Annotated in this window: 192 protein-coding genes, 1 other RNA gene and 7 pseudogenes (2 of these 200 cut by a window edge); 85 read left to right on the forward strand and 115 right to left on the reverse strand. The window is 72.0% G+C overall.

All coding sequences use genetic code 11. The features are described from left to right. Nucleotides 1-614, reverse strand: partial view of a sulfurtransferase gene (locus tag OG928_RS09210; RefSeq protein WP_406281460.1) — the 5' portion only. Its footprint begins 229 nt before the window's first position; only the first 614 of its 843 coding nucleotides appear in the window; its start codon is at nt 612-614; the stop codon falls past the left edge of the window. A 109-nt stretch (nt 615-723) separates the two neighbouring features. Here OG928_RS09210 and OG928_RS09215 point away from each other — a divergent pair, with 109 nt between their 5' ends. Then, complete coding sequence (locus OG928_RS09215) at nt 724-1,503, forward strand: VOC family protein (RefSeq protein ID WP_406281462.1); 780 nt, start codon at nt 724-726, stop codon at nt 1,501-1,503. Nucleotides 1,504-1,899: 396 nt separating this feature from the next. Here the strand turns inward: OG928_RS09215 and OG928_RS09220 are convergent, their stop codons facing one another. The 3 genes from OG928_RS09220 to OG928_RS09230 form a co-directional block, all read right to left on the reverse strand. Continuing rightward, complete coding sequence (locus tag OG928_RS09220) at nt 1,900-3,066, reverse strand: alkaline phosphatase family protein (RefSeq protein WP_406281465.1); 1,167 nt, start codon at nt 3,064-3,066, stop codon at nt 1,900-1,902. Then, the gene (locus OG928_RS09225) at nt 3,063-3,650 is read right to left on the reverse strand and encodes a DUF5998 family protein (RefSeq protein ID WP_161365428.1); all 588 of its coding nucleotides are present in this window, start codon (nt 3,648-3,650) and stop codon (nt 3,063-3,065) included. The genes OG928_RS09220 and OG928_RS09225 overlap by 4 nt, the downstream gene beginning before the upstream one ends. 755 nt (nt 3,651-4,405) lie before the next feature. Next, entirely contained in the window at nt 4,406-7,138 is a 2,733-nt protein-coding gene (locus OG928_RS09230; protein ID WP_406281469.1) for a GNAT family N-acetyltransferase, read from the reverse strand. 123 nt (nt 7,139-7,261) lie between these two features. Here OG928_RS09230 and OG928_RS09235 point away from each other — a divergent pair, with 123 nt between their 5' ends. Together OG928_RS09235 and OG928_RS09240 are read left to right on the forward strand one after the other, a co-directional pair. Beyond that, nucleotides 7,262-7,600: a VOC family protein gene (locus OG928_RS09235; protein WP_406281472.1), complete on the forward strand. Its 339-nt coding sequence runs from the start codon at nt 7,262-7,264 to the stop codon at nt 7,598-7,600. Between the two features lie 29 nt (nt 7,601-7,629). After that, complete coding sequence (locus OG928_RS09240) at nt 7,630-8,640, forward strand: pseudouridine-5'-phosphate glycosidase (RefSeq protein WP_406281475.1); 1,011 nt, start codon at nt 7,630-7,632, stop codon at nt 8,638-8,640. 238 nt (nt 8,641-8,878) lie between these two features. Here OG928_RS09240 and pdxA read toward each other — a convergent pair whose 3' ends face one another. Together pdxA and OG928_RS09250 are read right to left on the reverse strand one after the other, a co-directional pair. Further along, entirely contained in the window at nt 8,879-9,934 is a 1,056-nt protein-coding gene (gene pdxA / locus OG928_RS09245) for a 4-hydroxythreonine-4-phosphate dehydrogenase PdxA (RefSeq protein ID WP_406281478.1), read from the reverse strand. Between the two features lie 89 nt (nt 9,935-10,023). Next, nucleotides 10,024-11,355, reverse strand: coding sequence for a four-carbon acid sugar kinase family protein (locus OG928_RS09250; RefSeq protein WP_406281481.1), 1,332 nt, complete (start codon nt 11,353-11,355; stop codon nt 10,024-10,026). A 242-nt stretch (nt 11,356-11,597) separates the two neighbouring features. On the opposite strand from OG928_RS09250, the gene OG928_RS09255 reads away from it, so the two are divergent. Continuing rightward, a complete protein-coding gene (locus OG928_RS09255; protein WP_406281484.1) occupies nt 11,598-13,319 on the forward strand; it encodes an AMP-binding protein in 1,722 nt (573 codons plus the stop codon). A 54-nt stretch (nt 13,320-13,373) separates the two neighbouring features. Here the strand turns inward: OG928_RS09255 and OG928_RS09260 are convergent, their stop codons facing one another. Beyond that, nucleotides 13,374-14,051 carry a hypothetical protein gene (locus tag OG928_RS09260; RefSeq protein WP_406281487.1) on the reverse strand — a complete coding sequence of 226 codons (678 nt, stop codon included), beginning with the start codon at nt 14,049-14,051 and terminating at the stop codon, nt 13,374-13,376. 175 nt (nt 14,052-14,226) lie between these two features. On the opposite strand from OG928_RS09260, the gene OG928_RS09265 reads away from it, so the two are divergent. Beyond that, a complete protein-coding gene (locus OG928_RS09265) occupies nt 14,227-14,694 on the forward strand; it encodes a hypothetical protein (protein ID WP_406281490.1) in 468 nt (155 codons plus the stop codon). 216 nt (nt 14,695-14,910) lie between these two features. Here the strand turns inward: OG928_RS09265 and OG928_RS09270 are convergent, their stop codons facing one another. The 4 genes from OG928_RS09270 to OG928_RS09285 all read right to left on the reverse strand — a co-directional run bounded on the left by OG928_RS09270 (nt 14,911) and on the right by OG928_RS09285 (nt 20,513). Next, complete coding sequence (locus OG928_RS09270) at nt 14,911-17,379, reverse strand: HAD-IC family P-type ATPase (protein WP_406281493.1); 2,469 nt, start codon at nt 17,377-17,379, stop codon at nt 14,911-14,913. Nucleotides 17,380-17,456: 77 nt separating this feature from the next. Further along, nucleotides 17,457-18,821 carry a M16 family metallopeptidase gene (locus tag OG928_RS09275; protein WP_406281496.1) on the reverse strand — a complete coding sequence of 455 codons (1,365 nt, stop codon included), beginning with the start codon at nt 18,819-18,821 and terminating at the stop codon, nt 17,457-17,459. Then, entirely contained in the window at nt 18,818-20,140 is a 1,323-nt protein-coding gene (locus OG928_RS09280; RefSeq protein WP_406281498.1) for a M16 family metallopeptidase, read from the reverse strand. The genes OG928_RS09275 and OG928_RS09280 overlap by 4 nt, the downstream gene beginning before the upstream one ends. A gap of 127 nt (nt 20,141-20,267) precedes the next feature. Further along, nucleotides 20,268-20,513 (reverse strand): DUF2630 family protein, encoded by a 246-nt coding sequence (locus tag OG928_RS09285; RefSeq protein WP_406281500.1) that lies wholly within the window; start codon nt 20,511-20,513, stop codon nt 20,268-20,270. A gap of 250 nt (nt 20,514-20,763) precedes the next feature. On the opposite strand from OG928_RS09285, the gene OG928_RS09290 reads away from it, so the two are divergent. Beyond that, the gene (locus tag OG928_RS09290; protein WP_406281503.1) at nt 20,764-23,232 is read left to right on the forward strand and encodes a DNA topoisomerase (ATP-hydrolyzing) subunit A; all 2,469 of its coding nucleotides are present in this window, start codon (nt 20,764-20,766) and stop codon (nt 23,230-23,232) included. Nucleotides 23,233-23,321: 89 nt separating this feature from the next. On the opposite strand, the gene OG928_RS09295 is transcribed toward OG928_RS09290, so the two are convergent. Continuing rightward, entirely contained in the window at nt 23,322-23,795 is a 474-nt protein-coding gene (locus OG928_RS09295) for a phosphohydrolase (RefSeq protein ID WP_406281506.1), read from the reverse strand. Between the two features lie 113 nt (nt 23,796-23,908). Here OG928_RS09295 and OG928_RS09300 point away from each other — a divergent pair, with 113 nt between their 5' ends. Continuing rightward, entirely contained in the window at nt 23,909-24,814 is a 906-nt protein-coding gene (locus tag OG928_RS09300; protein WP_406281509.1) for a sucrase ferredoxin, read from the forward strand. On the opposite strand, the gene OG928_RS09305 is transcribed toward OG928_RS09300, so the two are convergent. The 3 genes from OG928_RS09305 to OG928_RS09315 form a co-directional block, all read right to left on the reverse strand. Continuing rightward, nucleotides 24,808-26,421, reverse strand: coding sequence for a cation acetate symporter (locus OG928_RS09305; protein WP_406281511.1), 1,614 nt, complete (start codon nt 26,419-26,421; stop codon nt 24,808-24,810). The genes OG928_RS09300 and OG928_RS09305 overlap by 7 nt on opposite strands. Next, complete coding sequence (locus OG928_RS09310) at nt 26,418-26,798, reverse strand: DUF485 domain-containing protein (protein ID WP_406281514.1); 381 nt, start codon at nt 26,796-26,798, stop codon at nt 26,418-26,420. The genes OG928_RS09305 and OG928_RS09310 overlap by 4 nt, the downstream gene beginning before the upstream one ends. Before the next feature lie 405 nt (nt 26,799-27,203). Continuing rightward, nucleotides 27,204-29,324, reverse strand: coding sequence for a type IIA DNA topoisomerase subunit B (locus OG928_RS09315; protein WP_406281517.1), 2,121 nt, complete (start codon nt 29,322-29,324; stop codon nt 27,204-27,206). 386 nt (nt 29,325-29,710) lie between these two features. Between OG928_RS09315 and OG928_RS09320 the strand changes: the two genes are divergently transcribed. Further along, nucleotides 29,711-29,941, forward strand: coding sequence for a hypothetical protein (locus OG928_RS09320; protein WP_020555816.1), 231 nt, complete (start codon nt 29,711-29,713; stop codon nt 29,939-29,941). A 133-nt stretch (nt 29,942-30,074) separates the two neighbouring features. Here the strand turns inward: OG928_RS09320 and OG928_RS09325 are convergent, their stop codons facing one another. From OG928_RS09325 to OG928_RS09350, 6 genes are all read right to left on the reverse strand, one after another. Continuing rightward, the gene (locus OG928_RS09325) at nt 30,075-30,869 is read right to left on the reverse strand and encodes a S1 family peptidase (protein WP_406281521.1); all 795 of its coding nucleotides are present in this window, start codon (nt 30,867-30,869) and stop codon (nt 30,075-30,077) included. Nucleotides 30,870-31,119: 250 nt separating this feature from the next. After that, entirely contained in the window at nt 31,120-32,694 is a 1,575-nt protein-coding gene (locus tag OG928_RS09330) for an RNA polymerase sigma factor (RefSeq protein ID WP_406281524.1), read from the reverse strand. Between the two features lie 264 nt (nt 32,695-32,958). Then, nucleotides 32,959-34,596 carry a SpoIIE family protein phosphatase gene (locus OG928_RS09335; protein ID WP_406281527.1) on the reverse strand — a complete coding sequence of 546 codons (1,638 nt, stop codon included), beginning with the start codon at nt 34,594-34,596 and terminating at the stop codon, nt 32,959-32,961. A 211-nt stretch (nt 34,597-34,807) separates the two neighbouring features. Continuing rightward, nucleotides 34,808-35,662 (reverse strand): FadR/GntR family transcriptional regulator, encoded by an 855-nt coding sequence (locus OG928_RS09340; protein ID WP_406290869.1) that lies wholly within the window; start codon nt 35,660-35,662, stop codon nt 34,808-34,810. Nucleotides 35,663-35,985: 323 nt separating this feature from the next. Continuing rightward, entirely contained in the window at nt 35,986-36,744 is a 759-nt protein-coding gene (locus tag OG928_RS09345) for a hypothetical protein (RefSeq protein WP_406281530.1), read from the reverse strand. Between the two features lie 7 nt (nt 36,745-36,751). Next, entirely contained in the window at nt 36,752-38,566 is a 1,815-nt protein-coding gene (locus OG928_RS09350; RefSeq protein ID WP_406281533.1) for an ATP-binding cassette domain-containing protein, read from the reverse strand. A gap of 187 nt (nt 38,567-38,753) precedes the next feature. Between OG928_RS09350 and OG928_RS09355 the strand changes: the two genes are divergently transcribed. Further along, nucleotides 38,754-39,206: a hemerythrin domain-containing protein gene (locus OG928_RS09355; RefSeq protein WP_406281536.1), complete on the forward strand. Its 453-nt coding sequence runs from the start codon at nt 38,754-38,756 to the stop codon at nt 39,204-39,206. A 41-nt stretch (nt 39,207-39,247) separates the two neighbouring features. On the opposite strand, the gene OG928_RS09360 is transcribed toward OG928_RS09355, so the two are convergent. From OG928_RS09360 to OG928_RS09385, 6 genes are all read right to left on the reverse strand, one after another. Further along, nucleotides 39,248-39,955, reverse strand: coding sequence for an NUDIX domain-containing protein (locus tag OG928_RS09360; protein WP_406281539.1), 708 nt, complete (start codon nt 39,953-39,955; stop codon nt 39,248-39,250). A 162-nt stretch (nt 39,956-40,117) separates the two neighbouring features. Next, entirely contained in the window at nt 40,118-42,061 is a 1,944-nt protein-coding gene (locus OG928_RS09365; RefSeq protein ID WP_406281542.1) for a glycogen debranching N-terminal domain-containing protein, read from the reverse strand. A gap of 144 nt (nt 42,062-42,205) precedes the next feature. Beyond that, nucleotides 42,206-43,222 (reverse strand): DUF4192 domain-containing protein, encoded by a 1,017-nt coding sequence (locus OG928_RS09370; protein WP_406281545.1) that lies wholly within the window; start codon nt 43,220-43,222, stop codon nt 42,206-42,208. 288 nt (nt 43,223-43,510) lie between these two features. Beyond that, a complete protein-coding gene (locus OG928_RS09375; RefSeq protein ID WP_406281548.1) occupies nt 43,511-44,524 on the reverse strand; it encodes an aldo/keto reductase in 1,014 nt (337 codons plus the stop codon). Between the two features lie 411 nt (nt 44,525-44,935). Then, entirely contained in the window at nt 44,936-45,625 is a 690-nt protein-coding gene (locus tag OG928_RS09380; RefSeq protein ID WP_406281552.1) for an LmbU family transcriptional regulator, read from the reverse strand. A gap of 670 nt (nt 45,626-46,295) precedes the next feature. Further along, a complete protein-coding gene (locus OG928_RS09385) occupies nt 46,296-46,940 on the reverse strand; it encodes an FMN-binding negative transcriptional regulator (protein ID WP_406281555.1) in 645 nt (214 codons plus the stop codon). A 375-nt stretch (nt 46,941-47,315) separates the two neighbouring features. On the opposite strand from OG928_RS09385, the gene OG928_RS09390 reads away from it, so the two are divergent. Continuing rightward, nucleotides 47,316-48,662, forward strand: coding sequence for a lysine N(6)-hydroxylase/L-ornithine N(5)-oxygenase family protein (locus tag OG928_RS09390; RefSeq protein ID WP_406281558.1), 1,347 nt, complete (start codon nt 47,316-47,318; stop codon nt 48,660-48,662). Between the two features lie 91 nt (nt 48,663-48,753). Here OG928_RS09390 and OG928_RS09395 read toward each other — a convergent pair. Continuing rightward, nucleotides 48,754-48,819: pseudogene (locus tag OG928_RS09395) on the reverse strand (MbtH family NRPS accessory protein); the annotation flags it as partial. A 321-nt stretch (nt 48,820-49,140) separates the two neighbouring features. Between OG928_RS09395 and OG928_RS09400 the strand changes: the two are divergent. The 3 genes and pseudogenes from OG928_RS09400 to OG928_RS09410 form a co-directional block, all read left to right on the forward strand. Beyond that, nucleotides 49,141-49,467, forward strand: a pseudogene (locus OG928_RS09400) (bifunctional ornithine acetyltransferase/N-acetylglutamate synthase); the annotation flags it as partial. Beyond that, entirely contained in the window at nt 49,464-50,372 is a 909-nt protein-coding gene (gene argB / locus OG928_RS09405; RefSeq protein WP_406281561.1) for an acetylglutamate kinase, read from the forward strand. The pseudogene OG928_RS09400 and the gene argB, both read left to right, overlap by 4 nt. Further along, nucleotides 50,372-51,574, forward strand: coding sequence for an acetylornithine transaminase (locus tag OG928_RS09410; protein ID WP_406281564.1), 1,203 nt, complete (start codon nt 50,372-50,374; stop codon nt 51,572-51,574). The genes argB and OG928_RS09410 overlap by 1 nt, the downstream gene beginning before the upstream one ends. Nucleotides 51,575-51,719: 145 nt before the next feature. Here OG928_RS09410 and OG928_RS09415 read toward each other — a convergent pair whose 3' ends face one another. After that, on the reverse strand, nt 51,720-53,879 hold the full coding sequence (locus OG928_RS09415) for a RecQ family ATP-dependent DNA helicase (protein ID WP_406281567.1): 2,160 nt from the start codon (nt 53,877-53,879) through the stop codon (nt 51,720-51,722). A gap of 356 nt (nt 53,880-54,235) precedes the next feature. Between OG928_RS09415 and OG928_RS09420 the strand changes: the two genes are divergently transcribed. Then, nucleotides 54,236-54,898: a hypothetical protein gene (locus OG928_RS09420; RefSeq protein ID WP_406281570.1), complete on the forward strand. Its 663-nt coding sequence runs from the start codon at nt 54,236-54,238 to the stop codon at nt 54,896-54,898. Between the two features lie 12 nt (nt 54,899-54,910). On the opposite strand, the gene OG928_RS09425 is transcribed toward OG928_RS09420, so the two are convergent. From OG928_RS09425 to OG928_RS09455, 7 genes are all read right to left on the reverse strand, one after another. Continuing rightward, nucleotides 54,911-55,279 (reverse strand): hypothetical protein, encoded by a 369-nt coding sequence (locus OG928_RS09425; protein WP_406281573.1) that lies wholly within the window; start codon nt 55,277-55,279, stop codon nt 54,911-54,913. Between the two features lie 108 nt (nt 55,280-55,387). Further along, nucleotides 55,388-55,981 carry a hypothetical protein gene (locus tag OG928_RS09430; RefSeq protein WP_406281576.1) on the reverse strand — a complete coding sequence of 198 codons (594 nt, stop codon included), beginning with the start codon at nt 55,979-55,981 and terminating at the stop codon, nt 55,388-55,390. Nucleotides 55,982-56,212: 231 nt separating this feature from the next. Continuing rightward, nucleotides 56,213-58,675, reverse strand: coding sequence for a TerD family protein (locus OG928_RS09435; protein ID WP_406281579.1), 2,463 nt, complete (start codon nt 58,673-58,675; stop codon nt 56,213-56,215). Between the two features lie 163 nt (nt 58,676-58,838). Then, nucleotides 58,839-59,765 carry a DUF2510 domain-containing protein gene (locus tag OG928_RS09440; protein ID WP_406281581.1) on the reverse strand — a complete coding sequence of 309 codons (927 nt, stop codon included), beginning with the start codon at nt 59,763-59,765 and terminating at the stop codon, nt 58,839-58,841. Between the two features lie 77 nt (nt 59,766-59,842). After that, nucleotides 59,843-60,493: a ribonuclease HII gene (locus OG928_RS09445; protein WP_406290871.1), complete on the reverse strand. Its 651-nt coding sequence runs from the start codon at nt 60,491-60,493 to the stop codon at nt 59,843-59,845. A 181-nt stretch (nt 60,494-60,674) separates the two neighbouring features. Continuing rightward, nucleotides 60,675-62,165 (reverse strand): hypothetical protein, encoded by a 1,491-nt coding sequence (locus tag OG928_RS09450; protein WP_406281584.1) that lies wholly within the window; start codon nt 62,163-62,165, stop codon nt 60,675-60,677. A gap of 115 nt (nt 62,166-62,280) precedes the next feature. Next, complete coding sequence (locus OG928_RS09455) at nt 62,281-62,805, reverse strand: winged helix-turn-helix transcriptional regulator (protein WP_406281586.1); 525 nt, start codon at nt 62,803-62,805, stop codon at nt 62,281-62,283. Between the two features lie 137 nt (nt 62,806-62,942). On the opposite strand from OG928_RS09455, the gene OG928_RS09460 reads away from it, so the two are divergent. Both OG928_RS09460 and OG928_RS09465 read left to right on the forward strand, forming a co-directional pair. Next, entirely contained in the window at nt 62,943-64,307 is a 1,365-nt protein-coding gene (locus OG928_RS09460; RefSeq protein WP_406281589.1) for an MFS transporter, read from the forward strand. 82 nt (nt 64,308-64,389) lie between these two features. Next, a complete protein-coding gene (locus tag OG928_RS09465; RefSeq protein ID WP_406281592.1) occupies nt 64,390-65,994 on the forward strand; it encodes a hypothetical protein in 1,605 nt (534 codons plus the stop codon). Nucleotides 65,995-66,088: 94 nt separating this feature from the next. Here the strand turns inward: OG928_RS09465 and OG928_RS09470 are convergent, their stop codons facing one another. Then, a complete protein-coding gene (locus tag OG928_RS09470; RefSeq protein WP_406281595.1) occupies nt 66,089-66,682 on the reverse strand; it encodes a TIGR00730 family Rossman fold protein in 594 nt (197 codons plus the stop codon). A gap of 353 nt (nt 66,683-67,035) precedes the next feature. Here OG928_RS09470 and OG928_RS09475 point away from each other — a divergent pair, with 353 nt between their 5' ends. The 3 genes from OG928_RS09475 to def all read left to right on the forward strand — a co-directional run bounded on the left by OG928_RS09475 (nt 67,036) and on the right by def (nt 70,089). Then, nucleotides 67,036-67,581 (forward strand): hypothetical protein, encoded by a 546-nt coding sequence (locus tag OG928_RS09475; protein ID WP_406281598.1) that lies wholly within the window; start codon nt 67,036-67,038, stop codon nt 67,579-67,581. 154 nt (nt 67,582-67,735) lie between these two features. Continuing rightward, nucleotides 67,736-69,355 (forward strand): hypothetical protein, encoded by a 1,620-nt coding sequence (locus OG928_RS09480; protein ID WP_406281600.1) that lies wholly within the window; start codon nt 67,736-67,738, stop codon nt 69,353-69,355. 56 nt (nt 69,356-69,411) lie between these two features. After that, nucleotides 69,412-70,089 (forward strand): peptide deformylase, encoded by a 678-nt coding sequence (gene def, locus OG928_RS09485; protein WP_406281603.1) that lies wholly within the window; start codon nt 69,412-69,414, stop codon nt 70,087-70,089. A gap of 78 nt (nt 70,090-70,167) precedes the next feature. Here def and OG928_RS09490 read toward each other — a convergent pair whose 3' ends face one another. The 4 genes from OG928_RS09490 to nrdR form a co-directional block, all read right to left on the reverse strand. Then, on the reverse strand, nt 70,168-70,938 hold the full coding sequence (locus OG928_RS09490) for an SDR family oxidoreductase (protein WP_406281606.1): 771 nt from the start codon (nt 70,936-70,938) through the stop codon (nt 70,168-70,170). An 81-nt stretch (nt 70,939-71,019) separates the two neighbouring features. Then, nucleotides 71,020-71,946: an RNA polymerase sigma-70 factor gene (locus OG928_RS09495; protein ID WP_406281608.1), complete on the reverse strand. Its 927-nt coding sequence runs from the start codon at nt 71,944-71,946 to the stop codon at nt 71,020-71,022. A 106-nt stretch (nt 71,947-72,052) separates the two neighbouring features. Next, the gene (locus OG928_RS09500) at nt 72,053-74,911 is read right to left on the reverse strand and encodes a vitamin B12-dependent ribonucleotide reductase (RefSeq protein WP_406281611.1); all 2,859 of its coding nucleotides are present in this window, start codon (nt 74,909-74,911) and stop codon (nt 72,053-72,055) included. A gap of 112 nt (nt 74,912-75,023) precedes the next feature. Continuing rightward, on the reverse strand, nt 75,024-75,527 hold the full coding sequence (gene nrdR, locus OG928_RS09505; protein WP_406281613.1) for a transcriptional regulator NrdR: 504 nt from the start codon (nt 75,525-75,527) through the stop codon (nt 75,024-75,026). 612 nt (nt 75,528-76,139) lie between these two features. Between nrdR and lexA the strand changes: the two genes are divergently transcribed. Then, nucleotides 76,140-76,850: a transcriptional repressor LexA gene (lexA, locus tag OG928_RS09510; RefSeq protein WP_406281616.1), complete on the forward strand. Its 711-nt coding sequence runs from the start codon at nt 76,140-76,142 to the stop codon at nt 76,848-76,850. A gap of 107 nt (nt 76,851-76,957) precedes the next feature. On the opposite strand, the gene OG928_RS09515 is transcribed toward lexA, so the two are convergent. The 9 genes from OG928_RS09515 to OG928_RS09555 form a co-directional block, all read right to left on the reverse strand. Further along, nucleotides 76,958-79,000 (reverse strand): ATP-dependent DNA helicase, encoded by a 2,043-nt coding sequence (locus tag OG928_RS09515; protein WP_406281619.1) that lies wholly within the window; start codon nt 78,998-79,000, stop codon nt 76,958-76,960. A 107-nt stretch (nt 79,001-79,107) separates the two neighbouring features. Continuing rightward, entirely contained in the window at nt 79,108-80,073 is a 966-nt protein-coding gene (locus tag OG928_RS09520) for an SGNH/GDSL hydrolase family protein (protein ID WP_406281622.1), read from the reverse strand. Nucleotides 80,074-80,185: 112 nt separating this feature from the next. Then, nucleotides 80,186-81,043 (reverse strand): carbon-nitrogen hydrolase family protein, encoded by an 858-nt coding sequence (locus tag OG928_RS09525; RefSeq protein ID WP_406281625.1) that lies wholly within the window; start codon nt 81,041-81,043, stop codon nt 80,186-80,188. 87 nt (nt 81,044-81,130) lie between these two features. After that, a complete protein-coding gene (locus tag OG928_RS09530; RefSeq protein ID WP_406281628.1) occupies nt 81,131-82,996 on the reverse strand; it encodes an IucA/IucC family protein in 1,866 nt (621 codons plus the stop codon). Further along, nucleotides 82,920-84,392 carry a lysine N(6)-hydroxylase/L-ornithine N(5)-oxygenase family protein gene (locus OG928_RS09535; protein WP_406281631.1) on the reverse strand — a complete coding sequence of 491 codons (1,473 nt, stop codon included), beginning with the start codon at nt 84,390-84,392 and terminating at the stop codon, nt 82,920-82,922. The genes OG928_RS09530 and OG928_RS09535 overlap by 77 nt, the downstream gene beginning before the upstream one ends. Further along, nucleotides 84,389-85,066 carry a GNAT family N-acetyltransferase gene (locus OG928_RS09540; RefSeq protein WP_406281633.1) on the reverse strand — a complete coding sequence of 226 codons (678 nt, stop codon included), beginning with the start codon at nt 85,064-85,066 and terminating at the stop codon, nt 84,389-84,391. The genes OG928_RS09535 and OG928_RS09540 overlap by 4 nt, the downstream gene beginning before the upstream one ends. 28 nt (nt 85,067-85,094) lie before the next feature. Then, nucleotides 85,095-86,864: an IucA/IucC family protein gene (locus OG928_RS09545; protein WP_406281636.1), complete on the reverse strand. Its 1,770-nt coding sequence runs from the start codon at nt 86,862-86,864 to the stop codon at nt 85,095-85,097. Between the two features lie 149 nt (nt 86,865-87,013). Continuing rightward, nucleotides 87,014-88,585 carry a pyridoxal phosphate-dependent decarboxylase family protein gene (locus OG928_RS09550; protein WP_406281638.1) on the reverse strand — a complete coding sequence of 524 codons (1,572 nt, stop codon included), beginning with the start codon at nt 88,583-88,585 and terminating at the stop codon, nt 87,014-87,016. Continuing rightward, nucleotides 88,582-90,069, reverse strand: coding sequence for a diaminobutyrate--2-oxoglutarate transaminase (locus OG928_RS09555; protein ID WP_406281641.1), 1,488 nt, complete (start codon nt 90,067-90,069; stop codon nt 88,582-88,584). Before OG928_RS09555 ends, OG928_RS09550 begins: the two co-directional genes overlap by 4 nt. A gap of 210 nt (nt 90,070-90,279) precedes the next feature. On the opposite strand from OG928_RS09555, the gene OG928_RS09560 reads away from it, so the two are divergent. Continuing rightward, entirely contained in the window at nt 90,280-91,362 is a 1,083-nt protein-coding gene (locus OG928_RS09560) for a trypsin-like serine peptidase (RefSeq protein WP_406281644.1), read from the forward strand. A gap of 122 nt (nt 91,363-91,484) precedes the next feature. Here OG928_RS09560 and hflX read toward each other — a convergent pair whose 3' ends face one another. From hflX to miaA, 6 genes are all read right to left on the reverse strand, one after another. Beyond that, entirely contained in the window at nt 91,485-92,984 is a 1,500-nt protein-coding gene (gene hflX, locus OG928_RS09565) for a GTPase HflX (RefSeq protein WP_406281647.1), read from the reverse strand. Nucleotides 92,985-93,126: 142 nt separating this feature from the next. Further along, a complete protein-coding gene (locus tag OG928_RS09570) occupies nt 93,127-93,837 on the reverse strand; it encodes a DUF4097 family beta strand repeat-containing protein (protein ID WP_406281650.1) in 711 nt (236 codons plus the stop codon). A 217-nt stretch (nt 93,838-94,054) separates the two neighbouring features. Next, nucleotides 94,055-94,798, reverse strand: coding sequence for an SCO6745 family protein (locus tag OG928_RS09575; RefSeq protein WP_406281653.1), 744 nt, complete (start codon nt 94,796-94,798; stop codon nt 94,055-94,057). A gap of 164 nt (nt 94,799-94,962) precedes the next feature. Next, on the reverse strand, nt 94,963-95,817 hold the full coding sequence (dapF, locus tag OG928_RS09580) for a diaminopimelate epimerase (protein ID WP_406281656.1): 855 nt from the start codon (nt 95,815-95,817) through the stop codon (nt 94,963-94,965). Nucleotides 95,818-95,947: 130 nt separating this feature from the next. Further along, on the reverse strand, nt 95,948-97,738 hold the full coding sequence (gene ggt, locus OG928_RS09585; RefSeq protein WP_406290873.1) for a gamma-glutamyltransferase: 1,791 nt from the start codon (nt 97,736-97,738) through the stop codon (nt 95,948-95,950). 91 nt (nt 97,739-97,829) lie between these two features. Beyond that, on the reverse strand, nt 97,830-98,738 hold the full coding sequence (gene miaA, locus OG928_RS09590) for a tRNA (adenosine(37)-N6)-dimethylallyltransferase MiaA (protein WP_406281659.1): 909 nt from the start codon (nt 98,736-98,738) through the stop codon (nt 97,830-97,832). A gap of 183 nt (nt 98,739-98,921) precedes the next feature. Here miaA and OG928_RS09595 point away from each other — a divergent pair, with 183 nt between their 5' ends. Next, the gene (locus OG928_RS09595) at nt 98,922-99,422 is read left to right on the forward strand and encodes an antitoxin (protein ID WP_406281662.1); all 501 of its coding nucleotides are present in this window, start codon (nt 98,922-98,924) and stop codon (nt 99,420-99,422) included. A 75-nt stretch (nt 99,423-99,497) separates the two neighbouring features. On the opposite strand, the pseudogene OG928_RS09600 reads toward OG928_RS09595, so the two are convergent. Next, nucleotides 99,498-100,216 (reverse strand): annotated as a pseudogene (locus OG928_RS09600) (hypothetical protein). A gap of 61 nt (nt 100,217-100,277) precedes the next feature. Here OG928_RS09600 and OG928_RS09605 point away from each other — a divergent pair. After that, nucleotides 100,278-100,865: a histidine phosphatase family protein gene (locus OG928_RS09605; protein ID WP_406281665.1), complete on the forward strand. Its 588-nt coding sequence runs from the start codon at nt 100,278-100,280 to the stop codon at nt 100,863-100,865. A 7-nt stretch (nt 100,866-100,872) separates the two neighbouring features. Here OG928_RS09605 and miaB read toward each other — a convergent pair whose 3' ends face one another. Further along, a complete protein-coding gene (miaB, locus tag OG928_RS09610; protein ID WP_406281667.1) occupies nt 100,873-102,351 on the reverse strand; it encodes a tRNA (N6-isopentenyl adenosine(37)-C2)-methylthiotransferase MiaB in 1,479 nt (492 codons plus the stop codon). 68 nt (nt 102,352-102,419) lie between these two features. On the opposite strand from miaB, the gene OG928_RS09615 reads away from it, so the two are divergent. Together OG928_RS09615 and OG928_RS09620 are read left to right on the forward strand one after the other, a co-directional pair. Then, nucleotides 102,420-103,421, forward strand: coding sequence for a TAXI family TRAP transporter solute-binding subunit (locus tag OG928_RS09615; RefSeq protein WP_406281670.1), 1,002 nt, complete (start codon nt 102,420-102,422; stop codon nt 103,419-103,421). Between the two features lie 212 nt (nt 103,422-103,633). Continuing rightward, nucleotides 103,634-105,538: a bifunctional serine/threonine-protein kinase/glutamate ABC transporter substrate-binding protein gene (locus tag OG928_RS09620; RefSeq protein WP_406281673.1), complete on the forward strand. Its 1,905-nt coding sequence runs from the start codon at nt 103,634-103,636 to the stop codon at nt 105,536-105,538. A gap of 60 nt (nt 105,539-105,598) precedes the next feature. Here OG928_RS09620 and OG928_RS09625 read toward each other — a convergent pair whose 3' ends face one another. Both OG928_RS09625 and OG928_RS09630 read right to left on the reverse strand, forming a co-directional pair. Beyond that, a complete protein-coding gene (locus tag OG928_RS09625) occupies nt 105,599-107,014 on the reverse strand; it encodes a sensor histidine kinase (RefSeq protein WP_406281676.1) in 1,416 nt (471 codons plus the stop codon). 34 nt (nt 107,015-107,048) lie between these two features. Beyond that, entirely contained in the window at nt 107,049-107,726 is a 678-nt protein-coding gene (locus tag OG928_RS09630; RefSeq protein ID WP_406281678.1) for a response regulator transcription factor, read from the reverse strand. 226 nt (nt 107,727-107,952) lie between these two features. Between OG928_RS09630 and OG928_RS09635 the strand changes: the two genes are divergently transcribed. From OG928_RS09635 to OG928_RS09655, 5 genes are all read left to right on the forward strand, one after another. Then, nucleotides 107,953-108,729: an amino acid ABC transporter ATP-binding protein gene (locus OG928_RS09635; protein ID WP_406281681.1), complete on the forward strand. Its 777-nt coding sequence runs from the start codon at nt 107,953-107,955 to the stop codon at nt 108,727-108,729. A gap of 106 nt (nt 108,730-108,835) precedes the next feature. Further along, a complete protein-coding gene (locus OG928_RS09640) occupies nt 108,836-109,777 on the forward strand; it encodes a glutamate ABC transporter substrate-binding protein (RefSeq protein ID WP_406281683.1) in 942 nt (313 codons plus the stop codon). A 155-nt stretch (nt 109,778-109,932) separates the two neighbouring features. Then, entirely contained in the window at nt 109,933-110,580 is a 648-nt protein-coding gene (locus OG928_RS09645) for an amino acid ABC transporter permease (RefSeq protein WP_406281686.1), read from the forward strand. After that, entirely contained in the window at nt 110,577-111,461 is an 885-nt protein-coding gene (locus OG928_RS09650) for an amino acid ABC transporter permease (protein ID WP_406281689.1), read from the forward strand. Before OG928_RS09645 ends, OG928_RS09650 begins: the two co-directional genes overlap by 4 nt. 152 nt (nt 111,462-111,613) lie before the next feature. Then, nucleotides 111,614-113,320: an FAD-dependent monooxygenase gene (locus OG928_RS09655; RefSeq protein ID WP_406281692.1), complete on the forward strand. Its 1,707-nt coding sequence runs from the start codon at nt 111,614-111,616 to the stop codon at nt 113,318-113,320. Between the two features lie 203 nt (nt 113,321-113,523). Here OG928_RS09655 and OG928_RS09660 read toward each other — a convergent pair whose 3' ends face one another. Then, nucleotides 113,524-114,738, reverse strand: coding sequence for a hypothetical protein (locus tag OG928_RS09660; protein ID WP_406281695.1), 1,215 nt, complete (start codon nt 114,736-114,738; stop codon nt 113,524-113,526). 171 nt (nt 114,739-114,909) lie between these two features. Between OG928_RS09660 and OG928_RS09665 the strand changes: the two genes are divergently transcribed. Then, a complete protein-coding gene (locus OG928_RS09665; RefSeq protein WP_406281697.1) occupies nt 114,910-115,872 on the forward strand; it encodes an alpha/beta hydrolase in 963 nt (320 codons plus the stop codon). Nucleotides 115,873-116,098: 226 nt separating this feature from the next. Here OG928_RS09665 and OG928_RS09670 read toward each other — a convergent pair whose 3' ends face one another. From OG928_RS09670 to OG928_RS09680, 3 genes and pseudogenes are all read right to left on the reverse strand, one after another. Continuing rightward, entirely contained in the window at nt 116,099-116,476 is a 378-nt protein-coding gene (locus tag OG928_RS09670) for an STAS domain-containing protein (RefSeq protein WP_406281700.1), read from the reverse strand. 147 nt (nt 116,477-116,623) lie between these two features. Next, an RNA gene (gene rnpB, locus OG928_RS09675) (RNase P RNA component class A) lies at nt 116,624-117,033 on the reverse strand. A gap of 80 nt (nt 117,034-117,113) precedes the next feature. Next, nucleotides 117,114-118,274: pseudogene (locus tag OG928_RS09680) on the reverse strand (RNB domain-containing ribonuclease); the annotation flags it as partial. Between the two features lie 357 nt (nt 118,275-118,631). On the opposite strand from OG928_RS09680, the gene yaaA reads away from it, so the two are divergent. After that, the gene (gene yaaA / locus OG928_RS09685) at nt 118,632-119,429 is read left to right on the forward strand and encodes a peroxide stress protein YaaA (protein ID WP_406281703.1); all 798 of its coding nucleotides are present in this window, start codon (nt 118,632-118,634) and stop codon (nt 119,427-119,429) included. 18 nt (nt 119,430-119,447) lie between these two features. On the opposite strand, the gene OG928_RS09690 is transcribed toward yaaA, so the two are convergent. After that, nucleotides 119,448-119,597, reverse strand: a complete 150-nt coding sequence (locus tag OG928_RS09690; protein WP_406281706.1) for a hypothetical protein — start codon at nt 119,595-119,597, stop codon at nt 119,448-119,450. A gap of 99 nt (nt 119,598-119,696) precedes the next feature. Here OG928_RS09690 and OG928_RS09695 point away from each other — a divergent pair, with 99 nt between their 5' ends. Together OG928_RS09695 and OG928_RS09700 are read left to right on the forward strand one after the other, a co-directional pair. After that, on the forward strand, nt 119,697-120,362 hold the full coding sequence (locus OG928_RS09695) for a DUF732 domain-containing protein (RefSeq protein WP_406281708.1): 666 nt from the start codon (nt 119,697-119,699) through the stop codon (nt 120,360-120,362). 283 nt (nt 120,363-120,645) lie between these two features. Beyond that, a complete protein-coding gene (locus OG928_RS09700; RefSeq protein ID WP_406281711.1) occupies nt 120,646-121,335 on the forward strand; it encodes a bifunctional DNA primase/polymerase in 690 nt (229 codons plus the stop codon). Between the two features lie 34 nt (nt 121,336-121,369). Here OG928_RS09700 and OG928_RS09705 read toward each other — a convergent pair whose 3' ends face one another. Continuing rightward, nucleotides 121,370-122,329, reverse strand: coding sequence for a hypothetical protein (locus OG928_RS09705; RefSeq protein WP_406281714.1), 960 nt, complete (start codon nt 122,327-122,329; stop codon nt 121,370-121,372). A gap of 78 nt (nt 122,330-122,407) precedes the next feature. Further along, nucleotides 122,408-123,256, reverse strand: coding sequence for a type I methionyl aminopeptidase (gene map, locus OG928_RS09710; RefSeq protein WP_406281716.1), 849 nt, complete (start codon nt 123,254-123,256; stop codon nt 122,408-122,410). A 110-nt stretch (nt 123,257-123,366) separates the two neighbouring features. Between map and OG928_RS09715 the strand changes: the two genes are divergently transcribed. After that, a complete protein-coding gene (locus tag OG928_RS09715; RefSeq protein WP_406281719.1) occupies nt 123,367-123,585 on the forward strand; it encodes a hypothetical protein in 219 nt (72 codons plus the stop codon). Nucleotides 123,586-123,606: 21 nt separating this feature from the next. Here OG928_RS09715 and OG928_RS09720 read toward each other — a convergent pair whose 3' ends face one another. Next, on the reverse strand, nt 123,607-124,341 hold the full coding sequence (locus OG928_RS09720; RefSeq protein ID WP_406281720.1) for an MgtC/SapB family protein: 735 nt from the start codon (nt 124,339-124,341) through the stop codon (nt 123,607-123,609). 180 nt (nt 124,342-124,521) lie between these two features. Then, entirely contained in the window at nt 124,522-124,989 is a 468-nt protein-coding gene (locus OG928_RS09725) for a DUF1508 domain-containing protein (protein ID WP_406281723.1), read from the reverse strand. A 143-nt stretch (nt 124,990-125,132) separates the two neighbouring features. Here OG928_RS09725 and npdG point away from each other — a divergent pair, with 143 nt between their 5' ends. Then, the gene (npdG, locus tag OG928_RS09730) at nt 125,133-125,825 is read left to right on the forward strand and encodes an NADPH-dependent F420 reductase (RefSeq protein WP_406281726.1); all 693 of its coding nucleotides are present in this window, start codon (nt 125,133-125,135) and stop codon (nt 125,823-125,825) included. Between the two features lie 153 nt (nt 125,826-125,978). Here npdG and OG928_RS09735 read toward each other — a convergent pair whose 3' ends face one another. After that, complete coding sequence (locus tag OG928_RS09735) at nt 125,979-126,590, reverse strand: NADPH-dependent FMN reductase (RefSeq protein ID WP_406281729.1); 612 nt, start codon at nt 126,588-126,590, stop codon at nt 125,979-125,981. A gap of 194 nt (nt 126,591-126,784) precedes the next feature. Between OG928_RS09735 and OG928_RS09740 the strand changes: the two genes are divergently transcribed. The 4 genes and pseudogenes from OG928_RS09740 (at nt 126,785) to OG928_RS09755 (ending at nt 130,667) form a co-directional block, all read left to right on the forward strand. Continuing rightward, nucleotides 126,785-126,976, forward strand: coding sequence for a hypothetical protein (locus OG928_RS09740; protein ID WP_406281732.1), 192 nt, complete (start codon nt 126,785-126,787; stop codon nt 126,974-126,976). 222 nt (nt 126,977-127,198) lie between these two features. Next, nucleotides 127,199-128,212: pseudogene (gene recA / locus OG928_RS09745) on the forward strand (recombinase RecA); the annotation flags it as partial. A gap of 25 nt (nt 128,213-128,237) precedes the next feature. Next, entirely contained in the window at nt 128,238-129,176 is a 939-nt protein-coding gene (locus OG928_RS09750) for a regulatory protein RecX (RefSeq protein ID WP_406281735.1), read from the forward strand. Between the two features lie 123 nt (nt 129,177-129,299). Beyond that, on the forward strand, nt 129,300-130,667 hold the full coding sequence (locus tag OG928_RS09755) for an L-serine ammonia-lyase (protein WP_406281738.1): 1,368 nt from the start codon (nt 129,300-129,302) through the stop codon (nt 130,665-130,667). A gap of 229 nt (nt 130,668-130,896) precedes the next feature. Here the strand turns inward: OG928_RS09755 and OG928_RS09760 are convergent, their stop codons facing one another. The 3 genes from OG928_RS09760 to OG928_RS09770 form a co-directional block, all read right to left on the reverse strand. Further along, nucleotides 130,897-132,048 carry a bifunctional RNase H/acid phosphatase gene (locus OG928_RS09760; RefSeq protein ID WP_406281741.1) on the reverse strand — a complete coding sequence of 384 codons (1,152 nt, stop codon included), beginning with the start codon at nt 132,046-132,048 and terminating at the stop codon, nt 130,897-130,899. Further along, nucleotides 132,045-132,788 carry a zinc ribbon domain-containing protein gene (locus OG928_RS09765; RefSeq protein WP_406290875.1) on the reverse strand — a complete coding sequence of 248 codons (744 nt, stop codon included), beginning with the start codon at nt 132,786-132,788 and terminating at the stop codon, nt 132,045-132,047. Before OG928_RS09765 ends, OG928_RS09760 begins: the two co-directional genes overlap by 4 nt. 107 nt (nt 132,789-132,895) lie before the next feature. Beyond that, the gene (locus OG928_RS09770; RefSeq protein ID WP_406281744.1) at nt 132,896-133,726 is read right to left on the reverse strand and encodes a Nif3-like dinuclear metal center hexameric protein; all 831 of its coding nucleotides are present in this window, start codon (nt 133,724-133,726) and stop codon (nt 132,896-132,898) included. 166 nt (nt 133,727-133,892) lie between these two features. Between OG928_RS09770 and OG928_RS09775 the strand changes: the two genes are divergently transcribed. The 9 genes from OG928_RS09775 (at nt 133,893) to OG928_RS09815 (ending at nt 147,936) form a co-directional block, all read left to right on the forward strand. Next, entirely contained in the window at nt 133,893-135,353 is a 1,461-nt protein-coding gene (locus OG928_RS09775) for a PASTA domain-containing protein (protein WP_406281747.1), read from the forward strand. Between the two features lie 90 nt (nt 135,354-135,443). Beyond that, nucleotides 135,444-136,208, forward strand: a complete 765-nt coding sequence (locus OG928_RS09780; protein WP_406281750.1) for an SDR family NAD(P)-dependent oxidoreductase — start codon at nt 135,444-135,446, stop codon at nt 136,206-136,208. 86 nt (nt 136,209-136,294) lie between these two features. Beyond that, complete coding sequence (locus tag OG928_RS09785; RefSeq protein WP_406281753.1) at nt 136,295-137,566, forward strand: sensor histidine kinase; 1,272 nt, start codon at nt 136,295-136,297, stop codon at nt 137,564-137,566. Beyond that, nucleotides 137,563-138,234, forward strand: coding sequence for a response regulator (locus OG928_RS09790; protein ID WP_406281756.1), 672 nt, complete (start codon nt 137,563-137,565; stop codon nt 138,232-138,234). Before OG928_RS09785 ends, OG928_RS09790 begins: the two co-directional genes overlap by 4 nt. A gap of 340 nt (nt 138,235-138,574) precedes the next feature. Further along, nucleotides 138,575-141,409, forward strand: coding sequence for a class IV lanthionine synthetase LanL (gene lanL, locus OG928_RS09795; RefSeq protein ID WP_406281759.1), 2,835 nt, complete (start codon nt 138,575-138,577; stop codon nt 141,407-141,409). 5 nt (nt 141,410-141,414) lie between these two features. Further along, nucleotides 141,415-143,232 carry an alpha/beta hydrolase family protein gene (locus OG928_RS09800; protein ID WP_406290876.1) on the forward strand — a complete coding sequence of 606 codons (1,818 nt, stop codon included), beginning with the start codon at nt 141,415-141,417 and terminating at the stop codon, nt 143,230-143,232. A 79-nt stretch (nt 143,233-143,311) separates the two neighbouring features. Further along, nucleotides 143,312-143,449 carry a VenA family class IV lanthipeptide gene (locus OG928_RS09805; RefSeq protein WP_406281762.1) on the forward strand — a complete coding sequence of 46 codons (138 nt, stop codon included), beginning with the start codon at nt 143,312-143,314 and terminating at the stop codon, nt 143,447-143,449. A 246-nt stretch (nt 143,450-143,695) separates the two neighbouring features. Then, a complete protein-coding gene (locus OG928_RS09810) occupies nt 143,696-145,468 on the forward strand; it encodes an ABC transporter ATP-binding protein (RefSeq protein ID WP_406281765.1) in 1,773 nt (590 codons plus the stop codon). A gap of 365 nt (nt 145,469-145,833) precedes the next feature. Continuing rightward, entirely contained in the window at nt 145,834-147,936 is a 2,103-nt protein-coding gene (locus tag OG928_RS09815; protein WP_406281768.1) for an ATP-binding cassette domain-containing protein, read from the forward strand. 170 nt (nt 147,937-148,106) lie between these two features. Here OG928_RS09815 and OG928_RS09820 read toward each other — a convergent pair whose 3' ends face one another. The 4 genes from OG928_RS09820 to OG928_RS09835 form a co-directional block, all read right to left on the reverse strand. After that, nucleotides 148,107-149,255, reverse strand: a complete 1,149-nt coding sequence (locus tag OG928_RS09820; RefSeq protein WP_406281771.1) for a hypothetical protein — start codon at nt 149,253-149,255, stop codon at nt 148,107-148,109. Between the two features lie 124 nt (nt 149,256-149,379). Beyond that, on the reverse strand, nt 149,380-150,309 hold the full coding sequence (locus OG928_RS09825; RefSeq protein ID WP_406281774.1) for a 3-oxoacyl-ACP reductase: 930 nt from the start codon (nt 150,307-150,309) through the stop codon (nt 149,380-149,382). A gap of 162 nt (nt 150,310-150,471) precedes the next feature. After that, nucleotides 150,472-151,548, reverse strand: coding sequence for a Zn-dependent alcohol dehydrogenase (locus OG928_RS09830; RefSeq protein WP_406281777.1), 1,077 nt, complete (start codon nt 151,546-151,548; stop codon nt 150,472-150,474). A gap of 224 nt (nt 151,549-151,772) precedes the next feature. Then, complete coding sequence (locus OG928_RS09835) at nt 151,773-152,633, reverse strand: MaoC/PaaZ C-terminal domain-containing protein (protein ID WP_406281780.1); 861 nt, start codon at nt 152,631-152,633, stop codon at nt 151,773-151,775. Nucleotides 152,634-152,794: 161 nt separating this feature from the next. Between OG928_RS09835 and OG928_RS09840 the strand changes: the two genes are divergently transcribed. Then, nucleotides 152,795-153,478: a PaaI family thioesterase gene (locus OG928_RS09840; RefSeq protein WP_406281782.1), complete on the forward strand. Its 684-nt coding sequence runs from the start codon at nt 152,795-152,797 to the stop codon at nt 153,476-153,478. 148 nt (nt 153,479-153,626) lie between these two features. Here the strand turns inward: OG928_RS09840 and OG928_RS09845 are convergent, their stop codons facing one another. From OG928_RS09845 to OG928_RS09880, 8 genes and pseudogenes are all read right to left on the reverse strand, one after another. After that, entirely contained in the window at nt 153,627-155,192 is a 1,566-nt protein-coding gene (locus OG928_RS09845; protein WP_406281785.1) for an ABC transporter substrate-binding protein, read from the reverse strand. A 357-nt stretch (nt 155,193-155,549) separates the two neighbouring features. Further along, nucleotides 155,550-155,723: a hypothetical protein gene (locus tag OG928_RS09850; RefSeq protein WP_406281788.1), complete on the reverse strand. Its 174-nt coding sequence runs from the start codon at nt 155,721-155,723 to the stop codon at nt 155,550-155,552. Beyond that, a pseudogene (locus OG928_RS09855) lies at nt 155,724-155,840 on the reverse strand (transposase); the annotation flags it as partial. It lies immediately after the preceding gene. Between the two features lie 264 nt (nt 155,841-156,104). Further along, nucleotides 156,105-156,350 carry a DUF397 domain-containing protein gene (locus OG928_RS09860; protein WP_406281791.1) on the reverse strand — a complete coding sequence of 82 codons (246 nt, stop codon included), beginning with the start codon at nt 156,348-156,350 and terminating at the stop codon, nt 156,105-156,107. Beyond that, a complete protein-coding gene (locus tag OG928_RS09865) occupies nt 156,317-156,496 on the reverse strand; it encodes a DUF397 domain-containing protein (protein WP_406281793.1) in 180 nt (59 codons plus the stop codon). Before OG928_RS09865 ends, OG928_RS09860 begins: the two co-directional genes overlap by 34 nt. A gap of 189 nt (nt 156,497-156,685) precedes the next feature. Then, nucleotides 156,686-156,790 carry a DUF397 domain-containing protein gene (locus OG928_RS09870; RefSeq protein ID WP_406290878.1) on the reverse strand — a complete coding sequence of 35 codons (105 nt, stop codon included), beginning with the start codon at nt 156,788-156,790 and terminating at the stop codon, nt 156,686-156,688. Then, nucleotides 156,769-157,803, reverse strand: coding sequence for a Scr1 family TA system antitoxin-like transcriptional regulator (locus OG928_RS09875; protein WP_406281795.1), 1,035 nt, complete (start codon nt 157,801-157,803; stop codon nt 156,769-156,771). The genes OG928_RS09870 and OG928_RS09875 overlap by 22 nt, the downstream gene beginning before the upstream one ends. Nucleotides 157,804-157,940: 137 nt before the next feature. Beyond that, a complete protein-coding gene (locus tag OG928_RS09880) occupies nt 157,941-158,630 on the reverse strand; it encodes a TetR/AcrR family transcriptional regulator (protein WP_406281798.1) in 690 nt (229 codons plus the stop codon). Nucleotides 158,631-158,763: 133 nt separating this feature from the next. Here OG928_RS09880 and OG928_RS09885 point away from each other — a divergent pair, with 133 nt between their 5' ends. The 5 genes from OG928_RS09885 (at nt 158,764) to OG928_RS09905 (ending at nt 162,074) form a co-directional block, all read left to right on the forward strand. Continuing rightward, nucleotides 158,764-159,066 (forward strand): hypothetical protein, encoded by a 303-nt coding sequence (locus OG928_RS09885; protein ID WP_406281801.1) that lies wholly within the window; start codon nt 158,764-158,766, stop codon nt 159,064-159,066. Nucleotides 159,067-159,140: 74 nt separating this feature from the next. Continuing rightward, complete coding sequence (locus OG928_RS09890; RefSeq protein ID WP_406281804.1) at nt 159,141-160,037, forward strand: SDR family NAD(P)-dependent oxidoreductase; 897 nt, start codon at nt 159,141-159,143, stop codon at nt 160,035-160,037. Between the two features lie 90 nt (nt 160,038-160,127). After that, a complete protein-coding gene (gene rarD, locus OG928_RS09895) occupies nt 160,128-161,123 on the forward strand; it encodes an EamA family transporter RarD (RefSeq protein ID WP_406281807.1) in 996 nt (331 codons plus the stop codon). Further along, the gene (gene merB / locus OG928_RS09900) at nt 161,120-161,770 is read left to right on the forward strand and encodes an organomercurial lyase (RefSeq protein ID WP_406281810.1); all 651 of its coding nucleotides are present in this window, start codon (nt 161,120-161,122) and stop codon (nt 161,768-161,770) included. Before rarD ends, merB begins: the two co-directional genes overlap by 4 nt. Before the next feature lie 52 nt (nt 161,771-161,822). Continuing rightward, nucleotides 161,823-162,074 carry a hypothetical protein gene (locus OG928_RS09905; protein ID WP_406281812.1) on the forward strand — a complete coding sequence of 84 codons (252 nt, stop codon included), beginning with the start codon at nt 161,823-161,825 and terminating at the stop codon, nt 162,072-162,074. A gap of 7 nt (nt 162,075-162,081) precedes the next feature. On the opposite strand, the gene OG928_RS09910 is transcribed toward OG928_RS09905, so the two are convergent. Next, on the reverse strand, nt 162,082-162,687 hold the full coding sequence (locus OG928_RS09910; RefSeq protein WP_406281815.1) for a cysteine hydrolase family protein: 606 nt from the start codon (nt 162,685-162,687) through the stop codon (nt 162,082-162,084). A 97-nt stretch (nt 162,688-162,784) separates the two neighbouring features. Between OG928_RS09910 and OG928_RS09915 the strand changes: the two genes are divergently transcribed. Together OG928_RS09915 and OG928_RS09920 are read left to right on the forward strand one after the other, a co-directional pair. Next, nucleotides 162,785-163,747 (forward strand): GlxA family transcriptional regulator, encoded by a 963-nt coding sequence (locus tag OG928_RS09915; protein WP_406281818.1) that lies wholly within the window; start codon nt 162,785-162,787, stop codon nt 163,745-163,747. 4 nt (nt 163,748-163,751) lie between these two features. Beyond that, on the forward strand, nt 163,752-164,396 hold the full coding sequence (locus OG928_RS09920) for a LysE family translocator (RefSeq protein WP_406281821.1): 645 nt from the start codon (nt 163,752-163,754) through the stop codon (nt 164,394-164,396). 110 nt (nt 164,397-164,506) lie between these two features. Here the strand turns inward: OG928_RS09920 and OG928_RS09925 are convergent, their stop codons facing one another. Next, entirely contained in the window at nt 164,507-166,183 is a 1,677-nt protein-coding gene (locus OG928_RS09925; protein WP_406281823.1) for a long-chain-fatty-acid--CoA ligase, read from the reverse strand. 182 nt (nt 166,184-166,365) lie between these two features. Here OG928_RS09925 and OG928_RS09930 point away from each other — a divergent pair, with 182 nt between their 5' ends. After that, nucleotides 166,366-167,667, forward strand: coding sequence for an NYN domain-containing protein (locus tag OG928_RS09930; RefSeq protein WP_406281826.1), 1,302 nt, complete (start codon nt 166,366-166,368; stop codon nt 167,665-167,667). Nucleotides 167,668-167,758: 91 nt separating this feature from the next. On the opposite strand, the gene OG928_RS09935 is transcribed toward OG928_RS09930, so the two are convergent. Next, nucleotides 167,759-168,961, reverse strand: coding sequence for a lipid-transfer protein (locus OG928_RS09935; RefSeq protein WP_406281828.1), 1,203 nt, complete (start codon nt 168,959-168,961; stop codon nt 167,759-167,761). 86 nt (nt 168,962-169,047) lie between these two features. Further along, complete coding sequence (locus OG928_RS09940) at nt 169,048-171,252, reverse strand: acyl-CoA dehydrogenase (RefSeq protein WP_406281831.1); 2,205 nt, start codon at nt 171,250-171,252, stop codon at nt 169,048-169,050. 206 nt (nt 171,253-171,458) lie between these two features. Between OG928_RS09940 and OG928_RS09945 the strand changes: the two genes are divergently transcribed. The 7 genes from OG928_RS09945 to OG928_RS09975 all read left to right on the forward strand — a co-directional run bounded on the left by OG928_RS09945 (nt 171,459) and on the right by OG928_RS09975 (nt 179,228). Further along, nucleotides 171,459-172,097, forward strand: coding sequence for a class I SAM-dependent methyltransferase (locus tag OG928_RS09945; protein ID WP_406281834.1), 639 nt, complete (start codon nt 171,459-171,461; stop codon nt 172,095-172,097). A 142-nt stretch (nt 172,098-172,239) separates the two neighbouring features. Beyond that, nucleotides 172,240-173,556: a hypothetical protein gene (locus OG928_RS09950; protein ID WP_406281836.1), complete on the forward strand. Its 1,317-nt coding sequence runs from the start codon at nt 172,240-172,242 to the stop codon at nt 173,554-173,556. After that, nucleotides 173,546-174,646, forward strand: coding sequence for an N-acetylmuramoyl-L-alanine amidase (locus OG928_RS09955; protein ID WP_406281839.1), 1,101 nt, complete (start codon nt 173,546-173,548; stop codon nt 174,644-174,646). Before OG928_RS09950 ends, OG928_RS09955 begins: the two co-directional genes overlap by 11 nt. A gap of 130 nt (nt 174,647-174,776) precedes the next feature. Beyond that, the gene (locus OG928_RS09960) at nt 174,777-175,754 is read left to right on the forward strand and encodes a hypothetical protein (RefSeq protein WP_406281842.1); all 978 of its coding nucleotides are present in this window, start codon (nt 174,777-174,779) and stop codon (nt 175,752-175,754) included. A 111-nt stretch (nt 175,755-175,865) separates the two neighbouring features. Further along, on the forward strand, nt 175,866-176,891 hold the full coding sequence (locus tag OG928_RS09965; protein ID WP_406281845.1) for a hypothetical protein: 1,026 nt from the start codon (nt 175,866-175,868) through the stop codon (nt 176,889-176,891). Nucleotides 176,892-177,069: 178 nt separating this feature from the next. Then, nucleotides 177,070-177,957 (forward strand): hypothetical protein, encoded by an 888-nt coding sequence (locus tag OG928_RS09970; protein WP_406281848.1) that lies wholly within the window; start codon nt 177,070-177,072, stop codon nt 177,955-177,957. A gap of 257 nt (nt 177,958-178,214) precedes the next feature. After that, nucleotides 178,215-179,228 (forward strand): LLM class F420-dependent oxidoreductase, encoded by a 1,014-nt coding sequence (locus OG928_RS09975; protein ID WP_406281851.1) that lies wholly within the window; start codon nt 178,215-178,217, stop codon nt 179,226-179,228. 75 nt (nt 179,229-179,303) lie between these two features. On the opposite strand, the gene OG928_RS09980 is transcribed toward OG928_RS09975, so the two are convergent. The 4 genes from OG928_RS09980 to OG928_RS09995 all read right to left on the reverse strand — a co-directional run bounded on the left by OG928_RS09980 (nt 179,304) and on the right by OG928_RS09995 (nt 184,548). Then, the gene (locus OG928_RS09980) at nt 179,304-181,019 is read right to left on the reverse strand and encodes a serine/threonine protein kinase (protein ID WP_406281854.1); all 1,716 of its coding nucleotides are present in this window, start codon (nt 181,017-181,019) and stop codon (nt 179,304-179,306) included. A gap of 146 nt (nt 181,020-181,165) precedes the next feature. After that, nucleotides 181,166-182,299: a prenyltransferase gene (locus OG928_RS09985; RefSeq protein ID WP_406281856.1), complete on the reverse strand. Its 1,134-nt coding sequence runs from the start codon at nt 182,297-182,299 to the stop codon at nt 181,166-181,168. Continuing rightward, complete coding sequence (locus OG928_RS09990) at nt 182,296-183,063, reverse strand: class I SAM-dependent methyltransferase (protein ID WP_406281858.1); 768 nt, start codon at nt 183,061-183,063, stop codon at nt 182,296-182,298. The genes OG928_RS09985 and OG928_RS09990 overlap by 4 nt, the downstream gene beginning before the upstream one ends. A gap of 69 nt (nt 183,064-183,132) precedes the next feature. Beyond that, nucleotides 183,133-184,548 carry a glycosyltransferase family 4 protein gene (locus OG928_RS09995; RefSeq protein ID WP_406281861.1) on the reverse strand — a complete coding sequence of 472 codons (1,416 nt, stop codon included), beginning with the start codon at nt 184,546-184,548 and terminating at the stop codon, nt 183,133-183,135. 198 nt (nt 184,549-184,746) lie between these two features. On the opposite strand from OG928_RS09995, the gene OG928_RS10000 reads away from it, so the two are divergent. Beyond that, the gene (locus OG928_RS10000) at nt 184,747-185,352 is read left to right on the forward strand and encodes a TetR family transcriptional regulator (protein WP_406281863.1); all 606 of its coding nucleotides are present in this window, start codon (nt 184,747-184,749) and stop codon (nt 185,350-185,352) included. A gap of 76 nt (nt 185,353-185,428) precedes the next feature. On the opposite strand, the gene OG928_RS10005 is transcribed toward OG928_RS10000, so the two are convergent. Together OG928_RS10005 and OG928_RS10010 are read right to left on the reverse strand one after the other, a co-directional pair. Further along, a complete protein-coding gene (locus tag OG928_RS10005; RefSeq protein ID WP_406281866.1) occupies nt 185,429-185,659 on the reverse strand; it encodes a ferredoxin in 231 nt (76 codons plus the stop codon). Between the two features lie 39 nt (nt 185,660-185,698). Then, nucleotides 185,699-187,156 (reverse strand): aldehyde dehydrogenase, encoded by a 1,458-nt coding sequence (locus OG928_RS10010; protein ID WP_406281868.1) that lies wholly within the window; start codon nt 187,154-187,156, stop codon nt 185,699-185,701. A 312-nt stretch (nt 187,157-187,468) separates the two neighbouring features. On the opposite strand from OG928_RS10010, the gene OG928_RS10015 reads away from it, so the two are divergent. After that, a complete protein-coding gene (locus OG928_RS10015) occupies nt 187,469-188,509 on the forward strand; it encodes an MBL fold metallo-hydrolase (protein ID WP_406281870.1) in 1,041 nt (346 codons plus the stop codon). A 97-nt stretch (nt 188,510-188,606) separates the two neighbouring features. Next, on the forward strand, nt 188,607-189,902 hold the full coding sequence (locus OG928_RS10020; protein ID WP_406281873.1) for a prenyltransferase/squalene oxidase repeat-containing protein: 1,296 nt from the start codon (nt 188,607-188,609) through the stop codon (nt 189,900-189,902). A gap of 525 nt (nt 189,903-190,427) precedes the next feature. Here OG928_RS10020 and OG928_RS10025 read toward each other — a convergent pair. From OG928_RS10025 to adh, 3 genes are all read right to left on the reverse strand, one after another. Then, entirely contained in the window at nt 190,428-191,573 is a 1,146-nt protein-coding gene (locus tag OG928_RS10025) for a steroid 3-ketoacyl-CoA thiolase (RefSeq protein WP_406281875.1), read from the reverse strand. Between the two features lie 408 nt (nt 191,574-191,981). Continuing rightward, nucleotides 191,982-192,377: a DUF779 domain-containing protein gene (locus OG928_RS10030; RefSeq protein ID WP_406281878.1), complete on the reverse strand. Its 396-nt coding sequence runs from the start codon at nt 192,375-192,377 to the stop codon at nt 191,982-191,984. Beyond that, entirely contained in the window at nt 192,377-193,894 is a 1,518-nt protein-coding gene (gene adh, locus OG928_RS10035; RefSeq protein ID WP_406281881.1) for an aldehyde dehydrogenase, read from the reverse strand. The genes OG928_RS10030 and adh overlap by 1 nt, the downstream gene beginning before the upstream one ends. 406 nt (nt 193,895-194,300) lie before the next feature. Between adh and OG928_RS10040 the strand changes: the two genes are divergently transcribed. From OG928_RS10040 to OG928_RS10050, 3 genes are all read left to right on the forward strand, one after another. Next, nucleotides 194,301-196,589: a collagenase gene (locus tag OG928_RS10040; protein ID WP_406281884.1), complete on the forward strand. Its 2,289-nt coding sequence runs from the start codon at nt 194,301-194,303 to the stop codon at nt 196,587-196,589. A gap of 95 nt (nt 196,590-196,684) precedes the next feature. After that, complete coding sequence (locus OG928_RS10045; protein ID WP_406281886.1) at nt 196,685-197,011, forward strand: antibiotic biosynthesis monooxygenase family protein; 327 nt, start codon at nt 196,685-196,687, stop codon at nt 197,009-197,011. 25 nt (nt 197,012-197,036) lie between these two features. Next, nucleotides 197,037-197,252: a zinc ribbon domain-containing protein gene (locus OG928_RS10050; RefSeq protein ID WP_406281889.1), complete on the forward strand. Its 216-nt coding sequence runs from the start codon at nt 197,037-197,039 to the stop codon at nt 197,250-197,252. Between the two features lie 204 nt (nt 197,253-197,456). On the opposite strand, the gene OG928_RS10055 is transcribed toward OG928_RS10050, so the two are convergent. Together OG928_RS10055 and OG928_RS10060 are read right to left on the reverse strand one after the other, a co-directional pair. Further along, nucleotides 197,457-198,095 (reverse strand): restriction endonuclease, encoded by a 639-nt coding sequence (locus OG928_RS10055; protein ID WP_406281892.1) that lies wholly within the window; start codon nt 198,093-198,095, stop codon nt 197,457-197,459. A 181-nt stretch (nt 198,096-198,276) separates the two neighbouring features. Then, nucleotides 198,277-199,098 carry an SDR family NAD(P)-dependent oxidoreductase gene (locus OG928_RS10060; protein WP_406281895.1) on the reverse strand — a complete coding sequence of 274 codons (822 nt, stop codon included), beginning with the start codon at nt 199,096-199,098 and terminating at the stop codon, nt 198,277-198,279. A 225-nt stretch (nt 199,099-199,323) separates the two neighbouring features. Here OG928_RS10060 and OG928_RS10065 point away from each other — a divergent pair, with 225 nt between their 5' ends. From OG928_RS10065 to OG928_RS10080, 4 genes are read left to right on the forward strand one after another with little or no spacing between them, the layout of a single operon-like run. Further along, nucleotides 199,324-199,629 (forward strand): GNAT family N-acetyltransferase, encoded by a 306-nt coding sequence (locus OG928_RS10065; protein ID WP_406281898.1) that lies wholly within the window; start codon nt 199,324-199,326, stop codon nt 199,627-199,629. A gap of 44 nt (nt 199,630-199,673) precedes the next feature. Beyond that, on the forward strand, nt 199,674-200,123 hold the full coding sequence (locus OG928_RS10070; RefSeq protein WP_406281901.1) for a (4Fe-4S)-binding protein: 450 nt from the start codon (nt 199,674-199,676) through the stop codon (nt 200,121-200,123). A gap of 26 nt (nt 200,124-200,149) precedes the next feature. Continuing rightward, nucleotides 200,150-200,674, forward strand: coding sequence for a hypothetical protein (locus tag OG928_RS10075; protein ID WP_406281903.1), 525 nt, complete (start codon nt 200,150-200,152; stop codon nt 200,672-200,674). 11 nt (nt 200,675-200,685) lie between these two features. Beyond that, nucleotides 200,686-201,498 (forward strand): serine hydrolase domain-containing protein, encoded by an 813-nt coding sequence (locus OG928_RS10080; RefSeq protein WP_406281906.1) that lies wholly within the window; start codon nt 200,686-200,688, stop codon nt 201,496-201,498. Nucleotides 201,499-201,713: 215 nt separating this feature from the next. Here the strand turns inward: OG928_RS10080 and OG928_RS10085 are convergent, their stop codons facing one another. Further along, complete coding sequence (locus tag OG928_RS10085) at nt 201,714-201,866, reverse strand: hypothetical protein (protein ID WP_406281909.1); 153 nt, start codon at nt 201,864-201,866, stop codon at nt 201,714-201,716. Nucleotides 201,867-201,873: 7 nt separating this feature from the next. Continuing rightward, entirely contained in the window at nt 201,874-202,134 is a 261-nt protein-coding gene (locus OG928_RS10090) for a hypothetical protein (RefSeq protein WP_406281912.1), read from the reverse strand. A 219-nt stretch (nt 202,135-202,353) separates the two neighbouring features. Here OG928_RS10090 and trxA point away from each other — a divergent pair, with 219 nt between their 5' ends. Further along, a complete protein-coding gene (gene trxA / locus OG928_RS10095; protein ID WP_406281915.1) occupies nt 202,354-202,716 on the forward strand; it encodes a thioredoxin in 363 nt (120 codons plus the stop codon). A gap of 309 nt (nt 202,717-203,025) precedes the next feature. Here trxA and OG928_RS10100 read toward each other — a convergent pair whose 3' ends face one another. The 6 genes from OG928_RS10100 to OG928_RS10125 all read right to left on the reverse strand — a co-directional run bounded on the left by OG928_RS10100 (nt 203,026) and on the right by OG928_RS10125 (nt 209,218). After that, nucleotides 203,026-204,177 (reverse strand): PrsW family intramembrane metalloprotease, encoded by a 1,152-nt coding sequence (locus tag OG928_RS10100; RefSeq protein ID WP_406281918.1) that lies wholly within the window; start codon nt 204,175-204,177, stop codon nt 203,026-203,028. Further along, nucleotides 204,174-204,761, reverse strand: a complete 588-nt coding sequence (locus tag OG928_RS10105; RefSeq protein WP_406281920.1) for a hypothetical protein — start codon at nt 204,759-204,761, stop codon at nt 204,174-204,176. The genes OG928_RS10100 and OG928_RS10105 overlap by 4 nt, the downstream gene beginning before the upstream one ends. 160 nt (nt 204,762-204,921) lie before the next feature. Beyond that, entirely contained in the window at nt 204,922-205,377 is a 456-nt protein-coding gene (locus OG928_RS10110; RefSeq protein WP_406281923.1) for a tellurite resistance TerB family protein, read from the reverse strand. Nucleotides 205,378-205,670: 293 nt separating this feature from the next. Then, nucleotides 205,671-206,726, reverse strand: coding sequence for an Ig-like domain-containing protein (locus tag OG928_RS10115; protein WP_406281926.1), 1,056 nt, complete (start codon nt 206,724-206,726; stop codon nt 205,671-205,673). A 375-nt stretch (nt 206,727-207,101) separates the two neighbouring features. Next, on the reverse strand, nt 207,102-208,673 hold the full coding sequence (locus tag OG928_RS10120) for a DEAD/DEAH box helicase (protein ID WP_406281929.1): 1,572 nt from the start codon (nt 208,671-208,673) through the stop codon (nt 207,102-207,104). Between the two features lie 341 nt (nt 208,674-209,014). Beyond that, nucleotides 209,015-209,218 (reverse strand): cold-shock protein, encoded by a 204-nt coding sequence (locus OG928_RS10125; RefSeq protein ID WP_020554660.1) that lies wholly within the window; start codon nt 209,216-209,218, stop codon nt 209,015-209,017. A gap of 289 nt (nt 209,219-209,507) precedes the next feature. Here OG928_RS10125 and OG928_RS10130 point away from each other — a divergent pair, with 289 nt between their 5' ends. Next, nucleotides 209,508-209,984: a hypothetical protein gene (locus tag OG928_RS10130; RefSeq protein WP_406281931.1), complete on the forward strand. Its 477-nt coding sequence runs from the start codon at nt 209,508-209,510 to the stop codon at nt 209,982-209,984. Here OG928_RS10130 and OG928_RS10135 read toward each other — a convergent pair. Continuing rightward, on the reverse strand, nt 209,975-210,703 hold the full coding sequence (locus OG928_RS10135) for a rhomboid-like protein (protein WP_406281934.1): 729 nt from the start codon (nt 210,701-210,703) through the stop codon (nt 209,975-209,977). The two genes, OG928_RS10130 and OG928_RS10135, sit on opposite strands and share 10 nt — an antisense overlap. 208 nt (nt 210,704-210,911) lie before the next feature. Between OG928_RS10135 and OG928_RS10140 the strand changes: the two genes are divergently transcribed. The 3 genes and pseudogenes from OG928_RS10140 to OG928_RS10150 all read left to right on the forward strand — a co-directional run bounded on the left by OG928_RS10140 (nt 210,912) and on the right by OG928_RS10150 (nt 213,553). After that, nucleotides 210,912-211,859, forward strand: coding sequence for a DMT family transporter (locus OG928_RS10140; protein ID WP_406281936.1), 948 nt, complete (start codon nt 210,912-210,914; stop codon nt 211,857-211,859). 103 nt (nt 211,860-211,962) lie between these two features. Then, a pseudogene (locus OG928_RS10145) lies at nt 211,963-212,595 on the forward strand (serine/threonine-protein kinase); the annotation flags it as partial. Nucleotides 212,596-212,866: 271 nt separating this feature from the next. Next, entirely contained in the window at nt 212,867-213,553 is a 687-nt protein-coding gene (locus tag OG928_RS10150; RefSeq protein ID WP_406281939.1) for a tetratricopeptide repeat protein, read from the forward strand. 177 nt (nt 213,554-213,730) lie between these two features. On the opposite strand, the gene OG928_RS10155 is transcribed toward OG928_RS10150, so the two are convergent. Beyond that, nucleotides 213,731-214,231, reverse strand: coding sequence for a hypothetical protein (locus OG928_RS10155; protein WP_406281941.1), 501 nt, complete (start codon nt 214,229-214,231; stop codon nt 213,731-213,733). Nucleotides 214,232-214,453: 222 nt separating this feature from the next. Between OG928_RS10155 and OG928_RS10160 the strand changes: the two genes are divergently transcribed. Beyond that, nucleotides 214,454-215,671 carry a hypothetical protein gene (locus OG928_RS10160; protein ID WP_406281944.1) on the forward strand — a complete coding sequence of 406 codons (1,218 nt, stop codon included), beginning with the start codon at nt 214,454-214,456 and terminating at the stop codon, nt 215,669-215,671. After that, entirely contained in the window at nt 215,668-216,543 is an 876-nt protein-coding gene (locus tag OG928_RS10165) for a YhjD/YihY/BrkB family envelope integrity protein (RefSeq protein ID WP_406281947.1), read from the forward strand. The genes OG928_RS10160 and OG928_RS10165 overlap by 4 nt, the downstream gene beginning before the upstream one ends. Here the strand turns inward: OG928_RS10165 and OG928_RS10170 are convergent. The 4 genes from OG928_RS10170 to OG928_RS10185 form a co-directional block, all read right to left on the reverse strand. Next, the gene (locus OG928_RS10170; RefSeq protein ID WP_406281950.1) at nt 216,534-217,352 is read right to left on the reverse strand and encodes an AraC family transcriptional regulator; all 819 of its coding nucleotides are present in this window, start codon (nt 217,350-217,352) and stop codon (nt 216,534-216,536) included. The two genes, OG928_RS10165 and OG928_RS10170, sit on opposite strands and share 10 nt — an antisense overlap. Nucleotides 217,353-217,398: 46 nt before the next feature. Continuing rightward, on the reverse strand, nt 217,399-218,313 hold the full coding sequence (locus tag OG928_RS10175) for a carbohydrate ABC transporter permease (RefSeq protein WP_406281953.1): 915 nt from the start codon (nt 218,311-218,313) through the stop codon (nt 217,399-217,401). Further along, nucleotides 218,310-219,176 (reverse strand): carbohydrate ABC transporter permease, encoded by an 867-nt coding sequence (locus OG928_RS10180; protein ID WP_406290880.1) that lies wholly within the window; start codon nt 219,174-219,176, stop codon nt 218,310-218,312. The genes OG928_RS10175 and OG928_RS10180 overlap by 4 nt, the downstream gene beginning before the upstream one ends. Before the next feature lie 173 nt (nt 219,177-219,349). Next, nucleotides 219,350-220,723 carry an ABC transporter substrate-binding protein gene (locus OG928_RS10185; RefSeq protein WP_406281956.1) on the reverse strand — a complete coding sequence of 458 codons (1,374 nt, stop codon included), beginning with the start codon at nt 220,721-220,723 and terminating at the stop codon, nt 219,350-219,352. 353 nt (nt 220,724-221,076) lie between these two features. Between OG928_RS10185 and OG928_RS10190 the strand changes: the two genes are divergently transcribed. Next, the gene (locus tag OG928_RS10190) at nt 221,077-222,864 is read left to right on the forward strand and encodes a beta-galactosidase (RefSeq protein ID WP_406281959.1); all 1,788 of its coding nucleotides are present in this window, start codon (nt 221,077-221,079) and stop codon (nt 222,862-222,864) included. An 84-nt stretch (nt 222,865-222,948) separates the two neighbouring features. On the opposite strand, the gene OG928_RS10195 is transcribed toward OG928_RS10190, so the two are convergent. Beyond that, complete coding sequence (locus tag OG928_RS10195; protein ID WP_406281962.1) at nt 222,949-223,836, reverse strand: LysR family transcriptional regulator; 888 nt, start codon at nt 223,834-223,836, stop codon at nt 222,949-222,951. A gap of 495 nt (nt 223,837-224,331) precedes the next feature. On the opposite strand from OG928_RS10195, the gene OG928_RS10200 reads away from it, so the two are divergent. Next, the gene (locus OG928_RS10200; RefSeq protein ID WP_406281965.1) at nt 224,332-229,341 is read left to right on the forward strand and encodes a beta-ketoacyl synthase N-terminal-like domain-containing protein; all 5,010 of its coding nucleotides are present in this window, start codon (nt 224,332-224,334) and stop codon (nt 229,339-229,341) included. Nucleotides 229,342-229,399: 58 nt separating this feature from the next. Further along, nucleotides 229,400-230,686, forward strand: the 5' portion of a protein-coding gene (locus OG928_RS10205; RefSeq protein ID WP_406290882.1) for an SDR family NAD(P)-dependent oxidoreductase. It continues 609 nt past the right edge of the window; the window shows 1,287 of its 1,896 coding nt (coding positions 1-1,287); it begins with the start codon at nt 229,400-229,402; its stop codon lies beyond the right edge, outside the window.

Genomic DNA, 230,686 nt, shown 5'->3' on the forward strand with positions numbered 1-230,686 from the left:
TCGGTCGCGGGCGCGCTGACCGCGCCGGGGATGTGGCCGGCCTTCGCGTCGATCGGCTCGGTCTCGCCGCGGAAGCGCTCGGCGGCGCGCGCGTCGAGCAGCACCCCGCCGCTCTCGACGAGCGCCACCGCCTCGTCCGCGTCCAGCTTCGGCAGCATCCCCGGACACGGCATGAACGTGCCCGGCTCGGCGGGCGGGGGCTCGACGTCGGTGACCGGCAGGCCCGCCGCGGCCCAGGCCGCGAGGCCGCCGTCGAGCACCCGCACGCGGTCGTGGCCGTGGTGGCGCAGCAGCCACCACGCGCGGGCCGCGGCGATGCTGTTGCGCGAGTCGTAGACGACGACCTCGGTGCCCGGGCCGACCCCCAGGCGCCGCATGGCCGCACCGAACGCGGCGGGCTCGGGCAGCGGATGCCGGCCCTCGGCCCCGCTCGGGGTGCGCGGCCCCGCCAGGTCCTTGGCGAGGTCGACGAAGCGCGCGCCGGGGATGTGGCCGGCGCGGTAGGTCTCGATTCCGGGCGGGCCCCCGAGCAGCCACGAAACGTCCAGGAGGAGCGGCGGCGACGAGCGGTCGAGGGCGGCGGCCAGGTCGGCCGCGGAGATCAGGGAACTCATGCCTGCATCCTGCCTCGTGCGGCGGCGACCGACGAGCACATGTCGGACCCCGATGGCAGCATCGATGGCGTATCGTCCCGAATTGTCGCCGTCTGCCGAGGAGGCAGTGATGAGCGAGTGGACCTCGCGGTATCCCACCGGTGTGCCGTGCTGGGTGGACCTGGGTGTACCCGATGTCGAGGCCGGACTGGCCTTCTACCGCGCGCTGTTCGGCTGGGAAGGGGAGATCGGCCCGGCCGAGTTGGGCCACTACACGACGTGCACGCTCCGCGGCCTCCCGGTCGCCGGGATGATGGGGCGAATGCCCGGCCAGGAGGGCCCGCCGGCGTGGACCACCTACCTCGCGGCGGACGACGCCGACGCGATCGTGCGCAAGGTCACCGAGGCGGGCGGCACGGTGGTCTCGCCGGCGATGGACGTCATGACGTTCGGTCGGATGGCCGTCGCCGCCGACCCCACGGGCGGCGTCTTCGGCGTGTGGCAGGCCGGCGACCACAACGGCGCGGGCGTGGTCGACGAACCCGGCGCGGTGGTGTGGAACGAGCTGTACACGCCCGACAGCGCGCGGGCCAAGCGGTTCTACGCGGCGGTGTTCGGGTTCGGCTACGAGGACATGTCCGACGCCGACTTCGACTACGCGACCTTCCACGTCGAGGGCACCCTGCGCGGCGGCGTCGCGGGCGTCGCCGACGGCCCGCCCCCGCACTGGGCCACCTACTTCGCGGTGGGCGACGCGGACGAGACGGTCGACCGGGTGGACAGTCTCGGCGGCGAGGTCCTGCGCGGCCCGGAGGAGTCCCCGTACGGCCGAGTGGCCGCCGTACAGGACCCGCAGGGCGCGCTGTTCAACGTGATCGCGGTCGCGTCGGATCCCGACGGCTCGCAATAGCCGGTGCGGAGCGGCTCGCCACGCCGACCGAAACCGGCGCACCCCTCAGGCAAACGGGTGACGTAGAGTCGGGCGTGACGGGCTCCCGTCCGGAAACGGGGTCCGGGATCGGCGGGATCCGTGCGCCTACGTACACACGGGATCACGTCGCCCGCGGCCACCATCCCCGGTCGGGAGACGCATCTTCGTCCCGACCATCGAGGGGGTCCATTCCATGGGCAAGCTGTTCAAGATCGTTCTGTCGCTCGCCGCCATCGCCGGCGTCGCCACGCTCGTCGTGTCGAAGAAGCGCAACCAGGCCTGAGACGGGCCGCGGCACGGCGGAGGGGCGGTCTCCCGATCGGGAGACCGCCCCTCCGCCGTTTTCGCTGTTTCCGTTTTCCGTTCCCGCGCCGATCAGGCGCGGACCTCGAGCAGCGGTACGAGTTGCTCGGCCGCGGTCAACGAGCCGTGTACGCCGGTGAGACGGGACTCCCCGGGCTCGCGTCGGGAGGCCACGACCGCGACGTCGCCGAAGGCCGCCGCGACGATGTCGCCGATCCGCTCGCGGACCCGGTCCTCGACGACCGGCCCGAACCAGCCGGCCTCGATCGCCTCGTCGCGGGTGAGCACCCACATCTGGTCGCCGAGCATGTCGTCCCAGATCGCGTACACGTCCTTGGTCGCGCCCGGGCGCGTGTAGACGTGCCGGGCACGGGCCTCGCCGCCGAGCAGCGCGACGCCGGCGGACAGGCCGGGATCGGCGTCCACGTCGATCCGGTGTTCGGGGGCGACGTCCACCATGCCGTGGTCGGCGGTCACGTACAGGACCGAGTCGGCGGGCAGTCCTTCGGCCAGCGCGCGCACGACGCCGTCGATCCGGCGCAACTCGGCGCGCCACTCGGGCGAGTCGACGCCCATGCCGTGGCCGCACCGGTCGAGTTCGCTGGCGTACGTGTACACGAGGACGGGTCCGGGCCGCGCGAGTTGCTTGAGCACACCCTTGACGCGCGGCTCGCCGAACTCGGCGCCGACGTAGCGCCCGCCGGCGAGCACGGCCTTGGTGAGCGGGGTGTGTTCGAAGATCCGGTCGTTGACCTGCGCGACGGTGATGCCGGCCGCGGCGGCGCGTTCGAGGACGCTCGGGTACGGCTGCCAGGCGCGCGGAGGGACGTCGGCGACCCAACGGAGCTGGTTCATCAGGCGGTTCTCGCCGGGAACGGCGACCGAGTAGCCGACCAGGCCGTGTACGCCGGGGGTGAGCCCGGTGCCGAAGGAGGCGAGGCTGGTCGCCGTGGTCGCCGGGAAGCCGGCGGTGAGCGGCAGGCCGCTGCCGGCGAAGGACGTCCCCAGCAGCGAGTGCAGGTAGGGCGCCTCGGTCGGGTGGGCCCGGAGCAGCTCCCACCCCAGGCCGTCGATCAGGAACACGCACGCGGCGCGCGCGGGCGCGAGGCCGAGCGGGTTCTGCTCCCCCGGCATGCCGAGGGAGGCGGCTATGGAGGGCATGAGGTCGGACAGCGCCCCGGTCCCGTAGCGAGGCAACGGGACCGGGGGTTGTTCGTCGAGCCAGACGGAAGCGCTCACTGGTTGATGCCGGCCACGGCCTCGGACAGCGCACGGGCGAACGTGAGGGTGCGCTCCACGGCTTCGGGGCCGTCGGCCGCCTCGCTGACGCGCAGCGAGAGGTCGTCGGCGGTCAGCGAACCGGTGTAGCCGTGGTCGACCTCACAGTTGGGGTCGGCACAGCCGGCCGGCTCCAGGTCGATCCGGCCGACCGCGCCCCACCCGATGGTGAGCACGGCCTCGCGCGGCGGGGCACCCGGAACGTATTCGGCGGGGTTGCCCACGACGCGGCTGACCACGACCGACTCGAGGCGGTCGATGCGCACGGTCTCGGTGGACGTGGTCGCGTAGGGAGTCGGCGACGTGTCGTCCGGTGCGTGTTCATCCGTGTGGCTGACCAGAAAGCGGCCTGGCGTGAGCACCAGAACGGTGATGTGGCGGCGGACCTCGTTGGAATCGAACGTGGTCTCCTGGTGTACCAGGAATGCGTCGACCGGCTCGGTGCCGATCGTGGACTCGACCGCGTCGGCAACGAGGCTCGGGTAGTAACCGCTGCGCTCGATGGCCGTGCGCAGCCCCTGGGTCGAGGTGGTGGTCTTAGCCATACCCCCCATCCTGGCACCTCCGGGGGCACACGTGCGCCATCCGCCCCGTCCGAAGACCGGGTTGCGCACATGCCGTTGTAAAAAGGTGACGGTTTGTCGATGTAATGACAGACCCGAACGGGTGAGCTGGATGCGCACTGTGGATGCGTCGACTACGGATCGCCACCGTGCGCCTTCCGTGCGCCCTCCCCCGCGTGCCGTCGACCGGGTTGACTGGTCTCTCGAGGGACCCGGCCGGCGCAACAGGGACGCGCCGTGAAGACGGTGGCACCGGCGGATCTCTCACGACACTCGGGCCCTCGTGCGGGGGAACGGGTGACGCGGCCTCGCCGCCGGGGACACTCGGGGAAACGACCGGCGCGAGGCGGCTTGGTCCGGACGCGTCGAGCGGTATGAATGCGCAGCCATGTGGAGGGTCGGCGCGGAGGGGCGTGCCGCGCGGGTTCGGACCGGAGCCGCCGTCGTACTTGCGTGCCACAGCTCGGGGTGGCATGGGGGTGCGGCGGCGGTTTTTTTGGGCGGCTTCGCCGCCGGCTCGCGAGGCGCCGCTTTTTCTCTCCTCCGCTGCGCTCCTCCGAGAAAAAACGGCGCCTCGCTCGTGACGTCGGTGCCCCTCCACTTCGTTCCGGGTCACCGACGTCTTGCCTTGCGGCTCCGCCGCTTTCCTCGCTGCGCTCGTCGATCACGAGCGTGGGGTCGTCGGTGGGCGCTGACGCGCCTGGGTGGGGCTTCGGGGCGGGCGCGGGCGGGTCGGGTTATGCGCGGGGAAGGGACCTGGGGCCCATGTCCGTTCGGGCGGGGGGTTTCGACAGGCGGACCTGGGCGCCCAGGACGTAGGCGCCTTCCGTGGCGGTGATGACCGGGTTGAGTTCTATCGAGGTGACCTGGGGGAGGTCGTCGGCCAGGCGGGAGAGGCGCAGGAGGAGGTCCTCCAGGGCCGGCACGTCCACCGGGCGGGCGCCTCGGTGGCCGAACAGCATGGGGGAGGCTCGGACCTCCCGGACCAGGTCGGCGACGTCCTGGTCGGTGGCGGGGACCAGGCGGTGGGCCACGTCGCCCAGGAGTTCGGTGGCGGGGCCGGCCAGGCCGAAGGACAGGACGGCGCCGAAGGACTCGTCGTAGGTCAGGCCCAGGACGGTCGCGATGCCGTGCGGTGCCATCCGCTGGACCACCAGGCGGGCCTGGTCCGGGCCGCCCAGGCGGGTGGTCAGTTCGCGGAAGACCCGGCGCAGGCCCGCCTCGGCGCCGATGTCCAGGCGGACGCCGTCGATGTCCACGCGGTGCCGCAGGTGTTCGGCGATGGTCTTGAGCGCGACCGGGTAGCCCAGGTCCGCCGCGGCGCGCACCGCCGCGTCCTCGCTGTCCACCCGCACGGCCGGCAGCAGCCGGATGCCGTAGCAGTCCAGCAGGTCGGCCGCGTCCGCCGGGGAGAGCCCGGCCGCGTCGGCGGCGCCGAGTCGGGCCCGGACCAGGGCGCGGGCCTGTTCGGTGCGTACCCCCGGGTGCTCGGGCACCCGTCCGGTCGGCCGCCGCCGCCACGCGGCGTACCGCACCACCTCGGCGAGCGCGCGGACCGCGTTCTCGGGGGCGGGGTAGGAGGGCACCGAGCCGAACGCGGGGACGCCGTCGGCGTCGAGCCGGCGCAGCTGGGTGGGCAGACCCTCGTGCGCGAGGTAGGTGGTCAGCAGCGGCTTGCCGATCTCGGCCGCGTGCCCGGCCATCTCCGCGATCGCGCTCGCGACCTCGTCGCCGGAGGTGGTCAGCGGCGGGATGAACACGGTGATCACCGCGTCCGTCTCGGCCGAGGCGAGCGCGTCGGCGAGTGCCTCGCGGAAGTCGTCGGGGGTCGCGGACGTGGTCAGGTCGACCGGGCGCAGCGGGTTCAGGCCCGCGCTGGCGCACGCGTCCTGGGTGAGCAGGCCGAGCGAGTCGGAGTTGCCGATGATCGCGATCCGGTCGCCGGCGGGCAGCGGTTGGTAGGCGAGCAGTTGGCCGACGTCGAAGAGCTCGGCGACCGTGGGGACGCGGATCACGCCGGCTTGCCGAAACAGCGCGTCGACGGCCGAGTCGGGCAGGGTCAGGGCGCGCGTGACGTGGCCGAGCGGTACGCCCTGGCTGTGTCGGCCCGACTTGACCGCGACGACCGGCTTGGCGCGGGAGACCCGGCGGGCGAGGCGGGTGAACTTGCGCGGGTTGCCGATCGACTCGAGGTGGAGCAGGACGACGTCGGTGGCGGGGTCGTCCTCCCAGTATTGGAGGAGGTCGTTGCCGGAGACGTCGGCGCGGTTGCCGGCGGAGACGAACGTGGAGAGCCCGATGCCGCGACCGACCGTGGATTCCAGGATCGCGATGCCGAGGGCGCCGGACTGCGCGAACATCCCGACCCGGCCGCGGCGCGGCATCCTCGGGGACAGGCTCGCGTTCACCAGCAGGGCCGGGTCGGTGTTGAGGATGCCCAGGCAGTTGGGCCCGATCACGCGCATCCCGCGCCGGCGCGCGGCGCGGACCAGGCGGCGTTGCCGTTCGCGGCCCTCGGGTCCCGTCTCGGCGAAGCCGGAGGAGACCACGACCAGGCCGCGCACGCCCTTGCGGCCGCACTGTTCGACCACGTCCTGGACGGCGTCGGCGGGGACCGCGACGAGCGCGAGGTCCACTCCCCCGGGGACGTCGAGCACCGACGCGTAGGTGGGCACACCGTCGATCGGTTCGTTGCCGGCCTTGGGGTTGACCGCGTACACCTCGCCGGTGAAGCCGGCTTCGAGCAGGTTCGCCAGGAGCGTGTTGCCGACCGTGGACGGGTGTCGGCTCGCGCCGATCACGGCGACCGAGCGCGGGGTCAGCAGGCGTTGGATCGAGCGGGACTCGGCGCGGTGCTCGCGCGCGAGCATCACCCCGAGCGAGGTCTCCGTGGGCGCGAGTTCGAGCGTGAGCCGGACCACGCCGTCCTCGAACGCGGACTGCTGGGTGTACCCGGCCTCGGTGAACACGGTGACCATGCGCCGGTTCGAGGGCAGCACGTCGGCCACGAAGCGGCGGATGCCGCGTTCGCGCGCGACGGCGGCGATGTGTTCGAGCAGGACCGACGCGACACCGCGCCCCTGCTGGTCGTCCTGCACCAGGAAGGCGACCTCGGCGGTCGAGGAGCGGCCCTGCGGGCCGGTGCGGACCGCGCGCCCGTCCGGGCCGATCCGGTCGTAGCGCACGATGGCGACCATCCCGTCGCCGACGAACAGGCCGAGGCCGACCCGGTCCACCCAGTCGTGCGTGGTGAAGTGCCGGACGTCGCGCTCGGACAGGCGGGGGTAGGGCGTGAAGAAGCGCAGGTACTTCGATTCGGCCGAGACCCGCGCGTAGAAGTCGACGAGCCGACCTGCGTCGTCGGGGCCGACGGGGCGCACATGGGCGGTCGCTCCGTCGCGCAACACGACATCGGCCTCCCAGTGCTCGGGGGGCTTCGGCGGCGGACCTGCGCTCTGGGTGGGCTCCACGTTTGCGAGGCTAGTCGGTGCGACCGGCCGCCGGCGCGTTCGAGGCGACCCGACTCGGTTGGTGTCCGGTCGACCTGATAGACCATCAGATACCGTGACCGGTCTCGCCGCAGGAGGTATCCCATGTCCGCTCAGGGCCTGTCCGCCGCTTTCCCCGTCGCCGACATGGCCGCGGCGGTGCGGTTCATGACCGCGGTGCTCGGTGCGGAGCCGACCTTCGTCGACGGCGAGCGGTGGGCCCAGTTCGACGTCAACGGCGGGCGGCTCGCGCTGGCGGGCACCGACCGCGAGGGCGAGTCGGCTTCGGTCATGGTCAAGGTCGCCGACCTGGAGGCGGCGCTGGTGCCGCTGCGCGAGGGCGGCTTCACCGTGGGCGAGTCGGTCGAGGGGCCGCACGAGGTACGGGCGCAGGTGACCGGCCCGGACGGCTGGACCGCCGTGCTGTACCAGCCCCGGCGCTGACCGCGGGTCGCGGCGTTACGGCGGTTTCCATGATCATCGGAGTGTCCGAACGGCGGGGCGAGGCCGAACCGGCACGCCCCGGCGCGTATGTCGCACCCCTGCCGCTCGCGCCCGGTAGCGTCCTTCCCGTGAACGGCTTGCGAATCCTGCCGGAGGTCGCGGACGCGCTCGCCGCGGGCCGCCCGGTGGTCGCGCTGGAGAGCACGATCATCGCGCACGGTCTTCCGCGCCCGGACAATCTGCGGGTCGCGCGCGAGATCGAGGGGCGCGTGCGCGCGGCGGGCGCGGTCCCGGCGACGATCGCGGTGGTCCACGGGCGTCCGTCGATCGGGCTCGATCCCGAGACGCTCGAGTTCGTGGCCACGTCCGAGGACGTGATCAAGGCGGGGATGCGCGATCTCGCGCTGGTCACCGCCCGCGGCGGGCACGCCGCGACGACCGTGGGCGCGACCGCGCACCTCGCGTACCAGGCCGGCATCCGGGTGTTCGCGACCGGCGGCCTCGGCGGCGTGCACCGCGAGGCCAGGGAGAGCTGGGACGAGTCGGCCGACCTGGTCGCGCTGACCCGCTGCGGGCTGACCGTGGTGTGTTCGGGGGTCAAGTCGATCCTGGACGTGGGCGCGACGCTGGAGCGGCTGGAGTCGCTCAACGTCGCCGTGATGGGCTTCGGGACGAACGCGTTTCCGGGCTTCTACCTCGCCGATTCGGGCCATCGGCTGGAGTGGCGGGTCGATACCGCCGACGAGGTGGCCGACGTGGTGCGCGCGCACGAGACCCTCGGACTGGGCAGGCACGCGCTGGTGGTCGCCAATCCGGTACCGGCCGCCGACCAGCTGGATCCGGTACTGCACGATCGCGTGCTGGGCCAGGCACTCAAGGCCCTGGAGACGAGCGGAGTGCGAGGCAAGGCGGTGACCCCGTTCCTCCTGGACTTCTTCCACCGAGAAACCGCCGGCGCCAGCCTCACCGCGAACATCGCCCTGATCCTCACCAACGCAGACCTGGCAGCCCGAATCGCCCGATCCCTGACCACCACCTGACCCCCTCCCCCAACATCCCAACCCACCAAGCCCTTCCAGCCCGTCCGGCGCTTGAGGACAACGGCACGGGGCCAACCCCAACCCACCAAGCCCGTCCGGCGTTTGAGGACAACGGCACCAGGCCAACCTCTGCCCGCCAAGCCCCTTCCAGCCCGTCCGGCGTTTGAGGACAACGGCACCAGGCCAACCCCAGCCCGTCCGGCGCTTGAGGACACCCCAACCCAACCCGCCGCCCGGCCTACCGCACCGCCCAACAATCCCGCGCCTTCGGCAAATACCGCACGAGCCGCGCAGCCCCCCGCACCGCCTCCCGCATGGACGCGTACTCGGCCACCCCCATCCCCGCGATGTCGAACGCCGTGCCGTGGTCCACCGACGTCCGCAGGATCGGCAGCCCGACGGTGACCGAGATCGTGCCGTCGAAGTCGAACGTCTTCGCGGCGATGTGCCCTTGATCGTGAAAGTGCGACAGCACCCCCGCGTACCGCCCCCGCAGCCCCTGATGGAACACCGCGTCGGCGGGGATCGGCCCGACCACGTCGAGCCCTCGCGCCCGCGCCCGCTCGACCGCCGGGGCCAGGATCTCGATCTCCTCGTCCCCGAACGCGCCGCCCTCACCACCGTGCGGGTTGACCGCCGCGACCGCGAGCATCGGGGCGTCGTCGTCGCCGAACACGCGCAGCGCGTCGTAGGCGGCCAGGATCGCCGCGTCCACCCGCTCCGGCGTGATCAGGTCCAACGCCTTGCGCAGCGACGCGTGCCGCGTGGTGAAGAAGATCTTCAGGCCGCCGACCACGAACATCGTGTCGGGGTGCGCGGCGCCGGTGAGTTCGCCGAGCAGTTCGGTGTGGCCGAGCTGCTCGGTACCGGCCGCCCAGATCGACTCCTTGTTGATCGGGGCGGTCGCGATCGCGTCGACCATGCCGGTCTCGGCGGCGCGCACCGCGAGCCGGATCGCGGCGAGCGCGGCGGCGCCGGCGGGCGCACCGACCCGCCCCCACGGCATCGCGTCGGCGATGTCCTCGTCGGTGACGGTCGCGGTGTCCAGGATGTCGACGACCGCGGGGTCCGGGTCCGGAGGTGTCTCGCGCGAGTCGATCGCACGCACCGTCAGGTCGAACCCGCAGGCCCGGGCACCCCGCCGCAGGGCCGCCGCGTCGCCGACCGCGACGCACCGGACGATCCCGGGCAGGCCCGGGTCCACCAGCGTGCGCGCGACGATCTCAGGGCCGATCCCGGCCGGGTCCCCCAGGGTGAGGGCCACCACGGGCAGCGGATTCGTAGCGTCGTCCATCGTCATTCTCCCTAGGGCTTGTCTTCGATCCCGCGTCGGGCTCCGCGGCGTCCGGTGCCGCGCATCGGCGCGCCGGGGAAGCAGTGGTTCTATTCGGGCGGTTCACCGGGGCGGCGAGGTGAGCGCAGCGAGGAGCCCGAAGGGCGGATGCCGGGCGTCGCGGTGCTCGGCGTGGGATTGAAGACAGGCCCTGGTGCCGTCGGCAAGCCGCCTGGACGGGTCGAGCTCATCCGCAGGTGCAGCGCGCACGCGACGGCCGCGTCGGCGTCCCCGACCAGGCCGCCCTTCGCGGCGAACGGCAGCCCGTCGTGCGGTCCGCCGACGAGTCGACCGGCCACCACGAGCGGCTGCACCTCGGTCTCCACCGCGAGCCCGTCCGCACCGAGCGCGGTGCACACCGCCCCCGCGATGTCCCCGCCCGTCGCGTACACGCCCGCGAACGGGCGGGCGGTCAGCGCGCGTTTGACCGCTTCGCCGAGCAGCACCGGCAGGCGTGCGGCGATCAGCGGATCGATCCGGTCGGGAGGGCGGGTGCGGATCCCGGCCAGCGGCGGGCCGGTGCGGGCGAGCGCGACCAGGTCGGCCGCGACCCGGACCGGATCGGGCTCGTCGCCGACGTCGAGCCAGCGCGCGCCGAGTCGCCGTTCGGTCTCGGCGAGCTGCTCACGGGTGAGCCGGCTCAGGCTGCCGGCGACGCCGAGCACGGGGCAGCCGGTGGGGACCGTGCCGAGCGCGGTGGCCAGGGCCGCGCCGAACGGCCCGGGGTCCACCGGCAGCCAGCGCGGTTCGCCCCCGAGCGCACAGGACGCGGCGGCCACCGCGAGCGCCTCGACGTCGGCGTCGGTGACCGCGTCGCACACCAGCACGTGCGCGGCGGGGTCGCTCAGCGCGCGGGCGAGCCCCGCGGCACCGCCGCGCACCACGTCGAGGGGAATGTGCGCGATGGTCCGGTCGATCGCGTCGAACGCCGCGATCACGCACGAGGACTTCACCGGGCTGAACGGGTCGCGCGCGACCTCGCTGTCCGCGATCGGGACGCCGTGCACGTGGTGGATGCCGCCCTCGGTGGTCCGGCCGGCCTCGGGGTGCGCCGGGACGACCAACGCCCGTACGGGCGGCCCCGGTCGGGCGTCGAGCACGTGCAGCAGCGCGGCGGTCTCGGCGCCCGGGTTGCCGCGCAGCGTGCTGTCCACCCGCTTGGCCACCAACGGCGCGTCCGGGAAGACCGACGCGCCCGCGACCACGCGGCGCGCGGCCTGTACTCCGGGCAGGTGACGGGTCGCCAGATCCAGCACGAGGACGTCCGGGGCGCTGGGGCACGGCCTGGGCGGCCCGCCCGTGACGAGGGTGCGCATCCCGCGCCGGGCGAAGCGCACCGCGGTGGCGTTGGCGCCCGTGAGGTCGTCCGCGAGGACCAGCACACGGGGGCCCGATCGCCCCGGACTGTCTGTCAATTACCGCCCCGAATGTCAGATCAAGATCATCTTTGTGCGCTTCTTTCCATGTCCCGGGGAGTCTTGCGGGCGGGCGCCGCGACGGTCAACGTGCACGGGCCGGTGCCGGTCGTTGACCGCTCGATCGGGTGATGCGAGGGTGCGTTCCTGCCCCAACGGCGCGGTGCTGCGCTACGGCGGGCACCGAACGACAGACGGAGGATTCGGCGATGACGACGGGTGCGACCGAGGCTTTCCGCGCTGCGCGCGACTTCCTGCTCGAACATCGCGAGGACCAATCCACCGCGTGCCGGGACTTCCCGCGTCCCGATCCGACCGAATTCAACTGGGCGCTCGACTGGTTCGACGTGATCGCGCGCGGCAACGACGCCACCGCGCTGTGGATCGTGGCCGAGGACGGCACCGACACCGAGGTCTCCTTCGACGAGATGGCGAAGCGATCGGATCGGGTCGCGGGCTGGCTGCGCGCCCGAGGCGTGCGGCGCGGCGAGCGGGTCCTGTTGGTGCTCGGCAACCGGGTCGAACTGTGGGAGGCGATGCTCGCCGCGATGAAGCTCGGCGCGGTGATCATCCCGGCCACCACGATGCTCGCGCCCGCCGATCTGACCGACCGCGTCACGCGCGGCGACGTCGCGCACGTGATCGCCGAGTCGGAGGTGACGGCGGGCTTCGCCGACGTCCCGGGGGCGTGGACGCGGATCGCGGTGGGCGAACCGGTCGAGGGGTGGCTGCGGTTCGCCGACGCGCACGACTCGACGGATCCGTTCACCCCCGACGGGCCCACCGCCGCGACCGACCCGCTGCTGCTCTACTTCACCTCCGGGACCACCGCGCAGCCCAAGCTCGTGGGACACACCCAGGTGAGTTACCCGATCGGGCACCTGTCGACGATGTACTGGCTGGGCCTGCGCCCCGGCGACGTACACCTGAACATCTCGTCGCCCGGGTGGGCCAAGCACGCGTGGAGCAACTTCTTCGCGCCCTGGAACGCCGGGGCCACGATCCTGATCGTGCGTCAGGACCGGTTCGCGGCCCGGCCGTTGCTGGACACGATGGTGCGCTGCGGCGCGACCTCGTTCTGCGCGCCGCCGACCGTGTGGCGGATGCTCGTCCAGGAGGACCTGGCGTCCTGGCGGACCGCGCTGCGCGAGGTGATCGGCGCGGGCGAACCGCTCAACCCGGAGGTCATCGAGCGGGTCCGGGCCGCGTGGGGGCTCACCATCCGGGACGGCTTCGGGCAGACCGAGACCACCGCGCAGATCGGCAACGCGCCGGGCCAGGAGGTCCGTCCGGGTTCGATGGGCCGCCCGCTGCCGGGCTACACGGTGGCCCTGGTCGACCCGACCTCCGGCGAGGTGGTCACCGGCGCGGGCGCCGAGGGCGAGATCTGCCTCGAACTCGCCGCGCGGCCGCTGGGTCTGATGACGGGTTACCTCGACGACGCGGAGCGCACGGCCGAGGCGATGCGTGACGGTTTCTACCACACGGGGGATGTCGGGACCCGGGACGCGGACGGCTACATCACCTACGTGGGCCGGTCCGACGACGTGTTCAAGGCGTCCGACTACCGGATCTCGCCGTTCGAGTTGGAGAGCGTGCTGATCGAGCACGACGCGGTCGCGGAGGCCGCCGTGGTGCCGTCGCCGGATCCCGTGCGGCTCGCGGTGCCGAAGGCGTACGTCGTGCTCGCGCCCGGCCACGAACCCACCCGCGAGACGGCGCTCGCGATCCTGCGACACGCGCGCACGGTGCTCTCGCCCTACAAGCGGGTCCGCCGGATCGAGTTCGCGGAGCTGCCGAAGACCATCTCCGGCAAGATCCGCCGGGTCGAACTGCGCGGTCGCGAACGCGCGGCGCACGACGGCGACCTCGCCGCGCGGGGCGCGCTGGAGTGGTTCGAGGAGGACTTCCCCGAGCTCAAGGGGAACTGACCCGGGGACCGGGTCCGGTCCGGGGGCCGGTGCGTACCGGCCCCCGGAGTCGGGTCAGAGCTTGCCGGCGACGGCCTTGGCGACCGCGATGTGCGTCGCGCGCGACAGGTCCTTCTGCGCGGGCGACAGCGACACGTGCACCTCGACGATCAGTTCCTTGCTCGTGTGCGGCTTGGCGAAGTAGACGTCCGGCGTGCCGGGCGCCGGGTACGTGCCGGCGGGGATGTACACCGTCGGGAAGGCGCCGAGATCGGTGATCTTCTGGCCGAACTTCGCGTCCTTGTTCCTGGCCACGATGGTGTCGGGGGTGTCCTGGAGCTTGCTGCTGTGCGTGAAGTACTGCACGGTCAGCAGCGAGGCGTCACCCGGCCCGTAGTAGCGGCAGGTGTGCAGTGCGCCGTCGTTCTTGGTGCGCTCGACCTCGGCCCCGAGCGCGACCTTGAGCTCGGCGGGCGTGAGCAGGGAGCAGAAGTCCTTGCCGCTCACGTCCGCGCCGCCGGGTTGGGCCGAGCCCGGCGCCCCCGTGGGCCGGCTGTCCTTGCCCCCGCCGGTGGGCTGCGCGCCCCCGGACGCGCCCGGCACCTGGGAGGCGGTGGCCGCCGGGTCGTTCTTCTTCTTGTCGTCGCCGTCGGCCTTGTCCTTGGCCTTGTCGACCAGGCCGCATCCGGTCGACAGCGCGATGACGGAGGCGGCGATCAGTAGACCCGGAACGGCGGGCTTGCGCAGATACAACGTGGTTCTCCATCCCCGTGGTGCGACCGGGCGCCTCCACCCCCGTGGATGCGTGACGGATCGTCACGATGGCGCCCGTCGCTCGATGTTGCCGGTGCGTGTCGGTCGGCAGAGCGAGGCTAATGCACGGAATCGATCACCGCTGAGGTGTGGCGGGGGCGGTACGGTGGCGACCGTGACGATTACGTCGAGTGACCACGACAGGCTCATCCGCAGGGCCACTCTCGCCTGGGCCGGAGCGCGCGCCGTGCTGGGTGTGGTGGCGCTGACCGACCCGCCGAGGGTGTCCCGGCCGTGGATCGGCGACGACGCGGACGGCACGGGCGGGCGCGTGTTCGCCCGGGCGCTCGGCGGGCGCGACCTCGCGCTCGGGGTCGGCGCCCTGTACGCGGCGGCGCGCGGCGAGGGGATCCGCGCCTGGGCCCTCGCGTCGGCCGGGGCCGATGTCGGCGACGCGGTGATCACGTGCGCGCACTGGGATGAACTCCCGCGTGGGCGACGCGCCTTCATCGCCGCCCTGGCCGGCGCCTCGGCCGTCGCCGGCGCGACGTTGGCGATCGCCGCACCGTCCTCAAGCGCCGGACGGGCTCGACCACCAAGCCCGGCCTCCGGCCGAGTCGGCCTCAAACGCCGGCCGGGCTGATCCCACCAACGCCGGCCCACTCAAAGCACAAGCCAACCTCAACCCACCCGGCGCAACCCCATCCCGACCGGCGCAACTCCAGCCCGGCCGGCGTTTGAGGCCACCCCAACCCGACCGACGCACAACCCCAGCCCAGCCGGCGCAACCCCCAGCCCGGCCGGCGTTTGAGGCCAACTCAGCCCGGCCGGCGTTTGAGGCCGACCGGGCGTAGCCCGGCTAGGCCGCGATCTCGCTCGCCAAGCGTCGCTTGTGCCACAGCGCGATGGCTTCCAGGAACACCCCGGAGACCACCGCGATGCCGACCGCGGTCCACGGCATCCGTACACCGACCAGCTTGAGTTCGAAGAAGTCCTGCAACCACGGCACGGCCAACACCGTCGCGAACCCGGCGCCCATGACCAGCACCAGCCCGATCCGCCACCACGTGTACGGCCGCGCGATGATCGCCAGCACCCACAACCCGACCAGGAACAGCGTCAGCGTCGCGATCGAGGTCTCCGCCGTGCGGGTCGCGTCGGTCGCGCCGTAGTGCGAGCGGGCCAACAGGTACGCGGTGAAGGTCGCGATCCCGGCGACGAAACCGGACGGGCCCGAGTACCGGACCACGCGCTTGACGAAGCCCGGCCGGGCCCGCTCCTTGTTCGGCGCGAGCGCGAGGAAGAACGCCGGCGTGCCGATGGTGAACCACGCCAGCAGCGTCAGGTGCCGCGGCAGGAACGGGTACGGCACGTTCGCGAACACGACCAGGATCGCCAGCAGCACGGAGTAGGCGGTCTTGGTCAGGAACAGGTTCGAGACCCGCTCGATGTTGCCGATCACCCGGCGGCCCTCGCCGACCACCGACGGCAGCGTCGCGAAGCTGTTGTCGAGCAGCACGATCTGCGCGACGCCCTTGGTCGCCTCGCTGCCCGAACCCATCGACACACCGATGTCGGCGTCCTTGAGCGCGAGCACGTCGTTGACGCCGTCGCCGGTCATCGCGACGTTGTGTCCGCGCGACTGGAGGGCGGCCACCATGTCCCGCTTCTGCTGCGGGGTGACCCGGCCGAAGACCGTGTTGGCCTCCAGGACGTCCGCGAGCGCGTCCTGATCGGTCGGCAGCGTACGGGCGTCCACCGGGTGGTCGGCGCCCTTGATGCCGAGCTTGGCGGCCACCGCGCCCACCGAGACCGCGTTGTCGCCGGAGATCACCTTGGCCGCGACGCCCTGATCGGCGAAGTAGTCCAGGGTCGCCCCCGCGTCGTGCCGCAGCCGCTGTTCGAGCACCACCAGCGCGGCCGGGGTCACCTCGGCTCCCTCGGGCCCGCCGACCAGCGAGTCGACCGTCTCCGGCAGCGCCTTGTCGGTGCGCACCAGCAGGAGCACGCGCAGGCCCTGCGCGCCGAGCCGCTCGGCGTCGGCGAGCAGGTCGGCGTGTTCGGCGGGCGCCACCAGCACCTCGGGCGCGCCGATCAGCCACGTGGCGCGTGCGCCCGACTCCTCGAAGGTCGCGCCGCTGTACTTGCGCGCCGACGAGAACGGCACGCTCTCGACGGTGGTCCAGCCGTCCGTCGCCGGGCACTCGTCGATGATCGCGGCCAGGCTCGCGTTCGGCCGGGGCTCGGTGGTGCCCAGCGCGCCGAGCGCGTGCCGGACCGGCAGGTCGGCGGCCAGCTCGCGGACCTCGGCGACGTTCATGCCGCCCTCGGTGAGGGTGCCGGTCTTGTCCAGGCAGACCACGTTCACCCGGGCCAGGCCCTCGATCGCCGGCAACTCCTGGACCAGGCACTGCTTGCGGCCGAGCCGGACCACGCCGACCGCGAACGCGAGCGAGGTCAGCAGCACCAGGCCCTCGGGGACCATCGGCACGATGCCCGCGATCATCCGCGTGACGGCCTCGCGCCAGGTGGTGTCCTCCAGTTGGTACTGGCTGATGATCAGCGCGATCGACGCGGGGAACAGGACCCACGTGACGTACTTGAGGATCGTGCTGATGCCGTTGCGCAGCTCGGACGCCACCAGCGTGAACTTGCTGGCCTCCTCGATCAGCTGCGCGGCGTACGCCTCGCGGCCCACCCGGGTCGCGGTGAACGCGCCGTTGCCGGCGACCACGAAGCTGCCGGACATCACCGGGTCGCCGGGGCGCTTGATGACGGGATCGGCCTCGCCGGTGAGCAGCGACTCGTCGATCTCCAGGTTGTCGGCCTCGACCACGACGCCGTCGACCGACGCCTTGTCGCCGGCGCCCAGTTCGATCACGTCGTCGAGCACGATCTCCGACGGGGACAGCGCCACGGCCCGCCCGTCGCGCCGCACCACCGGCTTGGACTCGCCGATCACCGCGAGGCGGTCCAGGGTGCGCTTGGCGCGCATCTCCTGAATGATGCCGATGCCGGTGTTGGCGATGATCACGAAGCCGAACAGGCCGTCCTTGACCGACCCGACGGACAGGATGATCAGCCACAGCACGCCGATCACGGCGTTGAACCGGGTGAAGACGTTCGCCTTGACGATCTCGGCCGTCGAGCGACTCGACCGCACGGGGACGTCGTTGACCGCCCCTCGAGCGACCCGTTCCGCGACATCCGCGGCGGTCAGTCCGGTGCCGAGGGGCACGGTGGTGTCGCGCTCCTTCCCATCGGGTCGATCGACCGACGGGATGGCTGTCGTCTCTCCGGGCCCGGCGCCCGGCAACGGCTGAGTCATGGGTCTACCGTAAGTGGCCGGGGGAACCGGGGTTGGCGGCGGGCCGACCGTTCGGGTCCGCCCGCCGCCGGGTTCGGCTATTCGACGACCGTGACGGGTCCCAATTCGAGTGCTTCCAGGGGCTCACGGATCTTGTCCGCGTCCCCCACCAGGACCACCACGAGGCGCTCGGGGTCGAACGCGGCGACCGCCGCCTCGGACGCGTCCTTGGTCGCGACGGCCGCGAGCCGCAGGTAGAGCTCCGGCAGGTAGCCGTCCGGGAGCCGCTCGGCGGCCATGTCCGCGAGCGAGTCGCACACCGCGCGCGGCGTCACGTACTTGAGCGGCGCGACCCCCACAATGCTCTGCACCGCCGCGTCCCGCTCGGTGTCGGCGAGGCCCTCCGCGGCCAGCGTGCGCAGCACCGTGACCATGTCCTCGACGGCCGGGCCGGTGACGTCGGTCTCGACCGAGCCGTGGATGGCCAGCAGCGAACCCTCGGGCAGCGACTGGTTCACCGCCCGCACGCCGTACGTGTAGCCCTTCTCCTCGCGCAACACGCGGTCCAGGCGCGAGGTGAGCGTGCCGCCCAGGCAGTACGTGCCGATCGTGAGCGCGGGCCACGAGGCGTCCTCGCGGCCCGGGCCGACCCGGCCCACGAGCAGCTGCGACTGCACGCTGCCCGCCCGGTGCACGATCACCACGCGCGCGTGGTCGTCGGCGACCACGGGGCCCGGCCGCGAGGGCTCGGCGGTGGTCGCGCTCCACGCCCCGATCGTGCGCTCCAGCACGTCGCCGACGTCGATGCCGGCGAAGTCGCCGACCACGACCAGGGTCGCGGTCTGCGGGCGCACATGCGCGGTGAAGAACTCCCACACGGCGGCGCGGTCGATCCGCGCGACGCTCTCGGCGGTGCCGGCGCGCGGCCGCGACAACCGGACCGCGGCGTCGAACAGGGTCGCGTTCAGCGCGAACGCCGCCCGCCGCGGCGGGCTCGCCATCTCGTGCACGATCTCGTCGAGCCGCTGCCGCACGAGCCGGTCCACCTCGTCCGCCGGGAAGGCGGGCGCCCGCACCGCGTCCGCGAGCAGCCCCAGGGCCCGCTCCAGGCGCGAAACCGGCACGTCGAGCGCGACCCGCACACCCGGGTGGTCGGCGTCGGTGTCGATCGTCGCGCCGCACCGCTCCAGCTCGGCCGCGAACTCCTCGGCGCCCATCTTGTCGGTGCCCTCGGTGAGCGAGCGCGCCATGATCGTCGCGACGCCCTCGGACTCCGTCGGCTCGGCGGCCAGCGGCGAGTCGAGGACGAGTTCGACGGCCACGACCTTCTGCCCGGGCCGGTCCACGCGCAGCACCGACAGGCCGTTGCCGAGCACGCTGCGCTCGGGGCTCGGGAAGGTCCACTCGCGGGCCGGTCCCGCACCGGGGCGGGGGTGGAACACCATCTCGCTGGTCTGGGTCACGCGACCTGCTCCTCGTTCTCGTCCGCGTCGTCGTCGGTCGGTTCGTACACGAGCACCGCGCGGTTCTCGGGCACCAGGCGCTCGGCGGCGACCGCCCGCACCTCCTCCGCCGTGATCTCCAGGAGCCGGTCGAGCGCGGTGAACGCGAGGTTCGGGTCACCGAACAGCGTTGCGTAGCGGCACAGTTCGTCGGCCCGACCGCCGACCGTGGCCATCGTGTCGAGATAGGCGCGCTCCAACTGGGCCTGCGCGCGTTCGAGTTCGGCCGCGGTGGGACCCTCCTGCGCGAACCGCGCGAACTCCTCCGCCAGCGCCGCGTCGATCGCCTCGACCGCGCCCGAGCCGGACGCCTTGACGTCGAGCATCGCCACCGAGGCGGTGCCCGCGAGGCGCATCAGGCCGACCCCGGCGTAGATGGCCACCTCGTCGTGCCGCACGAGCCGGGTGTTCAGCCGCGAGCTCTCGCCCTCGCCGAGCACGGTCAACGCGATGTCGGCGGCCTCCGCCTCGCGCGTGCCGTCGGCCGGCATCCGGTAGGCGGCCATCAGCGCGGCGGACGGGACGTCCTCGCGGACGAGGTCGCGCACTTCGGTGCCGATCACGGGCGGCAGCGCGCCGTCCGCGGGCGCGGGCTTGCCGTCGTGCGCGGGGATCGTGCCGAAGTACTTCTCGACCCACGCGAGCGTCTGCTCGGGGTCGATGTCGCCGACGACCGAGAGCACCGCGTTGTTCGGCGCGTAGTAGGTCCGGAAGAACGCCCGGCAGTCCTCGAGGGAGGTCGCGTCCAGGTCGGCCATCGAGCCGATCGGCATGTGGTGGTACGGGTGGCCCTCGGGGAAGGCCATCGCGACCAGCCGCTCCCACGCGGTGCCGTAGGGCACGTTGTCGTAGCGCTGGCGGCGCTCGTTCTTGACCACGTCGCGCTGGTTGTCCAGGCTCTCCTCGGTCAGCGCCGCGAGCAGCCCGCCCATCCGGTCCGCTTCCAGCCACAGGGCCAGTTCGACCTGGTGCGCGGGCATCGTCTCGAAGTAGTTCGTGCGCTCGAAACTCGTGGTGCCGTTGAGCGAACCGCCCGCGGACTGCACGAACTCGAAGTGCTCGTTGCCGTGCACGTTCGCCGAGCCCTGGAACATCAGGTGTTCGAAGAGATGCGCGAGCCCGGTGCGCCCGGGTCGTTCGTGCCGCGAGCCCACGTCGTACCAGAGGCAGACGGCGGCCACGGGGTCGACGTGGTCCTCCGAGAGCACCACGCGGAGCCCGTTGCCGAGGGTGTGCGTGGTCGCGGTGAACGCCAACGATGCAGTCGCCGGTCCTGCCATATGCCCAACCGTCCTCTCCTGGAGGGTGACCGCCGCGACGGCGGCCACCCTCACCCTAACGACGGGACGGGTCCGATCGACTCCCCGTCGCCGGGCTGTTCGCGGTGGGCGAAGCGCGGCCGGACCGCTACTGCTCGTAGCCCTCGACCTCGCCCACCGGACGCGTCGCGGCCTTCGCCGGATCCCCGCCGGCGTCGCGCAGCGCCTGACGCTGCCTCAGCAGGTCCCAGCACTGGTCGAGTTCGGCCTCGACCTCGGCGAGCCGGCCGTGTTCCTCCGCGTCGGAGATCACGCCTTGCGCAAGTTGGTCGCGCAAGGCACGCTCCTGCTCGACCATGTCGGTGATGCGTTCGCGGATCTGCTTGTCGTCCATCGCCGGGACCTCTTCTCGTTCCTGTTCGGATGGCGGCCGCAGCCGCGTCACAACCGTGGGCCAAAGGGCTGTCCTTCCCTCCTCGCACAGCCCTCAAGCACGGTGTCACCCGGGTCGATGCACTCACTTGTCGCACCGGCGCGCCACAATGGGCACGCCGTGCGGGCCGTCCCCGGCCGCGCCGCCCTCGGGCGGACACGGGAGACACGGCCCGGCGCCGGCCCGAAGAAGCAAAGGAGCAACGCCGCGCATGGCCCGCCGTAGTACGAAAACTTCCGGTCCGCAGCCACCGGACGACTTCGAGGAACGCATCCTCGACATCGATGTCGTCGACGAGATGCAGGGCTCCTTCCTGGAGTACGCCTACTCGGTCATCTACTCGCGGGCACTGCCGGACGCCCGCGACGGGCTCAAGCCCGTGCACCGCCGCATCCTCTACCAAGCCGCCGAGATGGGCCTGCGCCCCGACCGCGGCTACGTCAAGTGCGCCCGCGTCGTGGGCGAGGTGATGGGCAAGCTGCACCCGCACGGTGACGGCCCCATCTACGACACCCTCGTGCGCATGGCGCAGCCGTTCTCGATGCGCCTGCCGTTGATCGACGGCCACGGGAACTTCGGCTCGCTCGGCGGCGACGACCCGCCCGCCGCGATGCGGTACACCGAGTCCCGGCTGTCCTCGGCCGCGATGCTCATGGTCGACTCGATCGACGAGGACGTCGTCGACTTCGGCCCCAACTACGACGGCCAGGAACAGGAACCGGGCGTCCTGCCCGCCGCGTTCCCGAACCTGCTCGTCAACGGCGCGTCCGGGATCGCGGTCGGCATGGCCACCAACATGCCGCCGCACAACCTGGTCGAGGTCGTCGCCGCCGCACGCCACCTGATCCGGCACCCGTCGGCGACCCTCGAAGACCTGATGCGCCACATCCCCGGCCCCGACCTGCCCACCGGCGGTCGGGTCGTGGGGCTGGGCGGCGTGCGCGACGCGTACGAGAAGGGGCGCGGGACGTTCAAGATCCGCGCGACCGCGTCGATCGAGTCGGTCACCCCGCGCCGCAAGGGCATCGTCGTCACCGAGCTGCCCTACAACGTGGGCCCGGAGCGGGTGATCGCCAAGATCAAGGAGCTCGTGCAGTCCAAGAAGGTCCAGGGCATCGCGGACCTCAAGGACCTCACCGACCGCTCGCACGGTCTGCGCCTGGTCATCGAGATCAAGAACGGCTTCAACCCCGAGGCGATCCTCCAGCAGCTCTACAAGCTGACGCCGATGGAGGAGACCTTCGGCATCAACAACGTCGCGCTGGTCGACGGCCAGCCGCTCACGCTGGGCCTGAAGGAACTGCTCCAGGTCTACGTCGACCACCGCTTCGAGGTCGTCCGCCGGCGCAGCGAGTACCGCCGCCGCAAGCGCCAGGAGCGCCTGCACCTGGTCGACGGCCTGCTCGTCGCGCTGATCGACATCGACCGCGTGATCGAGCTGATCCGCTCCAGCGACAACTCGGCGCAGGCCAAGGAACGTCTCATGGAGACGTTCTCGCTGTCCGACATCCAGGCGTCGTACATCCTGGACACCCCGCTGCGCCGGCTCACCCGGTTCGACCGGATCGAGCTGGAGGCCGAGCAGGAGCGGCTGCGCGCCGAGATCGCCGAGCTGACCCTGATCCTGGAGGACGACAAGCTCCTGCGGAAGGTCGTCTCGGACGAGATGGCCGCGGTGTCGAAGAAGTACGGCACCCCGCGCCGCACGGTGCTCCTGGAATCCGCGGACGTGCCGGCCGCGGCGGTTCCGCTGCAGGTCACCGACGCGCCGTGCACCGTGCTGCTGTCCTCGACGGGTCTGATCGCGCGCACCTCCACCGGTGGCCCGGTACCGCCCGAGGGGGCCAGATCCAAGCACGACCTGGTGGTGTCCTCGGTCGCGGCGACCGTGCGCGGCGAGATCGGCGCGGTCACCAGCACCGGACGGCTGTTGCGGATAAACGTCGTCGACCTGCCGTCGTTGCCGGAGACCGCGACCGCGCCCAACCTCGCGGGCGGCGCGCCGCTGTCGGAGTTCGTCTCGTTGGCGGCGGACGAGCGGCTGCTGTGCCTGACCACGCTGTCCGCCGACTCCCCCGGGCTCGCGCTCGGCACCGCGCAGGGGGTGGTCAAGCGGGTCGTGCCGGACTATCCGGCGAACAAGGACGACCTGGAGGTGATCGCGCTGCGCGACGGCGACTCCATCGTGGGCGCCGTCGAGTTGCGCACCGGCGAGGAGGACCTCGTCTTCGTCACCGACGACGCGCAGCTGCTGCGCTTCCAGGCCTCGATGGTCCGGCCGCAGGGCCGCCCGGCCGGCGGCATGGCCGGCATCAAGCTCGGCACGAACCAGTCCGTCCTGTCGTTCACCGCGGTGGACCCGGGCGCGGAGGCGGTCGTGGTCACGGTCGCGGCCTACAGCGGCGACGCGCTGTTCGGCGCGGAGCACGGCACCTGCAAGGTCACCCCGTTCGCCGAGTACCCGCGCAAGGGGCGCGCCACCGGCGGCGTGCGCTGCCAGCGCTTCCTCAAGGGTGAGACCACGCTGCGCCTGGCCTGGGCGGGCGTCGCGCCAGCCCGCGCCTCGAACGCCAAGGGGCAGCCGGTCGAGTTGCCCGAGCTCGACCCGCGCCGGGACGGCTCCGGCGCGCCGCTGACGAAGCAGGTCGACGTGATCGGCGGCCCGCCGGGCACCGTCTGAGCCGATCGGTCGTGCCGAGGTCCCCGCGGCGTCCCTCGCCGCGGGGACCTCGGCCCTTTTCGGGGATCTCGGTACGACCGCTCGGGCGCTCAGCGCGCCGCGAACTCCTCCAGGAGCTCGATCGAGCGCGTGTACTTGCGCCGCAACCGCACCTGCGTCCTGGCGTCGAGCTGGCCGAGTCGGGCCTCGGACCGGTTGTCCGCTATGTCGGCCCGCTTGACCACGAGCGCGATCGAGTCCGCCGCCGCTCGGGCCATGCTCGCCTCCAGCGGTTCACCGGGCAGTTTCGAGAGCGCGATCACCGCGTCCACGACCCGCTCCGGCACACCCGCGGCGCGCAGGTCGTCCGCGCCCACCGATGTGTCCTCGATCACGTCGTGCAGCACCGCCGCCATCTGCGCGTAGGTCCCGTCGACGTTCTGCATCACCCGCAGCGGGTGCGTGATGTACGGATGCCCACCCTTGTCCAATTGACCGTCGTGTGCGGCCCTGGCGAGCGCCACCGCGTCGTCCAACGTGAAGCCGGCTATCGCCGCACTCCCGTCGGGCCGTCCCTGGGGCATGGTCGCCTCCCATCGTTACCGTGTGCAACAACCGTACCGGGATCATGCCTACCGGGCGCCCGGACGGGGCCTGGCCGGTCGAACGCCAGGTGAAAGCTATACGGTGCACAGTCGTGGAAACCTGCGTCTTTCTCTCGCACGAACTGGCCGAGCCGTTGGCCGGCACCGCACCGACCACACGCGGCTGGCTGCTCGTCGAGCACCCCGGCCCGTGGGCCGCGAAGGCCGTCGCGGACAGTCGCGGGCTGGACGAGGGAGTCGGCCGGGAGCTGGACCGGCGGGCCGCCAAGGCGGGTTTCCGGACCGCCCTGATCCGCCGCCCCGACGACTCGGCGACCACCCCCGGCGGCGCCCGCGCGGTCTACCTGGCCTGGACCGAACCCGGTGCGACCTGGCTGCGCCGGCTCGACGTGCGGGCCGCCGACGACCTCCTGGAGCTGGACCTCGCCGCGCTCGCGGGTCCGACCGAGCCCGCGTTCGGCGATCCGGCCGCCGGCCCGCTCGTCCTGGTCTGCACGAACGGCAAGCGCGACCGCTGCTGCGCGATCGAGGGCCGCCCGCTGGCCGGCGCGCTCGCCGCGACCTTCCCGGGGGTCACCTGGGAGGCCACGCACCTGGGCGGGCACCGTTTCGCCCCGACCGCCGTCGTGCTCCCCCAGGGGTACCTGTACGGCCGCCTCGACCCCTCTGCGGCGCACGCCGTGGTCGCCGCCGCGCGAGTCGGCGAGATGGTCCCGCAATGGTGTCGCGGTCGGGCCACCTACTCGCGCGCCGGGCAGGCCGCCGAGCTCGCGGTCCGCGCGGAGTGCGGCGACCGCCGCGCCGACGCGCTGTCGGTGTACGACGAGCGCGCCGAGGACGACGGCGGCTGGACCGTCCGGGTCGACCACATCGACGGCCGCACCTGGATGGTCGCGGTGGACGCGCACCAGGAGGCCCCCGCCCGGCCGGAGAGCTGCGGCAAGGACGAGGGCCTCCCGACGAGCATGCGCGCCCGCCTGCTGTCGCACCGTCAGTAGGCGCCGGCTCCGGTCAGCGACCGGACCTCCATCTCCGCGTACTTCTCGGCGTCGGCCTGCTCGTTCGAGCGCACCGTGCCGATCCACCCGCACAGGAAACCGATCGGGATCGACACGATCCCGGGGTTCTCCAACGGGAACCAGTGGAAGTCGACCCCGGGCACCAGCGGGGTCGGGCCGCCGGAGACGACCGGCGAGAACAGCACCAGCACGAGCGCGGACCCGAGCCCGCCATAGATCGCCCACACCGTGCCGTTGGTGTTGAAGCGCCGCCAGAACAGCGTGTATAGCAGCGTCGGCAGGTTCGCCGACGCGGCCACCGCGAACGCGAGCGCGACCAGGAAGGCGACGTTGAGCTTCTGTGCGGACAGGCTGAGCCCGATCGCGATCCCGCCGATCACGATCGCCGAGAGCCGGGCCGCGCGGATCTCGCTCTTCTCGTCGGTGGCCTCCTTGCGGATCACGTTCGTGTACAGGTCGTGCGCGAACGACGCCGAGGACGCCAGGGTGAGCCCGGCGACCACCGCGAGGATGGTCGCGAACGCGACCGCCGCGATCACCGCGAGCAGCACGACACCACCGAGCGTGTTCGGACCACCGCCGAGCTCCTCCGCGAGCAGCGGCAGCGCGGTGTTCCCGGCCGCGTTGGACTTGCGGATGCGATCCGAACCCAGCACCGCCGCGGCCCCGAACCCGAGCACGATCGTGAGCAGGTAGAACGTGCCGATCAGCCCGATGGCCCACATCACCGAGTGCCGCGCGGCCCGCGCGGTCGGCACGGTGTAGAAGCGCACCAGGATGTGCGGCAGCCCCGCGGTGCCCAGCACGAGCGCGATCGCGAGGGAGATGAAGTCGAGCCGGCTGGTCAGGTTCTTGCCGTACTTCAGCCCCGGTTCGAGGAACTTCTGTCCGTGCCCGCTGGTGTTGGCGGCGGTGTCGAGCAGCTCGTTGAGGTTGAAGTGGAAGCGCACCAGGACGAGCACGGCCATCAGGATCGCGCCGCCGAGCAGCAGTACGGCCTTGACGATCTGGATCCAGGTGGTGCCCTTCATCCCGCCGAACGTCACGTAGACCACCATGAGCGCGCCCACGCCGACGATCGTCCACGTCTGCGCCGAGCCGCCGCTGTCCCCGAGCAACAGCGCGACCAGCGTGCCCGCGCCGACCATCTGCGCGATCAGGTAGAAGATCGAGACGACGATCGTCGCGCTGCCCGCCGCGGTCCGCACCGGCTTGCGGCTCATCCGGAACGCGACCACGTCGGCCATCGTGAACCGCCCGCAGTTGCGCACGAGTTCGGCCACGAGCATGAGCACGACCAACCACGCGACCAGGAAGCCGATCGAGTACAGGAAGCCGTCGTAGCCGACCAGCGAGATCAACCCGGCGATGCCGAGGAAGGACGCCGCCGACATGTAGTCGCCGGCGATCGCGAGGCCGTTCTGCGCGGCCGAGAACTCGCGCCCGCCGGCGTAGAAGTCGTTCGTCGTACGGTTGTTCCGGCTCGCCCAGACCGTGATCCCGAGGGTGATCACCACGAAGCCCACGAACAGCAGCCCGGTCAGGCCGCGGTGACCGCCGGTCGCCGCGAGGTACGCGCCGTTCACCGGAACATCTCCTGGGTTTCCCAACGCAGGTTGAGCGCGGCCCGGTCGCGCTTGCTCCGGGCGTTGCGCGCGTACAGCCACGTGATCAGGAACGTGCTCACGAACTGGAGCAGCCCGAACGCGAGCGCGACGTTGAACACGCCGAGGAGCTGCCGCGCCATGAACGCGCGCGCGAACGTCGAGGCGAACACGTAGAGCAGGTACCACGCGAGGAACGTGAGCGACATCGGGAAGACGAAGTCGCGGTAGCGGCGCCGAATCTCCTGGAACTCGGGGCTCTCCTGCACCCGGAGATAGATCGCCGCGCGCGAATCCGGCTCCGGGTCGCCGAACGGCACACCCTGGGTGAGTGTGGGTCGGTACGAACTGGTCGTCACCGTAGGTCTCCTAGTAGATCGCCGAACCTCGCGGTTCCGCCCCACCCCGAACGTCGGATACAGACGTTCGACGGGACCGGTGTTCAGGATGGTCAGCGGGTGCGGTCCGCACGGCCGGGTTCTGCGCGATTCACCAATTCGGATGAATCGCCGCCAAAGCCGCGCGCCTGGCTCCGCTATGCATCATGGGAACGCCCGGCCCAACGAGGGGCCGAGCGCCGGCGATACGGGACGCGCGCGGGTCACACGCGGATGAGTGACATTCGTCCGTCTATCGCAGATATACCGACTGTTTGGCAGAGATGTCCGAATGGTCAAAAACCATCGGGCCCGAAAGGACGAATCCCTTCGGGCCCGATGTGGGTGCGGGTGCCGCGGACGCCGCTCGGCGCGCCGCTTCGCGGATCAGGCGTCGATGCGCGACCGGTCGAGCAGCGACGCCGAGTTGGTGATGAACTCCTTGCGCGGCGCGACCTCGTTGCCCATCAACAGGTCGAACACACGCTCGGCCGCCTCCAGGTCGCCGAGGTTGATCCGGCGCAGCGTGCGGTGTCGCGGGTCGACCGTGGTCTCCGCGAGCTGGTCCGCGTCCATCTCGCCCAGGCCCTTGTACCGCTGGACCGGGTCCTTCCAGAGGATGCCCTTGCGCTGGTACTCGAGCAGCGTGCGCTTCAGCTCGGCGTCCGAGTACGTGTAGACGTACTTGTCCTGGCCCTTCTTGGGCCGGGACAGCTCGATCCGGTGCAGCGGCGGCACCGCCGCGAACACCCGACCCTCCTGGACCATCGGGCGCATGTAGCGCTGGAAGAGGGTCAGCAGCAGGCATCGGATGTGCGAGCCGTCGACGTCGGCGTCCGCCATGAAGATGATCTTGCCGTAGCGGGCCTGGTCGATGTCGAACGTACGCCCCGAGCCCGCGCCTATCACCTGGATGATGGCGGCGCACTCGGCGTTCTTGAGCATGTCCGAGACGGACGCCTTCTGGACGTTCAGGATCTTGCCGCGGATCGGCAGCAGGGCCTGGAACTCCGAGTTGCGCGCGAGCTTGGCCGTACCCAGGGCCGAGTCGCCCTCGACGATGAACAGCTCGCTGCGCTCGACGTCGTCGCTGCGGCAGTCGGCCAGCTTGGCCGGCAGCGCCGAGGTCTCCAGCGCCGTCTTTCGTCGCTGGGCCTCCTTGTGCTGCCGCGCGGCGATCCGGGTGCGGGCCGCCGAGACGACCTTCTCCAGGACGGCGCGCGACTGCGCCTTGTGGTCGCGCGCGGTCGAGGTCAGGAACGCCTTGAGCTCCTTGGCCACCACGTTCTGCACGATCCGCGCGGCGGCCGAGGTGCCCAGGACCTCCTTGGTCTGGCCCTCGAACTGCGGCTCGGCCAGACGCACGGTCACGACGGCGGTCAGGCCCTCGGTCGCGTCGTCCTTGGTGATGTCGTCCTCGGCGACGCGCAGCAGCTTGCTCGAACGCAGCACGTCGTTGACCGTGCGCCGGAGCGCCTGGTCGAACCCGGCGACGTGGGTGCCGCCCTTGGGCGTGGCGATGATGTTGACGAAGGAACGCAGGGTCGAGTCGTAACCGGTACCCCAACGCAGCGCGACGTCGACGCCCAGCTCGCGCTGGACCTCGGTCGGCACCATGTGCCCCTGCTCGTCGAGCACGGGCACGGTCTCCTTGAACAGGCCCGACCCGGTGAAGCGCAGAACGTCGCAGAGCGCGCGGTCCGGAGCGAGGTATTCACAGAACTCGCTGATGCCGCCGGAGTAGTGAAAGACCTGTTCGTCGACTTCGCCCGGATTCGCACCATTGCGCTCATCGCGAACAACAATCGTGAGCCCGGGCACCAGGAAGGCGGTCTGGCGGGCCCTGGAGTGCAGCGACTCGAGGTCGAGCGCGGCGTCCTTGAGGAAGATCTGCCGGTCCGCCCAGTAGCGGACCCGGGTGCCGGCCTTGGCCTTGGAGATCTTCTTGATCCTGCGGAGGCCGTTGCCGGCGCTGAAGGGCGCGTCGGCACCGAGCGCGGCGAACTCGCCGGGCACCCCGCGGCGGAACGAGATGGCGTGGGTGTGGCCACTGCGGTCCACCTCGACGTCGAGTCGGGCGGACAGCGCGTTGACCACGGAGGCGCCGACGCCGTGCAGGCCGCCGGACGCGGCGTACGAACCGCCGCCGAACTTGCCGCCGGCGTGCAGTTTGGTCATGACGACTTCGACACCGGACAAGCCGGTCTTGGGCTCCACGTCGACGGGAATGCCACGACCGTTGTCCCGAACCTCAACCGAGCCGTCGGCGTGCAGGATCACCACGATCCGGTCGCCGAAGCCCCCGAGGGCCTCGTCCACCGAGTTGTCGATGATCTCCCACAGACAGTGCATCAGGCCCCGACTGTCGGTGGAGCCGATGTACATGCCGGGCCGCTTGCGGACCGCGTCAAGACCCTCGAGGACGAGGAGATGCCGCGCGGTGTAGTTCGAGTGGTCGGGCTCGCCCGCCAGGAGCGCGGTGGACTGCGCAGTCGTCTGGGCGGTCACGCGGTGCAACTCCTCGCATGTAGTCGAGTAGTCGGATCGCCGCGTACGCGTCGATCCGTACGGCGCGTCCACGGTGGTTCGGACCCGAAAAAATGGGTCCGGTGATCACCCGCGTCGCGCCGGAGAGCAAGGCTACCGGGGCCGGAAGACACCCCGGCGACGGCTCGCCGCCGCATACTAGCCGGCATCCGAACAAGTCTTCGACCACCCGATCGGGTGGCCGGCATGAACCGTACGCTCACAGGGCACGTCCTATGCACAAGGAACGACTTGCAAAAGGGGTGTGCCGAGAAGCTGTTGAACATGACACGATCACCCCGGGAACGTTCGAGGCTGATTTGATGTTGGACATCGATGAAAGCTTCGTCGAGTAGAGAAGAGGCGACGTGAATTCGGTTCTGACACCCGCCAGTCCGTTGACGGCCGCCGACCGTTGTGATCGGTGCGGCGCCCAGGCATACCTTCGGGTTGTCCTTTCCAGCGGCGGCGAACTGCTGTTCTGTGCGCACCACGCCCGCAAGTTCGAACCTGAGCTGCGGAAGGTGGCCGTGGAGATACAGGACGAGACCGACCGCCTCACGGCGGTCCCCGTTACCGCACCGGACGACGACAACTGACCAGACAGCCGACCCTCTGAGATCCCGACGAGCAGTCATCGCGCCGATGGCGGCCACCGCGAGGTGGCCGCCATCGGCGTCTCGCGGCGTCACTCGCGAGGTCTGCCCGACCCGCACGGGAGCGTGATATCCCTCACAACCCGGCGGCTTCCCGGATGTCTCGGGCGAACGTGGCGACTCGGGTGTACACCCCCGGCTTGCGGGCCAGGGCACACCCGTCGCCCCACGAGACGATCCCGGCGACCCGGCCGCCGACGAGCAGCGGCCCACCGCTGTCCGCGCTGCACGCGTCCTTGCCGCCCAGCCGTTCGCCCGCGCACACCATCGACGCGGCGTCGTAGGTGCCCTGCAGCCCCCCGGGGTAGGCCGTCCGGCAGGTCGCGTCGGTCACCAGCGGGACGATGACCTGCCGCAACGTCGACGAGTAGTCGCCGTTCCCGGTGGTGTCGCCCCACCCGACCACGGTCGAGGGGGTACCCGCCGCGTACACGTCCGCACCCTGCGCCACCACCGGCGCGGTACCGGTGCCCAGCGGCTCGGCCAGCGTGAGCACGGCCCAGTCGCCCTCGATCACACCCGGATCGAAGCCCGGATTGACGTGCGTGGCGCTCACCGCGACCTCACGGCCCTGGGTGGTCCGCAGATCGGTGCGCCCCTGGATCACCGTCAGGTCCGGACGGTCGTCGCGCCTGCCGTTCGCGTCGAACATGCAGTGCGCGGCGGTCAGCACCTTGGTGGGCGCGATCAGCGTGCCGCCGCAGAACTGCCCCGACCGCGCGGAGCCGTACTCCGCACGGCTGGACAGGGCCACGGCCCACGGATACGTCGCCGTGTCCGCGGGCGACCCGCCGACGATCACCCGCGGCGGCCCGGAGGGGGTGGCCCCCGTCAGGACGCCGGCGAGCACCGCCGCGGCGACCGCGACCACCCAACCTCGTGTGTACCGCCGGGTACTGCTGCGTGTGTGCCGCTCGGGCGCTCGCACCATCATGGGGAACCTCTCGCCGGCTACCGTCAGGTACGTGCCGGTGCCCGGGCGTGGCCCGGCGGAATCATCCAGCCGAGCAAACGGGTGATTTCACTCCGGAAGTGCCACACGAAAGCCCCGGATGGTGTATCCGGGGCTCTGGTGTTGTGCGGTGTCGTCTCGGCGCGGTCGGGCGATCCCGGCCACGGCCCTAGTCCAGGTAGTCGCGCAGGACCTGGGAGCGGGACGGGTGGCGCAGCTTCGACATGGTCTTCGACTCGATCTGGCGGATGCGCTCACGGGTGACCCCGTACACCTTGCCGATCTCGTCGAGGGTCTTGGGCTGGCCGTCGGTGAGGCCGAAGCGCATCGACACGACGCCCGCCTCGCGCTCGGAGAGCGTGTCGAGCACCGAGTGCAGCTGCTCCTGGAGCAGCGTGAAGCTGACCGCGTCGGCGGGCACGACGGCCTCGGAGTCCTCGATCAGGTCGCCGAACTCGCTGTCGCCGTCCTCGCCGAGGGGGGTGTGCAGGGAGATCGGCTCGCGGCCGTACTTCTGCACCTCGACGACCTTCTCGGGGGTCATGTCGAGTTCCTTGGCCAGCTCCTCCGGGGTGGGCTCGCGGCCCAGGTCCTGGAGCATCTGGCGCTGGACGCGGGCGAGCTTGTTGATCACCTCGACCATGTGGACCGGGATGCGGATGGTCCGCGCCTGGTCGGCCATGGCCCGGGTGATCGCCTGCCGGATCCACCACGTCGCGTACGTGGAGAACTTGTAGCCCTTGGTGTAGTCGAACTTCTCGACCGCGCGGATCAGGCCGAGGTTGCCCTCCTGGATCAGGTCCAGGAAGAGCATGCCGCGACCGGTGTAGCGCTTGGCGAGCGAGACCACGAGGCGGAGGTTGGCCTCCAGCAGGTGGTTCTTCGCGCGCCGGCCGTCCTCGGCGATGATCTCCAGCTCCATCCGGAGCTTGGGCTGGACCTTCTCGCCGGAGCCCAGCTTGTCCTCGGCGAACAGGCCGGCCTCGATCCGCTTGGCGAGGTTGACCTCCTGCTCGGCGTTGAGGAGCGGGACCTTGCCGATCTGCTTGAGGTAGTCCTTGACCGGGTCGGCGGTGGCGCCGGCGGCGGCGACCTGCTGCGCGGGGGCGTCGTCCTCGTCGTCGGACAGGACGAAGCCCTTGCTCTCCGGCTCGTCGGGCACCGCGTCCTCGACGACGGCCTCGTCCGGGAGTTCCTCGGCGTCCGGCTCGCCGTCGCCGGCCTTGCCGGCGGTCTTCTTGGCCGTCGTCTTCTTCACGGCGGTCTTCTTCGCGGTGCCGGTGCCGGCCTTCTTCGCCGCCGCCTTGCGCGGCGCGGCCGCGGCCGCGGCTGTGGTCGCGGCCGGCCCGGCGACCGGCTCGGCGACAACGGCGGTGCTCTCGTCGGGCGTTGGCGCGGCCGCCTCGGCCGTCATGGTTCCCGTGGTGGAGGCACGGTTGGAGACGACGGTCTTGGTCGCGGTCCGCTTGGCGGCACTCTTCGCCGCCACGCTCTTCCGGGTGCGCTTGGGCGCCGCCGAGTCCGCGGCACTGACCATGATGGTCACACCCTCCTGGTCGAGGACCTGGTTGAGGCTGCGCAGGACGTTCTTCCACTGGGTGGCCGGAATCTGGTCGGCCTCGAACGCCTGGCGCACCTCGTCGCTGGCGATGTACCCCTGGGCCTCACCCCGCTCGATCAACGACTTCACGTTGACGAATTCGGCGATCTCGGGCGGGAGCGAACGGGATGTGCTGGCCGACACAAACAACCTCTCGACGATCTGGACGCCGTCGTGGCCTGCCGTCAGGCAGGCAGCGGCGCCAAATGAACGACACTCGGGCAGACAGCGTGGTTCCGGCAACCGGTTGCACTCGACACAGCGCACCGGCTTTTTTTGCTATTCCCGAACGGCTGCCACCTTCGTACTCATCGGGCCAGGCGAAGAAGTGTTACGCACCCGTTCAGTGGCGCAGCTCACACGATTCCCTCTTGCGGGGCGCGCCACACCCTGTGTGAGGGATCCGACTCACGCGTCGCCGGTGATGCGCACTCCGAGGATGGTCACGTCGTCGTCGCGATCGCGGCCACCGAGGAGCCCGTCGAGGATGCTGGTCAGGAGTGGTTCGAGCCCGCCGGCACCGCCGCGGGCGATGTCCACGAGGTGGTCCAGGCCCTCGTCGATGCCGCGTCCCCGGGTCTCCACGAGGCCGTCGGAGAAGCCGATCAGGATGTCACCCGGATCGAGGCGAATCGTGTGCTGCGTCCGGTGTTCCGCTACTCCCAGGGGCGTCGATTCCTCGCCGATCTCGACCAGCCTGGCCTTGCCGTCGGCCGAGACGATCACCACCGGCAGGTGGCCCGCGTCGGCGAGGTCGAGCAGTCCGGTCGCGGGGTCGACGACGGCGTACACCAGCGTCGTGAGCGACTCGTCGTCCTCGGTCGCGGTGAACAGCCGATCCAGTCCGGTCAGTACGGCCGAGGGCTCGGGGTCGGTGAACGCGAGGGCGCGCAGGGCCGAGCGGACCCGACCCATGCCCGCCGCCGCGGTCAGGCCCTTGCCGATCACGTCGCCGACCACGATCGCCACGCGTCCGTCGGGCAGTTGGAACACGTCGTACCAGTCGCCGCCGACCTCGAAGTCGGGCGCGCCCGGCAGGTAGCGGAAGCCGAACTCGACGCCGCGCACGGCGGGCAACCGCTCGGGCAGCAGGCTGCGTTGGAGCGCGACGGCGGTGCGGTGCTCGCGCTCGTACAGCCGGGAGCGCTCGACCGCGAGCGCGCACTGCCCCGCGAACGACTCCAGGAACACCCGGTCGTCGGACTCGAAGGCGCGGCCGTCGTCGAAGGTGTAGCGCAGCACGCCCAGCGGTGCGCCCGAACCCACCAGCGGCAGGATCACCCGGGACGCGCCGGGGCCGTCCTCGGAGGTGTACTGGGCGATGCCGTCGGTGACCGCGGCCACGAGGTCGTCCGACCAGTGCGCGGGCAGTCCGCGCCGGCGGCCGATCGTGCGCTGCGCGGGGACGTTCGGCCACGGGTACACGGGCGCGGTCTCGTCGAGCAGGTAGGTCTCCGAGCGGACGGCCGCGATGCCGTGGCCCAGTTCGGTGACCGCCTCCTCGACCTCGGGCACGCTGAGCGTCCCGGCGATCCGCGCGGTCATCGCCTGGAGCCTGGCGGTGCGCCACTGGCTCGTCCGCAGCAGTTCCTCGCGGTGCCGTTGCTCGGTGATGTCGCGGACCAGGAGCAGGACGCCGATCGTGGGGCCGGTCCGGTCCGAGGGATCACGGACGGGCAACCACTGTGACTCGTACGCGCGTTCGTGGCCGTCGACGCGCCCGTCGCCGGCCCGCTCACTCGGGTCCTTGGTGCCGTCGGGGCCGGTCGCGTGCGACTCGACGTGCGGTTCGCCGGCCGCGAGGACGCGGGCCAGGACGGCTTCGATCCGGCGGGCCCGGGCGGCCGGGAAGACCTCGTCGGGCCGTCTGCCGAGCAGGTCGTCGGCCGAGCGCCGGTTGAGCCGCGCGAGCGCTCCGCTGACCCGCCGCAGGCGCATTCGGCTGTCGTAGACCGCGAAGGCCGTGGGGCCCTGGTTGGTCAACGTGTCGAGCAGGGCCGCGTCCAGGCCGTCGAGTCGCTCGCTTCCGACCTTGTCGTCGTTCATTGCCTCACAACCCCACCTGTTGGCAATTCCGAGCCGGCGAGTCAGATATCGAGAGTACGCACGCGAACCTTCACACCGGGAGTGATTGGCTTGAACTCTCCGTACCCGCGTGTCACGGGCGTTCGGCGGTCGCGTACACGCGCGCGCCCCTTCGCCGACCCCGGTCGGGGGCGGTGAAGGGGCGAGTGGAGGACGGTGCCCGACGGGCGGGTCAGCCCTCGCGGGGCGCGGGGAACTGGCGATCCACCTCGGGGTGTACCGCGAGCAGCGAGCGCATGGCGGTCTCGGCGCTCTCCCCGTCACCGGCGGCGACCGCGTCGACCAGGCGCGCGTGCAGCGCGACGGATGCCTCGGAGAGGTGTTCGCATCCGGCCACGTGGCCGCCGGACACCTGGAGCGCCGCGGCGAGGATGCTCGCGAGGTGGTCGAGCATGCGGTTGCCCGCGACCTGGAGCAGCAGGCCGTGGAACTCCGCGTCGGCGCGGCTGAAGGTCAGCGGGTCGGGCTGGGCGACGGCCCGCTGCATGATCTCGACGACGTCGGCCAGTCGGCGGACGATCTCGGGGTGGTTGCGGCACGCGGCCATGTGCGCGGCCAAGGGCTCGATGCCCCAGCGCAGTTCGAAGAGCTCGCGGCGCTGGGAGTCGCGCTGCGGGCCGCACGCGCGCCACTCGATGACGTCGGGGTCGAGCAGGTTCCAGTCGCTCACCGGGCGGACCCGGGTGCCGACGTTGGGGCGAGCGCTGACCAGGCCCTTGGCCTCCAGGACGCGGAGCGATTCGCGCACCACCGTCCGGGAGACCTCGAAGCGCTGGCCGATCTCCTCGGGAACGAGCGGGCGCTCGGTGCCCACCTCGCCCGCGACGATCATCTGGCCGAGTTGCTGGACGAGTTGGCCGTGCAGTCCGCGGCCGCGGCCGACGCCGGGCTTGCGGACCGCGCGGGCCGGTTCGAGGTCGGGTCCGTCCCACACGTACGGCCGGCGGGACATCGGGTCGGTGCCGGCGGCGCCCGGCTCGCCGGCGCGGAACGCGTCGGCCGAGCCGCTCGCCGGGGCATGGGTCATTGTCTGATGGGCAGCGATACTCACGCTCTCCATCTCGGCCGCGAACGGGTCGGGCTTGAGCATCAAACCCTCTCTCGGCTGAAAAACACACGAAAGGGTGATCTACCTTGCGGGTCGATCGTCCGAAAGTGTGACGTCGCATGTTCGACCAACTTCGGACGGCTTCGAACGCGTCTCGGACTTCCCGGGCACTCCCTCGGACGCCTGTCCGAGGGAGTGCGAATGTCGTTCGAGGAGCGTTCGAGGACCGTCCGAATGTCGTCCCAGGACTGTCCGGGCTGGTTCGAGGACCGTTCGAGCGGCGTCTCGGGCCCGGGCGCGGCTCAGGCCCGGCGGCGCGCGAAGGTGATCATCGCGAGCACCGTGACGACGAGTGTGAACCCCGCGAAGACCGCGGCGCCCATGATCGGAGCCAGGCCGTCGCCGGAGACCGCGAGCATGCGGTCGGCGGCGCGGAACGGAAGGTAACGCACGAGGTCCTGGTTCGCCTGCGGGACGCCGGCCCGAATGGCCGCCGCGATCAGCCGTTCGCCCCCCACCGGCAGCATCGCCGCGGCGAACGCGACGAGCGGGGCGCCGCGCGAGAGGGTGCCGATCGCCAGGCCGAGCACGGCGGCGAGCAGCACGTAGGCGACGAACCCGGCCAGGATCCGCGGCGCCGGAACCTCGATCGCCGCGGTGTCGGGGAACGTCGAGCCGAATACCGCGCGGGCCACGCCGGCGTTGGCGAGCACCGCGAGCACGGCGACGAGCGTGGCGAACAGCGCGGTGCCGACGATCTTGGCGAAAAAGACCCCGTTGCGGCGCGGCAGGGCGAGCAGCAGCGTCGGCATCGCCTCCCGGCGCTGCTCGCGCGCGCAGGCGAGGGCGGCCGCGACCATGACCGCCGGGATCAGCACGGGCGTGCGGCCGGGACCCGCGGTCAGGAGGTGGGCCACCTCGCCGGAGCCGATCGGGATGCTCCCGGCCTGGCGGGCCGCCACCCAGGTCGCGCCCGCGGTGAGCGCCAACAGGGCGAGGGCGCCCCACCACGTCGCGCGCAGGCTGCGCACCCTCGCGAGTTCGTATCCGATCGCGCTCATGCGCTTCTCACCTCGTCGGTCTGCTCGGAGCGCCCGGCGGAGCGCCAGGTGCGGGCGAAGCGGCGCCGGGGCGGGTGCGCCGCGGAGCCGTCGTGCGAGTCGGCCCCGGGGCGGGCGGCGCGCGGTGGGGGTCGGGTTCGCTCGCCTCCACGGCGGCTCGCGCCGCAGCAGCTCGCGCCCCTGCCGCAGCGGCTCGCGCCGCGAGTTCCGCCGCACGGTGGGGGTCGGCCGCGCGATGGGGTTCGGCCGCCTCCACGGCGGCTCGCGCCGCAGCAGCTCGCGCCCCTGCCGCAGCGGCTCGCGCCGCGAGTTCGGCCGCGCGGTGCGGCTCGGCCGCGCGGTGCGGCTCGGCCGCGCGGTGCGGCTCGGCCGCGCGGTGCGGCTCGGCCGCGCGGTGCGGCTCGGCCGCGCGGTGCGGCTCGGCCGCGCGGTGCGGCTCGGCCGCGCGGTGCGGCTCGGCCGCGCGGTGCGGCTCGGCCGCGCGGTGCGGCTCGGCCGCGCGGTGCGGCTCGGCCGCGCGGTGCGGCTCGGCCGCGCGGTGCGGCTCGGCCGCGCGGTGCGGCTCGGCCGCGCGGTGGGGGTCGCCCTCGCGGTGCGGGTCCGCCTCACGGTGGGGGTCGGCCTCACGGTGGGGTTCGCGGGCGACGGCGGATCGGGCGGCGGGGTCGGCGGCCGGTGCCGGTGCGCGGTCGGTGATCGGTTCGCGCTCGCGGTCCGGGATCGGTTCGAGCTTGTGATCGGCGCCGGGCGGGGGCGGCATGGCGGTACGGGCGAGCTCGGTCGTCGCCTTGGCGTCCGGATCGGCGGCGAGGCCGGCGGCGAAGTCGAAGTCGGCGTCGAAGTCGGCGTCGAAGTCCGCGAGTGTGTTCCCGAGGGTGGTCTCGGCGCGCTGCTGCTCGGGGAGGTCGTCCTCGGTCAGGGTCTGCGCGAGCTCGCGCCGCCGGGCGATCGCGTCGATGAACGCGTCGCCCAGGCCCGGCTCGCGATCGGCGAGTTCGTGCAGCAGGATGCCGCCGCGGAAGGCGATCTCGCCGATCCGGGCGCGGTCCGCGCCGGTCACGGTGACCGCGGCGCCGCCGGGCCGGCCCGCCCGGATGCCCTCGGCGCGGAGCAGTTCGGTCAACCGGGCGACCTGCGGGGTGCGTACGCAGACGCCCTCGCGGCCGCCGCGGCGCAGGAAGTCGGCCGCCGACTCGTCCACGACCAGTCGACCCCGGCTCATCACCAGGACGCGATCGGCGCACTGCGCGGTCTCGGCGAGGATGTGGCCCGCCACCAGGACGGTGCGGCCCTGGGCCGCGTAGGCGCGCAGGAAGTCGCGCAGCCAGCGCACCCCCTGCGGGTCCAGGCCGATCGCGGGCTCGTCCAGGACCAGCGTGTCGGGGTCGCCGAGCAGCGCGGAGGCCAACCCGAGCCGGCCGAGGGCGCCCGCGGAGAGCACCCGCGCCCGCGCGTCGGCCACGGGGGTGAGCCCGACGAGGTCGAGCACCTCGTCCACGCGACGCGGGGGGATCCGACCGGCCGCGGCGAGCATCGTGAGGTGGGCGCGCACCCGGCGGCCCGGGTGTGCGGCGGGCGGACCGACGCACGCCCCGACGGCGGTCGCGGGACGCGGCAGTCGGCGGTACCGCCGGCCGTCGTACAGGGTCTCGCCGCCGCCGCGCTCGAGGCCGAGCATGAGCCGCAGGGTCGTCGACTTGCCCGCGCCGTTGGGCCCGAGCAGTGCGGTCACCTGCCCGGGACGTACATCGAAGGAAAGGTTGTCGACGGCCACGATGCCGCCGTATCTCTTGGTCAGCGCACGTGTCTGAATCATCGCCATCGCCATCGCTCCTCGGCATCCCGGATACGGGAGATCTTTGGATCTTTGGCAACATACCGGCGAAATTGTAATTTTCCCGGCATTTGCGTCGTAACGGCGAGCTGCGGAAAAGTCTGTCGAACCTGGACAGGCCGCCCTCTGCTGGAGGACCATCGAAGTACCGCCGAGTACCCCCCTGGAGGTCGGCATGTCTCTTCCGGATCCGGGTGTCCTGGACGCCGTCCGCCGCAGGCGGGGCGACCTCGACGACGCGTTGTTGATCGTGCGTGACGGTCTGGTCGCGGACGTGCCCGGCCCGCGCCGGGTGGCCGCGCTGCGGGCGGGGTTGCGACAGTTGCGGGCCGATCTCTACGAACATGTCGCGGCCACCGAGGGGCCCGACGGGCTGTACGACGAGGTGCGCCGCGCGGATCCGCGGTTCGGGCGCGCGGTGCGGCGGCTGCGGAGTGAGCACGCCCGCCTGGGCCTGCTGCTCGACGAGCTGCTGGCGGGCCTCTCGCGCGGGTCGGACGAATCGGCGGGGTGGTCGACGCTGCGGCCCAAGGTCGTGGACCTGATCGCGCTGATGGGCCGACATCGCAGTCGGGACGCGCAGCTGGCGTACGACTCGGTGAGCCTGGACCTGGGCGGGCAGGGCTGAGCGGGCGCGACGCGGCGGGCGGGCCGTCGAGCCCGGAGCCGTCAGGCCTCGGGGCGCAACATCGGCGGGTTCAGCTTCTCCGCGGAGCCCCGGCGGAACAGCTGCGCGGGTCGGCCGCCCTGGCGCGTCGTGGTGCCGCCGGTGGGGACCAGGAAGTCGGGGGTGCCGGTGACCTTGCGGTGGAAGTTGCGCGGGTCCAGGGCGACGCCCCACACCGCCTCGTAGACCCGGCGCAACTCGCCGACGGTGAACTCCTCCGGGCAGAACGCGGCGGCGAGCGACGAGTATTCGATCTTGGAGCGGGCGCGTTCGACGCCGTCCTCCAGGATCCGGCCGTGGTCGAACGCGAGCCGGCTGCCGTCGCCGAGCAGTTCGCCGACCGAGGACCAGCGCGCGCCGGCCGCGTCGCCGCCGGGGCGCGGGGCGGGCAGGTCCGGGGCCAGGACCAGGTAGGCGACGCTGACCACGCGCATCCTGGGGTCGCGGCCGGGATCGCCGAACGTGGCGAGTTGTTCGAGGTGCACGGGCAGCCGGTCGAGGCCGGTCTCCTCGGCGAGTTCGCGCGCCGCGGCGGCCTCCAGGCCCTCCCCCTCGCGCACGAAGCCGCCGGGCAGGGCCCACGCGCCCTGGAACGGCGGCTCGCCGCGCCGGATGGTAAGCGCGCTGAGAGCGTGCTCGCGCACCGTGAGGACGACGAGATCCACGGTGACTCCGAAGGGCGGAAAGGTCGTGGTCTCGGAGCGCGGCATGGGGCGATCCTAGTGCCCGGGGCCCACTAGTTGTCTGGCTGACGATAAAACGAATTCGGAGACCGTTTCCCGGTCCGTCGGATCGCCGGCGCCTGCGGGGAGCGCCGTCGCGGTACCGGCCGGCGGCGTGTCCGGCGGGGGTTCGAAGACCCTGTCGCCCACTCAGATCGCCAGTTGGAGTTCCGCCGCCGCCTCCTCGACGATCGCCTGACCGGCCCGGTTGACCCGGACCGTGAACGGCTCGCCGCCGATCCGCAGGTCGCGCAGCTCCAGTTCGCCGACGTCGAGGGGTCCGGTGGGGCGCACCGTGACGCGCCCGTCGGGAACGTCCGGCCGGATCCCGGCGAAGGCCACCAGCACGGGCAGGATCGCCCCGGCCGCGCGCGCGAGCGGGCGACACGCCAGCGGGTGCGCGACGGGGGCGTGGCCCTCGGCGCGCTGTTCGCCCGCGTGCATCTCCGGCATCCGGTACTGGAACCACGGCGCGGCGTTCAGCAGGCCGGCGAACAGCCGTTGTGCGGCGTCGAGATGGCCCGTGCCGGCCAGGCCGGCCGCCGCGACGCAGGTGTCGTGGGTGCGCACGACGCCGCCACGCGCGGCCAGCGGGTGGTAGCCGGGTGTGCGGGCGGACGTACCGCGCAGGCCCCACCCGCAGTCCAGGTCGGGCGCGGTCAGCCGGCGGGCCACGGCGCGACTGCCGGTGTCGTCCAGGATGCCGCTGCCGGGCAGGTGCGCCATCGCGGAGGAGGCCACGGTGATCGGCCGGCCGGTGGGGTCCAGGGCCGCCGCGTAGTACTCCCCCGCCGCGTCCTCGGCGCGGAACGCCTTGCGGAAGTCCACGCCGAGCCGCTCGGCCCGCTCGCGCAGCGCCCCGCCGCCGGGGAGATCGTGCGCGTCCAGCAGGGCGGCCCCGTGCAGCGCCGCCTCGTACGTCTGCGCCTGCAACTCGCACGGCGCGGGTCCCTCGGGGCCGAGTCGGACGAAGTCGCCCGGACGATCGCCCAGGGTGCGGGACAGGTGCCCGAGCGCGCGGCCGAGCGCGGGCAGCAGTGCGGTGGTCTCGGCGGCCGGCAGCCCCCAGCGCCACGCCTCGCCGAGCAGCGTGACGAACAGCGCGGTCGAGCCCGCGCAGTCGTAGCGCACGCGGTCGCCGACCCGGCCCAGGGTGTGCGGGATCCGCCCCTCCTCCTCGCCGCCGCGCGGATCCGAGCGGGTGCCCTGCCGCGCGGCGAGCAGCCGCAGCACGCCACCGGCGAAGCGGGTACCGAGCGGCAGCAGCATGCGCGCGGTCCACAGCGCGTCGCGGCCGGTCGGGACGAGCTGCCAGGGGGCGCCGACCACCGGCAACGGCGCGGTCGGCAGGTCGGGATCGGGCACCACGAGCAGCGCCCGCAGATCACGCAGGCCCTGTGCGACCCACGCCGCGACCCGCACGTCGTCGCAGCGCACCCGCGGCTCGGCCCACGGCGGCTGCCCCGAGACCGCGCGCGGGCCGGGCCGGCCGGGCCCGGGCTCCGCGACGACGCGCAGTTCGACGGCCCACGATCGGGCCGGATCCAGGCCGATGTCCCAGCGCAGCGTCGCGGTGGCGGCGAGCGCGGTGTCCGGTGCGGGCTCGGCGGTCGCGCGCACGGACATGCCGTCCGGCGCGCTCCACCCCAGTCCCGCCGCGGCGACCCGGGCGGGCAGTTCGGTCGGACGGTGCCCGGCGCGGAGCGCGTCGAGCGGGATCAGGTCGGCGCCGAGCGCCAGTTCGACCGGGAAGCGAAGCGGCCGGCGCCCGGTGTTGCGCACCACGATGCGCTCGCGGCCGTCGGCGTGGCGGGTCCGCTCCACCACGAGCGCCGGGTCGGGCGTACTGTCCGCGGCGAAGCGGCGCATCGCCAGGTAGCGCACCGACCCGGCCGCGACCACGTGTCCGGACAGCGGTTCGGGCTCCATGCCGCCGATCGTGAGCACGTTGCGCGAGAGCGTGCGGCGCCCGTCGTGGTAGAGGCCCTGCACGCCGTGTCCCCGCAGTTGCGCGTCCCGGCCACTGATCGCCATGCCCGGCGCGTCCACGCAGACGAGCGCGTCGTGCGCCACGGGATGTGGAGTCGTGCTCACGATCACTGTTCTCGTCTCCCGCTTCTCGTGAGTCCCCCGGGGCCGGGATCGCCCGTGCCTCGCGGGCGTCGGCGGCGCGTAGCGGCCGGAATCCGACGCGATCCCGGACGGGCCGGTCGATTTGTGGTCCACGCCCCCCAACGGTCACGGTGCCCGGTTGGTCACGGCATCGCGGAAGATCCGACGCCGCACCTCGGCGGCGCTCAGCGGGCTGTTGATCGCCGAGTGCAGCAGTCGCGCCATCGTGTACTCGGGGTCGGCCCGCAGCGCGCGGGTGATCGCGACCCGGGCCAGCACCCCGTCACCGACCGTCCACGCCGCCCACGCCGCGAGGGTGAGCGGGGGCGCCGACGCGGGCGCGAAGGCCCGGCGGGCGAGCGCGGTCCACAGCGCGAGAGAGGCGAGGTCGTCGGCGTCCCCCGGGCCCTCGCCGTGTCGGCCCATCACCTCGTCGCGCACGCGCGCGTCCGCCAGGCCGAGCACGAGCCGCGCGGCCTCCTCGGGCTCGATCGTGGTGTCGCCGGCCCGGAACCGCGCCCGGTGCCCGGCCAGCGCGGCGAGCGTGCGCTCGGCGCCGAGCCCCGCGGCGTCGGCGCGCACGCTCGTGTACGCCCGGAGCATCCGCTCGCGCAGCGCGTACTCCGGTGGCCGGAAGCGGCGCACGAGGTCGGCCAGTGACGCCGGCTCGGGCAGCCCCGCCCAGACGGCCGTCGCGGCGACGGCCGAGCTGCGATCGGTACGCAGCGGCGTGCCCTCCGGCGGGCAGCAGCGCGGGTCCGCGCAGCCGTAGGACCACCAGCGCTCGGCGGTCACGCACACCGCCTCCCGCACCTCGATCGACCGCTCGGCGCACGCGCGCGCGATCGCCGCGTGCAACGGCCGCAATCGCTCGACGGCCGCCTCCGCCGCGTCCGCGTACATCGCGACGGCCACCCCGCGGGCGCCGGTGCGGGCGAGCAGCCGGGCGAAGTGCCCGGCCGCGAGCTCGAAGTCGGCCGGCGCGGGCAGGTCGTGCCGCAACACCGGACCGACCCGACTGCGCTCGCCCGGCAGGATGCCGAGCAACACCACACTGTCCGTGGGCCGCACCCCGATCAGGTAGGGCACCGCCTCCACGAGATCCGCAGGCGACCGCACTCGCAGGACGGACTGCGGAGACATCGCCACAAAGGGCGTCCGATCAAAACCACCGATGCCATTCATGCCCCGAGCCTGCGACCCCACCCGGCCCCCCACCGAACCTCAACCCGACCGGTGGACAACCACCCCCCTGTGCACCCCCCACTTGACACCACCCCCCCACCCGCCCGGCACTCCTCCCAGCCCGTCCGGCGCTTGAGGACAAAGCAACCCAAGCCCATCCGACGCCCCGGGAACAAAGCCACCCACTCCAGCCCGTCCGGCGTTTGAGGACAAAGGCGGGCCGCAGGCCGGCCGGCCCCGCAGGGGCTACCGCGACCCGGCAACGTCCGCGTCAGCCTTCGAATCCCGGTCCCCGGGCAAAGCCCGATTCCGCACGCGAGCCCGAACCGCGTCCACCCCCCGCAACGGCTCGAACACCTCGGCCTGCGCCGTCAACGCCCGATACTCGTCCGCGCCCAGCGCAATCTCCGCGGCGGCCACGTTGTGTTCGAGCTGCTCGATCGTCGACGCCCCCGGAATGGCCACCACCGGCCCCTGGTGCAGCGTCCACGCGAGCGCGATCTGCGCCGGCGTCGCATCATGCGCGACCGCGATCTCGCGCAACAGCTCGAGCAGCGGTCCGGCCCGCCGCAGGTTCTCGCGCAGGAACAGGGTCTTGTGCGCCCGGAACCCCTGCGGCGGGTTGTACTCGTCGTAGCGCGACCCGAGCAGCCCCTGCGCGAGCGGGCTGTACGCGATCACGATCCGCCGGTTGCGCTCGGCCCACGGCACCAGGTCGCACAGCGGGCCGGGCGCCGCGAGGCTGAACTCGACCTGGTTCGACAGCACCCGCCGGCCCAGCGCGTGCTCGGCCCGGCGCCAGCGCGCGAGGTCGTAGTTGCTGACCCCGATCTCGCCCACGACCTTCTCGTCCTGCAGTTCGCCCAACGCCCGCATCGTGACGTCCATCGGGAACAGCGGATTGGCGAAATGGGCCTGGTACAGCGGGATCCGGTCGAGTCCGAGGCGGGCCATGCTGCGATACGCGCGACTGCGCACCACCGGGGTCAACGGCAGCACCGGCAGGAACTTGGTGGCCACCACGACCCCGGCCGCGTCCGCCCCCAGCGCCTCGCCCAGGATCCGCTCGCTGCGTCCGCGTCCGTAGATCTCGGCCGTGTCGAACAGGGTCACGCCCAGTTCCAGGGCCCGGCCGACCAGCGCGTGCGCCGTCACCGACGCGTACGCGTCGCCGTACCCCCATTCCCGTGAGCCGAATTGCCAGGTGCCCAGTCCGATCCGGCCAACCCGGGGAAATCCTTCCACCTCGAGGTACCGCACGTCGCACCTCCGTCACCGTAGGGGTTTCGGTCCCTTCCACCATCGCGCGATCGGCCCGCCCGGCCAAGGCTCCCGGCCGGTGCGGCACGACGGGGCCGAGCGTGGGAAGCCGGGACGGATCGCCGGCTCGCCAAGGGCGGGCAGAAGGGCCGGAACCGCGCAAGGACAGCGGACCAAGGGCGACTGCCGTCTGCGGAGTCTCGGGCGGCGGATCGGCAACAGCCAAGCCCGCGCTCCATCCGGAGCGCGGGCTCAGGTGGTGGCCACGCGGTCGGAAGCCGCAGGTGGGACAACGGCCGGGTGCGAACGTAAATGGACCGTTCGCGGGGGTCCACCCACCTTGAGAAAAGTCGCGAGCCGGGCGTGCAGCGTAATGAGCGAGCGGCCGTGAAGGCCGGATACCTCGGACGCTCAGGCTGTCACACTCACCCGCATCTCCACCTCTTCCAGGACTCGCTCGGCCGCGTTGTCGAGCGTCGCCAGCACCCACTGCTCCAAATCGATGCCCGACTGCACCGCGGCCTTGTGCCACCACGGGATGCGGTCGCAGGGGACCGCGAGTCGCTGCGTAGCCTCGATCTGCTTGTCGCGTCCTGCTTCATCTTCGCGCGTAGCACGCAGGGCACTACGGAGTTGCTTGGTGGACCACTCGATCTCCTCGGCGCGATTGAGCCACAGTTCCTGCTCGTCGACCGGGAGTGAAGCCAATTCGGCGTGATGCTGAAAGCTCAGCGCCGCTCGCCGCCGATTGAACGCGAACCGCCGTGAGACCCAGGCGTAGTTCCGGAGCGTCTGATATCGCAAGCCCGCGGCCCGAATTCCTCGTTGGTACCGGTCCGTGTAATGATCTTTTCCGTACACCAGCCAGTCGCCGAGCCACCATGAGGATGAATCCAGGATTCCGGATAACTGGCGACCGGCTCGCTCCCAGTCTTCGAAGATCATCCCGGCCGGTATTTGCAGGCCCACCTTTGTGGTAAGTATCTGGCCTCGGTGGGGCCCATCGCCCATGGCTCGTCGCTGTCGCGGCATCGTCTCCGGGTTCATGTGGAGCGTTGCCGTTTTTGTGTTCTTGAGGTGGATTGTCCGATCCGTTACCATGCGAATACGTCCATTACCACTCGCCCCGTTCACCTCTGTCGAAGATCCTTACGGCGTTCGGCTGTCGGTGCATCCCTCTCGGTGCTGTAGGTCCACATCCCGAACCGTCCCTTCGGGAGGGTGATCCGAGTAGACCCCAGCGGCAAGTGGAAATCAAGGAATCGCTCGGGACTTAACGGAGATCCAACGGCAAGTGCCCGATACCACGATTCTTGCCCTCGCCGCGACGCCATGGCGTATCCCTCCGTTTCCCTCGCGGTCGGCAGGAATCCCAACGGCCGCACGAGAGCAATCCGGCAATCCGTTACATCGAACCCGGCCCGCGTGTTTCACTTACCGGTTGTCCGGGTCCCGAGCGGGAAAGCGAAAGCGCCTTCTGGCCTGGGACGATGAGGGTTGCCCAGGGCTTCGAAGCCGCGTCGCCGGCAGCCGCCCACAACCCGCCTGCCCGAGGGCAAACGGCCGACAACCGGCCGACAGCCACCGTGACACATCCGGTACGCACAGTTGCCATGGCGTCACACGGATGCAAGCGTGGCGCCATGGAACTCGCGCGGCACGTCGAAGCCCCGCGGCCATCCGGTCCGCGAAGTGCGGGGTGACAACGAAGCTCGGGTGGAGCCCATGAGCCGGACCACCAGGCGGCCGCGCCGGGCCGTCCGGATCCCGGTCACGGCAACTGGCTCATGAGCTTGGCCGTGTCCCGGTGGAGGCTGCACGCTCGCCGGCTGAACGACTGCTGCACCCGCTCACGGACCTCGGCCGGCTGCTCCTGGCTGAGTTTGAACATGCCCTCGGCCCCCGTGACGATGAGCCGGAAGGCGCCCACGCCGGGGACGATCTTCCGAAAGTAGTCGACCGACTCGGTCTGGTCCCAGCCGGCGCCGAACTCCGACTCGAAGGCCAGCGCGGTGGCCCGCACCACGCCCAGCGTCTCCTCCAGCGAGTCGATCTTCTCCACGACGCCGCGTACGTGCACCGAGGTGAAGTTCCACGTCGGAGCGGCCGGCGTCACCTCGTAGACGGTGGGCGACACATAGCCGTGCGGACCGGCGAAGGTCAGCAGCAGGACGGTTCCCGTCTCCAGCGCCTTCCAGTGCGGATTCGCCCGGTTCATGTGCCCGAGCAGGGTGGCCCCCGACAGGTCGTCGGACCACGAACCCGTCATCTGCGGATCGGGGATGACGGGCAGATGGGTCGCGAACGGGCCCGCGGTGACGTCGCCGTTCATGACCGCGAGGGCCAGCGGATTGGCGCGGATCAGGTCCACCATCCACGAACTGTCCGGTTCACGATAGTGGCGGGGAACGAACATCCGGAATTCACACCCTTCGGTAATCTGGCTCACGGTATGGCTCCGACCGGCCGACGCTACCAATGCATTGAGCACCTGCGGCAATTCGAAGAACGGACGCAATGCTGTCCTGTCGACAGGACACGGCCATGGGTACGCGGTGCATCGGGACCCCTTGAAAGGTGGCTCCCGGTCCCTCTAGGTTGGCATTACCGCATTCTTGAGCGTAATACTCAGTACGCCTCTCCCGGGTGACCGGTCGAGATGTTCGAGACCACCAGCCGCAGCCCTGAAGTGAGTCAACCGTGTTCCCGACCAGGGCCTCCGGGTTGCCGCAACCGACCCATTGAAGATGCGGAAGTCCCTGTCGCAGCGACGCTAGCGGGAGAATTTTCTATGGGTACGTTTGGACACGAGATCTACGACGTGGTCGGCATCGGATTCGGTCCGTCGAATCTGTCTCTCGCCATTGCCCTGGAAGAGCACCAGGCCAACGAGCGGACCCGACCTGTGACCGCCGCGTTCTTCGAGCGGCAGCCCGCGTTCGGCTGGCACCGGAACATGCTGCTCCCGTCGACCACCATGCAGATCTCGTTCCTCAAGGATCTGGCCACGTTCCGCAACCCGGTGTCGCGGTTCAGCTTCATCTCGTATCTGCACACATCGGGGCGACTGCCGCAGTTCGTGAACACCCAGGACTTCTTCCCCACCCGGCAGGAGTTCCACCAGTACCTCGAGTGGGCCGAGTCGAGCGTCACCGACCGAGTCTCCTACGGCTCGGAGGTCACCTCGATCCGGCCACCGCGGGGCATCGGGGCCGGGGACGCCGAGCACCTGGAGATCGAGGTCAGGGACGTGCACTCGGGCGCGACCCGGCTCGTCAGGGCGCGCAACGTGACCGTCTCGACCGGCCTCGTACCGCGCATGCCCAAGGGCGTCGAGCGCGACGAACGGGTCTGGCACAGCTCGGAGTTCCTGGCGAAGTTCCGCCGGATGGATCCCGCGGGGCTCAACAGCGTGGCGGTCGTCGGCGCCGGCCAGAGCGCGGCCGAGATCGCCCGGTTCCTGTACGACAGCCTCCCGCACGCCCGGGTCTCGGCGATCCTGCCGGCCTACGGGTACTCCGTCGCCGACGACACGCCCTTCGCCAACCAGGTGTTCGATCCCGGAGCGGTCGACGAGTACTACTTCGGGTCCGACCAGACCCGGGAGGCGTTCTGGCGCTACCACAAGAACACCAACTACTCGGTGGTCGACGACGAGGTGATCAGGGACCTGTACCGGCGCTCGTACGAGGAGGAGGTGCGCAGCAGTCGGAGGCTGTTCTTCCTCAACCTCACCCGGGTCAACGAGGTCAAGCGCTCCGGGGACGAGACTCGGGTGTCCCTGCACTCGCTGCTCGACGACGGCGCCCGGGAGCTCGACGTCGACGCCCTCGTCTTCGCCACCGGCTACGACTCCATGGAGCCCTCCGGCCTGCTCGGCGACCTCGACCGGCACTGCCTGCGGGACGAGGCCGGGCGGCACCGGGTGGGGCGCGACTACCGCCTGGTCACCAACCCCGAACTGCCTTGCGGCATCTACCTCCAGGGCGGCACCGAACACTCCCACGGACTGACGTCCTCGCTGCTGTCCAACATCGCCGTCCGCAGCGGCGAGATCGCCGACTCCATCGTCCAGCGGCGCACCGAGCACGAGTTCGGCCGGGACGTCGCCCTGGAGATCGAGCGGGAGACCCTCTGAGCGCGGCCCGCACCCGACGGCCCGCCGGCGGGCCGTCGGCCCGTCCGCGCTGAAAGCGGCCCGACCGCGGCCGAAGGGCGCACGGTGAGTGCCGTTCCTCCTCGTTCACCAGGACGTGGAACCGGCCGTCCGCGTCATCGAACGGGTTATTGCTCATGGACCCCTCCGATTCGGTTCGCTCACAACACGAGGCATTTCTTCGGGAATCGAATCGCCATTCACCGGCCGGCGAGGAGCAGTGGACCACCGAACGGAAGGTCCGAGGAGTTCCCGCATTACGCTTTCCGCGCCGTGCCGTCGAAAATGGCCGCTTCCGTGGAAGCGGCCACTCGCGCGGGTGCGATCATTCCCGGATGTCCTGGAGACAGGACGATTCCGTCCCCCTGGCCTTTGAATCGTCCGTTGGAGGAGTTGTGGCATGAGCGTCACGGCAGCACGGGGTTTCTCGGCCGCGGGCATATGGGCAGGAATCAAAACCGACGACGCGGCCCGGGTCGGCCGCTCCATCGCGCGGAACAACCTGCTCAAATACGCGATCCACGGCGAGGACCCCAACCGGGGCCGGGGTCTCGCCGCGATCGGCACCACCTCGGCCGTCTTCGAGCCGGGCCGGCTGAACGTCGCCATGAACGGCGTGTGGATCTGCAAGGACGGAGCGATCGGCATGGACAGGAACGCGGTCGACTTGACGGGACGCGAGGTGGTCATCAGGGCCGACCTCGCGGCGGGCGGCAAGTCCGCGACGGTCTGGACCAACGACCTCACCGGCGCGTACGTCCACGAGAACAGCGCGTACTCGTCATGAGAACGAGCACGCGCGAGCATCCCGCGCTGACTCACGCCCAGTCCGTCATCGAGGCCCTGCCGTGGCTGACCCGCCATCAGGGGGTGATCTGCGTGATCAAGTTCGGCGGGCACGCCATGATCGACGACGAGCTGAAGGCCGCCTTCGCCCAGGACGTCGTCTTCCTCCGGCACGCCGGACTGCGTCCGGTGGTCGTGCACGGCGGCGGACCCCAGATCAGCGCCGAGCTCAAACGGCACGGGCTGGCCACCGAGTTCAAGGCCGGCCTCCGGGTCACTCCGCCGGAGTCGATGGAAGTGGTCCGAATGGTGCTCGCCGGCCGGGTCCAGCGCGAATTGGTGGGGCTCATCAACCAGTTCGCCCCGCTCGCGGTCGGTATGACCGGCGAGGACTCCGACACCATCATCGCGGCCAAGCACCGGCCGCTGGTCGACGGCGTGCCCGTGGACATCGGCCGGGTCGGCGAGATCACCCGGGTGAACCCCGTCGCCATCGAAGCGCTCCTGGCCGGCGGCCGGATCCCGGTGATCACCTCCATCGCCCGCAGCGCCGAGGACGACTACGTCTACAACATCAACGCCGACACCGCCGCCGCGGCCATCGCCGCCGCCCTCGACGCGCACGCGCTGGTCGTACTCACGGACGTCGAGGGCCTGTACGCCGACTGGCCGCACAGCAGCGAGGTGATCAGCCGGCTCGCCGCGAGCGAACTGGAGAAGCTGCTGCCCGAGTTGGCCGACGGCATGCTCCCCAAGATGGCCGGCTGCCTGCACGCGGTGCGCAACGGCGTCGGCAGCGCGCGGGTGATCGACGGCCGGGTCAAGCACTCCGTCCTGCTGGAGATGTTCACCCGCGAGGAGATCGGCACGCTGGTCATGCCGGACATCATCGAGGAGGGCGTGTGATGGGCGGGACCGGGAACAGCGGGCTCACCGGGCGCTGGCAGGCCTCGCTCATGGACAACTACGGCACCCCGCGCGTGCCGTTGGTACGCGGCGAGGGTGCCGTTCTCTGGGACGCCGACGGACGGCGCTACCTGGACTTCCTCGGCGGCATCGCCGTCAACGCGCTCGGCACGGCGCACCCGGCCGTGGTCGAGGCCGTCACCGGGCAGATCGGCCGGCTCGGCCACGTGTCGAACCTGTTCGTCACCGAGCCGCCCGTGCTGCTGGCCGAGCGGCTCCTGCAGTTGGCCGGCCGCGCGGGCCGGGTCTTCTTCGCCAACTCCGGTGCCGAGGCCAACGAGGCCGCGTTCAAGATCGGAAGGCTGACCGGGCGCGGTCGCATGGTCGCCGCCCAGGGCGCCTTCCACGGCCGGACCATGGGCTCCCTCGCGCTCACCGGCCAGTCCGCCAAGCGGGCCCCGTTCCTGCCGCTGCCGGGCGAGGTCACCCATGTGCCGTTCGGCGACACCGCGGCGCTGGCCGCCGCCGTCGACCGGGACACCGCGCTGGTGGTCCTGGAACCGATCCAGGGCGAGAACGGCGTCGTCGTACCGCCCGCCGGCTATCTGGCCGCGGCCCGGGAGATCACCCGCGCCGCCGGGGCGCTGCTCGTGCTGGACGAGGTGCAGACCGGTATCGGCAGGACCGGCCACTGGTTCGAGTACCAGGCGCACGGCGTGGAGCCGGACGTCGTCACCCTGGCCAAGGGCCTCGGCGGCGGACTGCCGATCGGCGCGACGCTCGCGTTCGGCCCGGCCGCCGAACTGTTCACCCCCGGCGCCCACGGCACGACGTTCGGCGGCAACCCGGTGTGCTGTGCCGCGGCCCTCGCCGTACTCGACACCATCGCCGCGGACGGGCTGCTCGACCACGTCAAGCGACAGGGCGAGCGACTGCGGCGGGGCATCGAGGCGCTGGACCACCCGCTGGTCGGCGGGGTCCGCGGGGTGGGGCTGCTCCTGGGCGTCGTCCTCACCGCGCCGCTCGCCCCGCAGGTCCAGCAGGCGGCGGAGGACGCGGGCCTCCTGGTGAACGCGACCGGTCCCGAGGTGGTCCGGCTCGCGCCGCCGCTGATCGTCGGGGAGCCCGAGGTGTCGGCGCTCCTGGCCGCGCTGCCCGGGGTGCTGGACCGGGTGTGTGCCGCCGCCGGATCCGGGGGCTGATCGTCCGTACGCCGCGTGTCCGTCCCTGTCCGTCCCCTTCATCGCCCCTGAACTCCTCGACCCCATGGACGAGATGAGCGATGGCCGAGTAGGCGGGAGCCCGGCGCCGTGACCCGGCGAACGGCGGGGCTCCGTCGAGGCAGGCTCAGCCCGCCGCGGCGAGGGTCAAGGGGAGGACTTGTGCGCTGCCCGCCCGGCGGAGCAGGCGGGCGGCGACCGCGAGGGTCCAGCCGGAGTCCGTGTAGTCGTCCACGAGCAGGACGGTGCCCGGAGAGTGTGCCAGGGAACCGGCCAGCTCCTCGGAGACGGTGAAGGCACCGGACAGCGCCCTGAGGCGTTGGGCGGAGTTGCTGCGGCGCACCGCGTGCACGCCGCTCGGCCCGGTGTACGTCAGGGTGCCCAGGAAGGGAAGGCGACCGACGGTCGCGATTCTCTGGGCGAGAGAACCCACCAGTTGCGGGCGGGCCAGGGACGGCACGGCGACGACTCCCACCGGCCGGGCAGCCGCGTCCGGGACATTCGAGGCCCAGCCGCCCGGAGAGCGCGCCCAATCGGCGAGGACCGCCACCGCCGCCCGCAGGACGTCATCGGGCACCGGCCCGTCGGGCGCGTTCTCGGCCAGCAGCGGGCGCAGCCGGTTGCCCCAGCCGATGTCCGAGAGCCGCCCCAGGGCACGCCCGGTGGAACACTGCTCCTTGGCCGGGATACGCCCCTTGAGGTCGATTCCCAGTGCGGGCATCCCCGTCGGCCACATCCGGCGCGGCTCGACCTCCACCCCCGGGCGATCCAGTTCCTTCGCCGCCCCCGTCAACGTCTCCGCGGAAACGGAGGAATCGGCCCAAGCCCCGGCGCAGTTGTCGCAACGGCCGCACGGGATCGCCCCCTCGTCGTCCAGCTGCTCGCGCAGGAACTCCATCCGACACCGGGACGTGCTCACGTAATCGCGCATGGCCTGCTGCTCCGCCGCCCGCTGCCGCGCCACCCACGCGTAGCGCTCGGCGTCGTACACCCACTCGGCCCCCGTGGCCGTCCAGCCGCCCTTCACCCGCTTGACCGCGCCGTCGACGTCCAGCACCTTCAGCATCGTCTCCAGCCGGCTGCGCCGAAGATCCACCGCCGCCTCCAGGGCCGGCACGGACAGCGGCCGTCCCGCGCCGGCGAGCGCCGCGAGGGTCTGTCGCACCTGCACCTCGGGCGGGAAGGCGGTATCGGCGAAGTAGCGCCAGATGGCCTCGTCCTCCTTGCCCGGCAGCAGCAGCACATCGGCGTGAGCCACCCCGCGCCCCGCACGCCCCACCTGCTGGTAGTAGGCGATCGGCGAGGACGGCGAGCCGAGGTGGACCACGAAGCCCAGGTCCGGCTTGTCGTAGCCCATGCCCAGCGCCGAGGTCGCGACCAGCGCCTTGACCCGGTTCTCCTGTAGGTCGACCTCGGCCTGCAGCCGGTCGGCGTTCTCCGTGCGCCCCGTGTAGGAGGCCACCCGGAAGCCGCGCTGCCGCAGGAAGGCGGTGGCCTCCTCGGCCGCGGCCACTGTCAGCGTGTAGACGATCCCGGAGCCCGGCAGTTCGTCCAGATGTTCGGCGAGCCAGGCCAGGCGGTGCGCGGCGTCCGGCAGTCGGACCACACCCAGCCGCAGGCTTTCCCGCTCGAGCGGGCCCCGCAGCACCAGGGCCTCACCGGCACCGGTGCCCAATTGCTCGGCCACATCCGCGGTGACCCGCGCGTTGGCCGTCGCGGTGGTGGCCAGCACCGGCACCCCGGGGGAGAGCTCGGCGAGCATCGCCCGCAACCGGCGGTAGTCCGGCCGGAAGTCATGCCCCCAGTCGGAAATACAGTGCGCCTCGTCGACCACCAGCAGACCGGTGGTGGCGGCCAGCTTGGGCAGCACCTGATCGCGAAAGTCCACGGAATTGAGACGTTCCGGACTGACCAGGAGAACGTCGGTCTCGCCGCGTTCGACCTCCTCGTGGATGGTGTCCCACTCCTCCGGGTTGGCCGAGTTGATGGTGCGCGCCCGGATACCGGCCCGGGCCGCCGACTCGACCTGGTTGCGCATCAGCGCCAGCAGCGGCGACACGATCACCGTCGGGCCGGAACCACGCCGGCGCAGCAGAACGGTGGCGACGAAGTACACCGCCGACTTGCCCCAGCCGGTGCGCTGCACCACCAGTGCACGCCGGCGCTCCTCCACCAGAGCCGCCACCGCCTGCCACTGATCCTCCCGCAGCCGCGCCGAACCCCCCGGGGCACCGACGAGCTCGGCGAGGATGGCGTCGGCTTCGGTGCGCAGTTCCAGATCGTCCATGCCCCCATGCAACCCGATGACAAGGACAATCGGCCAATCACTCGAAGGGACACCCGCGACCGCACGGACACGGGATGGACGTTCACGGTCGCGGCCCGCCTGCCGCGCCGGGCCGGCGCCCGCGCGTGGTGCCCCCGGTGCTCGCGATGGAGGGGTGACGCGGCGCGCCCACCCCCGTTTCGTCACGCGAACGTACCGGACGATTACTCGTACGTGTTGCCGACTTCCCCGGCGTCACGCGAGAATCGACACGGCGCTCACTTCACTTTGCTGTACGGGCCTCGTCGGCGCCCATCCGCCGCGAGCCGCCCGTCGTCGGAGCGTGCGCCGCCGTCCGTCTCGGACAAAGGAGGACCGTGCACTTCGCCGCAACCGCCTCCCTGGCCCCGGCTCGCCCGGGGGAGCCCACCGGCATGCCGTCCCGATGGTTCGACCCGGAGACGTGGCGAGCCCGCGGGATCCCGCTGCTGCGCGACCCGCGCGCGCTGCTCAAACGGCTGCACGCGCTGCACGAACCGATCGCGCGCACGGCGGTGGTCACGGTCCTGGACGGGTCCGAACGCCCGGTGGCGAGCGCGTCCTTCGGGTTCGGGGCGAGCCGCACGGACGGCTGGCGGTGTCGCAACCTGATCCTGGCGAACCTGCGCCTGATCGTCCCGGACGACCTGCGGCGGAGCACCCCCACGCACACCACGGTGCTCGCGCTGTACCGCGACGGCAGGCGCGACTGGGAGGCGGACGACGGCCGCTGGATGTGGGGGCTGCACGACGCCTGCGTGCTGCACGGTCTGCGGTGTGGCGCGTTCGCCATCGTGGCGAACGACGGCTGGCGGGTGGTCGCCGACGGCCGTTCCGGGCGGACGCCGGCGCTGCGCGCGGGCAGCCGGGTCGGGCCCGGCGGCAGCACGCCGATCAGGGCAGCGGGCATCGTCCCGACCCGCGCCGCGACGGAACTGCCGCAGGTGCGGTACCTGCCGGAGACGGGGCCCACTCCCCTGATCCGACCCTCCGCGTCCTGAGGACGCGTGGGATCAGGCGGTGAGACCGCGCGCCGCGAGCCAGTCGACCAGATCGGTCGTGACCGTCAACGCGTGGTCCTGCACGAGTTCCGGGCTCTGCAGCCGAGTGCGCAGGTGCTGCGCGTGGAACGGTTTGATCCCGGAGATCAACTTGCGCACCCCGAACACGTTGCAGAACGCCCGGTCGTCACCGGCCGAGAAGGCCCGGTCCCATTCCTGGCGTTCGGCTCCGATCAGGGTGATGTAGGCGTACCGATTCAGATAGCCCGACAACATGTCGATGACGGTGCTACAGGCCCGGTACTGCTGTATTTTCAGCCGGTCCTCCTGGTCGCTGAGGAACCGGTCAAGGAGCTGCGCGATCGACGGCGATTCCGACATGGCAACGAACCGTAGCCGACCTTGGGGATTCGCGGGGCAGGGGGCCCGAGTTCGGTCGGACCGGATGCGAGCGGGCCCCCTACGTGCTACTACACGTGCGACCGCGTGCTACGCGACACCGGTGAGCGCGCGCACGCGCTCGATGTCGCCGCACACGGTGACCGACGCCCCGGCCGTGAGCGCCGCCGTCAGCACCTGGCCGGCGTTGCCCTCGTCGGCGAATCCGTTCACCACCACGACCACCGCGGCCCGCCGCAGCGGACGCGAGGCCGGCAGCGACGCGTAGAACACGTCCTTGCCCTCGTCGTACTGGCGCCAGTACTGCGTGGCGCCGAAGGTCTCCTCGTGCTGCTGCCACGGGTGGGCCCCACCCGTGGTCAGGACGAGGATCGAGCCGGGCTCGGCGCCGGACTCCAGGAGCGCGTCGACCGCGTCGTCGGCGACGTCGAAGACGTTCTCGGCGGTCGCGGGCAGCAGCGTGACGCGCGGTGCGACGGCGGGAGCCGGCTTCGCGGACTTGGCCGGCTTGGCCGGGGCGGGCTTGCCGGCGGGCGGGGTCGCCTGCCGCGGCACGGCGGGCTTGGGCGGGCCCGGCTTGGGACCGGGGCGCGGCCCGGGCTTGGGCGCCGCGCCGGCGGACGGGCGGGGTACGGACGGGGCATCGGGTGCGGACGTCGCGTCCGCGGTGTTTTCGGCAGTCACCGGATTCACAGTCATGTCTGGGGAAGGCTCGGTTCGTTCGTGGCGGTACCGGGATGCCCGGCGGTGAGGAGACGCGGGGAGGGATCGGTGGAGTCCCGTTCCCCGGAGAACACACGCGGCATGGTGGCAGTCCTATCAAAGCCGCGCGGGGCGTGCCCACCCAGGGTGGTCCTGGGGTGTGGCCCGGGCATACGACGGCGCATCCTACGATGCCCCGTCAGCTCGGCCGGATCAATCGTCCACCACCACCCCGTGCTCGGTCACCAAAGCTGCCAGGCCCTCCGCATAGCCCTGTCCGACCGCCCGCAGGCGCCAGGAGTCGCCGCGCCGATAGACCTCGGCCAGGATCATGACGGTCTCGTCGCCTCCGCTCAACCGGAATTCGGCGAGTCGACGGCAGGTCACAGGGTCGACGATACCGACGGTCACGGGTACCTGGGCGAAGGTGGTGCCACTCGTGGCGTCCAGCGCGAGTGCGACGAGGACCCGACTGCGGCCCTCGGGCAGCGTCGTCACGTCGATCTCGACCGAGTCCGAGCCCGGTTCCACGTCGTCGGTGGTGCCGGTCTGCAGCTTGCCGGCCAGCCGAACCGCGCCGCTCGCGTGCACCGGTTGGTTGAAGAACACCAGGTCGCCGTCGTCACCCACGCGGCGCTCGTCGTCCAGGACCAGGGCCACCGTGTCGCCGTCCGCCTGACCGGGCGCCCACCACGCGGCCTCGATCCGCACGGTGCCGGCGAACGGCCCGAGGTCCTGGATCGTGACCGCCTGACCCCGCGTCAGTTCCCGTGGGGGCGCATCGGCGGGACGCGGTGCGGGCTTCGGCGGCGCGGTCGGCGCGGGGGCGGGCGGCGGCGGGTGGTCCGGGGGCGGCGGTGCCACCGCGGAAACCGGCTGTGGCGGCGTCTCCGGGCCCGGCACGGGCGGCGGGGTGGTCGGCATGGTGACCTGGGTCGCCGGCACCTCGGGCGGCGGCGGGAGCAGGTCGGGGACGGTGGCCTCGAGCACCTCGGCGGCCGACGAACCGGACGCGACCGGCAGGTCGGCCGCGGTCGGCGGCGGCGGGATGCTCGGCAGCGTCGCCCCGGTGCCCGGCACCGGCGCGGGCGTGGTGGCGGACGCGGAACCGGACACCGGCGTCGCCGCGGCCGCGGTCTGCGCCTCGGTCGCCTCGAACGCCTGGGTCGGCATGACGTCCGGGACGCCGTCCACGGGGGTGTCGTAGGGCCGGTAGGGGCCCGGCGTGAAGGCACCGCCCGCCGCGGCCGCCGGGGCGCTCGGCCGGGGCAGCATGAAGCCGCTCGTGGTGCGCGGCATCCCGGGCAGGGCGTGCGCGAGCGACGCGGCGGCCACCTGGGAGGCCGCGTCGGCGGCGCTGCTGCGGCCCCGTTCGAGGTCGGCGAGCAGCGCGAGGAACACCGGCTCGATCAGCACCCGGATGCCGCGCTGGCGGGCCCAGTAGGTCCGGTCCGCGGACTCGTCCGGGTCGGCTACCACGAGCACGTCCACGCGGTCGTGGATCCCGGACGCCACGGACAGGTCGGCGCGCGCCATCCGACGCTCCAACTCGCCCCGGGTGACCGCGAGATAGCCGTGGAAGAGCACGTGCAGGCCCGACTCGAGCGGCCGGCCGCGGGCCAGGATGCGCGGCCCGCCGTGGCCCTGTTCGACGGTCGAGCGGGCCATCTGGACGATCTCGTCGAGCGCGGTGCGCGGGATGCCCAACTGCGCGGCGACCCGGGTGAGGTCGGCGCGCTCCTCGCGGTCGATCGGCCCGGCCGCGACCATCGACGCGGCGAGCGCGGTCACGTACAGCCGGTCCAGGTCCTTGCGCTGCTCCTCGGAGATGCCCAGGGACACCGCGAGTTCGGCCAGGTCGATCGCCTCCTGCGGGGTGATCACCCGGTCCTCCAGGGCCGCGTCGAGCACCGCGAGGTAGCTGTCCGGGCCCTCGCCCACGCCGGTGGGCGGCCCGTACGCGCGGGCCTTCTCCAGGTAGGACACCGCGTCCCGGCGCCGCACCTGCTCGGCCTCCTCGCGCGCGCGACGCGCGACGTGCGCGTCGTCGCGGGTGAACACCCGCGGCGGATCGGCGCTGCGGCGCGGCCAGTTGAGCGAGGCCGCGACGGTCCGCGCCTGCTGCCAGTGCCGGGCCTCGCCCGCGCCCCGGGCCAGGTAGTGCTCCAGGAGCCGCGCGGTGCCCATCGCCTTGGCCGCCGCGCCGTGCCCGCTGTCCACCGGCACGTCGGCCGCCTCGCAGCACGCGAGCAGCGTGAAGCGCGGCGCCTCGGGCAGGTGGTGCGGCGCCTCGCGCATCGTGCACACGGTCGTCAGCGGCGGCACGGTCGGCCGGCCCCGGCGCTGGAACTCGCGCTCGACGAAGCCGACGTCGAAGCGCGCGTTGTGCGCGACCACGACGCGCTGGCGCAGCAGCTGCGCCAGCCACGGCGCGACCTCCGCGAACGTCGGGGCGTTCACGACGTCGTCGTCGAACAGCCCATGGGCCTGGAAGTCCCCGGCCGGACCCTGCGGATCGAGCAGGGTCGTGAAGAACTCGGTCACGCGGCCGTCGAGATCGCATTGAGCGACCGCGATCTCGATGATGCGATGTCGATGCGGAGACAATCCCGTCGTCTCCACGGCCACCACCGAGTAGCCGGGGCATTCGAGGCGATCACCGATGCGCACAGTCACCCCCCAATGATGATGTGCCCGGTGCGGCCTCCTTCAGTCGCATCCCGGCAAGCCCGACCTGCGGCGCGCGTCCACGGTACGCGCTCGCGACCGGTGCGGGGTACGGCGCGACCGATCGGGCGTACCGTACCGCTGGTGACGTCTCGTCAGATATGACGCTGGGTCAGGACGTGCTCTCCGAGGGCTTCGGAGTACCGACCTTGATTCCCTTGAGGACCGTGTCGAGTACGGCCTTGTCGGGAGCCTCGGCTGAATTCTCCAGCCTGATCACCACGCACGGGTACTCGCCGTCCGCGTTCTTCGCGTCGATCGCCACGACCTGCGCCCACGCGGTGTCCGAGTTCATGCGCAGGGCCTCCGGAGTGCCCCGGACCTTGATCCGCACGACGTGCGCCGGGTGGCCGTCGACCTGAACCGCCTTGTCCAGCTCGGTGTCGGTGACCTTCACCTTGCCCTTGGAGTCGCCGACGTCGTTCTTGAGCTCCGCGATCAGCTCGTCGAACGAGTCGGCCTTCTGCGTCATGATCGACAAGTCGGCGCGGTAGCACTTGTCGTCCGAGGACTCCTCGTCGGAATCCGAGGAGCTCGTGGATTTCGTGGAGCCGGAGTCCGAGGTCCCACGCGACGAGGACTTGGTCGCGCACGGCCCCTCGAAGCCCTGCTCTGCGGGCGAATCGGACTTCGGGACGACCCAACCCTCGAGCCTGGGCACGGTGATTCCGGTCTCGGGGTCGCTCACGCTGCCGGTCACCGCGACGTTCTTGTCGCCGTCGTCCCCGCCGAGCACCACGAGGAGCGCGGCGACGATGCCGCCGACCACGACCAGGGCCAGCACGCCCAGGCCGATCGCCTTCCCGCGTCCCGGTCGGACGCCGAGTTGCTGCGGCCCGGGCTGGTATCCGCCCGGGTAGCCGCCCTGCGGGTAGCCGCCCACGGGCGGCCCGCCCGGCGGCGTACCGACCGGCGGCGGCGGGATCTCGCCCTGCCCGCGCGCCCGGGTCGAGGCGGTCCACTGCGCCCCGTCCCACCAGCGCTCGGAACCGGGCGAGGACGGGTCTTCGTACCAACCGGGAGGGATCGAGGCAGTCACCCGCGTGACGCTACAACCGGGCGCGGGCGGCGCACGACACCGCCCGCCAAACGTGACCGATCGGAAACCGTCGCCGGTCACCCCAGGTCGAAGCCGAGTTGCCCGTCATCGATCGGCGGCAGCGGGCGGGGGCGCTTGAGGTGCCGCCACTCGGGCAGGTCGTCCCAGTAGGCCCAGGACATCCGGTGCAGCGGCGTGGGGCCGTGCTCGACGAGCGCCGCGCGATGCACCGGGGCGGGGTAGCCGGCGTTGCTGTCGAAGGCGTACGCGGGGTAGTCCTCGCCGAGCCGCGCCATCATGCCGTCGCGGCGCACCTTCGCGAGCACCGAGGCGGCCGCGACGCTGATGCACGACTGGTCGCCCTTGATCACGCAGCGCACCTCCCACGGCGTGCCCAGGAAGTCGTGCTTGCCGTCCAGCACGATCGCGTCGGGGCGGATCGGCAGCGCCTCCAGGGCCCGGACCGCGGCCAGCCGCAGCGCGGCCGTCATGCCGAGTTCGTCGATCTCGCCGGGGTCGGCCGTGCCGAACGCGTACGCGGTCACCCACGGGTCGACCGCCGCGGCCACCTCCTCGCGGCGGCGCGCGGTGAGCAGCTTGGAGTCGGTGAGGCCGGCGGGCGGCACGGACAGGTCCGTGACGGCCGCCGCGACCAGCACGGGGCCGGCCCACGCGCCGCGGCCGACCTCGTCGACCCCGGCGACGGTGAGCGCGCCGCGGGCGATCAGCTCGCGTTCGACGGTGTAGGTCGGGGGCGCGGGTTTGCCGGACGGCTTCGACCGCGGCGCGACGACCTTCTTCGCGACGACCTTCTTCGCCTTCGTGACGACCCGCTTCGCGCCGACACCGCGCCCGGCGGCGGCCTGCCCCGTGGTGGACTGCTTCACGCCATCCACCGTAGATCACCCGTCAGCGGTGTCCGACCACCGTCTCGCGCTCGCCGTCGGCGAGCGACATCGGCGGCCGCGGCTCGAAGTGCAAGGACACCCCGCCGGCGCGCAGCCGTTCGCGCAGGGCCTTGGCGCCGGCCGGCCCGGAGAGCGCGGACTCGGCCTCGGCGGTCGGGTCGAGTTCGTTGCCGAGGCGGTCGGTGAGGGTGCTCGCGCCGGCCCAGTTCGGGCGCAGCCTGCCGTGCCCGGAGTCGGTCCACGCGCGGCCCAGCAGGGCCGCGAGCGCGCCCGCGGTGTCGTCGCCGTGGCAGCCGACCAGTTCCGCGCCGCGGCCCTCCACGAGGAGCCCGAGCACGCCGCCCAGGCTCACGGGGTACTCGACGCCGGCTCGGCGCGCGGACATCCCCAGCGCGGCCGCCCGGCGGGCCTCGACGAAGCCGACCACGTGCTCGAGGTACACCTCGTCCGGCAGCTTCGCGAGGCCGTCCAACGGCGCGAACCCGCGCGGCCCGAGATGCCCGTCGTCGTCGGTGACCAGCAGGTACGGGTGCACGTGGGCGAGCAGGCGGGCCGGTTCGGACAGCAGCGAGCCGCCGTCCAGGTCGCTCCCGCCGGGCACGCCGCGCCCGTCCAGGGGGCGGGCCCGCAGCCGCTCGATCCGGCCGGACACGGCGCCGGTGGGGGCCGCGGCGGCCTCGGCGGTGTGGAAGACGCGGAATCCGCCGATCGGGTCGCGCGGTACGCAGCCGGCCTCGATCCCCCGGTCCAGGAACTCGATCCGGAAGCGGGCCCAGTTCTCGCGCACGGCCGCGAGTTCGGTCAGCGCGTCGATCACCGCTTCGGTGCCGTACGCGCGCGCCGCGGCCCGGTCGGCCGCACGCTCCTCGAAGCGCACGACGGGGGCGCACACCCGCTGGTAGAGCCGGGCGAAGCGGCCCGCCGCGACGCCCGGCGCCCCGTGCCCCGCGAGCGCGTCGGCTATCCCGACCACGGCGTCCACGCCGTGACAGGCGATCCGATCCGCGAGCGGCGGCCGACGGCGCCGGCTGTGCCCGAGCGCGTGCGCGATCGCGACCCGAAGGCGGCGCCCGCTGAGCGTGTGCGGCAGGACGGCCCCGAGCACCAGGTGCCGGCGCAGCCACGTCCCGGGCCGGCGCACCACGCGCAGCTCGCACGCGGTGCCGCCGGTGAGCACGATCCCGTCCGGCGCGGGCACCCGCAGGTCCTCGGCCACGTCCCGGACCAGTTCCCACAGGACCGGCTGCTCGTCGTGGTCGACGGCGAGGCCGGCCGGCAGCCGGCGCGGGCCGGTCAGTTCGACCAGCAGCGCGGTCAGCGCCACCATGCCCAGCCCCCACAACACGGCACCGCCGGAAGTGAAGAAGTGCCCGCCGTCCACGATCGTGCCGACCACGCACGCCACCAGGACGAGCGGCAGCGCGAGCACGGCGTAGAGCACGCCGAGGAGCGTCACTCCGGCGAGTGCGCGTAGGCCCGTCCCTGCGCCCATGGGTCCCCCTCGAAGGAAATTCACTCGTTCGGGGACGACCCTAGTCCTGAGGCGGGGAGGGTTTCGCTGTTCTCGGATTCGGCGCCGGTGGTCGGCCGCGATCGGTGCCGGCCGACTACGGCAGCAGCGGCTCCAGCAGGCGGTGCGGCGTACGCATCGCCCGGGTGACCGGGTCGTCGCGGTGCAGGGTGTTGGCGCCGGGACCCGGGGCCACCTCGGTCTCGCCCGGGGCCGCCGGCGCGCCGCAGGTCGCGCAGACGCCGTTCGGGTCGACCGCGCCGCCGCACCCCAGGTGCCGGAAGAGTCGGCACGCGACGCCGTTCTGCACGTGCTTCTCGCCCCACCGGGCCATGGTGCGGATGATCGGCCACAGGTCGACGCCGCGCTCGGTGAGCACGTACTCCTCGCGGGGCGGGGAGAGTTGGTAGCGGTGCTTGTCGAACACGCCCGCCTCGACCAGCGCCTGCAGGCGCGCGGAAAGCACCGCGCGTGGGATGTCGAGGTGCGCGAGGAAGTCGCTGTAGCGCCGGACGCCGTAGAAGGCGTCCCGCACGATCAGCAGCGTCCAGCGCTCGCCGACGAGTTCGAGCGTGCGGGCGAGCGCACAGTCCTGTTGCCCGTAGTCCTTGCCCAGAGCCATACGAGCACTTTAACCCCGCCTCGGTTCATTCACCGAACCTTTGCTGCTACGTTTCTCCGAGCAAGCCTCGGTTCGTTCATCGAACCGACTCGGCAGGACTCGACCGCCTCGAGTCGACCGTCTTGGGGAGCACAGCCATGTCCACCGCCACGCCCACCGCCCTGCGCGCCGCGCCGAGGGCACCCGATCCCGACGCCGCCGGTCCCACGGTCGCGGTCGTCGCGCTGGGAACCCTGCTGCTGCTGACCGCCTACACGATGCCGATCGCGATCGTCCCGGACACCGTGCACACGCTGCACGCCGGCCTCGGCGGCCCGGCCTGGATCCTCAGCGCCATCGGGCTCGGCCTGTCCGCCGCCCTGCTGATCACCGGCAGCCTCGCCGACGACCTCGGCCGCCGCCGGGTCTTCACCGCCGGCGCGCTCGGCCTCGCGCTGTCGTCGGCGCTGACCGCGCTCGCCCCCTCGCTCCCCTGGTACGTCGCGGGGCGCGCGCTCCAGGGCGTCGCCGGGGCCGCGATCATGTCGGCCGGACTCGGCCTGCTGGCGCACAACCACCGGGGCGCCGCCCGCGGCCGGGCGATGGCCGCCTACGGCGCGTCGATCGGCGGCGGCATGGTCCTGGGACCGCTGGCCGGCGCCGGACTCTCCCTCGTGCACCATTCCGCGCCCTACTGGGCCACCGGCGTCGCCGCCCTCGGCGTGGCCGCGGTGGCGCGCCGGATGCCCGAATCGCGCGCCGAGCACCCCCGCCGCCCCGACGTCTGGGGCACCCTGACCCTGGGACCGGGGCTCATCGCGCTCACCGCGGCCCTCATCGAGGGCCGCCAGGGGTGGCAGCGCCCCGTGGTGGACGGGCTCATGGTCGTCGCCGTGCTCCTGCTCGCCGCCTACGTCGCGATCGCCCTGCGCTCGCGGGCGCCGATGCTCGACCTGCGGATGTTCGCGCGCCCCGCGTTCTTCGTCGCCACCTTCGGCGCACTGGTCACCGGGGTCGCGGTGATCGGCGTCGCCGCCTACCTCGGCACCGCGTTCCAGAACACGCTCGGCCTGAGCGCGCTGCAGTCCGCCCTCCTGATCGGCCTGTGGTCGGCCGTCGCCGCGATCACCTCGTTCGTGTTCGGCCGCGTGCACGTGCTCCCCGAGGCCCGACACCGCTTCGCCGCCGGGCTGCTGCTCGCCGGCGTCGGCTTCGTCGGCCTGTACGGGCTCGACGCCGGCGACACGTGGCCGCGCACCCTCCCCGGCCTGCTGGTCGGCGGCTTCGGGGTGGGCATCCTCAACACCGCGCTCGCCCGGCTCGCGGTCGAGAGCGTGGCCGCCGACCGCGCGAGCATGGGTTCCGGCGCCAACAGCACCGCGCGCTACATGGGCGCCTCGATCGGCGCCGCGCTCGTGATCACCCTGGTCGACGCGGGCGGCATGGACCTCGCACTCCTGGTCGCGGCCGGCCTGACCGTCCTCGGCGCGGCCGTCACCCTCGGCCTTCACCAAAGCGAATAAACCTACAAAACCATCCAACCCGGACACTCGACCGCGACGCCGGGCGCCGCGTCTGGAAAACTCGGGTCATGTGACGAGCGACGTGCAATCCCCAGCGACGGATCGACCCGCAGCGCCGGCGGGTCGCCGTCGTTTTCGGGCACTCGCGAACGCGATAGTCGAGCGCCCCTACCTGATCACCGCCGGCCTGATCGGCCTGATCATCGTCACGGGCGTGAACGGCCCCGACTGGCCGGCGCAATACTTCCGGACCTGGCTGATCCGCGACCACGGCACCTACCTGTGGAACAACCAGTGGTACGGCGGGCATCTGCTCCCGGGCTACAGCATCCTCGCGCCGGTGATCGCGTCCAAGATCGGCACCGCCACCCTCACCGCGCTGTCCTGCGTGACCTCCGCGTGGGCCTGGGACAAGCTCCGGGTCGGCGCCACCGACCTCGCCCGCCGGGTCGGCAGCTGCTGGTTCGCGGTGATGTGCAGCGTCGATTACCTGATCGGCCGCACCCCGTTCGCGCTCGGCGTCGCCGCGGGCATGCTCGCCATACTGGCCGCGCGCCGCCGACACCCGATCTGGGCGGGCGTGGCCGCCTTCCTGTGCGGCCTCTCCAGCCCGCTGTCCGGGGCGTTCCTGATGCTGGTCGCGCTCGCCTGGGTGCCCAGGGAGCGGGTCTGGCCGACCCGGCTGTGCTTCGCCCCCGCGGCGATCGGCCTGGTCGCGGCGCTCGCGTTCCCGAACGAGGGGATGTTCCCGTTCCCGTGGTGGCGGTTCCTGCCGATCCTCGCGTTCGCCGCGGTCGGCCTGGTGATACTGCCCAAGGAACAGCAGAGCGCCCGCCGCTTCCTGTGGCTGTACGCCGCGACCGCGGTCCTGTTCTTCTTCGTGCCGACCTCGCTCGGCGGCAACCTGGCCCGGCTCGGCGAGCTCACCTCCGGACCGCTGATGGCGGTCGTGCTGCTCTCGGTGGGCCGGCGCCGGCTGGTGGCGCTGCTGGCCCTACCGCTCCTGGTGTGGCAGTTCCAGTCCGCCGCCCTGGCCATCACGCACGACATCAAGGACTCGCCGGGCGAGAAGCCGCAGTACTACGCGGGGATGGTCGACTTCCTGAAGAAGAACAACACCCACCCGCTGGGCCGGGTGGAGATCCCCTTCACCCGCGGCCACTGGGAGTCGGTGTTCGTCGCCGAGCACATGCCGCTCGCCCGCGGCTGGGAGCGCCAGCTGGACCGCAACTACAACGCGGTGCTCTACCAGAAGGACCTGACCGAGGCCGAGTACCGCGCCTGGATCGACGAGACCGGCGTGCGCTTCGTCGCGCTGCCCGACATCCCGATCGACCCGTCCGCGATCCCCGAGGCCGAGCTGATCCGCAAGGGCGTCCCCTGGCTCAAGCCGGTCTACGCGGACAAGGACGGGCACTGGCAGATCTGGGAGGTCGAGAAGCCGACCCCGATCCTGGAGGGGCCGGGCGAGTTGACCGAGCTCACACCCAGCCGGTTCTCCTTCGAGGCGCACTCCGCGGGCACGTTCATCGTCAAGATCCACCCGACCTTCTGGGTGACCGCCGACCGGCCCGAGATCGAGATCAAGGCCACCGTCGACGAGTGGAGCCAGATCACCGTCGACCGGCCCGGACCCGTGACGGTCTCGGCCCGCGACTCGAAGCTGTTCAAGGGCAAGGGCGGCTAGCCGACCCCAGGGCCCGGCGCGCTCACGGGTCCCGTCCCCGTCCCCGAGGGGATCGGGGACGGGACCCGTGAGCGGTCCGGCGGCGCGAGAGCGGTCACGGCAGCGGCGGTACGGCCGGGTCCAGGCCGCCCTCCCACTTGGGGGCCGGGGGGCGCCACGCCTTCGTCTCGGCCAGCAGGCTCGCGCTGTCGTGCGCGAGCAGCAGGGTCGCGCGCAGCGCCGGCTTGAGGAAGCCGTTCGCGGTCATCGTGTCGAGCGCGTCCAGGAGCGGGCGCCAGAAGCCGTCCACGTCCAGGACCGCGACCGGCTTGGCGTGGATCGCCAGGTGCTGCCAGGTCCAGACCTCGAACAGCTCCTCCAGCGTGCCCGCGCCGCCCGGCAGCGCGACGAACGCGTCCGCCTGGGCCGCCATCGCCGCCTTGCGCTCGTGCATGGTCTCGGTGACCTGGAGGTCGGTCAGGCCGCGGTGCGCGATCTCGCGCTCCACCAGCGAGCGCGGCATCACCCCGATCACCTCGCCGCCCTCCGCCAGGCACCCGTCGGCGACCGCGCCCATCAGCCCCACGTGCCCGCCGCCGTACACGATCCCGACGCCGGCCCGGGCCAGGCCGCGCCCCAGCTCCGTCGCGGCCTCCCGGAATCGGGGCGACACGCCCGACGCCGACCCCGCGAACACCGCTACCCGCATGACAGCCTCCGTGCTTGTTGGTATGTACGGGATTCTGCCAACCGGGGCCGGACCTTCGGGCGGCGGTCCGGCCGGGCGCGGCGCCGCGTACGCCACGCGCGGCCGGCGAGAGCGGGTCGGGCCGTTCGACACCGCGAGGCCGTGCCGCGAGGCCGATCCCGTGCCGATGCCGCGCGCGACGGGTCGCCGCCGAGTCGGGGCCGAATCGTTGGCGGGTCGAGTCGATGAATCGCCTCCTGCGCGATATGGCAACGGAACAGTCGCGACATTGAGGGGCAAATTCGGCCACCTTCCCTCGTCGTCACGCAACCCGACGTTGACGGGAAGACCCCTCGCCACGGCAGAATGCCCGCGTGCCCGCCACCGAGCGCCCTGCCTCGGACATCCCGTTCGAGCGGCTGTTTCCCGATCTGGACGACCATGGCCGCGAACGCCTGGTCGCCGCTGCTCAAGCGCTCGATCTGCGCCGCTCCCTCGACGATCCCGCGCGCTGGTTCTGGAACGAACCGGACCCGCTGAGTCCCGAGCCCGAGCCCGAGCCGTCCCCGCACATCCTGGGCACCGCCCTGCTGCTGTACGAGGCCGACGGCGACTGGCTGGAACTGGGCCTGGACGTATGGCAGCTCGACGGCCCGTTCGTCAGCGTCACCGCGACCGTCGAGGTCGCGTGCTGGTGCGACACCGACCACAACATGCACGCGGTCCAGCGCGCCGAATGGCCCGCCTCGACCGCACAGGCGTTCCTGGAGGCGTTCCACACCGCCGCGCTCTCGGTGATCCGCCGGATCGAGGGCCCGCGCGACCCGCGCGACCTGCGGGCCCGCGCCGGCCTGCCCAATCCGCCGGAGCCACCCCCCGAGGACGACCCGCCGGACCCCCCGACCGGTCCCGTGGTCTGAACCTCGATTTCATCCGAACGAAGGATATTTTCGCGTGCGGTGATGATTCGGCCGTGGACATTGCGCCATGCCGCACCACACATCGGACAATCCGGCGCCCGACCCCAGTGCCCACCTGCACCTCATCGGCCTCGATCTGAAAAACTAGGCCGTCATGACTCATGCTCTGGACGGACGTATACCCCTCGGGGAGCCCGCGTCGGGTGCCGGTGGTTCCCTCCGGCAGGCCTGGCGTCGGCACCTGCGTCGGGTTCTCGTCGCGGTCGCGGAGCATCCCTACGTGATCACGCTGATCCTGGTCGGCCTGCTGACCGTGATGGGGATCAACGGCGCCGACTGGCCCGCGCAGATCTTCCGCGCGTGGCTGGTTCGCGATCACGGCGCGGTGTTGTGGAACAACCAGTGGTACGGCGGGCACCTGCTGCCGGGCTACAGCGTGATCACCCCGGTCCTGGCCGGCGGGATCGGCACCCGGCTGCTCACCGCGATCTCGTGCGTGGCCGCCGCGTGGGCGTTCTCGCGGCTGCGCCTGGGCCGCGGCAACCTGGCCCGGCGGGTCGGCAGCTGTTGGTTCGCGGTGATCGTCAGCATCGAATACCTGATCGGCCGCACACCGTTCGTCCTGGGCGTCGCCGCGGGGCTGATGGCGATCCTCGGGGCCCGGACCGGGCATCGCGCGTGGGCGGCGGTCGCGGCCGGCTTCTGCGGTCTCGCCAGCCCGCTCGCCGCCGCGTTCCTGCTGATGATCGCGCTCGCGTGGGTGCCCGCCGAGCGGGTGTGGGCGACCCGGTTCAGCCTCGCCCCGGCCGTGATCGGCCTGGTGATGTCGCTGATCTTCCCCGGCGGCGGCGACTTCTCGTTCCCGTTCTGGCGGCTCGCCGCGATCCTGCTGTTCGCGGGGGTGGGCCTGGCCCTGGTGCCGCGCACCGAGGTCAGCGCGCGCCGCTTCCTGTGGCTGTACGCGCTCTCCTCGACCGTGCTGTTCCTGATCCCCAGCGCGGTCGGCGGCAATGTCGCGCGGCTCGGCGAGCTGTCCGCCGGACCGTTGATGGCCGTGGTCCTGCTCTCGCTCGGCCGTCGGCGCCTGGTGATCCTGCTCGCGATCCCGCTGCTCGCGTGGCAGTTCTCCTCGGCCGGCAAGGCGGTCGCCTTCAACAACCAGGACAGCAACGGCAAGAAGGCCGAGTACTACACGGGCATGCTCGACTATCTGGAGCGCGCCAACCTGCCGGTCGGCCGGATCGAGATCCCGTTCACCCGCGGGCACTGGGAGACCGTCTACGTCGCCGAGCACATGCCGCTCGCGCGCGGCTGGGAGCGCCAGCTCGACCGCGCGCACAACGCGGTGCTCTACGGTCCCGCCCTGGGCGAGCCCGAATACCACGCGTGGGTGCGCGAGACGGGCGTGCGCTTCATCGCGCTGCCGGACGTGCCACTGGACCCCTCGGCCAAGCGCGAGGCGGAGATCCTGCGCGCCGGCACCGACTGGCTGGTGCCGGTGTGGTCGGACCCGCACTGGGTGATCTGGGAGGTCGCCGACCCCGTTCCGCTCCTGGACGGCCCCGGCCAGCTCGTGGACATCACCCCGAGCGGCTTCACCCTGCTCGCGGAGCAGGCGGGCACGTTCACCGTGCGGATCCACCGCACCAGCTGGTTCGTCGCGGACAAGCCCAACATCGGCATCGGCGAGACCGAGGACGGCTGGACCGAGGTGACCGTCACCGAACCCGGCGAGGTCACCATCACGGCCAAGGCGTCGGCCGTACTGCCGTGACGGGTGCCGGTAGGCTGATTCGGGTTCATGCCCTGGTGGAAAGGTAAAGCAAACCGATGGCCGAGCAGCACGACCACTCCAGCCACGATCACCACGATCACGAAGAAGGCCGGATCTACGTGATGGGCCGGCCGGTCGAGTCGTACCCCGCCATGGCGCCCGAGGCCGCGCGCGGCAAGGTCCTGCGCGTGACCGTGGTCGGTGAGGACGTCCTGCACCGGCCGTGTGCCGAGATCACCGAGTTCGGCACCGACGCGTTGAACACGCTGATCGACGACATGTTCCTGACGATGTACGTCGCGGACGGCGTCGGTCTGGCCGCGAACCAGGTCGACGTCGGCATCCGGCTGTTCGTGTACGACTGCGTGGACGAGGACGGCCACCGCCACGTCGGCCACCTGATCAACCCGGTCCTGGACGAACTGCCCGCCGCCGAGCGGCACCTGGAGGAGGCGGGCGAGGGCTGCCTGTCCGTCCCGGGCCCGCACGAGGACCTGGCCCGTCCCGACCGCGCGATCGCGCGCGGCGTCGACAAGGACGGCAACCCGGTCGTGGTCGAGGGCGAGGGCTACTTCGCCCGCTGCCTCCAGCACGAGACCGACCACCTCAACGGCTACCTGTACATCGACCGCCTCTCCAAGCGCGAGCGCAAGAACGTGCTCAAGGAGATGGAGGCGATGCGCGACGAGGTGTTCGCCAAGCGCGACGCGAAGGCCAAGCAGCTCGCCGGCTGACGGCGCCGAACGATGGCGCGGGAGGGGGAGCCGGCCGGCTCCCCCTCCCGCGTCGTCACGGGCGCGCCGGTGTCGGGATCACCGCTTCCCCGCGAAGCGCTCGTCGAGGTACTGCGCGAACGTGATCCGCCCGCTTGCCCCGTCGGGCGCGAGATGCAGGCCGGCGCGGTAGCCGGCGAACGTCTTCCCGGGCAGCCGCACCGGCAGCACCGGCCGTCGCCGGCCGGCCGCGCGCAGGACCGCCCTGGTGAGCTCCACCGACGTGTGCGTCTCGGGCCCGCCGAGGTCGGGTACCCGCCCGACCGGTCCGGCGGCCACGAGCCGGGTCAGCTCGGTCGCGACGTCGTGGGTGTCGACCGGCCGGAACGAGACCCCCGCGAGCGCCAACACGACCGGCGACAGTCGCTGCGCGGCGGTGATCCCGGCGACCAGGTCGTGGAACTGGGTCGCCCGCAGGATCGTCCACGGCAACCCCGAGTCCTCGACCAGTCGTTCGACCTCGAGCTTGGCGCGGTAGTACGGGAGCGGCACCCGGTCCACGCCCGCGATCGACACGTAGAGCAGGTGCCCCACGCCCGCGCGCCGCGCGGCCTCGATCAGCGTGCGGGACGTCTCGATGTCGCCGCGGCCGTTGGCGGTCGCGGCGTGCACGACGGTGTCCACGCCGGTCAGCGCCGCGTCCAGGCCGGCGCCCGTGCGCAGGTCGCCCGTCGCCCACTCGGACACCTCGGTGTCGTCGGGGCGGGGCCGGCGGCTGAGCGCGCGCACCGCGTACCCCTGCGCTTCGAGGGCGCGCACGAGCGCGCGGCCGAGTGTGCCGGTGGCACCGGTGACCAGGATGGGCGGCATGAGGGATTCCTTCGTCCGGCGGCCGGGACGGTGCGTCGCCCCGGGCTCTGGTGCCGTGACCGGTAACGGCCGCGGCACCAGCTACGAACCGGCGGGACCCTCGGAATGTGACAACGCGGCGAACTGGGCGGCTGCGAAGACCAGTTTGTCGGGGTTGGACATGATCCGCAGGGCGGTGATCCGTCCGTCGAGGACGTCGATCGCGAAGACCCCGATCAGCGCGTCGCCGACCAGCCCGAGCACCGCCGGCGCCCCGTTGACCGACGCGAACCGGATGTCCACGCCGACGCCGAACCTGCCCAGCAGCCCGGCCACGTAGCGCGCCACGTTGCTCGCCCCGAACACCGGCCGCCGCGCCGCGCCGACCCGGCCGCCGCCGTCCGCCCACGAGACCACGTCGTCCGCGAGCATCCGTTCGAGCCCGCCCAGATCCCCCTCGCGCGCGGCCGCCAGGAAGCGCTCGACGAAGGCGCGCCACCGCGCGTCGTCGTACTCGGCCCGGTCCGCGCCCGCGCCCTCCGCGTCGAGCCGGCTGCGGGCACGGCGATACAGCTGCCGGCAGTTCGCGTCGGTCAGCTCGACGATGGCGGCGATCTCGCGGTAGCCGTACCCGAACGCCTCGCGCAGCACGAACACCGCGCGCTCGGTCGGGCTGAGCCGCTCCAGCAGGACCAGCAGCGCGAACGAGACCGAGTCGCGCTGCTCGGCGCTCTCCAGCGGGCCGAGCACGCCGTGGTCGGCGGTCAGCACCGGCTCGGGCAGCCACGGCCCGATGTACTCCTCGCGTGTGGCCCGCGCCGAGGTGAGCCGGTTCAGGCACAGGTTGGTGACCACCTTCGCCAGCCACGCCGGGGGATGCGCGATCGCCCCGGGCTCGGCCCCGTCCCAACGCACGTAGGCGTCCTGGACGACGTCCTCGGCCTCCGTGGCCGACCCCAGCATGCGGTACGCGATGCCGAACATCCGCGATCGCTGCGCCTCGAACTCCTCAACCACCCCACCGGCCACCCGGCGATTGTGCCGGCCGGCCCCCTGGCACCCGAAAGGGCGGGGCCCGGCAACCCGCACCGGCACCCCGCCCGTCAGTCGTTCAGGTCGACCCGACCGTGTTCGATCAGCTGCAACCGCTCGTCGAGCCGCAGCCCTCGCACACGTAGCAGCTGCCCGCCGGGCGCATCTTGATTCCGCACGAGAAGCACAGCGGGGCGTCCGCGCTGCGGCCCTGGCGGGCCTCGAGCAGCTCGGTCGAGGAGTGCACCGCGACCGGGACCGGCTTGAGTTCGGCGGCCCTGGGCTTGGCGTCGGCCGGCGCGGACTGCGCGAGCGTGCGCATGTCCTCCTCGGCGTCGGCCTCGTCCGACTCGTAGGAACCGGTCTCGAGGTGGCGCGTGCGCTCCGCCGCCGAGTGGATGCCCAGCGCCGAACGGGTCTCGAAGGGCAGGTGGTCCAGCGCCAGGCGGCGGAAGATGTAGTCGACGATCGACTGCGCCATCCGCACGTCCGGGTCGTCGGTGAGACCGGCCGGCTCGAAGCGCATGTTGGTGAACTTCGAGACGTAGGTCTCCAGCGGCACGCCGTACTGCAGGCCGACCGAGACCGCGATCGAGAAGGCGTCCATCATGCCCGCGAGGGTCGAGCCCTGCTTGGACATCTTCAGGAAGACCTCGCCGAGGCCGTCGTCGGGGTAGGAGTTGGCCGTCATGTAGCCCTCGGCGCCACCCACCGAGAAGGACGTCGTGATGCCGGGGCGGCCCTTGGGGAGGCGCTTGCGCACCGGGCGGTACTCGACGACCTTCTCGACCACGGGGGCCGCGGCGGCGGTCTTGCCGTCGTCGGCCTTGCCCTTGTTCTCGCCCTTGCCGGCCGAGAGGGGCTGGCCGACCTTGCAGTTGTCGCGGTAGATCGCGAGCGCCTTGATGCCGAGCTTCCAACCCTGGAAGTAGATCTCCTCGATCTCTTCGACGGTGGCGTCCTCGGACATGTTGACGGTCTTGGAGATCGCGCCGGAGATCCACGGCTGGATCGCGGCCATCATCCGCACGTGGCCCATCGGGGAGATGGTCCGCTCGCCCATCGCGCAGTCGAACACCTCGTAGTGCTCGGTCTTCAGGCCGGGGGCGTCCACGACGTGACCGTGCTCGGCGATGTGCTCGACGATCGCCTCGACCTGCTCCGCCTGGTAGCCGAGCCGGGTCAGCGCGCGGGCCACGGTGCCGTTGACGATCTGCATCGAGCCGCCGCCGACGAGCTTCTTGAACTTCACCAGCGCCAGGTCGGGTTCGACACCGGTGGTGTCGCAGTCCATCATCAGGCCGATCGTGCCGGTCGGGGCCAGCACCGAGGCCTGCGCGTTGCGGAAGCCGTGCTTGTCGCCGAGCTTGGCGACGTCCTTCCACGCCTTGGTCGCCAGGTCCCACACGGGGGCGTCCAGGTCGTCCATCCGCTTGCCGAGGTCGTTCGCTTCGGCGTGCTGCCGCATGACCCGCTTGTGCGGCTCGGCGTTGCGGGCGTAGCCGTCGTACGGGCCGACGATCGCAGCCAGTTCCGCCGAGCGCTTGTAGGCGGTGCCGGTCATCAGCGACGAGATCGCGCCGGCGAGCGCGCGGCCGCCGTCGCTGTCGTACGCGTGGCCGGTCGCCATCAGGAGCGCGCCGAGGTTGGCGTAGCCGATGCCCAACTGGCGGAACGCCCGGGTGGTCTCGCCGATCTTCTCGGTCGGGAAGTCGGCAAAGCAGATCGAGATGTCCATCGCGGTGATGACCAGCTCGACGACCTTGGCGAAGCGCTCCGCGTCGAACGTATCGTCGTCGCGCAGGAACTTCATCAGGTTCAACGACGCGAGGTTGCACGACGAGTTGTCGAGGTGCATGTACTCCGAGCACGGGTTGGACGCGGTGATCCGGCCCGACTCCGGGCACGTGTGCCACTTGTTGATCTCGTCGTCGTACTGGATGCCGGGGTCGGCGCAGGCCCACGCGGCCTCGGCCATCTTGCGGAACAGCTTCTTCGCGTCGACCGTCTCCAGGACGTCGCCGGTGAGCCGTGCACGCAGGCCGAACTCCTCGCCCTTCTCGACCGCGTTCATGAACTCGTCCGAGACGCGGACCGAGTTGTTCGCGTTCTGGTACTGCACCGACGCGATGTCGGAGCCACCGAGGTCCATGTCGAAGCCCGCGTCGCGGAGCGCGCGGATCTTCTCCTCTTCCTTGACCTTGGTGTCGATGAAGTCCTCGATGTCGGGGTGGTCGACGTCGAGCACGACCATCTTGGCCGCGCGGCGGGTGGCGCCGCCCGACTTGATGGTGCCGGCGGACGCGTCGGCGCCGCGCATGAAGGACACCGGGCCCGAGGCGTTGCCGCCCGAGTGGAGCAGTTCCTTGCTGGAGCGGATCCGGGACAGGTTCAGGCCGGCGCCGGAGCCGCCCTTGAAGATCATCCCCTCTTCCTTGTACCAGTCGAGGATCGACTCCATCGAGTCGTCGACCGCCAGGATGAAGCAGGCGCTGACCTGCTGCTTCTGTGCGGTACCGACGTTGAACCAGACCGGCGAGTTGAAGCTGAAGATCTGGTGCAGGAGGGCGTAGGCCAGCTCGTGCTCGAAGATCTCCGCGTCGGCGGGGCCGGCGAAGTAGCCGTTCTCCTCACCGGACTTGCGGTAGGTCTTGACGACCCGGTCGATCAGCTGCTTCAGGCTCCACTCGCGCTGCGGCGTGCCCACCGCACCGCGGAAGTACTTGCTCGTGACGATGTTGACCGCGTTCACCGACCAGGAGTCGGGGAACTCGACGCCGCGCTGCTCGAAGTTGATCGAGCCGTCGCGCCAATTGGTCATGACGACGTCACGACGCTCCCAGACCACCTCGTCGTAAGGGTGGGTTCCGGGGGTCGTGTGCACGCGCTCGATCCGCAGGCCCTTGCCGGGTCGTGACCGGCCGGAACCACCTCGTGCTGAGCCGCTCGTCGTCTCTGTCATGCCGTCTCCCTCTTGTGAACAACGCCGTGGGCGCGCGGGAACGTCCCGAATCGCCCTGTCGGGTGGTCCGTCGTTCGTTTGCTGCCGAATTGATATGTCTTGTGATCCGCGGTCAGCCCGCGGCGGGGCCGTCCGTCGCGTCCACGGGATCCGCGGGCCCGGCCGACTCCGCACGACCGGCGCGCAACAGCGCGACCTCGGCCTCGAAGTCCTCCAGGGACTCGAAGGCCCGGTACACGGACGCGAATCGCAGGTAGGCGACCTCGTCGAGCTCCCGAAGCGGGCCCAATATCGTCAGGCCCACGTCGTGGGTGGTCAACTCGGCGCACCCGGTGGCGCGCACGGCCTCCTCGACCCGCTGGCCGAGCAGGGCCAGCGCGTCGCCGGTGACCGGGCGGCCCTGGCATGCCTTGCGGACGCCGGCGATGACCTTGTCCCGACTGAAGGGCTCGGTGACGCCACTGCGCTTGATCACCGTCAGCGACGCGGTCTCGATCGTGGTGAAACGTCGTCCACAGTCGGGACACGAGCGGCGACGCCTGATGGCGGCGCCGTCATCGGTGGTCCGGCTGTCCACGACGCGGCTGTCCGCCCGCCGACAGAAGGGGCAGTGCATATGGTTCCCTCTCCCCTTCCCCTGGATGCGACGCACCATGGCGATGCGCGGCGAAGCGTGCCCACGGGTTGCCGCGCCCTCGCCCCGAGGCCCGCCACGAAGGGGGCCGTCCGGTGCGCTCCGGGAATATGGTATATACGGCAACCACAACTTGTGGGTTACTTCTGCGCTCTCGACCACAAGATGTAGTGGCTACGGTAGACCGCGACCCTGAGCGCTGCAAGCCGACTCGCAGACACTCGGAGAGCCCGCAGTGACCTCTTGTCATCCCCGCAGGTCACCGGGCGAAGGCTCGGAAAAATTAGCCCGCTCGGCCGCGTGTCGCGACGCCCATCCGGCGAATACGACATATCAGACACGTGAAGCGATCGTTTTCCCCGTGCTGAATTCGAATGTATGTACGATTACTACAGCGGGAACCGAATGATCGCCACCGGATTGGCCTAAATTCACTCGAACGTGTGTTTGGCGCAACCTTTCGAACCCGACTACCGTTCTTCACGTGCGAGCAATCCGTCGAAAGGGCCAGCCGTGACCGGAGAAGCCACCGGGGCCATCCACCCCGGAATCCGCACCGAAACACTGCCTTCGAAACACCCACACAACACCACCGTGCCACCACCGGCGCCCGCACCGGGCACCGAGAACGGGCAGGTCCAGGGCGGTCCGACGCGGCGTCCGGCGGGGGGGCTGACGCCGCGCCAGACGCGAGTCCTCGAAGTGATCCGCGGCTCCGTGGAGACCCGCGGATATCCGCCGAGCATGCGGGAGATCGGCGAAGCCGTCGGTCTCTCCAGCACTTCCTCCGTCGCGCATCAGCTGATGGCCCTGGAACGCAAGGGCTATTTGCGTCGCGATCCGCATCGACCCCGCGCCTATGAGGTGCGCTCCCCCGACGGCGGCCGGCCGTTGGCCCCCGCCGGACCGCACGCCGAACGCGGCTCGCAGGCCGCTTCCTACGTGCCGGTCGTCGGTCGGATCGCGGCCGGCGGTCCGATCCTGGCCGAACAGTCCATCGAGGACGTGTTCCCGCTGCCCCGTCAGCTCGTGGGCGACGGCGACGTGTTCCTGCTCAAGGTGAGCGGCGACTCGATGATCGAGGCCGCGATCATGGACGGCGACTACGTCGCGGTCCGTCGCCAGCCGGTCGCCGAGAACGGCGACATCGTCGCGGCGATGATCGACGGCGAGGCCACCGTCAAGCGGCTGCGGCACCGTGACGGGCACCGCTGGCTGATGCCGCACAACCCCGCCTACGAGCCCATCCCGGGCGACGAGGCAACCATCCTGGGCCGGGTCGTGGCCGTCATGCGACGGGTCTGAGATGGACGGAGACACGGTCATACCGTTCACGGGCGGTCGTACGGCGAGCCATCGCCGAGCGGCCGCCCGTGGTTCGTCCCCGGCCGTCGGCTCCGTCGTGGTGGTGCTCAGGCCGTGTCGTCCTTGTCGATCGCGGCCAGCGAGCGGCGGACCTGGTTGCGGTCCTCGGTGTACCAGAGCGCGGGCATCGAGGCCTTGAAGAAGCCGCCGTAGCGGGCGGTCGCCAGCCGCGGGTCGAGCACCGCGACCACACCGCGGTCGTCCATCGCCCGGATCAGCCGCCCGGCGCCCTGCGCCATCAGCAGCGCCGCGTGCGTGGCCGCGACGGCCATGAACCCGTTGCCGCCGTTCTCCGCCACCGACTGCGAGCGCGCGCTCATCAGCGGATCGTCGGGCCGCGGGAACGGGATGCGATCCATGACCACCAACTGGCAGGACGGCCCCGGCACGTCGACGCCCTGCCACAGCGACAGCGTGCCGAACAGGCACGTGCGCGGATCGGCCGCGAACCGCCCGAGCAGTTCGCCGAGCGAGTCGTCGCCCTGACACAGGATCGGGAAGTCGAGTCGTTCGCGCAGCGCCTCGGTGGCCGCCTCGGCGCCGCGACGGGACGAGAACAGGCCCAGCGTCCGGCCGCCCGCCGCCTCGATCAGTTCGGCGAGCTCGTCCAGGGTGTCCGCGCTCATCCCCTCGCGCCCCGGCGGCGGCAGGTGCCGCGCGACGTAGAGGATGCCCTGCTTGGGGTAGTCGAAGGGCGAGCCGACATCCAGGCCGCGCCACACCGCGAGGTCGGCGTCGGCGTCCGGGTCGGCCTCCTCGGCCGCCTCCTCCTCGTCGCCCGGGTGCACCGCCACCGCGGTCGGCACCGGCGCCGGGTCGTCGGTCAGCAGCCCCTCGTGGGTCAGCCCGAGGCTGCTCGCGACGCCGCGGAAGTCGCCGCCGAGTTTGAGCGTGGCCGAGGTGAGCACGACCGTGCGATCCCCGAACAGCGCCTCGCGCAGCAGGCCGGCCACCGCGAGCGGGGCGACCCGGAGCGAGGCCCCGATCCGGTCGTTGCGCTCGATCCAGACCACGTCGTGCGGCGAGCCCTTGAGGATCCGCTCGCAGGTGTCGTGGATGTGCTCGACGCCCGCCAACGCCTGTCGGCGGGCCGCGTCCTCGTTGGTGAGCGACTTGTCACGGACCTCGCCGAGCGAGGTGATCACGCCGCGGCAGGCGTCGCGCAGCGCGGCCACCGACCAGCCCAGGTCGGCGTCCACCTCGCGCAGCCGACCGGACTCGCGGCTCTCCATGGTCTTCCTGAACGCCTCCGACGCGGCGTCCAGATTGTCCACCGCGCCCTCGTTGGCGAGCCGGCCCGCCCGGCGCGAGGCCCGGTCGACCGCGCCCAGGGTCAGCTCGTCGGTGGCCACGCCGGTGGCCCGGCTCGCGAACTCGTGTGCCTCGTCCACGATCAGCAGTTCGTGCTCGGGCAGCACCGGCGCGTCCTCCAACGCGTCGATCGCGAGCAACGCGTGGTTGGTGATCACGACGTCGGCCTGCTTGGCCTGCTCGCGCGCGGCCTCGGCGAAGCATTCGTCGCCGTAGGCGCAGCGGGACGCGCCCAGGCACTCGCGCGAGGACACCGACACCTGCGCCCACGCCTTGTCGTTGACGCCCGGGCTCAGGTCGTCGCGATCGCCGGTCTCGGTCTCGTCGGCCCAGTCGCGCAGCCGGACCACGTCCTTGCCGAGCTTGCTCGTCGGGGCCGGATCGAACAGCACGTCGCCCTCGTCGGGCGGCCCGTCGTGCAACCGGTGCAGGCACAGGTAGTTGCTGCGGCCCTTGAGCGTGGCGAACGTGGGCGTGCGACGCAGCAGCGGGCGCAGCGCCTCGACCGTGCGCGGCAGGTCGCGGTCGACCAGCTGGCGCTGCAACGCCAGCGTCGCGGTCGCGACCACGACGTGCCTGCGGGCGGCGAGGGCGGGCACGAGGTAGGCCAGGGACTTGCCCGTGCCGGTGCCCGCCTGGACCAGGAGGTGCTCCGCGCGGGCGACCGCACCGGTGACGGCCTCGGCCATCAGGACTTGTCCGGGTCGCTCCGCGCCGCCGACGGCGGTCACGGCGGCGTGCAGGAGCTCGGTCAGCGCGGGTCGATCGGAGTCGCTCATCGGGCGACAAGCCTAGATGGTCGCACCGACATCACCGACCGCGCGGCCCGATCCGGCACCGCCCCCGCGGCCGGCCCGACGCGGGGCAGGGCAGGGCAGGGCAGGGCCTAGCCCAGCTTGGCGAGCACCGCCTTGGACATGGCCTCCTGGCCGAGCGCGTTCGGGTGGACCTGGGCGCCGGGCGATTCGGGCTTGATCCCCTCGACCCACTTGGTGCCCACCGGCTTGCACACGTCGTGACCGGCCGAGCCGGTGTAGGTGTCCACGTACTCCGCGCCCTGCTTGGCCGCCTCCTTGGCGATCATGTCGTTGAGCGCGGGCACCACCTTGCGCAGATACGGCAGGTCACCCTCGGCGACCGGCACCTGCGCGGGGCAGGACGGGCCGCTCTCGGGCAGGATCGTGGGGTAGCCGACGACCAGGATGCGGGCCTTGGGCGAGCGCTGTTTGATCCCCGCGATCGTCGCGGCGATCTTGGGCGCGGTGTCGGCGATCCGCTTGGCCAGCTCGTCGTTGCCGCCGCCGGCGTACTTGTCGGTGCACGGCTGGGTGGAGGTCGTGCTGCGGCCCTGGATCACGCACATCGTGACGATCTCGGAGAAGCCGATGTCGTTGCCGCCGATCCCGAGGGTGACCAGCGCGGTGTCCGGGCGCAGCGCGTCGAACTGCGGCGGGGGCGAGCCCTTGCTCTGCTGGCCGACGGTCATGTCCGGGGTCCTGGCGCCGCCGCAGGTGGCGTCGACGAGGCCGGCGATGTTCTTCTGCCGGGCCACCAGGTGCGCGTAGTTGCTCTGCGAGCGGCTGCACCCGGGCGGGGCGTCGGGGACGATCGTGGGAATCTGCACGCCCGCCGCGTACGAGTCGCCGAGCGCCACGTACGTCGCGCCGCTTGCCGCGACGGGGAGCACGGACGGGTTCGACCCGGCCTTGTCGTTCCCGCCGACGGCGCCCGCCCTCTTGTCGGCGGCGTTGGCGGAGCCCCCGGAGCCGCCCGAGTCGTCCGAACACGCGGACAGCGCGACGAGCGCCGTCAGCGCGGCAAGTCCCGCGATCGCCCTGCGAGTTGTGCGCACGAGCGCTCCCCTCTCGTCGTTGCGGCCGGCCCGTTACCCATCGGTAGGTCACGGTGGTCTGGCGAGACTAGGGCGTCGCGCACGCGGTTTCCAGCATCGGCCGGTCGCCGGATCAATCGAGTTTGATGGTCTCGCGGCGCTCGCCGGCCGCCCTGCGGCGCGCCCTGGGCAGGTCCTCGAGCATCGTCAGGCACTCCCGCGCGGCGTCGATCTCGATGTCCTGGAACGTCGCGACGACCACGTCCACGCGCTCGTCGTCGGCCTCGATCACCACGCGCCCGTCCGGCCCGTACACGCCGCTGCGCCCGCACGCGGGGCCGAGCGCGGTGTCGCCGATGTGGTTCGCGACCACCGTGTAGCAGGTGTTCTCCAGTGCGCGGGCGGCGAAGTAGAGGTCGCGCCGGTGCTCGCTGTCGCCGCGCGTATACACGCCGGGGCACAGGTACGCGTCGCAACCGTCGTACACCGCGGCGCGCACGTGCTCGGGGAAGCTCACGTCGTACGCGCTGCCCAGGCCCAACCGCCAGCCGGCGATCTCGATCGTGCAGCCGTGGTCGCCCGGGCGGAAGAGTTCGCGTTCGTCGCGCCACAGGTGTTGTCGGTCGTACGCGACGTGCGCGTCGCCGTCCCGGCCGATCACCACGAGCGAGATGGTCCGCCCGGCCGGGCGGCGCACCGCCGCGCCGACGACCGCCACCGTGCGGGTCGCGTAGCACGCGGCCTGGAGCTCGCCCAGGCGCGTGTCGCCGGGCACGATGTCGCACGTCTTCACGTCGGGTCGGAACAGGTCGAGGTCATACCCCGAAAGGAACAGCTCGGGCAACACCACGACATCGGCGCCCGCCGAGGAGCCGAAGCGCACGAGCTGCGCGGCCGTGGCGACATTCGCGGGGATGTCGCCCGGCCGCGCCTGGGCCTGAGCGGCGGCAACCCTGAGCGGTTGCCTCGCGTTTTCGGCGGCGTCGGTCACCCGCCGCATTCTGGCACCGTGACGGGTATCACACCATCGGCAAACCGGACAGGTTGTCCCCGACCCCGGCACAGCGTGCCGTATACCTCACATGCACAGCGCGTTCGGAACCGTGCCGTGCGCGCTCACGTGCGGGCGGGTGGGGCGGTCCCGATAGCCGTCGAGGAGCAGTCGGTTGCGGTTCAGGCACAGCCGGTCGATCCGGGGGGTGAGCAGGTCGAACAGCTCGTACCGGTCCTTGAGTTCGGGGAAGGCCCGCTGGTGGTCGAGGATCTCCTCGCGCACCAGCGCCCAGAACCCCTCCTGCGGGACGCCCAGGTGGGTGGCGGCGAGATCGGCCAGGTAGCGGTGGTGGCCCACCAGCAGCGCGGCGTGGATGAACTGGCACAGGTAGTCGGGCCGTTCGCGCAGCAGGACGGCCGCGACGTCGGCCGGCAGGTCGTCGAGTTCGGGCAGCGGCCGGTCGGTGATGTTGACGTCGTCGACGAAGTCCTTGATCGCCAGCCGGACCGGGACGTCGTGTTCGTCGAAGACCACGATCGCGTTCTCGCCGTGCGGGGAGAACACCAGCCCGTACTTGTACAGGCAGTGCAGCAGTGGCGGGAGCATCGCGTGGAACAACCGGCGCAGCCACACCCGCGGCGCGAGCCCCGAGCGCTCGATCAGCTCGGCGACGAACGGCCGTCCCGCCGGATCCACGTGCAGCAGCGACGCGAGCGTGCGGGCCCGCTCGCCCGGGTCCAGGCGCGGCGCGAGCGGCTCGCGCCAGATCGTGCCGAGCAGTTCGCGGTATTGGTAGGGGACGCCGGGCAGTTCCTCCAGGACCGGATGGCGCACGGTGACGGAGGCGGTCTCGCCGAGCATGATCACCCGGCACTCGTCGCGCAGGAACGGGTCCGAATCGCGCAGGCGCAGCACCCATCGGGTGACCGCCGGCGCGGCGAGCGTGCGTTCGCTGGGCAGGCCGCGCCAGACCAGCGTGTTGAGCACGGACAGCGGGAGCTTGACGGTGCGTCGGTCCGGGTGGTCGATGTTGAGGAAGGTCCGCACCGACTGCTGCGCGAGGTGCCGATCATCGGCCTCGCCGAGCGGGACGATCCGCCCGGCGGCCAGGTCGGGTGCGAACAGTGTCGCGATCGTCTCGTCCCACTGCCACGGGTGCACGGGCAGCCACAGGTAGTCGTCCGGCGCCAGGCCCCGACCGGCCAGGACCCGGCGGAAGCGATCGCTGGTCGGCGAGTCCAACTCCTCGTCGTACAAGCGGTGTTCGGTCAGGTCCGGGACGGCGCGGTAGGCCGCGAGATCACGATGCACCGCGATCCACGGCAGGCGCAGCGGGCGCCTGGCCTCCGGGGCGTACGCGCGCGCGTCGCTCGCCGAGAAGCCGACCCGGCCCTTGTTGGGCACGATCCACGGGTGGCCGGTCTGGTGCCCCTCCAGCTCGGCGTAGCCCAGGTCGGCCAGCGTCGCGGCGTCCACCGCGCTCGCGGTCGTCGCGGCGTCCGCGGACAGCGTCGCGGTCAGCTCGCGCACCAGGTGGCCGGCGGTGTCCCCGGACAGCCCGATCACGGTGTGCGCGTCGAGCAGGAACTGCAGCATGTCCTCGGCCGGGTCGGTGCCGCCCTCCCACACCCGCTCCACCGACGCCGCGTCCACGTGCCACGCGTCGTACGCGCCGCGGCGGGCCCGGAAGCGGTAGTGCACGTCGCCGGACACGTCGACGCTGTACCGGTCGCCGTCGGCCACGGGCGTGAGCAGTTCCTCGTACGCGAACTCGGCGAGCGCCTTGGCGATCATGTCCCGGTTGACCTGCCGCCACACGCTCGGGTCGGTGGAGGGGACGCCGTGCCGCGCGCCGGGGACGCGGGACTCGGGCTCAGGCGCGGCGTGTCGAGCGTCCTGGTGCGGCAGTTCGGCCTCGATGGGCTCCGCTGCCGGGTTCGACTGCGACATGGGGTACCTCTGCTGGGTCGGTTGTGGTCCGCCGGGGGCTCCGGCGCGGGGGTTCGGTGTCGCCCGCGGCCAGGCCGAACGTGGTGAACGCGGTGCGGATCGGCAGTCGGTAGACGGCGCTGCCGCACACGGAATTGAGGATGGTCGCGGCCCGGTGCGCGCCCAGGCCCAGGTCGGGCGTGCCCACGCCGTGCGTGTGCAGCTCCGCGTTCTGCGTGTACAGCCCGCCGGTGACGTGTTCGGCCAGGGCGACGCGGTGGTCGAGGTCGATCAGCCAGCGCCCGGACTCGTCGCACGCGACGAGTTCCTCCAGCGGGTCGAGCATCGCCGGGTGCCGCGGCGCGTACCCGGTCGCGAGCACGACGCGATCGGTGAGCACGGTGAACGCACGGTCCTGTTCGCCGTGCCGGCAGCCCAGTTCGACGCCGTCGCGGGTGCCGCGCGCGGCGGTCACGGTGACGTCGGGCATCAGCGTCGCGCGCACCCGCCCGCCGGCGATCCCGCGCTCGTACAGCTCGTCGTGGATCGCGGCGATCGTGTCGGTGCTGATCGCCTTGTACAGCTGCCACTGCGCGGGCACGAGTCGGTCCCGGACCGGCTCGGCGAGCCCGTGGAAGTAGCGCGTGTAGTCGGGCGTGAAGTGTTCCAGACCGAGCTTGGAGTATTCCATCGGCGCGAACGCCGGCGAGCGGGTCAGCCAGGTGAGCCGCCGGCTCGGGCCGGTGCGCCGACGCAGCAGGTCGAGGAAGACCTCGGCGCCGGACTGCCCCGAGCCCAGGACGGTGACGTCGTCGGCCGCCGCGAGGTCGTCGCGGTGGTCGAGGTAGTCGGCCGCGTGCAGCACGTGCTCGCCGAGCAGGCGCGCGAACGGGGCGGGCACCACCGGCTCGGTGCCGATGCCGAGCACCACGTGCCGCGCGTGCACGTGGTGCCGCTCGCCGGTGCCGGTGTCGCGGAACTCGACCCGGTACAGGGCGCCGTCCCAGGCGACGGACTCCACGTCGCTGCCGAAGCGGCAGGCCGGCAGCGCCTGGGCGACCCAGCGGCAGTAGTGGTCGTACTCGCGCCGCGGCACGTGCAGGCGCTCGGCGAAGTAGAACGGGAACAGCCGGTCGTGCGCGCGCAGATAGGCCAGGAACGACCACGGGCTGGTCGGGTCGACGAGGGTGACCAGGTCGGCCAGGAACGGCACCTGGAGCGTGGTGCCGTCCAGCAGCAACCCCGGGTGCCAGCTGAACTCGGGGGCCCGGTCCAGGAAGAGCGTGCGCAGCGGCTCGACCCGGTCGGCCAGCGCGGCGAGCGCGAGGTTGAACGGGCCGATGCCGATGCCCACGAGGTCGTACACGACCGCGCCGGGATCCGCGGCCCGGCGCGGCGCGGGAAGGCGGTCGGTCACGGTCGGGCACCCGTTCCCCGCGCGGGTCGGTGCCGCATCATCAGCGCGGCGGTCTTGTCCGGGAGTTCGACGTCGGCGGCGCGGCGGAAGCCGGCCCGCTCGAAGGCCGCCACCGACGCGGTGTTGCGCACGTCGGGCTCGGCGACCACGCGCGCGGTGTCGGGCGCCGCGCGCAGCACGAGTTCGGTGACCGCGCGCAGCAGCAGCGAGCCGATGCCGCGCCCGCGCCACGCGGCGGGGCCGAGCAGGAGGTGGATCCCGACGTCGTGCGGGTGCGCGGGGTAGTGCCGGGCGAGCTCGTCGAGGTCGGCACGGTAGAGCTCCCAGTAGCTGACCGGCTCGTCGTCGACGCAGCCCAGGTAGCAGTTGCTGTGCGTGCGCACGGCCTGGGTCGCCAGGTGTCGCCGCACGACCTCCTCGTCTCCGTCGAGTTCCCACCAGCGGGCGACGGCGGGGTCGTTCATCCACGTGTGCAGGAGCGGGATGTCGCGCTTGGTGTGGATCTCGTGCAGGGAGAACCGGCCGATCGGGAGCGGGACGGCTCCCCAGCGGGCGGCCTCGGTCAACGGGCCGGTCAGCCCGGCGCGCAGGTGTCGGGACGTGAGTCGGACGGTCTCGGCCTCGGCGAGCGGGGTCGCGCGGGACGAGAGGAATGACGGGCTCAACGGGCGCATACGGGGACGAAACCTCCAGGGACCTGGCTCACGCGGGGGCGTCGGCGAGCGGATTGCGGATGTGCACGTAGATCGACTGGGTCGCCACGGGGCCGACGAGTTCGTCGAGTCCGTGCAGCCGGGTCATCAGGTTGGCCTTGCAGCGCGGTTGCGGATCGGTCAGCAGCGAGCGCGCGGCGCCGGAGGTCTCCGCGTGCGGGGCCAGCAGCGCGCGCAGGCGCGCGAGCAGCACGTGCTCGTCGACCAGACCCTGCGCGCCGAACGCGCCCACCAGGCCCAGCAGGTTGTTCACGCCCAGGTAGTAGGCGAGCCGCTCGTCGGCGATCTCGTCGGCCACGATCGTGTCGCTGGCGACGCCCGCGGCGGGCAGCCTGCGGGCCAGGTCCGCGGTGCGCGAGGCGCGGAAGTAGTAGCCCTGGTTGTCGCGGTAGCGCCCGCCCACCGGCAGGCCGTCCGCGTCGAGCAGGACGAGGGTGTTCTGCTGGTGCGCCTCCAGGGCGATGCCGGCGTGCCGATCCAGCCACAGGACCGGTTCGGCGACCGTCGCGAGGTAGCGCTCGAACCACTCCTCGGCCACGGCGGCGACGGTGCGCCCGGTCCGGCCGGCGAGCGCGTGCACGGACTCGGCCAGCCGGGACGGGCCGATCCCGGGTCGTTCGGCGACCAGCGCGGCCACACACGAGACCCGCTCGCCGGGGCCGAACGGGTTGGCGCGCAGCACGAGTTCGAGGCCGGCCGCGGGCCGGTCCCGGCTCGGGAACGACTCGGGCGGTGCGACCGAGACCCAGGCCGGGTCGCGCACGATGTCGAACGTGGGATGTACCGCCCGCAGTTCGTTCTCCAGGCCGGAGCGGAGCAGGCGGTGCACCTCGATGCCGCGGAGCAGTTCCTTGGGCAGGTTCTCCCGGCGCGAGTTGGTGATCCGCAGGCCGAGCGACAGCTTGAGCATGACCTCGGCGTCCGGCCGGTACACGGTGCGCACCGACGACGTGGGGTGCCACGGGGCGCCGGCCGGACCGAGCGCGCGCAGCCGGCCCGCGTCCAGCAGCGCGCGCAGGTGCGGGCGGCTCGGCAGGTCGCGGGCCTGCCACGGGTGGACGGGCACCAGGACGGTGCCCTCGGGCGCGCGCAGGTCGCCCGCGAACTCGGCCAGCACGTCGGCGGCCTCGCGCTCCAGCGCGCTGTCCTGCGCGACCAGGTCGGCGTCTGCGGCGAACCAGTGCAGCGCGAAGGATCCGCGCAGCTCGGGCGACCACGCGGCGTCCTCGTCGGGGTCGAGCCGGTCCCGGCTCTTGGGGGTGGGGTGCATCGGGTGGCCGAGCACGAGCGACTGCTCGGCGGCCAGGAAGGGCGTGGTCCCGGGCGGATCCTGGGGGTGCTCGCGGCGGTGCGCGATGTAGCGCTCGGCGTGCGTGACCGAGTCGGCGACCCGGATCGCGGTGTCGCCGCACGCGTCGCCCGCCGCGCCGGGCGCGCTCGCGCTCGCCTCGTCGCCGAGCATGAGCGCGAGCGTGACCGCGTTCAGCGCGCCCTCGCCCGCCAGGTGCGGGGTGCCGAAGCGGTGCCACCCGGCGGCCGACCAGTAGCGCACGGGCACCGTCACGGTCTGCCCGACGGCGGGCAGCGCGATCGTCAGGACGGCCGTCTCCGGCCGCGGGAGCGCGCGTTCGCGGACCCAGCAGCGAAGCAGGCATTCGATGGTCGCCCCGTCGGCGGCGTGCCGGGGGTTCGGCGCGTCGAGGTGGTCCGCTTGGGGGTCCGTACGCACGGCGGACGGGTCGGGACCCGCGATGGTCATCGCTGCTCCGTGTGGTGTCGGTCGACCCTACGGTCGATGCCCATTGATGGCGTGCGGTGGTGATGTGGAGATTCGGCCCATGTCGATTGTTTGGCGAGCTTGGTCCCGAATGTGCGAGGCGCGCGGGAACGGCACTTCTTGACGGAGCGTCAGCCCGGCTGTGTGCTTTCCGCGCGCCCCGCGTCGAGCACGGCCGCCAGGAGCGCGTCGAGGTCCGCGGCACCCGCGTGCGGGTTGAGCAGGGTGAGCTTGAGCCGGACGGCGCCCGGCCCGGAGCCGATCTCGGTCCGGCCGACGACCGCGCGCCCCTCGTGCAGCAGGCGGCGGCGCAGCGCGGCGTTGATCCGGTCGGTGTCCCGCTCGTCCACCGGACGCTCGGGGACGTAGCGGAAGACGACCGAGGTGAGCACGGGGTCGGCGACCAGTTCCAGGCGCGGATGCGCGCGGATCAGGTCGGCCGCGTACCGGGCCAGGTCGTGGCAGCGGTCCACCAGCGCGCCCAGGCCGGTCCGGCCGAGGGCGCGCAGGGTGACCGCGATCTTGAACACGTCGGCGCGCCGTGTCGTGCGCGGCGAGTTCCCCAGCAGGCTGAAGTAGCCGGCCTGCTCGTCGTCGTCCGGGTTGAGGTAGGCGGCGCGCTGCGCGAGCGGCTCCAGCAGGGCCGCGTCGCGCACCAGGAAGACGCCGGCGGCGATCGGCTGCCAGCCGAGCTTGTGCAGGTCCAGGCCCACCGAATGGGCCTCGTCGAGGCCGGTCAGCAGCGGGGCCAGCCGGTCCGAGAACAACGCGCCGCCCCCGTAGGCCGCGTCCACGTGCAACCACGTGTCGAACTCGCGCGCGACCGAGGCGATCGCGGGCAGCGGCTCGACCGCGCCGAGATCGGTGGTGCCCGCGGTGGCCACGATCGCGGCGATCCGGTCGTTGCCCGCCAGCACCCGCCGGCACGCGTCGGCCAGCGCCACGGGGTCCATCCGGTGGTCCGCGCCCGCGGGCACCGTCACCACCGCGTCCTCGCCGAGCCCGAGCAGCCCCGCGCAGCGGCGGACGGAGAAGTGCGCGGCCTGCGAACACAGGATCCGCCGCCGGCCGACACCCGGCCCCAGGCCGTCCCGCGCCAGCAGCAGCCCCATCAGGTTGGACTCGGTGCCGCCGCTGGTGACCACGCCGCCGGCCGCGCCGGGCGCGAAGCCGACCAGCCCCGCGAGCGCCGCGACCACCTCGACCTCAAGCGCGCCGGCCACCGGCGCCTGGTCCCACGAGTCGAGCGAGGGGTTGAGCGCCGAGGCCACCAGGTCGGCGGCCACCGCGACGGCCAGCGGCGGGCAGTGCAGGTGCCCCGCGCAGCGCGGGTCGGCGGGATCGGCGGCCCCCCACGCGAACAGCGTCGACAACTCGCGCAGCGCGACCGACTCGCCCACGCCCAGCGCGGGCAGCGGATCCGGACCCGGGTTCGGACTCGGGCCGGGGCTCGGACTCGGACCGGCCGCCGCCGAGCCCCGCGCGGCCGGCAGCGCCGCGCCGGCGGTCGTCCCCAACACCCGGGCGACCTCGGCCGCGACGCCCTCGGGGCCGCCCGCGGGCAGCGGGCCGCCGCGCGCGCGAGCCCCGCTCTCCACCGCGGCAAGCGCCACCCGCACCAACTCGCGCAGCGCGTCGGCGCCCGCGACCCCGCCCGCGAGCGCGGCAGCCGGCGGGTGCACGGCCGGCGGCGCGGTGTTCACGCCGACTCCGATCCGGCGGACCCGGTCGCGTACGTGGCCCGGGCGGCCTCGATCGCGTCGGCCAACCGCTCCAGGACCGCGTCGGCCTGCACCTCGGTCATCGTCAGCGGCGGCAGCAACCGCACCACGCTGCCGTGCCGCCCGCCGAGTTCGACGATCAGACCGCGCCCCAGCGCCTCGCGCCGCACCGCGACCGCGAGCCGCGGTGCCGCGGGCCGGGCGCCCAGCGCGTCGGGCGCCGCGTCCGGCTCGACGATCTCGACGCCGATCATCAGACCGCGCCCGCGCACCTCGCCGATCGCGGGCTGCCCCGCCATCACCTCGCGCAGCGCATCCGCGAGCCGGGCCCCGATCCGGGCCGCGTGCTCGTCGAGCCGGTGCTCGCGCACGTACGCGATCGTCGCCTGGCCGGCGGCCATCGCCAGCTGATTGCCGCGGAAGGTCCCCGCGTGCGCGCCGGGCCACCAGCGGTCGAGCTCGGCGCGGTAGACCACCACCGCGAGCGGCAGACTGCCGCCGATCGCCTTGGAGATGACCATGACGTCGGGCACCACGCCGGCGTGGTCCACGCCCCACATCGCGCCGGTGCGCCCCAGGCCGGTCTGCACCTCGTCCACGACCAGCGGGATGCCGCGCTCGGCGGTGATCCGGCGCATCTCGCGCAGCCAGCCGTCCGGCGCGGGCAGCACCCCGCCCTCGCCCTGCACCGGTTCGACGATCATCCCGGCGGGCGTGGGCACCCCGCCGCTCGGATCCGCCAGCAGCGAGCGCGCGTAGTGCGCGGCGACCCGCTCGCCCTCGGCGCCACCGGCCCCGAACGGACAGCGGTACGTCTGCGGAAAGGGCAGCCGGATCGTGTCTCCGGTGCCCGCGCCGGTCGCGTCCCGGATCGCGGTGTCGCCGCTGACCGCGAGCGCCCCCTCGGTCATGCCGTGGTAGGCGCCGGTGAACGCGACCACACCGCGCCGCCCGGTGGCGGTCCGCACCAGCTTGAGCGCGGCCTCGACCGCGTCGGTGCCGGCCGGCCCGCAGAACTGGATCCGCCCGTCCCGAGCCAGCTCCGGGGGCAGCGTCGCGAACAGCTCCTCGACGAAGCGGTCCTTGACCGGCGTCGCGAGGTCGAGCACGTGCAGCGGCGCGCCGGCGTCGAGCACGGCCCGGATCGCCGCCAGCACCACGGGGTGGTTGTGGCCGAGGGCGAGCGTGCCGGCGCCGGAGAGGCAGTCGAGATAGCGCCGGCCGTCGGCCCCCTCGACGGTCATCCCGCGGGCGCGGACCGGCACGATCGGCAGCGACCGCGCGTAGGTCCGCGCCGAGGACTCGCGGGCGGCCTGCCTGCGCAGGATGCCCGGCGCGTCGAAGTCGCCGGCCCGCTGCCGGCCGATCGCCCCGACGTCCCGGGGCGAGCTGTCGAACGCCGGCGCGTCGGGCGCCGGATCGTCGGTACCGGAGCGGTCGTCCGGCCTGGTCAGGGCGGCGGTCATGACTGCGGCACCTCCACAGGGCGATCGTGATTTAGGTAAGGCTTACTTTGGAACGATGACGTAAGGCAAAACTGTCACCACAATGAGTGACAATCGGCCGGATCGACAGCCCCGCGTGAACAACGACCGAACCGCCGCCCGATCACGGCCGTACGCCCCTCCGATACTGTCGAGCCGTCATATACGGGGGGCGCACGGGGAGGTAGGCGCTTGACGCGCGGCGTTCGCACACTGTTCGTCGCGCTGACGGTGGCGGTGTCGTTGCTGGTGACGGGCACCGTCATGGCGCTGACACTGGGCGGCGTCGGCAACGCCGACGGCAACGGGACCGGGCCGCAGGCCCTCGCGGATCCGGGCGATCCCGCGCACTGGACCCCTCAGCGAATGAGCCGCGCCAAGCCCCGGGACCCCAGGGCCGACGAGGGCCCGCCCGCGCCCATCGCACCGCCGAGCCCATCCGGCGCACCCACCGGCCGGGGCCCGCTGCCCGACATCGTGGCCGAGGCCAAACCACCGCCCGTGCGCGCCGACGAGGTGCCCCGCCCCTACTCGGGCAACACCGGCACCATCGCGGTCGGCAAGCTGTTCTTCGAGGCCCCCGACGGCCCCTCCGCCTGCTCGGGCACGGTCGTCGCCGACCCCAAGTACCCCGGCCGCAGCAACCTGGTCTGGACCGCGGGCCACTGCGTGCACGCCGGCCGCGGCGGCACGTGGTTCACCAGCATGCAGTTCGTGCCCGCGTTCAACAGCAGCGGCCAGGCGACCCTGGACAACCTCGGCAACCCCGGCCCGGTCGCCCCGTTCGGCCAGTGGTGGGCGACCTCGATGGCCACGTCCGACCAGTGGCGCGCCGGCGGTACGAACACCTCGTCACCGGCCACCGCCTACGACTACGCCGTCGTCGAGGTCCGCAACCCCGACCGCAGCGCGCGCAGCCTGGAGGAGGTCGTCGGCCACGCCGTGCCGGTGTGGTTCGACGCGCCCCGCGACCTGGCCCGCGCGAGCGCGTACGGCTATCCGCAGGACCCGCCGTACGACGGCCTCAGGATGTACGGCTGCACCCAGGACCCGCGCCGGATGACGGTGGACCCCGGCGTCCCGCCGCTGCTGCGGATCGGTTGCTCGATGACCGCCGGCGCGAGCGGCGGCGGCTGGTACGCGAACGGCCCCGACGGCCCGCTGCGGCTGATCGGCAACAGCGCGCTGAGCGGCGCGGGGCACACCTGGATCGCCGGGCCGTATCTGGGCCAGGACGCCCGCCGGATGCTGGAGAACCTCAAGCGCAAACGCTGAGCACCGCCCGCCACGCGCCGCCGGCCGTCGGCGCCGGGGAAACGACGAAGGCCCGGGCCGCACACGATCCTCCGTGTGCGACCCGGGCCTTCACCCGTGTCTCCCGATCGGCTGTCTCCCGGTCAGCGCTTGGCGACCACGAACCGCTCCAGCTCGGCGGCGAGTTGCCGGCCGACCCGGGCGTGCAGCCACGTGCCCACCTCGCGGTGCTCGGTCGCCAGCAGTTCGCCGCTCGCGTGCACCTTGGCGACCAGGTCGCCGCGCTCGTAGGGCACCACGACCTCGACCTCGACGTCCGGACGCGGCAGTTCCTCGTCGATCAGCTCGAGCAGCTCGTCCATGCCCTGGCCCGTGCGGGCGGACACCACGATCGCGTGCTTCTCCCGGCGCAGGATTCGCGCGAGCACCTCCGGGTCGGCCGCGTCGGCCTTGTTGATCACCACGATCTCGCGCACCTTGTGCGCCTCGACCTCGGCGAACACCTCGCGCACGGCGGCCAGTTGGGCCTCCGGCGTGGGGTCGGAGCCGTCCACCACGTGCAGGATCAGGTCGGCGTCGGAGACCTCTTCCAGCGTGGACCGGAACGCCTCGACGAGCTGGTGCGGCAGGTGCCGCACGAACCCGACCGTGTCGGCCAGCGTGTACCCGCGACCGCTCGGCGTCTCGGCCCGACGAACCGTCGGGTCCAGGGTCGCGAACAGCGCGTTCTCCACCAGCACGCCCGCACCGGTCAACCGGTTCAGGATCGAGGACTTGCCGGCGTTCGTGTAACCCGCGATGGCCACCGACGGGATGGCGTTGCGCCGCCGCTCCTGCCGCTTGGTGTCGCGGGCCTTCTTCATGTCCGCGATCTCGCGGCGCATCTTGGCCATCTTCTCCCGGATCCGCCGACGATCGGTCTCGATCTTCGTCTCACCGGGACCACGCGTGGCCATCCCGCCACCGCCGCCGCCACCCATCTGGCGGGACAGCGACGCACCCCAGCCACGCAGGCGCGGCAGCATGTACTGCATCTGCGCCAGCGAGACCTGGGCCTTGCCCTCTCGGGACTTGGCGTGCTGGGCGAAGATGTCCAGGATCAGCGCCGTGCGGTCCACGACCTTGACCTTGACCACGTCTTCGAGCTGGATCAGCTGACCCGGGGTCAGTTCACCGTCGCAGACCACGGTGTCGGCGCCGGTGGCGATGACCACGTCGCGCAGTTCCTTGGCCTTTCCGGACCCGATGTAGGTCGCCGGGTCGGGCTTGTCGCGGCGCTGGATCAGCCCGTCCAGCACCTCCGAGCCCGCGGTCTCCGCGAGCGCGGCCAGTTCCTTGAGTGAGTATTCGGCGTCCGCGGCGGTGCCGTCGGTCCAGACGCCGACGAGCACGACGCGTTCGAGGCGAAGCTGTCGGTATTCGACCTCGGTGACGTCGGTCAGCTCCGTGGAGAGACCGGCGATCCGGCGGAGCGCGGTGCGCTCCTCGCGGTCGAACTGGTCGCCGTCGTAGTCGACAGGACCCGTCCCGACGTCATCGCCCGCGCCGAATTCGTCGAAGGCCGACCCGTCGTCGAGGGCCTGGGCCCCGTCGAGGATCGGGTCCGTGTCGTCGTTTCCGGTGCGGTGAGAGCGAGAAGTCATATCGTCCTGTTCAACGTAGTCGGCGGGCCGCTCCATTCCCTGTGTGCGGCCGTCACGATGGTCCCACGACGGTCGGCGAAGAGGCATCCGGGTTTTCGGTCGATTCCGCCCCGGACCGGGAGATCGGGCCACCCGCCGACCCTCACGAGGTCAGCAGTCGCGCCTGGCCGGCCCCCGTGTGCACCTTGATCTTGTGCGGCGACTGGTCGTTGCGCGAGACCTTGACCTCGCTGTCGCCCACCGTGGTGGACACGTCCGTCGCGTACTGCTGCCCGCCCGGCACCCGCACGGTCGCGCGCCCCGCGTTGGTCCTCGCGTCCACGTCGGTGGGCGCCTTGGTGAAGGTCATGTCGATCGATCCGGCGCTGGTCTGCGCGATCACCTTGGCCGAGGTCAGACCCTCGGCGTCGATCTTGCCGGCGCTGGTGTGCAGGTTCAGGGTCCCGGTCAGGTCGCGCAGGGTCACGTTGCCGGCGTCGGTGCGGACGTCGAGTTCGGTGCCGCGCGGGACGGTCACCTCGTACGCCACGAAGCACGCCTTCTTGCTCGCGCAGTCGTAGTCCAGGTTGAGCACGCCGTTGGCGTCCACGTTGTGCGTGGTCGTCGGCGCGGTCGAGTCGTAGTGCTGCTTCTCGGTCACCTTGACGTCCTTGACGTCGGCCCCGATCACCTTCACGTTGCCCGCGGCGCTGTCGACCTTGAGCATGCGCACGCTCTGGGTGACGTCGTACGAGGCGGTCTTCTCCTCGGCGTCGGCACCGTCGACGTCCACGTCGAGGTCGCACGCGGTCAGCACGAGCGGAAGGGCGACGAGCGGGGCCAACAAGGCCAATCGACGATTGCGGGCAGACATGCGGTCTCCTTGGGTCGGGGCGGGGTTGCGCGGCCCGAACGCACGACCACTCCCCCGCTCCCTTCCAGGCTAGGAAGCAGCCCGCCACCCCGCGTCGGTCCGGCGTCTGGTCCCGGGGGTCCTTCCCTGGCAGGAGGGACCCCCCGGATCATCCACCTCGGGTCAGGGCCGACCTAGGGGTTCTCCCGGACCCGGGTACCGGGACCGACCCGGATCCTCAGTGCGCCAACCGGGCGCCCAGGGCCTCGGCGTGCGCCGCGAAGGCGGTCGACTCGGCCTCGTCCAGGACCGCGTAGGCGGCGGCCACCAGCTCGTCGGTGAGCTCCTCGGCGGCCTCGCGCCGGGCCGTCAGCGCGTCCGTGACCTCGGGATAGGGCTTCGGGTGCCCGTAGAACCCCATGAACCGGCCGGACTCGGCGACCTGGGCCTCCACCGACGTCAGCCGGTGCGCGGCGAGCGCGAGGATGTGCAGCCCGCCGCGGTGTTCGCGCAGCGTCTGCAGGTTCTGCGCGAGCCGCGCGGGGGCGTCATCCGGAAGAGGTACGGCCCGCCAGGCGGAGTACAGCGGCGCGAGCGCGCCGAGGTCGTTCGCCCGGACGATCCGGGTCGTCACGTCCGCGAGCCGGTCGACGTCCGGCAGGTCCGCGAGGTGCTCGCGGCCCCACGCGCGCGCGCACTCGGCGTACAGCTCGCCGGTCCGCGCGGGCGGCGAGAGTTTCCTGCCCGCCTCCCACCGCGGGATCAGCGCCTCGGCGGTGAAGTGGTGGAAGGCCGTGACCACCGCGTCGTCGTCGACGTCCCCCAGCACTCCGCCGCGACCGGCGATGTACAGCGTCACGCCGTCGAAACCCAGCTCCGCGCCGCGGGCGACGGTGTCCGGCGCGAAGAAGAACGCCCCGGCCGCCTCGACCGTCTTCTTGACCGCGCGCGTCGTGACCCTCGCCGTGTCCATGCTGCTCATGCTCGTGCTCCCGATGCCGGCACTGCTTGCTTGACCATGTCATGCAAGACCTATCACGGCGCACCGGGCGTGCACAGAGGTCGGCCGATCGACCGGTTGGGCGATCGGCCGGGTGGCTGCTCGGCCGGGCCGTCGCTCGGCGCCGACCGTCGGCCGGCCGCGGGTCACAGCAGTGCGAGATCGACCCGTCCCTCGGCGACGATCACGGCCGGGCCGGCCATCTCGATGTGGCCGTCCACCCGTTCGGTGATCACCAGTCGCCCGCCCGGCACGTCCACGGTGTACGTGACCGGCTCGCCGGTGACGGCCGGCTCGGCGCCGTCGGCCCGCGCCGCGGCGACCATCACCGCGCACGCGCCGGTGCCGCACGACCGGGTCTCGCCGGAGCCGCGCTCGTGCACGCGCATCGCGACGTGCCGCGGCGCGCGCCGCACGACGAACTCGACGTTGACGCCGTCGGGATAGGCGTCGGCCGGGGACACGGCGGGCGCGGTGTACAGGTGCCCCGCGTCCGCGAGATCCGCCACGAACACGACCGCGTGCGGGTTGCCCATGTCGACGTTGGTCGCGGACCGCTTCCGCCCCTGGACCTCCACGCCGATGCCGGCCGAGTCGGGGAGCCGCGCCACGCCCATGTCCACGGTGATCGGGCCCTCGGCCGGCACCGTGACGACCTTGACCCCGCCGCGCGTGGCGACCCGCAGCACGCCCGGCTCGGCCAGGCCGCGCTCGACCAGGTGGCGCGCGAACACCCGCACGCCGTTGCCGCACATCTCGGCGATCGACCCGTCGCCGTTGCGATAGTCCATGAACCACTCGGCCTCGCCGGCCATCGCCTCGGCGGCCGGATCCTTCGCCGAGCGCACGACCCGGAGCAGGCCGTCGCCGCCGATGCCCGCCCGGCGATCGCACAGGGCGGCGACCTGGGCGGCCGTCAACTCCAGCTCGCCGTCGGCGTCCGGGACGATCACGAAGTCGTTCTCGGTGCCGTGACCCTTGAAGAAGTGCAGAGTGCTCACCCGGCAAGTCTAGGGCGTGTGTTCACACCCTCCGGGCCCCGCGCGATCGGCCCCGGTGGGATCGTCCGCCGGGGCCGAGGGCGCGTCGCGGGTGGACGCGACGATCGCAAGGGGCCTGTTATTAATCGTACTAATTCTCGGGTCGGACCACGCCGGCCGCGCCACCGCCCCTGCGGGCAGGCTCCGCCACCGCCTGGATCCGGCCGCCCGGGAGGAATTCGAGGGCGGCGACGGCGCCGATCTCCGGGTTGGCCTTGAGCACGTGCCCACGTTGTTCGAGGGCCGTCCGCAACGACGCGGGCACCCCGGGCTCGACCTCGGTCGCGGCTCCGTTGCGCTGCGACAGGCGCGGCGCGGCGACCGCCTGGGGCAGCGTCAGCCCGCGATCCACCCGCCCGTTCAGCACCTGGAGCACGGTCGTGATGATCGTCGCGCCACCGGGCGAACCGACCGCGACGAACGGCCGGCCGTCCTTGAGCACGATGGTCGGCGACATGCTGCTGCGCGGCCGCTTGCCCGGCGCGGGCAGGTTCGGGTCGGGGACGCCCGGGGTCAGCGGCGCGAAGTTGAAGTCGGTGAGCTCGTTGTTGAGCAGGAAGCCGCGGCCCGGCACGGTGATCGCGCTGCCGCCGGTCTGCTCGATCGTGAGCGTGTACGACACCACGTTGCCCCAGCGGTCGGCGGTGACCAGGTGGGTCGTGGACAGCCCCTCGATCGGCTCGGTCGCCTCCGGCGTGCCGCTCGGGGCGCATCGCCGCTGATAAGGAGCCGTGGGGTCGCCCGGCGGGACCGGGCTCACCGCCGCGTGGTCGGGGTCGATCAGGCAGCCGCGTTCCTTGGCGAAGCCGTCCGCGAGCAGGCCCCTGAGCGGGACGTCGACGAAGGCGGGGTCGCCGACGTAGCGGTTGCGGTCGGCGAACGCCAGGCGCGACGCCTCCAGGTAGTAGTGCGTCGCGCCGACCTCGTCCATCCGGGGCGGAGCGGTGGTCTCCAGGATGTTCAGCGCCTCGCCCACGGTGGACCCGCCGGACGAGGAGGGCGCCATGCCGTAGATGTCGAGCCCGCGGTAGTCGATCCTGGTCGGCCGCTGGTCGAGCACCCGATAGCGGGCGAGGTCGTCGGTCTCGATCAGGCCCGGCCGGAAGACCCGGTCGGCGCCCGGGGCCACCGGCGGTCGCTGCGCGGTCCGCACCACCTCGCGGCCGAGTCCGCCGCGGTAGAACCAGTCGACGCCCTTGCGGCCCAGTTCGTCGTAGGTCCGGGCCAGGTCGGGGTTGCGGAACACGCTGCCCACGACCGGCGGTTGCCCGTTCGGCAGGAACAGCTTCGCGGTCGGGGTGATGTCGTCGAACCGGGTCGCGTTCGCCGCGGTCTGGTCGCGGAAGGTCGCGTCCACCACGAAGCCGCGCTCGGCCAGCTGTTGTGCGGGCCGCAGCGCGGCGCGCAGGTCGGTGGTGCCCCACTTGCGCAACGCGGTGTTCCACGTCTGCGGCGTCCCGGGGACGCCCACCGAAAGGCCCGAGTTGACCCCCTGGTCGAACGGGATCGGCAGCCCGGTGGCCGGGTCGAGGAAGGCGCCCTCGCGCATTGCGGCCGGCGCCGTCTCGCGCCCGTCCAGCGTGCGGACCGTGCGGCTGCGCGCGTCGTAGTAGACGAAGTAGCCACCGCCGCCGATGCCCGACGAGTAGGGCTCGGTGACCCCCAGGGCCGCCGCGGTGGCCACCGCGGCGTCCACGGCGTTGCCACCGCGCCGCAGCACGTCCAGGCCGATCCGGGTGGCGTCGGGGTCGACGCTGGAGACCGCGCCGCCCCACCCGGTGGCGACGGGTTGCTTGGCCGGCGGTGGCGGGGTTTCGCCGGGATGCGCGGACGCGACCCCCGGAACGGTCAGGGCCAGCCCCAGCGCTGCGCCCAGCGCCATGGCGCGACGAACGGTACGGATCACGACGGCCTCCCCCGAGCGGGTCTCACGGACCCCCCACCGTGCCACGTGCGCCCCACCCGCAACACCCCTAGTCGGGGCGGATCACCCGTCCGAGCGCGGCTTCCAGGAGATCGGGGCGCGAATGGTCCAGCCACTGGATCCGCGGGTCCCGCCGGAACCAGGTGTCCTGCCTGCGGGCGAACCGGCGGGTGGTCCGCACGGTGTCCTCGCGGGCCTCGTCCTCGGTGCACTCGCCCGCGAGCAGCCGCAGCACCTGCGCGTAGCCCAGCGCGCGCGACGCGGTGCGGCCCTCGCGCAGCCCGACCTTCTCCAGCTCGCGCACCTCCTCGACCAGGCCCGCGTCCCACATCCGGTCCACCCGCGCGGTGATCCGCTCGTCCAGGACCGGTCGGGGCACGTCCACGCCGATCTGGACGCTGTCGTACAGCGACGTGTGGGTGGGCAGGGTCGCGGTGAACGGGCGCCCGGTCAGCTCGATGACCTCCAGGGCGCGGACGATCCGGCGGGTGTTGCCCGGCAGGATCGCGGCGGCGGCGGGCGGGTCGAATCCGGCCAGCCGCGCGTGCAGCGGACCCGGCCCGATCCGCTCCGCCTCGGCCTCCAGGCGGGCCCGGATGTCGGGGTCGGTCCCGGGGAAGTCGAGGTCGTCGAGGACCGCGCGGACGTACAGCCCCGATCCGCCGACCAGGATCGGCGTCCGGCCCCGGGCCAGCAGGTCGTCGACCAGGGCGCGCGCGTCGCGTTGGTACTCGGCCACGCTCGCGGAGCTCGTCACCTCCCAGACGTCGAGCAGATGGTGCGGGACGCCGGCGCGCTCGGCGACGGTCAGCTTGGCGGTGCCGATGTCCATGCCCCGGTAGAGCTGCATGGAATCGGCGTTGATCACCTCGCCGTCCAGCGCATGGGCCAAGGCCACACCCAGATCGGACTTTCCGGCCGCAGTGGGACCGACGACGGCTATGACACGGGGACTCACCCCCCAAGTCTGCCGGATCGCCGTCCCTCGTTGGCGTACGGCCACCCGCGAGGTCGTGACCGGCACCGTTCGCCCTCGTTGATCTTCGGCGACCCATGTACTCCAGGCGGCTCGCCGGAGTCCCCTGTGTGCCGCTCCCAAAATGCACGACAACGACCACAGACATACGGTCTAGGAGAAATTGTGAGTGTTTTCGACTGGTTCAAGCGGCGTCCGAGCACGTCGGAGGAGAGCGGCTCGTGCTGCTCGCACAACGCGGCGGACACGGACACCGCCACGCTGGTCGAGGACCGGCCCGAGACGCCGGCCGACGCCGTCACCGAAGCCGAGCCGGCCGCGGCGGAGGCGGCGGTCACGACGCCCGCCCCCCGGGCCCCCGGGGACGCGGCCGCCGAGCCGGTCGCCGAGGGCGAATCCGAGGAGAAGGAGCAGGACATGGGTGTCTTCGAAAACCTCAAGACCAAGGCCGGGGACCTGCTGGGTCAGCACGGCGACAAGGCCGACAAGGGCGTCGACAAGGCCGCCGAGGTGGCCGATCGAAAGACCGGCGGCAAGCACACCGACAAGATCCGGGACGCCTCGGACAAGACCAAGGAGGCCCTGGGCAAGGCCGGCGAGCCGTCCGACGCGCCCGCCGAGACCCCTCCCCCGGCAGCGCAGCCCCCGGCGGAACCCACCGTGTGACGGGGTGAGGGCGGCGGCCACCGGATTCCGGTGGCCGCCGCCCTCTGTCGTGTGTGCTCCGTCGTGGGCGCGCGCTCAGGACCAGAGCGCCACGAAGTACCCCACGCCATAGGGCGCCTCGGCGTACAGCAGCCGCCCGCTCCGGCCGGGACCGGCCGCCCCCGCCAGAACCTGCCACCCGGGCCGCCCGGCCACCCACAGCTCGTCCGCGAGCGCCGGGTCCAGCGCCGCGAGCACGGCCGTGTCGGCGTCGGCCAGGGCCGCGGCCACGGCGATGTCGTACGGCTCGGCGCGCGGGTCGAGGTAGCCGGGGGCCTTCTCGGTCCGGCACGCGGACCCGTCGCCCACGACGAGCAGCGCGACCCGCTCGGGGCCCGCCACGAGGTCGCGGCCGCGCGCCGCGCAGTGCGCGGGATCGGCGTCGGCGGCCACCACGGCCCCCGACACGGGGCCGGGCGCGGTGCCGCGGCGATCCGGTCGGCGGCCCAGGGCGAACGGCCGAGCAGCCACGCGCCGACGGTCAGCGCGGGCGACAGGTCCGCGGCGGCGCCGGCGCCGAGGGTCACCTCGAGGTCGATCCCGTACGGCGCGAAGGAGCCGGTCCCGCCGTCGTCGAGCGTCGCGTCGGCGGCCCCGGACCCGACCACCACGAGGCGGTCGGGCGCGGTCGCGGCGAGCGCGGCGATCGCCTGGTCGCACGCGGCGCGCAAGGCGTCCAATTCCGCTACGGCCCCGCGGGCCAGCTCGGGCACGATCATCGGGGGGCACGGGACTACCGCGGCGGCTACGAGCATTCAGGGAGAGTACTAAGCGGCCGCCGAGACGCCTCCCGACGCACATGATGGGATGGATCACATGGGTGAACTGATGCTGGTGAGACATGGCGAGACCGAATGGAGCAGGTCCGGAAGGCACACCGGGCTGACCGACATCCCGCTGACCCCCGAGGGCGAGGCGCAGGCCAAGGCCGCCGGAGCGCTGCTCGCGGGGCGCGGGTTCGGGCTCGCGCTGGTGAGCCCGCTGACGCGGGCCCGGCACACCGCCGAACTGGCCGGCATCACCGGCACTCGGATCGATCCGGACCTGGTCGAGTGGGACTACGGCGGCTACGAGGGCATCACCACGGACGAGATCCGCGAGACGGTGCCGGGCTGGTACCTGTGGCGCGACGGGGTGATCCCCGGCAACGCCGAGCACCCGGGCGAGTCGATCGCCGACGTGGGCCGCCGGGTGGACCGGGTGCTCGACCGCGTGCGTCCGGTCCTGGCCTCGGGGCAGGACGCGGTGCTGGTCGCGCACGGGCACCTGCTGCGGGTGCTGACCGCGCGCTGGCTCGGGCTGCCGCCCGAGGACGGCCGCCTGTTCCGCCTGGAGACGGCCCGGCTCTCCACGCTCGGCTACGAGCGCGAAGAGCCGGTCATGCTGGGGTGGAACCTCTCCTGATCGCGACTCAGTCGCAACAGGCCGCGGCGGCGGGGACCGCCGGCGCCGCAGGGGCGCCGATCTGCGGCATGCCGAGCAGGACGCCGGGCCCGGCCGCCGGTGCCGCGTTCCGCCGCTCCCACGCGTCACCCGCGGGCGTGCGGCGGATCGCCAGGGTCGGCTTCTCCGCGAGCAGGTGGTGCGGCGCGGCGTAGGTGATCTCGACCGAGACCATGTCGCCGGGTCGCACGCCGCCCTCGGGGCGCTCGAAGTGCACGAGGCGGTTGTCGGGGGCCCGCCCCGACAGCCGCGCGGTGTCGTGGTCCTTGCGGCCCTCGCCCTCGGCGACCAGGACCTCCAGGGTGCGACCGACCTGGGTGCGGTTCTCCGCCCAGGAGATCTCCTCCTGGAGCGCGAGCAGCCGCTGGTAGCGCTCGGTCACGACCTCCTTGGGCACCTGGCCGTCCATCGTGGCGGCCGGGGTGCCGGGGCGCTTGGAGTACTGGAACGTGAAGGCCGCCGCGAACCGCGCCTCGCGCACGGTGTGCAGGGTCTGCTCGAAGTCCTCGTCGGTCTCGCCGGGGAAGCCCACGATGATGTCGGTGGAGATCGCCGCGTCGGGCATCGCGGCGCGCACCCGCTCGATGATCCCGAGGTACTTGTCCTGCCGGTAGGAGCGGCGCATCGCGCGCAGCATCGCGTCCGAGCCGGACTGGAGCGGCATGTGCAGCTGGTGCATCACGTTCGGCGTCTCGGCCATCGCCGCGATCACGTCGTCGGTGAAGTCGCGCGGGTGCGGCGACGTGAAGCGCACGCGCTCCAGGCCCTCGATCCGCCCGCACGAGCGCAGCAGCTTCGAGAACGCCTCGCGGTCGCCCATGTCCGAGCCGTACGCGTTGACGTTCTGACCGAGCAGGGTGACCTCGATCACACCCTCGCCGACCAGCGTCTCGATCTCGGCGAGCACGTCGCCGGGCCGGCGGTCCTTCTCCTTGCCGCGCAGCGCGGGCACGATGCAGAACGTGCAGGTGTTGTTGCAGCCGACGGAGATCGCGACCCACGCGGCGTAGGCCGACTCGCGGCGGGTGGGCAGCGTGGAGGGGAAGACGTCGAGCGACTCCAGGATCTCGACCTGGGCCTCCTGCTCGATCCGGGCCCGCTCCAGCAGCACCGGCAGCGCGCCGACGTTGTGCGTACCGAAGACCACGTCGACCCACGGCGCCTTGCGCACGATGGTGTCGCGGTCCTTCTGCGCGAGGCACCCGCCGACCGCGATCTGCATCCCGGGCCGCTCGGCCTTCGCGGGCGCGAGATGGCCGAGGTTCCCGTACAGCTTGTTGTCCGCGTTCTCGCGGACGGCGCACGTGTTGAAGACGACGACGTCGGCCGGCTCCCCCTTGGGTGCGCGGACATAACCCGCGTCCTCCAGCAGGCCGGACAGCCGCTCGGAGTCGTGGACGTTCATCTGGCACCCGTAGGTGCGGACCTCATAGCTTCGCGCAGTCATAACACCCGACAGGGTACGGGGTTTGCGCACCGACGCGCGTGGCCCGCCTCCATGGCAATATCGCCGCCGTGCCCTCCTTGTCGTTCGTCCCCCTTTCCATCCGCGACGCGTGCGCGCGCCGGCCCCGCCTGGTGCGTGCCGTCGTCGCGACGCTCGTGCTGATGTGCCTGGTCGGGACGTACGCGGTGCTCTCGAGCGACGACGAGGCGCCGCACGGTGGGCCGGTCTCGCTGGCCACCGGCGTGCCCACGGGGGTCTACCACCGCTACGGCGAGTTGTTGCGACCGCGGCTGTCGGCGGACCTCAAGGTCAAGGTCACGGTGAACGAGACCGGGGGCTCGGTGCAGAACCTGCGCCGGGTCATCGCGGGCTCCGACACCTTCGGGATCGCCACGTCGGACGCGGTCGCCGACCTCGGGCCGGGCGATCGCGACCAACTGCGCGCGGTCGCGCGGCTGTACGACGACTACGTCCAACTCGTGGTGCCGGCCGGGTCGCCGGTGCAGAACATCGGCGACCTGCGCGGGCGCAGGGTGGTCGTGGGCCTGCCCGGGTCCGGCGTGGAGTTGATCACGCGCCGGCTGCTGAGCGAGGTCGGCATGGCCGACATGGAGCACGCCATCGAGCCGGTCCGGATCGGGATCGCGGAGGCCACCCAGCGGTTGCGGGACGGCTCCGTCGACGCCTTCTTCTGGTCCGGCGGGCTGCCCACGGGGGCGGTGGCCGACCTGGCCGCGAAGTGGTCGGTGCGGCTGGTCAAGCTCGGCGATCTGGCGAACCGGCTGCGTGAGCGGTACGGGCCGGTGTACCGCGAGGCCGTGGTGCCGGCGGACGCCTATCCCGGTGGGGCCGAGACCGCCACCATCGCGGTGCCGAACCTGTTGGTGACGACGGCCGCGCAGGACCCCGCGCTGATCAGGCGGGTGACCGAGACGGTGATGGAGAACCGCGAGGCGATCGGACGCGAGGTGCACGCCGCCCAGTTGGTCGATCCCAGGACGGCGATCTTCACCGACCCGCTGCCCCTTCACGAGGGTGCCGAGCGATGGTACAAATCGGTGAAACCGTGATGGGACAGATCGTGATGCCGATGGCGTCGCGCGAAACGGTCCCGATGGCACATGCTGGGTTCGTGTCAACGTGTTCGGGACCGACATCTACGCTCTGAGCCTCGAGGCCAGACCGTGACACGGTCACCGGGCCGACGCTGTGAGCCGACCGGGGGGAAGGCCGCACACTTGGTCAGGCAGGCCCGCTTGCTCGGGAGGAGGGTGCGACCGCGGTGTCCGAGGGGGAGATCGGCCGAATACTGAACAACCGTTACCGCCTGAGCCGCAGTCTCGGCCGAGGCGGTATGGGCGAGGTCTGGCTGGCCGTCGACACCGCCCTGGGTCGCGAGGTCGCCGTCAAGGAACTGCTGCTGCCCAAGTCCCTGGACTCGGGATCGCAGCGTTCGTGGCTGGAGCGCAGCAAGCGCGAGGCGATCGCGGCCGCACGGATCCGCCACGAGAACGTGGTGACGGTCCACGACGTCTTCGAAGAGGACGGTTTGCCGTGGATCGTCATGGAATTGGTCATTTCGCGCTCGCTGGCCGACGTGATCCGCGCGGAGGGGCGACTCGACCACGCCGAGGCGGCGCGGATCGGCCTGGACGTGCTGCGCGCGCTGCGCGCCGCGCACGCCAAGGGAGTCCTGCACCGCGACGTGAAGCCCGCCAACGTGCTGCTGGGCATGGACGGCCGGGTGGTGCTCACCGACTTCGGGATCGCCACCTTCGCCGACGCGCCCCAGGTGACCCAGTTCGGTGAACTGCTCGGCACCCCGGGCTATCTCGCGCCCGAGCGCGCGGAACAGTTCTCCAGGGCCCGGCCGAGCGTGCTGACCGACGCGGCGGACGAACACACCCTGGCCGAGCGGCCGGACGCGCTCGATCCGGCGTCCGACCTGTGGTCGCTGGGCGCGACGCTGTACGAGATGGTCGAGGGGCTCGCGCCGTTCCGGCGGGCCTCTCCCGTGGAGGTCGTGAACGCGGTCGTGAACGCGCCGCCGGCGCCGCCGCGGCACGCTGGTCCGCTGGAGCCGGTGATCATGGGCCTGCTCCGCAAGGACCCGGCCCGGCGCCTGGACGCCAAGGAGACCGACGCGCTGTTGACGCGCGTCGTCCAGGACTCGGTGCCGGTCACGTGGGGCGGCGATCCGCTGCCGCCGCGCGGGCGCGAGGACGACGTCGAGGCGACCTTCGCCGGCGAACCGCCGCCCGAGGAACCGCCGTCCGGCCCGACCGGGCGCGGTCGCCGGTGGCGGCGCACCCGAATAGCGCTGCCGGCCGCGCTGGCCTTCCTGCTGGTCGCGGTGGGCGCGTCGTGGCTGGCGGTCGAGAACAACCGGGCCGAGGGCGGGACGCACGCCCCGGACCCGTTCGCGAACCTGCGCAAGCAGTCGCCGACCTACCGGGCGATGGAGGCCCGCGGCCAGGTGATCATCGGGGTCAAGCCGGACCAGCCGGGCTGGAGCGTGCGCACCGGCGACCAGGCGTACCAGGGCTTCGACGACGACGTCGCGCGGATGATCGCCGGCGACCTCGGCTTCAAGGACCGGATCACGTTCATGGACGTGGAGACCCAGAACCGCGAGTACCGGATCACCAGCGGTCAGGTCGACCTGGTCGTCGCGAGCTACACGATCAACGAGGCGCGCGCGCAGAAGGTCTCGTTCGCGGGGCCCTACTTCATCGCCGGGCAGGACTTCCTGGTCCGCGACGACGAGGCGAACGTGGACGGCCCGGAAGACCTCGCGAACAGCGCGGTGTGCGTGGTGCGCGAGTCGACGTCGGCGCTGCGGATCCGCGCCGAGTTCCCGACCATGAAGGTCGAGGAGCGCGGCAAGTACTCGGAGTGCGTGGACGAGCTGTTGGCCGGCGGCGTGCGCGGGGTCAGCACCGACGACGCGATCCTGTCCGGCTTCGTCGCGCAGCACCCGGGGAAGCTGCGGATCCTGGGCCGGCCGTTCTCGGACGAGCCGTACGGAGTGGGCCTGAGCAAGGGCGACATGGCGCTCGCGGAGGCGGTGTGCGGAGCGCTGAACCGGCACATCGCCAACGGCGACTGGCAGCGCGCCTACGACTCGCGCCTGCGCCCGCTGGGACTGCCTCAGCCGCGGGCACCGCAGTGTCGGGTGAACGAGTGACGCCGGCGGTCGGTCGGGTCCGGTCCGTCCGGTCCGTCCCCGAGCGGGAGGCCGCCGACCTCAGTCGGCCCGCGGCACCGTCAGCGTGACCGTGAGGCCACCGCCCTCGCGGGCGGTGAAGTCGATGGTCCCGCCACTTGCGCCCAGCAGAGTGCGCGCGATCGACAGGCCGAGCCCGGAGCCGTCCACGTTCTGGTGCCGCGGGCTGCGCCAGAACCGGTCCCCCACCCGCCGCATCTCCTCGAAGGTCAGGCCCGGACCGCGGTCGCTGACCCGGATCTCGACCTCGCTGCCGACGGCCGAGCAGGCGACGGTGACCGTGCTGTCGTCGGGGGCGAACTTGAGCGCGTTGTCGAAGATCGCGTCCAGCGCGCTGCCCAGCGTGACCGGGTCCACGTTGCCGGTCAGCGCGAGCGGTCCCTCCTGCTCGAAGCGCTGACCGCGCGTACGCGCGAGCGGCTGCCACGCGTCCACCCGTTCGTGGACCAGCGCCGCGACGTCGACCGCCCGCGCGGACGGACGGGCGTTCTCGGCGAGCGCCAACTCCAGGAGTTCGTCCAGGACGTGGGTGAGCCGACGGCCCTCGTCACGCACCCCGTCGAGGGTCTCGCCGTGGCCCGGCGGCAGCGACAGGCCCAGCTCCTCGATCCGCAGCAGCAGCGCCGACAGCGGATTGCGCAGCTGGTGCGACGCGTCGGCGGCGAACGCCCGCTGCTGGTCGACGACGGTCTCCACGTGATCGGCCATCTCGTTGAACGAGCGTGCCAGGCGCCGCAGTTCGGGCGGGCCCTGGGCCCCGGCGACGCGCGCGCCGAGTCGGCCGGTGGAGATCTCGTGGGTCACCGAGTCGAGCACCCGGACCGGCCGCAGGACCCACCCCGTGAGCCGGTTCGCGAGCAGCAGCGCGGCGAGCACCGCGACCACCTCGCCGACGAAGAGGATCAGCCACGCCCGCTGGATGCCCGAGCGCATCCGCCCGGTCGGCGAGTCGGTGAGCACCACCGCGACCACGTCGCCGCGGTGGATCACCGGGACCGCGACCACGATCCGGTCGCGCTGCCAGGGCCACACCTGCCCGGGGTCGTCGCTGCGCCGCCCGGCGAGCGCGTCGGTGAACGCGGGCGAGTGCGGGTCGACCCGAAATCCGTGATGCGAGACGGCGATCGGCTGGCCGCGCCGATCGAACGCGCCGACCCGGATGCCGTAGACGTCCTCGTAGCGCTCCAGCTCCGAGCGGAGCATGTCGAGATCGGTGGCGTCCGGCCCGGGCGGCTCGCCGGTGTCGGACTGCGCGCGCACGGTGTCGGAGACCACGGTCAGCTGGGTGTCGGACACGAAGCGGGTCAGGTCGTCCACCCGGTCCCGGATGAGCTCCTGCTGGTGGGCCGACGCGCGCGAGATCGCCAACGGGATGCCGAGCGCGATCAGCACCGCGGTCATCAGGGTCAGGAGCAACGCGAGCAGGCGGGTACGCACAGAGCTGGTGACGATCCGTCAGGAGGCCGGGGGGTCAGGCTTCGGGAACGACACGGTAGCCCACACCGCGCACCGTCTCGACGATCGCGGGGTTCCCGAGCTTGGACCGCAGCGACGCGACGTGCACTTCGAGCGTGCGGTTGTTGCCGGCCCAGCTGGTGTGCCAGACCTCGCTGATGATCTGCTCGCGCCGGAACACCACCCCCGGGCGCTGGGCGAGCAGCGCGAGCAGGTCGAACTCCTTGCGGGTCAGCACCACGACGGTGCCGCCGACGGTGACCCTGCGGGTGGCCGGGTCCAGCTCGATACAGCCGGGGCCCTTCGGCGCCGGCGGCCCCTCCGGGGCGGGGGCGTCGGTGCGTGTACGTCTGCTCACCGCGTGTATTCGGGCCAGGAGTTCGCCGATGTCGTACGGCTTGGTGACGTAGTCGTCGGCACCCAGGTTGAGGCCGTGTATGCGCGATCGGATGTCCGCGCGCGCGGTCACCATGATCACCGGAACGTCGCACAGCCGCCGGATCCGGCTGCACACCTCGAAGCCGTCGTGGTCCGGCAGCGACAGGTCGAGCAGCACGACGTCGGGCACGTCGTCGATCGCCGCGAGGGCCTCCTCGCCGGTCGTGGCGTGCCGCACGGTGAAGCCGTGTCGGCCCAACACCGCGCGCAACGGTGCGGCGACTCGTAGATCATCCTCGACGAGCAGGAGGCGCACGTGGTTCCTCACATCCGACGGTTCGTTACCGACTCTTGACCTCAAGTCAAGCTCAAGTGCACTGACTGGGGGGGTGCCGCCTGCCCTAGTGTCACGCACCACCCGGCGTCGCCGGGAGACCCTCGAACCCACCTGCCACCCGGTCGCGCAAAAAGATACGGGACGACTCTGGACGGAGCCCGCCATCGTGACGACGGATGCCTCTGACACCGCACCGAAGCCGCCGGTGTTCACGAAGAGCGACACCACCAAGGACGCGCACTCCGGCGAGCCCCTCGTCGTGCTCACGGGCGTCAACAAGCACTTCGGCAACCTGCACGTGTTGCAGGACATCGACCTGACGATCCACAAGGGCGAGGTCGTCGTCGTCATCGGTCCGTCCGGATCGGGCAAGTCGACGCTGTGCCGCACGATCAACCGCCTGGAGGCGATCGACGCGGGCAGCATCACCATCGACGGCAACCTGCTTCCGCAGGAGGGCCGCGAGCTCGCCCGGCTGCGCTCGGACGTCGGCATGGTCTTCCAGTCGTTCAACCTCTTCGCGCACAAGACCGTGCTGCAGAACGTGACGCTCGGCCCGCTCAAGGTCCGGCGCGAGAAGCCCGAGGTCGTCAACCGGCGCGCGCACGAGCTGCTCGACCGGGTCGGCGTGGGCAGCCAGGCGAACAAGTACCCCGCCCAGCTCTCCGGTGGCCAGCAGCAGCGCGTGGCGATCGCCCGCGCCCTGGCGATGGAGCCGAAGGTGATGCTCTTCGACGAGCCCACCTCGGCGCTCGACCCGGAGATGATCAACGAGGTCCTCGAGGTCATGCGCGACCTGGCCCGCGAGGGCATGACGATGGTCGTGGTGACCCACGAGATGGGCTTCGCGCGCTCCGCCGCGAACCGGGTGATCTTCATGGCCGACGGCCGCATCGTCGAGGAGAACACGCCCGACGAATTCTTCAGCAACCCGCGCAGCGACCGTGCTCGGGACTTCCTCTCCAAGATCCTGCACCACTGAGCGAGCCCGGGCGCTCCCCAGCGCGCCCGACCTCGCAACGCCCGCTACGCGGAACGCAGTTCAGCTGTCGTCAGTCACGCACACCTTTCACCCAAGGACGTTGATCATGAAGATGCGCTCATCCGTCGCCATCGCCGGCATCGCCGTGCTCGCCCTGTTCGGCACCGCGTGTGGCAAGGACGGCTCGCCGGAGGCCAAGACCCCGGGCGGCACCGGCGGCGGCACCGCGGGTGCCCCGGGCGCCACCAAGCCCGAGCTGCCGTCCTACACCGCGAAGGAGGGCGTCGCGCTGACCGGCTCCAAGACCTTCGACAACGCCAAGAAGCGCGGCAAGCTGATCGTCGGCGTCAAGGCGGACCAGCCCTTCCTCGGCTCGAAGGACCCGGCCACCGGCAAGTACTCGGGCTTCGACATCGAGATCACCAAGATGATCGCGGCCGACCTCGGCTTCGCGCCGGACAAGATCGAGTACAAGGAGATCGCCTCGACGAACCGTGAGAACGAGCTCGTCAACGGCACCGTCGACTACTACGTCGGCACCTACAGCATCACCGACAAGCGCAAGCAGCAGGTGTCGTTCGCGGGTCCGTACTACATCGCCGGCCAGTCGCTCCTGGTCCGCAAGAACGAGAACGCGATCACCGGCAAGGACACCATCAAGGGCAAGACGGTCTGCTCGGCGAAGGGCTCGACCCCGCTGCAGAACCTGCAGAACAACTTCCCCGACACCACCACCCGGGTCTTCGACACCTACTCGCTGTGCGTCGAGAGCCTGCTGTCCAACCAGGTCGACGCGGTCTCCACGGACGACGCGATCCTCAAGGGCTACGCGGCCAAGGACCCGGGCGCGCTCAAGGTCGTCGGCGAGCCGTTCACGACCGAGAACTACGGCGTGGGTCTGAACAAGGACGACGCGGTCTTCCGCAACGCGGTGACCGACGCGCTGGAGAACCACGAGAAGAACGGCGACTGGCTGAAGGCGTACAACGCGACGCTCGGCCTCTCCGGCTCGGCCGCCCCGGCCATCCCGGCGCTGGTCCGCTCCTGATCGTTCGCCACCGGCGAATCCGACCGGCCGGTCCGGGCTCCCCCCGGACCGGCCGGCGCGCGGCCTCCCCTCTTTCGCCGATCGGCGCGTCCAGGGGCACGGGCCGGCCCCATCACCCCTGAACCCACGATCACGGAGAGGAGGGCTCGATCACGATGCTCGAAGTTGTCCAGGACAACTGGGACCTCTTGCAAGACGGCTTCGTCGGAACGCTCAAGCTGACCGTCGTCTGTGGGATCGTGTCGCTTCTGCTCGGCACGCTGATAGCCGCGTGCCGGGTCTCGCCGGTGCCGCCTCTGCGCTGGTTCGGCACCGCCTATGTCACGCTCTTTCGCAACACCCCGCTGACGCTGATCTTCTTCTTCGTCGCTCTCGGCTTCCCCAAGCTGCGTTTCAACTTGTCGTTCTTCCAGTTCGCGGTGATCGCGCTGAGCGCGTACACGGCCGCGTTCATCTGTGAGGCGATCCGGTCGGGCATCAACACCGTCCCGATCGGCCAGGCCGAGGCCGCCCGCAGCCTGGGCATGTCCTTCACCCAGACGCTGAGCCAGATCGTCCTGCCGCAGGCCGGGCGGGCGGCGATCCCGCCGATCGGCAGCCTGCTGATCGCGATGGTCCGCAACTCGGCCATCGCGAGCGCGTTCAACGTCACCGAACTCATGGGCACCCAGGCCACGATGGTGGAGAACGGCTACAAGTCGCTGTGGGTCATGACCTGGATCGCCGTCGGCTATCTCGTCATCACCCTGACCATGAGCGCGCTGCTCGCCGCGCTGGAGAAGAAGCTGGCGGTGGTCCGATGAGCCGCGAAGCGAGCGTCCTGTTCGACGTTCCCGGCCCCAAGGCGCGCCGGCGCAACCTGATCGTGGGCGTGCTCGGCAGCCTCGCGCTCGCCGCCTTCCTGGTCTTCGTGGTCGTCCGGTTCGAGGACACCGGCCAGTTCGAGGCCGCCAAGTGGGACCCGTTCCAGTACAGCGGTGTCCAGGAGTTCATCTTCGACGGGCTCAAGTCCACGTTGAAGGCGTTCGCGCTGGCCGCGGTCTTCTCGATCGTTCTCGGCGCCTTCCTGGCCGCCGGCCGGCTGTCCGATCACAAGGTGGTGCGCTGGGTCGCGACCACGATCGTGACGTTCTTCCGCGCGATGCCGCTGCTGGTCCTGATCTTCATGCTCTACCTCATCCCGGGCAGCCAGGGCTGGTGGACCTGGGATCCGCTGTGGCCGCTGGTCGTGGGTCTGACCCTCTACAACGGGACCGTGCAGGCGGAGAACATCCGCGCGGGCATCCTCGCCGTGCCGAAGGGGCAGAGCGAGGCCGCGTACGCGATCGGGATGCGCAAGACCCAGGTGATGACCATGATCCTGGTCCCGCAGGGCATCCGGACGATGCTGCCGACGATCATCAGCCAGATCGTGGTGACCCTCAAGGACACCTCGCTCGGCTTCCTGATCACCTACCCGGAACTGCTCGCGGCGGCCAAGCTGATCGGCGGCTACCAGGACTACAACATGCCGTTCATCCCGGTCACGATCATCGTCGGCACCATCTACATCGCGATGTGCATGATCCTGTCGGCGTTCGCGACCTGGCTGGAGCGCCGGCTGCGCACGTCCCGCAAGGGCAAGCCGCCGGCCGTCGTGCCGCCGGACGCGGGCGCCCTGTCGCGCGACGCGATCACCGTCTGACCGACCGCCCCACGCGCCGTCCCACCGGCACACCCAACGACCGACGCCCCGCGGTGCACGCCACCCGCGGGGCGTCGCTTCGTCGTCCGAGGGCCCCCGTGCCGGATGATGGGCATCGAGTACGAACGTCTTGCAACGCTTGGGGGGCCACGATGGCGGGGAACACTCCGCGCGCGGACTCGGTGATCATCGCGGGCGCCGGGCCCGCCGGCCTGGCCGCCGCATTGGCCCTGGCCGGGCGCGGGGTGCGCTCGGTGGTGGTGGACTCGGGCAACGGGACCCCGCGCGCGGGCTCGCGCGCCTGCGGCCTGGACGGCGCGATGCTGGCCTTCGTCTACGACCTCACCGGTACCCGGCTCGACGGCGCCGCCGAACCGTGGGGTGTGCAGCGCATACGCCGACGCGGCCGGGACGTGCCGCAGGCGATCACCGAGCCCGAGGCGCCGGTGCGCTACGGGCTCTCCCAACAGCGCCTGGAGCGTGCCCTGCTGGACGCGGTGCACGCGAGCCCGCTGGTGACCACCGCGTGGCGGCACCGGATCGAGGGCGTCGACCAGGACGAGACCTCGGTCACGTTGCGCGCGCGCGGCCCGGGCGGCCCGGTCAAGTGGCGCGCGCAGTGGCTGGTCGCGTGCGACGGGGCCCGCTCCGCCGTTCGGCGCTCGGTCGACGTGCGCTTTCCCGGCCGGCCGCGGGTGGACCGGCTGTTGTGCGCGGACGTGAAGGTGCACCTGCCGCGCCGGATCACCGCGACGTCGCTGGTGCCGCCGGACCCCTCGCTCGCCGACGAACCCGCGAGCCCGGATCCGAACGGGCCGGCCACGCCGTGGTTGTTCGTGGATCCGCCGTTCCACAAGGGCGGTACGGTCCTCGCCCAGCCGCTGCCCGACGACGTGTGGCGCCTGACCTGGCAGCTCCCGATGGCGCACGGCGTCGCCAAGGCCGCCGAGGAGACCCGGGTGATCCAGGTGACCGGCGACCTGGCCGACCCCAAGCGGGTCGCCGCGCGGGTCCGGTCCGTGCTGCGCACCCTCCACGCGCTGGCGCCCGACGCGGACTCGGCCGAGGATCCCGCGCACGATCTGCTGTGGAGCGGCGAGTACGAGGTGCACCAGCGGCTCGCGCGCCGGTTCCGGGTCGGCCGCGTACTGCTCGCCGGGGACGCCGCGCACCTGGTCCACCCGTCCGCCGCGGACGCGGTCGAACTCGGCCTCCAGGACGTCCGCAACCTGGCCTGGAAGCTGGCCTTCACACTGCGCGGATACGCCCCGATACGGCTCTTGGAGACGTATCACGGCGAGCGCCGCGGCGCCGCCCGCCGCCGGCTCGCGCTCGGCGAGGACGCGCTGCACTTCCTCGCGCCGACCACCCCCACCCAGAAGGTCGGCCGCCGGCTGACCCTGATGGGCGCGCGCGGGAAGGGCACCACACTGCGCCGGCTCGACCCGCGCGGTCCGGCCGCGAACACGTCGGGCCCCGACTACTCGGGCTCACCGCTGCTGACCCCGGGCCCGGGCGTCGGCGAGTGGATCAAGGACGTCCCGGTGGTCCGCGCGGACGGCGCCGACGGCTGGCTGACGGAGTGCCTGGACCGCGGCCTGGTCGTGCTACTGATCGCCCCGGGCATAGAGGTATGGCACGGCGACCGCTGGCGCGAAGCGGGCCTGATGCCGAGACTCCGCGCCCGCCTGGACAAACTCACCGCCCCGGCCGAACTCGTGGTCACCCCGGAATACCCGGGCGCAACCGCCCACACAATCCTGCTCGTCCGCCCGGACGGCTACCTGGCGGCCCACCTCCCCCCGGAACACCTCGACATCCTGGAAGAAACCATCAACCGCGCCAGAGGCGCCCACTAACCAAACCAATCCCAGCCCGGCCGGCGCTTGAGGCCACCTCGGCCGAAGGCCGGGTCCATCCCAGCCCGGCCAACATTCGAGACCACCTCAACCCAACCAAATCCAGCCCGGCCGGCGTTTGAGGCCACCTCGGCCGAAGGCCGGGTCCATCCCAGCCCGGCCGGCGTTTGAGGCCAAACAGCCCGGCCGGCGCTTGAGGCCGCTCAGATGCCGTAGTGCCAGGTCGTCAGCATGTACGCCCCGTACCACATACCAAACGCACACATCCCGCCCAACACAAGCACCGCCGTCCGCGTCCGCACCCGAGAAAGCACCAAAGCCAACGGAACAAAGAACAGCAGCGTCGGGATCATCAGCCGCAGCTTGGAGTGGTAGTAGTTGCTCTGGCACAGCGTCATCACCAGGATCGACAGTCCGTACACCGCGAGCGGCGGCCAGATCCGCCGATTGAGCGCGACGAGCGAGCCGACCACGGCGGCGATGATCAACACCGCCGTACTCACCGCGATCCACTGGTCCCCATTGCGCAGCGTGTCGGTGAGGAAGTGCCAAACGGCCTCGCCGTTGTCCCACTTGGTGCCCCAACCGGCGTCCTGGATGGTGAACCACGCGTCGATCTCGCCGACCCTGGTGCCCACCCACAGGAGGTACAGCGGCATGCCCAGGCACGCGACCACGCACGCGACGACCGGCTCCAGCAGCACCCGCCGATGCCGCCACATCTCCAGCAGCGCGGCCACCCCGAGCGCGGCGATCACCGCGATGCCGGCCGGCCGGGTCAGACTGGTCAGACACGCGAGCACGCCCGCGCAGAGCCACGCCTTGCGGTGCGCGGCCAGCAGCGTGCCCACCGCGAGCCCGAGGAACAGCGTCTCGCTGTAGGCCATCGAGAAGACGACGCCCATCGGCTGCGCGCCGCCGACGAGCACGGTCATCGCGAGCGCCGCACGCCGGTCGTACAGCCGCTTCATGAACACGTACAGCACGCAGAGCGCGGCGGCCGTGGCGAGGTGTCCCGCGATCAGGCCGGCCGTCTCGTATCCGGTGCCGGTCAGGTAGTGCACGATCCGGACCAGGCCCGGATACAGCGGGAAGAACGCCAGCGTGTTCCCGGTGAGGTCGCCCTCGGGGGTGTACGTGAAGCCGTCCGGATAGCCGTGCGCGGCCACGTCGACGTACCAGTGCGCGTCCCACTGGAGCAGCCGGTCGCGCACACTCGGGCCGCCGGGCGGGATCATCCACGACAGGATGATCAACTGCGCGAGGGCCGTGACGGCGTAGACCGCGAGCGGCGGCCACAGCAGCCGGACGCCCCGTTCCACGAACGACCGCGCCGACGACGAGTGCTCGTCGGGGGCCCCCTTGCCCGTGGAGGACGGCGCCGCACCCGGTATCCGGGGCTCGTCGATGACGGTCAACACGCACTCCTCGTTCGATTCCGTTTATTCGACGCGGTGGACAACTGAGACGGTTGACGCACTTCGCGCGGTTTCTCTGTGGGTTATGTCACCCGTTCCGCGTCTGACGCTCTGTCAACTCCAGGCGCGAAGTTCTACTGTGCTGCTTCGTAATCCGTTCGGAGGAGTCGCATGCCCGTCGCACCGCAGATCCAGCCGATTCTCGACGCTGTCGCCGCCGCGCCGCCCCTTCCGGCCGACCTGCCCCTGGCGGAGCGTCGTGCCGCGTCGAACAAAGGCCTCGAGACGTCCATCCTCGCGTTCGCGGAGCCCGCGCCGGAAGATGTGACGACGCGGGACGTGAGCATCACGGTGAAGGAGCCCGAACCGGGCAAGATCACCGCCCGCGTGTACACCCCGGCCGGCCCCGCTCCGAAGGGTGGTCGTCCAGGCTACGTGTACCTCCACGGCGGCGCCTGGTGGCTCGGCTCGGTGGCCCAGTTCGACAGCCACTGCGCGCACATCGCCGCCGAGAGCGGCGCGGTCGTCGTCTCGGTCGAGTACCGCCTGGCGCCCGAGTTCAAGTTCCCGTGGCCGCTGGAGGACGCCTACGCGGCGTGGCTGTGGGTCCAGGAGCGCTCGTTCCAGCTCGGGATCAACGCCGACAAGGTCGCCATCGGCGGATCCAGTGCGGGCGGCAATCTCGCCGCGGCGTGCTCGATCATGCTGCGTGACCGCCGGCAGCCGACTCCGGTCGCCCAGGTGCTCGACGGCCCGGCGCTCGACCTGACCCTCTCGCAGCCCTCGGTGGAGGAGAACGGCGCGGGCTACCTGCTCACGCGCGAGGCGCTGGAGAACGCCGTACAGCTGTACCTGACCAGCCCGCGCAGCGAGCGGACCGACCCGCTGGCGTCGCCGCTGTTCACCGAGGACCTCGCGGGCCTGCCCGCGGCGCTCGTGCTGACCGGCGAGTTCGACCCGCTGCGCGACGAGGGCGAGGCGTACGCGAAGAAGCTGGAGGCCGCGGGCGTCCCGGTCGAGGCCAAGCGCTGGGACGGTTTCATCCACGGCGCGGGCGAGTTCACGGCGCTGCTGCCGCAGGCGCGTGAGTACCGTTCGACGATGGCGCAGTTCCTCAAGCGCACTCTCGCCTGACCCGGGCGCGGGGCGGCCTCACTCTGCCCCGCGACGCATAAAAACGAACGGTGGCCGTCCCGTCGGGCTTGCGCTCGACGGGACGGCCACAGGTTCGCGGCCTTCGGGCGACAGCAGAAACATCCGGCACGCGAACACTCCAAGTGTGGCGTGCATGATCGAATTCGGCCACCGATCGTCCAGATTCCGAACAGGTTCGTCCCGATTGCGATCAGGACGGCCGAAGCTATTCGCGCGCGGCCGGACTGTCCTCGGCGTCGAGGGCCTCCTGCACGGTGTCGTGCACGGCCACCATCAACGTGAAGCCGGTGAGCCGCAGCACGCGCGCGACCGCCCGGGTGGGCGCGATCAGCCGCAGCGAACCGCCGGCCTCGCGGGCCCGCCGCTCCGCGCGGACCAGGATGCGCAGTCCGAAGGAGTCGACGAAGGCGACCGACGAGAGGTCGAGCAGCAGGCGCGACAGCCCGGCGGACACCTGTCGACTCAACGCGTCGTCCAGGATCGGACCGCTGTCCATGTCGATCTCGCCGTGGACGGTCACCAACGTGTGACCGGCTCCGACCGCCGACACCTGGACCAGGAGGGGACCGCTCTCATCGTTCACGGGCGCATGCCTACCCTTCGGTTCCGGGGGCACACCTCACGCGTCCCCCCGGGATCATCAACGCGAAGTGACCTCGTACGTCACCCTCGTGCATCGCGGTGGGCCCGGCCGCCGTGGGTCGGTCCGGTCCCGGTGCGGGAGAGGCGGCGGATGAGTCGGCCTCTACGCCGGGTTCTGTCTCCCGGGAGCCTTGCGGCGCCCGGGGAGGCGGCCATCCATCTACGACTGCCGTTGCCGACAGCCTCCAGCGGTCTACCCGCGAACTCGGGCGGGCCGCCCTCGAACGTTCGCGCAGAGCACGGTCTCCCGCGCTCCTTTTGACCTTGCTCCGGGTGGGGTTTACCTAGCCGCCCGAGTCACCTCGGGCGCTGGTGGTCTCTTACACCACCGTTTCACCCTTACCGGTCGTCCGAGGACGCCGGCGGTCTGTTTTCTGTGGCACTGTCCCGCGGGTCGCCCCGGGTCGGTGTTACCGACCACCCTGCCCTGTGGAGCCCGGACGTTCCTCGGCGGAACCCTCCGAGGAGGAATCCCGACGCGGCCGCCCGGCCGACTCATCCGCCGTGTCCGCCATCCTAGCCGGGGCGAACCGCACCCTCCGCCGCGTGTCGTCCGCCTCGGTGAGCCGGACCCGCACGCGCGCGCCCAGAGCCAGGCCGGGCCCGTCGAAGCGGGCCCGCACGGCCGGCTCGGCGAGCTGTACCGTCCCGCCGTCGCCACGCTCGTTGAGGTCCACGACCACCGCGTCGAACTCGTCGCCCACGTGGTCGGCGAGCACGACCGCCTCGACCAGGGACACCGCCTCGCGCTCGACCTCGTGCGCGCGTCGATCACCGGTCTCCATCGCCTTGGGCAGCTCGTGCAGCCGGGCGGTGACCCACTCGGGGACCTCGGTGCCCGCGACCAGCGACACGCAGATCTCGCCCGCGTAGCGATCGACCAGGCGCCGCAGCGGCGCGGTCACGTGCGCGTACTCGTCGGCGACCGCCGCGTGCCCGGCCTGTTCCGGCACACCCGCGTCGAACGCCGTGTAGCCCGCGCCGCGCAGCAGGCCCGTGGCCTCCTGGAGGAAGGCCGCGTGCTGCGGGTTCTCCGGGTCGAGCGAGCGGATCACCTCGCCGTACGTGGTGCCCTCGAGCCACTCGACGTCGAGCGCGCGGCCGACCCGACGGACCTGGGCCAGCGCGTCGGGCGGGGGCTCCGGGAGCGTGCGCAGGACGCCGATACCCGCGTAGGTCATCAGGTCGGCGGCGGCGATGCCGGTGAGCAGCGAGATCTGCGCGTTCCAGCCCTCGGCGGGGATCGGCGCGCGGTACTCCAACCGCCAGGTGTCGCCGTGCTCGACGATCTCCTGCTCGGGGATCGGCAGGCTCACCCCACCCCGCTCGCGCTCCAGCGCCTCGCGCAGCCGGCCCATCTCGGCGAGCAGCGCCAACGGGTCGTCGGCGGAACCGGCCTCGATCGCGCGCTGGACGTCGGGGTAGTCGAACCGTTGCCGACTGCGCACCATCGCGCGGAAGACGTCGGTGCCGATCAGGTCGCCGAACTCGTCCAGGTCGAGCACCCACACCAGGGCCGCCCGATCCCGGCCCGGCAGCAGGCTCGCCGCCGCCTCGGAGAGCGACGGCGGGTGCAGCGGGATCCGTTCGTCCGGCAGGTAGAGGGTCTCCACCCGGCGCATCGTCTCCGCGTCGAGCGCGCCGCCCGGCGTGACCCACGCCGCGACGTCGGCGATCGCGTAGTGCACGCGGTAGCCCGAGTCCCGGCGCACCAGGTGCATGGCCTGGTCGAGGTCCATCGAGTCGGCCGGATCGATGGTCAGGAACGGCAGATCGGTCAGATCCCGGCGCGTCAGCGTCGGCCCGCGCCGCGCCGCGGCGTCCGCCTCCGCCAGGACCTCGGCCGAGAACGGCCCCGGCAGCGAGAGGTCGGTGCGCAGGCGCGCGAATCCGGCGCGAAGGCGATCACCGTCGGCGGACTTGATGTGGAGATGGCGACGAGGCACGGGTCGAGCTTAGGAAAGATCGGCCGAGGTGCGAAGAACTTTCACGGCTTTTCGCCCGCGTGCCCGGTGTCGCTCCGACATGATCGGTCCGGGTCGTCCCCATAAGCTTGATCGGCCCCCGTTTTGCCGACGCCGCTTGGAGTCCCGCCCGTGCTCGTGTTGTTGCCGCCCTCCGAGGGCAAGGCCGCTGCGGGGACGGGCCCCGCGCTCGATCTCGCGGGCCTTTCGATGCCGGAACTCAACTCCGTGCGGCGGCAGGTGCTGGACTCGCTGATCACGCTGTGCGAGGGCGACGAGCGCAAGGCCCTCGAGGTGCTGGGGCTCGGTCCGAAGCTGCACGGCGAGGTGCTGCGCAACCTCGATCTGCGCGAGGCGCCCGCGCTGACGGTGTCTCGGTTGTATACGGGTGTGCTCTACGACGCGTTGGACCTGCCGTCGTTGGAGGGGGCCGCCGCCGCTCGCGCGGCCGGCGGAATCCTGATCTTCTCCGGCCTGTGGGGCGCGCTGCGGCCGACCGACCGGGTGCCGCCGTACCGCTGCTCGATGGGCGTACGGCTGCCCGGCATCGGCGCGCTGGCGGGGCAGTGGCGCACGGTCATGGCGCCGGTGCTGCCGCGGCTCGGCGGCGAGCGGCTCGTGCTCGACCTGCGCTCGGCGGCCTACGGCGCGGCCTGGAAGCCGACCGGCGCGGTCGCCGAGCGGACCGCCACCGTGCGGGTGCTGCACGAGAAGATCGTGGACGGGGTCGCCAAGCGTTCGGTGGTCAGCCACTTCAACAAGGCGACCAAGGGCCGGGTGACGCGCGACCTGCTGATCTCGGGAGCCGAACCGCGCAACCCGGTCGAGCTCGCCGACGCGCTGCGCGACCTGGGCTGGACCGTCGAGACGGCCGAACCCAAGATGCCCGGCACCCCGTGGGCGCTCGACATCGTGGTCGCCGCGGTCTGACCCGCTCCGGAACGGGCCTCAGCTGCTCCGGCGGAAGACCTCGCGACCCGCCGCCTGTCCGACGAACTCGCCGCCGAAGCCCGCGCCTCCGGTGCCGCCGACGAGGGTCGACGAGAGGGCGATGGTGACCGCGACGAGGCTCGCCTTGACAATAGTGGGGAGCTTCATGATCCTTACGCTTCCTCCGCAGACAGAAAGCAAAGCATTTCGTCCTACTTTTGGACGATCCGGAGCCCAGAGTCCGGCGGAGTCGACGATCCGACATCCATGGGGGATGAGTTGAGTTACCCGCCGCCGCCCGGCCAGGACCCGAACCAGCCGTACGGCCAGCCCCAGTACGGGCAACAGCAGTACCCCGGGCAGCACCAGCAGCCGCAGTACCCGCAGGGGCAGCCCGGTCCGTACGGACAGCCGCAGTACCCCGGGGGCTACCAGCAGGACGGCTATCCGCCGCCGCCGAACCGCAGCCGCAAGGGCCTGTGGATCGGCGTCTCGGTGGTCGTGGTCCTCGCGATCGTCGGCGTGATCGCCGCCGTGGGCCTTTCCGGCGACGACGACGACAAGAAGTCCGAGGCGTCGTCATCGGTCAGTGCGACCCCGAGCGCGAAGACCTCGTCGGGCTCGTCGGGCGCGCCCAAGACCGACAGGACCCCGCAGCCGGCCAAGAGCACCGCCAAGCCGGACAACGACTCGGCCCCCAGCAGCACCCAGCAGAAGCTCTACCTCGAGATGGCCCGCAGCATCGCGCCCGACCTCAAGTCGAAGTCGGACGCCGAGCTGGTCGCCCAGGGGCAGAAGATCTGCTCGGACCTCAAGGGCGGCAAGTCCTTCCGGGACATGGTCATGCAGCAGTCCGACGTGCAGTCCTGGTCGGTCATCGCCGGCCTCGCGGTCGGCAGCTTCTGCCCCGACCAGCAGAGCAAGGTGAAGTGACCCGCTTCCCCGCGTGAGCATCGCGACCGCCCCGTTCCCGGATTTTTCGGGAACGGGGCGGTCGTCGTTGGTGGCGGCGTACCGATCGGAAGCGATCCGCGATGTACATTTCTCGCGGGTCCACGGTGCCGGGCAGGTGTCATTCCGATCACCTCCGAACCCGGTCGGCACATCGACTTGGGCGACCCGCGAAGATGGGGATTGCCCGAACCGGTTTTCCGCGTTGTATACGCAGAGGCGCCGTGTGGGGCGCGCACGAAACGCACGCGGAAGAAGGGGTTCCATGGAGCGAATGGGCAGAATGGCCGGATGGCTGCGCCGTCGACCGCGTGAGGACCCGGACGCCCTGCGCGACCGGCGGGCCGGACTGCTCATGGACCTGGTCGAGCGCGGCTGGCCCGTCTGTCCGGCCGCCCATCCGGTCGGATTCGGTTGTTCGTGCGACCGCGTGGGCTGTCCGTCGCCGGGCATGCATCCGGTCTCGTTCGCGTGGCAGACCCAGGCGTCCACCGATCCGGTACAGGTGGCGCGCTGGCTGGAGCTGTTCCCCGAGGCCAACTTCGTCACCGCCACCGGCACCGGGCACGACGTGCTGGACGTGCCGGCGCGGGCCGGCGAGATCGCGCTCGCGGCGTTCGCCGAGCAGGGCATCGAGATCGGCCCGGTCGCGTCCTGTGGCCCGGAGCGCACGCTGTTCTTCACCGCGACCCGCGGCACCCCCGCCGACGAGGACGAGTGGTGGCCGTGCGAACTCGACTGCCACCCCGAGACGCTCGACGCGCACCCGGGGCTGCGCTGGCACTGCCGCGGCAGCTACGTGCTCGTCCCGTCCTCACAACATCCGTCGGGGCAGCCCGTGCGCTGGATCCGCGGCCCCGAACTGCCGCTGCCCGACCCGCTGCGCGTGCTCGACGCGCTCACCGACGCGTGCGACACCGTGGGGGCGACGGCCGGCGACGGGCACTGGATGTAGCCGCCGCCCGCGGGCTCGTCCGCCTCGTCCGGCCTCATTCGCCGTCGGCGCCCACCAGGCCGTACATCCAGCCGACCAGCTGCACCTGGGCGCCCGCCTTCGGCACGATCGCGACGTACTCCGACAGCCGGTGCTCGGTGAGCGCCGTGCTCGGCTTGCCCGGCAGGAACGACAGCGTCGAGGGGTCGACGTCGCCGAGCCGACGCGGCGGTTGCACGGTGAGCTTGACGCTGTGCTGGAGCGCGAACAGGACGATGGCGCCGCCGTCCTTGGCGCGCAGCGCCAGTGGCGGGAACTGGCCGGCCACCGAGTCCACACTCTGCTTGACGAAGCCCTCGCCGATCGGGTCCTCGCGCTGCTTGCGCAGCTGCGCGGTATAGGAGTTGGGGGCGAACAGCTCGGCTCGGGTCTTGCCGTCCTTGAGGTAATCGGCCAGCGCGGGCGCCAGTTCGCCGGGCGCGGCGGCGAGCCCGGCCTCGGTCAAGGAGACCTGCTCGACGTAGCCGTCCGCGTCGCGCGCCACGTCGGGCAGCGGGCTCTGCAGGGTCGGCCCCCACGCGGCCTGCCACGGGGCGTCCGGGTTCGCCTTGACGAACACGAGCAACTGCGGCTTGGCGTTGGTGTAGTTCGGCGTGGTCTGCACGGCGAACCACTTGGGCCACCCCACGACCTTGGGGATCAGGAAGTCGGGACGCTCGTGCAGCACCGGGGTCTTGCCCCGGGTGCCGTGCGGGTCGGTGGCGGTCAGGATCTTCAGCGCGGCCTGGTCGAGCACGCCGAGCGAGCCGCTCTCGGCCCGGGCGTTCAGGGCGAGGTCGCGGTTCGCGTAGGCCTGGCCGTTCTGCACGTCGTAGTCGCGCAGCACCGCCTGGGCCTCGCGCTTGTCCAGGCCCTCGACGGGCGTGGTGGAACCGTTGACGGTGACACAACCGGTCGCGACGAGCGCCGTCACGAGCAGGGCGGCGGCCGTGGCCACCGCGCGGGATATGCGCATCGGTACTCGGCAACTCTTCCAGGGGAGCGGGCAGGAGGAGATCTCGCGAAACCATACTGCCCGCGCCCCGGGCGGCGGCTACGCGACCGTCAGTACCTCGGCGCCGGAGTCGGTGACCACGAGGGTGTGCTCGAACTGCGCGGTGCGCTTGCGGTCCTGGGTGACCACGGTCCAGCCGTCGTCCCACATGTCGTAGTCGTAGGTGCCCAGGGTCAGCATCGGCTCGATCGTGAACGTCATCCCCGGCTCCATCACCGTGGTCGCCCGCGGGTCGTCGTAGTGCGGGATGATCAGGCCGGAGTGGAACGAGCTGTTGATGCCGTGCCCGGTGAAGTCGCGGACCACGCCGTAGCCGAAGCGCTTCGCGTAGGACTCGATGACCCGGCCGATCACGTTGATCTGGCGACCCGGCCGGACCGCCTTGATGCCGCGGTTCAGCGCCTCGCGGGTGCGCTCGACGAGCAGCTTCGACTCCTCGTCCACGTCGCCCACGAGGTAGGTCGCGTCGGTGTCGCCGTGCACGCCGCCGATGAACACGGTGACGTCGATGTTGACGATGTCGCCGTCGCTCAGCCGGGTGCTGTCCGGGATCCCGTGGCAGATCACCTCGTTGATCGAGGTGCAGATGGTCTTCGGGAAGCCCCGGTAGCCCAGGCAGGAGGGGTAGGCGTTGTGGTCCAGGACGTACTCGTGCGCGACCTTGTCCAACTCGTCGGTGGTCACCCCGGGGGCGATGTGCGCGGCGGCGGCCTCCATGGCGCCCGCGGCGATCCGGCCGGCGACGCGCATCCGCTCGATCGTCTCGGCGTCCTGCACCTCGGGCCCGGTGTACGGGGTCGGTGCCGGCTTCCCGACATACTCCGGCCGCGGGATGTCGGCGGGAACGGAGCGGATGGGGGTCGCCTTACCGGGTACGAGAATCGCCATAACCAGCGAGTGTAGCCGGCGCCGTGACCGGGGCACCGATCGATACGACTCGATACGACTCGATACGACTCGACACGACAGCAGCACATCGAGTGGGCGGAGGATGGGCCGTGAAGTTCAGACTGTGGCGCAAGCCCGAGGGCCGGGCCGGCGAGTGGTACTACTGCCTCAAGCACGGGACGGTCGAAGAGGGGCCGGAGTGCGCGGCGCGTGACCGGCTCGGACCGTACGCCACCCGCCAGGAGGCGGCGAACGCGTTGGAGATCGCCAAGACCCGCAATCAGGTCTGGGAGAACGACCCCCACTGGAACGACCCCGGACGCCGCTGAGCCGTCCGCGCGGCGGGCGGGTCACTCCACCGGCTCGGCGACCCGACCGCCGCCCACAGTGAGCACACCGGGCAGCTCGGACAGGCCGGACACCAGCTCCGTGGGCTCCGCGGCCCCCTCCACGAGCAGCACCACCGCCGCGGCCCGGGGATCGATGCTCTCGGGCTCCCCGGGGTCCTTGGTGACGTCCTGGTCGCGGTTGTGCACCGACACGTCCACCACGGTGAAGCCGGCCCTCGTACAGGCGACCAGGACCGCGGACAGCACGCCGTGCCCCGGCAGATAGGTGATCCTGATCTCGGCCGCGCGGTCCCGCGGTCCGCCGATCCTGCGGATGATCGGCGGATAGCCGTACACGACCACGAAGTGCAGCGCGGTGACGCCGATCGCGAGGTAGGGCAGGCCCGCACCGCACGCCATCCCGATCGCGCAGGTCAACCACACGACGGCGGCGGTGGTCAGGCCGCGCACCGTGTCGCGGCGGACGAAGATCAGCCCGCCGCCGATGAAGCCGATCCCGGACACGACCTGCGCGGCGATCCGGGACGGGTCCCAGCCGACGTGGCCCGCGGGCAGTACGTCGGTGAAGCCGTACTTGGAGATCTCCATGAACAGCGTGGTCCCGACGCCGACCAGGGCGTGGGTGCGCAGACCCGCGCTCTTCTGCCGCACCTCGCGCTCGACGCCGATGACGCTCGACAGCACGAACGACAACATCAGTTCGGAGAACTGGGTCCACCCCTGACTCTGGGACATCCCCGTGGTCCAAGCCGCCAGAGTCGTTCCGGAACCCACGCACCCACCTCCTCCGCCCGGGACCGAAGTCCCGGGACTTCTTGATCGCATTCCCGTCCTTGCACGCTACGACCCCATACGGAGTAGTGGGTTACGGGCGTGGGTCCGGAAACCGGCGATCAAGGGAGGGGTGGGCGGGCGTCAGGCGCGGGATCTCGCCGGGGTTCGCTTAACCGAGCGGCCCGTCCTGGATACACCCTTTCGAGTTACCGCGGGTTTGGCCGCGGATTTCCGCGTTCCCGCCTTTCGGGGCGGCGCCTTGGCGGTCGCGGCTTTCGCCGACGCGGTCTTGCGTACCGCCGTCCGCCGGGTCGGGCGCTTCTTCGCGACGGTCCGGGCGACCGGGGTCTTCCGGGCCGGGGCCTTGGCCCTCGACGGCATCGGGGCGTCGACGGTGCGGTCGTCGACCGCCTCGGTGTCGCCATTGCGCTGGACGTAGCGAAGGGCGGTCAAGGCCGCGCGCCTGGTTTCGTAGGACGGCGACTTGAAGACGGTCGAACCGTTCCCGGCTTCCAGAGTGAAGCCGAACATCCCGGTGCGTCCCTTGGTGATGATGAATTTGGCCGGCACTGCGTCTCCCTTGGAGAGAAGAAAAGTTTTCTCTTCCAAAGAAACACGGTTCCTCCCATTTGTCACATATAAGTGCTATTTCAGGGTGAATCGGCCTCCGCAGCCGAAAACCACTGTGACCTCGACTGCATCCGGGTGCAGACCCCGTGTCCTCTGCGGTTTCGGCCGGCAGGATCGCGGCCATGACAACCCCCTCGTCCCCCAAGCGCGACCCGCATGACCTGCCGAACATCGACAATCTGGTCGTCGGTGTGCTCGGTGGCACCGGCGAGCAGGGCCGCGGCCTCGCGTACCGCCTGGCCGTCGCCGGCCAGAAAGTGATCATCGGCTCGCGCAGCGCCGACCGTGCCGCGTCCGCCGCGGCGGAGCTCGGCGCCGGTGTCCGCGGCACCGACAACGCCACGTGTGCGAGCGAGAGCGACATCGTGATCGTCGCCGTTCCGTGGGAAGGCCACCGCGATCTGCTCGTCGCCCTCAAGGCCGAACTCGCGGGCAAGATCGTCGTCGACTGCGTGAACCCGATGGGCTTCGACAAGCAGGGTGCGTTCGTGCTCGACGTCGAGGAGGGCAGCGCCGCCCAGCAGGCCGCCGCCGTGCTCACCGACTCGTTCGTGGTGGGCGCGTTCCACCACGTCTCCGCCGTGCTGCTGCTCGACCCGAACGTCGAGTCGCTCGACACCGACATCATGGTGCTCGGCGACAAGCGGGACGCCACCGACACGGTGCAGGCGCTCGCGTCGCGGATCCCCGGCATGCGCGGGGTGTACGCCGGCCGACTGCGCAACGCGCGTCAGGTCGAGGGACTCACCGCCAACCTCATCTCGACCAACCGCCGGTACAAGGCGCACGCCGGACTGCGCGTCACCGACGTGTGAGTCGCGCACGCCCGACGGCGCACGCGAAGCACCGACCGCACCCGACCGAAACGGGCGGCGACGGCCGGAATCGGCCGGAACGGCGTGAGGCCCCGCACATCGGATGATGTGCGGGGCCTCACGCCGTTTCGCCGTGCCTCGGTATTGCCGGGGTCACCCCGCGAGCGACGCCGCCCAGTTGTTCAGCGGGCGCGAGACCAGCCCGCCGGCGTTGTTGTCGATCGCGTCCCGCAGACCGGCCAGCACGTGCTGGACCATGCCGGCGGTCGCCGGGTCGGTGAGGACGTGCTGCACGTCGGCCTCGACGCCGAGCCGGGTGTGCACCTCGGGGACCGAGATCTCCGGGCCGGAGACGACGAAGTTGTTCAGGTCGCGCAGCAGGGTCTTGAGCTGGATCAGCGCGCGGATGCCGCCCTGGACGCCCGGGGAGGCCGAGATCGCGACGATCGACTTGCCGGCCAGCACGCCCTGGGCGTACGGACGCGAGGCCCAGTCGAGGGCGTTCTTCAGCACGCCCGGCAGGCTGCGGTTGTACTCCGGGGTGGCGATGATCAGGCCGTCCGCCTCGGCGATCGCCTCGCGGAAGCGCACCACCGAGGCCGGCGGATTGGCCTCGAGGTCCTGGTTGAAGTGCGGCAGGTCGTCCAGGCCCTTGTACACCTCGATCTGCATGCCTTCGGGCGCGAACGGCTGGAACGCGTTCAGCAGCGCGGTGTTGAACGACGCGGCGCGCAGCGAACCGGAGATGGCGAGGACGCGGGTCATGGAGGGCCTCCGTGGCAGACGGGCGATACGGTTTTGTTGAATGTTGAACAACATAGCGCGAGCTTGTTGCATGTTCAACTTCCCGTCCCGCCTCGGCATTCCCGTCGACCCCGGGCCGGGCGGGAGTCGCGGTCGGCGGGGCGACAATGGTCACGTCGTCGCCCTGCCTCGTCTCGCGTCTGGAGCCCCTCGCCATGCCCCGCATTGCCGTCCTCGCCGTGATCGTGTGCGTTCTGGCGCTCGCCGCCGCCGTGGTGGCCTTCGTGGGCGGGAGCTGGCTCGGCGTCCCGTTCGTGCTGCTCGCGGCCCTGGACGGGAACTTCGCGCTCTACTACATGCGCCGGCATCGGACGCGCCGCGCGCGCGAGCTCGCCACGCAGGCCTGACCCCAGCCGATCACCCGGGTTTTTCCGTCCGCAGGGCATCCCCCGTCGGGGTGGATCCCGGTGTTCGATGGCGTGTCGGCATCGCGTTCGAACAAAGGTTCGGGTTAGGCTTTGAGCCGCAGTTGTCCACAGATGTGCGCCGGTCGCCTCTCGGTGTCGGTGCGACGGGTTAGCGTTCCAGGTGTGAAGCGAACACCACAGACCGGCAAGGCGGCGGCAGGCATGGCAGGACAGGACCGCGAGAAGGCGTTGGAGAACGCCCTCGCCCAAATTGAACGGCAGTTCGGGAAGGGTTCGGTGATGCGTCTCGGCGACGAGGCGCGCGCACCGATCGAGATCATTCCCACCGGCTCGATCGCGCTCGACGTGGCACTGGGCATCGGCGGCCTCCCCCGGGGTCGCGTCGTCGAGGTCTACGGCCCGGAAGGCTCCGGTAAGACGAGCCTCGCGCTGCACGCCATCGCGAGCGTGCAGCGGGCCGGCGGCATCGCGGCGATCGTCGACGCCGAGCACGCGCTCGACCCCGAGTACGCGAAGAAGCTGGGCGTCGACACCGACGCCCTCCTGGTCTCGCAGCCGGACACCGGCGAGCAGGCCCTGGAGATCGTCGACATGCTGACGCGCTCCGGCGCGGTCGACATCATCGTGATCGACTCGGTGGCGGCGCTCGTGCCGCGCGCCGAGATCGAGGGCGAGATGGGCGACTCGCACGTCGGCCTCCAGGCCCGACTGATGAGCCAGGCGCTCCGGAAGATCACCGGTGCGCTGAGCCAGACGAACACCACCGCGCTGTTCATCAACCAGCTGCGCGAGAAGATCGGCGTGATGTTCGGCTCGCCCGAGACCACCACCGGTGGTCGCGCGCTGAAGTTCTACGCGTCGGTGCGACTGGACATCCGGCGGATCGAGACGCTCAAGGACGGCACCGAGGCGGTCGGCAACCGCACCCGCGTCAAGGTCGTCAAGAACAAGCTCGCGTCGCCGTTCAAGCAGGCCGAGTTCGACATCCTCTACGGCATCGGCATCAGCCGTGAGGGCGGCCTGATCGACATGGGCGTGGAGCACGGCTTCGTGCGCAAGTCGGGCGCCTGGTACACGTACGAGGGCGACCAGCTCGGTCAGGGCAAGGAGAACGCCCGGAAGTTCCTCAAGGACAACCCCGACCTCTCCGACGAGATCGAGAAGAAGATCAAGGAGAAGCTGGGTGTGGGCCCGCGGGTCGACGTCCCGGCGGAAGCGGAACCCGAGGAAGGCTGAGTTCGTGGGTCGTCGCCCTGCCGGTGGGTGGTCGAACACGTGGGGAGACGGGGCCGAAGCCGGACCCGTCTCCCCTCCCGTCGACGCCGCCGAACTGCGCGCCGCGCTCGACGCCGCGATGGCCCGCGGCTCGACCGGCGGTAGTCGGATCGGTGCCGGTCGGACCAGGCGTGGCTCGGGGGAGCGCGGCTCGGGAGTGCGCGAGCCGGGTGCCGGTCACCCGGTGGACGACGACGTGACGGACGACGACCCGGGGGACGGTGCCCCGGGAGACACCGACTCGGGGGAGTACGAACGGGCCGCCGGTCGGCGGTCCGAGGGCGGCAGGGGAAGACGGGACAAGCGGGATCGGGCCGGGACTCGGGGCCGGGCCCGCCGCGGGGCGGACGACGCCGACGCGGGTCCCGAAGCGCCCGCCGACCCGGAGGCCACCGCGCGGGCCATCTGCCTGCGGCTGCTCACGGGGCGCGCACGCACCCGGTCGCAGCTGGCCGACGCGTTGCGCCGCCGAGAGGTGCCCGACGACGTCGCGGAGCACGTCCTCGGCCGATTCACCGACGTGGGACTCATCGACGACACGGCCTTCGCCGACGCGTGGGTCAACACTCGGCACACGGGCAAGGGGCTGGCCGGGCGTGCGCTCGCGCGCGAGTTGCGACAGCGCGGGGTCGACGCCGTCGTGGTGGACGAGGCGGTCGCCCGACTCGACCCCGAACAGGAACTGGAGACGGCCAGGGCACTGGTGGCCCGACGGCTGCCGGGCACGCGCGGCCTGGACCGGGACAAGCGCATTCGCCGACTGGCGGGCATGCTCGCGCGCAAGGGATACGGCGAGGGCCTGGCCGTCCGGGTCGTCCGCGACGCCCTGGCCCAGGAGGCCGAGTCCGACACCGAGGGCGACGAGGACGCGACGCCGTGGGGGGCCTGGGACGGGCCGGCCTGAACCCGGCCTCCGTCGCGCCGGCCGGTGACCTAGCCTGGGACCGTTGTACGAGTCGCCGGACGGCCATAAGCAGGTCCGCCGGCGCGTATGCGTCCCAGCCGTCCGCTTGAAGGGCCATCCGCCTTGGCGATCAGTGTGTTCGACATGTTCTCGATCGGGATCGGCCCGTCGAGCTCCCACACGGTGGGCCCCATGCGCGCCGCGCGCATGTTCGCACAACGACTCAAGACCGAGGGCGTCCTCGATCGGGTCGCCTCCGTCCGGGTCGAGTTGTACGGCTCCCTGGGTGCCACGGGCCACGGGCACGGCACGCCGCGCGCGGTCCTGCTCGGCCTGGAGGGCTACTCGCCGCGCACCGTGGACCCCGACGAGGTCGACCCGGAACTCGCCCGGATCCGCGAGTCGGGGATGCTGCGTTTGCTCGGCGTGCACGACATCGCCTTCGACGGCGATCGTGACTTGGTGCTGCACCGGCGGAAGTCGCTGCCCTACCACGCGAACGGGATGACGGCGTGGGCGCGGGACGCCGACGGGGTGGAGTTGTTGTCGAAGACCTACTACTCGGTCGGCGGCGGCTTCGTCGTGGACGAGGACGCGGTGGGCGCGGATCGGGTCAAGCCCGACGACACCGTCCTGCGCTACCCCTTCCGGACCGGTGACGAGCTGTTGCGGTTGACCCGCGAGACCGGGTTGTCGGTGTCCGGATTGATGCTGGCGAACGAGACCGCGTGGCGCACCGAGGCCGAGGTCCGCGCGGAGTTGCTGGAGATCTGGAACGTCATGCGCGAGTGCGTCGCCAACGGCCTGGCGAACGAGGGCATCCTCCCCGGCGGATTGAAGGTGCGCCGCCGAGCCTGCCGGACGGCCCGCACGCTTCGGGCGGAGGGTGAGCGGTCCACGCACGCCATGGAGTGGGTGACCGTGTGGGCGATGGCGGTGAACGAGGAGAACGCCGCCGGCGGCCGGGTCGTCACCGCGCCGACCAATGGCGCGGCGGGGATCATCCCGGCGGTGCTGCACCACTACATGGCCACCGTGCCGGGCGCGGACGACGACGGCGTGGTCCGCTTCCTGCTCGCGGCGGGGGCGATCGGGATGCTGTTCAAGGAGAACGCGTCGATCTCGGGTGCGGAGGTCGGCTGTCAGGGCGAGGTCGGCTCGGCGTGCGCGATGGCCGCCGGCGGCCTGGCGGAGGTGCTCGGCGCGACGCCGGAGCAGGTGGAGAACGCGGCGGAGATCGGCATGGAGCACAACCTGGGTCTGACCTGCGACCCGGTGGGCGGCCTCGTGCAGATCCCGTGCATCGAGCGCAACGGCATGGCCGGCGTCAAGGCGGTGACCGCCACCCACCTGGCACTGCGCGGGGACGGCCGGCACCACGTGTCCCTCGACAAGGTCATCAAGACCATGAAGGAGACCGGCGCCGACATGAAGACGAAGTACAAGGAGACCGCCCGCGGCGGCCTCGCCGTCAACATCATCGAGTGCTGACCCGGCTGCCGACCCGGCACCTTCGCACCGCGGCCGGGAACCGGCCCGGATAAGTCGAAGGCCGCACAAGTCGAAGGCCCCGAGTCCGGAATCGGACTCGGGGCCTTCGGAAGTTTGGTCCTCCGCGTGGTCCGCCCGGATTCCTACTGGCGGGCACGCTGAAGGCACTTCCGACTATAGCCACACCACGAGGGCGCCGTCAAACTATTGTTCGATCGACACCTTCGGGTCAGGCCCCGCGCAGGTGCGCGGTCTCGTTGAAGACCCGCAGCGACGAGTTGCCGTCGGACCACCACTGGACCGCGCTGATCGCCGCCGCCGACAGTTCCATCCTGAACATCGACTCGGCCGGCGCGCCCAGCGCGATCCGGACCAGGGTCTTGATCGGGGTCACGTGCGTGACCACCAGGACGGTCTTGCCCGGGTAGCGCGCGATCGTCTTGTCCCGGGCGACCTCGACCCGGCGGGCCACCTCGGTGAAGCTCTCGCCGCCGGGCGGGGCCGCGTCGGGAGAGGTCAGCCACGCGTCGAGGGCGTCGGGGGTCTGCTCGCGGGCCTCGGCGAAGGTCAGGCCCTCCCACACGCCGAAGTCGGTCTCGCGAAAGCCGGGCTCCTCGCGCACCGGGATGCCGAGCCGCTGCGCGACCGCCTCGGCGGTCTGTCGGCAGCGGCCGAGCGGCGACGACACGATCGCGTCGATCGTGCCGCGCTCGGCGAGCGCCTCGGCCGCGCGCGCGGCCTGCCATCGACCGCGCTCGGACAGGTCCGGGTCGGCGCCGGTGCCGGAGAAGCGCTTCTGCGGCGTGAGCAGGGTCTCGCCGTGCCGCAGCAGCACGAGCGTGGTCGGGCTGCCCAGGTCCGGGCCCCAGCCGGGGGCGGTCGGGCGCGGCTTGGTCGGGGCCGGCTCGGCGGCGACCGGCGCCGCGGCCCTGGGGGTCGCGAACGCGGTCGACTCCTGCGGGGTCCACGGCCGGCCCTTGGCCGCCGCGTCCATCGCCTCGTTGGCGAGCCGGTCGGCGTACTTGTTCTGCTCGCGCGGGATCCACGTGTACGTGACCTGCCCGGGCGGGTAGACGCCGCGGGCCTTGCTCGCGAGGTCGCGCATGTCGGCGTGCTTGATCTTCCAGCGGCCGGACATCTGCTCGACCACGAGCTTGGAGTCGGCCCGCACCTCGACGCTCGCCGTCGGGTCGATCGCGTACGCCGCGGTCAGACCGGCGATCAGACCGCGGTACTCGGCCACGTTGTTGGTGGCCACGCCGATCGCCTCGGCGACCTCGTGCAGCACCTCACCGGTGTCGGCGTCGCGCACGAGCGCACCGTAGGCCGCCGGGCCCGGGTTGCCCCGGGAACCACCGTCGGCCTCGACGACGAACCTCACAGGCCCGACTCGGCCGTGCGGACGAGGATGCGCCGGCAGTTCTCGCAACGCACGATCGCGTCCGGCTTGGCGGCGCGGATCGCACCGAGGTCGGTGATGCCCAGTTCGAGCCGGCAGCCCTCGCAGCGGCGCTGGAACAGCGGCGCCACCGCCACACCGTGCGACTGCTCGCGGATCTTCTCGTACATCTTCATCAGGTCGGCCGGGATCGCGGTCGCGATGACCCCGCGCTGCTTGGTGATCGCGACGACCTCGGCGTCGATCTCGGCCTCGGCGGCGACCCGCCGGACCTCGGCGGCGTCCCGGGCGGCCTGGGCCTCGTCGCGCTCGGCGACCAGCTTCGCGAGCCGGCCCTGGATGTCCTCGCGGTGCTCCATGACTTCCAGGACGACCTCTTCGAGGTCACCCTGGCGCTTGGCGAGCGAGGCCACCTCGCGCTGGAGGTTCTCCAGGTCCTTGGGCGAGGTGACGTGGCCCGAGTCGAGCCGCTGCTGGTCGCGTTCGGCGCGCGTGCGGACCTGGTCGACGTCGTGCTCGGCCTTGGTCTGGTCGCGGGCCGCGTCGCTCTCCTCGGTCTCGCCGGCGACGACCAGGTCGCGCAACCGGGCGAGCCGGGAGCCGAGGCGGTCGATCTCCTCGTTCTCGGGCAACGTGCGCTTCTTGTGGGCGAGCAGATCGATTCGCGAGTCGAGGGCCTGGAGGTCGAGCAGGCGGAGCTGGTCGGCGGGCGCGGCGTTCAGCGGGGGCTCCTTGGGTGCTTCTTGCTTCGTCGATGCTTCGGGCTTGCGGTGTTGCCATGCGGGTGGATCGCCGCGGGGCCGGGTGTCCCCGGGCGCTCCGGATCGGGCTATCGGTGCTGTGGTGTGTGGAACGTCCACGGATCCGTGACGAGTTCCGACACGTAGGTCTCCACCGTAGCCCCGGACGCGGCGAGCGCACGGGTCAGTTCGTCGGCCGCGTACGCCAGCCACGGCCACTCGGTGGCCCAGTGTGGGGCATCGAGCAGCGCGGGGCCGCCGTGTTCGAGCGCCTCGGAGGCCGGGTGGTGCCGCAGATCGGCGGTGACGTACAGGTCGACGCCGCTGCGGCGGACCGCGTCGAAGAGGCTGTCGCCCGCGCCGCCGCACACCGCGACGGTGCGCACGAGGCGGTTCGGGTCGCCGGCCACGCGCAGGCCGGTCGCGGTGCCGGGCAGGGCACGGGCGGCTCGGGCGGCGAACGCGGCGAGCGGTTCCGGCACGGCCAATTCGCCGATCCGGCCGATGCCCCGGCACTCGCTCGGGTCGGCCGGGGCCGGGTCCAGCGGTCCGGTGACGGTGAGCCCGAGGGCCGCGGCCAGCGCGTCGGAGACGCCCGGCGCCGCCGAGTCGGCGTTGGTGTGCGCCACGTGCAGGGCGCAGCCGCCGGTGATCAGCCTGTGCACGACGCGGCCCTTGAAGCCGGTCGCGGCGACCGAGTGCACCCCGCGCAGGAACAGCGGGTGGTGCGTGATCAAGAGGTCGGCGCCGCGGGCCAGGGCCTCGTCCGCGACCGCCTGTGTAGGGTCGACGGCGAACATCACCGAGCGCACGTCGGCGTCCGGGTCACCACAGACGAGCCCGACCGCGTCCCAGGATTCGGCCCAATCGGGGTGGTAGATCCGTTCGAGGGCGGTGACGACGTCGGAGAGCTTGGGCACGAGGGCGAGATTACCTCTCCGCGGTCGCCGGTCCGGATTCGGGCATCCCGGGCGACCGGTGACGCACCGCACGTGGATGCCCACCGATTCTGCGAACTGCCCCCCGCCGGAAGGGTTTGTGCGGTAGGCAGGCTCGCGTCGTACGACGACGAGGGGGACGACGACGATGGTGCACTGTCTGCTGTGCGGCACGCCCTACCTGGAGACCGACGCCTACTGTCCGGGCGAGCAGTGCGGCACCGATCTGCACGGGCAGCGCATGGGCGACCCGGCCTGCGCGGTGCAGGCGTGGTGCGAGCCCCGGCGGATCACCGCGGCGCCCGGCGAGACGGTCGTGGTGACGCTGACGCTGCGCAACGCGGGCAGCGCCCCGGATCGCTACGACCCCGAGGTGCCCAGGGACGCCGGCCGCCGGATCGGCCTGGACACCGCCGGACCGCCCGATGTGTACCCGGGCGAGGAGCGGGTCTGGACGATCATCTACACGGTGCCCCACGACATCGCGGAATCGCTCGCGCCGAGCAGCCTCTTCGGGCTCGGCGACGTGGGCACCGACAGCGGCGGCAGCGCGTTCGAGGAGGCGTCCCGGGTCGTCGAGGAGAGCGACATCCCGATCCGGGTGGTCTCGACGCGGGACATGCGGGTGGCGGCGTGCGCGCCGTTCTCGGTCCGGGTCGTGTCGACCGACCGGGACCGCGACCCCACCGGCGGGCGGCCGCGGCCCGCGGGCGCACCGGTCGATCCGTACGACGACGACCGGTCGGGCGGCCGGCGCAAGGGCCGAATAGCCGGGGCGGCCGCCGCGACGGTGGCCGCGATCGTGGTGGCCCTGCTCGTCGGCATGGCGATGGCGGGCTCGGGCGGCGACAAGAAGCCGGCCGCGAAGACGAGTGTGGGCCCTTCCGCACAGTCCTCGGGCAGCACGCGGCCGACCGGCGACCCGACCAACGAGGCGCCGGTGACCAGCACCCCGGACGCCTCCGACTCGGCTTCGCCGAGCACGAGCGCACCCGGGAAGCTGACCGTGCCGAACGTGGTCGGGATGACCGAGGCGCAGGGCGTGGCACTGCTGCGGGAGAAGGGCTTCCGGGGGACGGTCCGGGGCACGGGCGGGACGATCGCCTCGACCGATCCGGCGGCGGGTCGGAAGGTGGACCGGGACAAGGCGGAGATCCTCGTGGTGATGTCCGGCGCGGCGGCCTCGACGTCGGCCGCGCCGCAGCAGACGGCGGTCCCCGTGGTCGTCGGCCGCTCGACCTCCGAGGCGACGGCGCGACTGCGCGCGGTCGGCCTGCGGGCGGCGGTCGAGGAGGTCGTCTCGTCCGCGGCGCCCGACACGGTGATCGGCAGCGACCCGGCCGCCGGGAAGCTCGTGCCGAACGGCTCGACGGTGACCCTGACGGTGGCGAAGCCGGCGCCCACGAGCGCGCCCCCGACCACCGAGGTCCCGGCGGTCACCCGACTGACCGTGGACGGCGCCCGGGCCCGGTTGCGGGAATCGGGTCTGTCCCTGGTCGCCGACCACGAGCAGTCCACCTGCCTGATCACGAGCCAGCAGCCGCGGCAGGGCGTCGAGGTGTCGGTGGGCAGCTCCGTCTCGGTCACGGTGCCGCTCGAATGCGGGTGAGCCTCCGCCTGGCACCGCCGAGTCACTGGCCCCGCGTGCCCCTCATGGCATAACTTGCCTCAGTCAAGAAAGTGCGAGGGGAGAACGCTCATGCTGGACCTCACAGGTGCTTCCGCGATCGTCACCGGCGGGGCCTCCGGGCTCGGCGAGGCCACCGCGCGCCGGCTCGCGGCCGGCGGCACCGCGGTCGTGATCGCGGACAAGAACGAGGCACGCGGCAAGGCGGTCGCCGCCGAGATCGGCGGGGTCTTCGTCGCGACCGACGTCACGGACGAGGAGCAGGTACAGGCGGCCGTGGACGCGGCCGTCGGCGTCGCCCCGCTGCGCGCGCTCGTGTCGTGCGCGGGCACCGGGATGGCGACCCGCACCGTCGCGCGCGACGGCGAGCCGCACCCGCTGGCCTCGTTCGAGTTCATCGTCCGGCTGAACCTGATCGGCACCTTCAACGCGGTGCGCCTGGCCGCCGCCGCGATGGCCCGGGTCGACCCCCAGGCCGACGGCGAGCGCGGCGCGATCGTGTGCACCGCGTCGGTCGCGGCCTTCGACGGCCAGATCGGCCAGGCCGCGTACGGCGCGTCCAAGGCCGGCGTCGCCGGGATGACGCTGCCGGTCGCGCGCGACCTGTCCGCGATCGGCGTCCGCGTCAACACCATCGCGCCCGGCACGATGGACACCGCGCTGTTCGCGGCGGCCCCGCAGGCGGTCAAGGACACCCTCGGGCAGCAGGTGCTGTTCCCCAAGCGGATGGGCGTCCCGGACGAGTTCGCGTCGCTCGCCCTCGAACTGCTGACCAACAGCTACCTCAACGCCGAGGTGATCCGACTCGACGGCGGAATTCGCTTCCAGCCGAAGTAGTCGTATCCAGGCCGAATCGGGACGACTCGATCGGCCGATACCGCCCGCAGTCGTCACCCCCGCCCCAATGATGTTGGGATGGGGCCGTGAGCGATCCGACCGCTGTCTGGCGCCGACCCGTGCCGTTCCATCTCCCCGGCCTCGCGCCGCCGATCCGCCGCGACTGCGCGATCGGCGGCGTCGTGTTCCTGGCGGCCCTCTTCGTGCTCGCGAGTCACGCCTACGTGAACTGGGGAGCCTGGCAGCCCTCCCCCTGGCTGCGTCTGCTCCCGCTCGTCCTGCTCGGCGTCGCGGAGTGCCATCGCAGCACGTCACCGCGCTTCACGCTGTTCTTCGGCGCGATCGCGGTGATCGTGGACATCGCGTTCGGGCCGTCCGTCGGCGCGCTGGTCATGTGGTCGGACGTGCTCTACGCCGCCTCGGTGTACGGCAGTTCCCAACTCGCCCTGCGCCTGCTCTACGGCAACGGCGCGATCATGCTGCTCGGCGCGGGCGCGATCTGGGCGATCACCCAGAGTTTCCGGACGTTCGTGCTGGCCATCCTGTACATCGGCCTGGTCGGCCTCTCCCCCGTGCTCACCGGCTTCTCGGTGCGCGAGCACCGCGAGAAGGCCGAGGTGGAACGGCTGCGCGCGGCCCAGACCGCGCGGCTCGCGGAACTCGACCACCAGGCCGCGGTGGCCGCCGAACGGGCCCGGATGGCACGCGAGTTGCACGACGTGATCGCCAACCACCTGAGCGCGGTGGCCGTCCAGTCCACCGCGGCGCTCTCGGTCAAGAGCCTCGACGAGGCGCGGCTGCGCGAGACGTTGGAGGTGATCCGCGAGAGCAGCGTGCAGGGCCTGACCGAGATGCGCCGGATGATCGGTCTGCTGCGCTCGGACAATTCGCCCGAGGAGCCGGTGTCGGTGCCTCGCCTGGCCGAGACCGACCGACTCGTCGAACACGTGCGCCGCGCGGGCCTGATCGTGGACATCGAGGTCACCGGAGTGGTGCGCGAGTTGCCCACGCCGGTGGACCTCGCGGCGTACCGGGTGGTCCAGGAGACGCTCACGAACGCGCTCAAGCACGCCACGCCGCAGGAGTTGCGCCTGGTCTTCGCGTACCGGGCGGATGATGTGGTGATCACCAGCGACAACGGGATCGACCCCGATCACGTGACCCGGCTGCCCGGCGCCCGCGCCGGACTGGTCGGCATGTCCGAACGCGTCTCGCTGCTCGGCGGCGTGTTCGAGGCGGGCCCGCGCGCGGGCCGGTGGCACGTGCGCGCCGAACTCCCGTGCGGTGCCGACGTGGTGCTCGGCGCGCCGGACCCGGGAGTCGCCGCCTCGACGAGACCGAAGGATGGGGCCGCGTGAGCGACACCGGGACATTGCGGGTGCTGGTCGCCGAGGACCAGGGGGCGGTCCGGGCCGGTCTGGTGCTGATCCTGGACGCGGCACCGGGCATCGAGGTGGTCGGTCAGGCGGCCGACGGCGAGGACGCGGTCGCGCTGGCCCGCGCGCTGCGGCCGGACGTCGTGCTGATGGACGTGCGGATGCCGCGCCTGGACGGGATCAGCGCGACCCGTGAGCTGACCGCCGAGGGTCTGGACGTGCTGGTCCTGACCACCTTCGACCTCGACGAGTACGTGTTCGGCGCGCTGCGCGCGGGCGCGGCGGGCTTCCTGCTCAAGACCGTCGACGCCGATCGACTGGTCGAGGCGGTCCGGCTGGTCGCCCGCGGGGACGGCTTCGTCGCGCCCGAGGTCACCCGCCGACTGATCTCCGCGTTCGCGAGCCCCGCGCCCGCCCGTGCGGGCGACGTGCCCGACGTGTCGTCCGAGGCGCTCGCGTCGCTCACCCCGCGCGAGCGCGACGTACTGGCGTGTCTGGGACGGGGTCTGTCGAACCAGCAGATCGCCGAACAGCTCGACATGGCGGAGGCCACCGCGAAGACGCACGTGAGTCGGATCCTGACCAAACTGGGCCTGCGGAGCCGGGTCCAGGCCGCGATCCTGGCTCGGCAACCGGGAACCGACCGGTAACCCGATCAGCCCATCCCCAGCCGCATGGTTGTCGCCATGGCGGCGCTCTGACCTGCCGTTATCCGCGAGATCGGGAAATATGCAGATCAACCGACCAACCAACCCTGAACACAGGTCACTTCACTCAAAGGGGTGAAGGGGGCCGCAACTCGTTGAGCCGGCCCGAACGCGCTGCGTACGGTCATGCCGTCCCGCCGGGGGGAGCGATCCGGGGCGGGACGACCAAGCCGACGACCGAGTCACAACGGTCGGCCGGCAACCGTTTCCGGGCACCGGTCGACGAGCGCGAGGCGCGTCGTCGAGCGGGGCGCCAGGGCGCAGTCGAGGGGGAAGTCCAGGGATGGCTACGACGACTCGTGGGCACCGTGCGGAGCGCATCGGCAGCCACGGCGCGCCGGGTACGAACCTGGTCGACCGCGTCCGTGCGGCGCTCGATCGCCATGCGGTCGGTGCCCGGGAACAGGATCACGACCGGCCCGCAGCCGAACCCGGCGCCGACTGGGACGTGCGCTCCGACGACTTCTGGTGCACCGTGCGCCCGCCCGGCCACACGGTCCGGGCCCAGGGATGGAAGATCCACGTCAGCGCGCGGACCGGGGACGCCCCGCACGTGCTCGGTCGGGTCTGCGACGTGGTGCTGCCGCGCCGGGTCGCGTTCAAGTTCGCCGGTGACGTCGAGCGGCTGCGGCTGCTCAACTCCCGGGAGGCGGACCGGGCTTCGGCCGGCAAGTTCATCACGGTCTACCCCGACGACGACGAGCAGTTCATGGAGCTGGTGGACGCGCTCGACGAGGTGACGCGCGAGCTGACCGGCCCGGGCATCCTGTCCGACCGGCCGTGTCGACCCGGCAGCGTCGTGCACTACCGCTACGGCGGATTCGGGCAACGCGCCGTGCTCGGCAACGACGGGGGCTACCGCGCGGTGCTCACCGACCCCGACGGGGTCGCCGTCGACGACACCCGCGAGGCGTGGTTCACGCCGCCGCCGTGGGCACCCGATCCGCTGCTGAAGCGGGCTCGTTCGGCCCCGGCCGCGCCCGCCGCGGCCCGGCCCTCCGGTGTGCTGATCGCCGGCCGGTTCGCGGTCACCGCGGCCCTGCGGCACTCGGCCAAGGGCGGCGTCTTCCTCGGCAAGGACACCACCGACGACACCGACGTCGTGGTCAAGCAGGCCCGCGCGCACATCGAGGTGGACCGCTCGGGCCGCGACGCGTGCGCCGCGCTGCGGCACGAGGCGGTGGTGATGCGCCGGCTCGCGCACACCGGTGTCACGCCCCGGCACGTGGCGCTGGTGGAGGAGGCCGAGACGGTCTTCCTGGCCCAGGAACGGGTGGTGGGCGTGCCGTTGCGCGCCTGGGTCACGCAACACGCGCAGGACCCCGACGTGCCGTGGCAGCGGGCCCGGACGATCGTCGAGGGGCTGGTCCGGCTGGTCGCGATCGTGCACGGCGAGGGTCTGGTCGTGCGTGACCTGTCGCCGACGAACGTGCTGGTCGGGCCGGACGACACACTGCGGCTCGTGGACCTGGAGCTGGCCGCCGAGATCGGCTCGCGGGCCGGCGCGGCGGGCACCCCCGGCTATCGGGCGCCCGAACAGCGCGCGACGGTGGACGGCGGGCACACGGTGACGCCCGCGGCCGACCTGTACAGCCTGGGCGGCCTGTTCTTCCTGCTGGCGACCGGCGCCGACCCCGCGCTGCCCGAGGACGTCGGATCGAGCCGCGGCACGTCGGAACGCCTGGGCGCGTGGCTGGACTTGGCGGTGCGGCACGGCGGGACGGCGGCCGAACTCGCGCCCGCGATCCGCGGCCTGTGGCACGAGGATCCCGCGCTGCGGTGGTCGCCGGAGCGGTTGCGCGACTTCGTCGCGGGCCTGCCCGCCGAACTCGACGACGACGCCGGAGCGAGTCGCCAGGACGAACCGGACGGGCCGCGCCCGCATCCGGACACCGAGGGCGACAAGGTCCCGCCGCACCCGCAGCCGCCCGAGGACGACGGGCTGCTCCTGGACGGGCTCGCGCACCTGGTCGCGACGATGACGCCGGGGCGGGTCGATCGGCTGTGGCCGATGACGGCGGGGGCCGCCACGATGGACCCGTGCAGCGTGCAGTACGGCGCGGCCGGGGTGCTGGGTGTGCTGGCCCGGGCCGCGCACACGACGACGCTGGAGCCGCGGCTGCGGTACACGCTGCACCGCGCGGTCGAGGACGGCGCGAAGTGGCTGCGCGATCGCGCGGCGGCCGAGCCGGTGGTGCTGCCGGGCCTGCACTTCGGCCGGTCGGGGACCGCGTGGGCGCTGTCCGCCGCCGCGGCCCTGCTCGGCGACGACGAACTCGCCGCCGACGCGGCCGACCTGGCGTTACGGGTACCGATCACGTGGCCCAATCCGGACGTCTGCCACGGCGCCGCCGGGGCCGGTCTGCTCCAGGCCCGGATGTGGCGGGCGACCGGCGACGAGCGGTTCCGGCAGCGCACGGTCGCGTGTGCCGACGCGCTGCTCGGCGCGGCTCGGCAGGCCGGCGACCTGACCCTGTGGCCGGTGCCGCGGGACTTCGACTCGCGGCTCGCGGGGGTGGCGCACCTGGGCTTCGCGCACGGCGTCGCCGGCGTGGGCACGTTCCTGCTCGACGCCGCGCTCGCCACCGGGCGCGAGGGCTACCTCGACGGCGCGCGGGCCGCGGCGCGCACGCTCACCCGGACGGTGCGGGGTCGGGGCGACGAGGCGTGGTGGCCGCAGGGCCCCGGCGATCCGGCCGACGTGCGGCTGGCCTACTGGTGCAGCGGTTCGGCCGGCGTGGGCACGTTCCTGGTCCGGTTGTGGCGGGCCGACGGCGATCCGCAGCACCGCGACCTCGCCGAGCGGGCCGGCGCGGCGGTCCGGCGGGCCCGGTGGCATTCGGGTACGACGGCCTGCCACGGCCTCGCGGGCAACGGCGAGTTCCTGCTCGACCTCGCCGAGCTGCTCGGCGACGCCACCTATCGCGCCCACGCCGGCGAGCTCGCGGACCAGCTCCGAGCCCGTACCGCGCTGATCGACGGGCTGCGGGTGCCGGCCGACGAGACCGCGATCGGCACGTCGGCCTCGTACGGGACCGGCACCGCAGGTGTGATCGGCTTCCTGCTGCGGCTCGGCCACGGCGGCACTCGGCTGTGGTTGGACGGTGAGGACGCGTGAGCACGATGGTGTCGACTCGGCCGCTGCGGCGGATCAGCTGGTCGTTCTCGGCCGACGGCGGGCACGCGGCGTGCCTGGCCACGCCGGGCGACGGCACCTGGCGGGTCGAGTCCTGGTCGCTGCGGCCGGGCCGGGCGAGCGGCGCGCTGCCGGTCGGCACGGGCGCGCCCGAGCGGCTGCACACGCAGTTGCTCGCGCTGCCCGACGGGCGGGTGCTGGTGTGTCGGCACGAGCCGGGTCGGCACGACCTGGCCCTCTTGGAGGCCGACGCGGCGGGCACCGAACGGCATCTGACCACGATTCGGCTGCCGGGTCTGCGGCTGCTGCCCTATCCCGGTCCGGACGCGATCGCGATCGCGCTCGGCGCGGACACCACCCCCTCGACCACGATCTGGCTGGTCCGCGAGGACGGCCGGCTCGATCCCGCGGCCGAGCTGTCCGGCCTGTACAGCGGTGGGGTCTGGCTCGATCCCGGCGGTCGTCGGCTCGCCCTGGACGAGGTGCGGGAGGGGCGGATCAAGACCGTCGCACTCGACTTCGAGACCGCCACGGTGCGGCCCTTCCTGGAGCTGACCGACGACAGCAACGATCGACTCCTGCTCTGCGATCCGGTGAGCGGCCTGCTCGTGATCGCCAGCGACGCGCCCGGTTCGGACCGGCTCGGCTGGATCCGGCTGCCCGCCGACCGGTCGCAACCGCCGGGACAGGTGCGCTTCCCCGAGGTCGTCCACGTCCCCGACGCGCAGCTGCGGCCGATCGCCATCGCGCCGGACGGTCGGCGGGTCGCGCTCCAGCTGGATCGGGGCGCGACGTCGCGGCTCGCGATGTGGACGCCCGAGGACGGCAGGCTGACCGAGGTCGCGACGCCGGAGGGTTGTCTGGGCGCGGTCGGCCGATGGACCGAGCAGGGGCTGCGGATCCCGTTCTCGGCGCCGAATCGGCCGAGTTGCCTGGCCCGGCTGGACCCGGATCAACCGGGATCGTGGCGGCAGGACGGCGAGCCGGGCCCGTTCATCGGGTTCGACGACGCGGACCGGCCGACCTGGCGACCGGCACATCTGGAGCTGCTGGTCGGCGGTACCGGACCGGTCGAGTCGATCGTGTACGGCGGCCCGGACTGGCGCAGCGCCCGGCACGTGCTGTTGGCGCTGCACGGCGGTCCGGCCGCGGCCTGGCGGTTCGAGTTCGACCCGCTCCTGCAACAGCTCGCGGCGGCGGGCATCGCGGTGGTGGCGCCGAACCAGCGCGGCAGCACCGGCTACGGCGCCCGGTTCGCGCGCGAGCTGTACGGCGCGTGGGGCGGCCCGGACCTCGCCGACATCACCGCGATCGGGCGCACGCTGGGCGCCGAGCGGGCCGCGTTCGGGCTCGCGCCGCCGGCCCTGTTCGGGGTCAGCTACGGCGCCTACCTGGCGCTGCTGGCCGCCTCGTTCGCGCCGGCCGTGTGGTCGCGCTGTCTCGCGGTCGCGCCGTTCCTGTCCGGGCCGCGGTTGATCGCCGAGGCGTCGTTGCCGATCCGCGCGCTGATGACGCGGCTCGGGGGCGACACCGAATACATCGACGAGCAGGGGCCGCGCGACGTGGTCGCGGTGTGCGACCGCATCGCGGTGCCGCTGCTGTTCGTGCACGGCGACCGGGACGACACGATCCCGGTCGGCCAGTCCCGGGCCCTGCGGCACACGCTGCTGCGGCACGGTCGCGGCGAGGGCGTCGACTTTCGCTACCTGGAGCTTCCCGGTCTGGGCCACGAGGTCCTGGCCGGGGATGGGGCACCCGAACTCCACGCGCGCCTGACCGGTTTCCTGCAAACCGGCCGGGTGTGACGACAGGGGGGAATCGCCCCGCACCACCCGTCGCGGGAATTCGCCCGCGCCGGCGGCACCGTCCCGAAGGAGAATCACCATGGAGCACATCGAGACCGACCTCGCGGCCCTGCAGCAGCTCCCCGAGACCGAGTCGGTCGAGCTGGGCGGTCACGGCGGCAACGGGTGTCAGTTCACCTGCCTGCTGATCACCTGCCTGATCTTCACGATCAGCTAGTTCCGGCACGCACGAACCCGGGACCGGGAGTTCCTGCCGGAATCAGGAGCTCCCGGTCGCCGGGCCGGTCCTCAGCATCGCAATCGAACACGGTCGCGGCCAAGGGTCGCGGTGCGCGTGTCGCGGACCGCGCACATGTCGCGGGCGGTGCCCGCGCCGTCGCCGGCGACGCCGTGCCATCGCCGGCGTGCCTGGGACCCCGTTCACCGATCCGTTCAACGGTCCGCGCATCCGAGGAGTCACGCTGTGGCCGATGTACCGATAGCCACGCCGACCGCCCGAGAGCGCGGGGACCGTACCGGGACCGGCTTCCGCGCCGCGTCGCGCGCCGCGCCCGGACCCACCCTCGCCCTCGCCCTGGCCGTCCCGACCGGCTCGATCGCCGCGCTGCTGTTGCCCGCGGCCGTCGCCGGTTCGGTGGACGCGATCGTGCGCGGCGACTCCGCCGCGGGGCCGACCGTACGGCTCGTGGCCGTACTCGCGCTCGGGCTGCTCGCGGGGGTGGTCGTGGAGATCGCGGGGCCCGGGCTCGCCGCGGAGCTGACCGCGCGGCTGCGGCGGGGGCTCGCGGCGCACGTCGTCGACCTCGGCACGGGGGCACGGAATCCTTTTCCCACCGGCGATGTGACGTCGCGCCTGGTGGGTTCGGCGCCCGACGCGGCGGGTCTGGTGCCCGCTCTGCTCGGCACGCTCGGCGCGCTGGTGACATCGATCGGCGGGATCGTCGCACTGGCGTTGATCGATCCGTGGCTCGCGGTCGCGTTCCTGGGCGGACTGCTGCCGGGCCTGCTCGTGGTGCGGCTGTTCATGACCCGCGCGACCGATCTGTTCACCCGCTATCAGGTGGTGCAGGGCGGGATCGCCGCCCGGTTGACCGATGCGCTCGCGGGCGCCCGGACGATTCGGGCCTGCGGCACCCGTGATCGCGAAATCGCCCGGGTGCTCGCCCCGTTGCCCGAGTTGTCGGCGGCGGGACACGGCCTGTGGCGGGCCCAGCGCACCGCGGTCGCGCAGGTGCTGTTGCTCGCGCCGCTGGTCGAGTTGGCCGTGCTCGCGGTCGCGGGCCGGTTGCTCGCGGAGGGGCGGATCCCACCGGGGCAGTTGGTCGCGGCGGCGGGGTACGCGGCGCTCGGGCTCGGATTCCTGGAGCAGGTGGAGGCGTTGGTCGGGGTCGCGCACGCCCGGGCCGGGCGCGCGCGGGCGGCGGAGCTGCTCGCGGTGGCGCCCGCCGCGTACGGCACGGCCCGCACCCTGCCGCCGGGACGGGGCGAGTTGGTCTTTCGCGGGGTGCGCGTACAGGGCCGGGACGGGGGCCGGGTGGTGCTCGACGGGATCGACCTGACCGTGCCCGCGGGCGCGTGTGTGGCCCTGGTGGGCGCGTCGGGGTCGGGCAAGTCGACGCTGGCCGCACTCGCCGGGCGGCTGCGCGAACCGGACGAGGGCGAGGTGTTGCTCGACGGGCTCGCGGTGACCCGGCTCGCGCGCGGCGAGTTGCGACGGGGCGTGGCGTACGCGTTCCCGCGCCCGGTGCTGGTCGGCGCCGACATCGAGGGCGCGCTCGCGTACGGGCGGCCCGGGGTGGCCTCGGAGACGGTGACCCGGGCGGCACGGATGGCGTTCGCGGACGATTTCGTCCGCAGGTTGCCGGCCGGCTACGCGACCCGCGCCGCGGGGCTCGCACTGTCCGGCGGCGAGGTGCAACGCCTGGGCCTGGCCCGGGCGTTGGTCCAGGACGCACGCGTACTGGTGCTCGACGACGCGACCAGCGGCCTGGACACCGTCACCGAGCACCGCATTCACGAGGCGTTCCGCGCCAACCTCGCGGGCCGCACGCGTGTGGTCGTGGCGCACCGCGCGACGGCGGCGGCCGACGCGGACCTCGTGGCCTGGCTGGACGCCGGCCGGATCCGAGCCCTGGGCACGCACGCGGAGCTGTGGAGTGACCCGGCGTATCGCGCGGTGTTCGCCGCCGCCGAATCGGCAACGGGAACGGCACAGGCGAAGGGTGCCGGCCGATGAGCGGACGGTCCGGGGACGACGGACCGGCCGACGCGCCCGGGGACGCTTCGGGGGCATCCGCCTCGGGAGCGCTCTACGGCGAATCGCGGGTGTGGCATTCGACGGTGTCGGTGCACGCGACCGCGCTGCCCCGTCCGCTGCCCCGTCCGCTGCCCCGTCCGCCGGCGCGGCGGGCGAGCGCGGAGCGGGTCGGCGTCGATGGGGGCGATCCGGTCACCGCCGGCGGGGGCGGGGAGGCCGACGGGTCGGCCGGGGGCGAGGGGGGATGGCACGTGAGGGACGAGACGCGCGCAGGTGACGGTGACGGTGTCGGTGTCGGTGATGGTGCGGATCCGGGCAGGGGCCGTGGGGGGCGGCGTCGGCGGGTGATCCCGGTTTGGGAGCTCGGCGACGGGGCTTTCGAGGCCGTGGCGGGCGCGGGGGCGGGTGCCCAGGGCGGTACGGGCGGGGCCGGAGCGGGTGGTGGGTCGGACTCGGTGGTGGACGTGGACGTGGATGCGGCGGGCGCGGGAGCGGCGGCCGGACCAGTGGGCGAGATCGATGACGTGCCCGTCGGCTCGGGCTCGGGCTCCGGCTCGGGCTCGGGCTCGGGCTCGGGCCACGATCCCGTCCCCGCACGCCCGCGCCGCCGGGTGCCGCGCAGGCGGCACCGGGCCGGGCCCTACGGCGGTGGATTACGGGCCGGACAAGGGTTGCTGGTCGGGCTGTTGCGCGAGCGGCGGGGGCCGTTGCTGCGCGTGGTGGGCTGGTCGGTCGCGGAGGGCGTGCCCGCGCTGCTGTCGGGGGCGCTGCTCGCGGCGGCGCTCGATCACGGGTTCCTGGCGGGCCGGGTCGGGGTCGGCTTCGCGCTGCTCGGCGTGCTCGCGCTGGCGATGCTGATCCGCGCGGCGGCCACGTACGCGATGTTCCCGTACCTCGCGGCCGTCGTGGAGCCGCTCCGCGACACCCTCGTGCGCCGCGTCGTGTCCGCGGCGGTCCTCGACGCCACGTCCGGCCGGCCGGGCGCGGGGCACGACGCGGACGCGGTCGTGGCCCGGCTGACCGAGCAGGTCGAGAGCTGTCGCAACTTGACCGCGTCACTGCTGCGCACGCTGCGCCAGCTCGGCGTGACCATCCTGGCCGCGCTGCTCGGCCTCGCCGTGCTCGCGCCGGCGCTGCTCCCGCTCGTGGTGGTCCCGCTCGGGCTCGCGGCGTGGTTGTTCGTCCGGCTGCTGCCGCCGCTGGCCCGGCGGCGCCGCGCGCTCGTGCTCGCCGACGAGCAGATCGCGCTGCGTACGGGGCGGACCATGGCCGGCCTGGACGACGTCGTGGCGTGCGGCGCGCAGGATCGGGTGGTGGCCGAGATCGGCCGCGCCGTGGATGCCCAGGCGCGCGCGGCCAAGCTGCTCGCCCGCGCCTCGTCGGTGCGCCTGCTCGTGGTCGCGCTCGGCGGCCAACTCCCCCTGGTCGCCGTGCTGATCGCGGCGCCGTGGCTGGTGCGAGGCGGCCACTTGAGCGCCGGTGAGGTCGCGGGCGCGGCGCTCTACCTGGCCCAGCACCTGGAGCCGGCGGTGCGCGCGGCGACCGCGACCGTGGGCGGCTGGTTCCTGGAGTTGCTCGTGGTCGCCGGTCGGCTCGCCCAGGCCGGCGCGGCGACGCCCGAGAGCGTCCCGGCCGCGCGTACCGAGTCCGCCCCGTTCGACGCCGGCCCGCTCGTCGTGGACCGGGTCACGTTCGCGTACGGCCCGTACGCCGAGCCCGTCGTGCGGGACCTCTCGATGACCGTCGCGGCGGGTTCGCACCTCGCGGTGGTGGGCCCGAGCGGGATCGGCAAATCCACCCTCGCGGCCCTGCTGGCCGGGCTGCTGGCGCCGGATCAGGGCGTCGTGTCGCTCGCGGGCACCCCGCTCGCCGCGTGGCCGCCGGCGCGGCTGCGCGATGCGATCGCGGTGGTCCCGCAGGAGGCGTACGTCTTCGCCGGTTCCGTGCACGAGAACCTGAGCTATCTCGACCCGAACGTCTCGCGGGCCGACCTGGACCGCGCGGTCCGCCTGGTCGGCGCGGCCGAACTGGTCGCCCGGCTCGGCGGTCCACAGGGGCGGATCGACGACCCGGGCGCGCTGTCGGCCGGCGAGCGCCAGTTGATCGCGCTGGCCCGCACGTACCTCTCCCCCGCCCGGTTCGTGATCCTGGACGAGGCGACGTGCCACCTGGACCCGCCGACCGAGGCTCTCGCGGAGGCCGCGTTCGCGACCCGCGCGGGCGCGTTGGTGGTGATCGCGCACCGGATCGACTCGGCCCGCCGCGCGGACCTGATCCTGCTCATGGACGGCAACCGGCCCGAGCTGGGCACCCATCACGAACTGCTGGCGCGCTCACCGCTGTACCGCGATCTGGTCGGCGCGTGGGAGCACCGGCCGGCGGACGTGGCCGGCTGGTTCGAGCGCAAACCGGTCCGGATCGAGGAGGGCGCGCAGGACCGGGTGTGACCGGTTTTCCCGCGCGCCCGCGCGGCGTTCGGACCCGAACGCTCGAACGCTCGAACGCCCGAGTCCCGAACACCCGAATCCCGAAGGCCCAAGTCCGAACGCCCGCGTCCGAAGGCCCGATTCGGGCGTCGGCCCGCGTGGCCCGTCGCCGCACGTCGCCCGGTGCCGGCTCACGCGCCGTCGAGGATCTCCTTGAAGCCGTACGGCGCGTGCGGCCCGAAGAACAGCTGCTCGACCACGCCGACGCCGACCCGCCCCTCGCCGGTCAGTTCGGTCACCCGAATCACCTGCTGCTGGTGCTGGCGGTCGAACGCGAGCGGGTCGACCTTGTCGAGTTCCCAGCTCTCGTAGCCGACCTTCAGCTCGCCCTGCCACACCGCGTGGCCCCACTCGGAGTGCAGGTAGCCGAGCCCGGCCAGCAGGCCGCGCTCGCCGATCGGCTCGATCCGGTACGCGAACGGGTCGCCCGCGCCGTCGGTCATGTGGAACTCGCCGCCCTGCACGCGGCGGGTGCCGGGGACGAAGGTGAGCGCGTGGTGATGCGGCGTCAGCTTCTCGAAGGCGGGCTCGTCCTCGGGCACCGGGACCGCGGCCGGGTCGGGCAGCGTGCCCAGCGGCGTCGCGGCGACCCGCTTGCCGTCCACGTGGTACATGTGCCCGTCGGCGCGCTCGAACGAGGCCCAGAGGCTGACCTCGTCCGCCCAGTGGATCGGCGTCCACAGCCACAGCAGCGGGTTGAACGGCTTGGGGGCGCCGGCCTCGCGCTCGCCGACCGGCCGCACCCCCCACGAGCGGTCGCGGGTGCCGAGTGTGGTCGCGGGGTCGATCGCCAGCACCCGGCCGCCGGGCAGCGTCACGGTGCCGGACCACACGCCGAGCTGGGTCAGCCGGGTCGAGTCCATGATCACGTGGTGGCCGTTGCGGGTGGTGGTGCGCTCCTCCTCGATCGCGGCGGCGCGCGCGGTGAAGGTGAGGTCGCAGCCGAGGCCGTGCTCGTTCGGCTCGACGTACACCCGCAGCACCTTGAGCGGCGTGACCACCTCGATGCCGACCGGCCCCACGGTGAGGTCGAACCGGTCCAGGGCGGCGCGGCGGGACGCGTGCAGGCTGTGCTGGACGCCGTCGACGCTGATCGTGAAGTGCGCGTCGGCGACGAACCGGTTCGGGTACAGGCCGTGCGAGAACGCGAAGTAGAACGCGCCGTCGCGGTCGTAGCCGTTGAACCAATAGCGGTCGTACGCGTTGCGGTCCGAGGTGGCGGGGGTGGCCACCGGCTCGGGCGTCTGGTGGATCGGGAAGTCGTCGGCGGAGGTCAGCACGGGGAGCCCCTTCTTGGTGCTGCACGAAGGGAAGACCTTCGTGGCTGCTTCACGACACGTGTCAACGGTGCGGTCGAAAGCGGGGCCAGGGTGATTCCGCCACCCCGGCCCCGCGGCTCGTGTGTCAGCGCGGGTCGCGCTTGAGGAAGAGCAGGTCGTCGGCGGTGTAGCCGGCGCCGAGCTTCTTGTCCGCGTAGTGCGCGGAGAGCACCTGGTCCAGCTCCTCCGGCGTGAACGTGGCCTGCTTCGAGTCGAACTTGGCCTGGAGCGTCGGTCGTTCGATGACCGCGACGAAGCCGCCGTGCACGACGAACGCCTGACCGGTGACCTGCTCGGCGGCCGGGCTCGCGAGGTAGGCGACCAGCGGCGCGACGTGCTCGGGGGCCAGCGGGTCCAGCTCGCCCTCGGCGACGTTGTTCGCGGTCTCGCCGAACACGTGGGTGGTCATGCTCGTGCGCGCCCGCGGGCAGATCACGTTGGCCCGGACGCCGTACTTGACCAGGGCGTTCGCGGTCGACATGGTCAGCCCGACGATCGCCGACTTGGCCGCGGCGTAGTTCGGCTGCCCGGCGGAGCCGGCCAGCCACGCCTCGGACGCGGTGTTGATCACGCGTGCGTACACGGCGCCGCCGGTCGCCTTGGACTTCTCGCGCCAGTACTTCGAGGCGTGGTGGGTGGTGTTGAAGTGGCCCTTGGCGTGCACCGCCAGGACCGAGTCCCACTCCTGCTCCGTCATCGAGAAGATCATCCGGTCGCGCAGGATGCCCGCGTTGTTGACCACGATGTCGATCGAGCCGAACGTGTCGATCGCGAGCTGGACCAGCTTGCCGGCCGCGTCGAAGTCGGAGACGTCACCGCGGTGCGCGGCGGCCTTGCCACCGGCCGCGACGATCTCGGCGACGACGTCGTCGGCGGGGTTGGGGCTGCCTTCGGGGGCGAAGTCGTTGATCACGACCGCGGCACCCTGCTTCGCGAGTTCGAGGGCTTCGGCGCGGCCCAGGCCGCGGCCGGCACCGGTGACTACAGCGACCTTGCCATCCAGCGACGTGGTCATGCGGATACTCCCGTGGGGTCGAGGTTGGTGCTGCGGTCGCGTCTTGGCCGGCTGGGATTGTCGGTTCCCACCCGCCCACCCGTTTGCGTCGGGTGGGCGGGCCGCGGAATCACTGCGCCGCTTGCGTGAGGTGTCGAAGTGCCGTGGTGCCGTGCTGCTTCGTCAGAGCGTGACGATGGTGCGGATCGACTCGCCGCTCTTCATCAGGTCGAAGGCGTCGTTGATGTTCGCGAGGGTGAGGCGGTGGGTGATCATCGCCTCGAGGTCGAGCCGGCCCGCGCGCCACAGCTTGGTGATCCGCTCGTACTCGGTGACGATGTCGCCGCCGCCGTAGATGCTGCCGATGATCCGCTTCTGGTCGAAGAACAGCTCGAACATGTTGAACGAGACGTTGTCGTCCATCGCGCCCGCGCCGACGATGATCACGTCGCCGCCGCGGCGGGTGAGGTCGTACGCGCTGCGGGCGGTGAACGACTTGCCGACCACCTCGAAGACGTAGTCGAAGCCCTGGTTGGCCGTCAGGTCACGCTTGGCGTCCGCGGCCTGGTCCGGCGTGATCGCGTGCGTGGCGCCGAACTGCTTGGCCCACACGTGCTTGGACTCGGCCGGGTCGATCGCCACGATCTCGGCGGCTCCGGCCGCGCGCAGACCCTGGATGACCGCGATGCCGACGCCGCCGGCACCGATCACCGCGCATGAGGCGCCGGGCTCGATCCGCGCGCTGTTGAACACCGCGCCGACGCCGGTGGTGACGCCGCAGCCGATCAGGGCCGCGATCTCGTAGGGCACGTCGTCGGCGACCTTGACGGCGCACGGCGCGGCGACGACGACCTCCTCGGCGAAGGTGCCGGTGCCGGTGAAGCCGTACGACGGCGTGCCGCCGAAGGTGAAGTTCTGGGTGCCGGCGTTCATGAACCCGGCGAGGCACAGGTTGGACTGGCCGCCGCGGCAGTAGTTGCAGACGCCACAGGGCGGCGCCCAGCAGATGATGACCCGGTCGCCGACCGCGACGGTGGTGACGCCGTCGCCGACCTCGACGATCTCGCCGGCGCCCTCGTGGCCGGGTACGAATGGCGCGGGCTGGGGCAGGACGCCGGTCATCGCCGACAGGTCCGAGTGGCAGACGCCGGTGGCGTGCAGCTTGACCCGCACGCGTCCCGGGCCCATGCCCACGGCCTCGACGTCATCGCGAACGTCGAGCTTGTCCTGACCGGTCTCGTGCAGAACCGCTGCGCGCATGGAGGCTCCCTCGTCTTTCCTCGAACCAATACTTGGCCCGGTCAAGAACTATAACTTGTTCTCGTTTTGACTCAAGACCAATGACACGGTCAAGGTATCCGGCCCCAAGGGAAGGCGAAAGACGCGGGGGTCGCGAAACTCGCGCGCCAGCCCGGCGCCCGCGGACCATCGGCCCGGGCCGGGGCCATCGCCTGCCCCGGCCCGATGCGCGCCCCGATCGAACGTCAGGCGCTGTACTCCACCACGGTGTCCGAGAGGACGATCGCGTCGTCGCGCTCGACGGCGGAGGTGTTGATCAGCAGCTTGCCGTCCTCTTCCCACACGCGCACGCGCATGGTCTCGCCCGGGAAGAAGATGCCCGCGAACTTGGTCCGGTAGCGCTTGACCCGCGAGACGTCGCCGCCCAGGACGTTGTCCACGACGGCCTTCAGGGTCAGGCCGTACGAGCACAGGCCGTGCAGGATCGGAGTGTCGAAGCCGGCCGCCTTGGCGAAGTCCGGGTCGGCGTGCAGCGGGTTCCAGTCGCCGGACAGGCGGTACAGCAGCGCCTGGTCCGCACTGGTGGGCACGTCGATCGTGTGGTCGGCCGCCCGCTCGGGCACGTCGATCTTGGTGACCGGGCCGCGCTCGCCGCCGAAGCCGCCCTCGCCGCGGACGAAGATCTCGGCGCGCGAGTCGAACAGCTTGGTGCCGTCCTCCAGCTCGGCCGACGACTCCAGGACGATCACGGCGGCCTTGCCCTTGTCGTACACGTCGGCGACCCGGCTCGTGGCCCGGACGCCCTTGGCCTTGGCCGGGAGCGGGTTGTGGACGACGATCTCCTGGCCGCCGTGCAGGACCGCGCGCAGGTTGATGTCGATACCGGGCAGCGCGGCGAGGCTGCCGCCGACCTTGGTGCCGGCCACGGTCGCGAACGTGGGCAGCACGTGCAGGTTCTTCTCGTACGTGTAGCGCAGCTCGTCCGCGCCGGTGGCGGGCGTGCCCGCACCCAGGCCCAGGTGATAGAGGATCACGTCCTTGTTCGACCAGGCGATCTCACCCGTGCGGGGCTCGGCTCCGGTGGCCTTCGCGGCATCGATCGGCATGACGTCTCCTCTGCTGTGAACGCAACCTGTGACTGCGACTTGGAACCAACGTGGTGCCGCCTGCCTCGGCGGCCCCTCGAAACTAGAACTCGTTCTTTTTACATGCAATGATCGGCCATTCGCCCGGGCGAAGCCAGGGCTACGTCACCACGGGAGCCGTCATGACCGCCGCCGCCCCCGAACCTGCGGAGGCCGTCGAGCCGCCGCTCGTATCGGACGACGTATTGCGCGAGTTGCGCCTGACCTGGACGCCGCGACCGGAGCCCGACAGCGCCGGGCGCGCGGCGCGCCATCGGCTCGCCGAGGCGACCCGCCGCCTGATCGAGGCGGTGAAGTCGGTCGACCCGGACGGCGACGCGAGCTCGCTCGAAAGCGTAGCTGACGATGTATCAGATTTGGCCGCGCGGATCGCCTCGCTGCCACGTGTGGGCGACCGCACACCGACGTCGCGCGACCTCGCGCTGCACGAGCGCAGCCCCTTGGCCGGCGCCGCGAACCCGCTCGCACCGCCCCTGCACATCACCGGCGACGGCCCGCTGGTGCGCGCTCACGCAACGTTCGGGGACGCGTACGAGGGCCCTTTCGGGCGGGTGCACGGCGGCTACGTCGCGGCGGCGTTCGACGAGGTCATGGGCTGTGCGCAGTCCGGCTCGGGCTGGCTGGGGATGACCGGGTGGCTGACCGTGCGGCTGAAGCGCGCGACGCCGCTGCACACCCGCATCGACTACGAGGCCGGCGTCACCCGGGTGGACGGACGCAAGGCGTGGGTGACGGCCCGGTCGTACGCGGACGGCGTCCTGGTCGCCGACGCCGAGGCGCTGTTCATCCGGGCCCGCCGGGCCTGAGCACGGCCACGAGGCCGGGCCGTTCGGGCGGGTGCCGCCGGCCCGGCACGCGGTCAGGGGCGTACGCGATGTACGCCCCTGACGTGGTGTGTGCTGTCCCGCGCTCGGCCGAGTGGTCGTCCGGCCGAGCGCGGGCGCTGCTACGCGACTACTTGAGTGCGATCCGGTCGAAGAGGATCAGGCCGTCCTCGAACAGGGACAGGCCCTCGATCTTGGTGTTCTTGCCCTGGACCGCGGCCGCGAACGACTTCTCGTACGCGAAGAACGGGACCTCCTTGACGATCTCGGCCTGCACGGTCGAGTACGCCGCCTTGCGAACCGCGGCGTCCTCGGAGTTGCGGGCGTCGTCGAGCGCCTTGTCCACGACGGGGTTGGACCACTTGGTCCGGTTCTCCGAGCCCTTGGTGTGCGTGAAGTTGTAGAGCAGGGGCTCCGGCTCGTCGAAGGTGATCACGAACTCCGACGCCTGGAAGTCGTTGTTGATCAGCACCTTCTGGATGTAGGCCGCGCCCTCCAGGAACTCGGTCTTCATCGAGATGTTCTTCATCCCGTTGAGCTGACCCAGCCAGTACTCGGCCGTCAGTCGCGCGCTCGCGCTGCTGTTGGTCGTGTAGGTGAAGTTGAGCGGCTTGCCCTCGGCGGCCAGCTCGTCGAGCAGCTTCTGCGCCTCGACCCGGTTGTTCGTCGCGTAGACGGCCTCGGGGTTCGCGAACGGCGACGCGGGCTGGAACAGCCCCTTCAGCGTCTGCGCCGGGGAGCCCTGGATCGTCTGGTTGCGGTCGTCCGGGTTCATCGTCAGCGCGAACGCGCGGCGGGCGCGCGGGTCGTTGAACGGCGGCTTGGACGTGTCGAACATGGTCATGAACCCGCCGCTCTTGGCGTCGAGCGTGACCGTCATGCCGTCCTTCTTGGCCTGCTCGGTCGACGGGAAGTGCGCCGTCGTCATCAGCTGGGCCTGGCCGGAGGCCAGCGAGGCGAGGCGCTGCTTCTGGTCCATGACCGGCTTGAAGATCAGTTCCTTGAGGGCGGGCTTGCCCGTACCCCAGTAGGAACTGTTGCTTTCGAGCGTGAGCTGCGAGTCGCGCATCCAAGACTTGAGCTTGAACGGGCCCGCGCCGACCGGCTTCTGCGAGAACAGCTTGGGGTCGGACCGGATCGCCGCCGGCGAGCCGATGAAGGCGAGGTTGTGCGCGACGACGAGGTCGAAGTGGGCGTTCGGCGCCGGCAGCGTGACCTTGATGTTCTGCGCGTCGACGACGTCGAACTTCATCCCCTTGACGGCGTTGAACTGCACCGACCTGTTCACCGGGTCGGCGTGCCGCTCCCAGTTGAACTTCACGGCCTCGGCGTCGAGGGCGGTGCCGTCGGAGAACTTCACGTTCGGCTTGAGCTTGATCGTCCACACCGAGTTGCCCTCGGCTGCGGTCGCGCTCTCGGCGATCTGCGGCTCGGTCTTGCCGGTCTTCGGGTTGATCCAGAAGAGCATGTCGAACACGGCCGCGGCCTGGTTGCCGCCGGTGAGGGAGGACACCGTGGTCATGATCGGGTCGATGCCCTTGGCCTCCTGCGTGATGAGCACCGTCATCGAGCCGGAGGCTCCGCTGCCGGTGTCGTCGTCGCCGCCGCACGCGGTGGCGCCGAGGGTCAGGCCGACGAGCCCCGCGACTACGCCGGAGCGGCGCAGCAGGCGGGATTTGAAGGGTGTGGAGTTCACGGTTCGCACGGGACGCTCCTGCGTTCGGGAAGCACAAGGCACGCCGTCCCGGGAGCGGGGTGGCGTCGTTTCCTTGATCCTGACGTGGATGTACGGCCACGGTAAGGAAGAATCTGACGGTCCGTCAAATAACAATTCCGCACCGTCCGTGACCGTACGGCGGCCCCAACCCCCAAAATCAACCACCAGAGGTGACGCTCCGTCAGAAACCTTGACCGGCCGGCTCACCTCACGACGCCCACACTGCATCACCGGAAGCCCGAGCCCCAAATGCGGGGGGCCTCTACGTCTTTCGCCAAGGCGCCCAAGTTGGATTTGGGGCGGTCTGGGGGTGTGCCGCGCTCGGCGGTGAAGTGTTCAGTGGCGGGGCAGCGCCTCGGCCACGGCGGTCCGGGAGGGATCGATGGTGGTCCGCCCGTCCTCGATGTCCCACAGCGTGTTCTGCAACAGCCGGGCCAGGGTCCGGCCGGCCGCGCGCCGGCGGTCCGGCCCGAGCGCCTCGGTCAGCAGGTCGAAGCGGCGCCGCACCACCCCCCGTGGGGCATGTTCGCCGTGGATCGAGGTGCCCGGCGACTTGGTGGTGGGGGCCAGGCCGGCATAGGAGGCGAGCTGGGCGGCGGTGGGGAAGCCGGTGCCGTCGCCGACGGTGGGACACGGTCATGCCGGTCCCGGAGGCAGGCGGCCCTCTTGCAGGACTGCGAAAAACATAACGGGGGCGGATCGGGCGGAGATGCGGACGAGGGGAAATCGGGACGGGATCCCACGCGCGCCGCAGCGATTCGCGTGAAGCCACTCGAACACGGCGAACGACCTCTCACCGACAGGCGGCCCACGCGGGCGTTCGACGCGCGGCCGAGGGCCGGTCGGACGTCCTGGCGGTCGATCGACGGAGGCCCGCTCGGATACCGCCGGTCAGTGCCCGACGCCCGCCCTCAGGCGAGCCCACGCGGCCGGGTCGACGGTGATCACCGGAGAGTCGGCAACCTTGCTGTCCCTCACCCCGACGGCGGTTCCCAGGGCTGCGACCTCGACACAGTTTTCTCCTCCGCTGTGGCTGCTGGTCGTCCATCGCGCGTGAGCATCCATACCGTCTCCAATCGCGGCGTCCGCTCGGATACTGCCGGTCAGCGGCCGGCGCGCGCAATGAGGCAAGCCCATGAGGCCGGGTTGATGGTGATCACCGCGGAGTCGGCAACCTTGCTGTCCCTCACCCCGACGGCGGTTCCCAGGGCTGCGACCTCGACGCAGTTGTCATTGTCCGTGTAGGAGGAAGTGCGCCAACACGGTGCTACCTCGACCGCCATACGTGGTTCTCGTTTCCGCTCGTCGCTTCACCATGCTTGGCACAGAGCGTGCGTGTTCTCACGCACTCTCTGGACGCACCGAGCGGACCACCGCCGACAGTTGGACCACGCGGGCATCCGAGCTGCGCCCGAGGGTCGGTCGGATGCCCTGGGCGGTCGATCGACGGCGGCCCGCCCGGATGCTGCCGATCAGTGGCCGACACCCGCTATCAGGCGAGCCCACGCGGCCGGGTCGACCGTGATCACCGGGGAGCCGGCGACCTTGCTGTCCCTCACCCCGACGGCGGTTCCCAGGGCTGCGACCTCGACGCAGTCTTCTCCCCCGCTGTGGCTGCTGGTCGTCCATCGCGCGTGAGCATCCATGCCGTCTCCAGTTCCGCGAGCCTCTGCGCCACGAGTTGCATCGAGTCGTCCGCAGTAAGCGCTGCTGCCTGAAGTCGATCGTAAGCGAACGAGTACGCCGCGAGACATGCCGGCCGCGAAGTCCACGAAGCCCCGGTCAGGGCCTCGGTGTACACAACTCGCCTGTCCCCGAGGTCGAACAGCGTGAACGGACCGGCCATGCCGGGATGAGCACCGGCAGAGAGCGGCACCACCTGAAGTTGCACGTGGGGCAGCGCGGACACCGTGATGAGCAGGTGAGCGAGTTGGTCACGCAGGATCGCTGCGTCACCAACAGGGCGATGCAAGACGGGCTCGTCGATTATGTACAACAGCGCACGTGACCCGTCGGGGCGCGCCTTCAGGTGGGCGAGTCGCTCGGTGCGCCTACTTGCTCGCCGAATGACCTCGTCCTCGGGCAGCGCGGGCAAATACGCCCGGATCGCCGCGACCGCGTACTCGTACACCTGAAGAGGCCCAGGAATCAGACTGGATGCGTATGTGCGTGTGACCGCCGCCCGTTGTTCCACTTGGACGAGGCGGTCGACACGGGCGCTGGATCCTTCGTTCGGGTCGGTGCGCCACCACCCGGACTGCTCGCCCTCGTGCAGACCTTCGACGATGTCGACGACCTGGGCACTCGCGATCTCGTCCTCGAAACGACGTGAGCCAATCGGCGGCGTGAAGCCGAGCATGGTCAGCGGCAACCCGAACAGCGCCTCAAGCACCGTTTGGTAGTCGCTCGACGGCCACGGCGGCTCGGCACTCTCCCAGCGCCGGACCTGGCGAACACTGACGCCGATGCGGTACCCGCATTCGGCCGCCTTCGTCTCGAACGCGTCGGCCAGTCGCTGTTGGGAGTGCCACCCTCGCTGATGCCGGGCGGACACGAACGTCGGGTTGCCCGGCTCGATCGAGCGCTTCACGACGCCCCCAAGGTGGTCACCGACCACACGGTAACGACCCAAGTCGCCTCATATGGCCGGTTCATGACTCTTGGCCCGTGGCGAATGGTGGCGACTGCGGAGGTCGGCCGGACCGTTCGGCCTCCGCCGGTGGCGACTCAGGGGCGTAGGGCCTTGAGGGTGAGGGCGACCAGGCTGTCTGCGTATTCCTCGGTGAGTGGGCCGGAGCGGAGTAGCCAGCGCTGGTAGAGGGGGGCGTAGAGGAGTTCGAGGGCCAGGTCGAGGTCGACGTCGGGGGCGATCTGGCCCGCTCGCTGGGCGCTGCGCAGGCGTTCCTTCTTGGCCTCGTCTACGGGCGCGGCCATCTTCTCCCGGTAGAGCGCGGCGAGCTTGGGGTCGTTGATGATCTCGGAGTTGAGCGCGCGGATCGGACCCTCGAAGGCGGGGTCGGCGAACTCCGCGACGGTCTCGCGCATGAGGAACTTGAGGTCGGTCTCCACGTCGCCCGTATCGGGCAGCACAATGCCCTCCCCCGGATCGCTCAGCGCGAGGAACGCCTCGAAGACGACCTCGCCCTTCGAACCCCACCAGCGGTAGATGGTCTGCTTCCCGACGCCCGCGCGGGCCGCGATCGCCTCGATCGTGAGCTTCGCGAAGCCGAGTTCGGACACCAGCTCGCGGGCGGCGGTGAGGATCGCACGACGGGACTGCTCGCTGCGGCGGGACGGGTTCGGCTTCGCGCCCGCGCCCGCGCCCGCGCCCGCGCCCGCGCCCGCGCCGCTCGATCGGCCGGCGGCTTCGGTGCGGTCGGTGCCGGAGTTTTCGGTACCGGAGTGGTCGGTGGTCATGGCGGCATTCTACTCGATCAACGAGACGGCACGTCTCGTCTTGACAGCGGGATTTCGAGAGTGCAAGCTACGTCGAACGAGACGAACCGTCTCGTCTCGATGAATTGGATCGGCGAGCCCCGGAGGCGACCACATGTTCCGCACCGCGACCACCACCCCGAACACCGCTGCGTCCACCACCGCGAGCTCTGCCGTGGTCCACCCGGAGGCCGACGTCTTCTCCGTCGTCGATGTCCGCACCGCGAGCGAGCCGGGCCTGCGCCTCACCGCCGCGGCCGCCGGCGCGACTCGGGGCGCCTCGATATCGGTCGCCCCGGCGAGGACGCCCGTCGAGCGGCGCCGCGTTCACCGCCGGCGCGACCTGCCGGCCTCCACTCCGCACCCCCGGGACGTCGGCCGTCGAACGGCGACCTCGTCCGGCTACCGACCGAGGTGAGCACGACCTTGACCACCCCAGGCACCACCCCGAACACCCCGACCGACACTCACCGATCCGAGGAGCCGACGACCATGACCACCGCCACCCCCACCACCTCCACCCCTGCGACCGAGACCGCGACCGCGACCGGCATCGACCCGGCCGTCACCGACCGCACGTCGCGCGTCTGGTTCATCACCGGCGCGTCCCGCGGCCTGGGGCGCGCCTTCACCGAGGCCGCACTCGCGGCGGGCGATCGGGTCGTCGGCGCCTCCCGCGATGTCGCACCACTCGCCGACCTGGTGGCCGCGCACGACGGCCGTCTGGTGGCCCTGCCGCTCGACGTGACCGACCGCGAGGCGGTGTTCCGGGGCGTGGAGCGCGCGGTCGCGGCGTTCGGCCGACTCGACATCGTCGTCAACAACGCCGGCGTCAGCCTGATCGGCATGGTCGAAGAGGTGACCGAGGCCCAGGCGCGAGCACACTTCGACGTCAACTTCTTCGGTGCCGTGTGGGTGAACCAGGCAGTGCTCCCACACCTTCGCGAGCAGGGCTCCGGGCACATCCTCCAGGTGAGTTCGATGGGCTCCGGCGCCGGCTTCGCCTCCACCGGTTTCTACAGCGCGGGCAAGGCCGCACTCGACGCGGTGACGGGCGCGCTCGCGATGGAGGTCGCGAGGTTCGGGGTGAAGGTGACCCTGGTCCAGCCCGGCGGCTACGAGACGACGCTGTTCTCCCAGGGCCTGACGATGACCGACGAGCGGGAGGACTACGCACCGCTGCGTGCCGAACTGGCCGCGCTGTGGGCCGAGTCGAAGGACGCCGATCCCGCCAGGGCGGCCGAGGTGCTCATGGAGATCGTCGACCTGCCGAATCCGCCGCGGCGAATCATCCTGGGCGGCCTGGCCTACGACATGGTCGCGCAGCTCGAAGCGGACCGACGGGAGGAGTACGCCGCGTGGGAATCGCTCAGCCGCAAGGGCGACTGACGGCCCGGTCCACACCGCGACACCAACGCGGATCCACTTGTTCCGAATTGGCTCGTGACGACATGCCACCTCGCCAGTACCGTCGGCGGTATGGGTTCAGAACGGCGTGGTTTGTTGCTGGGCATGACGGCCTACGTCATATGGGGTCTTTTCCCGCTTTATTGGCCACACGTCAAGCCGGCCGGCGCCGTCGAGATCCTCGCGCATCGGATGACGTGGTCCCTGCTGTGCATGGTGGTGCTGCTCGCGGCGCTCAAGCAGTGGGCGTGGATCCGGGAGATCCTGCGCACACCGGCCAAGATCGCCACCATCACGCTCGCCGCCGTGATGATCTCGATCAACTGGGGCACCTACATCTACGGCGTCAACCACGACCAGGTCGTGGAGACCTCGTTGGGCTACTTCATCACGCCGTTGGTGCTGATCGGCATAGGTGTCGTGGTCCTCGGCGAGCGGCTGCGGCCGGTCCAGTGGGCGGCCGTGGCGCTGGGTGTCGCGGCGGTGGTGGTGTTGATCGTCGCGTACGGCCGGGTCCCGTGGATCGCACTGACCCTGGCCGCGTCGTTCGCGACGTACGGCTACATCAAGAAGCGGATGAACCTCCCGGCGACGCACTCGATGGCGGTCGAGACGGCCGTGATGTTCCTGCCCGCGCTCGGCTACCTGACCTGGTTGGCGTGGGCCGGCGAGGCCACGTTCGGACACGAGGGGGCTCCGCAGGCGCTGTTGCTGATGACGGCGGGTCTGATCACCGTGATCCCCATGCTGTGCTTCGCGGTGGCCGCCAACACCGTGCCGCTGAGCCGGATCGGGATGCTGCAATACCTGGCCCCCATCATCCAGTTCGGGATCGGCGTCGCGGTCTACCACGAGCCGATGCCGGCCTCGCGCTGGGCGGGCTTCGGCCTGGTGTGGGCGGCGCTGGCGGTGCTCACCTACGACGCGATCCGCCAGTCGCGGCGCGACCGCACCGTCGCTCCGGTGCCGGCCGCCCGGGTGTCCGCCGACACCGGGGCGGCCACGACCGCACCGTCCCGCGAGGTGCCGGTCGTCGCGGTGGCGCCCGAGAAGGAGACGACCGCGTGAGCGTCGAACAGTTGCGGCTGGCGGTCTACCGGGGCTTCGCCGAGACCGGGCGGGCCCCGTCCGATCCGGAACTGGCGGCCACCCTCGGGGTCTCGGAGGAAACGGTGCGCGCGGGGCTGTGGGCCCTGCACGAGCAGCGGCACATCGTGCTGCGCGACGACGCGATCGTGATGGCGCATCCGTTCAGCGCGGTACCGCTGGGGTTCTCGGTGATGGGCCGGAGCGCGCTGTGGTGGGGCGGCTGCGCGTGGGACTCCTTCGCGGTGCCGCACCTGGTGGGCGAGGAGGTCCTCGTGGCCACCCGCTGCCAGGGCTGCGACCGGGCGCTCGCGTGGAACGTGGGAACCGAAGTGCCGCCGAAGGGCGACGAGGTGGCGCACTTCCTGGTGCCGATCACGATGTTGTGGGACGACGTGGTGCACGCGTGCGGCAACCAGCGCCTGTTCTGCGACGAGGGCTGCGTCGACGGATGGCTGGCCCGCACGGGCCATGAGCGCGGATACGTGATGGATCTCGACATGCTGTGGCGGCTGGCCGAGCGCTGGTACGAGGGCCGCCTGCACCGGGGTTACGAACGCCGAGACCCCACCTCGGCCGCGGCGTACTTCGCCTCGGTGGGACTGCGGGGCCCGTTCTGGGGTTTCTAGGGCGTACGCCCTGAATGCGGCTGGTGCCGCGCCCGGCAACGTTTGCCCCGTCGTGGTGTTCGGTGCGATCGGCGTGCCGCCGGAACGTTCTCGTACTGTCTACGCGGACGGCGAGCCGGTGCGCGCCGAGGACGTCGACGACCCGTTCCGCCGCGGCCTGCTCACCCTCGCCCGCGCGACCAGCCGCGCCGACCGGGCCTGGCTGGAGGAGATCATCCCCGCCCTTGAGGCCAAGGCCGAGGCCGAGGCCGAGGCCGAGGCCGAGGCCGAGGCCGAGGACACCGCCGACACCATCCGCCGCTGAGACGCGTTCACTCGGTGGCGGCGAGCAGGTCGGCGGTGCGGACGACCTTCGCGAAACCGCCCCCGTGCAGGCTGGTCGCGGTGGCCCTCGACAGTTCGTCGGCGGTCATCGTGTCGCCGTCGGGACCGGTCAGACCGAACGTGTGCATGGCGTCGATCGGGAACAGCACGTCGTAGCCGAGGTTGCCGGCCATCCGTGCGGTGGTCTCGTTGCACATGTTGGTCTGGATGCCCGCGATCACGATCTGGTTCGCGCCCCGCGCGGTGAGCCAGGCGTGCAGGTCGGGGGTGCCGTAGAAGGCCGAGTTGACCTGCTTGGTGACCAGCAGTTCCGCCTTGACCGCAGCGACCACGTCCTTGAAGGCGTTGCCCGGGTCGTCCGGGTGCAGCGGGGACGACTCGACCGAGTCGTGCCGCACCAGGACGATCGGGCGTCCGGTGCGCTCCCATGCGGCGACCAGCGCGGCGATGTTGGCCTCGGCGTCGGGGTTGTTCCGCTCACCCCAGACGTCGGCCCGGTCGAAGCCCTTCTGGACGTCGACGAGGATCAGGACCGCGTCGTCGGCAACGGTCGGGACGGGGGCTTCGGCGGTGGCGTTCGCGTTCTTCGTCATGCCCACGATCCTGACCGCTCGACAAACGATCCGGGAGTGGCGGAAGTGCCGATGACCGATGGGATCCCGCCATCGAGGACGCCGTAGGCTCGGTGGCATGGAGAAGGTTGCGATCGTCGTGTTCGACGGGGCCAGGATGTTCGACCTCGCGGTGGCGACGGAGGTCTGGGCTCCGCATCAGAGCGCCTACGGGGTTCCGGAGTTCGAGGTGCGGCGCTGCGCGGTGACGCGGGAGCCGGTCGGGCTCACCGGAGGCGCGGTCGCGATGCCGGATCGTACGCTCGCGTGGCTGCGCAAGGCCGACCTCGTGGTGGTGCCGGGCATGGCCGATCCCGCCGCACCACAGGCCGAGCCGTTGCTTGCGGCGCTGCGGGCCGCGCATCGGGCCGGCGTGACCGTGGCCTCGCTGTGCGCCGGGGCGTTCGTGCTCGGGGCCGCCGGGCTGCTGGACGGGCGGCCCGCGGTGACGCACTGGTCCCTGGCCGACGACCTGGCCCGCCGGTTCCCGGCCGCCGAGGTGGATCCGGGCGCGCTGTTCGTGGGCGCCGACCGGGTCTGGTCCTCCGCGGGCGTGGCGGCCGGCATCGACCTGTGCCTGCACCTGATCCGGCTCGCGCACGGCGCCGACATCGCGGCCTCGGTGGCCCGCTCGATGGTCACCGCGCCGTTTCGCACCGGCGGCCAGGCCCAGTTCATCACCGGCCCGACCCGGCCGCTGGACCGCGACGGCGACGCGCTCGCCGCGGTGCGCGAGCGCGCGCTGCGGGAGCTCGACCGGCCGCACACGGTCGCCGACATGGCGGCGTGGGCGGGCATGTCCGAGCGCACGTTCGCCCGCCGGTTCGCCGCCGAGTCCGGCGCGCCCCCGCAGCGCTGGCTGCTCGACCAGCGGGTCGCGGCGGCCCAACGGCTCCTGGAGCGCACCGACCTGGGCATGGACGCGATCGCCCGACGCTGCGGCTTCGGCTCGGCCGTGACGATGCGTCAGCACTTCACCCGCCACATCGGCGTCCCCCCGAACGGCTACCGCCGGGCCTTCCATCCGCGGCCGGCACGATGACCGCATGGACGTTCTCTCGCACCTCGCGTCGTTCGCACTCGTCGCCGGGCTGCTGACGATCATCCCCGGCCCGGACACCGCGATCGTGCTGCGCGCCGCGCTCACCCGCGGTACCCGCCACGGCTTCGCGACCGCGCTCGGCATAGGGTCCGGGACGCTGCTCTGGGGCGCCGCCGCCGCGGCCGGCGTGTCCGCGGTGCTGACGACCTCTCACATCGCCTACACGACGCTGCGGATCGTCGGCGCCTGCTACCTGCTGTGGCTGGCGTACGGGCTGCTGCGCGCCGCGTGGGTCGGCCGGTACACCGACGTCGACGGGCCCGCGGACCCCGCCGCGAAACCCGTGCGGGGGCTGTGGTCGGCCTGGGGGCGCGGTGCGCTCACGTCCCTGACGAACCCCAAGGTGGGCGTGTTCTACATGGCGATGATCCCGCAGTTCATCCCCGACGGCGCGCCCCATCTCGCCTTCGGGATACTCCTCGCGCTCGTCCACGACGTCGAGGGCATGCTGTGGTTCACGCTGATCATCCTGGGCGCGAACGGCCTGCGCGCGAAGCTCCGCGCCCGCCGGGTCCGCCGTTCCCTGGACGCCGGAACCGGCCTGGTCATCGGCGCCTTCGGCGTGGGCCTCGCAACGGCCGACAACTGACCCTTCCGGCCGCCGGGCGGGCGAAGCTCGGCCCAACCGGCTCGAGACTCCACCACCGCCGTCTTCGTCCCGCACGACGGTGACCAACAGAGCGCCTGAGGCGTCTCGGGTCAACGCTCCATCAGGGCCAGGATGTGTCCCCGGCCCCGGTCCGCGAAGGCCGATTCCAGGGTCTTTCGGTCGGCCTCGGTGAAGGGGCGGTACGGGCCGTCCTTGGTGTCGCGCCACCACAGGGCGTCGGGGTCGGTGTACCAGGCCTGGCGGATCAGCACGCGGGTCAGGATCTTGTTGGTGCTGGTCTGCGGGAGCGCGCCGGCGATCCGGACGTACCGCGGGTGCCACGACCGCGACAGGTCCGGCTGGGTCTCCAGCCACGCGGCGAACCCCGCCGGGTCGAAGGCCGCGCCCTCGCGCAGTACGAAGGCCGCCATCGCCTGGTCGCCCGCCGCCTCGTCGGCGACGCCGTACACGGTCGCGACCGCGATGTCCGGGTGCCGGGACAGGATGCGCGCGACCGGGGTGGAGCCGAAGTTCTCGCCGCCGACCCGGATCCACTCCCCGCTGCGCCCGGCGAAGAAGACCAGATCGTCCGCGGTCCGGAAGGCGAGGTCGCCGCTCCAGTACCAGCCCTCGCGCATCCGCTGCGCGGTCGCCGTCGGGTTGTTGTAGTAGCCCTCGAAGGCGCCCGCGCCGCCGACGTTGACGAGCTCGCCTACCGCCTCCTCGGCGTTGGTCAGCCGGCCCTCCGCGTCGAAGGCCGCCGGCGGGCACTCCTCGCGGGTGTCCGGGTTCAGGATCCGGATGTCCCCGTTGGGCTTGCCCAACGCGCCCGGCGGCATGTCCGGGACCGGCACGAAGGACAGGCCGCCCTCGGTCGAGCCGAACCCGTCCCGCACGGTGCAGCCGAACCGGCGGGCGAAGCGCTCGACGTCCTGCGGGCCGCCCTCGTTGCCGAACACGCGCGTGAGCGGGTTGTCCGCGTCGTCCGGGAGTTCCGGCGTGGCCAGGATGTACGACAGCGGCTTGCCGACGTAGTTGGCGTAGGTGACGCCGAACCGGCGGACGTCGGGCAGGAAGCCCGACGCCGAGAACCGCCGCCGCACCACCAGCTCGGCCCCGGACGCCAGCACCGGCGCCCAGCACGTGATGACCGCGTTGGAGTGGAACAGCGGCATCGCGCAGTAGGCCACGTCCACGCCGGTCAGCCGTTCCATCGCGACCACGCTCGCCCCCTGCGAGGCGACCTTGCCCTGCGAGCAGATCACCGCCTTGGGGTGACCGGTCGTCCCGGAGGTGAGGATCAGCATGAACGTGTCCTCGGCGCCCGGCCGCTCCGCCGGCGGCGCGGCGCCCTCGAACGGCGCGAGCGACTCGGCCCACGACGCGTCGTCCACGCACAGCAGCCGGTCCGCCGGGAAGTCCGGCGCGGCGGTGCGCAGCTGCGCCAGGTGCGCCGCGTCGGTGATCACGATCGCGCAGTCGGTGTGGTCGATGTCGCGCGCGAGCTCGGCGCCGACCCGGGTCGGGTTGAGCCCGACGATCACCGCGCCGGACAGCGCCGCGGCACCGAGCAGCAGCGGAAACTCGGGGACGTTCTCCAGCATCACGCCGATGTGCCACGGCTTGCCCTCGACCCGCAGCGAACGCAGGAACGCGGCCCGCCGGGCGGACTCGGCGACCACCTCCGCCCACGACCACGCGCGGTCCTCGTGGCGCAGTCCCACCGAGGTGTCCTCGGCCCGCCGCCGCAGCAGTTCGTCGAGGGTCATGCTCCAACGTCCGGACACGGGACGGCTCCTGACGGACAGACACACGTACATGGCACGATCAAGCTTCTGTTCCGCAACCTAACCCGCGTGCGCGAAGATCGGAAGACGGCCAAGATCGGAACCGGATCGAAAGTTGGCCTCGCTTGCCCGCACGTGACGCGTCGGACAGATTGAAGCCGTACGCACTGGGGGAGGCAGGCATGGACATGAGTATGGATTCGGGCATACCAGGCAGAATTCGCAGCGCGCTGTTCCTTGATTTCGACAACATCTACAGCGGGCTGCGCGAGACGGACCGAGCCTCGGCCGAGATTTTCGCCCGAAAGCCGTCCCAGTGGTTGGAGTGGTTGGAGAACGAGGCGACCGAGCGCGGCCTGCGCCGCTCGCTGCTCGTGCGCAACTGCTACCTCAACCCGGTCATGCACGACCGTTACCGGGCCTTCTTCACGCGGTCGGCCTTTCGCGTGATCGACTGCCCGCCGCTGACGGGCCGGGGCAAGAACAGCGCGGACATCCACATGGTGATGGATGTCCTCGACACGCTCCAGCACTCGACCCGGTTCGACGAGGTCATCATCATGAGCGCGGACGCGGATTTCACGCCCGTGCTGCTTCGGCTGCGCAGCCACGACCGGCGCACGATGGTGATCGCGAGCGGGCCGGCCGCACAGGCGTACGTCGCGGCCGGGGACGTGGTGATCAGCGACCAGGAGTTCATCGAGCGGGCCCTGCGCGACGAGATCGACGTCGCGCCGGCCGACGAGGGCGTGCGCGAGCAGGTCATGGCACACGTGCGGGAACAGGTCGCGGGCGCCGAGGAGCCGATCGTGCTGGCCACCCTGGCCCACTCGGTGCTCCAGCAGGTCGGCCGCGAGCAGGTCACCCGTACCCGCTGGGGTGGCGCGGCCACGTTCTCGTCGCTGCTCGAACTGATGCTGGAGCAGGGCGTCGACGAGAAGCTGCTGATCAGCCGGGTGCCACCGGGGTACATCTTCGACCGCACCCGACATCAGCCGCCGTCCGCGCGCCCCAACGGCCAGGGCCGGATGGACCACGTGCGCGAACCGGTCCGCGACCTGATCGACCGGGTGGCCACGGTCACCGGCGCGCCCCGGCTGTCGCCGGAGGAGTACCACGTGCTGTTCGCGGAACTGCACGCCGAGGTCAGCGAGAACGGCTTCCAGGGCAACCAGACCTCCGGCGCGGTCCGCGACCGGTGTGCCGAACGCATGCAGACCATCGCCCGCAAGGCGATCGCGTTCGTCACCACCGGCCTGGTCTACTCCGGCTACTGGTCCTCCACCGCGCACCCGGTCGCCTCCGCCGACGACCTCGCGGCGGCCTTCATGCGCAACGTCGAAACCCTGTGCGCCAACGCCCGCCTGTACCTGTCCGACGACGAACGAGCCCTCCTGGAGGAGTGGCTGCACGGCGTCGGCAGCGCGGCCGCGAACGGGGTCGCACCCTCCCCCGTCACCACCGTGGAGGAGCCCGCCGGATAGCGGCGTCGGACGCGGGTCGAGTCCCCCGAGGGAACCCGACCCGCGTCCGCACACGAACGATCCGGAACCGGACGGCCCGGACCCGAACCGCCTAGAACTGAGCGCGGCGGTACAGGCCCACCACGGCCGCGCCGCCCAGACCGATGTTGTGGGTCAGGCCGACCTTGGCGTCGGCGACCTGGCGGGCGTCCGCCTGGCCCCGCAGCTGCCAGCTGATCTCGGCGGCCTGGGCCAGGCCCGTGGCGCCCAGCGGGTGGCCCTTGGAGATCAGGCCGCCCGAGGGGTTGACGACCCAGCGGCCGCCGTAGGTGGTGGCGCCCTCGGCGACCAGCTTGCCGCCCTCGCCCTCGCCGCACATCCCGAGCGCCTCGTAGGTGAGGATCTCGTTGATCGAGAAGCAGTCGTGCAGCTCGATCACGTCGACGTCCTCGATGCCCAGCCCGGACTGCTCGAAGACCTGCCGACCGGCCGCCGCCGACATCGGCTTGCCGACCGCGTCGATGCAGGTGTTGGAGGCGAAGCTCTCGGCGGTGTCGGTGGTCATCGACTGGGCCAGGATCTCGACCGCCTGGTTCTCCAGGCCGTGCTCGCGCACGAAGCGCTCGCTGACCACCAGCGCGGCGGCGGCGCCGTCCGAGGTCGGCGAGCACTGCAGCCGGGTGAGCGGCGCGTGGATCTCCTTGGCGCCGAGCACCTCTTCGAGCGAGTACTCGACCTGGAACTGCGCGTACGGGTTGTTCACCGAGTGCCGGTGGTTCTTGACGCCCACGTGCGCGATCTGCTCGGCGGTGGTGCCGTAGCGCTCCATGTGCTCGCACGCGGCGTTGCCGAAGATCTGCGCGGTCGGCGGCGCGGTCATCGAGAAGCCGTGCACGTCGCCCATGATCTTGTAGTGCTGGGCGACCGGCGAGGTCGAGAAGTCGCCGTCGCCGCCCCCGCCGAGCGAACCGCGCTTCATCTTCTCGAAGCCGATCGCCAGCACGCAGTCGTTGAGCCCGCCCGCGACGAACTGACGGGCCATCATCAGCGCGGTCGAACCGGTCGCGCAGTTGTTGTTGACGTTGTAGACCGGCACCCCGCTCAGGCCCAGCTCGTACGCCGCGCGCTGGCCCGCGGTGGACGCCTGGAAGCAGTAGCCGACCGGGACCTGCTCGACCTTGTCGTAGCCGACGCCCGCGTCCGCCAGGGCCTTGGTGCCGGCCTCCTTGACCATGTCCCAGTACTGCCAGTCGCGACTCTCGGGCTTCTCGAACTTGGTCATCCCGACGCCGACGATGAAGACCTTCTGTGCCATGAGTGAACTCCCGTGCAGATGAGGCAAATAAGGCAGATGACGCAAATAAGACGAATACGAGGGATGTGAGGGATACGAGGAAACAACTACTTTTCGGCAGGCTGGGGATCGCGCGGCAGGCCGAGGATGCGCTCGCCGACGACATTGAGCTGGACCTGCGTGGTGCCACCCGCGATGGTCAGGCAGCGGCTCATCAGAAAGCCGAACGCGGCCTTTTGGCCGTCGCCCTCGTCCACCGCGCCCAGCGGGCCCAGGAGTTCGAGCGACAGCTCCGACTCGCGCTGCTGGTGCGGGGTGCCCACCAGCTTGCGCACCGACGCGCCGGCGCCCGGTTCGAGACCGGAGAGCCGGGCCAGCGTGGTGCGCAGTTCGATCAGCGCGAGCGAGGACGCCTCGGCCACCAACGCGCCCAGCCGCTCCCGGAAGCCGCCGTCCACGAACTCGCCGGCCGGCCCGTTCACCGACGCGACCAGGTTGGCGATGCCCGCGCCGAACGAGCTGCCCGCGCCCATGTGCACGCGCTCGTTGCCGAGCGTGTTGCGAGCCACCTGCCAGCCCTCGTCGACCTGGCCGACGACCATCTCGTCCGGCACGAAGAGGTCTTCGAGGAAGATCTCGTTGAACATCGCCAGCCCGCTGATCTCCTTGAGCGGACGGATGTCCAGACCGGGCGCGGTCATGTCCACGACGAAGTAGGTCAGGCCCTCGTGCTTGGGCTTGTCCGGCGAGGTGCGCGCGAGCAGGATGCCCCACTGCGACTCGCGGGCGCGCGAGGTCCACACCTTCTGGCCGTTGATCAGCCAGCCGCCCTCGGTCCTGGTGGCGCGCGTGCTGATCGCCGCGAGGTCGGAGCCCGCGCCGGGCTCGGAGAACAGCTGGCACCACTGGATCTCGCCGCGCAGCGTCGGCGGCGCGAACCGCTCCTGCTGGGCCTCGGTGCCGTACGCGATCAGCGACGGGATGACCCAGTTGCCCATCGTGATGTCCGGGAGCCGGACCCCGAGCGCCTTCATCTCCTGCTGGATCACCAGCTGCTCGACCGGGCCCGCGCCGATGCCGTACGGCTTGGGCAGGTACGGCGCCGCGTAGCCGAGCGGGGCGAGCCGGGCGCGCTGCTCGGCGCCGGACTCGCCGGCCACCTCGCTCAGGATCGCGCGCGCGGTGTCGCGCAGGTTCTCCGCCTCCGCGGGCAGGTCCAGGACCAGTTCGCGGCGGGCGCCCGCGCTCGCGAGCTCGATCACCCGGAGCTTCCAGAACGCGGCGGGCCCGGCGTACTGACGCAGCGTCAGGCCGCGGCGCAGGTAGATGTGCGCGTCGTGCTCCCAGGTGAAGCCGATCCCGCCGAGGATCTGCACGCAGTCCTTGGTGGTGGTGAACGCGGCCTCGATCGCGTACGTCGCCGCGATCGCCGCGGTCAGCGACCGGGTCGGCGCGTCGCCGCCCGCGTCGATCGCGCGCGCCGCGTCCCACGTGACCGCGCGCGACTGCTCGACCCGCACCAGCATGTCGGCGCACAGGTGCTTGATCGCCTGGAACTGGCCGATCGGCCGCCCGAACTGCTCGCGCACCTTGGCGTACTCGGTCGCCGTGGTCAGCGCCCACGCCGCGACCCCGCACGCCTCGGCGGACAGCAGCACGGCCGCGTAGTCGCGGGCCAGCTCCTCGTCCACACCGGCGAGCACGCGCGCGCTCGGGACCAGGGTGTCCACCGTGACCTCGGCGCTGCGCCGGGTCGGGTCGACGCTCTTGAGCGCCCGTACCTCGGCGTCCGCCGCATCCACGACCAGCCGCGTGAGCGTGCCGTCCTCCCGACGGGCCGCCAGGACCAGCACGTCGGCGAGCGCGCCGCCCAGGATCGGCGTGGCCGTGCCGACGACCCGCAGGCCGCCCGCCTCCGGACGCGCCGTCAGCGTGCCCACCGTCGGCGCCACCGCCCCGATCAGGGTGCCATCGACCAGGCCCGGCAGCAGTTCCTTCGCCGCGTCGCCGCCGTCGGCCTGGATCAGCGCGGAGGCGAGCACCGTGGGCAGGAAGGGACCCGGCAGCATGCCCTGACCGGCCTGCTCCAGGGCCACCGCGGTCTCGACCAGGCCGTAGCCGGCGCCGCCGAACTCCTCCGCGACGTGCATGCCGAGCAGACCTTGTTCGGCCAGGCCCGCCCAGTGCGCGGGGCGCTCCTCGGTGTCCGCCTCGAGCACCCGACGCACCTCACCGATCGGTGCAACACGTTGCACCCATCCCCGTACCGATTCCTCCAGGGAGCGGTGCTCCTCCGTGATGCCGATGGCCATTTCGCGCCTTCCCGTGAACCCGGTCCGATAGGCGCGATACTAGAACCCGTTTCATTTAATAGGGAGAGCGAAAACCGTCTCGGGGCCCGGATGTGGCCCCCGACACGGTGCGCCGAGTGCGGCTGCGGCAGCATGGCGGCCCGGCACCGACGTGCGGGCGCACTCTCTCGGGTGCGGCGCGCGGCCTTGATCGAGGAGAACCCAGGATGAGCACCATCGACCCCGCCGTGCGGGCCGCGTTCGAGGCCGCCACCGGTTTCATGCCCGCGAACGAGGGCGACGCGCTGTACGCCGCCGCGGCCGAGGCCGCGAAGGTCGGCCCGCTGGTCGAGCTCGGCACCTACTGCGGCCGCTCGACGATCCTGCTCGCCGCCGTGGCCCGCGACGCCGGCACCGTGGTGGTCACGCTCGACCACCACCGCGGCTCCGAGGAGCAGCAGCCGGGCTGGGAGTACCACGACCCGACGCTCGTCGACCCGGAGGTCGGCGTGATGGACACGCTCCCGCGCTTTCGCCGCACGCTGTACAAGAGCGGCCTGGAGGCGTACGTCGTTGCCCTGGTCGGGCACAGCCGGGTGATCGCGCCGCTGTGGAACACCCCGGTGGGGATGGTCTTCATCGACGGCGGGCACACCGACGAGCACGCGCAGGGCGACTACGAGGGCTGGGCCCCGCACGTCGCGGTCGGCGGCCTGCTGTTGATCCACGACGTGTTCCCCGACCCGGCCGACGGCGGCCAGGCCCCGTACCGCGTGTACCTGCGCGCACTGGAGTCGGGCGCGTTCGAGGAATTGCCCGGGGACGGGTCGCTGCGCGTGCTGCGCCGGGTCGCGCCGGGCATCTGACGGCCGGGCCTGTCCGGGTCCGGCGGGACGGGGCGGACGGATTCGAGCCTGATTTCGATTCCCGAAAGCAATCGGATCCGGGTCCGCCCGGGTCTCGTTTGCTGGGACAATGCCGATCCGGGGAAGTCGCGGGGGGATCTTCATGTCCGATCAAGACCACCAGAACGACCGACCGGGCCGGCGCCCGGAGACCACCGAACAGTTCGAGACCGTGTGGGACCACACCGCCAACGGCGGCGTGGGCGGCTGGGTGCGCCGGCCCATCCCGGCGGCGCCGAGCCCGGGGGCCCCGAGCGCGGGAGCCCCGAGCGCGGCGGCCCCGACCGAGGTCAACCCGGCCGCACCGCCGCGCCCGCACCACCAGCCGACCGCGCATCTGCCGGCCGTGCCGGCACCGCCGACACCGGCCCGGCCGGACCAGCCCACCGTGGACAACCCCGCGGCGTGGGGACCTCCGCCGGGCCCACCGCCGGGCCCGCCACCCGGGTCGCCGACCCCGGTGCCGCGCGCACCCCGGCCGGCGGCCGATCCGCCGCCCACGGCCGACTGGTTCGAACACGAGCGCGGGCCGTCGCCGATGCCCGCCGGCGGCACCTTCGCGGACGCGGCGAACACACCCGTGCACGGCGCCCCGGGCCCCGGGGTCTACGGCGTGCACGGTGTCCCGCCGGGCCGCGACGTGCCGCCGGCGCCCGACTGGTATCGCGGGGCGACTCCGCCACCGCCCGGCCCGCTGTCCCCGACGCCGCCGGGCAACGGCTTCGAGCGCACCCTGCTGTTCGTGGTGGTCGCGGTGGTGTTCGTCGCCGCGCTCGGCGCCCTGTTCGCGCTGCGCCCGTGGGACGACGACAAGAAGACGCCCGCCGCGCAGGGGTCCACCAACACGGGCACGCCCTCCGGCGGCGGGTCGCCGACCGGATCGACCACACCCTCCGGCGGCAACCGCGGCACCCAGCCCGGCGTGCCCGCGGCGCAGAGCCCGGTCGCCACGTCCCAGGCGCCGACCACCACGCCGCCCGACGCCCGGACGCAGGCCGCCGCGCTCGACACCCTGCTCTCGCGCAGCGGCTCGTCCCGGCAGTCGGTGATCGACGCGGTCAACAACGTGGGCTCGTGCTCGGCACTGTCCGCCTCGCGCACAGCGCTGTACGACGCCGCGACCCAGCGCGACCAGCTGGTCGCCCAGCTCGACACCATGCGGTTCGACGCCGTCCCCGAACTCCAGTCCGCGGCACCCACGTTGCGCACCGCGTGGAGCGCCTCGGCGCGCGCCGACCGGGCGTTCGCCGCGTGGGCGCAATCGGCCCTGGACTCGGGCTGCCCGGGGGCGAAGTCCCTGTACGACCAAGGCGAGTCGATCAGTGGGGAAGCGTCCACCGCGAAGAAGTCCTTCATCACCACCTGGAACGGCGTCGCGGCGCAGTACGGCCTCCCGTCGAGGAGCGAAATTGACCTCTGACCCCGACCACGAGTCCGGCCGCCCCGACTGGTTCGACGCGCCCCGGTCCGCCCCCGAGCACTTCGGCCATCCGGCCTCGCGCGAGGCCCGGATCGCGGCCGCGCACACCCAAGCCCGCCGTCGCCGCCGGATCACCATGACGGTGGTCGCGGCGGCCCTGGCGGCCGCCGGCATCACCACCCTCGCGGTGGCGTGGCCCGACGGGCACGATTCCGACGCGACCGGCGCCGCGCACGGCCTCCCCACGAACGCCGCGAGCGACCCGCCGAGCCCGACCCGCGACCCGGCCGCGGACGGCGCGCCGGCTCCGATCGTGTCGAACTCGTCGGACGGCGCGCGGCAGCCCACTCCGCCGCCGGCCGGCACCCCGACCACCGCACCCGTCCCGCCGCCCCCCGCGGGGACCGTCGGGCTCCCCCTCTCCGGCCGCGTCGTGATGATCGACCCGGGCCACAACCCCGGCAACGGGGACCACACCCGCGAGATCAACAAGCAGGTGTACGCGGGCGGCCTGACCAAGGAGTGCGACACCACCGGCACCGAGACCAACAAGGGCTACACCGAGGCCGCGTTCACCCTGGACGTGGCCCAGCGGGTCCGCCGACTCCTGGAGGCACAGGGCGCGACTGTGCTCTACACGTGGGAGACCGAGGCGTGGGGCCCGTGTGTGGACCAGCGGGCGGCGCGCGGCAACGCGGCCGAGGCCGACGCGATCGTGTCGATCCACGCCGACGGCGGCCCGTCGGGCGGGCGCGGCTTCCACGTCATCCTGCCCGGGTCGGTCAAGGCCAAGGACGCCGACACGACGCCGATCCTGGCGCCCTCGCGCGAGCTGGGCACCTCGCTCGCGGCGGCCTTCCGCGCCGCGACCGGCACCGGCCCCGCGACCTACCTCGGCACCTCCGACGGCCTGGTGACCCGGACCGATCTGGGCGGGTTGAACCTGTCCACCCGCCCCAAGGTCTTCATCGAATGCGGCAACATGCGCAACGCCGCGGACGCCGCCCAGTTCACCGATCCGAACTGGCGCGAGCGCGCCGCTTCGGGGATCGCGACCGGGATCACGGCCTATCTGCTGAAGGTGACGTGAGCCACGAGTCCCCCGTCCCCTAGGGTCTTTCCGATCGTCGTCGGCGAGAACCCGCGCCGACGCGCGCACCACGCCCGGCGCCCTGTGCGTCGCGGGCGTCCGTCCCCCTCCGCACCTCATAGGAGAAACGTTGAACCGGAAAGGGATCACGAGGGGCGACGCGATCGTCATTCTCGCGGTCGTCCTGATCTTCATCTTCTCGTTCTTCAAATACTACGAAGTCAGCGCGACCATCTCCGGCGGCAGCGACGACGGGGACTTCCTCGGCGGCGGGCGCAGTGAGACCCAGGGTTGGAACGCCTGGACGGTCAACTTCTACCCGCTGATGCCCGCCGTGGTGCTCGTGCCGATCCTCGGCGTGCTGTTCCTGATCATCGGCCGCTTCGTCGCGCAGCCCGACAAGCCCGTCATGGGTCTGGCCCCGCGCCAGTGGGCGATCGCGTTCGGCGTGACCGGCGCGATCAGCGGCTTCTTCGCTCCGTTCGGCGCCGGCGGCATGATCGGCGACATGGTCGAGGACCTGGCCTCCTCGCGGTACGGACTCGACTCGGGCCCCACCGTCTTCGCCTGGCTGATGATGGTGGCCGGACTCGTCGCAGCGCTGTTCCTGATCATCGGGGATCGCATCCCGAGCCTGGCGGCACCGCTGTTCAGCCCGGTCCCGCAGCAGCCCTGGGGCTACCCGCCGCAGCCCAACGCGAGCGGTGGCTACCCGCCGCCGAACGCCACCGGCGGCTACCCCCCGCCCGCGTACCCGGTGCCGAACCAGTCGACGGGCGTCGCCACCGCGGCGCCGATGGCCGGCGTCCCGGCTCACATGCCGGCGCCGGACGGCGCCGTCGTACCGGCCGGCGGCACCGTCGCCTCGCCGCAACCGGCTCCGGCCGCGATCGGCACGGACGCGCCGGAGTTCGCACAGTTCTGGTTCGCCGTCCCCGAGGCCCGGCCGCTGGCCCCCACCGAGGGTCTGAGCAAGGAGCCCGTCGCCACCCTCGAGACGGGGCAGTGGTACCTCGCGGTCGCACCGCACCAGGACGGTGTCCTGGTCGAGGTGGACGGCGTTCGAGGGGTCCTGAGCAACCTCTCCGGGATCCAACGCGGAGAATGACGATACGTCAGACCATGGCGCCGGTGCGGGCAACCGTGCCGGCGCCGGGTCCGGCGATGCACACGCACGGCAATTCCGAGCAGCCCGAAAGCCCCGTCAGGGAGGAGCACGATGCCACGCAAAGGCGTCACCCGAGGTGATCTGATCGTCGCGGTGGCGGCCATCGGAGTTCTGGTCTTCTCGTTTCTCCCCTGGTACTCGGTGACCGTCAAGGGCAAACCACCGCTCAAGGCCGGGACCACCGACTACTCGGCGTGGGTCGGCGACTTCTGGCCGCTGGCGCCCGCGGTCGTGCTGCTGTCCTCGATCTCGCTGGTGCTGCTGCTGATCGGCCGGTACACGTTTCGCGCCGGGGCCGCGCAGCCGACCGAGATCCAGTTCGGCGGGCTCTCCTTCCGACAGTGGGGAATCGCACTCGGCGTCGCCTCCGCGTGGAGCGCGGTCTGGGCCGTGTTCGGCGCCGACGGCGGCTACGAGAAGCTGGCCGAGGCCGCCGAGCGGATCGCCCGGGCCGGCGACTCCCAGGCGAGCATCGAGGGGACCCACGGGTGGGGTTCCTGGGGACTCGCCGGATTCGCCGTGCTCCAAGGGCTGCTGCTGCTCGTGGCGGACCGGATCGGCGGCCTGAACGCGCCGCTGGTACGCGCGCGCGAGAACAACGCGTGGCAGGGCTACCCCGGTGGGGGCTTCCCCGGGGCTCCCGGCGGTTATCCGCCCGGTCCGCCCGGGACCGGCGGCTTCGCGGTTCCGCCGCCCGTCGCGCCCCCGGTCTACGGGCCGTCGGGCAACACGCCCCCGCCGCAGACCCCGCCGATGGCGCAGCCGCCGGCGGTCCAACCGCCCGTGCTGTACAAGTCGGACACCCCGGTTCAGGGGCAACCGGCCGTACACACGCCCGAACCGACACCCGAGCCCGAGCGGCTCTCCACCGACCCGGGCACGTTCGAGCAGTACTGGCTCGCCGTACCCGAGCAGCGGGCGCTCCAGCCGAGCGACCACATCGGCGACGCGGTCGCGACGCTGCACCCCGGCGTCTGGTATCTCGCGGTGGGCGTGGCGGACGACGGAATAGTGATCGACATCGACGGCCTACAAGGTGTTTTGCGTGATCTGACGGGTATTCAGCGAGGCGAATAGGTACCAACCGGGAAGGTCCGCACGCGGCCTGTCGCATGGGGCCGGACCACAGAGGGTTCCCCCGTCTGGCACAGTGTCCCGGACCAATGGTCCGACTGACGCGCGGGGGCGACGTCGGTGGCACGACATGGGTTGCCCCCGTACGCTGTCGGCGCCCATCCCCTCGGGAGGAGTATTAGTGGACGTCAAAAAGCTTTCGCGCGGCGACCTGGTGATCGCAGTCGCCGCGCTCTTCATCTTCATCTTCTCGTTCTTCGACTACGCCGGTGCGGAGATCGGCGGCTACGCCGTCAACGCGTGGTCCGGCATGCTCGCGCCGACCATCTTCGCGGTGGTGCTCGTCCCGATCATCGGTGGCGTGCTCTTCATCCTCAGCGACTTGTTCAAGCCGCTTCAGGACAAGGCGATCCTCGGCCTGACCATCCGTCAGTGGGCGGTCGGCATCGTGATCCCCGCGCCGATCAGCGCCCTGTGGTCGACCGCGGCCCTCGGTGAGGGCGGCGAGATGAAGGTCGGCGGGATCTTCATCATCCTGTTCGTCTTCGTCCTCGTCGGCGGAATCGTCGCCACCCAGCTGGTGCCCGCCCTTCAGGCACCGCTGCTCGGTGCGGGCGGTGCGGGTCCGCAGGCCTACGGCGGCCCGCAGGGTCCGCAGCAGTACGGCGGCGCGCCCTACGGCGGCCCTCAGGGCGGCCCCCAGGGTCCGCAGTCGTACGGCGGCGCCCCGCAGCAGGCCGGCTTCGGCGGCCCGGCCCCGCAGGGCCCCCAGGGCGGCTTCGGCGGCCCCGGTCCGCAGGGCCCCCAGGGCGGTCCGCAGGGTCCCGGCGGCATGCAGCAGCCGGGCCAGGGCACCCCGCCCGGTGGTGCGCAGGCACCGTTCCAGCCCTTCTGGTTCTCGGTGCCGGACTCGCGCCCGATGCTGGACGAGCACACCAACCAGGAGAAGGGCGTCCTGAACACGGGCGTCTGGTACCTGGCGGTGGCCGAGCACCCGAACGGCCTGCTGGTCGAGGTCGACAACGTGCGCGGCGTGCTGCAGAACACGATCGGCATCCAGCGCTCGTGACACCGGTGCTCCCGAGGAACCGGTAGTACCGAGACACCGCGACTCGGCAACAACGGAAGGGCGTCGTCCACATCGGACGGCGCCCTTTCGCGTGCCCGGATGCGGCCGGTCGGGAAGCCGGCCCGAACCCGGCCCCGAACCGGCCCGGGAGCCGGTCCCGAAGCCGGTCCGGGAGCCGGCCTCCCGGCGAACTAAAACGTGTTCTACTCTGCGACGGCGATGTCCTGTGCAATCTGCGAGCGCGTGGAGGTATGGCCATGAGACTGGGTCTGACGTTCGGGTACTGGGGCCGAGGCCCGTCCGCCGGCTTCGTCGAACTGGCGCAGGAGGCCGAGCGACTGGGCTTCGACGCGGTCTGGACCGCCGAGTCCTGGGGTTCCGACGCGTTCACGCCGCTGACCTGGATCGCGGCCCACACGTCGCGGATCAGGCTCGGCACCGCGGTCACCCAGATGACCGCGCGCACGCCCACCGCGACCGCGATGCACGCGCTGACGCTGGACCACCTCTCGGGCGGGCGGATGATCCTGGGCCTGGGGCTCTCCGGTCCGCAGGTGGTCGAGGGGTGGTACGGCCGCCCGTTCCCGAAGAGCCCGCTGACCTTCACCCGCGAGTACGTCGACGTGATCCGCCAGGTGCTGCGCCGCGAGGGCCCGGTCGTGGCCGAGGGCCGGTACGCGCGGCACCCCTACACCGGCGAGGACGGCAGCGGACTCGGCAAGCCGCTCAAGTCGATCACCCACCCGCTGCGCGCGGACCTGCCGATCTTCCTGGGCGCCGAGGGTCCCAAGAACGTGCACCTGACCACGCAGATCGCGGACGGGTGGCTGCCGTTGCACTGGGCGCCGACCCGGCCCGAGGTGTACGCGGACTCGCTGCGCGACAAGCCCGAGGGCTTCCGGATCGCGCCGATGGTGCAGGTGGCTCTCGGCGACGACGTCGAGCAGGCGATGTATCCGATCAAGGCCGCGATGGGCTTCTACGTCGGCGGCATGGGCGCGAAGAACAAGAACTTCCACGCCGACCTGATGCGCCGGTTCGGATACGCGGAGGAGGCCGACCGGATCCAGGAGCTGTTCATGGCGGGTCGGCGCGACGAGGCGATCGCCGCCGTTCCCAGCGCCTTCGTCGACGAGATCGCCCTCGTCGGCCCGGCCGACCGGATCCGCGAACGCTTCGCCGCGTGGCGGGCCGACCCGCACGTCACCGACATGATCGTGACCACCCGCAACCTCGACGCGCTCAAGCTCCTGGCCGAACTCGCGGGCTGAGACCCGATTCCACCGAAACGGTCCCGGCGTCGAGGGACTGGACGGACGTCCGTCCCCCTCGACGCCGGGACCGTTTCAGCGGGGTGCCGGTTCCGAGACCACTGCCATGCACAGTTCCAGGCCGCGCGAGGGCAGCGGGTAGTAGACCGGGGAACGGCCCGGACAACTCGTCGCGTTCGTGGTCGTGACCGGGTGCATCTCGTCGATCCGCAACCGGGCCGCGCGGCCCTGGGGCAGCGGACCCTGGCAGGCCACCAGGTAGGCTAGGAAAGCCCATTGCCGACCGTCGCGGACGTCCGCCGGCACGCACTCGCCCAGGTGGAAGACCCGCTCCAGGCACAGCCCGGGGGCACCGGCGCCGGGCTGCCAGCGGCTGCGCCCGTCGGTGTTCATGCAGTCGTCCGGGCCGCCGCCCGCCGCGGTCCTGGCCAGCACCCGCTGCCGGGCCGCCGGGGCCTCGCACGGCACGGTGCTCGGCGTCGTCGGTTGCCATCCGGGCGTCCCGTCGGTGGCGAAGTCCACACAGCCGCCGATCGGTACCGACGCCGCGAACGCCCCGACCGGATCGCCGGGCACCGAGCCCGACGGGCCCGGCGTGGCCGAGCGCGCGCGGTCGGCGCCGTCGTCGTCGCGCCCCCGCTGGTAGGTGACGCCCGCGAGCAGACCGCCCACGAGCGCGATCGCCACCAGGACGGCCACCAGCAGCCACCCGGCGCCGCCGGCACGCGGAGCCGGCGGGCCCGGCAGGTCGTAGCCGTCGTGCCGGTCGTCGCTGTCGTCGATCCGCGGCACCAGCGCCTCGGCGATCCCGGCCAGCTGCATCGTCTCGGCGGCGGCGGCCGGTTCGGCCGCCGCGGGCTTCTTCTCCTCCTCGACGGCCGCGACCACGGGCGCGGCCACGGGCGCGACCTTCGGCGCATCGGCGTCCCGGTCGGCGAGCGGCACGGTCGGCGGATCACCCACCAGGCGACCCCGCCGGTGGTACGCGTCGATCAGTTCGAGCGCGGATCCCGGGAGCCACGAGGCGGCCCCGTAGGCCCCCTGACGCTCGGCGAACCCCGCGGCCAACTCGTCCAGCAACGCGCGCGGGGTCGGCCGCCCGTCGGGATCACGCGCGAGGCAGGACCGGATCAGCTCGGCGATCTCGGCCGGTACGTCGGCCAGTTCGCAGTCGCCGCTCGCGACACTGCGCCGGATCGCCGCCTCGTCGTCGCCCGTGTGCGGCGGCCGACCGGTCGCCGCGAAGCACAGCAGCCCGCCGAGCGCGTACACGTCGGACGCCGGCACCGGGTCCTCACCGCGCGCCTGTTCGGGCGCGAGATAGCCCGGCGCCGCGAGCGAACCGCCCGCGTTCTCGATCCCGAATCCGGTCACCCGCGGCCCGTCCGAGGCCATCACGATCTGCGCGGGCCGCAGATCGCCGTGCGTCAACGCCGCCTGATGGATCGTCACGAGCCCTTCGGCGATCCCCGCCGCGAGCCACCGCACCGCGTCCGGCGGCAGCGGGCCGCACGAGATCACCAGGTCGGCGAGCGACGGCGCCGGCACGTACACCGAGGCCACCCACGGGCTCCGGGTCGCGCCGCCGACGCCGACCACCTCGATCACACCCGGACCGCGGACCTTCTGCGCGCGCTTGACGCCGCGCTGCTCGCCGTACAACATCCGCACGGCCATCGGCCGCCCGGCGCCGGTCCGCGCCAGGTATACCCAGCCGGGGCTGCCGGCGCCCAACAATCCCACCACCGTGTAGGGACCTATTCGGTCCCCCGGCTCCAAACCAGCCGCCATGCCCACCCTCGTCACGCGAGTCGCTTTGCCCCCACGCGAACCCTATTGCCGCCGCGGCGATCGCCCGGCGGGTCCCGCTCCCCCGCAGCCGACCTCGAACGCCGGACGAGGGATCGACCGGACCGGCGCCCGAATGGGCCCGCGGGTCAGACCCCGTCCACGCACAGCTCGGAACCGCATCGGACCTCGGCCGGATCGAGCCCGACCGGCAGTCCGTCGCCCTCGTACGCGGAGGGCGCACCGCCGAAGACCGCCGTCGTGGCCGGCTCGCCACCGAGTGCGGCGGTGGCCAGGATCATCGCGCCCGCGGTCCACGCGGTGCGCTCCACCGGCCAGATGGCGTCGTCCTCGAAGACGTACCCGGTCCAGTAGAGGCCGTCCTCGTGTCGCAGCCGCTGGATCCACGAGACGATCTCGACCGCCCGGTCGCTCTCGCCCAACGCCCAAAGGGCGATCGCCAGTTCGCAGCTCTCCGCACCGGTGACCCACGGCCGGTCGGACACGCAGCGCACGCCCAGGTCCGGCACCACGAACGTGTCCCAGCCGTCCTTGATCCGCTCGTTCGCGGCCGGTCCGCGCAACGCGGTGCCGAGGATCGGGTAGTACCAGTCCATCGAATAGCGGTTCTTGTCCAGGAACCGCTCCGGGTGCGAGAGCACCGCGTGACCGAGCCGACCCGCGGCCAACTCCCAGTCGGGCTGCGGTTCGCCGAGGTGTTCGGCGATCGCGAGCGCGCAGCGCAGCGCCTGGTACATGCTCGCCGAGCCGGTCAGCAGCGCGTCCGGCACGGCGACCCCGTGCTCGTCGCGCTTCCAGCGGATCTCGCCGCCCGGGGCCTGGAGGCCGAGGATGAAGCCCATCGCGGCACGCAGGCCCGGCCACATCCGAACGAGGAACTCCTCGTCGCCGGTGAGCAGATGGTGGTGCCACAGGCCGACCGCGAGGTAGGCCGTGAAGTTGGCCTCCTTGTTCCGGTCGGTCACCACGCCGTCCACGTAGGCGGCGTACCACGAGCCGTCCGCCTCCTGCCGACTCGCGAGCCAGCGGTAGGCCCGCTCGGCCTCGTCGTGCCGTCCGGCCACATCCAGCGCCATCGCGGCCTCGGTGTGGTCCCACGGGTCGAGGTGACCGCCGACGAACCACGGGATCGACCCGTCGGAGCGCTGCACGGCGGCGATGCCGTCGATCGTCTCGGCGACCTGTTCGACCGTCAGAACGCCTTCGAGGGCCAGGAGTTCGAGCGCCGGCTCGGGACCGCGACGACGGCCCGTGATGCTCATGCGGTCGCCCCGGCGAGGGTGTCGCTGCGGCTGCCGTCGACCTCGGCGTCGATCCGCGGCTTGGTCGCGTAGACCACCAGGCTCTTGCCGATCAGCGGATCCAGCGCCTTCTCCGCCAGCCGGGTGGCCAACGGGCGCTTCATGATGTCCCACACCAGCAGCTTGTGCCACGCGCGCACCGGCAGCGCCTTGTCGTTGTCCACGCCGACGGCGCACTTGATCCACCAGTACGGCGAGTGCAGCGCGTGCGTGTGGTGGGTGCCGTACGGCTGAAGCCCGGACTCGCGGATCCGGGCCTCGAACTCGTCGCCCTTGTAGATCCGGATGTGCCCGCCCTCGACCTCGTGGTACGCGTCGGAGAGCGCCCAGCAGATCTTCTCCGGCCCGTAGCGCGGCACGGTCATCGCGGCGAGGCCGCCGGGCTTGAGCACCCGGAACAGCTCGCCGAGCACGCCCTTGTCGTCCGGGATGTGCTCCAGGACCTCGGAGATGATCACCCGGTCGAAGCTGTCGTCGGGGAACGGCAGCGCGAGCGCGTCACCGACGAGCGCCTCGGCGCGCGCCCCTTCCGGGACCTCGCCGGCGGCCTTCATCGAGGCGAACATCGCGTCGACCTCGGCGATGTCCTTCTCGCTCTGGTCGAGGGCGACCACGTCGGCGCCGCGCCGGTATGCCTCGAAGGCGTGTCGGCCGCCGCCACATCCCATGTCCAGGACCCGGTCCCCCGGGGCGAGGGGGAAGCGGGAGAAATCCACGGTGAGCAAGTCGGCGACTCCGTCTCGTATTGCGCGAACCGGGCGCGGCGGCAGGGCCGCCCCGCGGGGGTGGGCTGATCAGCGGTTTCTGGATCCGGCGCCGTGCGAGGCGGGCGGCGGGAGCCGGCGACCGAAGGGCGAGCGCCCGAGCAGGAAGTCACTCGCGCGCTCGGTCATCCCGCGCCGGCCGGCGCCGGCCGTGGTCGGCCCCGTGGGGCCGGCCGCGAGCGCCGCGCGGTAGCGCTCGACCGTACGCACCGCGGTGTTGCGCCACGTGAAGCGTTCGAGCACCCGCTCGCGGCCCGCGACGGCCAGCCGGGCCCGCAGGGCGGGATCATCCAGAAGGCGGGTGAGCGCGGCGCGCAGCGCCTCGGGATCGCCCGGCGGGACGGCCAGGCAGCTGACCCCGTCGGGGCCCGCGACCTCGGGTATCGCACCGCCCGTGGTCGCCACGAGCGCGGTCCCGCAGGCCATCGCCTCGGCGGCGGGCAGCGAGAAGCCCTCGTAGAGCGAGGGTACGCAGGCGATCTCGGCGCTGCGGATCAGGTCCACGAGTTCGTCGTCGGTGAGGCCGGACACGAAGCGGATCGAGCCGGCGAGGCCGAGCCGGTCGATCGCGCGCAGCACGGGACCGTCGCCCTTGGGCCGGCCGACCACGACGAGTTCGACGTGGTCGTGGTCGGTGCGCAGCTTGGCGAGCGCCTCGACGAGGTGGATCAGGCCCTTGAGCGGCACGTCGGCGCTCGCGGTGGTGACGATCCGCCCCGGCACCTTGGCCACGCTCGGGTCCGGCGCGAAGCGGTCGGTGTCGGCGCCCACGGGCACCACGGTGACCCTGGTCGGCGAGACGCCGAGGTGGTCGATGATCTGGGCCTTGGAGGAGCCGGAGACGGTGAGCACCTCGGGCAGCCGCGCGGAGACCCGCTTCTGCATCGTGGTGAAGCCGTACCAGCGGTGCAGCGTGGCCTTGCGGCGCAGCGTGCTCGCCGCGCCGATCTCCAGGGCGCGGTCCACCGTGATCGGGTGGTGGATCGTGGTCACCAGCGGGAAGCCGAGCCGGGGCAGCGCGAGTTGGCCGTAGCCCAGGGTCTGGTTGTCGTGCACGATGTCGAACTCGCCGCGCCGGTTCGCGAGGTGGCGCCACGCGCGCAGCGAGAAGGTCAGCGGTTCGGGGAAGCCCGCGCTGAGCATGCCGCCGACCTCGAGGACGTCGATCCAGTCGCGATACTCGCGCAGGTGCGGCATCCGGAACGGGTCCGGCTCGCGGTACAGGTCCAGGCTGGGCAGCGTGGTGAGCTTCACGCCCTCGTCCACGACCGCGTACGGCGGACCCGAGATCACCTCGACGTCGTGCCCGAGCCGGGTCAGCTCGCGGGAGAGGTGGCGGATGTACACTCCCTGCCCGCCACAAAACGGGTCGCCTCGATAGGCCAGCAGGGCGATGCGCAGAGGCCGATCCGGGAAGGTCCGCGCTGGGTCCACCTGGGCATCCACAGCTTTTGCGGTCTCCCGTATCACGAATGGCCCCCTATCGCTGCCCTCGTCGGAGCATAGTAGTCGCGTAATCTAGAACAAGTTTCAGTAACTGCTCGTCGGAGACCAGCCAAGATACCGCCGGGTACCCGCTGCGACGGGCACTGCGTGACCCGTAACACACCGGCCGGCAAAGCGCCGCGCATCGAGAGGCTGAGCATGACGACGTATACGAAGGCCGACCGGGCGCCGTTGACCGAGCGGCAGGAGGCGCGGCGCAGGCGAATCCTGCGCGCGACCACCCAGCTCGCCGCTCGCGGCGGCTACGAGTCGGTGCAGATGCGCGAGGTGGCCGAGGTGTCCGAGGTCGCGCTCGGCACCCTGTATCGATACTTCCCGTCCAAGGTGCACCTGCTCGTGGCCACCATGTACGACCAGCTGGATCAGCTGCACGCGCAGCTGCGGCGTCGTCCGCCCAAGAGTGCCGGCTCCCGCGAGCGAGTGGTGGACACCCTGTTGCGTGCGTTCAAGGGCATGCAGCGCGAGCCGCACCTGACCGAGGCCATGATGCGCGCGCTGCAGTTCGCGGACCGCTCGGTGGGCGCGGAGGTCGACACGGTCAGCCGGGAGACGACGTCGATGATCCTGGAGGCCATCCACGGCGACGAGCCGGCGACCGACCCGACCGCGGAGGACCTCGCGATCATCCGGGTGATCACGCACACCTGGCACTCGTCGCTGATCGCCTGGCTGAACGGCCGGGCGTCCATCGCACAGGTGCGGACGGACATCGAGACGGTGTGCCGGCTGATCCCCGAGGGCTGATCGCGGGGTTGCCCGCCCCAGGCGCCGACCGGGCCGCGGAGGGCCCGGCCGGCAGCCGGGACGGCCGCGGCGCCGGCTAGTCGGGCGGGAAGACCGTCGCCCCGTCGGAGAGGCGGAGGATCGAGATGGCCTCCACGGGGCAGCTCTCGGCGGCTTCCATGATCGCGTCGGAGGCGTCCGTCTCCTCCGTGCGGGGGTGCGCCTGCCGGCCCGCGTCCAGCTTGAAGTCGGCCGGGGCGCTGCCGATGCACATGCCCGAACCGATACAGACGCTTCTGTCGACCTCGACGCGCCAGCGATCACCCATCAGAACACCTTTCTCGCGATGCTACGTGCGGAGCCGGGATCAGGCCTCGTAGCCCGCGGGCAGCGCGATCGTCTTGGCCTCGGTGTACGCGCCGAGCCCCTCGATGCCGAACTCGCGGCCGATGCCGGAGTTCTTGAAGCCACCGAACGGGCCGAAGAAGTCCAGGCCGAAGGTGTTCACGGAGTAGGTGCCGGTGCGGATCTTGCGAGCCACCCCGATGCCCCGCTCGATGTCGGTCGTCCACACGCTGCCGGACAGGCCGAACTCCGAGTCGTTGGCGAGCCGGATCGCCTGGTCCTCGTCGTCGTAGGGGATCAGCGCGACGACCGGGCCGAAGATCTCCTCCTGCGCGATGCGCATCGAGTTCTCCACGTCACCGAACAGCGTGGGCTCGACGTACCAGCCCTTCTCCTGCGACTCGGGGCGACCGCCGCCGGCGAGCAGCTTGGCGCCCTCCTCCTGGCCGATCTTGATGTAGTCGAACGAGCGCTGCTGCTGCCGCTTGGCCACCAGCGGGCCGACCTGGGTCTCGGCCGCCATCGGGTCGCCGACCACGAGGTTCTCGACCCACGCGGTGAAGCGCTCGGCGATCTCGTCGTAGCGGCTGCGCGGGGCCAGGATCCGGGTCTGCGCGACGCACGCCTGGCCGTTGTTCATGTACGAGTTGGGCAGCAGCGTGTTGGCGGTGTGCTCCAGGTCGGCGTCGGGCAGGATGATCGCCGCCGACTTGCCGCCCAGCTCCAGCGTGACGCGGGTGAGGTTGCGCGCGGCGACCTCCATGATCCGCTTGCCGGCGCCGACCGAACCGGTGAACGCGATCTTGTCGATGCCCGGGTGCGCGACCAGGTACTCGCTGACCTCGCGGTCGGCGGCGACGATGCTCAGCACGCCGTCGGGCAGGCCGGCCTCGCGGCAGATCTCGGCGAGGATGTACGCGTCGAGCGGGGTCTCCGGGGACGGCTTGAGCACGATCGTGCAGCCGGCCGCGATCGCCGGGGCGAGCTTGGCCGCGGCCACGAACTGCGGGACGTTCCACGGCACGACGGCGGCGACGACGCCGACCGGCTCGCGGCGCACGAGCAGCGGGTTCAGCAGGCCGGCGCGCTTTTCCTCCCACTGGTAGTCGCGGGCGATCTTGGCGACCGTGTCGTAGATCATCCCCGCGCCGATGGCCTGCGCGAACAGGCCCCAGGTGACCGGGGATCCGTTCTGCTTCGCGACGACCTCGGCGATCTCCTGCGACCGGGTCATGAACCCGTCGCGGATCTTCTCCAGGATCACGATCCGCTCGTCGAGCGACATCCGCGGCCACGGACCCTCTTCGAACGCCTTGCGCGCGGCGGCCACGGCCGCGTCCACGTCCGCCGTCGAGGCGTGCGGAACCCGCGCGATGACCTCTTCGGTGTGGGGCGAGACGACCTCGATCGTGTCCTTGCCAATCGGGTCCACCAGCTGTCCGCCGATGACCAGTTGGCTGTGCTCCACGATATCCGTCATCACGGTCCTCCTCGGTGCGGGCGTGCACGCACGCTGCGCGGTACAGGGGCTTCAGGGGCTATGAGCAGAACTCTGACTAGAACAGATATCAGTTTGCCGATGAGGGAACAACGCTTTCCCCGCTCCAATGAGACTGGAGTCTCATCGACTGACAGGTAAGGATCGTACGTGTCGGATCTCGATCTGACGACCCCTCAAGTCAGCGACGCGGTGGTGTATGAGAGAACGTGTTCTATGGTGATCATCGAAGCCGTGCCGGCACACGGCGTTCGGATGGCGCCACTTCGAGAAGCTTCGAGAAGGAGGCCGCCCATGAGCACCGCACCCGCACGACCCACCCCGCCCGCGCCCCGCGTCGCGGATCTCGGCAACGGCGTGTGGACCGTCCCCGTGCCGATCCCGAACAATCCGCTCGGCTGCACGCTGGTCTACGTGCTGGCCACCGACGCCGGTCCGGTCCTGGTCGACACGGGCTGGGACGACCCGGTCTCCTACCGGGCCCTGGTCGAGGGACTGATCGAGGTCGGCACCTCGATCGAGGACGTACACGGGGTCCTGGTCACCCACGCGCACCCGGACCACCACGGACTGTCCGAGAAGGTGCGCGAGGCCTCCGGCGCGTGGATCGCGCTGCACGCGGCGGACGCCCAGCAGGTCGAGCTGATCAACAACGCGCCCCGCGCGGCCTGGCTGCGGCACCACCTGGAGGTGCTCACCCTCGCGGGCGCGCCGCAGGACGCGCTGGACGCGCTCACCAAGCACCGGGACGTGAACGCGGGCAGCCGCCCGCGCCTGCACTACGCGGTCCCCGACCGCGAACTGGTGCACGGCGAGCTCGCGCCGGCCCCCGGCCGCGCGGTACGCACCGTGTGGACGCCCGGGCACACGCCGGGCCACGTCTGCCTGCACCTGGAGGACGGCGACGGCCGGCTGCTCTCCGGCGACCACCTGCTGCCGTCGATCACACCGCACATCGGGCTGTACGACGAGGCCGAGGAGGCCGACCCGCTCGGCGACTTCCTGGCCTCGCTGACACGTGTCGCCCGGATGCCGATCACCGGCGTACTGCCCGCCCACGAGCACGTCTTCGACGACGCGGCGGGGCGTGCGGCCGAGGTCGCCCGTTTGCACGAGGACCGACTGACCGCGCTGCACGCCCGGCTGTGCGAGCGTTCGCTGACGCTGTGGCAGATCGCCGAGGGGATGGACTGGAACCGGCCGTGGGCGCGGCTGGGCGCGCAGAACCGGCAGTTGGCCCTCAGCGAGGCCGCCGCGCACCTGCGACACCTGGTCAAGCGCGGGCGCGCGGGCGCCGAGTCGAACGGGGAGCCGACGCGCTATACGGCCCTGTGACCCCGGGGGCGGAGGGGGCGCACGGGTAGGGTGGCCGGGACTCTCGACGGGTCTGTTCCGCGGTCCGATCCGCTCAGCGTTCAGCGAAAGGCAATGCATGCCCTCCCCCCGACGCCGCGGGCGCGCCGCGGCGGCCTCCGTGCTCACCACGGCGCTGTTGTGCTCGGTCTGGACGGGGGGCGCGGCCGGGGCCGCGACGCCGCCTCCGGGCGGTGCGCTCGGGACGGCCGCGGACGGTCCGGCTCCGCGCGCGGCGAAGATCTCGCTGGTCCCCGGCGCGAAGGCCGCGCCGAACGCGGTGCCGCCGACGCTGTACGGGAGGACCGATCCCACCTCGGACGGCGTCTACCGGCAGTCGCTCGCGCTCCTGGCGCTGGCCTCGGGCGACGTCAAGCCCGCGCCGACGGCGATCGAGTGGCTGCTCGGGCAGCAGTGCGCGGACGGCGGCTTCACCGCGTACCGGGCCGACCCGGGCGTGCCGTGCGACCCCGCGCGGGAGGACACCGTCGCGACCGCGACGGCGGTCGAGGCCCTGCACGCGCTGCGGACGTACGACACACGGGTCGCGCGCGGCGTCGACTGGCTCAAGACCAAGCAACTCGCGGACGGATCGTACGCGGCCGTGCCGGGCCCGAACGCGACCGGCGACCCGACCGCGACCGCGGCCGCGATCAGCGCGCTCGTCACGGCCGGCACGTCGCCCGAGTTGCTCAAGTCGCCGCAGGGGCCCACCCCGGCGGACGCGCTCAAGGCGACCCAGCTCGGCTGCGCGGCGCTCGCGCCCGATCGCGGCGCGTTCGCCGCCGGGCCCGGCGGGCCCGCCGATCCGCTGCTGACCGGGCGCGCGGTGCTCGCACTGGCATACGGCACCCGGCCGGCCGGGCCGGCGCCGTCGATCGCCCTGACGCCGCTCATGTGCCCGGCGCCGACGCCGAACCGGCAGACGGCCGCGCAGGGCGGCGCGTCGTGGCTGGTGGCCAAGCTCAAGGCGGGCGGCAACCACATCGGCGGGCCGACCGACTTCGACGCGACGGTGGCCGCCGTCGAGGCGCTGTCCGCGACCGGCCATCCGGCCGAGGCGGGCGCGGCGGCCGACTGGCTCGCGGCCGGCGCCAAGACCATGGCCGGCAACGACCCGATCCGACTCGCGTCCCTGATCCTCGCGGCCGAGGCAACCAACCGCACCCTCACCACCTTCGGCGGCCTCGACCTCCTGAACCTCCTCCAGTCCACCGGCCCGCCCGCCACACCAACCCCCGACATGGCCAACCAGAGCAACACGACGAACGGCCCGGAGGACCACACCCTCCGCGACACCCTCTCCGCGGTAATCGCCGTCCTACTGGCCGCAACCCTGATCCTGGGCATGCGCCACAGCCGCCGCGAGGACTGACCTCCCGAACCGGCCTGCGGCCCACTGTCCTCAAACGCCGGACGGGCTGTGAATAGGCTTGAGGCCATTCAGCCCGGCCGGCGCTTGAGGCCGATTCAGCCCGGCCGGCGCTTGAGGCCGATTCAGCCCGGCCGGCGCTTGAGGCCGATTCAGCCCGGCCGGCGCTTGAGGCCATTCAGCCCGGCCGGCGCTTGAGGCCGATTCAGCCCGGCCGGCGCTTGAGGCCGATTCAGCCCGGCCGGCGCTTGAGGCCGATTCAGCCCGGCCGGCGCTTGAGGCCGATTCAGCCCGGCCGGCGCTTGAGGCCGATTCAGCCCGGCCGGCGCTTGAGGCCGATTCAGCCCGGCCGGCGCTTGAGGCCGATTCAGCCCGGCCGGCGCTTGAGGCCGATTCAGCCCGGCCGGCGCTTGAGGCCGATTCAGCCCGGCCGGCGCTTGAGGCCGATTCAGCCCGGCCGGCGCTTGAGGCCGATTCAGCCCGGCCGGCGCTTGAGGCCACGTTCGCAAAGCCCGCCAACGGCCGGCGTCAGAGCCGCTGCACGATCGTCCCCGTCGCCATCCCACCATCCGCACACATCACGATCAGCGCGAACTCACCACCACCACGCTCCAGTTCATGCACCGCCGAAGCAATCAACCGCCCCCCAGCCGCCCCGCCCGCGTGCCCAAGCGCGATCGCCCCGCCATTCACATTGACCTTCGTCATATCCGCGTCGAAGGTCCTGGCCCACGCCAGCACGACCGACGCGAACGCCTCGTTGACCTCGATCACGTCGATGTCGTCGAGCGACAACCCGGCGCGCCCAAGCACGGCCCGCGTCGCGGCGATCGGGCCGTCCAGGTGCAGCACCGGGTCGGAGCCGACCACGGCCTGGGCGACCATCCGAGCCCGCGGCGTCAGGCCGAGCGCGAGCGCGACGTCCTTCGCCGCCCACATGATCGCGGCGGCGCCGTCGGAGACCTGCGACGCGTTGCCCGCGGTGTGGATCCCGGCCGGCTGAACCGGTCGCAGCGCGGCGAGCGCCTCCATGGTGGTGTCCCGAACGCCCTCGTCGTGCTCGACCAGTCCCCAGTCGCCGTCCGTGCCGATGGGCACCTTGACGCCGAACGTCTCGCGCTTGAAGCGGTGGTTGCCCCACGCCTGCCGGGCCCGCTCCTGCGACAGCAGCCCCAGGCCGTCGGCGGCCTCGCGGGAGATCCCGTACCTGCGGGCGATCCGCTCGGCGGCCTCCCACGGGGTGGGCACGTCGATGTCCCACGACGGCGGGTACGGCGAGCCCGCGCCCGCGGTCGCGGAGCCCGGTGGGACCCGGCTCGTCGACTCGACGCCGCAGGCGATCCCGACGTCGATCACACCGCCCGCGATCAGGCCCGCGACCAGGTGGTTCGCCTGCTGCGAGGATCCGCACGCAGAGTCGACGGTGGTGGCCGCGACGTCGTAGGGCAGGCCGGCCGCGAGCCACGCGGTCCGGGTGATGTTCGCGCTCTGTTCGCCGCGCTGGGTGACGCAGCCGCCGATCACCTGCTCGACGATGTCCGGCTTGACCCCGGCACGTTCGATCAGCTCGCGGTAGGTCAGGCCGAGGAGGTCGGCCGGGTGCAGCGTGGACAGCCCGCCCCCGCGCTTGCCGACCGGTGTCCGCACGGCTTCGACGATCACTGGTTCCGCCATGGCGACGTTCCTTTCCTCGTGGACGGATCCCATCGACGCTGGTGGGGTTCCGGCCCGTTGGAAGGGTTTCTAGTTCGCCTCGCTCGGCTGGACAAGAGATCAAGGTCTCAGCGACAACCCGTCCGCCCGGAGGGATAATCCGGGCGTCTCGGACACTTCACGCCCGCCGATTACTCATATGACGATTAGTCATAAACCTTTCGAACAACGGGATCCCGCCCCCGGATCGACGACCCGGGACGAAGGCGTCGCAAGCCGCGACCGAGGCCGGGCGCGCGGGCCGCTGTGACGGTCCTCACAGCGACCCGCGCACCACCGACGCACGCGAAGTCGGAATCGGCGCGTGGGTCGGCGTCCGGATCGGCGTCCGGCCCGGCGTCCGGATCGAGGTCCGGTCGACACGCCCGCTCAGTGCCGCCGGCCCGTGGGCACGACCTCCTCCGCGAGCGAGTCCGCCTCCAGGTCGGTGAACACCCGGGACCGGATCAGGAACCGCTTGCCGGTCGGCGCCTCGACCGAGAAACCCCCGCCGCGACCGGGCACCACGTCCACGGTCAGGTGCGTGTGCCGCCAGTACTCGTACTGCGCCGCCGACATGTAGAACGGCTGGCCCGCCACCCACCCGAGCAGCACGTCGGCGTCGCCGACCAGGAACTCCGCTCTCGGGTAACACATCGGTGACGATCCGTCACAACACCCGCCCGACTGGTGGAACAACAGCGGGCCGTGCGCGGCCGCGAGTTCGGCCACCAGCGCCGCGGCGGCGTCCGTGATCGCGACCTTCTCGATCGGCGCGCTCGGCATCAGAAGAACCCGAGCTTCTTGGCCGAGTAGCTGACCAGCATGTTCTTCGTGTTCTGGTAGTGGCCGAGCATCATCCTGTGGTTCTCCCGACCCATGCCGGACGCCTTGTACCCGCCGAAGGCCGCGTGCGCGGGATAGGCGTGGTAGCAGTTCGTCCAGACCCGGCCGGCCTTGATCTCGCGCCCGAACCGGTACGCCCGCGTCGCGTCCCGCGTCCACACACCCGCGCCCAGCCCGTACAGCGTGTCGTTGGCGATCCGCAGCGCCTCCGCGTCGTCGCGGAAGGTGGTGACCGACACGACCGGACCGAAGATCTCCTCCTGGAAGATCCGCATGTCGTTGGTGCCCTTGAAGATCGTCGGCTCGACGTAGTAGCCGTCCTCGAAGCCCTCGACGATCTTGCGCGCGCCGCCCATCAGGACCTCGGCGCCCTCCTGCCGACCGATGTCGAGGTAGGAGAGAATCTTCTCCAACTGGTCGTTGGAGGCCTGCGCGCCGACCATCGTCGCGGGATCGAGCGGGTTGCCCTGCACGATCGCGCGAGTGCGCGCCAACGCGCGCTCCATGAAGCGGTCGTAGATCGACTCGTGGATCAGCGCCCGGGACGGACACGTACAGACCTCGCCCTGGTTGAGCGCGAACATCACGAACCCCTCGACGGCCTTGTCGAAGAAGTCGTCGTCCTCGTCGGCCACGTCGGCGAAGAAGATGTTCGGGCTCTTGCCACCGAGTTCGACCGTCACCGGGATGATGTTCTGCGAGGCGTACTGCAGGATCAGCCGACCCGTGGTGGTCTCCCCCGTGAACGCGACCTTGGCGACCCGGCTGCTGCTCGCGAGCGGCTTGCCGGCCTCGAAGCCGAAGCCGTTCACGACGTTGACCACGCCGGGCGGGAGCAGGTCGGCGATCAGCTCGATCAGCACCAGGATGCTCACCGGCGTCTGCTCGGCGGGCTTGAGCACGACGCAGTTGCCGGCCGCGAGCGCGGGCGCGAGCTTCCAAGTCGCCATCAGGAGCGGGAAGTTCCAGGGGATGATCTGCGCGACCACGCCGAGCGGCTCGTGGAAGTGGTACGCGACGGTGTCCTCGTCGAGCTGCGAGATCGACCCTTCCTGAGCCCGGATCACGCCCGCGAAATAGCGGAAGTGGTCGACCGCGAGCGGCAGGTCGGCGGCCAGGGACTCGCGGACCGGCTTGCCGTTCTCCCAGGTCTCGATGACCGCGAGGCGTTCGAGGTTCTGCTCGATCCGGTCGGCGATCCTCAACAGGATCAGCGACCGCTCGGTGACACTGGTGCGCCCCCACCCGTCGGCCGCGGCGTGCGCGGCGTCGAGCGCGAGTTCGACGTCCTCGGCGGTGGAGCGGGCCACCTCACAGAACGGCTGACCGGTCACGGGGGTGATGTCGTCGAAGTACCGGCCCTGCACCGGCGGTACCCACTTGCCCCCGATGTAGTTGTCGTACCGAGGTTCGAAATTGACGATGCTGTCCGGTTGGCCGGGCTGACTGTAGACCACGCGAGCCTCCGCTTCCCTTGCCGTGCAATGGGCATGACGGACCATCGGCGGCGCACGCCCGACAGGGGTCGGGGCGCCTGCGGCCGACGCTAGTCCCTCGCGCCCCGACGGTCACGGCTTCGCCGCCACAAAAGGCGGTTCGCGGCCCCGGGCAGGGCCTGGGGGCCCGTCGCACGCATCGGTCCGCGCCTCCCGTCGGGCCGGCGGCGCCAACCACCCTCCCCAGACCGGAAGTTGGGCTTCAATCCTTTTGAATTTCATCTGGATGTCACGTGTGACATGTGCAATTGTACTCGGCGTCGTGTTCTCGACGTGGGCTGCCGACCGTGGCCCACCCGTGCCCGAAGGGCCGTACATGAGTAGTCACGCGCGCCGTAAGAAGTGGTTTGCCACAAGCGTTCCCCTCTTGGCACTGGCCGTCGGTGTACTGCCGATCGCAACCACATCGGCGGCCTCGGCCGTGCCCCACCCGTCCTCGAACTCCCGGGTCGTGGAAGCGAACGCGCAGGCGGCGTCCGCTCCGGGCGACGAGGTCGAGCGGATCGGCGCGCCGGTCGCGCTCGGGCCCGACCGGGGTCCGGGCGCGGTCGACGGAGGCAACACGATCGTCGTCGGCCGGGGTCCGTCCCCGGCCGACCTCCCCTCGGAAACGCCCACGCGGGCCCGGACGGCCGCCGCGGTGCCCGGCTGCACCCTGGCCGAGTTCTCCGCGCTGTCCCCGCAGGCGCTGGCCGACTTCCTCACCCGCGCCGACATCGGCCCCGATTGCCTGCGCGGCTTCCTCTGGACCTACACCCCGGACCTGGGCCGGGTATTGACGCCGGCGCACGTGCAGGCGGTGCTCGACCGGATCACCGCGCTTGCCCCCGCCTACGACGGCACGAACGCGTCCCACCTGTACGAGCTCTGGTACTTCGCGCACGCCGCGATGTACCTCGACTGGGACAACGCCGCGATCAACCTGCGCATACCCTCCGTCGTCGCCGCGATCAACCGCGCCGCCGACGCCTTCCGCGCCGGTCCGCACGCGTTCGACATCACTCCCACCTCGGGCGCGCTGCTGCGCGAAGTGCTGATCACCGCCGACGTGGACGGTGTCCGCGAGCGGCAACTACCGTTGTTGACCCGGGTGTTCCGCGACATGGACGGCACCACCAACGCCTGGCAGAGCCCCAACCGGGCGAAGGCCGCGATCGACGCCCAAGTCATCGCCTATCACGGCATCTCCAACGGCGACGCCGGCTTCATCGCCGCGGTCCAGGCCGACCCGGCCTACCGCGCGGGCCTGAAGGCCTTCGTCGGCTACCGCCACCTGAACACGCCGACCACGTCCGGGCTGCTGCGCAACGCCGTGTACGAGTACGGCCGGCTCGGCCGGATACCGGCCCTGACCACCGAGACCGTGGCCGGGCTTGGCACCCTGCTCACCGACACCGAGGGCTGGTACGGCCGATTCTCCGTGCCGTGGAGCGAGGTCGCGCACTGGCTGGAGACGTACGGCCGCTGTCACGAGGTGGGGGTGTGTCGGGCCGACGTCGAGGCGACGGTGTTCCCGCAGACGTACAGCTTCGACCAGGGCGCCATCGAGGTCCACACCTCCCTCGACCGCGCCACCGTCGAGCAGCTCTACTACGCGTCCAAGCAGGTCAAGGAGCAGTTCTTCCGCACCCTCGGCACCGATCAGCCGCTCCCGGGCGACCCGAACGACAAGCTGACGATCCGGCTGTACGCGAGCATGGCCGACTACCACAAGTACCAGACCTTCCTGTACGGCTACGCGACCAACAACGGCGGCCTGTACATCGAGGAGGGCGCGACGTTCTACACCTACCAGCGCGTCGTGCCGCGCGACTCCCTGCTCCAGCTGGAGGAGCTGTTCCGGCACGAGTACACGCATTACCTCAACGGCCGCTACGCCGTGCCCGGTTCGTTCGGCCAGGGCCCCTGGTACGCGGAGAACCGGACCACCGCCTTCGACGAGGGCATGGCCGAGTACATGGCGGGGGCGACCCGCGATCAGGGCGTGAAGCTGCGCAAGTCGCTGGTGACCAAGGTGATCTCGGACGTGCAGAAGTACGGCAGCCGGCCCTCGGTCCGCGAGACCCTGCACTTCCGCTACGACGACGACGGCTACTTCTTCCGCTACTACGCGTACGCCGGCTCGTTCTTCTCGATGCTCGGCCGTGACCACCCGGACCTGCTCGCCGAGATGTACGACCACCTGCGGACCAACGACGTGGCGGGCTACGACGCGTTCCTCGACCGGGTGAGCGGTCCCACCTACCAGGCCGAGTTCGACACCTACCTCGACCGACAGATCGCCGACGTGAACAACCTGATCGTGCCGGTGGCGACGTACACGCCCACCGCGCAACTCTCGGCGACCGGAGCGGCCTACGTCCGCCAGGTCTTCACCCAGGCCACCGGAATCACCCCGACCTCCTGCACCGCGGCCTACGACGCGCACCCGCGCTTCACCTGCACGGGCCAAATCACCGCCAATATCGGCTCGACCGACCCGGGCCGCATGCACAAGGACATGGCGGCCACGGTCGACTACTTCATCCTCACCCGCGCCGGCGCGGCCATGAACAACCTCGCCGACATGAACTGCCACTTCGGCCGGCCGCAGCCGTGGAACACCGGGCTCGCCGCGACCTCGTCCTACTCCTGTGAGGGACCGCTGCGCCCGTAGCCGCCCCGAACACCCGAACGACGGCCCCCGCGCGCTGCCACGACGCCCGCGGGGGCCGTTTCGGTCGTGGCCCCGGGACGGGGCAGACTGGGCCCATGTCTGTTGTGAAGATCAACGCGCTGACCGTGCCCGCCGAGATGCGGGAGACCCTGGAGCAGCGGTTCGCCGCGCGGGCCGGGATGGTGGACTCGCAGGACGGCTTCGAGTGGTTCGAACTGCTCCGACCGGTCGAGGGGACCGACCAGTACCTGGTCTACACGCGCTGGCGCAGCGAGGAAGACTTCCAGGCGTGGATGGCCGGGAACATGAAGGCCGCGCACGCGCAGGGCGACGGCAAGGGCGGCGAGCGCCCGAAGCCGGCCGCGAGCGACTCGGCCCTGTGGTCCTTCGAGGTCGTACAGAGCAACGGGCCGAGGACCTGACCTCTCGCCCGCTAACCTGACCCGCATGCCGCGCTATGACTACCGCTGCCGCGCCTGCGGAATCACGTTCGAACTCAACCGCCCGATGTCCGCCGCCAACGACCCCGCCACCTGCCCCGCGGGCCACACCGACACCACAAAACTCCTGTCCACCATCGCAGTAACAGGCACAGCCACCGCCACCCCACCCGCCGGCACCAGCGGCGGAGGCAGCTGCTGCGGAGGCGGCTGCTGCAGCTGACGCCCCCGAGCCCGGCCGGCACTCGAGCCCACCTCTCCCAAAACCCGAGCCACTCCAGCCCGGCCGGCGCTTGAGCCAATCAGCCCGGCCGGCGTTTGAGGCCACCTCGGCCGAAGGCCGGGTCACTCCCAGCCCGGCCGGCATTTGAGGCATCCCAACCGAAGACCGAGCCACTCCAGCCCGGCCGGCATTTGAGGCCAACCGCTAAGCCGCCAAACTCGCCGGTGTCTCCTTGTCGCACTCCCAATGCGCAAGCGCTCCACGATCAAGCAAAACCACCCCGGCCGAAGCCGCAATCGCCGCCGCCTTAGCCGAAAAGCACCCCGCCGTGGTGGCCAAGAGCACCGGCCCCGCCCGATCCAGATCCGCGTCGAGCGCCGTCACGAAGTCCTCCACGACGCCGCCGGCCACCGGCCCCGGCCCCTCCGTGCTGCGACACCGCACGACCGCGAGGCTGCCGTCCCCGCGCTTGGCGTGGATGTCGACCGCGTAGGCGTCCTCGACCACGCGCACGGTCTCGACATCGGCCAAGCCGTCCCGCTCGCACAGGTCCGCGACGTGTTCGGCGAGCCGGGCCGGGTCCATCCGGTCCAGGCGGGCCTTCGCCTCGCGCAGCGCGGTGTCGTCGGCGGGCTCGACGAACTCGTCGTGCCGGGGCCGATATCCGCCGAGCCAGATGGCCGAGGCCAGCAAGGCCGCACCGGTGATGTACCCGACCATCATGGTGTCGCTCTGGTCGATTCGAGCACCTTCGAGGACGAACCAGACGCCGATGGCGAGGAGTTCGAGCCCGGCGACCAGGATGGCCAGATTGAAGTAGGCCCTCATCGTCGTACGTGCCATGTCCGTCGTCCCCCCGGTGACGCTTTGGCCTGTCGTACTCGTGTCGTTCACGCTGTCCCGATCCGATCGGCGCGACCGGTGTACCGGCTGCGCCATCGTTCCCCTATTGCTGTCCCGACGTACGGGGACACCTGCCCGGTTCCCGACCCGAACAACAACCGGAGAGCCTACGAAATGCCGGTCACGCGCCGTCCGGCAGGTTGGTCCACCCCCGCCCGTCGGCCTTGCCGTACCACCCGCTCGCGGCCGTCGTACCGCCGTCCACCGGGATCAAGTGGCCCGTCACATAAGACGATGCGGCACTCGCCAGGAAGAGCACAACCTTCGCGTAGTCATCGGGTTCGCCGAATCGCGCCAGCGGAACCCACGAGCCGATCAGGGCGGGGTCGCGATCGCGCAGTTTCGCCTCGTATGTCGTCTGCGGCGTGTTCGCCATGTCCGGCGCGATCGCGTTGACCCGGACGCCCTTTCGGGCAACGTCGACCGCGAGGCTCTTGGTGAACGCGATGATCGCGGCGTTGTAGGCCGAGTAGACCGGGCAGCCCGGGATGCCGCGCAGGGCCTCCACCGTGGAGACGTTGACGATGCTGCCGGAGCCGCGCTCGATCATCGACGGCAGCAACGCGTGCGTAACGCGCAACACATGCTCGAAGTTGATCGCGTGCAGCGCCTGCCACTCCTCCTCCGTACTGCGCAGGAAGGTCGTCGAGGGCCGGTAGTCGCCGACGTTGTTCACCAACACGTCGACCCCACCCGCCGCGAGCGCGGCCGCGCGCAGTCGGGTCACGGTCTCGACCTCGCGGATGTCGCCGAGCACGACGGTCGCCCGGCCGCCGGCCGCCTCGATGTCCTTGCGGGCCTGCTCGGCGTGGTCCGCGTCGATGTCGTTCAGCACGACCAGCGCACCCGCGCGGGCGAGCAGGCGGGACACCCCGCCGCCGATGCCGGCGCCCCCTCCGGTGACGACCGCGACCTGACCGGCGAGGGGTTCGGGATCGAGCATGGGTGGTGCCTCCTCGGCGAATGTGACGATGCGTCAGATCTGCGCATGCTCTCCCAGGTCGCCCGCGAGGTCAACGGCGGCGCGGCCCCCCGGCGGCGGCGGGCCGGATCGGCTGGGTAGCGACCGGCTCGGGTATGAGTTCGAATGGAATGGATTCGAGAGTTCGAGAATTCGAAAGAGTGTCGTCGTCCGCATCGGGTCGACACACCGTTACGAGGGGATCACGTGAACATCGTCGTCGAGGACGTTCCCGAGCAGAACCGCTTCGAGGCCCGGATCGAGGGTGACCTCGCGGGCTTCGCCGACTACATGACCACCGACACCCTCATCGTGTTCACCCACACCGAGGTGGAACCGAAGTACGAGGGCAAGGGGGTCGGCGGCGTGCTCGTCCGGGCGGCGCTCGATCGGGTCCGCGCCGGCGATCGCAAGGTTCTGCCGCTGTGCCCGTTCGTGAAGGCGTGGATCGGCAAGCACCCCGACTACTTCGATCTCGTATACGACGCCCCGCCGAGCACCGTCAGGGACTGACCGGCGGCGGCGCGCCCGCCCCGACCCGATCCGAGTTGATTCCCATGAGCACCGCACCAGGCCCCGACCGAGGCAAGGCGTATCCGGCCGAGGACATCGTCGTCACCTTCGACCGCGGGCGCTGTCTGCACTCCCAGGAGTGCGCACGCGGGCTGCCCGAGGTCTTCGACACCGCGAAGGACCCATGGATCGACCCGACCCGGGCGCCGGCCGAGCGGATCGCGGAGGCGATCAGCCGCTGCCCGAGCGGCGCGCTGCGCTACACCCTCACGGGTGGGGCTCCGGAGGAGCCGATCCACCCCACCCGGGTCACCGTCGTGGCGGACGGCCCGCTCGTGCTGCACGGGCACATGGTCGTCGCCATGCCGGACGGCACACACCGGCACGAGACCCGGGCCGCCCTGTGTCGGTGCGGCTCGACCGGCAACGCGCCGTTCTGTGACGGCAGCGCCGGGTGCGGCCTGACCGGCAAGGACTGGGGTGCGTCGGACTGATTCCGCCCGGGCGGCATGATGGCCGGATGACCTCGCTGTTGTTCGTCTGCACCGGCAACGCCACCCGCTCGGTGATCGCGGGCGCGCTCGCCCGGGCCGCCCGTCCCGACTGGGACGTAGTCACCGCCGGGACCTTCGTGGTCGAGGGCATGCCGATCGGTTGGCGCACGCGCGGCGCCCTGACCGAGCTGGGGATCGAGGCGCCGGGGCACCGCAGCACACAGCTGACCCGGGCCCATCTGGACGCGGCGGACGTGGTGATCGTGCAGGAGTACCAGCACGTCGGGTACGTCCGCCGCAACCACCCCGAGGCCGCCCCGCGGACCGCGACGCTCAAGCGGCTCGTGCGCGACCTGGCCGACGACGGGGAGCCCCTGGCGACCCGGCTCGCGGCGCTCGGGCTCGCGTCGGTCGAGCTCGAACCGGACTGGGAGGACGTGGTCGATCCCGGCGGCGGCGAGGTCGAGGACTACGTGGCGTGCGCCCGGGAATTGACCGCGCTGATGCGGGATGTGATCCCTCGGTTGGGTGCACGCGTACCGTCGCCGTAGGCTCGACTCCCGTGGATAGTCTGCGCATGATCGACACCTGGCCCGTCGGCAGGGCCGCTGTGGCCGTCGTCACCCGGGACGGGGTGGTCCGCGGCGAGCACGGCCCGGTCGACGAGCCGTTCCGCCTCGCCTCGGTGACCAAACTGCTCACCGCCTACGCGGTGCTCGCCGCGATCGAGGAGGGCGCGATCGAGCCCGACGACGCGGTGGGGCCGCCCGGATCGACGGTCCGGCACCTCCAGGCACACACGTCGGGCCTCGCGTTCGACGAGGACCGCGTGCTGGCGGGGCCGGGACGGAAGCGGATCTACTCGAACACCGGCTTCAACCTGCTCGGGGACACCGTCGAGAAGGCGTGCGACATCCCCTTCGGGGAGTACGTGCGCCAGGCGGTCTTCGAGCCGCTGGGCATGGACGCGACCACGATCGGCGACTCGCCCGCGGCCGGCGGCACCTCCACCGTGCGCGACCTGGTCCGGTTCGCGGCCGAGCTGCTGGCACCGCGTCTGCTGGCGCCGGAGACGGTGCGCGAGGCCACGAGCGTGGTCTTCCCCGGCCTGGACGGCGTGTTGCCGGGCTATGGCACCAGGCGGCCGAACGACTGGGGGCTCGGCTTCGAAATCCGGGGCACGAAGTCGCCGCATTGGACGGGCACCACCAACTCCCCCGCGACGTATGGCCACTTCGGCGCGTGCGGAACGTTCCTGTGGGTGGACCCGGCCTTGGGCGCGGCGTGCGTGTGCCTGACCGACCGGGGCTTCGGGCCCTGGGCGGCGGAGGTGTGGCCGGTGCTCAACGACGCGGTGGTGGCGGAGTTGAAGTAGGCACGGCAAGGCATCTTCGCCGTCGAGGCCGCGCAGTCGGCCAATCTCGCGGTCACCGCGGTCCTGGCGGTCCCCGTCCTGGGCGACCACAGCCGCCCGGGCGGCTACGTCCCACTCGCGCCGATCGGCTTCGTGCTCGCCGTCGCGGGCGCGATCGCGCCGGCCCGTTTCGCCGAGGGCGCCCCCGATCAGGCGCCGGCCGCCGCCCACTGACGCTACGTCAGGTCGTAGTCCCCATCCCGGCCCGGGAGTTCGCCGTCCCGGCCGCCGCGTTCCGCGGGCCCGACGTCGACGCGGGACGGAAAGCCGACAGCTCCCGCCGGGACCGCGGGCGGGAGCTGTCGGTGCGGCGTTCCGCGCTCGATCACGGCCCGGTCACTCCTCGGGTTCGATGATCTGGTAGTCCAGCTCGCCGATGGAGTGCGCCAGCTCGGCCGGGGTGAACACGGCACCGTCGTAGATGAACGCGGGCTCGATCGCGGTCTCGGTGATCTGCTCGGCGCTGATGTCGAGAACGACGACGGCCCAGCCGATGACGGGGCACAGGACGGCCTCTTCACCGGCCTTGGTCACCTCGACGTCCCACCCGGGTTCGGCCGGGGCGAGACTGACGACGCTGCGGCGGGTGTAGCGCATGGCGGGACTCCTCGGCTGCACGGTAACCGGCGGTCGGCGCCGGTCCGATCAAGCCTATGGTGCCGGTGTGACTGTTGGGGTCACGGGGCGAGTGCAGCCGAGGGGCCGGCGGGGTAGGTGCCCGCGGAACGCATCCTGGAGTCGCCCAGGAATGCCCGCGCCCCCCTGCCTGTTGACAGGCTGTAGAGAAACTCGGGGCAAAGACGTTTGGGAGGACGCATGGCCACGGTCGCACTGACCAAGGAAAACTTCGAAGAGGTCGTATCCGGCGACGGACTGACCGTGCTCGACTTCTGGGCCTCGTGGTGTGGGCCCTGCCGGTCCTTCGCGCCGACCTTCGAGAAGGTTTCGGAGGCGACCCCGGACGTGGTGTTCGCGAAGGTCGACACCGAGGCGGAGACCGACCTCGCGCAGGCCTTCTCGATCCAGTCGATTCCGACCGTCATGCTGGTGCGCGACGGTGTGGTCGTGTTCTCGCAGCCGGGCGCCCTGCCGGAGGCCGCGCTCGTCGACCTGATCAAGCAGGCGCAGGGGCTGGACATGGACGAGGTCAAGCGCAAGATCGCCAAGGCCGAGGCCTGATCCCGCACTCTTCGTGGTCACCCGATCCGCGACCGTGATCGTTTGCGTCTGCGCGGCGATGGGCGTCTACTGGGGATAGCGAGGGGGGTCCGACATAGATAGACGCGGAGAAGCGGTCGAGTCAAGGCCGCGCACCACGCAATCAGGATCCACGAGAAGTGGATGGGCCCCTCTCGACAGCACTATCGCGGTACCGCAGTACGGCTACATGGAGCAGGCGACGGAGAAGCCCGCCGGACCGAGTCCGGCGGGCTTTTCCGCGTCGGGCTTCCCGTCTGCGTCGGGCTTCCCGCCGGACCGGGCCCGGGCTCACCGGATCGGCTGTCGGGCCTGCATGGGCCATCCCGGCGGCGTCGAGCGCAGATGCGGGCGCAGCGCGGCGATCTCCGCGCGCAGCCGCTCGGAGCGGGCGGGCTCCTCGGGATCGGCGCGCGGGATCCGCCCGGCCACGAGCGCGAGTTGGGCCTCCTCGATCTCGCCGATCAGCACCCGCACGGCGCGCTGCGGCGGACCGTTCCGGGCCCGCCTGCGACTGTGCCGGCGCGGCAGCAGCTCGGCCTCGTCCGGCCGGATCGCGCCCGTCGCGGCCTCCTCGGCGGCCACCTCGCGGAACCGGGTGAGGTAGCTCCGGCGCGCGTACCGGTACACGAACAGCGCGACGACCAGGTTGACCCCGATCTTCGCGAACGTGCCCCGCCAACCGGGCCCCAGGGGCGAGTTGAAGAACCAGTGCATCGCCATCGCGAGCGCCCACAGGCCGACCGCGACCGCCACCCGTCGGGCCGGCGAACGGCCGTCGCGCGCCACGACGTAGCCGACGCCGGTGCCCGCGACCGCGCTCATCGCCCAGTGCGACCCCCACGCGGTGATCCCCACCCGCACGGCGAACGACGAGTCGACCGAGGCGCCGGGGTCGGTGGCCCCGTCGAGCACGATCGCGTCGAGCGCGTACAGGAAGTTCTCCACGACCTGAAAGCCCAGGCCGACCAGCGCGCCGTACACCCAGCCGTCGATCGGGGCCCGGATCGCCCGGCTCGCGACCAGCGCGAGCAGTATGACGCCGCACAGCTTGAGGGTCTCCTCGTCGAAGGGCGCGGTCGCCGAGGCGCCCCACGCGTCGGCGACGTCGACGCCCCGGGCCTTGGCCCAGATCTCGCCGAGGCCGGTGTTGGCCAGGATCGCGCAGCCCGTCGCGGCGGTCATCCCCCACACCACGCACGCGATCGACACCGAGTGCGGCGGCGCGACGACCGGCCGGAGCCGGCGGGGCAGCAGGTAGCCGACGCCGAGGGTGAGCAGCAGCAGGAACCCCGCCAGGGCCGCGGCGGCGGAGAACACCCAAACCAGGTCGTGATATTCGAGGACGACCACCCCGAGTCCGAACAGGCACGCCACCAGCGCGATCACCGAGGCGACCGGCTCGGGCCGCCCGCTCGGCGACCGGACCACGGCAGGGTTCATGCGGCCCCCTCGGTGAAGGTCAGCGAACGCATCGCGGTACGGATGGGCAGCCACTCCGGATCGGGCGTGTCCGGCGGGGCCAGCGCGATCAGCCGGATCGCGAACGCGTCCTCGGGCCCGCGGTAGATCACGGCCCGCCCGGATCGGCCGCTCCGGGTGAGTGTGCCGACCATGCCGGCGGCGCCGTCGTCGGCGATCAGCGGGCCCGGCGGCCCCAGCCGGGCGTCGCGGTCGGCCACCCGCACCGTGTCGCGCAGGCCGCTCCACAGGTGGTCCGCGTCCTCGGCGGAGGGCAGCGAGATGTACACGACCGACAGGTCCACGTCGCCGTGCCGCAGGACGAACCGTCGGGACGGCTTGGTCGCGGCCCGATCCAGCGTCCAACCGGCCCCGACCCGGAACCACGCGCGGTGGTCGGCCGGCCCGACCCGGAACACCGTGCCCTCCTCGACCCGCTCGTCGCCGGAGATCCACGCGTTGATCAACGGCCAGCCGCCGGCCAACAGTGCCAGGACGGCGACGACCGCGATCGGCCCCCACCAACGAGCCCGCCGCGGCCCGGCGATGGTGCGGGCGTCGGTCATGCCTCCAACGTCCGCCGAGCACCGGGATTCCGCCCGACGAGGATCCGCCGTCGGGCGGAATCGGTCCCCCGAAAGGGTTGGCCCCGCGGCCCGGGTGGTTAGGTCCTGTCCGGCGGATCTTGGTGGATCAGCGGACCCGCCAAGATCCGCCGGACAGGGCCTAGAGTCCGAACTCGGCCGGAGTCAGGCCCACGGCGAAGCAGGCGTCGCGCACGACGGCCTGCTCGCTCTTGTCGAAGTTGCCGTCCGCGCCGCCGATGACGATGCCGATCTGGATCACCGCGCGCGCCTCGGTCGGCTTCTTCTTGACCTTGCCGATGTCCTGGAGCAGGGACACCTTGCCGAGCTCGAAGTCGGCGGCGAGCTTGGCCAGGTAGGCGTTGAAACGCTGTTCGAGGTCGTTCGCCTCGAAGTTGCGCAGCACGTCGTTGCTGGTGATCAGCGCGGTGACGCGCTGCCGCTCGGACGGGTCGACCGAGCCGTCGGCCGCCGCGACCAGGGCGCAGATCGCCATGCTCGCGTCCCGGAAGCCACCGCTCTTGAGCTCGTTCTTCTTGGCCTCCAGCTGCCCCTGCATCGTCTGGGCCGACTGCTTGAACTTGTCCCACAGAGCCATCGGGATCCCCTGGTTCCTCGCACACACGCGTACGAATCGAGCCTTCGATCTACAGACCGGTAGAAGATACATCGCGCCGGCACGGTCCGAAGAATCCATTCGCCACCGCTCGCCCTCGAAGGGCCGTTCGGCGGAGACACGGGGCACGGGGCGCGGCATCCCCGGAGGCCGCGCGCCCACCGCGCTCGGATCCCGCGCGGCGTCGCCACGTGGGTCCGGTCGAGCGTGTCCGTCGAGGCGAATTCGAGGGCTCCCACCGAGGTGGCCCCGGCGGAGGTCGAACCGGCGGTGGCTCAGCCCGCCAGCGCGCTCTTGGCCTTCCACCGGTCCCAGGTCAGCTGCCAGTTGCCGAAGCCGTTGCCGGGCTCGGTGGCCTCGGTGTTGTTCGAGCCCTTGACCACGACCGGGTCGCCGACCTGCACCCGGTTGAAGAACCACTCGGCGTCCGGGACGGTCATCCCGACGCAGCCGTGGCTGGTGTTGGCGACGCCGATGTTGGCGGTGTTCCACGCGGCCGAGTGGAAGAACGTACCCGAGGACGTGAAGTGCACGACCCACGGGACGTCCGGAAGGTTGTAGCTGTCGCCGAGCCCGACCGTGGTCGAGTCGAGCGTCTCCTTGGCGTTCTTGCTCAGGATGACGTGCGTGCCGCCGCGGGTCGGGAACTGATCCGAACCGGCCGACATCTTGATCGTCTTGACCGGGACGCCGTCCTCGATCACGGTCAGTTTGTGCTTGGGGACGTCGACCTCGACGGTCCGGCTGGTCCCGACCGTGAACGACGTCTCGTAGTCCCGGGTGAAGTAGGCGCCCGGGGCGCTCGCGACGCCCCCGAGATTCGCGTCGAGGGTGATCCGGGTGCCGGTCGGCCAGAACTCGCGCGGTCGCCAGTCGACCCGGTCCTTGCCGGACTGGTCCTTGGTCCAGCCCCACGAGCCCTCGACGTTCGGCGTGGTGGTGACCTTGAGGTTGCGCTCGACCTCTGCCTTGTCCTGGACCGGTATGTCGAACATGATCGATACCGGTTGCCCGACACCGAACGTGCCGCCGTTGGCCGGGCGCAGCGTGACCTTGTTGACCTTGTCGGCCTTGAGCGTGCCGAAGGTGCCGGTCGTGGTCGCCTCGGCGCCCTTCTTGCCGCGCGTGGTCGTGGTCACGGTGTACGTGGCGTTCGGCACGGTCCGCGTCGTGGACGTCCAGGTGCGGCCGTCCGGCGACGTCGTGCCCTCGATCGCGCGGCCCTGGCCGTCGGCTATTCGCACCGCCGCCAGCGTCCCGGAGCCGGCGGTCACCGTGATCGGCCTGCCCGGCGCGACCCCCTGCGTGCCGTCGGCGGGATCCACCGTCACGCGCGGTGTGTCCTTCGACTCATTCCCGCCGCCACCCGGTTTCGCCTGCGCCGCATCGGACTTGGCCGCCCCGTCGGACCCTCCCGAGCCGCAGCCCGTGAGCAGCGCCGCGGCTGCCACGAGCGGAAGCACGACAACGCAAATTCCCTTACGAGAGCCGGATATCAGGGACTTGAGCACGTGCTGACCTCACGAACTGGACGATCGGGAATGCCTCAACAGTAACAATGCGGATCAATGTCCCGGGTACACCGCATTGCGTGACGGCGTCGATACCGCGACGCCGGCGGGAGTGCGGAATGCGCGAAGCCGCGCCCGGGAGGAATTCCCGGACGCGGCTTCGGAGTTCGCGATTGCTCGCGTTCGACGGGCCGACTACGCGGCGGCGGTGCGCCGACGCGGCGCGGCGGTGCCGGCGGTCGAACCGGCGGAGCGGGTCCCCGCGGCCGACGACGCACCGGACGACGGGCGACGCCCGGTGCCGCTGCCGCCGCCCTGCCCGGGACGACGGCCGCGACCGCGACCGCCCGCGGAGCCGCCGCGACGCGGGGCCTCCGAGACCGGCGAGGAGATCGTGACCGGCACGCCGGACGGGACCTGGGCACCGGTGACGCGCGTGAGCTCCTCGTCGCCCGAGCGGACCTGGATGGTCTCGGCGGTGATGCCGGCGATCATCATCAGGCGGGCCATCTCGCGACGCTGGTTCGGCGTGACGAGCGTCACGACGCTGCCCGACTCGCCGGCGCGCGCGGTACGGCCGCCGCGGTGCAGGTAGTCCTTGTGGTCGGTCGGCGGGTCGATGTTGACGACCAGGTCGAGACCGTCCACGTGGATGCCGCGCGCCGCGACGTTGGTCGCGATCAGGGCGGTGACGTGCCCGCTCTTGAACTGCTCCAGGGTGCGGGTGCGCTGCGGCTGCGACTTGCCGCCGTGCAGCGCCGCGGCGCGGACGCCGCTCGCGAGCATCTGGCGGGTCAGTCGGTCCACCGCGTGCTTGGTGTCCATGAACATGATCACGCGACCCTCACGCGCCGCGATGTGCGTCGCGGCGGTGTGCTTGTCGGCCTCGGTCACGTGCAGCACGTGGTGCTCCATCGTGGTGACCGCGCCCTGCGACGGGTCGACCGAGTGCACGACCGGGTCGGTCAGGAAGCGCTTGACCAGGCGGTCGACGTTGCGGTCGAGCGTGGCCGAGAACAGCATCCGCTGGCCGTCCGCCTGCACCTGGTCGAGCAGCGCGGTGACCTGCGGCATGAAGCCCATGTCGGCCATCTGGTCGGCCTCGTCCAGCACCGTGATGCCCACGGCGTCCAGGCGGGCGTCGCCGCGGTCGATCAGGTCCTTGAGCCGGCCCGGGGTGGCCACGACGACCTCGGCACCGTTGCGCAGCGAGCTGGCCTGGCGGCCGATCGACATGCCGCCGACGACCGTGGTCATCCGCAGCTGCACGGAGTTGGCGTACGGCATGAGCGCGTCGGTGACCTGCTGCGCGAGTTCACGCGTGGGCACCAGGACGAGCGCGAGCGGGCGCTTGGACTCGGCGCGCTGCCCGGCGATCCGGGCCAGCAGCGCGAGACCGAACGCGAGCGTCTTGCCCGAGCCGGTCCGGCCGCGGCCGAGCACGTCCCGGCCGACCAGCGCGTTCGGCAGCGTGGCCGACTGGATCGGGAACGGCTCGGTGACGCCCTGGCGGGTGAGCGCCGAGAGCAGCGGCTTGGGCATGTCCAGCTCGGCGAAGCTCGCGACGGCGGGCAGCGACGGGGTCGTGCTGACCGGCAGCGCGAACTCGGCGACGGGGCCGGCGGTCATCGGCTTGCGACGGTTGCCCGACGGGGCGCCACCGCGACCGCGGCTGCCGCCGCCGCCGTAGCCGCCGCCACTGCGGCCGGCCGAGCCGGCGCCGCCGCTGCGGGCGTAACGGTCGTTCGAACGGGGGGTGCGATTCATGGAGAACCTTCCTCGATGCGGCGCGTATCGAGGACGTCTCCGCGGCATGACGCCGCACAAGGAGTCGCAAGAACGAGCCGGACTAGCTGAAAAGGCGAAGCGGTGAGCGGGTCACTCGCGTCGTGTACTGCGCAACGGTCGGGCGCCTGCCGAAGAGCGGCGGCCGATGTGCCGGACCGTGCGGGGCCGAGGCGACGAGGTCGCGTCGGGCAGGGTCCTGATCGGCGGATGTCGGGCATCCGCCTGGGGTGGTGCACCGTGGCCCTGTCTGGCCACGGGAAGGGCCCGCACCTTGCGGCGCGGGCCCTCGCTGCGCGGCCGGAGCCACGCCCACAAGCAAGTCAGACGATGTTGATGTTCTCCGCCTGCGGGCCCTTCTGGCCCTGCGTGACGTCGAAGGAGACCTTCTGGCCCTCCTGCAGCTCACGGAAGCCCTGAGCGTTGATGTTCGAGTAGTGGGCGAAGACGTCGGGGCCGCCACCGTCCTGCTCGATGAAGCCGAAGCCCTTTTCGCCGTTGAACCACTTCACGGTGCCAGTAGCCACGTATCTTCCCCTTCGGGGCAGTAACCGGGATCCCGCACCTTGCGAGACCCGAATCGTCGCGATGATTACCCCGCCCGGAGTTGGACACCGGAAAAACAAAAGTGCACCTGTTGGCTACAACCAGCAGGCGCACAGAAAATTCCATGGGAACCACAGCAGCAATTAACGTTAGCACGCCCGGCCCGCGAGCCGGCGGGAAGTTCCGGATCACGAGACGGTGAGCACGAGACGGGTGAGCACGAGACGGATGAGACGATGGGCGCTCCTCCCGGTTCCCCGAAAGGTTCGCGTGTCCTCCTCCGACTTCCCCGCGTCCGACGGATCGGCCCAGCCGATCTCCATCTCCCCCACCGGTACCCCCCTCAGCCTCGAGGACGTCAGCGCGGCCGGCGGATGCGGCGACGGCTGCGGGTGCGCGGGCGGCGGCATCGACATCGACGCCGACCTGCTCGACGCGTACGTCACCGAGCAGGTGCTCGTCCGCCTCGAATCCGAGCCGGCCTTCCTCGCCCGCTCGATCGCGGCGCTCGCCGCGGCCGACGACATCGACGCCGAACTGGCCGAGGAGATCGAGGAGTTGGAGTCCGACCCGGTCCTGCTCCTGGACGTGCTCGGCGCGACCCGCGAATCCCTGCCGGACATGGAGTCCGACGCCGTCGTGCTGCTCTTCCGCTACGTGATCGACCACGTCGCGCTCGGCCCGGACGAGTTGCCCCTCGAGGACCGCGTGATGATCGAGTGGCGCGTGGAGCCGGTTCAGGTCTGACCCGCGCGAACCCCGCCCGGAGGCTCCGCCGTGCCGTCACCGGCGGCCTCCGGGAGCGGGTGTCGAGGCCCCGGCCGCAGTCGCCCCGCGAACAGGAATCCGGACCCGAGCCCGATCAGCGCGGACGAGAAGTGCCCGATCGTGGTGAAGTCCGGCAGCGCGCCGAACCACTGCGCGGAGATGAACGGGTACACCACGCACGCGAGCGCCCACCACGGCCACAGCGCCCTGGGCAGCAACGGCGTGATCGCCGCTATGGCGGCCATCGAGGCGTAGCTCACGCCGTAGTCGAGCGCGTACCGGGTGTCCTGCGGATACGTGCCGGCGTCGATCGCCGCGATCAGCACCACCGCTGTGACGAGCGTCGCACCCACGTGTCCCAGGAGCGTGACCCCGACCGCACGCAGCGTGCCGATCCGGCGCTCCAGGAACGCCATGCAGATCCCGAGCCCGAAGCCGATCGTGAGCAGGTGGCCGAACAGCGTCCCGTGCGTATCCGCCACGAGCAGGCTGCCCGCCATCGCCCGGACCGGGTGGTGGTCGAGGTTGTCGAGGTTGGTGCTGATCGCCTCGACCAGGCGATCGGCCCGCGCGTCGGACATGAGCCGGCCGACCACGATCCCGTTCACCACGAGCAGGACCAGGATCGCGAACGTCGCGGGGCTGCGGCGCGGGTAGTCCACGACGCCGCGCAGGTACCGCGCGGGGCTCCGACTCACGGTGGGGCAACTCTCCTTGGGCCGACGCGGGGACGCGGCACGAAGGGTCCATGCTGCAACACCGCGGGGCCGCGCGCCGGCCCGGCCCCCGATTCGACGCCGCGGGGACAATTCGGTGGGCGCCGAAGTGTCCCGCCCCTACCTTCGTGTTCGAGCAGGGCGCTCCGCCGCCGGCGGACGCGGAACACGCACAGGTGAGGGGTCCTCGATGTCGGATTCACGTGCCGTACCACCGACCGCGGTCGACCGGAAGGCCGTCGCGGCGGCCGGCGTCACGGTCGTGCTGTGGGCCTCCGCGTTCGTGTCGATCCGCAGCGCGGGCGAGCACTTCGCCCCCGGCGCGCTGGCGCTCGGCCGGATGTTCGCCGGTTCGGTCGTGCTCGCGGTGCTGCTGGTGATCCGCCGCGAGGGCCTGCCGCCGCGCGCCGCGTGGCGCGGGATCCTGGTCTCCGGCGTGCTGTGGTTCGGCCTCTACATGGCCGTCCTGAACTGGGGCGAGCGCAAGGTGGACGCCGGCACCGCCGCGATGGTCGTCAACGTCGGTCCGATCGCGGTCGCGCTGCTCGCCGGTTGGCTGCTGAAGGAGGGCTTCGCGCCGCGCCTGCTCGCGGGCATCGCGGTGTCCTTCGCGGGCGCGCTCGTGGTGGGCGTCTCGATGTCCGACGGCGGCGGCGCGCCGCTGCTGGGCGTCGGTCTGTGCGTGCTGGCCGCGCTGTCGTACGCGGCCGGCGTGGTCGGCCAAAAGCCCGCGCTGCGGCACGCCTCGGCGCTTCAGGTCACCGCGTACGGGTGCTTCATCGGCACGCTGTGCTGCCTCCCGTTCGCCGGGCAGCTGATCGAGCAGGCCGCCGACGCGCCGCTGTCCTCGACCCTGAACGTCGTCTACCTCGGGGTGTTCCCCACCGCGTTGGGCTTCACCACCTGGGCGTACGCGCTCGCCCGCACGACCGCGGGAAGGATGGGCAGCACGACGTACGCGGTCCCCGCCGTCGTGGTGCTGCTCGCCTGGCTCTTCCTGCGCGAGGTGCCGGGCCCGCTGACCTTCGTCGGCGGCGCGCTGTGCCTGGCCGGCGTCGCGGTGTCCCGGGGCGGCGCCCGGCGGTCGATCGTGCGGGCACAGCCGATCACCGCCCCGGAGCCACGGAGTACGGTCTGATCCCACGACGGTCGGCGAGGGGGATGTTGTGGCAGCGGTGGGTCGGGTTCTGGTGGACCGGTACGAACTCGTGGAACCACTGGGCCGCGGCGGCCTGGGGCAGGTGTGGGCCGCGCACGACCGGACCGAGTCGCGCGAGGTCGCGGTGAAGCTCCTGTACGGCCCCGCCGACGACGAGGCCGCGGCGCTGTTCCTGCGCGAGGCGCGCACCGCCGCCGGGCCCACCCACCCCGGCGTGGTCGCCGTCCTGGACGTCGGGCAGGACGCCGACGGCACGCCGTTCCTGGTCACCGACCGGCTCACCGGTCGCGACCTGCGCACGATCATGCGCGCCGGGCTGCCGGAGATCGCGGACGTGCTCGCCTGGGCGGCCGGGATCTGCGCCGCGCTCGGCGCCGCGCACCGGGCCGACCTGGTGCACGGCGACCTCAAGCCCGCCGACCTGTTCGTGGATGCCGAGGGCCGGGTCGAGATCGTCGACTTCGGCCTCGCGGGCCGGCTCGCCGCCGTCGCCTCGACCACGACGCACCTGATCGGCACGCTCGCGTACACCGCGCCGGAACGGCTGCACGGCCGGCCCGCCGATCCGCGCACCGACCTCTACGCGCTGGGTTGCGTGCTGTACGAACTGCTCATCGGCGCACCGCCGTTCGGCACCGGCGAGCCGGCCGCCGTCATGTATGCCCAGCTGGACCGGGCGCCGGAACCGCCCGAGCTGCGGCGCCCCGACGTCCCGCCGCACGTGAGCCGGCTGGTCCTGGAGCTGCTGGCGAAGGACCCCGCCCACCGCCCCGCCGACGCGGCGACCGTCGCGAGCCGGCTGACCGCCCCGCCCGTAGCGCTCGCGAAGGGCCGCGGCCGCCGGCCGCGCCCCCGTCGACGCCGCCCCCGGGGCCGCGCCGGTAACCCAGCCGCCCGCGCCCCGTCCCGTCCCCGGCCCGCCGGCCTTCGCGCCCGTCGGTTTCACGGCCCCCGAGCCGGACGAGGAACCGGCGCTGCGCCAAGCGATGGCCGCCGGCGATCCGGAGGCGGCCGTGCAGTTGGCGTACCACCTCGCGGACACCGGCCGCGACGCCGAGGCGGAGGAGTTGTACCGCGAGGCGCTCGCCCGCAACCACCCGGAGGCCGCGCACGACCTCGCCGACCTGCTCGCGGCGCGCGGTCGCGCCGGGGAGGTCGAGGAAGCCGAGGAGCTGTACCGCCGGGCCCTGGCCCAGGGCCACCCGGACGCGGCGAACAGCCTCGGGATGCTGCTCGGCCGCATCGGCCGGGCGTCGGAGGCGGAAATGCTGTTCCGGCTCGCCGCCGGCCACGGGCACGACGACGCGGCGAACAACCTCGGGCTGCTGCTGGAGGCGTTCGGCCGGATCGACGAGGCCGAGCAGCTGTTCCGGCACACCTACGCCCAGGGGCACCCCGACGCGACGATCAACCTCGCGGGGCTGCTGAGCACGCGCGGCCGGGTGAAGGAGGCGGAGAAGCTGCACCGCCGGGCGTTCACCGAGGGGCACGCGGACGCCGCGATCTGCTTCGCCGGCTTCCTGGAGCGGCGCGGGCGCCTGCGCGAGGCCGAGGACATGTACCGCAGGGCGCTGGCGGAGGGCCATCCGGCGGCGGCCGAGCAACTCGTGCGCTTCCTCCGGGAACTCGGCCGCGGCCACGAGGCGATGTGGGTCGTCGGCGCGTCGGGGTGAGCCGTCGGTCGAGCCGTCGGTCCGCGAAGACCTCGCGGAGCCCGGCCTCCTGAGCGCCGGCCGGATTGCCGCGCACGAGTTCGGCCCGTCGCCCTCGAACGCCCCCGCACGCGGGCGGACGGCGTCCGCCACGCACGCGGCCCCGGAGGGGTCCGTGCGCGGCGGAAGGTGTTGCGGTTACATCATGGGTTCGTCGCGGCTTTCGTCGCGACGGTGCGCGCCGGTCCCGGTCCGGGTGCCCTCGTCTCGGGCCTGCCACTCGGCGGTGCGCTCGCTCGGGTAGCCCTGGGCGACGCTCCACTTGGCGGTCAGCGCGTACAGGACCACGAGATCCAGCCCGATCACGATGCTGGACCAGGCCGGGTGCGCGGCCAGGAAACCGATCTGCCCGATCATGTTGAGCATCACCAGGATCGCGCCCACCACGCGCGCCCAGGTGGCACCGGCCAGCAGGCCGCCGCCGACGAGCAGTTGCAGTCCGCCGAAGATCAGCAGGATGACGCCCCAGGTGGTGAAGTCCCACACCAAGAGATTGCCGGCACTGGTGACGAAGTAGCCGTCCTCGAACAATGCCGCGAACCCCTGGAAGAGGTTGAGGACGCCCAGGACGAGCATCGTGCAGGCGGCGAACGCCACCCACCCCGTCCAGGCACTCATCCTGTCGGTTGTGCTTTTCATGACCCACTCCCAACCCCGGCCGGACGGCCCGGAGGAATTTCCGCTTACCGATCGCCTGCCGTCGCGGGGGCCCCGCGATCTTGCGAGTCGGCCTTCTCGCACTTTGGCATGGTCTACATCCTTTTGCACCTTTTGCCGGGAAGCGTGGGGGGAATCCGAGTAGATCCGCGGATTTCATGGAACTGGCACCGGACACCGACCCCGAGCGAAAGGACACCGGCGATGTCCCAGGCCGACGAGCGGGTCCGGCCACGGCACCGGTTGCGGCTCGCCCTGGCGTGCCTGCTGATCGTCCTCGGGTGCGTGCTCGCGCCGGTGGCCGTCGCGGCGGCGTGGGCCGACGACGAGGTGGTCGATGCCGACCGGTTCGTCGCGACGCTCGCCCCGCTGTCCTCGAACGCGGCCGTCCAGGACGCGGTCGCCGACCGGGTGGCCCAAGCCACCGTGGCGGCCGTGGACACGCCGGGTCTGCTGGACGCGCTGCGTCAGGCGCTGGGGGGCGGCCTCGGCGACGGGTCGGACCCGATCGGGGACCTGGTGGCGGGCGCGGCGGACGCGGCCGCGCACGCGGTCGTCGCCAGTGACATCTTCCCCCCCATCTGGACCGACGCGGTGCGGATCGCGCACGCCTCCGCGCTGGACGCGCTCCGGGGCGAGGAGGGCGGCGCGCTGACCGACGAGAACGGCGAGGTGGTCCTCGACCTGGGCCCGGTGGTCGACCGGGTCCGGCAGAGCCTGGTCGACGAGGGCCTCCCGGTCGCCGCGGCGATCCCGGACACCGACCGAAGGTTCGTGCTGCTGCACGGCGCCGGGTTGCGCGAGAGTCGGGACGTGTTCCGGTTCGTGGACGCCGCCGGCACGTGGTTGCCGATCGTCGTGGTGGCACTGCTGGTGGCCGGCGTGTGCGTCGCGCCCCGGCGCCGTCCGGCGCTCATGTGGACCGGCGTGGGCATCGTGGTCGGGATGCTGGCGCTCGGGGTCGCGCAGCACCTGGCGCGGCGCGCGTACCTGGACGACCTGCCGGCGGACGTGCCGCGCGACGCGGCGGCGGCGATCTACGACGCGCTCGTGCGCTTCCTGCGGCACACCACGCGCACGGTCGGCGTCGCGGCGCTCGCGCTCGCGGTCGCGGCCTTCCTGGCCGGGCCGGCGCGGTCGGCCGGCACGGTCCGGCACGGGCTCGCGGCCGGGCCCGACGCGGCGGGGCGCTCGATCGCGCGGGCGGGCCTGGGCACCGGCTCGGTCGGGCGCTTCGTGGCCGCCCACCGGGGCCCGGTGTACGGCGCGGTGGGCGTGCTCGGCGGCGTCTGGCTCGTGTGGTGGAACCACCCGACCGTGTCGTCGGTGCTGCTGATCCTGCTCGTGCTGCTCGGGGTACTCGCCGTCCTGGAGACGATCGCGGCCGCCGGCGCGGCGGTCCCGGCCGACGCGGCGCGGTGAGCGTGGCGGCTCCCGCGCGCGGCTTCGTCGATCGGCTCCGGCACCGGATCGCGGACCTGCCGTTGACGCCGTTCCTGGGGCGGCTGACCAAGCGGTTCCTGGCGGTCAACAGCTTCGAGGCGGCCACGACGCTGGCCGCGAAGGCGTTCCTGACCGGGGTGCCGGCGCTGTTCGTGTTCGCGGCGTTCGCGCCCGACCCGATGCGCGAGCAACTCATCGACTCGCTGCGCGCGGTGCTGGGGCTGCGCGAGGGCACGTTGAGCGAGGTCACGCAGGTGTACGGCGCGGGCGAGCACCTGCGCCAACAGACCGGCGTGTTCAGCGCCGTGTTCACCCTCCTGATGGCGGCCCAGGTCGCGCGCACCCTGCAACGGCTGTGCCGGCGCGCGTGGTTGGTGACCGCCCGCGCGCCCGTGCCCCGGCAGATCTGGCGCTGGCTGTTGTGGCTGCCGGCGTGGCTCACGGTCCTGTTGCTCCAGGCCTATTTTCACGACGGTTTCGGATTCGGTCCGTGGCTGGGCCTCGTCGTGTCGCTCGTGGTGTCGATGCTGGTGTGGTGGTGGACCCAACACCTCCTCCTGGAGGGCCTGATCGGCTGGTTGCCGCTGCTGCCCGGTGCCGTCCTGGCCGGTGCCGGCATGGTCGCGGTGCAGTACGCCTCGCATCTGGTGATGCCGCGGACCGTGGCGCGCAGCGTCGCCGAGTTCGGCCCGTTCGGGCTGGTGCTCACGCTCATGTCGTGGCTGATCGCGGGCTGTGCGGTGGTGGTCTTCGCGATCACGATCGGCGCGTTCCTGGCCGAGGAGGAGCCGTTCCGGCGGTGGCTGGGGTCGCCCTCGGCCCCGACGCCGATCGAACTGCCTCAGGACTGACCGGAGCTCTGTCCCGTCCGCCGGAACTCCGACGGGGACTGCTCCACCCGTCGGGAGAACAGCCGGGCGAAGTACGCCGGGTCGTCGTACCCGACGTTGCGGGCCACCTCGTGGATGGACTGATCGGTGGCCAGCAGCAGCCGCTTGGCCCGGGAGAGCCGGGTGCGCACGATGTACTCCTTGGGCGTGGTGCCGGTGGCGCGCTGCATCTCGCTGCGCAGTCCGGCCTCGTCCAGCCCCAGGCGCCGCGCGTGCTCGCCGACGGTGAGCGGCTCGGTGGCGTGCTCGTCGAAGTAGCGGACCACGCGCGAGCCGTCCTCGTCGACCCGGATGGTCTTGAGGTCGATGATCAGCTGGTGCACGATCGCCGACGTGACCACCTCGCGGTTCGGCGCGCCCGGCTCGACCGCGGTCAGCAGCCGGTCGAAGCCCGCGCGCAGCGGCCGGACCCCGCCGAGCGACATCACCGGTTCGGCCCGGTCCAGGAAGCCCAGGTCCTCGTACGCCGCGGCGGTCGGCCCCTCGAACAGCACCCAGTGCTCGCGCCAGCCCGTGGGGTCGGGGGTGTACGCGTGGTACTCGCCGGGGAAGAGCAGGAACGCGGCGGGCGCCTGCACGGGGATCCGCGGCGCGTGCCGGTTGCCGGACCGGAACCAGCCCGATCCGCCGGTGATCAGGGTGAGTTGGTAGCACCCGAGCACCCGGCCCTCGAACTGCATCGCGGTGACCTGCTGCCACCCGACGCCCAGGCACACCAGGCCGAGCCGCTGGTGCTCCTTGGCGGGCGTGAGGTAGCGCGCGAAGATCATGGTGCGCCGATCGTACGGCGAACGCCGCCGGCCGAGAAGGCGGCGCTCACGCCTTCACCCCGCCCGCGACCAGGTCGGTGCGCCAGAACCGCTGGAGCGACCAGAACGCGGCGACCAGCGGGATCACCGAGACCAGCGCGCCCACCACCACGAGGTTGGCGTGCGGCTGGTTGAGGTCGCCGTTCCACGCGTTCAGGCCGAGCGTGACCGGCCACAGGTGCTGGTTGTTGAGCGTGATCAGCGGCAGGAAGAAGTTGTTCCAGACCGCGACGAGCTGGAACAGGAAGATCGTCACGAGCGCGGGCGACATGATCCGCAGCCCGATCGTGTAGAAGATCCGGAACTCGCTCGCGCCGTCCAGCCGGGCCGCCTCGATCAGTTCGTCCGGCACGGACGCCTCGGCGTAGGTCTTGGCGAGGAAGACCCCGAACGGGCTCACCGCGGCGGGCAGCAGCACCGCCCACACCGTGTCGACCAGGTGCACCTTGGACAGCATCAGGTAGATCGGCAGTGCCAGCATCGGGGTGGGGATCAGCACCGCGCCCAGGATCACCGAGAAGATCGCGCCGCGGCCGCGGAAGTTGTACTTGGCCAGCCCGTACCCGGCCATCGCGGCCAGGAAGGTCGCGAACACGCCGCCGCCGACCGCGTACAGCACGGAGTTGAACACCCAGCGCAGGAAGATGCCGTCGTCCTCGGTGAAGAGTTGGCGCAGGTTGGCGCCCAGGTTCCAGTCCGCGAACCAGAAGCCGTTGCTGCCGAACAGATCGCTGGAGGACTTCGTGGCCGAGACGAGCAGCCACCACACGGGCATCAGGAAGTAGGTCGCCACCAGGAACAGGAAGGCGGTGGTGAGCACCTGCGAACGGACCGGCCGGGTCCGGCCCTTGGGCTCGCGCTGCGGCTGCTCCGGCGCCGGCTCGCGCGTGGGGCCCGCGGTCGGGGTCGTCAGCGTCGTCACAGCGAGGACCTGCCGTTCGTGAGCCGGGTGGAGAGCTTGAGGACGGCGAAGGAGAGCACGCACGTGCCGAGCGCGAGCAACACCGAGACCGCGGCACCCTGCCCGTAGTCGTTGTTCTCCACGGCCTTGTGGTACGCCGTCATGATCGGGGTGTAGTCGGCGTCCACCGAGGAGGTCAGCGGTCGCAATACGCGCGGCTCGGTGAACAGCTGGAGCGTGCCGATCACCGAGAACACCGTGGTGAGCGCGATCGCCGGCGCCACCAGCGGCACCTTGATCCGCCAGGCGATCCGCCACGGGCCGCACCCGTCCAACTCGGCGGCCTCGTACAGCTCCTGCGGGATGGCCTGCAGCGCGGAGTAGATGACCAGCATGTTGTAGCCGGTCCAGGTCCAGGTGACGACGTTGGCGATCGACCACAGGACCGCGTCCTCGCCGAGGAAGTCGGACGGCAGCCCGACCGCGTCCAGCATGCTCACCAGCGGGCTGGAGCGCGGCATGTACAGGAAGGCCCACAGGATCGTCGCGACGACGCCGGGGATCGCGTAGGGCAGGAAGTAGGCGGTGCGGAAGAAGCCCTTCAGGCGGGCCGACTTCGCGTCCAGGAGCAGCGCGAGCAGGAGGGCGAGGCCGAGCATGACCGGCACCTGGACGACGCCGAACAGCAGCACCCGGCCCACGCCGTGCCACAGCGCGTCGTCCTGGAGCGCCTTGGTGTAGTTCTCGACACCCGCGTACACCCGCTTGGGCGGGGTCAGGCCGAGGCCGGAGCGCTGCATCTTGTGCAGGCTCTCGACGATCGCGTAGCCGACGGGGACGGCATACATCGCGACGAACAGCACGCCGAACGGCGCGAGGAACATCAGGGGCGCGGACCGCCGGCGCTTGCGCCGCGGGATCGGTGCGCTCAAGGGCGGGCTCCCGGTGGATGTGTGGTGGGCCGGCGGCGGAGTGCCCGCCGTCCGCGCGAGGTGTGACGCGACGGACGGCGGGGCACGGTGCGAACTGCCTTCGGTATCGCGGTGGGTGCCGGAGGTCAGCCCGCGGCGGCCTTCAGGCCCTTGTCCTGGATGGCCTTGATCGTGGTGCCCTGGACGCCGGTCAGCGCGTCGGCGAGCTTGCCGTTCCCGGCGCCGGCCTTGCCGACCCGGTCGGTGAGGTCGGCCGAGACCTGGGTCATCGTGGGACCCCACTGCCAGCCGGTCGCGGCCTGCGTCGCGGAGTCCTTGAAGATGTCGTAGATCTTCGCGTTGCCGAAGTACGCGGACGGCTGTTGCATCGCCTCCAGGCTCGCGCCGGACGTGGCCGCCGGGTAGATGCCGGCGTCCTTGACCAGCGTGGTCAGGCTCGCGGTGTCGCTGCTCATCCAGTCCGCGAAGGTCACCGCGGCCTTGGTGTTCTTGCAGCCCTTGAGCACGGCCGTGCCGGAGCCGCCGATGTTGCCGGTGGCCTTGGCGTTCGCGTCCCACTGCGGCATCGGCGCGACCGCCCACTTGCCGGCCGCGTCCTTGGCGTTCTCCTCCAGGAGCGCGGTGAACCAGACCGGTCCGACGTAACTGGCGACGCTGCCGTCGGCGAAGCCCTTGAACCAGTCGGGGGTGAACGTCGGGTCGGACGAGACGACCTTCCGGTCCAGCAGCTGCTGCCAGTACTGGTTGACCTTCTGCGTGCCCGGCTCGGTCATCGACACCTTCCAGGTGTCGCCGTCGGGCTTGAACCAGGTGCCGCCGTTCTGCCACGCCATGCCCGCGTACCACCACGGGTCGTTGCCGCCGAACGCCGAGTAGGCCACCGCGGGGTCGGCCGCGTGCACCTTGTCGGCCTGTTGGGCGAACTCGTCCCAGGTCTTGGGCGGGGTGATGCCGTTCTTCGCGAACACGTCGGTGCGGTAGAACATCGCGACCGGTCCGGTGTCCACGGGGATGCCGTAGGTCTTGCCCGCGACGCTCATCTGCGACCACGCGCCGGGCGAGTACTTCGACTTCACCGCCGCGGCGTCCTTGTCCACGTCCTGGAGCGCGCCCTCGACGAGGAAGCTGGGCAGCGTCTCGTAGCCCATCTGCGCCAGGCACGGCGCGTTGTTCGCCTTCACCGCGGCGAGCATCTTGGCGTAGCCGCCCTTGGAGCCCGGCTCGACCTTGTTGTAGTTGACGTGGATCGCGGTCTGCGATGAGTTGAACGCGGTCACGGCCTTCTCGTAGGCCGGGTTCCAGCCCCAGAAGTCGAGCTGCGCGGTACCGCCGCCCTGCGACCCGGGCGCCTTGTCGCCCTGGCTCGCCTTGTCGGTCTTGTCGCCGGAGTCCGAGTCGGAGCCGCAGGCGGTGAGCGCGGTCAGGGCCGCGATCGTCGCCGCGACGGCTGCGCGGCGGGCCGTGTGTCCGGCGCGGCGCGGGCGGGTTCTACCCCACATGAGGTTGGCCGTCCCTTCGGTGAAGTGGGCAGGGCTCGACGGAGCCCGGCGAGTGTCGGAGGCAGTGGAGGCTGTCTTGGCCGCTGATCATGTGCCCTGCCCGACAACGCGTCAACGGGTTCCCGCGCGGATCATGGTTTTGTCGAGGTGATCCGCAAGAAAAGTCCAAGTGTGGGGACACCGATTGGCAATGCGCGTGAACCAGAGGCTATCGGCCCAGGTCGAGGGGTCGTGATGACGGGTCGGTGGGTGCAGAAAAGTCCACGACCTCGTCCACAAGAGTGCATACGCACGCTCCGCGCCTCGTGCACGATGAACCGGTCCCACCGCACCGGATCTGCCCGAGGAGTGTCTTGACCACCCCCAGCCTCGTCCCGAGTCGAGACGGTTTCACGCTCGACGGCAGGCCGTTTCGGATGCTCTCCGGTGCCCTGCACTACTTCCGCGTCCACCCCGCGCAATGGGACGACCGGCTGGCCCGGCTGCGCGCCATGGGTCTGAACACGGTCGAGACGTACGTCGCCTGGAACGTGCACGAACCCGTCCCCGGGCGCTTCGACTTCACCGGCGCGAACGACCTGGTCGCGTTCCTGCGCGCGGCCGAGCGGCACGGACTCAAGGCGGTCGTGCGGCCCGGCCCCTACATCTGCGCCGAGTGGGAGTTCGGCGGCCTGCCGGCATGGCTGCTCAAGGACCCGGGGATGCGCCTGCGCTGCGCGTACCCGCCCTACCTCGCGGCCGTCGACCGCTACCTCGACGCGGTGATGCCGCTGCTGGAGCCGCTGCTCGCCGAGCACGGCGGCCCGGTGATCGCCCTCCAGGTGGAGAACGAGTACGGCAGCTACGGCAACGATGTGGCCTACCTGCGGCATCTGGTCGACGGGATGCGCAAACGCGGCGCGACCGGGCTGCTGTTCACCTCCGACGGACCCACCGAGCCGATGCTCCAGGGCGGCACGGTGGCCGGCGTGCTGCCCACGGTCAATTTCGGCTCGCGCGCGGGCGAGGCGTTCGAGGCGCTGCGCCGCTGGTCGCCGGACGGGCCGCCGGTGTGCATGGAGTTCTGGAACGGGTGGTTCGACCACTGGCGCGACCCGCACCACGTGCGGGACGCGGCGGACGCGGCCGGCGTGCTCGACGACATGCTCGCGGCCGGCGCGTCGGTGAACCTGTACATGGCGCACGGGGGCACCAACTTCGGCCTGATGAACGGCGCGAACGAGGTGGACGGCGTCTACCAACCGACCGTGACCAGCTACGACTACGACGCGGCGATCGGCGAGGCGGGTGAACTCACCGAGAAGTATTGGGCGTTCCGCGAGGTGATCGGCCGCCACGCGGAGCTGCCGGACGAGCCGCCGCCGGCCGCGGCGCCCCGGCTGAAGCTCGGCGACATCGCGCTGCCCTCGGCGGCGCCGCTGCTCGCGCACGTCGAGGACCTGTCCGCGCCGGTGTACTCGCCGAGCACGCTGACGATGGAGGAGCTCGACCAGGCGTACGGCTTCGTCCTGTACCGCACGTGGGTGAGCGGCCCGCGCGAGGCGGCGCCGCTGCACGTGGACGGCCTGGCCGACCGGGCGCAGGTCTTCCTCGACGGGGTGCCGGTGGCGGTGCTGGACCGGAGCGAGAGCGGCTCGGCCACGTGCGAGCTGGCCATCCCCGCGGGCGGCGCACGGTTGGACCTGCTGGTGGAGAACTGCGGGCGGATCAACTACGGGCCCGAACTGCACGACCGCAAGGGCATCACCCGCGGCGTCCGGCTGGAGCGGCAGAACCTGTTCGGCTGGCAGATGTACCCGCTGCCGCTGGACGAGCCGCGCGGGCCGGTGCTGCCGGACGCGTCCGGGCCGATCCCCGCGGGTGTCCCGGTCGTGCGGGCCGGCTCCTTCGAGGTCGAGCGGGTCGGCGACACGTTCGTCCGCCTGGACGGCTGGACCAAGGGGCTGATCTGGATCAACGGCTTCCTGCTCGGCCGCTACTGGTCCGCGGGCCCGCAACGCACCCTGTACGTACCGGCACCCGTGCTGCGGGTGGGCACGAACGAGGTGACCGTGCTGGAGCTGCACGGCCCCGGCGGGGCGAACATCACGCTGACCGACACCCCGGACCTCGGCGATCCGATGGCGGCTCCGATCGCGTAGGGCGTGCGCTCGGTCGCCGGGCGGGCTCGCCCGACCCTCCGGCGACCGAGGCCCCCTTCGCTGTCGGGGGGCGCCGGCCCGGCGTCAGTCCGAGTCGGGTTCGCCGTAGCCCTCGCGGCGGGCGAGGTCGATGAACAGCCGGGACGACCGGTCCCGCGGGCCCGCCTTGGACACCAGCGTGATCGCGCGGCGCAGCGGCGGATCCAGCGAGCGCACCACGGCCGAGTCGCCGAACACGTCCTCGGCCACGTCGCGGTACCAGATCAGCGAGCCCTCGCCGTTGAGCACGCCGGCCACCCAGTTGACCCGGTCGTCGTGCTCCAGCGCGGTGATCGGCCGCACCCCCATCTCCGCGAACAGCGCCTCGAACTGCGAGCGCCGCTCGCTGCCACGCGCCGGCAGCACCATGCGCAGGCCGTCCAGCGCGGCCCACGGGACGGGGTCGGGCAGCCGGACGTCCGGCGGTGAGATCAGCACCGCCTCGACCTCGGCCAGGCGGTAGGTGCGCAGGTCACCGGGCCCCGGGGCGTCGGCCACCCCGATCGCGGCGGTGTCGGCGCGCACCGCCGCGAACACCGCCTCGCGCCCGCCGTGCCGGATCACCTCGATCGGCGCCTCGGGGTGCTCGCCGGCGAAGGCCGCGACGAGTCGGGCGACCCGCCCGATCGCGAGCGAGGACGTGGTGGCGACGGTGAGGGTGCGCTCCGAGACCGGGGTGGCCACCCGGCCGATGTCCTCGATCGCGGTGACGGTGTCGAGCACGTTGCGCGCGAGTCGAACCACGCGCCCGCCCTCGGCGGTCAGGCCCACGGAGCGCCCCTCGCGCACGAACAGCTCGGCGCCCAACTCGTGTTCGAGTGCCTTGAGCGCGCGGGACAACGCGGACTGGGCGACGTACAGCGCTTCGGCGGCCGCGGTCATGGTGCCGAAGTTCGCGACGGCGACGAGGTAGCGCAGCTGCTGGAGGGTCACGGGCCGCACGATAACGGTGCCGGCGGCCGGACCGGCAGGGTATGAAAACGGGCCATACCCTACAACCGGATGGTCACGGTGGGCACATGCCTGATCACCCGGGCATCGGTGTATGCCGTACGGGCAAGGTTCACCGGCCCGCGAGACCTCGACGAGGGGCCGTCCGAGAGGACCGTCGACCCGTGCCACACCTGGCGGAACGGGCGGCTTCGGGCGGCGCGGCCGGGGCTTTCGCCGACCCTCGCCGGCAACCGGCGCGTCGTTGACACCTCGATGCCCGAAACCGACGATACGTCGAGGCGGCTCGCCTGTGGTCGATATTTCGACTTCGTACGGTTTTGGCCTTCTTTTATCGTACGTCCCGACATTCGCACCGATGCGGCATATCGCCGTGCCCGGAAACGAGTTCGCCCCCTCCCCTTTTCCGCTTCACCGTTCCCCGAACGGAGGCACTCCCCCATGACGCAGTCCCCGCGTCGCGATCCGGTCCTCGCAGTGAGCCCCTTTGGTCGTCCCAACGCCCGACTCGTGATCGCCGCGCATCGGGCCGGCGCGCTCGGGGTGCTGGACCTCGGACGTGATCGGGAGCTCGCGCTCGCCGAGACGGCCGCGCTGGCCGGCTCGGTCGCCACGTCCTTCGGGGTGCGGGTGCCGGCCGGCTGTCCCGTCGGCCCCGAGGAGCTGCCGGATCACGTGGATGTGGTGATCCTGGCCCATGGCGCGCCGTGGACGCCCGCCGAGCCCGGCCCCGGGCGGCGCGTCCTGGTCGAGGTGACGTCGGCCGAGGAGGCCCGCGTCGCGGCCGCCGCGGGCGCCGCCGGGGTCATCGCACGCGGTGCCGAGAGCGGTGGCCGCTGCGGCGAGTTGACCACGTTCGTGCTGCTCCAACGGCTGCTCGCGGACGTGCGCGTGGACGTGCCGGTGTGGGCGGCCGGCGGGATCGGCCCGCACACCGCCGCCGCGGCGGTCGCGGGCGGTGCGGCCGGGGTGCTGTTGGACACCCAGTTGGCGCTCGTGGCCGAGAGCGTGCTGCCCGCCGACGTCGCGGCGGCGGTCCGCGCGATGGACGGCAGCGAGACCGTCGTGGTCCGCGGCCATCGGGTGTACCAGCGGCCCGACGTGCCGGTCGCGCGGCTGGTCGAGGAGGCCGAGGACATCGCCACCGCGCTCGGCCCGGGCGGTCTGCACCGGGAGTTGCTGCCGATCGGCCAGGACGGCGCGTCGGCGAGCCGGCTCGCGGACCGGTACGCGACGGCCGGGCGGGTGGTGCGCGCGGTGCGCGAGGCGATCGTGGGTCACCTGGCCGCCGCGGCCCGGCACGGCGTGGGCCCGCGGCCCGTGCAGGGGCCGATGACCCGGGTGAGCGACCGGGCCGCGTTCGCCCGCTCGGTCGCCGTCGCGGACGGCTTGCCGTTCCTGGCGCTGTCCCTGATGCGCGGCCCGGAGGTCGGCGCGCTGCTCGCGGAGACCGCCGAGCTGTTGGGCGACCTCCCGTGGGGCGCGGGCCTGCTCGGCTTCGCGCCGGCCGAACTGCGCGAGGAGCAGTTGGCCGCGGTGCTCGCCGCGCGCCCGCCGTACGCGCTGATCGCGGGCGGACGCCCGGGCCAGGCCGCGCCGTTGGAGGCCGCCGGCATCCGCACCTACCTGCACGTGCCCTCCCCCGGCCTGCTGGCGCAGTTCCTGCGCGAGGGCGCCCGGCGGTTCGTGTTCGAGGGCATGGAGTGCGGTGGGCACGTCGGTCCGCGCGCGAGCTTCCCGCTGTGGGAGGCGCAGATCGACGAGCTGCTCGCGTTCGCCGAACGCTCCGGCGGTGCGGCCGAGTTCGACCTGCTGTTCGCGGGCGGGATCCACGACGCGCGCTCGGCCGCGATGGTCTCGGCGGCGACGGCCCCGCTGGTCGAGCGCGGCGCGTCGGTCGGCGTGCTGATGGGCACGGCGTACCTGTTCACCCACGAGGCCGTGGACGGCGGCGCGATCCTGCCCGGCTTCCAGCGCGCGGCGCTCGAGTGCGAGTCGACCACGCTGCTCCAGACCGCTCCCGGGCACGCGACCCGCTGCGCCGGCACGCCGTTCGTGGCCGCCTTCGAGGACAGCCGCCGGGAGTTGGAGTCCCGCGGCGTGCCGTCCCGACTGATGTGGGCCGAGCTGGAGCAGCTCAACCTGGGCCGGCTGCGGATCGCGAGCAAGGGGCTGCGCCGCGAGGCGACGACGCTGGTCGCGGTCGACGAGGCCGCGCAGCGCCGGGACGGGATGTACATGCTGGGCCAGGCCGCGGTCATGCGTTCCGCGCCGACCACGGTCGCCGCGCTGCACCGGGAGATCACCACCGGCTCGACCGCGTGGCTGGCCCGGCGCGCGGACGAGGTCGGCGCCGCCCGCGTCCCGTCCGCACCGCGCCCGCAGGACGTGGCGATCGTCGGGATGGCGTGTGTGCTCCCCGGGGCCCCCGATCTGCCGACGTACTGGCGCAACATCCTGGCCGGCACCGACGCGGTGACCGAGGTACCGCGTGAACGGTGGGACGTGGAGCGCTACTTCGCGCCCGGTACGGAGCCGGGCGCAAGCGCGCGAGGCTCGATCAAGGGCGCCGGCCCGGGCGCCGTGCCGGCCGGGCGGACGCCGTCCAAATGGGGCGGCTTCGTGCCGGCGATCCCCTTCGACGCGACCGCGTACGGGATCCCGCCCGCGTCGCTCGCCTCGATCGAACCGGCCCAACTGCTGGCACTGCACGTCGCGTCGGGTGCGCTGGCGGACGCCGGGTACGGGCCGGGCCGGACCTTCGGGCGCGAGCGGACCTCGGTGATCTTCGGCGCGGAGGCCGGTACCGACCTGGCCGGGGCGTACGGGTTCCGGGCCCTGTTCCCGGGCTATTTCGGCGAGTTGCCGGCCGATCTGGAGGAGCAGCTCCCGGCTCCGACCGAGGATTCCTTCCCCGGCGTGCTGGCGAACGTGATCGCCGGGCGGATCGCGAACCGGCTCGATCTGGGCGGGGTGAACTACACCGTGGACGCCGCGTGCGCGGCCTCGCTCGCCGCGCTCGACCTCGCGTGCAAGGAACTGAACACGGGGTCGAGCGACATGGTCCTGTGCGGCGGGGTGGACACCCACAACGGGATCAACGACTTCCTGATGTTCTCCTCGGTGCGCGCGCTCTCGCCGTCGGGCCGCTGCGCGACGTTCGACGCGGACGCGGACGGGATCGCGCTCGGCGAGGGCGCGGTGTGCGTGGTGCTCAAGCGGCTCGCGGACGCCGAGCGCGACGGCGACCGGGTGTACGCGGTGGTCAAGGGCGTCGGCGGATCCAGTGACGGCCGTTCGCTGGGCCTGACCGCGCCGCGCCCCGAGGGGCAGCGGCGAGCCCTGGAGCGGGCGTACCACGCGGCCGGCGTCTCGCCCGCCGACGTGGGTCTGGTCGAGGCGCACGGCACCGGCACCGTGGTCGGCGACCGGGCCGAACTCGACACCCTCACCGACGTGTTCACCGCGCACGGCGCCGTGCCCGGTTCGTGTGCGGTGGGCTCGGTGAAGTCCCAGATCGGGCACACCAAGTGCGCCGCGGGACTCGCGGGCCTGGCCAAGGCCGCGCTCGCGGTGCACTTCGGGGTGCGCCCGCCGACCCTGCACCTGCGTCGGCCCAATCCCGGCTGGGCGCCGGACGCGAGCCCGTTCGTGTTCGACGACCGGGCCCGCCCGTGGCCGGTGCCGGCCGGTCGCCGGGTGGCGGGGGTGAGCGCGTTCGGCTTCGGCGGGACGAACTTCCACGCCGTGCTGACCGGTTCGGACCCGGCCACCGATCCCGAGCCCGGTGGTGCGGACGCCGCGTGGCCGGTCGAGCTGTTCTGCTTCCGCGGCGCGGACCGCGCGGCGACCGACGCGGCGATCGACCGGGTCGCGGCCCGCCTGGACGCGGACGCCCACCTGCCCCTGCGCGACCTGTCCGCCCTCGCCGACGACCGGAGCGCGGATCCCGTGCGGGTCGCCTTCGTGGCGACCGACCCGGCCGATCTGCGGGTCAAGCTCACGTTGGCGCGAGCGGGCGCGGTCGATCCGCGGGGTGAGGTCTTCCACCGCGCGGCGGACGGGCCGGACCCGTCGGGGCGGGTGGCGTTCCTGTATCCCGGGCAGGGCAGTCAGCGGCCCGGGATGCTGGCCGACCTGTTCGCACGCTTCCCCGAACTGTCCGACACGCTGCGGGACGCGTCGCCCGAGTGCGTGCGGGACATGTTCCCGCCCGCCGCGTTCACCGCGCGGGACCGGGCCGAGCAGCTGGACCGGATCACCGACACCCGCCGCGCGCAGCCCGCGCTCGGCATCGCCGCGGTCGCGATGACCCGGCTGCTGGACCGGTTCGGGGTGTGGCCGGACCACGTCGCGGGGCACAGCTACGGCGAGTTGGCCGCGCTGTGGGCGGCCGGCGTGCTGTCCACCCGGGACCTGGGCGGGCTGAGCGGGATCCGGGCGGCGGCCGTGCTGGCCGCGGCCGGCGCCGATCCGGGGGCGATGGCGGCGGTCTCGGCGGGGGCGGATCGAGTGGCCTCGATCGTGGCGGAGATCGACGGCGTCGTGCTCGCCAATCTCAACACGCCGCGGCAGACGGTGGTGTCCGGCCCGGTGCCGGCCGTGACGGCGGCGATCGCCGCGTTGCAGGCGGCCGGGTTGTCGGCGCGTCGGCTGCCGGTGGCGTGCGCGTTCCACAGCCCCGTGGTCGCGGCGGCGGCCGACACCCTCGCGGCCGCCGTCGCGGACGTGGACGTGCGGCCGCCGCGGATCCCGATGTGGTCCAACGGCACGGCCGCGCGGTATCCCGTCGCGCCGGCCGGCGTCCGCGCGCTGATCGCGCGTCAGGTCGCCGAGCCGGTGCGCTTCGCGGAGCAGATCGAGGCGATGTACGCGGCCGGCGTCCGGGTCTTCGTCGAGGCCGGACCGGGACGCGCGCTGACCGCGATGGTGCGCACGATCCTCGGGGACCGGCCGTACACCGCCGTGGCCTGCGACGCGCCCGGCGAGGACGGACTGCGCCGGCTGCTGACCGCGCTCGCCGAACTCGCGGTCGCCGGCGTCCCGGTGGACGTCGCGGGCGGGCTCGCGGGCCGGGTCGGCCCCGACGAGGCGGCCGGCCGCGCGGCCGGCGTGGGTCGTGGACGGGCACCTGGTGCGGACCGCCGACGGCAGGCCGGTGCCGGGCGGGCTCCGCCCGGCGACGCGGGTCGCGCCCTTGGCGGGTGCTCCCGCGGAGGTCGCCGCGGCCGGCTCCGCGCGCGACGCGGTGCTGCTCGAATACCTCGCGGGCGCCCGGGCGGCGGTCGCGGCGCAGCGCGAGGTGCTGCTCGGGTATCTGGGCGTCCCGGACGGGATCCCGGCGGCGCCGGTGTCGCCCGTCGCGGTCGCCGCGCCGGTTCCGCCGCCCGCCGCGGCGGTGGTCCCGGCGGTGGTCGCGGCCGAGGGCGGAGCCGAGGCCCACGCCCACGCCGACCCCGACGCGCCGACCGGCCCGATCACCCGTGAGCAGGTCCTGGCCGTGGTGCTCGACATCGTCGGCACCAGGACCGGCTACCCCCGGGACATGCTCGATCCGACCCTGGACCTGGAGGCGGATCTGTCCATCGACTCGATCAAGCGCACCGAGATCATCGGCGAACTGGCGCTGCGGCTGCGGCTGCCGGGCACGGCCGGCGCGGTCGACGAGGCGGTGGTCGAGCGGCTCGCCAAGGTGAAGACGCTCGACGGGATCGTGGCCGACGTGCTGGCGTTCACGACCGACGCGGTACGGCCGCCCGAGCCGGTCGGAACCGCCGCACCTGGCACGTCTCCCTCGTCTCCCGCGCCGCCCACGGCGCCTCCGCCGCCTCCGCCGGTGAGCGGACCCGTCGAGCCCGCGGCGCCGATCGCCGAGCGTCCCACCCGGCACGTCGTCGAGTGCGCGCCGCTGGACGATCAGCCGGCGGGCGACGTCGCGGACCCACCGACCGGTGCGGCGCTGCGTGGTCGCCGGGTCCTGGTGGTCGAGGACGGCGGCGGCGGGGTCGCCTGGGCGCTGACCGAGCTGCTCGAAGCGCACGGCGCCACGGTCGAGTCGCGCACCCGGGATCGGGCCGCGTCGGCGGACGACACCGCCGGCGTGTTGGCGGGCACCGACACGCTCGTCCACCTCGCGGCGCTCGGCGACGGCCAGGACCCGGTCCTGCCGGCCGCGTTCCCGCTGTTGCGGGCCGCGCTCGTGGACGGCGTCCGGCAGGTGTTCCTCGGTACCGCCGGGGGCGGCCACTTCGGCCGGGCGGCGGCCCCCGCGGGCCCCGATCCGGTGCCCGGCGCCGGACTCGCCGGGTTCGCCCGCGCCGCCGCGCTCGAATACCCCGACCGCGTCGTGCGCGTGGTCGACGTGGATCCCAAGGAGGAACCCGACCTGATCGCGCGCCGCCTCCTGGCCGAGCTGTGTCGCTCCCGAGGCGGCTCGGAGCCGGACGCGCCGGTCGTGGTGGGCGTGCCCGCCGGGCAGCGGCTGACCCTGCGGGCCTACCCGGAACCCCTGCCCGAACTCACGCCCGCCGACCGCGACACCATCCTGCGCGGCCGGCTCGGTCCGGACGCGGTGGTCCTACTGACCGGCGGCGCGCGCGGGATCACCGCGCTGGCCGCGCTCGGCCTGGCCCGGGCCACCGGCTGCCACATCGCACTGCTCGGCCGCACCGGCGACGACGGCGAGCCGGAGCCCGCCGCGACCGCGCACGCCCCCGACGCCCCCGCGCTGCGGGCCGCCCTGGTGGCGACCGGGCTGCGCGAGCCGGCCCGGATCGAGGCCGAGGTGACCAGGCTGCTCGGCCGCCGTCAGGTCCGCGCGACGCTGGCCGCC

Origin of the sequence: Embleya sp. NBC_00896, assembly GCF_045207785.1 — a bacterium.
Lineage (GTDB): Bacteria > Actinomycetota > Actinomycetes > Streptomycetales > Streptomycetaceae > Embleya.

Bases quoted from the DNA above. Each gene is read 5' to 3' on its own strand.
- OG928_RS09295 (WP_406281506.1), bottom strand. From the start codon at position 23,795: ATGCCCCAGGGACGGCCCGACGGGAGTGCGGCGATAGCCGGCTTCACG.
- OG928_RS09360 (WP_406281539.1), bottom strand. From the start codon at position 39,955: ATGCCGCGCTCCGAGACCACGACCTTTCCGCCCTTCGGAGTCACCGTG.
- OG928_RS09340 (WP_406290869.1), bottom strand. From the start codon at position 35,662: ATGACCCATGCCCCGGCGAGCGGCTCGGCCGACGCGTTCCGCGCCGGC.
- OG928_RS10185 (WP_406281956.1), bottom strand. From the start codon at position 220,723: ATGTGGGGTAGAACCCGCCCGCGCCGCGCCGGACACACGGCCCGCCGC.
- def (WP_406281603.1), top strand. From the start codon at position 69,412: ATGGCCGAGCAGCACGACCACTCCAGCCACGATCACCACGATCACGAA.
- argB (WP_406281561.1), top strand. From the start codon at position 49,464: ATGAGAACGAGCACGCGCGAGCATCCCGCGCTGACTCACGCCCAGTCC.
- OG928_RS09930 (WP_406281826.1), top strand. From the start codon at position 166,366: ATGGACATGAGTATGGATTCGGGCATACCAGGCAGAATTCGCAGCGCG.
- OG928_RS09530 (WP_406281628.1), bottom strand. From the start codon at position 82,996: ATGTCGCAGTCGAACCCGGCAGCGGAGCCCATCGAGGCCGAACTGCCG.
- OG928_RS09665 (WP_406281697.1), top strand. From the start codon at position 114,910: ATGCCCGTCGCACCGCAGATCCAGCCGATTCTCGACGCTGTCGCCGCC.
- OG928_RS09645 (WP_406281686.1), top strand. From the start codon at position 109,933: ATGCTCGAAGTTGTCCAGGACAACTGGGACCTCTTGCAAGACGGCTTC.
- OG928_RS10055 (WP_406281892.1), bottom strand. From the start codon at position 198,095: ATGGCACGTACGACGATGAGGGCCTACTTCAATCTGGCCATCCTGGTC.
- OG928_RS10090 (WP_406281912.1), bottom strand. From the start codon at position 202,134: ATGCGCTACACCCGCCGCAGCGTCGTCAGTCTCGCCCCGGCCGAACCC.
- OG928_RS09650 (WP_406281689.1), top strand. From the start codon at position 110,577: ATGAGCCGCGAAGCGAGCGTCCTGTTCGACGTTCCCGGCCCCAAGGCG.
- OG928_RS09825 (WP_406281774.1), bottom strand. From the start codon at position 150,309: ATGACCACGTCGCTGGATGGCAAGGTCGCTGTAGTCACCGGTGCCGGC.
- OG928_RS09540 (WP_406281633.1), bottom strand. From the start codon at position 85,066: ATGCGCCCGTTGAGCCCGTCATTCCTCTCGTCCCGCGCGACCCCGCTC.
- OG928_RS10110 (WP_406281923.1), bottom strand. From the start codon at position 205,377: ATGGCTCTGTGGGACAAGTTCAAGCAGTCGGCCCAGACGATGCAGGGG.
- OG928_RS09915 (WP_406281818.1), top strand. From the start codon at position 162,785: ATGGAGAAGGTTGCGATCGTCGTGTTCGACGGGGCCAGGATGTTCGAC.
- OG928_RS09910 (WP_406281815.1), bottom strand. From the start codon at position 162,687: ATGACGAAGAACGCGAACGCCACCGCCGAAGCCCCCGTCCCGACCGTT.
- OG928_RS09740 (WP_406281732.1), top strand. From the start codon at position 126,785: ATGCCCCGCATTGCCGTCCTCGCCGTGATCGTGTGCGTTCTGGCGCTC.
- OG928_RS09255 (WP_406281484.1), top strand. From the start codon at position 11,598: ATGACGACGGGTGCGACCGAGGCTTTCCGCGCTGCGCGCGACTTCCTG.
- nrdR (WP_406281613.1), bottom strand. From the start codon at position 75,527: ATGCACTGCCCCTTCTGTCGGCGGGCGGACAGCCGCGTCGTGGACAGC.
- OG928_RS10020 (WP_406281873.1), top strand. From the start codon at position 188,607: ATGCCCTCCCCCCGACGCCGCGGGCGCGCCGCGGCGGCCTCCGTGCTC.
- hflX (WP_406281647.1), bottom strand. From the start codon at position 92,984: ATGACTTCTCGCTCTCACCGCACCGGAAACGACGACACGGACCCGATC.
- OG928_RS10050 (WP_406281889.1), top strand. From the start codon at position 197,037: ATGCCGCGCTATGACTACCGCTGCCGCGCCTGCGGAATCACGTTCGAA.
- OG928_RS09840 (WP_406281782.1), top strand. From the start codon at position 152,795: ATGACCGCCGCCGCCCCCGAACCTGCGGAGGCCGTCGAGCCGCCGCTC.
- pdxA (WP_406281478.1), bottom strand. From the start codon at position 9,934: ATGGACGACGCTACGAATCCGCTGCCCGTGGTGGCCCTCACCCTGGGG.
- OG928_RS09945 (WP_406281834.1), top strand. From the start codon at position 171,459: ATGAGCACCATCGACCCCGCCGTGCGGGCCGCGTTCGAGGCCGCCACC.
- OG928_RS09690 (WP_406281706.1), bottom strand. From the start codon at position 119,597: ATGAAGCTCCCCACTATTGTCAAGGCGAGCCTCGTCGCGGTCACCATC.
- OG928_RS09335 (WP_406281527.1), bottom strand. From the start codon at position 34,596: ATGAACGACGACAAGGTCGGAAGCGAGCGACTCGACGGCCTGGACGCG.
- OG928_RS09950 (WP_406281836.1), top strand. From the start codon at position 172,240: ATGTCCGATCAAGACCACCAGAACGACCGACCGGGCCGGCGCCCGGAG.
- OG928_RS09410 (WP_406281564.1), top strand. From the start codon at position 50,372: ATGGGCGGGACCGGGAACAGCGGGCTCACCGGGCGCTGGCAGGCCTCG.
- OG928_RS09965 (WP_406281845.1), top strand. From the start codon at position 175,866: ATGCCACGCAAAGGCGTCACCCGAGGTGATCTGATCGTCGCGGTGGCG.
- OG928_RS09515 (WP_406281619.1), bottom strand. From the start codon at position 79,000: ATGAGCGACTCCGATCGACCCGCGCTGACCGAGCTCCTGCACGCCGCC.
- OG928_RS09490 (WP_406281606.1), bottom strand. From the start codon at position 70,938: ATGCCGCCCATCCTGGTCACCGGTGCCACCGGCACACTCGGCCGCGCG.
- OG928_RS09575 (WP_406281653.1), bottom strand. From the start codon at position 94,798: ATGAGCAGCATGGACACGGCGAGGGTCACGACGCGCGCGGTCAAGAAG.
- OG928_RS10015 (WP_406281870.1), top strand. From the start codon at position 187,469: ATGAGCACCGCACCCGCACGACCCACCCCGCCCGCGCCCCGCGTCGCG.
- lanL (WP_406281759.1), top strand. From the start codon at position 138,575: ATGGCTACGACGACTCGTGGGCACCGTGCGGAGCGCATCGGCAGCCAC.
- OG928_RS09805 (WP_406281762.1), top strand. From the start codon at position 143,312: ATGGAGCACATCGAGACCGACCTCGCGGCCCTGCAGCAGCTCCCCGAG.
- OG928_RS09345 (WP_406281530.1), bottom strand. From the start codon at position 36,744: ATGAGCGCGATCGGATACGAACTCGCGAGGGTGCGCAGCCTGCGCGCG.
- OG928_RS10150 (WP_406281939.1), top strand. From the start codon at position 212,867: ATGGCCGCCGGCGATCCGGAGGCGGCCGTGCAGTTGGCGTACCACCTC.
- OG928_RS10155 (WP_406281941.1), bottom strand. From the start codon at position 214,231: ATGAAAAGCACAACCGACAGGATGAGTGCCTGGACGGGGTGGGTGGCG.
- OG928_RS10010 (WP_406281868.1), bottom strand. From the start codon at position 187,156: ATGACGGATATCGTGGAGCACAGCCAACTGGTCATCGGCGGACAGCTG.
- OG928_RS10170 (WP_406281950.1), bottom strand. From the start codon at position 217,352: ATGATCTTCGCGCGCTACCTCACGCCCGCCAAGGAGCACCAGCGGCTC.
- OG928_RS09370 (WP_406281545.1), bottom strand. From the start codon at position 43,222: ATGTCTCCGCAGTCCGTCCTGCGAGTGCGGTCGCCTGCGGATCTCGTG.
- OG928_RS09470 (WP_406281595.1), bottom strand. From the start codon at position 66,682: ATGCGGGTAGCGGTGTTCGCGGGGTCGGCGTCGGGCGTGTCGCCCCGA.
- miaB (WP_406281667.1), bottom strand. From the start codon at position 102,351: ATGACTGCGCGAAGCTATGAGGTCCGCACCTACGGGTGCCAGATGAAC.
- OG928_RS10045 (WP_406281886.1), top strand. From the start codon at position 196,685: ATGTCTGTTGTGAAGATCAACGCGCTGACCGTGCCCGCCGAGATGCGG.
- OG928_RS09270 (WP_406281493.1), bottom strand. From the start codon at position 17,379: ATGACTCAGCCGTTGCCGGGCGCCGGGCCCGGAGAGACGACAGCCATC.
- OG928_RS09800 (WP_406290876.1), top strand. From the start codon at position 141,415: ATGGTGTCGACTCGGCCGCTGCGGCGGATCAGCTGGTCGTTCTCGGCC.
- OG928_RS09720 (WP_406281720.1), bottom strand. From the start codon at position 124,341: ATGTCCCAGAGTCAGGGGTGGACCCAGTTCTCCGAACTGATGTTGTCG.
- OG928_RS09975 (WP_406281851.1), top strand. From the start codon at position 178,215: ATGAGACTGGGTCTGACGTTCGGGTACTGGGGCCGAGGCCCGTCCGCC.
- OG928_RS09555 (WP_406281641.1), bottom strand. From the start codon at position 90,069: ATGACCGCCGCCCTGACCAGGCCGGACGACCGCTCCGGTACCGACGAT.
- OG928_RS10140 (WP_406281936.1), top strand. From the start codon at position 210,912: ATGTCGGATTCACGTGCCGTACCACCGACCGCGGTCGACCGGAAGGCC.
- OG928_RS09450 (WP_406281584.1), bottom strand. From the start codon at position 62,165: ATGGGCGCAGGGACGGGCCTACGCGCACTCGCCGGAGTGACGCTCCTC.
- OG928_RS09425 (WP_406281573.1), bottom strand. From the start codon at position 55,279: ATGTCGGAATCGCCGTCGATCGCGCAGCTCCTTGACCGGTTCCTCAGC.
- OG928_RS09605 (WP_406281665.1), top strand. From the start codon at position 100,278: ATGGGTGAACTGATGCTGGTGAGACATGGCGAGACCGAATGGAGCAGG.
- OG928_RS09980 (WP_406281854.1), bottom strand. From the start codon at position 181,019: ATGGCGGCTGGTTTGGAGCCGGGGGACCGAATAGGTCCCTACACGGTG.
- OG928_RS09920 (WP_406281821.1), top strand. From the start codon at position 163,752: ATGGACGTTCTCTCGCACCTCGCGTCGTTCGCACTCGTCGCCGGGCTG.
- OG928_RS09830 (WP_406281777.1), bottom strand. From the start codon at position 151,548: ATGCGCGCAGCGGTTCTGCACGAGACCGGTCAGGACAAGCTCGACGTT.
- OG928_RS10025 (WP_406281875.1), bottom strand. From the start codon at position 191,573: ATGGCGGAACCAGTGATCGTCGAAGCCGTGCGGACACCGGTCGGCAAG.
- OG928_RS10120 (WP_406281929.1), bottom strand. From the start codon at position 208,673: ATGAATCGCACCCCCCGTTCGAACGACCGTTACGCCCGCAGCGGCGGC.
- npdG (WP_406281726.1), top strand. From the start codon at position 125,133: ATGACAACCCCCTCGTCCCCCAAGCGCGACCCGCATGACCTGCCGAAC.
- OG928_RS09290 (WP_406281503.1), top strand. From the start codon at position 20,764: ATGGCCCGCCGTAGTACGAAAACTTCCGGTCCGCAGCCACCGGACGAC.
- OG928_RS09480 (WP_406281600.1), top strand. From the start codon at position 67,736: ATGACTCATGCTCTGGACGGACGTATACCCCTCGGGGAGCCCGCGTCG.
- OG928_RS09865 (WP_406281793.1), bottom strand. From the start codon at position 156,496: ATGGCGGTCGAGGTAGCACCGTGTTGGCGCACTTCCTCCTACACGGAC.
- OG928_RS09640 (WP_406281683.1), top strand. From the start codon at position 108,836: ATGAAGATGCGCTCATCCGTCGCCATCGCCGGCATCGCCGTGCTCGCC.
- OG928_RS10160 (WP_406281944.1), top strand. From the start codon at position 214,454: ATGTCCCAGGCCGACGAGCGGGTCCGGCCACGGCACCGGTTGCGGCTC.
- OG928_RS09355 (WP_406281536.1), top strand. From the start codon at position 38,754: ATGTCTCTTCCGGATCCGGGTGTCCTGGACGCCGTCCGCCGCAGGCGG.
- OG928_RS09985 (WP_406281856.1), bottom strand. From the start codon at position 182,299: ATGAGCATCACGGGCCGTCGTCGCGGTCCCGAGCCGGCGCTCGAACTC.
- OG928_RS09880 (WP_406281798.1), bottom strand. From the start codon at position 158,630: ATGACCACCGACCACTCCGGTACCGAAAACTCCGGCACCGACCGCACC.
- OG928_RS09280 (WP_406281498.1), bottom strand. From the start codon at position 20,140: ATGGCAGGACCGGCGACTGCATCGTTGGCGTTCACCGCGACCACGCAC.
- OG928_RS09860 (WP_406281791.1), bottom strand. From the start codon at position 156,350: ATGGGCTTGCCTCATTGCGCGCGCCGGCCGCTGACCGGCAGTATCCGA.
- OG928_RS10070 (WP_406281901.1), top strand. From the start codon at position 199,674: ATGAGCACCGCACCAGGCCCCGACCGAGGCAAGGCGTATCCGGCCGAG.
- OG928_RS10030 (WP_406281878.1), bottom strand. From the start codon at position 192,377: ATGCCGAGCGCGCCGATCGAGAAGGTCGCGATCACGGACGCCGCCGCG.
- map (WP_406281716.1), bottom strand. From the start codon at position 123,256: ATGGCGATTCTCGTACCCGGTAAGGCGACCCCCATCCGCTCCGTTCCC.
- OG928_RS09225 (WP_161365428.1), bottom strand. From the start codon at position 3,650: ATGGCTAAGACCACCACCTCGACCCAGGGGCTGCGCACGGCCATCGAG.
- OG928_RS09570 (WP_406281650.1), bottom strand. From the start codon at position 93,837: ATGTCTGCCCGCAATCGTCGATTGGCCTTGTTGGCCCCGCTCGTCGCC.
- OG928_RS09700 (WP_406281711.1), top strand. From the start codon at position 120,646: ATGGAGCGAATGGGCAGAATGGCCGGATGGCTGCGCCGTCGACCGCGT.
- OG928_RS10075 (WP_406281903.1), top strand. From the start codon at position 200,150: ATGACCTCGCTGTTGTTCGTCTGCACCGGCAACGCCACCCGCTCGGTG.
- OG928_RS09285 (WP_406281500.1), bottom strand. From the start codon at position 20,513: ATGGACGACAAGCAGATCCGCGAACGCATCACCGACATGGTCGAGCAG.
- rarD (WP_406281807.1), top strand. From the start codon at position 160,128: ATGGGTTCAGAACGGCGTGGTTTGTTGCTGGGCATGACGGCCTACGTC.
- OG928_RS09385 (WP_406281555.1), bottom strand. From the start codon at position 46,940: ATGTTCGTTCCCCGCCACTATCGTGAACCGGACAGTTCGTGGATGGTG.
- OG928_RS09380 (WP_406281552.1), bottom strand. From the start codon at position 45,625: ATGGTAACGGATCGGACAATCCACCTCAAGAACACAAAAACGGCAACG.
- OG928_RS09775 (WP_406281747.1), top strand. From the start codon at position 133,893: ATGGTGCACTGTCTGCTGTGCGGCACGCCCTACCTGGAGACCGACGCC.
- OG928_RS09735 (WP_406281729.1), bottom strand. From the start codon at position 126,590: ATGACCCGCGTCCTCGCCATCTCCGGTTCGCTGCGCGCCGCGTCGTTC.
- OG928_RS09935 (WP_406281828.1), bottom strand. From the start codon at position 168,961: ATGGCACAGAAGGTCTTCATCGTCGGCGTCGGGATGACCAAGTTCGAG.
- OG928_RS09500 (WP_406281611.1), bottom strand. From the start codon at position 74,911: ATGACAGAGACGACGAGCGGCTCAGCACGAGGTGGTTCCGGCCGGTCA.
- OG928_RS09460 (WP_406281589.1), top strand. From the start codon at position 62,943: ATGTCCACCGCCACGCCCACCGCCCTGCGCGCCGCGCCGAGGGCACCC.
- OG928_RS09215 (WP_406281462.1), top strand. From the start codon at position 724: ATGAGCGAGTGGACCTCGCGGTATCCCACCGGTGTGCCGTGCTGGGTG.
- OG928_RS09350 (WP_406281533.1), bottom strand. From the start codon at position 38,566: ATGGCGATGATTCAGACACGTGCGCTGACCAAGAGATACGGCGGCATC.
- OG928_RS09835 (WP_406281780.1), bottom strand. From the start codon at position 152,633: ATGCCGATCGATGCCGCGAAGGCCACCGGAGCCGAGCCCCGCACGGGT.
- OG928_RS10000 (WP_406281863.1), top strand. From the start codon at position 184,747: ATGACGACGTATACGAAGGCCGACCGGGCGCCGTTGACCGAGCGGCAG.
- OG928_RS10105 (WP_406281920.1), bottom strand. From the start codon at position 204,761: ATGACCGACGCCCGCACCATCGCCGGGCCGCGGCGGGCTCGTTGGTGG.
- OG928_RS10005 (WP_406281866.1), bottom strand. From the start codon at position 185,659: ATGGGTGATCGCTGGCGCGTCGAGGTCGACAGAAGCGTCTGTATCGGT.
- OG928_RS09455 (WP_406281586.1), bottom strand. From the start codon at position 62,805: ATGGCTCTGGGCAAGGACTACGGGCAACAGGACTGTGCGCTCGCCCGC.
- trxA (WP_406281915.1), top strand. From the start codon at position 202,354: ATGGCCACGGTCGCACTGACCAAGGAAAACTTCGAAGAGGTCGTATCC.
- OG928_RS09545 (WP_406281636.1), bottom strand. From the start codon at position 86,864: ATGACCATCGCGGGTCCCGACCCGTCCGCCGTGCGTACGGACCCCCAA.
- OG928_RS09655 (WP_406281692.1), top strand. From the start codon at position 111,614: ATGGCGGGGAACACTCCGCGCGCGGACTCGGTGATCATCGCGGGCGCC.
- ggt (WP_406290873.1), bottom strand. From the start codon at position 97,738: ATGGCGCTGGGCGCAGCGCTGGGGCTGGCCCTGACCGTTCCGGGGGTC.
- OG928_RS09885 (WP_406281801.1), top strand. From the start codon at position 158,764: ATGTTCCGCACCGCGACCACCACCCCGAACACCGCTGCGTCCACCACC.
- OG928_RS09235 (WP_406281472.1), top strand. From the start codon at position 7,262: ATGTCCGCTCAGGGCCTGTCCGCCGCTTTCCCCGTCGCCGACATGGCC.
- OG928_RS09890 (WP_406281804.1), top strand. From the start codon at position 159,141: ATGACCACCGCCACCCCCACCACCTCCACCCCTGCGACCGAGACCGCG.
- OG928_RS09415 (WP_406281567.1), bottom strand. From the start codon at position 53,879: ATGGACGATCTGGAACTGCGCACCGAAGCCGACGCCATCCTCGCCGAG.
- OG928_RS09780 (WP_406281750.1), top strand. From the start codon at position 135,444: ATGCTGGACCTCACAGGTGCTTCCGCGATCGTCACCGGCGGGGCCTCC.
- OG928_RS10060 (WP_406281895.1), bottom strand. From the start codon at position 199,098: ATGCTCGATCCCGAACCCCTCGCCGGTCAGGTCGCGGTCGTCACCGGA.
- OG928_RS09390 (WP_406281558.1), top strand. From the start codon at position 47,316: ATGGGTACGTTTGGACACGAGATCTACGACGTGGTCGGCATCGGATTC.
- OG928_RS09695 (WP_406281708.1), top strand. From the start codon at position 119,697: ATGGGGGATGAGTTGAGTTACCCGCCGCCGCCCGGCCAGGACCCGAAC.
- OG928_RS09705 (WP_406281714.1), bottom strand. From the start codon at position 122,329: ATGCGCATATCCCGCGCGGTGGCCACGGCCGCCGCCCTGCTCGTGACG.
- OG928_RS09240 (WP_406281475.1), top strand. From the start codon at position 7,630: ATGATCATCGGAGTGTCCGAACGGCGGGGCGAGGCCGAACCGGCACGC.
- OG928_RS10180 (WP_406290880.1), bottom strand. From the start codon at position 219,176: ATGTTCCTCGCGCCGTTCGGCGTGCTGTTCGTCGCGATGTATGCCGTC.
- OG928_RS10100 (WP_406281918.1), bottom strand. From the start codon at position 204,177: ATGAACCCTGCCGTGGTCCGGTCGCCGAGCGGGCGGCCCGAGCCGGTC.
- OG928_RS09940 (WP_406281831.1), bottom strand. From the start codon at position 171,252: ATGGCCATCGGCATCACGGAGGAGCACCGCTCCCTGGAGGAATCGGTA.